At 44.7% G+C, this 230,686-nt stretch carries 172 protein-coding genes and 6 pseudogenes (2 of these 178 cut by a window edge); 129 read left to right on the top strand and 49 right to left on the bottom strand.

The annotated features are described in order from the left end of the window. The 3 genes from AAIH57_RS07025 to garR form a co-directional block, all read right to left on the bottom strand. Window positions 1-1,048, bottom strand: the 5' portion of a protein-coding gene (locus tag AAIH57_RS07025; protein ID WP_430021073.1) for a gluconate:H+ symporter. Its footprint begins 272 nt before the window's first position; 1,048 of the gene's 1,320 nt are visible here — the first part of the coding sequence; its start codon is at window positions 1,046-1,048; the stop codon falls past the left edge of the window. 133 nt (window positions 1,049-1,181) lie between these two features. Beyond that, window positions 1,182-2,618: a four-carbon acid sugar kinase family protein gene (locus AAIH57_RS07020; protein WP_430021072.1), complete on the bottom strand. Its 1,437-nt coding sequence runs from the start codon at window positions 2,616-2,618 to the stop codon at window positions 1,182-1,184. Further along, the gene (gene garR / locus AAIH57_RS07015) at window positions 2,605-3,513 is read right to left on the bottom strand and encodes a 2-hydroxy-3-oxopropionate reductase (RefSeq protein ID WP_430021071.1); all 909 of its coding nucleotides are present in this window, start codon (window positions 3,511-3,513) and stop codon (window positions 2,605-2,607) included. Before garR ends, AAIH57_RS07020 begins: the two co-directional genes overlap by 14 nt. A gap of 288 nt (window positions 3,514-3,801) precedes the next feature. On the opposite strand from garR, the gene AAIH57_RS07010 reads away from it, so the two are divergent. From AAIH57_RS07010 to helD, 9 genes are all read left to right on the top strand, one after another. Next, window positions 3,802-4,455, top strand: coding sequence for a GntR family transcriptional regulator (locus tag AAIH57_RS07010; RefSeq protein WP_430021070.1), 654 nt, complete (start codon window positions 3,802-3,804; stop codon window positions 4,453-4,455). A gap of 839 nt (window positions 4,456-5,294) precedes the next feature. Next, window positions 5,295-7,526, top strand: coding sequence for an S-layer homology domain-containing protein (locus AAIH57_RS07005; protein WP_430021069.1), 2,232 nt, complete (start codon window positions 5,295-5,297; stop codon window positions 7,524-7,526). 14 nt (window positions 7,527-7,540) lie between these two features. Beyond that, complete coding sequence (locus AAIH57_RS07000; protein WP_430021068.1) at window positions 7,541-8,413, top strand: GNAT family N-acetyltransferase; 873 nt, start codon at window positions 7,541-7,543, stop codon at window positions 8,411-8,413. Window positions 8,414-8,737: 324 nt separating this feature from the next. Beyond that, window positions 8,738-9,193, top strand: a complete 456-nt coding sequence (locus AAIH57_RS06995; protein WP_175398802.1) for a DinB family protein — start codon at window positions 8,738-8,740, stop codon at window positions 9,191-9,193. A gap of 187 nt (window positions 9,194-9,380) precedes the next feature. Further along, window positions 9,381-9,536 (top strand): hypothetical protein, encoded by a 156-nt coding sequence (locus tag AAIH57_RS06990; protein ID WP_430021067.1) that lies wholly within the window; start codon window positions 9,381-9,383, stop codon window positions 9,534-9,536. A 321-nt stretch (window positions 9,537-9,857) separates the two neighbouring features. Continuing rightward, on the top strand, window positions 9,858-12,317 hold the full coding sequence (locus AAIH57_RS06985) for a GH39 family glycosyl hydrolase (protein ID WP_430021066.1): 2,460 nt from the start codon (window positions 9,858-9,860) through the stop codon (window positions 12,315-12,317). A 210-nt stretch (window positions 12,318-12,527) separates the two neighbouring features. Further along, entirely contained in the window at window positions 12,528-13,760 is a 1,233-nt protein-coding gene (locus AAIH57_RS06980; RefSeq protein WP_430021065.1) for a PTS sugar transporter subunit IIC, read from the top strand. A gap of 19 nt (window positions 13,761-13,779) precedes the next feature. Continuing rightward, on the top strand, window positions 13,780-16,059 hold the full coding sequence (locus tag AAIH57_RS06975; RefSeq protein ID WP_430021064.1) for a beta-glucosidase: 2,280 nt from the start codon (window positions 13,780-13,782) through the stop codon (window positions 16,057-16,059). Between the two features lie 468 nt (window positions 16,060-16,527). Next, window positions 16,528-18,954 (top strand): RNA polymerase recycling motor HelD, encoded by a 2,427-nt coding sequence (helD, locus tag AAIH57_RS06970; RefSeq protein ID WP_430021344.1) that lies wholly within the window; start codon window positions 16,528-16,530, stop codon window positions 18,952-18,954. A 395-nt stretch (window positions 18,955-19,349) separates the two neighbouring features. Here the strand turns inward: helD and AAIH57_RS06965 are convergent, their stop codons facing one another. After that, window positions 19,350-20,630, bottom strand: a complete 1,281-nt coding sequence (locus tag AAIH57_RS06965; RefSeq protein WP_430021063.1) for a glycoside hydrolase family 125 protein — start codon at window positions 20,628-20,630, stop codon at window positions 19,350-19,352. Window positions 20,631-21,199: 569 nt separating this feature from the next. On the opposite strand from AAIH57_RS06965, the gene AAIH57_RS06960 reads away from it, so the two are divergent. The 4 genes from AAIH57_RS06960 to AAIH57_RS06945 are packed head-to-tail and all read left to right on the top strand — an operon-like array spanning window position 21,200 to window position 25,797. After that, window positions 21,200-22,150: an ABC transporter permease gene (locus AAIH57_RS06960; RefSeq protein WP_430021062.1), complete on the top strand. Its 951-nt coding sequence runs from the start codon at window positions 21,200-21,202 to the stop codon at window positions 22,148-22,150. A 16-nt stretch (window positions 22,151-22,166) separates the two neighbouring features. Next, window positions 22,167-23,078, top strand: a complete 912-nt coding sequence (locus AAIH57_RS06955) for a carbohydrate ABC transporter permease (protein ID WP_430021061.1) — start codon at window positions 22,167-22,169, stop codon at window positions 23,076-23,078. 38 nt (window positions 23,079-23,116) lie between these two features. Next, window positions 23,117-24,727, top strand: a complete 1,611-nt coding sequence (locus tag AAIH57_RS06950) for an extracellular solute-binding protein (protein ID WP_430021060.1) — start codon at window positions 23,117-23,119, stop codon at window positions 24,725-24,727. A gap of 41 nt (window positions 24,728-24,768) precedes the next feature. Next, window positions 24,769-25,797: a glycosidase gene (locus AAIH57_RS06945; protein ID WP_175398794.1), complete on the top strand. Its 1,029-nt coding sequence runs from the start codon at window positions 24,769-24,771 to the stop codon at window positions 25,795-25,797. A gap of 64 nt (window positions 25,798-25,861) precedes the next feature. Here AAIH57_RS06945 and AAIH57_RS06940 read toward each other — a convergent pair whose 3' ends face one another. Next, window positions 25,862-28,186, bottom strand: a complete 2,325-nt coding sequence (locus tag AAIH57_RS06940; RefSeq protein ID WP_430021059.1) for a helix-turn-helix domain-containing protein — start codon at window positions 28,184-28,186, stop codon at window positions 25,862-25,864. Window positions 28,187-28,416: 230 nt separating this feature from the next. Here AAIH57_RS06940 and AAIH57_RS06935 point away from each other — a divergent pair, with 230 nt between their 5' ends. Genes AAIH57_RS06935 through AAIH57_RS06915 form a run of 5 tightly spaced genes read left to right on the top strand, consistent with a single transcriptional unit; the run spans window position 28,417 to window position 33,095 of the window. Further along, the gene (locus tag AAIH57_RS06935; protein ID WP_430021058.1) at window positions 28,417-29,517 is read left to right on the top strand and encodes an amidohydrolase/deacetylase family metallohydrolase; all 1,101 of its coding nucleotides are present in this window, start codon (window positions 28,417-28,419) and stop codon (window positions 29,515-29,517) included. Next, on the top strand, window positions 29,495-30,604 hold the full coding sequence (locus tag AAIH57_RS06930) for a DgaE family pyridoxal phosphate-dependent ammonia lyase (RefSeq protein WP_430021057.1): 1,110 nt from the start codon (window positions 29,495-29,497) through the stop codon (window positions 30,602-30,604). The genes AAIH57_RS06935 and AAIH57_RS06930 overlap by 23 nt, the downstream gene beginning before the upstream one ends. Then, window positions 30,601-31,356, top strand: coding sequence for a 2-dehydro-3-deoxy-phosphogluconate aldolase (gene dagF / locus AAIH57_RS06925; protein WP_430021056.1), 756 nt, complete (start codon window positions 30,601-30,603; stop codon window positions 31,354-31,356). The genes AAIH57_RS06930 and dagF overlap by 4 nt, the downstream gene beginning before the upstream one ends. Beyond that, window positions 31,349-32,362, top strand: a complete 1,014-nt coding sequence (locus AAIH57_RS06920) for a sugar kinase (protein WP_430021055.1) — start codon at window positions 31,349-31,351, stop codon at window positions 32,360-32,362. The genes dagF and AAIH57_RS06920 overlap by 8 nt, the downstream gene beginning before the upstream one ends. Before the next feature lie 10 nt (window positions 32,363-32,372). Then, entirely contained in the window at window positions 32,373-33,095 is a 723-nt protein-coding gene (locus AAIH57_RS06915) for a GntR family transcriptional regulator (RefSeq protein WP_430021054.1), read from the top strand. A gap of 278 nt (window positions 33,096-33,373) precedes the next feature. On the opposite strand, the gene AAIH57_RS06910 is transcribed toward AAIH57_RS06915, so the two are convergent. Further along, complete coding sequence (locus AAIH57_RS06910; RefSeq protein WP_430021053.1) at window positions 33,374-35,134, bottom strand: methyl-accepting chemotaxis protein; 1,761 nt, start codon at window positions 35,132-35,134, stop codon at window positions 33,374-33,376. Window positions 35,135-35,609: 475 nt separating this feature from the next. On the opposite strand from AAIH57_RS06910, the gene AAIH57_RS06905 reads away from it, so the two are divergent. The 5 genes from AAIH57_RS06905 (at window position 35,610) to AAIH57_RS06885 (ending at window position 41,096) form a co-directional block, all read left to right on the top strand. Further along, the gene (locus AAIH57_RS06905; RefSeq protein WP_430021052.1) at window positions 35,610-36,593 is read left to right on the top strand and encodes an alpha/beta fold hydrolase; all 984 of its coding nucleotides are present in this window, start codon (window positions 35,610-35,612) and stop codon (window positions 36,591-36,593) included. 378 nt (window positions 36,594-36,971) lie between these two features. Further along, window positions 36,972-37,772 carry a MerR family transcriptional regulator gene (locus AAIH57_RS06900; protein ID WP_430021051.1) on the top strand — a complete coding sequence of 267 codons (801 nt, stop codon included), beginning with the start codon at window positions 36,972-36,974 and terminating at the stop codon, window positions 37,770-37,772. After that, a complete protein-coding gene (locus AAIH57_RS06895; RefSeq protein ID WP_430021050.1) occupies window positions 37,769-38,410 on the top strand; it encodes a GNAT family N-acetyltransferase in 642 nt (213 codons plus the stop codon). Before AAIH57_RS06900 ends, AAIH57_RS06895 begins: the two co-directional genes overlap by 4 nt. A gap of 33 nt (window positions 38,411-38,443) precedes the next feature. Further along, window positions 38,444-39,472 (top strand): alpha/beta hydrolase family protein, encoded by a 1,029-nt coding sequence (locus AAIH57_RS06890; protein ID WP_430021049.1) that lies wholly within the window; start codon window positions 38,444-38,446, stop codon window positions 39,470-39,472. A gap of 481 nt (window positions 39,473-39,953) precedes the next feature. Then, the gene (locus AAIH57_RS06885; RefSeq protein ID WP_430021048.1) at window positions 39,954-41,096 is read left to right on the top strand and encodes a foldase protein PrsA; all 1,143 of its coding nucleotides are present in this window, start codon (window positions 39,954-39,956) and stop codon (window positions 41,094-41,096) included. A gap of 239 nt (window positions 41,097-41,335) precedes the next feature. Here the strand turns inward: AAIH57_RS06885 and AAIH57_RS06880 are convergent, their stop codons facing one another. The 3 genes from AAIH57_RS06880 to AAIH57_RS06870 all read right to left on the bottom strand — a co-directional run bounded on the left by AAIH57_RS06880 (window position 41,336) and on the right by AAIH57_RS06870 (window position 43,223). After that, entirely contained in the window at window positions 41,336-42,238 is a 903-nt protein-coding gene (locus tag AAIH57_RS06880) for a dihydrodipicolinate synthase family protein (RefSeq protein ID WP_430021047.1), read from the bottom strand. Window positions 42,239-42,567: 329 nt separating this feature from the next. Beyond that, window positions 42,568-42,756: a hypothetical protein gene (locus AAIH57_RS06875; protein WP_430021046.1), complete on the bottom strand. Its 189-nt coding sequence runs from the start codon at window positions 42,754-42,756 to the stop codon at window positions 42,568-42,570. Window positions 42,757-42,950: 194 nt separating this feature from the next. Further along, window positions 42,951-43,223, bottom strand: coding sequence for a hypothetical protein (locus AAIH57_RS06870; RefSeq protein WP_430021045.1), 273 nt, complete (start codon window positions 43,221-43,223; stop codon window positions 42,951-42,953). Between the two features lie 267 nt (window positions 43,224-43,490). Between AAIH57_RS06870 and AAIH57_RS06865 the strand changes: the two genes are divergently transcribed. The 8 genes from AAIH57_RS06865 to AAIH57_RS06830 all read left to right on the top strand — a co-directional run bounded on the left by AAIH57_RS06865 (window position 43,491) and on the right by AAIH57_RS06830 (window position 55,763). After that, window positions 43,491-45,269, top strand: coding sequence for a cache domain-containing sensor histidine kinase (locus AAIH57_RS06865; protein ID WP_430021044.1), 1,779 nt, complete (start codon window positions 43,491-43,493; stop codon window positions 45,267-45,269). Then, on the top strand, window positions 45,269-46,816 hold the full coding sequence (locus tag AAIH57_RS06860) for a response regulator transcription factor (protein WP_430021043.1): 1,548 nt from the start codon (window positions 45,269-45,271) through the stop codon (window positions 46,814-46,816). The genes AAIH57_RS06865 and AAIH57_RS06860 overlap by 1 nt, the downstream gene beginning before the upstream one ends. Before the next feature lie 224 nt (window positions 46,817-47,040). Further along, on the top strand, window positions 47,041-48,624 hold the full coding sequence (locus tag AAIH57_RS06855) for a glycosyl hydrolase (protein WP_246311100.1): 1,584 nt from the start codon (window positions 47,041-47,043) through the stop codon (window positions 48,622-48,624). A 65-nt stretch (window positions 48,625-48,689) separates the two neighbouring features. After that, window positions 48,690-50,852 (top strand): alpha-galactosidase, encoded by a 2,163-nt coding sequence (locus AAIH57_RS06850; RefSeq protein ID WP_430021042.1) that lies wholly within the window; start codon window positions 48,690-48,692, stop codon window positions 50,850-50,852. A gap of 225 nt (window positions 50,853-51,077) precedes the next feature. Next, window positions 51,078-52,037 (top strand): ABC transporter permease, encoded by a 960-nt coding sequence (locus tag AAIH57_RS06845; RefSeq protein ID WP_430021041.1) that lies wholly within the window; start codon window positions 51,078-51,080, stop codon window positions 52,035-52,037. Window positions 52,038-52,052: 15 nt separating this feature from the next. Beyond that, on the top strand, window positions 52,053-52,991 hold the full coding sequence (locus tag AAIH57_RS06840; protein ID WP_430021040.1) for a carbohydrate ABC transporter permease: 939 nt from the start codon (window positions 52,053-52,055) through the stop codon (window positions 52,989-52,991). 93 nt (window positions 52,992-53,084) lie between these two features. Then, entirely contained in the window at window positions 53,085-54,764 is a 1,680-nt protein-coding gene (locus AAIH57_RS06835) for an ABC transporter substrate-binding protein (RefSeq protein ID WP_175398774.1), read from the top strand. A gap of 36 nt (window positions 54,765-54,800) precedes the next feature. After that, window positions 54,801-55,763 carry a glycosyl hydrolase gene (locus AAIH57_RS06830; RefSeq protein ID WP_175398773.1) on the top strand — a complete coding sequence of 321 codons (963 nt, stop codon included), beginning with the start codon at window positions 54,801-54,803 and terminating at the stop codon, window positions 55,761-55,763. Between the two features lie 343 nt (window positions 55,764-56,106). Here the strand turns inward: AAIH57_RS06830 and AAIH57_RS06825 are convergent, their stop codons facing one another. Continuing rightward, window positions 56,107-56,286, bottom strand: a complete 180-nt coding sequence (locus AAIH57_RS06825) for an H-type small acid-soluble spore protein (RefSeq protein ID WP_175398772.1) — start codon at window positions 56,284-56,286, stop codon at window positions 56,107-56,109. An 11-nt stretch (window positions 56,287-56,297) separates the two neighbouring features. Further along, the gene (locus AAIH57_RS06820) at window positions 56,298-56,468 is read right to left on the bottom strand and encodes a hypothetical protein (RefSeq protein WP_430021039.1); all 171 of its coding nucleotides are present in this window, start codon (window positions 56,466-56,468) and stop codon (window positions 56,298-56,300) included. 268 nt (window positions 56,469-56,736) lie between these two features. Between AAIH57_RS06820 and AAIH57_RS06815 the strand changes: the two genes are divergently transcribed. From AAIH57_RS06815 to AAIH57_RS06710, 22 genes and pseudogenes are all read left to right on the top strand, one after another. Next, complete coding sequence (locus tag AAIH57_RS06815; RefSeq protein WP_430021038.1) at window positions 56,737-57,426, top strand: glycosyltransferase; 690 nt, start codon at window positions 56,737-56,739, stop codon at window positions 57,424-57,426. Window positions 57,427-57,549: 123 nt separating this feature from the next. Further along, complete coding sequence (locus AAIH57_RS06810) at window positions 57,550-58,320, top strand: glycosyltransferase (protein WP_430021037.1); 771 nt, start codon at window positions 57,550-57,552, stop codon at window positions 58,318-58,320. A gap of 529 nt (window positions 58,321-58,849) precedes the next feature. Beyond that, the gene (locus AAIH57_RS06805) at window positions 58,850-60,562 is read left to right on the top strand and encodes a histidine kinase (protein WP_430021036.1); all 1,713 of its coding nucleotides are present in this window, start codon (window positions 58,850-58,852) and stop codon (window positions 60,560-60,562) included. After that, a complete protein-coding gene (locus AAIH57_RS06800) occupies window positions 60,559-61,956 on the top strand; it encodes a response regulator transcription factor (RefSeq protein ID WP_430021035.1) in 1,398 nt (465 codons plus the stop codon). The genes AAIH57_RS06805 and AAIH57_RS06800 overlap by 4 nt, the downstream gene beginning before the upstream one ends. A 388-nt stretch (window positions 61,957-62,344) precedes the next feature. Beyond that, window positions 62,345-64,081, top strand: a complete 1,737-nt coding sequence (locus tag AAIH57_RS06795) for an extracellular solute-binding protein (RefSeq protein ID WP_430021034.1) — start codon at window positions 62,345-62,347, stop codon at window positions 64,079-64,081. 61 nt (window positions 64,082-64,142) lie between these two features. Continuing rightward, window positions 64,143-65,057: an ABC transporter permease gene (locus AAIH57_RS06790; protein WP_175398765.1), complete on the top strand. Its 915-nt coding sequence runs from the start codon at window positions 64,143-64,145 to the stop codon at window positions 65,055-65,057. Window positions 65,058-65,070: 13 nt separating this feature from the next. Continuing rightward, on the top strand, window positions 65,071-65,964 hold the full coding sequence (locus tag AAIH57_RS06785; RefSeq protein WP_175398764.1) for a carbohydrate ABC transporter permease: 894 nt from the start codon (window positions 65,071-65,073) through the stop codon (window positions 65,962-65,964). A gap of 63 nt (window positions 65,965-66,027) precedes the next feature. Next, window positions 66,028-67,656: a glycoside hydrolase family 13 protein gene (locus AAIH57_RS06780; RefSeq protein ID WP_430021033.1), complete on the top strand. Its 1,629-nt coding sequence runs from the start codon at window positions 66,028-66,030 to the stop codon at window positions 67,654-67,656. 222 nt (window positions 67,657-67,878) lie between these two features. Beyond that, a complete protein-coding gene (locus tag AAIH57_RS06775; RefSeq protein WP_430021032.1) occupies window positions 67,879-69,546 on the top strand; it encodes a glycoside hydrolase family 13 protein in 1,668 nt (555 codons plus the stop codon). A 316-nt stretch (window positions 69,547-69,862) separates the two neighbouring features. After that, entirely contained in the window at window positions 69,863-70,831 is a 969-nt protein-coding gene (locus AAIH57_RS06770; RefSeq protein ID WP_175398761.1) for a LacI family DNA-binding transcriptional regulator, read from the top strand. A 171-nt stretch (window positions 70,832-71,002) separates the two neighbouring features. Continuing rightward, window positions 71,003-71,959 (top strand): ABC transporter permease, encoded by a 957-nt coding sequence (locus AAIH57_RS06765; protein ID WP_175398760.1) that lies wholly within the window; start codon window positions 71,003-71,005, stop codon window positions 71,957-71,959. 13 nt (window positions 71,960-71,972) lie between these two features. Further along, entirely contained in the window at window positions 71,973-72,869 is an 897-nt protein-coding gene (locus AAIH57_RS06760; protein ID WP_175398759.1) for a carbohydrate ABC transporter permease, read from the top strand. A 123-nt stretch (window positions 72,870-72,992) separates the two neighbouring features. Then, window positions 72,993-74,609 (top strand): ABC transporter substrate-binding protein, encoded by a 1,617-nt coding sequence (locus AAIH57_RS06755; protein ID WP_175398758.1) that lies wholly within the window; start codon window positions 72,993-72,995, stop codon window positions 74,607-74,609. A 28-nt stretch (window positions 74,610-74,637) separates the two neighbouring features. Next, on the top strand, window positions 74,638-77,106 hold the full coding sequence (locus AAIH57_RS06750) for a PfkB family carbohydrate kinase (RefSeq protein ID WP_430021031.1): 2,469 nt from the start codon (window positions 74,638-74,640) through the stop codon (window positions 77,104-77,106). Further along, entirely contained in the window at window positions 77,103-79,376 is a 2,274-nt protein-coding gene (locus tag AAIH57_RS06745; RefSeq protein WP_430021030.1) for a GH32 C-terminal domain-containing protein, read from the top strand. Before AAIH57_RS06750 ends, AAIH57_RS06745 begins: the two co-directional genes overlap by 4 nt. A gap of 164 nt (window positions 79,377-79,540) precedes the next feature. Then, the gene (locus AAIH57_RS06740; protein WP_430021029.1) at window positions 79,541-84,037 is read left to right on the top strand and encodes a GH32 C-terminal domain-containing protein; all 4,497 of its coding nucleotides are present in this window, start codon (window positions 79,541-79,543) and stop codon (window positions 84,035-84,037) included. 285 nt (window positions 84,038-84,322) lie between these two features. Further along, on the top strand, window positions 84,323-86,527 hold the full coding sequence (locus tag AAIH57_RS06735) for a M1 family metallopeptidase (RefSeq protein WP_430021028.1): 2,205 nt from the start codon (window positions 84,323-84,325) through the stop codon (window positions 86,525-86,527). A 134-nt stretch (window positions 86,528-86,661) separates the two neighbouring features. Next, a pseudogene (locus AAIH57_RS06730) lies at window positions 86,662-87,202 on the top strand (response regulator transcription factor); the annotation flags it as partial. A gap of 760 nt (window positions 87,203-87,962) precedes the next feature. Next, the gene (locus tag AAIH57_RS06725) at window positions 87,963-89,645 is read left to right on the top strand and encodes a carbohydrate-binding protein (RefSeq protein WP_430021027.1); all 1,683 of its coding nucleotides are present in this window, start codon (window positions 87,963-87,965) and stop codon (window positions 89,643-89,645) included. 305 nt (window positions 89,646-89,950) lie between these two features. Continuing rightward, window positions 89,951-90,838 (top strand): aldo/keto reductase, encoded by an 888-nt coding sequence (locus AAIH57_RS06720; protein ID WP_430021026.1) that lies wholly within the window; start codon window positions 89,951-89,953, stop codon window positions 90,836-90,838. A gap of 290 nt (window positions 90,839-91,128) precedes the next feature. Further along, complete coding sequence (locus tag AAIH57_RS06715) at window positions 91,129-91,611, top strand: HIT family protein (protein ID WP_430021025.1); 483 nt, start codon at window positions 91,129-91,131, stop codon at window positions 91,609-91,611. Then, window positions 91,612-91,792: pseudogene (locus AAIH57_RS06710) on the top strand (beta-glucanase); the annotation flags it as partial. Between the two features lie 100 nt (window positions 91,793-91,892). On the opposite strand, the gene AAIH57_RS06705 reads toward AAIH57_RS06710, so the two are convergent. After that, on the bottom strand, window positions 91,893-92,297 hold the full coding sequence (locus AAIH57_RS06705) for a VOC family protein (RefSeq protein ID WP_430021024.1): 405 nt from the start codon (window positions 92,295-92,297) through the stop codon (window positions 91,893-91,895). 462 nt (window positions 92,298-92,759) lie between these two features. On the opposite strand from AAIH57_RS06705, the gene AAIH57_RS06700 reads away from it, so the two are divergent. From AAIH57_RS06700 to AAIH57_RS06680, 5 genes are all read left to right on the top strand, one after another. Next, window positions 92,760-93,590 carry an amidohydrolase family protein gene (locus AAIH57_RS06700; protein WP_430021023.1) on the top strand — a complete coding sequence of 277 codons (831 nt, stop codon included), beginning with the start codon at window positions 92,760-92,762 and terminating at the stop codon, window positions 93,588-93,590. 181 nt (window positions 93,591-93,771) lie between these two features. Further along, complete coding sequence (locus AAIH57_RS06695; RefSeq protein ID WP_430021022.1) at window positions 93,772-94,551, top strand: alpha/beta hydrolase; 780 nt, start codon at window positions 93,772-93,774, stop codon at window positions 94,549-94,551. A gap of 279 nt (window positions 94,552-94,830) precedes the next feature. Then, window positions 94,831-96,054 carry an NO-inducible flavohemoprotein gene (hmpA, locus tag AAIH57_RS06690; RefSeq protein WP_430021021.1) on the top strand — a complete coding sequence of 408 codons (1,224 nt, stop codon included), beginning with the start codon at window positions 94,831-94,833 and terminating at the stop codon, window positions 96,052-96,054. A 371-nt stretch (window positions 96,055-96,425) separates the two neighbouring features. Continuing rightward, window positions 96,426-97,853: a PAS domain S-box protein gene (locus AAIH57_RS06685; protein ID WP_430021020.1), complete on the top strand. Its 1,428-nt coding sequence runs from the start codon at window positions 96,426-96,428 to the stop codon at window positions 97,851-97,853. 336 nt (window positions 97,854-98,189) lie between these two features. After that, window positions 98,190-98,717 carry a hypothetical protein gene (locus AAIH57_RS06680; protein WP_175398747.1) on the top strand — a complete coding sequence of 176 codons (528 nt, stop codon included), beginning with the start codon at window positions 98,190-98,192 and terminating at the stop codon, window positions 98,715-98,717. 268 nt (window positions 98,718-98,985) lie between these two features. Here AAIH57_RS06680 and AAIH57_RS06675 read toward each other — a convergent pair whose 3' ends face one another. Further along, window positions 98,986-99,858, bottom strand: coding sequence for an AraC family transcriptional regulator (locus AAIH57_RS06675; RefSeq protein ID WP_430021019.1), 873 nt, complete (start codon window positions 99,856-99,858; stop codon window positions 98,986-98,988). Between the two features lie 309 nt (window positions 99,859-100,167). Between AAIH57_RS06675 and AAIH57_RS06670 the strand changes: the two genes are divergently transcribed. Beyond that, entirely contained in the window at window positions 100,168-106,548 is a 6,381-nt protein-coding gene (locus AAIH57_RS06670; RefSeq protein ID WP_430021018.1) for a GDSL-type esterase/lipase family protein, read from the top strand. Between the two features lie 274 nt (window positions 106,549-106,822). Continuing rightward, window positions 106,823-107,638, top strand: coding sequence for a helix-turn-helix domain-containing protein (locus AAIH57_RS06665; protein ID WP_312884364.1), 816 nt, complete (start codon window positions 106,823-106,825; stop codon window positions 107,636-107,638). A 245-nt stretch (window positions 107,639-107,883) separates the two neighbouring features. Here AAIH57_RS06665 and AAIH57_RS06660 read toward each other — a convergent pair whose 3' ends face one another. Further along, on the bottom strand, window positions 107,884-109,047 hold the full coding sequence (locus tag AAIH57_RS06660; RefSeq protein ID WP_430021017.1) for a glycoside hydrolase family 27 protein: 1,164 nt from the start codon (window positions 109,045-109,047) through the stop codon (window positions 107,884-107,886). A gap of 793 nt (window positions 109,048-109,840) precedes the next feature. On the opposite strand from AAIH57_RS06660, the gene AAIH57_RS06655 reads away from it, so the two are divergent. Next, window positions 109,841-111,052 carry a GNAT family N-acetyltransferase gene (locus tag AAIH57_RS06655; RefSeq protein WP_430021016.1) on the top strand — a complete coding sequence of 404 codons (1,212 nt, stop codon included), beginning with the start codon at window positions 109,841-109,843 and terminating at the stop codon, window positions 111,050-111,052. A gap of 194 nt (window positions 111,053-111,246) precedes the next feature. On the opposite strand, the gene AAIH57_RS06650 is transcribed toward AAIH57_RS06655, so the two are convergent. From AAIH57_RS06650 to AAIH57_RS06640, 3 genes are all read right to left on the bottom strand, one after another. Beyond that, complete coding sequence (locus AAIH57_RS06650; protein ID WP_175398741.1) at window positions 111,247-111,669, bottom strand: hypothetical protein; 423 nt, start codon at window positions 111,667-111,669, stop codon at window positions 111,247-111,249. Between the two features lie 155 nt (window positions 111,670-111,824). After that, window positions 111,825-112,277, bottom strand: coding sequence for a hypothetical protein (locus tag AAIH57_RS06645; RefSeq protein WP_430021015.1), 453 nt, complete (start codon window positions 112,275-112,277; stop codon window positions 111,825-111,827). A gap of 51 nt (window positions 112,278-112,328) precedes the next feature. Next, window positions 112,329-112,775: a hypothetical protein gene (locus AAIH57_RS06640; protein ID WP_175398739.1), complete on the bottom strand. Its 447-nt coding sequence runs from the start codon at window positions 112,773-112,775 to the stop codon at window positions 112,329-112,331. A 401-nt stretch (window positions 112,776-113,176) separates the two neighbouring features. On the opposite strand from AAIH57_RS06640, the gene AAIH57_RS06635 reads away from it, so the two are divergent. The 11 genes from AAIH57_RS06635 (at window position 113,177) to AAIH57_RS06585 (ending at window position 129,616) form a co-directional block, all read left to right on the top strand. After that, window positions 113,177-113,419, top strand: coding sequence for a kanamycin nucleotidyltransferase C-terminal domain-containing protein (locus tag AAIH57_RS06635; protein ID WP_430021014.1), 243 nt, complete (start codon window positions 113,177-113,179; stop codon window positions 113,417-113,419). A gap of 76 nt (window positions 113,420-113,495) precedes the next feature. Continuing rightward, window positions 113,496-114,122, top strand: a complete 627-nt coding sequence (locus AAIH57_RS06630; RefSeq protein WP_430021013.1) for a transglutaminase-like domain-containing protein — start codon at window positions 113,496-113,498, stop codon at window positions 114,120-114,122. Window positions 114,123-114,569: 447 nt separating this feature from the next. Next, the gene (locus AAIH57_RS06625; RefSeq protein ID WP_430021012.1) at window positions 114,570-116,408 is read left to right on the top strand and encodes a sensor histidine kinase; all 1,839 of its coding nucleotides are present in this window, start codon (window positions 114,570-114,572) and stop codon (window positions 116,406-116,408) included. After that, window positions 116,386-117,969, top strand: a complete 1,584-nt coding sequence (locus tag AAIH57_RS06620) for a helix-turn-helix domain-containing protein (protein ID WP_430021011.1) — start codon at window positions 116,386-116,388, stop codon at window positions 117,967-117,969. The genes AAIH57_RS06625 and AAIH57_RS06620 overlap by 23 nt, the downstream gene beginning before the upstream one ends. 149 nt (window positions 117,970-118,118) lie before the next feature. Then, entirely contained in the window at window positions 118,119-119,024 is a 906-nt protein-coding gene (locus AAIH57_RS06615) for an ABC transporter permease (RefSeq protein ID WP_430021010.1), read from the top strand. Between the two features lie 2 nt (window positions 119,025-119,026). Further along, entirely contained in the window at window positions 119,027-119,896 is an 870-nt protein-coding gene (locus AAIH57_RS06610; protein WP_175398734.1) for a carbohydrate ABC transporter permease, read from the top strand. A 64-nt stretch (window positions 119,897-119,960) separates the two neighbouring features. Continuing rightward, window positions 119,961-121,532, top strand: coding sequence for an extracellular solute-binding protein (locus AAIH57_RS06605; RefSeq protein WP_175398733.1), 1,572 nt, complete (start codon window positions 119,961-119,963; stop codon window positions 121,530-121,532). 115 nt (window positions 121,533-121,647) lie between these two features. Next, a complete protein-coding gene (locus tag AAIH57_RS06600) occupies window positions 121,648-124,326 on the top strand; it encodes a glycosylhydrolase-like jelly roll fold domain-containing protein (RefSeq protein ID WP_430021009.1) in 2,679 nt (892 codons plus the stop codon). A gap of 284 nt (window positions 124,327-124,610) precedes the next feature. Continuing rightward, window positions 124,611-126,650 carry a serine hydrolase gene (locus AAIH57_RS06595; protein ID WP_430021008.1) on the top strand — a complete coding sequence of 680 codons (2,040 nt, stop codon included), beginning with the start codon at window positions 124,611-124,613 and terminating at the stop codon, window positions 126,648-126,650. A 35-nt stretch (window positions 126,651-126,685) separates the two neighbouring features. Continuing rightward, complete coding sequence (locus tag AAIH57_RS06590; protein ID WP_430021007.1) at window positions 126,686-128,599, top strand: serine hydrolase domain-containing protein; 1,914 nt, start codon at window positions 126,686-126,688, stop codon at window positions 128,597-128,599. 222 nt (window positions 128,600-128,821) lie between these two features. Beyond that, window positions 128,822-129,616: an undecaprenyl-diphosphate phosphatase gene (locus AAIH57_RS06585; RefSeq protein ID WP_430021006.1), complete on the top strand. Its 795-nt coding sequence runs from the start codon at window positions 128,822-128,824 to the stop codon at window positions 129,614-129,616. Window positions 129,617-130,006: 390 nt separating this feature from the next. Here AAIH57_RS06585 and AAIH57_RS06580 read toward each other — a convergent pair whose 3' ends face one another. From AAIH57_RS06580 to AAIH57_RS06560, 5 genes are read right to left on the bottom strand one after another with little or no spacing between them, the layout of a single operon-like run. Further along, complete coding sequence (locus tag AAIH57_RS06580; RefSeq protein WP_430021005.1) at window positions 130,007-130,303, bottom strand: spore coat protein; 297 nt, start codon at window positions 130,301-130,303, stop codon at window positions 130,007-130,009. Between the two features lie 11 nt (window positions 130,304-130,314). After that, window positions 130,315-130,515: a hypothetical protein gene (locus AAIH57_RS06575; protein ID WP_175398727.1), complete on the bottom strand. Its 201-nt coding sequence runs from the start codon at window positions 130,513-130,515 to the stop codon at window positions 130,315-130,317. 30 nt (window positions 130,516-130,545) lie between these two features. Further along, complete coding sequence (locus AAIH57_RS06570; RefSeq protein WP_430021004.1) at window positions 130,546-131,682, bottom strand: zinc-dependent alcohol dehydrogenase; 1,137 nt, start codon at window positions 131,680-131,682, stop codon at window positions 130,546-130,548. Next, complete coding sequence (locus AAIH57_RS06565) at window positions 131,679-132,065, bottom strand: spore coat protein (protein WP_175398725.1); 387 nt, start codon at window positions 132,063-132,065, stop codon at window positions 131,679-131,681. Before AAIH57_RS06565 ends, AAIH57_RS06570 begins: the two co-directional genes overlap by 4 nt. Before the next feature lie 11 nt (window positions 132,066-132,076). Then, window positions 132,077-132,319 carry a spore gernimation protein GerQ gene (locus AAIH57_RS06560; RefSeq protein ID WP_175398724.1) on the bottom strand — a complete coding sequence of 81 codons (243 nt, stop codon included), beginning with the start codon at window positions 132,317-132,319 and terminating at the stop codon, window positions 132,077-132,079. Between the two features lie 182 nt (window positions 132,320-132,501). Here AAIH57_RS06560 and AAIH57_RS06555 point away from each other — a divergent pair, with 182 nt between their 5' ends. Continuing rightward, window positions 132,502-132,783 carry a hypothetical protein gene (locus tag AAIH57_RS06555; RefSeq protein ID WP_430021003.1) on the top strand — a complete coding sequence of 94 codons (282 nt, stop codon included), beginning with the start codon at window positions 132,502-132,504 and terminating at the stop codon, window positions 132,781-132,783. A gap of 249 nt (window positions 132,784-133,032) precedes the next feature. Continuing rightward, window positions 133,033-134,121, top strand: a complete 1,089-nt coding sequence (locus tag AAIH57_RS06550; RefSeq protein ID WP_430021002.1) for an L-dopachrome tautomerase-related protein — start codon at window positions 133,033-133,035, stop codon at window positions 134,119-134,121. 707 nt (window positions 134,122-134,828) lie between these two features. Here the strand turns inward: AAIH57_RS06550 and map are convergent. Both map and AAIH57_RS06540 read right to left on the bottom strand, forming a co-directional pair. After that, window positions 134,829-135,575 (bottom strand): type I methionyl aminopeptidase, encoded by a 747-nt coding sequence (gene map, locus AAIH57_RS06545; protein WP_430021001.1) that lies wholly within the window; start codon window positions 135,573-135,575, stop codon window positions 134,829-134,831. A gap of 7 nt (window positions 135,576-135,582) precedes the next feature. Next, entirely contained in the window at window positions 135,583-136,167 is a 585-nt protein-coding gene (locus AAIH57_RS06540) for a TetR/AcrR family transcriptional regulator (RefSeq protein WP_430021000.1), read from the bottom strand. A gap of 330 nt (window positions 136,168-136,497) precedes the next feature. Between AAIH57_RS06540 and AAIH57_RS06535 the strand changes: the two genes are divergently transcribed. Next, the gene (locus AAIH57_RS06535) at window positions 136,498-136,860 is read left to right on the top strand and encodes a VOC family protein (RefSeq protein WP_175398719.1); all 363 of its coding nucleotides are present in this window, start codon (window positions 136,498-136,500) and stop codon (window positions 136,858-136,860) included. Window positions 136,861-136,906: 46 nt separating this feature from the next. Here the strand turns inward: AAIH57_RS06535 and AAIH57_RS06530 are convergent, their stop codons facing one another. After that, window positions 136,907-137,341, bottom strand: coding sequence for an Rrf2 family transcriptional regulator (locus tag AAIH57_RS06530; protein ID WP_430020999.1), 435 nt, complete (start codon window positions 137,339-137,341; stop codon window positions 136,907-136,909). A 625-nt stretch (window positions 137,342-137,966) separates the two neighbouring features. Beyond that, a complete protein-coding gene (locus AAIH57_RS06525; protein ID WP_430020998.1) occupies window positions 137,967-138,908 on the bottom strand; it encodes a zinc-binding dehydrogenase in 942 nt (313 codons plus the stop codon). Between the two features lie 124 nt (window positions 138,909-139,032). Between AAIH57_RS06525 and AAIH57_RS06520 the strand changes: the two genes are divergently transcribed. Together AAIH57_RS06520 and AAIH57_RS06515 are read left to right on the top strand one after the other, a co-directional pair. Then, the gene (locus tag AAIH57_RS06520; protein WP_430020997.1) at window positions 139,033-139,911 is read left to right on the top strand and encodes a hypothetical protein; all 879 of its coding nucleotides are present in this window, start codon (window positions 139,033-139,035) and stop codon (window positions 139,909-139,911) included. A gap of 389 nt (window positions 139,912-140,300) precedes the next feature. Next, window positions 140,301-140,924 carry a histidine phosphatase family protein gene (locus tag AAIH57_RS06515; protein WP_430020996.1) on the top strand — a complete coding sequence of 208 codons (624 nt, stop codon included), beginning with the start codon at window positions 140,301-140,303 and terminating at the stop codon, window positions 140,922-140,924. Between the two features lie 122 nt (window positions 140,925-141,046). Here AAIH57_RS06515 and AAIH57_RS06510 read toward each other — a convergent pair whose 3' ends face one another. Next, entirely contained in the window at window positions 141,047-141,535 is a 489-nt protein-coding gene (locus AAIH57_RS06510) for a ferritin family protein (protein WP_430020995.1), read from the bottom strand. A gap of 885 nt (window positions 141,536-142,420) precedes the next feature. Further along, window positions 142,421-142,588, bottom strand: a pseudogene (locus tag AAIH57_RS06505) (SDR family NAD(P)-dependent oxidoreductase); the annotation flags it as partial. Window positions 142,589-142,609: 21 nt separating this feature from the next. Between AAIH57_RS06505 and AAIH57_RS06500 the strand changes: the two are divergent. Beyond that, window positions 142,610-142,828: pseudogene (locus AAIH57_RS06500) on the top strand (winged helix-turn-helix transcriptional regulator); the annotation flags it as partial. Between the two features lie 212 nt (window positions 142,829-143,040). Beyond that, window positions 143,041-143,622, top strand: a complete 582-nt coding sequence (locus tag AAIH57_RS06495) for a TetR/AcrR family transcriptional regulator (RefSeq protein WP_430020994.1) — start codon at window positions 143,041-143,043, stop codon at window positions 143,620-143,622. A 361-nt stretch (window positions 143,623-143,983) separates the two neighbouring features. Here AAIH57_RS06495 and arr read toward each other — a convergent pair whose 3' ends face one another. The 3 genes from arr to AAIH57_RS06480 form a co-directional block, all read right to left on the bottom strand. Beyond that, window positions 143,984-144,400 carry an NAD(+)--rifampin ADP-ribosyltransferase gene (gene arr, locus AAIH57_RS06490; RefSeq protein WP_430020993.1) on the bottom strand — a complete coding sequence of 139 codons (417 nt, stop codon included), beginning with the start codon at window positions 144,398-144,400 and terminating at the stop codon, window positions 143,984-143,986. A gap of 436 nt (window positions 144,401-144,836) precedes the next feature. Beyond that, window positions 144,837-145,745, bottom strand: coding sequence for an alpha/beta fold hydrolase (locus AAIH57_RS06485; RefSeq protein WP_430020992.1), 909 nt, complete (start codon window positions 145,743-145,745; stop codon window positions 144,837-144,839). A gap of 203 nt (window positions 145,746-145,948) precedes the next feature. Next, a complete protein-coding gene (locus AAIH57_RS06480; protein WP_175398710.1) occupies window positions 145,949-146,557 on the bottom strand; it encodes a DUF2239 family protein in 609 nt (202 codons plus the stop codon). 723 nt (window positions 146,558-147,280) lie between these two features. On the opposite strand from AAIH57_RS06480, the gene AAIH57_RS06475 reads away from it, so the two are divergent. The 14 genes and pseudogenes from AAIH57_RS06475 to AAIH57_RS06410 all read left to right on the top strand — a co-directional run bounded on the left by AAIH57_RS06475 (window position 147,281) and on the right by AAIH57_RS06410 (window position 169,618). Beyond that, window positions 147,281-147,649: a VOC family protein gene (locus AAIH57_RS06475; RefSeq protein ID WP_430020991.1), complete on the top strand. Its 369-nt coding sequence runs from the start codon at window positions 147,281-147,283 to the stop codon at window positions 147,647-147,649. A gap of 561 nt (window positions 147,650-148,210) precedes the next feature. Next, on the top strand, window positions 148,211-149,152 hold the full coding sequence (locus AAIH57_RS06470; protein ID WP_430020990.1) for a sensor histidine kinase: 942 nt from the start codon (window positions 148,211-148,213) through the stop codon (window positions 149,150-149,152). Then, window positions 149,139-149,783: a response regulator transcription factor gene (locus AAIH57_RS06465; RefSeq protein ID WP_430020989.1), complete on the top strand. Its 645-nt coding sequence runs from the start codon at window positions 149,139-149,141 to the stop codon at window positions 149,781-149,783. The genes AAIH57_RS06470 and AAIH57_RS06465 overlap by 14 nt, the downstream gene beginning before the upstream one ends. 153 nt (window positions 149,784-149,936) lie before the next feature. Next, complete coding sequence (locus AAIH57_RS06460; protein ID WP_246311095.1) at window positions 149,937-150,824, top strand: CPBP family intramembrane glutamic endopeptidase; 888 nt, start codon at window positions 149,937-149,939, stop codon at window positions 150,822-150,824. Between the two features lie 358 nt (window positions 150,825-151,182). Further along, a pseudogene (locus AAIH57_RS06455) lies at window positions 151,183-151,473 on the top strand (formylglycine-generating enzyme family protein); the annotation flags it as partial. A 293-nt stretch (window positions 151,474-151,766) separates the two neighbouring features. Next, window positions 151,767-152,714 (top strand): ABC transporter permease, encoded by a 948-nt coding sequence (locus tag AAIH57_RS06450; protein WP_430020988.1) that lies wholly within the window; start codon window positions 151,767-151,769, stop codon window positions 152,712-152,714. Between the two features lie 13 nt (window positions 152,715-152,727). Further along, window positions 152,728-153,597, top strand: a complete 870-nt coding sequence (locus tag AAIH57_RS06445; RefSeq protein ID WP_175398705.1) for a carbohydrate ABC transporter permease — start codon at window positions 152,728-152,730, stop codon at window positions 153,595-153,597. 69 nt (window positions 153,598-153,666) lie between these two features. Further along, a complete protein-coding gene (locus tag AAIH57_RS06440) occupies window positions 153,667-155,253 on the top strand; it encodes an extracellular solute-binding protein (RefSeq protein WP_430020987.1) in 1,587 nt (528 codons plus the stop codon). A 94-nt stretch (window positions 155,254-155,347) separates the two neighbouring features. Beyond that, a complete protein-coding gene (locus tag AAIH57_RS06435) occupies window positions 155,348-157,090 on the top strand; it encodes a sensor histidine kinase (RefSeq protein WP_430020986.1) in 1,743 nt (580 codons plus the stop codon). Then, entirely contained in the window at window positions 157,090-158,709 is a 1,620-nt protein-coding gene (locus AAIH57_RS06430; RefSeq protein ID WP_430020985.1) for a response regulator transcription factor, read from the top strand. Before AAIH57_RS06435 ends, AAIH57_RS06430 begins: the two co-directional genes overlap by 1 nt. A gap of 84 nt (window positions 158,710-158,793) precedes the next feature. Beyond that, window positions 158,794-161,025, top strand: coding sequence for an FAD-dependent oxidoreductase (locus tag AAIH57_RS06425; protein WP_430020984.1), 2,232 nt, complete (start codon window positions 158,794-158,796; stop codon window positions 161,023-161,025). A gap of 17 nt (window positions 161,026-161,042) precedes the next feature. Beyond that, window positions 161,043-162,251, top strand: coding sequence for a GDSL-type esterase/lipase family protein (locus AAIH57_RS06420; protein ID WP_430020983.1), 1,209 nt, complete (start codon window positions 161,043-161,045; stop codon window positions 162,249-162,251). Between the two features lie 259 nt (window positions 162,252-162,510). Then, the gene (locus AAIH57_RS06415; protein WP_430020982.1) at window positions 162,511-167,574 is read left to right on the top strand and encodes a hypothetical protein; all 5,064 of its coding nucleotides are present in this window, start codon (window positions 162,511-162,513) and stop codon (window positions 167,572-167,574) included. Between the two features lie 304 nt (window positions 167,575-167,878). After that, window positions 167,879-169,618: an ABC-F family ATP-binding cassette domain-containing protein gene (locus AAIH57_RS06410; RefSeq protein ID WP_430020981.1), complete on the top strand. Its 1,740-nt coding sequence runs from the start codon at window positions 167,879-167,881 to the stop codon at window positions 169,616-169,618. A gap of 324 nt (window positions 169,619-169,942) precedes the next feature. On the opposite strand, the gene AAIH57_RS06405 is transcribed toward AAIH57_RS06410, so the two are convergent. Continuing rightward, window positions 169,943-170,890, bottom strand: coding sequence for an NAD(P)-dependent oxidoreductase (locus AAIH57_RS06405; protein ID WP_175398697.1), 948 nt, complete (start codon window positions 170,888-170,890; stop codon window positions 169,943-169,945). 201 nt (window positions 170,891-171,091) lie between these two features. On the opposite strand from AAIH57_RS06405, the gene AAIH57_RS06400 reads away from it, so the two are divergent. The 5 genes from AAIH57_RS06400 to AAIH57_RS06380 all read left to right on the top strand — a co-directional run bounded on the left by AAIH57_RS06400 (window position 171,092) and on the right by AAIH57_RS06380 (window position 177,176). Continuing rightward, window positions 171,092-171,652 (top strand): helix-turn-helix domain-containing protein, encoded by a 561-nt coding sequence (locus AAIH57_RS06400; protein WP_175398696.1) that lies wholly within the window; start codon window positions 171,092-171,094, stop codon window positions 171,650-171,652. A gap of 215 nt (window positions 171,653-171,867) precedes the next feature. Next, window positions 171,868-173,100: a CynX/NimT family MFS transporter gene (locus AAIH57_RS06395; protein ID WP_430020980.1), complete on the top strand. Its 1,233-nt coding sequence runs from the start codon at window positions 171,868-171,870 to the stop codon at window positions 173,098-173,100. A 5-nt stretch (window positions 173,101-173,105) separates the two neighbouring features. Continuing rightward, window positions 173,106-173,537, top strand: a complete 432-nt coding sequence (locus tag AAIH57_RS06390) for a universal stress protein (protein ID WP_175398694.1) — start codon at window positions 173,106-173,108, stop codon at window positions 173,535-173,537. Between the two features lie 382 nt (window positions 173,538-173,919). Beyond that, window positions 173,920-174,855: a VanZ family protein gene (locus AAIH57_RS06385; RefSeq protein WP_175398693.1), complete on the top strand. Its 936-nt coding sequence runs from the start codon at window positions 173,920-173,922 to the stop codon at window positions 174,853-174,855. Window positions 174,856-175,244: 389 nt separating this feature from the next. Then, a complete protein-coding gene (locus AAIH57_RS06380; RefSeq protein WP_430020979.1) occupies window positions 175,245-177,176 on the top strand; it encodes a fructose-1,6-bisphosphatase in 1,932 nt (643 codons plus the stop codon). Between the two features lie 559 nt (window positions 177,177-177,735). Here AAIH57_RS06380 and AAIH57_RS06375 read toward each other — a convergent pair. Then, window positions 177,736-178,284 (bottom strand): TetR/AcrR family transcriptional regulator, encoded by a 549-nt coding sequence (locus AAIH57_RS06375; RefSeq protein WP_175398691.1) that lies wholly within the window; start codon window positions 178,282-178,284, stop codon window positions 177,736-177,738. 248 nt (window positions 178,285-178,532) lie between these two features. On the opposite strand from AAIH57_RS06375, the gene AAIH57_RS06370 reads away from it, so the two are divergent. The 16 genes from AAIH57_RS06370 (at window position 178,533) to AAIH57_RS06295 (ending at window position 197,330) form a co-directional block, all read left to right on the top strand. Continuing rightward, the gene (locus AAIH57_RS06370; protein WP_175398690.1) at window positions 178,533-179,534 is read left to right on the top strand and encodes an NADP-dependent oxidoreductase; all 1,002 of its coding nucleotides are present in this window, start codon (window positions 178,533-178,535) and stop codon (window positions 179,532-179,534) included. 41 nt (window positions 179,535-179,575) lie between these two features. Next, window positions 179,576-180,364 carry an SDR family oxidoreductase gene (locus AAIH57_RS06365; protein WP_175398689.1) on the top strand — a complete coding sequence of 263 codons (789 nt, stop codon included), beginning with the start codon at window positions 179,576-179,578 and terminating at the stop codon, window positions 180,362-180,364. Between the two features lie 71 nt (window positions 180,365-180,435). Beyond that, on the top strand, window positions 180,436-181,014 hold the full coding sequence (locus AAIH57_RS06360; protein WP_430020978.1) for a TetR/AcrR family transcriptional regulator: 579 nt from the start codon (window positions 180,436-180,438) through the stop codon (window positions 181,012-181,014). Window positions 181,015-181,231: 217 nt separating this feature from the next. Then, entirely contained in the window at window positions 181,232-181,930 is a 699-nt protein-coding gene (locus AAIH57_RS06355; RefSeq protein ID WP_430020977.1) for an SDR family oxidoreductase, read from the top strand. A 43-nt stretch (window positions 181,931-181,973) separates the two neighbouring features. Beyond that, complete coding sequence (locus AAIH57_RS06350; RefSeq protein ID WP_430020976.1) at window positions 181,974-183,053, top strand: alkene reductase; 1,080 nt, start codon at window positions 181,974-181,976, stop codon at window positions 183,051-183,053. A gap of 274 nt (window positions 183,054-183,327) precedes the next feature. After that, window positions 183,328-183,606 carry a hypothetical protein gene (locus tag AAIH57_RS06345; RefSeq protein ID WP_430020975.1) on the top strand — a complete coding sequence of 93 codons (279 nt, stop codon included), beginning with the start codon at window positions 183,328-183,330 and terminating at the stop codon, window positions 183,604-183,606. Between the two features lie 284 nt (window positions 183,607-183,890). Continuing rightward, window positions 183,891-184,607, top strand: a complete 717-nt coding sequence (locus AAIH57_RS06340) for a class I SAM-dependent methyltransferase (protein WP_430020974.1) — start codon at window positions 183,891-183,893, stop codon at window positions 184,605-184,607. A 289-nt stretch (window positions 184,608-184,896) separates the two neighbouring features. Continuing rightward, a complete protein-coding gene (locus AAIH57_RS06335) occupies window positions 184,897-186,270 on the top strand; it encodes an extracellular solute-binding protein (RefSeq protein WP_430020973.1) in 1,374 nt (457 codons plus the stop codon). A 183-nt stretch (window positions 186,271-186,453) separates the two neighbouring features. Then, a complete protein-coding gene (locus tag AAIH57_RS06330) occupies window positions 186,454-187,470 on the top strand; it encodes an NAD-dependent epimerase/dehydratase family protein (protein WP_430020972.1) in 1,017 nt (338 codons plus the stop codon). Next, entirely contained in the window at window positions 187,470-188,561 is a 1,092-nt protein-coding gene (locus AAIH57_RS06325) for a dihydrodipicolinate synthase family protein (RefSeq protein WP_430020971.1), read from the top strand. Before AAIH57_RS06330 ends, AAIH57_RS06325 begins: the two co-directional genes overlap by 1 nt. Next, entirely contained in the window at window positions 188,558-189,430 is an 873-nt protein-coding gene (locus tag AAIH57_RS06320) for a Gfo/Idh/MocA family protein (protein ID WP_175398680.1), read from the top strand. Before AAIH57_RS06325 ends, AAIH57_RS06320 begins: the two co-directional genes overlap by 4 nt. Before the next feature lie 69 nt (window positions 189,431-189,499). Next, window positions 189,500-191,089 (top strand): extracellular solute-binding protein, encoded by a 1,590-nt coding sequence (locus tag AAIH57_RS06315; RefSeq protein WP_430020970.1) that lies wholly within the window; start codon window positions 189,500-189,502, stop codon window positions 191,087-191,089. A gap of 89 nt (window positions 191,090-191,178) precedes the next feature. Next, complete coding sequence (locus tag AAIH57_RS06310; protein WP_430020969.1) at window positions 191,179-192,156, top strand: ABC transporter permease; 978 nt, start codon at window positions 191,179-191,181, stop codon at window positions 192,154-192,156. After that, window positions 192,150-193,013 carry a carbohydrate ABC transporter permease gene (locus tag AAIH57_RS06305; RefSeq protein WP_175398677.1) on the top strand — a complete coding sequence of 288 codons (864 nt, stop codon included), beginning with the start codon at window positions 192,150-192,152 and terminating at the stop codon, window positions 193,011-193,013. Before AAIH57_RS06310 ends, AAIH57_RS06305 begins: the two co-directional genes overlap by 7 nt. A 26-nt stretch (window positions 193,014-193,039) precedes the next feature. Further along, complete coding sequence (locus AAIH57_RS06300) at window positions 193,040-194,047, top strand: zinc-dependent alcohol dehydrogenase (RefSeq protein WP_430020968.1); 1,008 nt, start codon at window positions 193,040-193,042, stop codon at window positions 194,045-194,047. A gap of 25 nt (window positions 194,048-194,072) precedes the next feature. Next, entirely contained in the window at window positions 194,073-197,330 is a 3,258-nt protein-coding gene (locus AAIH57_RS06295; protein WP_430020967.1) for a hypothetical protein, read from the top strand. 355 nt (window positions 197,331-197,685) lie between these two features. Here AAIH57_RS06295 and AAIH57_RS06290 read toward each other — a convergent pair whose 3' ends face one another. The 6 genes from AAIH57_RS06290 to AAIH57_RS06265 are packed head-to-tail and all read right to left on the bottom strand — an operon-like array spanning window position 197,686 to window position 204,835. Next, the gene (locus AAIH57_RS06290; RefSeq protein WP_430020966.1) at window positions 197,686-198,663 is read right to left on the bottom strand and encodes a formylglycine-generating enzyme family protein; all 978 of its coding nucleotides are present in this window, start codon (window positions 198,661-198,663) and stop codon (window positions 197,686-197,688) included. A 25-nt stretch (window positions 198,664-198,688) separates the two neighbouring features. Further along, window positions 198,689-200,161: a sulfatase-like hydrolase/transferase gene (locus AAIH57_RS06285; protein ID WP_430020965.1), complete on the bottom strand. Its 1,473-nt coding sequence runs from the start codon at window positions 200,159-200,161 to the stop codon at window positions 198,689-198,691. Continuing rightward, on the bottom strand, window positions 200,158-201,708 hold the full coding sequence (locus AAIH57_RS06280) for a sulfatase (protein ID WP_430020964.1): 1,551 nt from the start codon (window positions 201,706-201,708) through the stop codon (window positions 200,158-200,160). The genes AAIH57_RS06285 and AAIH57_RS06280 overlap by 4 nt, the downstream gene beginning before the upstream one ends. A 7-nt stretch (window positions 201,709-201,715) precedes the next feature. Then, complete coding sequence (locus tag AAIH57_RS06275; RefSeq protein WP_175398671.1) at window positions 201,716-202,582, bottom strand: carbohydrate ABC transporter permease; 867 nt, start codon at window positions 202,580-202,582, stop codon at window positions 201,716-201,718. 9 nt (window positions 202,583-202,591) lie between these two features. Then, the gene (locus tag AAIH57_RS06270; RefSeq protein WP_430020963.1) at window positions 202,592-203,485 is read right to left on the bottom strand and encodes a carbohydrate ABC transporter permease; all 894 of its coding nucleotides are present in this window, start codon (window positions 203,483-203,485) and stop codon (window positions 202,592-202,594) included. 48 nt (window positions 203,486-203,533) lie between these two features. After that, window positions 203,534-204,835 (bottom strand): ABC transporter substrate-binding protein, encoded by a 1,302-nt coding sequence (locus AAIH57_RS06265; RefSeq protein ID WP_430020962.1) that lies wholly within the window; start codon window positions 204,833-204,835, stop codon window positions 203,534-203,536. A gap of 220 nt (window positions 204,836-205,055) precedes the next feature. On the opposite strand from AAIH57_RS06265, the gene AAIH57_RS06260 reads away from it, so the two are divergent. Both AAIH57_RS06260 and AAIH57_RS06255 read left to right on the top strand, forming a co-directional pair. Beyond that, window positions 205,056-206,015 carry an AraC family transcriptional regulator gene (locus tag AAIH57_RS06260; protein ID WP_430020961.1) on the top strand — a complete coding sequence of 320 codons (960 nt, stop codon included), beginning with the start codon at window positions 205,056-205,058 and terminating at the stop codon, window positions 206,013-206,015. Between the two features lie 702 nt (window positions 206,016-206,717). Next, complete coding sequence (locus AAIH57_RS06255; RefSeq protein ID WP_430020960.1) at window positions 206,718-207,893, top strand: serine hydrolase domain-containing protein; 1,176 nt, start codon at window positions 206,718-206,720, stop codon at window positions 207,891-207,893. Between the two features lie 302 nt (window positions 207,894-208,195). On the opposite strand, the gene AAIH57_RS06250 is transcribed toward AAIH57_RS06255, so the two are convergent. After that, window positions 208,196-208,453 (bottom strand): GlsB/YeaQ/YmgE family stress response membrane protein, encoded by a 258-nt coding sequence (locus tag AAIH57_RS06250; RefSeq protein WP_024630063.1) that lies wholly within the window; start codon window positions 208,451-208,453, stop codon window positions 208,196-208,198. A gap of 154 nt (window positions 208,454-208,607) precedes the next feature. Here AAIH57_RS06250 and AAIH57_RS06245 point away from each other — a divergent pair, with 154 nt between their 5' ends. The 3 genes from AAIH57_RS06245 to AAIH57_RS06235 all read left to right on the top strand — a co-directional run bounded on the left by AAIH57_RS06245 (window position 208,608) and on the right by AAIH57_RS06235 (window position 211,573). After that, window positions 208,608-209,315 (top strand): response regulator transcription factor, encoded by a 708-nt coding sequence (locus tag AAIH57_RS06245; RefSeq protein ID WP_430020959.1) that lies wholly within the window; start codon window positions 208,608-208,610, stop codon window positions 209,313-209,315. A 71-nt stretch (window positions 209,316-209,386) separates the two neighbouring features. Further along, window positions 209,387-210,739: a sensor histidine kinase gene (locus tag AAIH57_RS06240; RefSeq protein ID WP_430020958.1), complete on the top strand. Its 1,353-nt coding sequence runs from the start codon at window positions 209,387-209,389 to the stop codon at window positions 210,737-210,739. Window positions 210,740-210,853: 114 nt separating this feature from the next. Beyond that, window positions 210,854-211,573, top strand: coding sequence for a hypothetical protein (locus AAIH57_RS06235; protein ID WP_430020957.1), 720 nt, complete (start codon window positions 210,854-210,856; stop codon window positions 211,571-211,573). A 705-nt stretch (window positions 211,574-212,278) separates the two neighbouring features. Here AAIH57_RS06235 and AAIH57_RS06230 read toward each other — a convergent pair. The 3 genes from AAIH57_RS06230 to AAIH57_RS06220 all read right to left on the bottom strand — a co-directional run bounded on the left by AAIH57_RS06230 (window position 212,279) and on the right by AAIH57_RS06220 (window position 214,480). Next, window positions 212,279-213,250, bottom strand: coding sequence for an aldo/keto reductase (locus AAIH57_RS06230; protein WP_430020956.1), 972 nt, complete (start codon window positions 213,248-213,250; stop codon window positions 212,279-212,281). Window positions 213,251-213,266: 16 nt separating this feature from the next. Continuing rightward, window positions 213,267-213,689, bottom strand: a complete 423-nt coding sequence (locus AAIH57_RS06225) for a MerR family transcriptional regulator (protein ID WP_145950312.1) — start codon at window positions 213,687-213,689, stop codon at window positions 213,267-213,269. 662 nt (window positions 213,690-214,351) lie between these two features. Then, the gene (locus tag AAIH57_RS06220) at window positions 214,352-214,480 is read right to left on the bottom strand and encodes a helix-turn-helix domain-containing protein (RefSeq protein ID WP_430020955.1); all 129 of its coding nucleotides are present in this window, start codon (window positions 214,478-214,480) and stop codon (window positions 214,352-214,354) included. A gap of 449 nt (window positions 214,481-214,929) precedes the next feature. On the opposite strand from AAIH57_RS06220, the gene AAIH57_RS06215 reads away from it, so the two are divergent. The 4 genes from AAIH57_RS06215 (at window position 214,930) to AAIH57_RS06200 (ending at window position 217,551) form a co-directional block, all read left to right on the top strand. After that, window positions 214,930-215,136, top strand: coding sequence for a DUF5316 family protein (locus AAIH57_RS06215; RefSeq protein WP_430020954.1), 207 nt, complete (start codon window positions 214,930-214,932; stop codon window positions 215,134-215,136). Between the two features lie 371 nt (window positions 215,137-215,507). After that, window positions 215,508-215,651 (top strand): hypothetical protein, encoded by a 144-nt coding sequence (locus AAIH57_RS06210; RefSeq protein ID WP_430020953.1) that lies wholly within the window; start codon window positions 215,508-215,510, stop codon window positions 215,649-215,651. 222 nt (window positions 215,652-215,873) lie between these two features. After that, window positions 215,874-216,320 (top strand): GNAT family N-acetyltransferase, encoded by a 447-nt coding sequence (locus tag AAIH57_RS06205; protein ID WP_430020952.1) that lies wholly within the window; start codon window positions 215,874-215,876, stop codon window positions 216,318-216,320. A 610-nt stretch (window positions 216,321-216,930) separates the two neighbouring features. Next, window positions 216,931-217,551: an NAD(P)-dependent oxidoreductase gene (locus AAIH57_RS06200; protein ID WP_430020951.1), complete on the top strand. Its 621-nt coding sequence runs from the start codon at window positions 216,931-216,933 to the stop codon at window positions 217,549-217,551. A gap of 343 nt (window positions 217,552-217,894) precedes the next feature. Here the strand turns inward: AAIH57_RS06200 and AAIH57_RS06195 are convergent, their stop codons facing one another. Both AAIH57_RS06195 and AAIH57_RS06190 read right to left on the bottom strand, forming a co-directional pair. Further along, complete coding sequence (locus AAIH57_RS06195) at window positions 217,895-218,464, bottom strand: DJ-1/PfpI family protein (RefSeq protein ID WP_430020950.1); 570 nt, start codon at window positions 218,462-218,464, stop codon at window positions 217,895-217,897. Next, window positions 218,454-219,842 carry an MFS transporter gene (locus AAIH57_RS06190; protein ID WP_430020949.1) on the bottom strand — a complete coding sequence of 463 codons (1,389 nt, stop codon included), beginning with the start codon at window positions 219,840-219,842 and terminating at the stop codon, window positions 218,454-218,456. Before AAIH57_RS06190 ends, AAIH57_RS06195 begins: the two co-directional genes overlap by 11 nt. 115 nt (window positions 219,843-219,957) lie before the next feature. On the opposite strand from AAIH57_RS06190, the gene AAIH57_RS06185 reads away from it, so the two are divergent. Further along, window positions 219,958-220,845 (top strand): LysR family transcriptional regulator, encoded by an 888-nt coding sequence (locus tag AAIH57_RS06185; protein ID WP_430020948.1) that lies wholly within the window; start codon window positions 219,958-219,960, stop codon window positions 220,843-220,845. A gap of 387 nt (window positions 220,846-221,232) precedes the next feature. On the opposite strand, the gene AAIH57_RS06180 is transcribed toward AAIH57_RS06185, so the two are convergent. Beyond that, window positions 221,233-222,120 carry an NAD(P)H-binding protein gene (locus AAIH57_RS06180; RefSeq protein WP_175398659.1) on the bottom strand — a complete coding sequence of 296 codons (888 nt, stop codon included), beginning with the start codon at window positions 222,118-222,120 and terminating at the stop codon, window positions 221,233-221,235. 229 nt (window positions 222,121-222,349) lie between these two features. Between AAIH57_RS06180 and AAIH57_RS06175 the strand changes: the two genes are divergently transcribed. The 4 genes from AAIH57_RS06175 (at window position 222,350) to AAIH57_RS06160 (ending at window position 225,563) form a co-directional block, all read left to right on the top strand. Beyond that, window positions 222,350-222,991 (top strand): TetR/AcrR family transcriptional regulator, encoded by a 642-nt coding sequence (locus AAIH57_RS06175; RefSeq protein ID WP_175398658.1) that lies wholly within the window; start codon window positions 222,350-222,352, stop codon window positions 222,989-222,991. A gap of 283 nt (window positions 222,992-223,274) precedes the next feature. After that, entirely contained in the window at window positions 223,275-223,847 is a 573-nt protein-coding gene (locus AAIH57_RS06170) for a TetR/AcrR family transcriptional regulator (protein ID WP_430020947.1), read from the top strand. 105 nt (window positions 223,848-223,952) lie between these two features. Continuing rightward, window positions 223,953-224,585 carry an NAD(P)-dependent oxidoreductase gene (locus tag AAIH57_RS06165; RefSeq protein WP_430020946.1) on the top strand — a complete coding sequence of 211 codons (633 nt, stop codon included), beginning with the start codon at window positions 223,953-223,955 and terminating at the stop codon, window positions 224,583-224,585. 69 nt (window positions 224,586-224,654) lie between these two features. Beyond that, entirely contained in the window at window positions 224,655-225,563 is a 909-nt protein-coding gene (locus tag AAIH57_RS06160) for an oxidoreductase (protein WP_430020945.1), read from the top strand. Between the two features lie 414 nt (window positions 225,564-225,977). On the opposite strand, the gene AAIH57_RS06155 is transcribed toward AAIH57_RS06160, so the two are convergent. Further along, a complete protein-coding gene (locus tag AAIH57_RS06155; RefSeq protein WP_430020944.1) occupies window positions 225,978-227,405 on the bottom strand; it encodes a VanZ family protein in 1,428 nt (475 codons plus the stop codon). 387 nt (window positions 227,406-227,792) lie between these two features. On the opposite strand from AAIH57_RS06155, the gene AAIH57_RS06150 reads away from it, so the two are divergent. Then, a complete protein-coding gene (locus tag AAIH57_RS06150) occupies window positions 227,793-229,295 on the top strand; it encodes an alpha/beta hydrolase family protein (protein WP_430020943.1) in 1,503 nt (500 codons plus the stop codon). A 131-nt stretch (window positions 229,296-229,426) separates the two neighbouring features. Here the strand turns inward: AAIH57_RS06150 and AAIH57_RS06145 are convergent. After that, window positions 229,427-229,504, bottom strand: a pseudogene (locus tag AAIH57_RS06145) (hypothetical protein); the annotation flags it as partial. A 323-nt stretch (window positions 229,505-229,827) separates the two neighbouring features. Further along, window positions 229,828-230,686: the 3' portion of a hybrid sensor histidine kinase/response regulator gene (locus AAIH57_RS06140; RefSeq protein WP_430020942.1), read on the bottom strand. 2,102 nt of this gene lie beyond the right edge of the window; only the last 859 of its 2,961 coding nucleotides appear in the window; its start codon lies off the right edge, out of view — the gene reads right to left on this strand; the stop codon is at window positions 229,828-229,830.

Raw genomic sequence — 230,686 nt, 5'->3', positions numbered from 1 at the left:
TCCTTAGAATTGCTGCAATCAGCCAGGTCAAAAGCAATGGGGAAAGGGTTGATCCCGACATGAGGTCAGAAATGTACTGGTCAATATGACTGTCGATCAAAACCTGCTTAAACGCACCACCACCAGCAATAATTAACAAAATCATTCCAATTCCACTTACAGACTCGCTTAGTGAGGTCATAATTTCAGGCATTTTCTTACCCAGATTTAATCCGAAAGTAAAGATGGCGACAATAACTGAAATTAATAGAGCTACATTCGCATTACCGATAAAATCAGTTACTGGTGAAATGGCTGATTCAGGCGCGAATATTTCGACAACGGTTTGAAGCGCGATCAAAATGACAGGTAAAAGAGCTGTGAACAGGCTGATTCCGAACTTAGGCAGTTCCTCTTCTTTAAATTCCTTTGGATTAAACAGACCTTTAGGGATGTCAATCTGCAAAGCTTCTTTTTTAAACAGTTTTGTATAAACAGGACCTGCAAGGATGAACGCAGGGATGGCAACGATTATTCCCAAGATCATCGTTAAACCGATATTCGCTCCAAAAACGTTAGCAACAGCTGTTGGGCCAGGGTGCGGAGGAACGAATCCGTGCATGGTTATAAGTGCTGCAATGACGGGCATCCCCAGATATAGAACGGGCACTCGAGCAGCTCTTGCAATTGTAAATACCAATGGAATTAAAACGACTACTCCGGTTTCAAAGAATAAAGCGATTCCAACAATAGCGGCAGTAATAACTGCAGCCAGCTGCGTTCGTTTTTGACCAAAGGCACTAATCATGGTTGTAGCAATACGCTGTGCACCACCAGAATCGGTCATTAGCTTCCCGAGTATTCCACCGAAAATAATGATCATCGTTAAATGTCCGAGTGTTCCACCCAAACCGGATTCGATGGATTCGACAGCTTCGATCGGGGACATTCCTTCAAGTACTCCTACTGCCAGGGAAACAATAATCAATGATATGAAAGCGTTTAATTTAAAGAACATCATTAATATGAGTAGCAGGATGACCCCAATCGTAACAGAGATAATTGGCATATATTTTTCCTCTTTTCCTTATTGGCTTAATAAAGGAGACCATACTGTAAGGAGTGCACTAAATTTTTTCAATTATAGTCATTGTAAAGTGTTACTCCTTACAGTCTGGCCAAAACTGATACGTACATTTAAATTACTTCGTACTTAGCATTTCAACAACTTCTCTCAAATCCGTTTTGGTACCCACGTTTCCAGGGAAGATGACATAGGAAAGGCCCGGGAATTTACTCTCACTGCCTGTTGTCCATACGGGAATGCCTGGCCGGATTTGTCCAGCAACGGTTGCTCTTTTGACCTCCAGACCATTCGTCCCAATATCACTTGAGGTTATACCACCCTTGGCAATAATATAGGCGGGTCTAACTTCTAGACGTTTTACAATACTGGTGACTGCATCTGAAATCTTAACGGAGAGCTTTAACTCTTCTTCTTTTCTGTTTTCTCCAAGATCCAATCGTTCTCTTCTTGTATAGACAGCTACATTTTTGCCTTGAAGAATCAGTTCATTGGTTGTGTCAACAACTCTGTTAAGCTCGGCTTCGAATTGATCTGGCTCCAGTACAAGGTGAACATTGAATTCGATAAACTCAACAGCTGCAGACTTCTGAAGTTCTCCGAATTGTTCCGTCGTCTTTTTCACATGTGATCCAATGATGACCAATCCGCCATGGTTCGTGTCGGCACTCATCATTTCCTCACGAGTGAGAAGGCTTTTATCGCTAATGCCTCCCATGACTTTCGTAAGTGCAGCCGCACTTCGGAATAGAAAATGCTTCCCCTTGTTTATGGCTCGAATTAAAGCGATGGCGAAGATCTGTACATCAGTATAGTCAACCGCGTTCACAATAACTTTATTGAAATTTTCTACATGCATGAGCTGCTGTTCAATGGATTCAATATTCATGGCACGCAGACTTTCCAGCGAAATGTAAGTCATATGTTCGGCTTGATATTTTCCATTTGATTTTTCCTCAGCCCATTCACCCAAATGTGATTTCGTGTAGCCAAAAGTGCGATCTTTTGAAAATTCGGTTTCTCCCGCAGGAATCAATTCCGTATCATACTGAACGTAGTGAATGTCATCAATTGTGAAGCGTCCGCCTTCTTTAAAGAAAGGGAGGAGTATCTCGCCGTCAAAGTGTGTATCAGACATTGCTTGAACGGTATCTTTCAATACTTCCGTTTCCAGCGGATAGTGTCCTCTTAATGTGGAGTCACCGCGGCTAATAATGATGAATTCACGATTGTTTTTCTTAGCAGCTTCTACAATATTTGCAGCAATTTCTTGATGTGCTTTTATCGTTTCTGCAGCTGTAAATCCGCGTGAATTGGTCAGAATAAAGAACATCGAATGTTCTTCCTGAAACCCTTTGTTGATACTTTCCAAGGACCAATCCGTATAGACCGATACGCCATGTACCGTTTGTACGCCAGTCGGATCATCATCCAAAACGATAATTTTGCGGTTGAAGCTTTGAAGTTCTTTATTGATCATTTCATTTATGAGGCTGTTGTCCAGAGAAGGGATTCTGCTGAAAACTTCTGCTGCAGACCGATTATTTGTTTTCATGGCCCAGTCCCCTAACTTCGACATTTGCGAGTTTTTCATAATATTGTACGATCCCGCCATGGTCGTCCATCAGTTTACCGTCCACTTTAAGCGCATGGAACATTTCCAACAGATGACTGGAAAGTGGGAGAGGGACACCGATCTCGTGAGCCGTATCCATGACATTGGTAATATCCTTCATATTGATCGCGATCGTACCGCCTGGAGCAAAATTTCTTTCCAGAATCAGCGGAACTTTGGCATCGAGCACTGCACTTCCCGCTAATCCGCCTCGGATCGCCTGATACATTTTCTCGATATCTATGCCCGCCTTAGCTGCCAAGACAAGAGCTTCGGACATGGCGGCAATGTTTAAATTCACGATGATTTGATTCGCTAATTTAGCTGTAACTCCGCAGCCGCTATCACCAACTAAGGTTACAGCCGTTCCCATGTCAAACAGTACTGATTTGGCTTCTTCGAATACGCTTTCTTTACCACCGACCATAATAGCCAATGTACCATCAATGGCTTTAGGTTCTCCGCCGCTTACGGGTGCATCCAAAAAGCCGACGCCTCTTTTGGCGGCTTCTTTTGCCAGAGCAATGGAAACAGCAGGAGTGATGGAGCTCATATCGATAATAATAGTGCCTTCTTTTGCTCCCGATAAAATTCCTTGTTCACCTAAAACAACAGCTTGCACATGTTGAGATGCAGGGAGCATGGTGATAATTATCTCACTGTTTTCCGCCACTTCTCTGGGTGAGGATGCCGCAGTTGCACCTGAGTCTACCAATATTTGAACCGCTTCCTGATTAAGATCATTAACGGTTAATGCATGTCCCGCTTTGGTGAGATTTAGAGCCATTGGTTTTCCCATGATTCCTAATCCAATAAAACCTACTTTTTTAGTCATGTTGTTTTCCTCCTGATACTGTTCTAAGAAAGGCTTTTATGCCTATGAATGGATATCTGTTCAAAAACTAGATTCAAACAACGTTGAAGCAGCTTGGTGTGCTGAAAATGATAATGTTTCCTGCGGCAACCGCTTACATCGTTGTTTGCGTTTTCATTGTATACTAAAAATATAAAATTGTATACATTTAAATATAATTTTGTATACAATTTATGAAAAGACGTATACTTTTATGGTGAGGCTTCGTTTATTGGAATGATTTTATGAACATAATTTGGTACTATATTTATGATGAGAAATGAAACTGAGGTGAAGTTTGTGCATGAAAATAATAGCTCACGACCGGCGTATCATCAGTGTTATGAAATTCTCCGAGACAAGATTTTAAACGGTGAGCTTCCTAGCGGTACTAAGATCGTTGAAGAAAAACTAGCTGCAGAGCTTGGAGTTAGCAGAACGCCCATAAGGGATTCCATACGAAAACTGGAGAATGAAGGATTAATCGTTCAAAAAAAAGTGGTTAAGCCAACCGAAAAGGATTTACGGAATTTATTTAATGTTCGTATATTGTTGGAAGGGTATTCAGCCAAATGCGCAGCGAATTTTCTCAAAGACACCGAGATTGAAGAGCTGTATAAGTATGTGGAGATTGGGAGAACAGGGACAAAAGATGAAATTATGTCGGCCAACGAAAGCTTCCACAATGACATTGTAAAAGCAAGTAATAATCCTCTCATGATCGATATTATAGACCGGATGCAAGCTATTATTTATCTGTTTAGGAAGACAGTCGTTATTTATAATCGTCCTCATCTTATTGATGAGCATGAGGAAATATATGAGGCAATCAGGTCCAGAGATGGTGAGAAAGCAGAAGATCTGATGAAAAAGCATCTAGAAAACGATTTGAACTTTTATCTTCATGTAATGAGCAATCAATGAGACTTGCCAATACGTGGTTAGAAAAGGAAAAGAGCCTGTCTTTGTATAAAGACAGGCTTAATTTAATTCGAACTATCAGGTGAACATTTTATTGTTCACTTAGCCTCAGCCTCCATTTTGTTATGAAAGGACCACTGTTTTTGTCCCGATTCATAAAAAACACTTGAAGTTCGTTTTTGAATAGCGTTTCTATTTGTGGTGTAAATGCCTCGTAACTTCGCTGACACTGGTAACTAATTGATGTTAGAAACTTAATAACCGAGAAGAAAATAGCCTCAAGGGTCTTTTCATTAATCTCCTCATGTGTACTTACTTCTTGAATCACTTCCCTCATGACACTCTCGCTTAATACTTTTTCAAGCAAGTCATATTTGTCAATAAAGTGATAATAAAGGTTGCACGATTAACCGTAGCAGCAGTTGTTATATCTTTAATGGTTATGTCTTTAAAATCATTTTTCATGGATAACTCAATAAATGCATCCATTAATAGCTTTCGCGTACGGAGAACACGGGGCAGAAGAATTGGCAGATAAAATATTGTATCAGCATGCGCTATTTGCGCATTCACGCTTTTTGGGACAATTTGATATGGGTGGTCAGCCAAGTCTTTGATTGCCAGTACTCAATTTCTTAGAGGACCAATTTTAGTCAAATCTAATACGAAGCAATCGTCAGATTTATTTTGAATATGCAGTATTTTAAATGAACTCACTCCTCTTTTAAAAATTATTTTTTTTACATATAAAAATTTAAGAGAAAAATGTCGAAATTTAATAAGCATCGTTTTTCACTCTTTGAGTGAATTGTTTATTTCAGGCACATATAGGGGGCACTAATTTGAAGAAGAAACTGCTTATTAAAGTCATGACAACAACCGCTTTGCTCAGTGCAAGCATCCAGCCTGCCTTCGCTTCAACGGATCTGACCGATATCAATGGTTCGTTTGCCAAAGATGCAATTCTGAAACTGGCTGAAGCAGGAATTGTCAGCGGGAAAGGTGACGGCAAGTTTGATCCAACCGGCAAAATAAACAGACAGGATTTCGCCATCATTCTTGTCAAAGCTTTAGGTCTGGATATGGACAGCGCGCCTGTAAAGCCAACCTTCTCAGATATTCCCGCAGACAACTACTCCTACAAATATGTTGAAGCCGCTATTAAAGCAGGTTTAATCAAGGGACTTGGAAACGGTACCTTCGGCTTGGGCCAAAATCTCTCCCGGGAGGATATGGCAGTGTTGTTTGCCAGATCGTTAAGCTATACTGCAGGTTCCGATATTGCAGTCGGTAAAGCGTCTCAGCTGACATTCACGGACGCAGCCTCCATCGCAGATTATGCTAAAGATTCGGTAGCCGCAGCCGTTGAGCTTGGACTGATTAATGGAAACGGCAACGGCACCTTTAACCCACAAGGCAATGCCAGTCGTGAACAGGTCGCTTTGGTGGCCAGTAAATTTCTGTCAGCCCAGCAAAAAATAAAAGAGGACATCGCGAACCAGCAGTCCGAGGAGCAGGAAACTCCTGCACTTCCGAGCACAACGCCTCAGCCAACGACTCCGGTTACCTCCGGCAGCTCAAACAGCGGAAGCAGCAGCGGCAGCACCGGGAGCCCGACAACCCCAACCGATAGCATACCTCCAACGGTGGTCATCATGTCATCCACACCTGTTCCGGTTGGCGGGAGCGTAAGTGTAACGAGCACGGAAATCGGGTCTGTGTATTTGGTGCCTTTTGAAGGCATTCCAGCGAACGTATCCGGGCTGAATACATTAGTAACAGAGCATCTTGCTGTGAAGGGAACCGTTACAGCAGCCAATACCGAAAGCTTCATTTCAACCGAGGGACTGGCTGCCGGAATATACCGGGCAGTTGCGGTTGATGCAGCGGGCAATGTTTCCGTACCTTCGGCTACGTCGATTGAACTGGTAGAGAACACAATTCAGACAACTTCAATCGTGTTCTCGGATGCGAGCACGATTGTGTTGAATTACGAGGAAGATTTGGACCCAGCCCATAAACCGACTGTCTCTAACGAGGATTGGGATACCATTACCTCAGATCTGGTTGTTAAAGGCCTAGATGGGGAGGTACCTTACCCTATTCAATTAGAAAATGAGGATGTCACGATTTTAGGGAAGCAGGTCATCATTAAACTCACTGAACCGGTGCAAGTCGAAGATAGCCTGTATATCTCGTATCAGCCGCATGCCGAGGAAAATGCTCTTCGCACGTTGTCTGGGAAAAAAGCTCAGTCAATTAGCGAATACAAAGTCCAATATTCAGAGAATAATGAATCCACACTATCATTGTCTCTAGTACCGAATGCTTCTTTTGTAGTTAATCCTTCTTTAGTAGCTAATGAACCGATTACATTATTTGTATCAACAAATCCCGAAAACTATAATAAGCGCAGTATTAAAAGCTTAATTCAGGTAAAGCGGGGCGAAACGGTAGAGAACTTCCAATACAATGCCGAAGATAACGATTTTGATATTATCGATGCAGAGCAGCAAGTACTGGGCAGCGTAAGTATCACTTCCAGCTCAGATGCACTGTCGATTGCTCCAAATGGAGATAATGGATTGACTATTATTCCTTATAACCTTATATCGGAAATGAACACTCAGCTTGTGTTTACACTTCACGAGGAGGGAAATGATCAATTGAAAGAGGTTGTACTTCCCGTTACAATCGATCAGAAGAAACCAACCGTAACGGATGTTACCTATGATAACGGCAAAGTTACGTTGGATTTTGATGAGCCCATTTCCGTTCCGTTAGGCTTTGCCAGTAGTCCTGTATTGGAATATTCACCTACAGGGGATTTTACTGGTGAAAATGGGGTGTTTTTAACTGGGAACATGTTAGATACGGGTAGTTCGGAAACAGATTATCTGTATTCCTTAGTTAATAATCAGCTAGTAATTTTACTGACGGATGAAGCCTTCACTAGATATGGCTTTGCATCCCCTGGAAGATTCCGAGTAACCCTCACCGATTATCAAGACTATGCGAAAAATTACCTTGAACAGAATCAGTGGGAAGTGTTTATTCCCGCGATCCAGGATTGAGCCAGCCAGCCCGAGTGGAATTTGTTATCTTTCAAAGGGCTGTTCCAGACGAATTTCACGCGTATCTTTCCATAGAGCATCGCTCAGTCCTTAAGCAAATGCCGCATTTCTACGCTGCCGTGGGCGTAATAATCGAAGGGAAACCGGCAGGAATTTCATTAATCCACCTTCCTGCTGATCCTAAGCGGTCGGCAAAGCTGCTAGATTTTTATATAGACGAGGCGTTTCGCCGGCAAGGAATTGGCCGAGCATTAATGAATCAGCTTTGCCTATTACTTAAGAAGGCGGGAGTTCAAGAACTGACTGTTGAATATCTGAGGAGTGAAAGGGATCAAACCCTGTTATCGGCTTTTTTTCAAGCTTGCGATTTTGATCTTCCGGTTCCCGGTATTTATGTGTACAGTTCATCCCTACAGGTACCACAAGAGTTCCCTTGGGTAAAACGCTTATCTCTGCCTGAAAGCTTTACAAGTAGTCCTTTTCATTCAATTTCGACTGAGGAGCGGAATCGGATTAAAGAGGGGATTGGAGAATGGTACCCCTCAATTTTGGATCCTTTTGCAGAAGAAGAGTTAATCGACAGAGGCCGAAGTGTTATTCTGCGTCACAACGGCGCGATTGTGGGATGGCTGATCTTTGAACCTTTTGACGACAAGACCATTCTATGTAAAACCATGTTTGTTCGCAATCCTTTTCAACGTATGGCCAGAGGTATTGCATTGCTGGCCGAGGCAAGCCGGAGGATGGCAACGGATCCGGTTTATACAGAATTGATCTTCTTTGTGGAAGCGGAAAATCAACCGATGGTGAAGTTTCTTAAGAAACATGTTTGTTCTCCACATATGAAAGAAGAAATTTTGTGGAGAACACATAAGACATTTGATTAGATTGAACAATATAATTCCTCCTCTTAGAGTTAAGCCTTGGCTTAACTCTTTTTTCATAACAAGAGTTAAGCTTTGACTGCGACCAAGAAGGGGAATGGACATTTTAGATCAACCATTAAACGTATGATAAAATGTGGATAGTGGTGATATGATGAACAAAGAAGAATTTCTGGTTGAGCTTGAAGAAATAATTGAGATAAGATGTATGTTGGAAACGGCATTGAAGACTTAACGTTTAAGCTATAATTTGATTTCGGATGCACATATGAAACTGGAGGAAAACAGTTGTTCAAGCAATCGATGAGAAAAGAGGGGGAAAACGAAATGAAGACGATCAAGGGTATGATGGATCACCTGTACTGGGCGAACGGACGCATCCTGGATGCGCTTGAGGAGAGTGGGACGAAGAACAAGGATCTATTGAAGCTGGTTCGGCATGTCGCGGTCGCGGAACGAGTCTGGCTCTCCCGATTGCAGCTCAAGGGCAGCGGTCAATATACGTTGTGGGAGGAAGCGGAAGACGTGACGGAGATCCGGACGATGTTCGAAGAAAACGCCGAGCAATATCGCGCCTATATTGAAGGGCTTGAGGAACCCGATTTGGACGAAATGATCGACTATGCAAACCAGAGCGGGGAACCGTTTCGAACGTCCGTCAGGGACATCCTGTCGCAAGTCCTCTTACATGGGCAATATCACCGGGGACAGATTAACCGGGCACTTCGGATCGAATCGGCAGAGCCTGTACAAATCGACTACATTACATACACAAGGCTTTAACTGGGACTAATAATCATCATTACTCTGAAAAGGAATCGGCGTTGAACTAACGTAAAACGTTAATTCAACGAATCAAGGGAGCGGTTTGCTGCGGCAGCTGCTCCCTCTCTTTTTTTTACGGGCAGGATAGTTTGCTGATTTCTTTGTTTGAACATAGTTATGATAAAGTAACACAGGAGGGATGGAAATGAGAATAGCAAAACGTATTGGAATAATGTCTTCAATGGGCTCCATGATCCTATGGGTTATATTAATTTTATTCAATCCATACACTCATGAACGTGCTGAGAATGATGTTATCATAAGCACGTTATTTTCACTTTTTATTCCAGCTCTTGTTTAGCATGGTTAGCATCCATTATCCAAAAGCCATCACTTATGTTTATTGCATTTTTCTGGTCACTTCCTATCAGCCTATATATGACGATGACCCCGAGTGTTTTTAAATGGTTTGGAGTTACTTCTATTATGTACCTCATATCCGGTATTTTGATCATTAGGGGAATTAGGTCTCGACTAAAGCGGATTAACTAGGGAAAGAATTGACTATGACTCATTGGGAATTTGTTTTCTTGCAAACGATACGTTTATATTAATCATTACGAGGGAGGGGAAGTCAATTCGTTATTTGTACGAGTTTATACAGCATCAGGACGACCTACCCATGAAGCTCTTTGTGAACAGCGTGAAACATGTTGATTTTCATTGGCATAAGGAAGTCGAAATTGTGTATGTCCTGCATGGCTCAATCATCATGTATCTGGATCAAAGGCAGTACACGCTCCATGAAGATGATGTTGTTGTGGTAAACAGTATGTCTGTCCATAAGATTGAGCGGACCAGTCATGACAATGTGCTTCTGACGCTGCAATTCGGTCCGGAGGTGCTAAACAATAATGCGTTTATCTCCTGCAATTCTGCTCTGAATAACGATGGAGATGAATTACGATTAACCAGCATCAAACAAAACCTTGCGCAAATGGTATGGGAAATCAACAAAAAAACGCAGGGTTATCAAAACTATACGTTAGGAAGACTGCAGACGTTATGCGGATGTCTTTTACGATATTTTGCCGACGGGACGAAGGTGGAAGCAGAGGAGAGCAGCAAGGAGTACGATTATAAAAGGCTGAACAGGGTCCTGGCTTACATTGATAGCCACTACAATGAGAAGATCACGCTGCAGGATATGGCGGCTTCCGAGCATTTGAGCATGCATTATTTCTCCCATTTCTTTACGGACAAAATAGGGATTCCCTTCCAAAAGTACTTGACGCTCATTCGCCTGGAGAAAGCCCAGGTTCAACTGACAGGGAGCGAGAAGAAAATTTCGGAAATCGCGCTGGATTGCGGATTCGCCAATGTGAAGCTGTTCAACAAATACTTCAAAGAAAAGTACGGCTGCACGCCTGGTTCATACCGTGAAGTGTCGCTAGCGCCGGAATACCAGAAACTGAATCAGAACCGAAAACCCAAAACGTACGAAGAATCTTCAAGCGGGGATTATTATGAGATGGACACGTTAAACGCGATGGGATCGCTGTATCGGTATCTGGACGTGAGAACGGAAACGGAGCAGGCGTTGCCCCCATCCTCGAAACCCCAAATGGAAGAGCAGCACGTGATCGAGATACGGAAAGACCACACTACAGCTGCTTATGAAAAGCACTGGAATATCACCATGACCGCAGGCCGAGCTGCAGAAGGTTTGCGCGAGGATTGGCGGAGGCAGTTGTCCGAAATAAGAGCACGAATTCCGTTTCAATACATCCGGTTTCACGGCATATTTAATGATGAGATGATGGTGTACAGTGAGAATGAGGACGGAACGCCAGTCTACAACTGGTCCTACGTGGACAAGCTCTATGATTTTCTTTTGGATCAGGGGGTCCGGCCATTCGTGGAGTTGAGTTTCATGCCGAGTCTACTTGCCAGGTCCAATGATACGGTATTTCGGTGGAAAGGGAATATCAGTCCACCATCCGATCCCGCCCGGTGGGAAGCACTTGTGTGTGAATTCATTCGTCATTGTTTAAACCGATATGGGGCACAAGAAGTGAAGAAGTGGTATTTCGAAGTGTGGAACGAGCCAGACTTGGCAGGAGTATGTTGGGCAGGGAGCAAGGAAGAATACTTCGCTTTTTATGAATCCACCGTTCGTGCCATCAAATCGCTGCTGCCCGAACTGAAGACGGGTGGCCCTGCTATGGGTTACGGATCGCTTTGGAACGATACTTGGACTGAAGAGTTTTTGGCATATTGCCAAAAGCGTGAAGTACCCTTAGACTTCTTTTCATTCCATATCTATTCGGAGTATCCGAAACTCAAAATTGAAGAAGATCGTCTGACCAAGATCATGCCTCCTTCGTTTTATAAGGATAGCATTGAACGTTTACGTCAAAAAATGAATGCGTCATCGTACGGACATGTTGAGCTTCATGTGACAGAGTGGAATTTTTTACTGTATGACCGAAACTTGCTGCACGATACGATGTTTATGGCTCCGTTTGTTATTTACCACACCGTGAATACGCTCGGTGACATAAAGGCGATGGCTTTCTGGTCCTTTACTGACGTTTTCGAAGAAAGCATCGTTCCGGCTTCACCGTTCTATGGAGGTTTTGGCCTGATCAATCGCGACGGACTGAAAAAGCCGGCTTATTATGCGTTTGAGCTAATGCAGAAGCTGGGGGACGAGCTGCTTGTCCAAGGAAATGGTTATGTCGGTACTCGAAAAAGTGATGGAAGCATGCAATTCCTGTTCTATCATTACGTACACGTAGATCAGCTTTTTGCGAGTGGAGACTGGTCGGAATTATCTGATTCAGCCCGATATGATGTGTTTGAGAAAAAAGGAAACAAGGCATTCGATCTCAAACTAGATAGTCTCAAAGGAACGTATAAATGCACCACCTATCGACTGGATCGGGAGCACGGATCGGTATATGACGAGTGGATTCGCATGGGATCACCCAATTTTTTAACAGAAGAAGAGATCTCTTATCTTAACGGCAGAAGCGGTCCGGTTATCCGAACAGAAATTGTGCAGGATCATCATTGGCGCAAAGAAATTCTGCTACCGCCGCATGGTGTAGCCCTGCTTATACTAGACCGGCAGTATTAAATGATTGTGGAATTTTAGACTCAAGGCATCCTTTCCGTAAGGAAGGGATGTTTTTTGTTGTTTATTTCAAGCCCAACCAGACATGATAGAACTATAGGCATGAAGAGGACAAAAAACGAACCAAGATGCGGCAAGTTACGACAAGAAAGCGTTAACATATAACTTTATACTAGGATTGTAGCAGCTAAGAGGAAAGTAGGGGGAGTTTGGATGAAGCGTTTTATGAAATGGATGACAGAATCGTTTGCACCCAGATTGGAGGCGTTTACGAACAATATTTGGGTCTCGTCGATTCAAGAAGCGATTATGGTCGCTATTCCGATGATTTTTATCGGTTCGATCATTACATTAATTTCGATATTGCAGGATTTCATTCCGGGAATGCCGGACCTGACGCCTATAACGACATTCAGTTTTGGTTTGTTGGGTTTGTTTATTGCTTTTCTGACGCCATATGTAGTTATGGAAAAAAGGGATCGTCACAAAATTAAGCTGCTTGCGGGCATGTCAGGGGTCTCCCTGTTCGTTATGCTGCTTAACCCGATTGTGAATGAAGATGGAACCATTCAGTTTATCCTTGAACGATTTGGTCCATCCGGCATGATTACGGCGCTCCTGGTGGGTGTGTTTGTTGCACTTGTCATGAATGTATGCAATAAATTCTCGTTTTTTAAAAAAGGATCCTCTCTTCCCGAGTTCATCATGGACTGGTTCGATTTTCTCGTCCCGATTGCATTGGTGTTAACGGCTGGATGGCTGCTCGTATACCAGCTTCATTTTGATATCTTTGCACTGATCGTGAGTGTATTCGAACCCATCAATGCCATGGGGCAGAGCCTGACCGGGTTTGTCTTGTTTAATTTCATTGGTGTTGTACTGTATTCCTTCGGCGTAAGTCCATGGGTCATGACACCGATCTGGTACGCCATATGGATACCCGCAATCGAAGAGAACGCCGCTCTCGTCGCGGCAGGACAAGATCCGGTCAATATCAATACCTTTGAAACCTTTTTCTCCGGCTGGCTTGGTATTGGGGGAATGGGAGCTACCTTGCCGCTTGTCGTCTGGTTCCTGCTGGCCAGATCGAAAAAGTTGAAGTCTGTCGGTAAGGCGACCATTATTCCATCCTTGTTCAATATTAACGAGCCAGTCGTGTACGGAGCACCGATTGCTTTCAATCCGCTTCTCATGGTACCGATGTGGATCAACGGACTGATCACGCCGATTATTGTGTATTTGGCGTTAGATATGGGCTTTGCAAGAATTCCGAGCCAAATCTTTCAATTGTGGTATACGCCAATCGGTCTGTCTACCTACATTATGTCCGGCTTCAACGGACTCATTTTGCTGGCAGTGATTCTGCTGATTGTATTCGTTGTCTGGTTCCCGTTTTTCAAACTGTATGATGCTCAGGAGCTGAAAAAGGAACAGGAACAAAACTGATTAAAAAGGATGGATTATTATGAATAAAGCGATGAATGAATTGCTGGCGGAGATGACTCTTATTGAAAAAGCTTCGATCTGCGCGGGATTAAATATGTGGATGACAAAAGGAATTGAGCGGTTAAACATACCGCCCGTTCATATGTATGACGGAACAAACGGGATTCGTAAAACGAACAGTGACGAAGAAATGGGCATCACAACAGAGAATGTTCCCGCGACCTGTTATCCAACAGGATCTGCGATTGGCTCCTCTTGGAACACGGAATTATTGCATGAGGTCGGCGTAGCGCTGGGCCGGGAATCAAAGGCTATGGACGTGGAATTGTTGCTCGGGCCAGGAGTTAACATGAAAAGGACACCGCTTGGCGGAAGGAACTTCGAGTACTATTCGGAAGATCCATGTTTGACGGGTGAACTCGGCGCCGCTTTCATTAACGGCATCCAAAGTGAGGGGGTAGGCGCTTCCCTCAAGCACTTTGCAGGTAACAATCAGGAGTTTGAGAAAATGGTGACCAGTTCGGAAATTGATGAGCGGACGCTGCGTGAAATTTACCTGAGCGCTTTTGAACGTATCATCAAAAAATCCGATCCTTGGACGGTTATGTGTTCCTATAATTTGCTGAATGGAACATATACAAGCGAGAACGAACATTTGTTGAATGACATTTTGAGAGAAGAGTGGGGTTACGAAGGCGTTGTCCTGTCAGACTGGACTGCCGTTAATGACCGGATACGCGGGCTGAAAGCTGGACTTGATCTAGAAATGCCGGGACCTGCCAATTACAATACCAAAGCGATCGTGGAAGCCGTTCAAAACGGAACACTTTCTGAAGAACTGCTGAATCGGAGTGTGGCCCGCATTTTGAAGCTGGTTGAACGAGTGACAGGCAGCCAATCCACAGACACGGATTCACACGGTGATCAGAACTATCATGCGCTTGCACGTAAAGCTGCAGCTGAAAGTATTGTGCTTCTGAAAAACGAAAACGCCATTCTACCGCTGCAGCAGGAATCGATTTCTTCGATTGCGGTGATTGGGCGGTTTGCCAAGAAGCCCAGAATTCAAGGGGCGGGCAGTGCCAAGGTAACCCCTACAAGAGTCGATATCCCTTGGGATGAAATAAAGAGTCTGGCCGGAGCCTCGGTTACAATGAGCTATGCCGAAGGATACCCGGAGGATGACTCCATTCAAGAAGACCTGATCAAAGAAAGTGTATCTTTGGCCGTGAATTCCGATGTGGCGGTGCTGTTTGTTGGTCAACCGGAATATGCCGAATCGGAGATGCACGATTTGAAGAGCATCGATCTTCCAGAGCATCAAGTCAAGTTAATTCAGGCGGTTGCAGCCGTTCAGCCTAAGTGCATCGTGGTGACAAGCAGTGGCTCTGCTCTTGTCATGCGTCCATGGGTACAGCATGTGCCTGGTGTTATTCATTCCTGGTTATCGGGCCAAGGGATGGGGAGAGCGATTGCGGAAGTATTGTTCGGACAAGAAAACCCATCAGGCAAATTATCCGAGACCTTCCCTGTGAAGCTGTCGGATAACCCGTCCCATATGAGGATTCGGGGAGAAAACGGCAAGCTCTATTATCGCGAGGGTCTATTCGTAGGCTACCGATATTATGACCGCAAAGAACTGGCACCACAATTTCCCTTCGGTCATGGCTTATCCTACACTTCGTTTTCATATACGGACCTCGAAGTAGGTCAAGGAGACAAAGGTGTTACGGTGTCCTTCCAACTGAAAAACACGGGCAAGCGAAAAGGGAAGGAAGTCGTTCAATTGTACGTACACGATGAGGAATGCAGCTGGAACCGCCCGGAGAAGGAATTAAAAGCCTTTGCCAAAATCGAGCTTGAGCCGGGTGAACAACGAAAAATCGTCTTTGAGCTTGAAGAGAGAGATTTCTCCTATTACAACACCAAGTATAGCCGTTGGGTTGCGGAGAGCGGATTTTTCCAAATTGCACTGGGCAGCTCATCCAGAGACATTCGGATCACGGAACGTTTGTATTGCAACTTCGGAAAGGAAGAAATTACGTTCCACAAGTTCAGCCTGCTCAGTGAATGGTTGAGCGATCCCGCGGCAAAAACGGTACTAGAACAGTGTCTGGATGAAATGAACAAGCATGTTACGGATAAAGTGTATCTAAACGAGGAATTCATTGGATTCTGGGAAGACTTCCCTGTGGTCAAATTGTTCCAGATGTTTGGTCAAAATTGGATGAATGAACGGTCGCCGGACGAGGTCATCCACGATCTTATCGCTCGTGTCGAGAAGGCGCGGAATGTTTAATCTTTTTAAAAACCATCTATAATAGATGGTTTTTTTTATTTATATTTTTTTGAACAAAGGGCTACAACATATTGCCATACAAATGATGGGAATGGAAGAGTGATATACTTTATAAATCTGTCATGATGTGCAGTGTTCTGTCCGGTCAGTCGATAAAGGCAGGGAAATTAGTCGCTGGTTTAGACAGTGGGCATAAAAAAAGATGACCCTCGATGATTCATGGGTCATCTTTGACAGCTCAATTCGAAATAGTTGGTTTAAGCCGACCGCAATCCAGTTTTGCCGAAGATAAATAAAAAAATAAATTGAACGCAAAAAAACGCTGTGATATAATCGATAGCGTCATTGAGAAATGTAATCCGGATTCGTATTCATCATTATTCCTACTCTTAGTATACATCTGGGAATTGGATTTGTCAATGCTCTTTTTTAACCCGAAAAAATGGAAAAAGGAGTGGCTCAAGAATGATGGAAACGAAGAATTGGCAGCAAGAACAGGAACGGCTGGAATTGGTCAGGAACAAACTGCAGGTGAGGATCTCTGAACTAGAGCCGGAAGTTGCAGGGCTGCATGATCAGGCAGCGGACATCCGCAAGCGGTTTTGGGAAGAAGTTACGATGAACACAAGTACCAACGAAGATTTCGAAGAGTCTTTCTTTACGATTAACCAGCAGTCCGCAGTATTGGCCGAAAGGGAGCGTGGCCACAAGCGGTTGATGCAGCAATGGAAAAACATGAAACATCTGCTCCCATCTCCCTATTTCGGACGCATCGACTTCCAGGAGAAAGGAATCAACCTCAGGGAACAGATCTACATCGGCGTATCTTCCTTCGTCGACCAGGACGGCCTGAGTTTTCTGATCTATGACTGGCGCACTCCCATTGCTAGTCTGTACTACGACTCCTCTCCCGGACCGGCTTCTTACGTCACCCCATCCGGATCCATCGAAGGGACGATGGAGCTTAAACGGCAGTTTCAGATTCAAAATGGGAGAATTCACAACATGTTTGACGCAAGTGAAACGATCGGAGACGATTTGCTGCAGCAAGTGCTTGGTAATGGTGCAAACTCGCAAATGAAGAGCATCGTGGCAACGATCCAGAAGGAACAAAACGCCATCATCCGCAATGACAAAAGTCGAATGCTTATCGTGCAGGGGGCTGCCGGAAGTGGTAAAACTTCCGCAGCTCTGCAGAGGGTGGCATACTTGCTGTACAAACACCGCCAGACCATCAAGGCGGATCAAATTGTTCTTTTTTCGCCAAATCCGATGTTTTCCAGTTATATCTCTACCGTCCTTCCGGAACTGGGTGAAGAGAATATGCAGCAGACGACGTTTCAAGAATATCTGGACTATTGGCTGGATTCCTCGTTACGGCCGGAGGATGCTTTTGACCAGATTGAATATGTCCTGACTGCACAAGGAACACCGGGTTATGAGGCTCGTCTTCAGGGGATCGAGTATAAAACGTCCGAGACTTTCCTGCAGGCACTCCAGAACTATAGACTATGGTTGGGACGGGAAGGCATGCGCTTCACTGGAATTCGGGTACAGGAACGCGATTTAATTACGGCAGAGCAGATGAAAGCAAAATTTTACGGGTACGATGATACCCTGCCGCTAATTAACCGCGTTGTTCTCTTGCAGGAATGGCTGCTGAATGAACTAGCCTCGCTGGAACGTTTGGAACGGGAGGCCCCTTGGGTACAGGAAGAGTTGAATTATCTGGATACCGAGCAGTACGTGGAAGCTTATAGGATGCTGCATAAGGAGAAAGAAGTGTTTGACGTTGCGGAACGATATGCGGCGATTCTTAAGAATAATAAGAGCCAGCCACGAGGGGATGAAGGCGACTTTGATTTCACTCAGAGAGAGGAGGGGCTGCTCCGCCGAAAGATTGTCAAAGAATACTTTAAACCGTTAAGGAAAAGTGTGAAAAAGTTCTCTTTTGTTGATATCAAAGGCATATATGGCCAATTGTTTGTTGACGAGGCAGCATATCAGGACAAAACGAATGGAGCTGCCGTTCCGGCGCAATGGTCAGAAATCTGCAGGCAAACCAAGGAAATGTTGGACCGAAACGAGTTATTTCACGAGGATGCGACTCCGTATTTATATGTAAAAGAATTGATTGAAGGTGTTCGGACAAACACGGATATTCGGTATGTTTTCGTAGACGAGGGTCAAGATTATTCGTCGTTTCAATATGAATATTTGAAAAAACTGTTTCCTCGTGCCCGAATGACGGTGCTCGGTGACTTCGGGCAAGCTATCTTCATGCAGTCCACAAGTTTGGCCGGGGACCATTCGCCGCTGGTCCGTCTTTTTGGAGAAGCCGACACAAGTCTGTTCTGCCTTTTGCGGAGCTATCGGTCGACTAGAGAAATCGTTGAATTCACAAGATCGATGCTTCCGGACGGCGGGGATATTGTACCGTTTGATCGGAAAGGTCCCAAACCCGTTCTGACCAGATTGGACAGCAGAGAGAACCGTGATTCGCAAATTCTGGCAGACACCGCTGCACTAAGAGGCAAGGGCCTTGAATCCATCGCCATCATTACGAAGACCGCCGCCGAAAGTCGTGAGGCCTATAAATCATTAAGAATTCAAGGAAACGAAACGCTGCAGCTCATTACCAAAGAGACAATGAACTTTGAAAAAGGAGCGATGGTCATTCCCGTCTATCTCGCCAAAGGCGTCGAATTCGACGCAGTCTTGGTTTACGATGCTTCACCAGAAGCTTACGGTCGGGACAATGAACGCAAGCTGTTATATACCGCATGTACGCGGGCGATGCACCGGCTTCATCTTTATACGACTGGCGATTGGTCGCCGTTCGTGCAGGCATTACCTGTGGATTTGTATGAGATATCGTCTTACTCAGCTAGATGAGCAGAAAATAGAAAACATATTAGCCTTGGTTGTTAAGTCGGCCAAGGCTATTTTTTCATCATACCCATAAAGGCTGTCGAGGGATAAAGAACTTGTCCCGATTACCGAAGGAATAAATACGATTTTATCGAACTCAATGCACGCAACTTTCCAATAAAATAAGAAGCATATGTGATGAGCCGGCAATGTTTAAGCTGTATATGGCGTATATCGATAGGGATTCGGCAGTACTTGTTCGGCACATCGGCGATTTGGTGGGCAGCTTTAATGTGGTAAGCCAGAAACCGGCTGGGTCTTCCCGCTATACAGCACGACGCAGCCGGTTTTTTCTATAGTTAGAATACGATACTTTCTCCGCTGTGTTGCCTTTGAAATAAGGTAAGGCTCAGCAGCGCTTAGACAATTCCTTTGTCCATCGCTTTGCCGATCAGCGTCGCGAAAAGACTGTTGGACCAGGCGAACCACTCGCGTGAAAAATCGGAGGGGTCATCCGGGTGAAAGCCTTCGTGCATATATCCGGTATCCGCATCGGTTCTGACTAGCATATCAATTAATTCTTTGATCTCCTCATCATTATCTGCTGTCAGCGCCTGCATGGATAGAGCCATGTGCCACACATAACCTCCCGGTGTATGTGGACTACCGATACCCTTAGCATGTTTACCCTCGAAGTAAAAGGGGTTGTCGAAGCTGAGGGCAAACCGACGGGTGTTCTGATAAATTTCATCCTCCACACCGACATAACCAATATAAGGAATAGACATCAGTCCCGGTGTACCGGCATCGTCCATCAGAGAATAATTACCGTATCCATCCGTTTCGTAAGCGTAGATTCTGCCATATTTCGGATGATTCACAATTCCGTAAGTGCGGATGCCGAAGTCAATTTCCTTGCGAAGCTTCGCAGCCCGGGCCGCCAGTCTATCGTCCTCATAGATTACGCTTGCGATCTCGCGGATATAGTCCAGAATCACCACAGCGAACATATTGGATGGAATATTATAACCGAACTCACAGCTGTCATCGCTTGGGCGGAAGCCCGACCAACTCATGCCGGTGTAGTTGACAGGCATGCCGCGTCCGTTATTGTGCAAAGTCTCCGTATCCTGAAGCGTCTGCCGGATGAAATGGTAGGGCGATTTCTCCCCGTGATACTGCTCTGTTTCAATCACGTTCACGATGGAGGTTAGCGCTTGGTAGCAGGCGGGATCGAAGATATCCGTCTGTTCCGCTTCCTTCCAGTACATATAAGCCAGCTGTACGACGAAGCAGAGGGAATCCAGTTCGTATTTGCGCTCCCACATCCACGGGTTCAGATTGCAATCATCCGTAGCCCGGTAATGCTTGTCGCTTGCCGTTTCGTTGAAGGCATTCGTGTATGGATCAATGTTGACATAGAACATCTGCCGGGCAATTAGGCCGCGGAGAATCCGCTGAAGCTCGGGATCCTTTTTGGCAAACGGAATGTAGTGGCGCACCTGCTCCGTAGAGTCGCGCAGCCACATGGCCGGGATATCCCCGGTGAATACGAAGGTAGTACCATCTTCAAGCAGCTTAGTTGTTGTCTCCAGCGTATTCGGGAAGCAGTTACGGAACAGCTGCTGCAATTTCGGTTGATGCGAGAGACGTTTATCGGCTTCAGCAAGATACGCGGTAATGGAAGCTGGCAGGTTCATAATCTAATTCCTCCTACATCGTTAAGGTTAAGGTTGTCCTACTTACAGGGCATAGGTGACAATTCGGGTTTTGCCGACGGAGCTGCGGTGAATTTCCTCATCCTTTATTTCCCCGTATATTCGTGGTCCAGAATATCCACTGGCATGTACAGCAGTACCATTCCCGGTCCCGAGGGGTGTGGGAGATCAGGTGAGCAGTTGTACGGTTCATGACAGAAACCTCCTAATATCATCAGTCCATGTTTTAGCCTTGGCATTCGTAGCAAATGTTTGCATACCTGCCCGATGATCACAATATGTAACTTTTGCACGGTGAAATGAGGTTCATAATTAACATATTGCAGCTATGCTCCAGCTGCAGTCACCCACAGCAGGGCATGCCGTAAAGTACCGCAGCAGCGCGGTTTTGCACTCACTTAACATGACAATGCACAACCTACATATTTACTGTGTCAGCTTTGTTTCACTACACTTTGAGTTGTAAGCGCTAGCATGTAAGGAATCAACAAAAATGTGAGGCGGCTGCATGAATCTGTGTAACGAAAACTAACATAGAGAGGAGTGGGAAAATGAAGGGGAGTCATGCGGCAGTAACCGTAAATCCTTCATTGAAGAACAAATCCCTAGGTAAAAGAATCTGGAAAAATTGGGAGCTCTATCTGTTCATGCTTCCTGTGATGTTGTATTTCCTCGTTTTTCATTACGGTCCGATGTACGGCATTCAGATTGCTTTTAAGAATTTCGTACCTTCGAAAGGAATTGCAGGCAGCGAATGGGTTGGTTTTGACCATTTTGAACGATTCTTCAATTCCTATTTTTTCTGGGATTTGCTCTGGAACACTTTCAGTATCAGCTTCTATGAACTTGCCATCGGGTTTCCGCTGCCGATCATTCTGGCGCTGGCCTTCAATGAGGTCCGCAACGGCCCGTTCAAGAAATCGGTCCAGACGGTAACCTATGCGCCGCATTTCATTTCTGTCGTTGTTATGGCAGGGATGATCATTACCTTTTTATCACCCTCCAGCGGAATGATTGTTCGGTTCATTGAGTTCCTGGGCCTTCAACCAGCGGAATTTCTGACGGATCCGGCCTGGTTCAAGACGGTGTATGTCTTCTCGGGCGTCTGGCAGAGCACCGGGTGGGGAACCATTATTTATCTCGCGGCTCTGTCAGGCGTAGATCCTCAGCTGCATGAAGCGGCTATTATGGATGGAGCAAGCCGGTTTAAGCGGATGCTGCATATCAATCTGCCGACGATAGTGCCCACCATTACGATCATGCTGATCTTGAATATGGGTAATATTCTGGGCGTTGGCTTCGAAAAGATTTTGCTGCTGCAGAATTCGCTTAATATGGAGGCTTCCGATGTAATTTCCACCTATGTATACCGCGCTGGCCTGGTGAACGCCCAGTATAGCTTCTCAACGGCTGTCGGATTGTTCAACTCGGTAGTCAACGTTATTCTGCTTGTTACTGTCAACCAGATCGCCAAACGCACCAGTGAGAACAGCCTCTGGTAGAAAGGAGTTGAAGTCTTTGGTTACTGCGATGAAAGAATCCAAGGGGGACAAGCTGTTTCTAATCAGCACCTATATTTATCTGGTCCTTGCACTGCTGGTTGTTCTCTATCCGCTGATCTATATTCTCAGCGCTTCAATCAGTTCGCCGCAGGACGTCAATTCGGGAGCCATGTGGCTGTTCCCGAAGAATGTAACACTGGACGGCTATAAGCTTGTTTTTGAGAATCCGAAGATATGGAATGGCTACTGGAACACAATTATTTACACGCTGGTAGGGACTCTGGTCAATCTCGCCGTTACTTTGCCGGCTTCGTATGCGCTTAGCAGATCTGATTTTGTCGGGCGTCAGCTGTTCATGGGTCTCATTTTGTTCACGATGTTCTTCAGCGGCGGACTCGTGCCGACGTATCTGCTAGTCAAGAACCTTGGACTCATTAACAGCATGTGGGCATTGATTCTGCCGGTGGCCGCTTCGGTCTGGAATATCGTCGTGGCTCGCACCTTTTTTCAGACAACCATTCCGAAGGAACTTCAGGAAGCGGCGCATATTGACGGTTGTACAAATCTGAAGCTGTTCATCCGCATTATTCTGCCGCTGTCGGCACCGATTATAGCGGTTATGGCGTTGTTCTATGGAGTTGGGCACTGGAACAGCTATTTCCCGTCTCTAATCTATTTGAATGATGATGCCAAGTATCCGCTGCAGATGGTTCTGCGCCAGATCCTTGTCCTTCAGGAAATGTCGGCCGAAACCACGGGCGCTTCAATCAACAGCGAGGTGGCGACCGCTATGAATAATAAGGCGGAAACGGCATCACTGATCAAATATGGAGTCATTGTTGTCTCCACACTGCCCATCGTGGCGGTCTATCCGTTCCTGCAGCGTTACTTTGTCCAAGGAGTCATGATTGGCTCTGTTAAAGGCTAAACGTTTAGAATGTAATGATAACAAGGGAGGAATCATTTATGCAGACCACACGCAAACCATGGAAGCTTCTGCTGTCTTCGGCTCTAGTGCTTACACTGCTGGCAGGCTGCAGCAATTCAAACGAAGGTACAGCGAATAACAATACCGGAGAGGTTGCTGTGAATAAAGAAGGTTTTCCGATTGTCAATGAATCCGTTACCCTGACGCTTATGGCGCCCGATGTAGGGATTCAGAACTGGGAGAACATGGCGGTGCTCCAGCAGATGCAGGAGAAGACTGGCATTACGCTGGAATATAAAAATGCACCGAAGGACAGCTTCGAGACCAAGAAGAATCTGGTGCTCGCCAGCGGAGATTACCCGGATATCCTCTATGCTGCCGGTCTGACGACTGCAGAGCAGATGAATTACGGAGAGCAGGGTATCCTCATTCCTCTTGAGGATCTGATTGATGAATACGCTCCGAACTTCAAGGCGCTGCTGGAAGAGAATCCGGATGTCCGCAAATCGATTACTGCACCGGACGGGCATATCTATTCCTTGCCAGTAGTGGAATTCAGCCAGCACTGGTACCGCAATCCGATGTGGTATAACGGGGACTTCCTGAAGGCGCTGAATATCGAGAAGCTCCCCGAAACGACAGAAGAGCTGTATACCTACTTGAAGCGTGTGAAGGAGGAAGATCCGAACGGCAATGGCATAGCGGATGAAATTCCGATTTCCTCGGTGACAACACCCGCTGCGAATCTTCGCGATATCCGTACCTGGCTGCTTGGCGCCTTCGGTATCTATGAAGAGGAAATTTATGTGGACGATGAGGACAAGGTGCATTATACACCGCTTGAAGAAGGCTATAAGGAATATCTGACCTATATGAACCGCCTGTGGTCCGAAGACCTGCTGGATCATGAGAGCTTCTCGCAGACGGCAGAGCAAAAGAAGGCCAAAGCGCAGAATAATCAGGTCGCCCTTTTCTCTGACTGGAATGCCTACATGACCAAAGGCGGAGAGCCTTCGACGGCAGATCCGATGTTTGCGCCTGTCCGCAGTGAAACGGTTGCTGCTCCTGCGATTGCCAAGAACAAAGGAATTACAACCGGCGCCTTTGCCATCACGCAGAACAATCCGGCGCCAGAAGCCTCCATGCGCTGGGTGGATTATCTCTATTCCTATGAAGGCGCTATGTTCTTCAATAAAGGGCCGGAAGGCATTCTCTGGGAATACACCGATAAAGAGAACAGGGTCAAGAAGTACTTACCGGTACCGGACGGCAAGGAAATGGAAGATTACCGGGCAACTCTGACGCCTAACTACGGCATTCCTGCTCCAACCTTATCCATGGATGATATCAATAAAGGACTGAAGACAGACTTTGACCTCTGGGTAGAGCAGGAAACCCAGCAGAAGCTGCTCGATAAAGGGGCACGAATTCCGTTCCCGACTCTGTTCTTCACCGTGGAAGAGCAGACCGAAATCAGCAGCCTGAATTCTGATTTGAGCACATATGTGAAACAGATGGAAGCGAAGTTTATCACTGGTGCCGAGCCGCTTACGGGCTGGGACAATTATGTGGCGACCGTCAAGAAAATGGGCGGAGAGCGTGTGGCTGAAATCAACCAGGCTGCCTATGACCGCTGGAAATCCAACTAATTCAAACTACACCACGAACATGAATCTCAGGAGGGAAAGACATGCAAATCACGAGACATCCGAATAATCCGATTGTCGTCCCGGGCGGCTATGAATGGCGCAAGGTTACGGTCTTCAACCCGGCGGTCATCATCGATAACGGAAAATTTTATATGATTGAGCGCACCGCAGGTTCCCTGACTCCATGCAAAAATTACTTGGGTCTGCTGGAAAGTGATGACGGCGTGAACTTTACCCACGTGAAGGATGAGCCGATTGTGACGCCCGATATGCTGGGATTCCCTTACGGTAGTGTGCAGGACCCGCGGATTGTCAAAATCGATGGCACCTTTTATCTGAACTATGCCCTACGTCCCTGTGCTATGAGTTATTATCCTACCGGGGCAGGCGTCCCCCTGCGCTCGATTCCGGAATATCCGGACGGGTGGGGGGAAGAGGAGGGGCATTGGCTGACCCGGTCATCCATTCTGAAATCGGATAATCTGCTGGATTGGGAGTTTGTGGCGGACACGACACCTCTTGATATCAATGATCGGGACAACATTTTGTTCCCCGAAAAAATAGGAGGCAAATTCGTGCTGCTGCGCCGCCCCGAGGAATATGTGGGAGAAGCCTACGGAACGGATAAGGCGGCTATGTGGATTACCTACTCCGAGGATCTAGTGAACTGGGAAGAGCCCAAACTGCTTGCTGCCGCCGGCAACCTGTCCTGGGAATCGCGAAAAATCGGAGGCTCTACGCCTCCGATACGTACAGATAAGGGCTGGCTGGTGCTCTATCACGGCGTCGATGAAGACATTGTCTACCGTGTGGGGGCCATGCTGCTGGATTTGGAACAGCCTGAGAAAATCATTGCCCGGACACATCATTTCATAATGGAGCCGGAGACGTACTATGAGAAATTTGGGTTCCAGATTCCGAATGTCATCTTCCCGACCGGGAACGTGGTCAAAGACGGACTGCTCTATATCTATTACGGGGTAACGGATACGGCGATAGCGCTCGCCACTGTTCCACTGGATGAACTGGTAGAGCATATTCTTCAGGAAGCGCAGCAGCAAAACAGTTGAAATGACACCGTCCTACAAAAAGGACGTCAAAGCAGTTTCCACTGCTCCGCCAACTTAAAACGGTCTATTTCGCAGCAGCCTCCTTTAAGGCATATTCCTTGCGGTACTGCCCCGGTGTCAGACCGATTTCTTTTTTGAACTTGCGGATGAAATTCGGCGTATCCAAATAACCGACCTGCTCGATAATTTCTTTGAGTGGTGCGGTCGTGTTCTCCAGCAGCCGGATGACCTCATCCACACGCCGCTGCCAGACATATTGTGAGAAATTGCTGCCGGTCTTCTCTTTGAAGCTCCGGCTTAAATAAGAGGTTGAAATGGCAAACTTAAGCGCCACATGTTCCAGGCTGAGTGTGTAGTCAGCAAACTGCTCATCCACGTATGCCAGAATGTCATCCATTAATGAAGACTCGCTCGTCTCCGTATTCCGCTCGACCTGCGCGCAGATGTCACCGGCCAAAGTGAGCAGACGGCTCTCGAGCTCTTCAAGCGTTTCGAAGGAGGTCAGTTCCGGAATGTTGGCGAACACTCCGTCCATGCCAAGCTCGGAGGCGGTGCGCAGAAAAGCGTTCAGCAGATCGAAGCAGATGCATCGCAGCAGATGAACCTGCAGCGGCTCGTCTTGGATCGTATCAATCGTATCGGCAATCATCTGGACGGCTACCGATTCGTTGCCCTGCTTCAGGCTCTGCTCCAGCTTCAGCATGGATTTACGCGGAATCCAAAAGCTCTCGGCAGCGGCTGGGTTCAGCTCTGCAAGCTGCTCGAAGTAGGTTACCTGCCCGCTGCGCCGGTTCATTCGGTGCTCCAGAGCTGCAGCGGCTTCAATGAAGGATTGGTTAAGGAGTGACAGGTCCATGTAGGCCATGCCGACACCGATACTTAGAGAAAGCTGCGATTGCTCGCGGATTACCGCTTGAATGGCTTCAATAACCTGCTCCATCTGGTTCTGGATGGGCATGTTCGCATCACCGGGAAGTGAAATAATCAAGGCAAACTGGTCTTTGACCGAGAATTCCACACCGAAGATCTGAGCACCTAGACCGGGCAGACATACATTGCTGAGTATTTCCTGCAGCAGATGGCGTTCCTGCCAGGATTTGCCCGGCACAGGTTCATCCCAGGAAAGGATCGCCGAGAAATAGAGGCCTTGTCCCTGAGGATACCTGAAGCCGGTGCTGAAGATCATCTGCTCAATCTCGGGATCATCCGGCTTGCCGTGCTTGAGCAGCAGGAGCATGCACTGATTGCGGACGAAGGGCTCCTGAAGATCAATTCTGGCACTGTAATCGTGGAGAGTCTGCCGGATCCATTCCCATTCATTGCGGAGTTTGGGAGTATCATTGCCGCTGCCTTTCATCTTGGCGAATTCCATCAGATCCCTGATCGGATGGTACTGCCGTTTGGCCAGCAGCAGTGCGGCAGCTATGCCGGTAATGGCCGTTATACAGAAGACGATCAGAATCAGAGTCTGGACATGGGCGACACGGCTGAAGAACTGGAAGCTGGGCATCGTGGTCACATAGGTCCAGCCATTTTCTTCAGATTGTACAGAAACGACGGAGTGTTGTTCCCCATCCAGTTCCAGGTTATGAATACCAGGCTCAAGTCCGGATAACTTCTCGAGCTCGTCCTGGGGAAGGTTGACGTTATGGCTGTTCGCGGTCAACACCTCTCCAGTGGGACCGAAAATATAGCTGCTCCCCGAGAAGTCACTCAAGATCGAGTCCATGACCCCGGTAAGATTGGATTCTTTCATTAAATAGATAACGGTCCCGTAAGGATACGGGTCATTCGGTTTAACAGGTACAAGCATGACGAGCATCGGCTCCACACGGGAATTTACCGTCACATTTTCGGCGGGACGTACCATGGGCTGCCGGGTTTCATTCAAGTCCCGCCGCAATTCTTCCGGGGTCCAACGCTCGAACTGATAGAGTGTATCAAAGGTGACATGAAGATCAGCTGATCCGCGGTAAGAATAAATGTTGGAATCATTATGGAAATAGAGGAGCAAGTCCTCTGTAATGCTGCTGCTGGCTTTGTAATTCGCCAGCGCCTGAATCGCCTCCAGGCTGTAGTAGGGATCGCGTACCATATAGGGAGTCAGATGTTTGTCATAGGCGATTCTTCCCGCTATTTCCTGAAGCTCATTCATACGGGTATCTATGGTGTTCTTCACCTGGTTAAGCTGATTGACATTGGATTGTTCAATTTCTACACGAAGACCTTTGACAGCGTTTTCGTAAACGAAAATGGTTACACCGGTCAGAGGGATAAGAAAGATGAGGATGTAGGAAAACGCATATTTTAGAAGAAGCCTTGATTTGAAATGATTCCAGCTGAGTCTGAATCTGTTGAGCAAGGATGGCTTGAGTGCCGGATTTGCCATGAAGCATTCCCTCCAGTGTTAACATATTCGGATTAAAAATCTTAGGAGTATAAATCACTGTTCTCTTCTGGATTACACTTGTGCTAGTATAAACATTATAACATTATAATCTTTGGAATGGAGCAGCTCATCAGGTTTATTTTTTAAACATAAGGATGTACAGGTTCCATGTCTTTAAACATTTTTTGAATTTCGCCTGTATACCGGGGTTGAAAAAGGAGATGGGATGAGTGGGCACAGAGAATGTGCTGCGCAATTTGCAGCTTGTTGACGGGCGGATTGTAGATATCGCCATTCAGGATGGGATGATCACTGCCATTACACCGCCAGGCCAGGCTGAAGGAGAGAACGGCCTAGACTGTTCCGGGTTATATGTGTCCAGCGGATGGATTGATCTGCATGTGCATGCCGTGCCGGAGCTTGATCCCTATGGCGACGAGATCGACGAAATTGGTGTGAAGCAGGGGGTAACAACGCTGGTGGATGCTGGTAGCTGCGGTGCAGACCGGATCGGAGATTTGTATATCTCGAGGCTGAAGGCTGACACACAGGTATTTGCTCTGTTGAATATTTCAAGGATCGGGCTCGAACGGACAGATGAATTGTCGCAACTGGAATGGATTGACCGGGCCAAGGCGTTAGAGGCGGCAGCGGCTTATCCTGATTTCATCGTTGGTCTGAAAGCCCGCATAAGCCAAAGTGTCGTCAAAGACAGCGGCATAGAGCCGCTCAAGCTGGCACGCACATTGTCGGAAGAAACAAAGCTTCCGCTCATGGTGCACATCGGTTCCGCTCCGCCCCTTGTCTCCGAAGTGCTGGAGCTGTTACAGCCTGGCGATGTGATCACCCATTACCTTAACGGCAAGCCCAACAATCTGTTCCATGCGGACGGCACACCGCTGCAAGGACTGCTGGATGCAGCTGCGCGGGGAGTTCATCTGGATGTGGGGCATGGAACAGCGAGCTTCTCCTTCCGGATTGCAGAACAGGCCAAGGCGGCAGGCATTGCGCTGAATACAATCAGCACGGATATTTACCGGGGCAACCGTCTGAACGGGCCGGTGTACAGTATGTCGAATGTGCTGACGAAATTTTTGGTTCTCGGCTACAGTCTGGAAGAGGTGATCCGCGCAGTGACAAGCAGCGCAGCGGAGTGGCTCGGCAAGCCGGAGCTCGGCCAGATTAGGGTGGGACAGGAGGCGAACCTAACTTTGTTTGCCCTGGAAACAGGCGAGAAGCAGCTTGAGGACTCGGAAGGAGATGTCCGGGTTGCGCAACACTATATTGAGGCTAAAGGAGTCTTTGTTAATGGATCACTCATTACAGGCTAGATATGGATTGAAGCGTGTTATTAATGCCAGTGGAAGAATGAGCATCCTTGGTGTTTCCGCACCTACGGATTCGGTCATGGAGGCGATGAAGCAGGGCGGACAGCAGTACGTGGAAATTGCAGATCTTGTAGACAAATCCGGAGAATATATTGCACGCCTGCTTGGTTCCGAAGGGGCAGTTGTTGTGAACTCGGCATCGAGCGGCATAGCGCTGTCGGTGGCAGCCATTGTGACCGCCGGAGATCCGAGGCTCAGCCTTCGCCTGCACCAGGAGCCGATATTAAAAAATGAAATTATTATGCTAAAAGGCCATAATGTACAGTATGGAGCGCCTGTCGAAACCATGGTATTCCTTGGCGGTGGCCGGATAGTGGAAGTCGGATACGCCAATGAAGGTCGCAAAGAGCATATCGAACAGGCCATCGGTGAACGCACTGCAGCCATTCTCTATGTGAAATCCCATCACGCCGTCCAGAAGAATATGATTTCTGTGGAAGAGGCCTGGGAGGTTGCGCAGCGTCAAGGGATCCCACTGATTGTTGATGCGGCTGCGGAAGAGGATCTGCGCAAATATATCCACTATTCGGATTTGGCGATTTACAGCGGATCGAAAGCTATTGAAGGTCCTACCTCCGGTATCGTCGCTGGCAAAAAGAAATACGTTGAGTGGTTGAAGGTACAACTGTACGGGATCGGCCGAAGTATGAAGGTCGGCAAAGAGACCACCTTCGGGCTGCTTCAGGCCCTGGATGAATATCAGGACAAAGCCGATCACAGTGAGCGGGAGAAGCTGGCGCTGGAGGCTCTTCAGCCGCTGGCCGGGCTTCCTGGTGTTTCGGTCCGTATCGTTCAGGATGAAGCAGGCAGAGCGATTTTCCGCGGGCGTATCCAGATTGATTCCTCTGTAGCAGGGATGGATGCAGGAAGTGTCAATGACCAGCTGCGTGAAGGTGTAATTGCGGTATATACCCGTGACTATGGCGTCAAGCAGGGTTATTTCGATATTGATCCGAGGTCTCTACAAGGTGATGATCTTCAGGTCATCGTCAGCAGAATACATGAAATCGTGGGGGGCGAACAAGCATGAGTCATATTCATCAGCGTCTGTATAAGAACCGGGCCGCACTTAATGTACTGGCCGGCAGTATCGGGAACGCTAAGGATGTGTTCGAGGCTGCGGAAGGATATGTACTGGTAGGTGTGCTCTCCAAAAATTATGATACGGTGGGAGAAGCGGTAGCCGCCATGACTGAATATGGTCAGGCTATCCGAGATGCCGTATCCATTGGACTCGGGGCCGGAGACAACCGCCAGGCGGCAGTTGTGGCGGAGATTGCCGCAAGTTATCCGGGAAGCCATATCAATCAGGTATTCCCGGCAGTGGGGGCGACCCGCGCCAATCTGGGGGCTAAGGACAGCTGGATTAACAGCCTGGTCTCTCCGTGCGGGAAGCCGGGCTATGTAAATATATCAACGGGCCCCATCAGTTCGGGAACCACTCCGCAGGCTATTGTTCCGGTTCATGCCGCCATTGCACTGGTTCGTGATATGGGCGGCAATGCGCTCAAATATTATCCGATGCAGGGACTGAAGCTGGAGGAAGAGTACCGTGCGGTCGCCAAGGCCTGCGGGGAAGCCGGGTTTGCTCTGGAGCCTACGGGCGGAATTGACCTGGTTAACTTCGGACCCATTCTGGAGATTGCACTTCAGGCAGGCGTGCCGCAGGTTATCCCGCATGTGTATTCCTCCATTATTGACCCGCAGACCGGGAGTACGAACGTACAGGATGTCCATCGATTACTTGAAACAATGAAATTGCTGGTGGACCGGTATGCCTAGGATTGCTGCTTTTGGTGAAGTTATGATGCGGCTGCAGGTTCCGGGCTATGAAACACTGGTGCAGAGCAACAGGCTGGAGTATTCTTTTTCCGGCAGCGGGGTGAATGTAACTGCTGCACTGGCCAGATACGGCCATCATGGTGCGCTTATTACCACCTTGCCGGAAACTCCGCTGGGCGAAGCGGCTTTTGCTTATCTTCGCAAGCTTGGCGTGGATACTTCACTAATTAGCCAAGGCGGCAAGCAGCTGGGGATGTACTTTCTGGAGAATGGCTTTGGAGCTCGCCCCGGCAGAGTCACCTACACAGACCGGCTGGGCAGCAGCTTCAATACCGCGGAGGCGAGCAATTATGATATGGTAGCGCTTGCTTCCAAGGTCGACGTTCTTCATTTGTGCGGCATTACGCTGGCAATGAATGAAGGTGTGCGCAAGCAGATGAAACAGCTTGCTATGGAAGTGAAAAGTGCCGGTGGCAGGGTTGTTTTTGACTGCAATTATCGTCCTGCGTTATGGGGGGAGGACGGCTATACCAAGGCCCGCCCGCATTATGAGGAACTATTGGAGCTGGCTGACCTGGTGCTGATGAATGAGAAGGATGCACAGTATATTCTTGGCATTGGAACCGGAGAATATGATAGAATAACGCAGTTGAAGCAAGCAATTCCAGAAGTTGCGGAACGCTTCCGCATCGGTATGACAGCAGGAACCCACCGTGAAATTAACGCTGACAATACGCATTCCCTGACAGGATATATATATCATCAAGGTACGTTCGTGTTCTCCAGCAAGCTGACCTTCCCTGTGTATGACCGGATTGGTGCCGGGGATGTGTTTGCGAGCGCTGTTATCCATGGGGAATTGCAGCAATACCCGCATCAGCAGACGGTTAATATGGCATCGGCGGCAGCGATGCTGGCCCATACCACTCAAGGCGATACAGCGCTTTTTACCGAGAGCGAGGTGCTCCGGGCGTTGTCAGACCATACCTTAGATGTTGAAAGGTAGTGAACAGCGAGTGTCACTGAAACGCAAGCAAGGTCCTTTATATCAACAAATTCAAAAAATTCTCAAAGACCGGATTCTGCATGGGGTATATCCTCTTGGAAGCATCATCCCCTCCGAGCCGCAGCTGGAGAAAGAATTCGGCGTCAGTAAAATGACGGTCCGCGGCGCGGTCCAGGAGCTGTCCCACGAAGGCTATGTGCAGAAGAAAAGCGGTGTCGGAACAATTGTGATGCGCAATACCTCCTATCAGAAGCTCTCCAAGGGCAAACGGTTTACGGAGCTGCTCGTAGAAGAGGGCCATAAGCTGGAAAAGAGACTGCTAAATTCCCGGTTAATCACCAATGATACCGGAACAGAGGACTATGTCCGCTACGGGCCGTATTGCCAGCGGATTGAACGGCTCTACATTCTAAACGGACAGCCTTATATTCATCTGATCCACTTCTTGGCTGCAGCTGCACTGCCCGGCGGAGGCACGGCAGAAATGGATGCAGACATCCAGTCGCTGTATGACTCACTGGAGGAGAACGACATTGTGCTGGAAAACTTCAAGGACCGTTTCTTTGTAGAGCCGGCACCTCATGAGGTGTGCCAGCTGCTGGATCTCCTCCCGGGGACACATGTGCTCAAGCGCTTGCGTAATTCCTTCGACGGAGAAGGCAGACTGATTGAACACAGTATCGGCTGTTATAACACGGAGCTCCAACATTATCTGGTCAGTTACGACACCTGAAGTCAATGTTAGGTACGAATGGATATATATTAAGAAATCCAAGATGGATACCGTTATTTTCAGACTCTCGCTGCTTGCAGCGGGATTTTTTGATGCGCCTGAGCAATCATTTCAATTAAAGTTCCTTCATCAGCTGGTCAATACATTCTGCTGCTTTTTCATTACCCTTTCATAGCGTGAAATTAGCTGGCATTGTAGCGCTCATAAGCAGTCTAAAAAAAACCTTCTCACTGAGAGCTATACTCTCAGATAAGAAGGCATGTTGTGAAACCTCATCATTAGTATTTGAATTTCTCTGTCAGATTCTCTAATTTCTGCGACATATCCGACAAAGTTGTGGCAAGGCTCGTAATTTGCTCCATTGAAGCCAGTTGTTCCTCCGAAGATGCAGCAATATTTTGTGAGTTGTCTGCAGCTTGAAGCGCAAGATTCGTAACTTGCTCTTGGCCCGCTGTTATTTCCTGAACACTTGCAGTTATCTGCTGTGTAACACTGGCGAGTTCTTCCGTTTGCTGCGCGATAAAGTTTGTGGATCCCACAATTTTGTTAAACTGTAGTTCCGTCTCATTAGCAATCTGTATACCTGAGTCGACATCCTGTTTAACTCGTTCCAACGTTTTAAGAGATTGTTCTATATCCGAACGCATATCTTGAATCAACGTGGAAATCTGCCCTGACGACTGATTCGATTGTTCAGCAAGTTTTCTCACTTCAGCAGCAACTACGGAGAAACCGCGGCCTTCTTCTCCTGCACGGGCAGCCTCAATCGAAGCATTTAAAGCAAGAAGATTAGTCTGCTGGGCGATATCCGTAATGGCATGTAACATCGTACCGATCTGCTGGCTGCGTTCATCCAGCATCCTCATGACTACATCCGTTTCATTAACCGAATGGTTAATCAGGTTCATTTGTTTGGCCGTGTGTTCTACGGCAGTACCACCGATGTTCGCTAATTCCATCGCATCAACAGAAGAATCGGCAATGGTGGATGAGCTTTCCGCTATTCGCTGGATACCAATCGATATCTCTTCGAGTGAGTTGGTTGTCCTTTGAAGCATCATTTGCTGCTCTTGTGCACCGGATGCGGATTCTTGAATCGACATGGTGATATTCTCAGTTGCTTGACTGGTGTGCTCTGCTCCAAGGGTCAATTCTTTGGAGGATGAAGCGACCTGCTTGGTGGAGAGATCTACTTGGCTAATGAGATATCTCATATTTTTAATCATTTCATTAAAATCCTTAGCCAGCTCACCGATCTCATCTTTGGATTTCATTTTAACTTCTTCAACGGTCAGATCACCTTCCGCAACTGATTTCAGTCGCTTTGCAATCTTTAGGATAGGGTTCGTTAATCGCCCCGAAACAATGCTGACGATAATTGATCCGAGAACAACCGCAACTGCCATAACAATTAGAACAAGATAAAGGACTTTTGTGGCACCGCTGTTGAACTCACTTAAATACGCACCTGAACCGATGATCCATCCCCAATGTGGATCCATTTCGACATATGAAACTTTCGTTTCTACTTCACCTGTATCGGGTAGAGCCCACTTGTAGGTGACAAATCCTCCTCCAGCTGTTCCAACGCTAACGAGCTCTTTTCCCAAATATACGCCATCTTCCGTTACAACATCTGTCAGATCCTGACCTTCATTTGAGGGATTCATCACGGAATGGGCATCCTTATCAACTGCCCATGGATATCCGGTCTCCCCTACAGTATATTCACTTTTTACAGGGCGCTTATTATCGGCATTCTTTTCACCGAGCAGTTCGACCCGGAGCTTTTCCTGTGCTTGCTCCAATGTTAAATCTCCATTCTCCACTTGTTCATTGAGGAGATTAATCATGCCAATGACCATCCGCACACTATTTTCGAGTGCTGCCTTGCCCGATTCATTCATTTCATTTTTCGATACCGTATACGAAGTGAACCCGATCACGATCGTGGGCACGATTAGTATAGCCAAGCATAGAGTGACTAACTTTGTTCTTAAAGATCTCATTTTTAGTATAGATGCCATCTTTGTTTTCACTGCATTTCCCCCTCAATACCTTGATTTACAGATCCCCTAATTTTAATAGTTAAAATTTTAATAAAAGTCTGTACATAATATATCGTACATTTATCCCTTAAAATGAAGCCTCGTTTCGATGTCTGTTGCGGACTTTTTGGTTGTGGATGTTATTAATACAATCCGTGATCCTAAGTCTTCACTTTATAGTAAAATCCTTGCTGCGGCTGTCTTTTTATTTTAAAAATATTTTGACAAAGATCAAATCAAGGACAAAAAAGCTCATGGCGCAACAAAAAATGAGAACTTTAAACTAAACTTAAACTTGCTCCATACTTTGTCTTAAGCCTGGAGGGTTATGATCGTTCCCAAGGGGATAATCAAATACACAATAGAAGATTAAAACAGCAAACGTTTGAAAGACTTAACATGGCAAAATTACTCTATATAGAGGCGTTTTTTACCGTAAAAAGAATGGGAGGGAGCAAACTACTACGTGATTGTCAAAAAGAAAAATAAGATTCTAACCATCTTCAAGAGACTGTTTCTCGTCATGTTGTCCACTGTACTCATCTGGATCGGCTTTCATCATGTCATGAAGCTGTTAGAGCAGCACAAATACCCGGCTATAGGTCAGTATGTACAAATTGAGAATCAACGGATGCATATCTACACAAAAGGTAACGGACCCAACACTATTGTCTTATTAAGCGGCCTGGGAACAGTCTCACCTGTGCTGGACTTTGAACCATTAATCAATGAAATGTCCAACCATAATAGAGTTGTCGTCCTAGAGCCGTTCGGATATGGCTGGAGTGATAAGACGGATAAGAAAAGAACGGTGGAGCACATCGTTGGGGAACTAAGAAGTGCATTGCAGCAATTAAATATCAAAGGGCCATATGTATTAATGCCGCATTCTATTTCAGGGATTTACAGCATGTACTATGCTCATGAGTATCCTGAAGAGGTTAAGGCGGTTGTTGGAATAGACGCGACGCTGCCAGCGGCCCTTGCTTATTTCAATGAATCCCCTCCGGCCATCCCGGGTTATATGAGATATGCGGCGCCCATCGGGTTAGCTAGACTTGCTGTATATTTGGATGGTAGTGCTTATCTTCCTCTTGCAAGTGAAGGTGCTTACTCGGACGAGAATTTAGCAATGACCAAAGCAATGACGGCATGGAACGGTTACAACAAAAATGTTATTCAAGAGGCAAGTGAACTGGGTGACAATGTAAGAAAAACTGCTCAGATGTCGTTTCCACCAGATATACCCGTATTGTTTTTTACAAGAGACGATGGCAGGGTAAGTGAGGATGGGAGATCTCAATTCACTTTTTTACAAACCCAACTTACCGATCATCCTGCGAGTACAATCCTCCCTTTACAAGGTCATCATTATCTTCATTGGACCAAATCCAAGGAGATGAGCGAAGCTGTCCTGAAATTCTTGAAAGATATTAAAGATAAGCAATGACCTTAGTTGCATTTGCTATGAAGGTTAGCCAGGGGTGTCCGTCGTTATTAGACGCTTCCAGACAAAAAACATAACTTGAACCCAATGAGAGTCGCTAATTTAGCGGCTTTTTGGTTTATCGATAAGAACATGTCCTGATCAAGGATAAGATCATGGCCCGGTTACCGATTCCATGCTGACTAACTAAAGAGGCTTAGGTAGCTAATAGTAAGAAATATCAACAGTAGAAATGTTAAGAGTAGAGGAGACATTACTCCCGTAATCGAAATTGCCTCACTTGGATTTCTAATTCTATGTTTTACTTTCATGACTTGACCTTAGGTCTGACCTAAGGTATATGCTTAACTTGTTTTCAAGGAACTGGGGGAGGAAAAACCGATGAAAAAGGAAATCACCATTAGCGAGTTAGCAAAACTGATGGGCGTGTCCGTCCATCAAATTCGTTATTTTGAGGAAAAAGGCGTATTGTTCCCGTCCTATATCGATGAAAATCAATATCGGATGTATAGCATCAACGAGATGTATCAGCTGGCACATATTTTGCTCCTCCGTAAGGTGGGATTGTCCGTACAAGTCATCCGGGATTGGAACGATGAAGGGACGCCGGACGACATGCAGCGGTTGCTTGTACAGTCTGTTTCCAAGATGAAAGTCGAGATAGATCGCCTGCAAAAGTTGAGCAATTTTATCTGTAAGGTATTGGATGAGAATGAACGCTATGGACAGGAGGCTGATTCCTTCCGAGTTACTCAACGAGATCCGCTTGTTCTGTCTTCATGGTTCGAGACAGATATCGAGACGGAACTGGATGCTCGAATGTTGGTCCAGCAGGGGGATACGCTGCCAGCGTTGTTTGAAGCGGACATTCATTACGTGTATAAGGGAGGACGCCGCGTAATGCTGTGCACGGAAGTGCATGACACGGAAGGAGACATGGTTTTGCCAGCTGGCGAGTATTTATCTTACCATTTCTCGCTACATGGCGAAGAAGGCTTGGAACAACACTTCAATCAATTTCAGACCTTCGCCGATAGCAGCTCACTTATTTTAACCGGACCACAAATCCTTGTGGAAAAGTCATACCTGTCTCTGTTCACCCAAGAAAGCATACATTACGAATTGCTTGCACGTATTGATCGTAACGGCATTGGTGCTGGGAAACGGGAGGAGATTCAATGACCACGATTTCTGCCATTCTAATGGAGCGAATGAAAGAGGAACACAAAGCCTCAGTCAGCGAACTGCTTCAACAAGGATTTTGCAGCAAATTTCAACTTGGGACAGGGCTAAATAACTCGCAGTTGCAGTGGCTGTTAGAAAGGCTTCTTGTGTTGGTTGAGCAACGGGGAGGAAGTGAGCGTATCGTTGCCCTGCAGGGAGGATCCGTCGTCGGCAGCCTGTCACTTCAGTTTCAGGTTCGTTCAGGTGATCCGCGTCCAAGTAAAACAGCAGTGGACCTGCTCCTCTTGTGGAAAGGGATTCAAGAAGTCGGATGGGCAAAAGCGTTAGGTTTCTCTGTGCGATTGGCCTTTTTGAGCCATCGCCCGGTGCGTGGCGAATTGTATATTGCTGACATAACTGTCCATGAACGCTTTCGGGGAGCGGGTGTAGGCAGGACGATGCTGGAATGGGTCCTCCGCGAAGCAGCATCAAGGGCGGAAATCCGATATGCAAGCTTGCATGTGTCGGGCAGCAACGTTGGAGCCAAACGCCTGTATGAACGGATGGGATTCCGTACAAAGGACGTCCAGCGCAGCCGTTTCATGGCGTGGTTATTTGGCGAGCAAGAGTGGAATTACATGATTCATGAAGGGTAGACATCCTTGCGTAGAAAGGAATGCAGAGGAGAGATGAAAAAGAAATGGGGAATTTCGCTCCTGATCATCCTGCTGCTGTTGGGAGGAACCGGCGCGTATATTTTACAGCAGAACAGCTTTGATATGGTCCAACAAGCTGTGGAGATGGATACGCCTCAAGGCAAACTGACGGGCGTACTAACGTTACCCGAGAAATATAACGGCAAGGTTGGTCTAGTGTTGTTCATTCATGGAGACGGCCCAATCGATGCGACACACGATGATGGTTATAAACCGCTCTGGGAGCGGCTTGCTGCGCTTGGCTATGCCTCACTCTCGCTAGACAAGAGGGGCATCGGTGGATCGGAAGGCAACTGGTTAGACCAGAGTATGGATGATCGGGTGGAGGAAGCGGAGCATGCGTTAGCCTGGGCGAGGCAGCAACCATCAATTGACGTGGATCGCATAGGCGTATGGGGGGCAAGCCAGGCAGGGTGGGTTATTCCTAAACTAGCCGGCAAAGAAGAGCTAGCTTTTAGCATTCTCGTTTCTCCTGCAATCAACTGGCTTACGCAGGGAGAATACAATACGCGCAGACAAATGGCGAAGGAAGGACGATCTTTGAGTGAGATTGAGCAGCAGGTGATCGACGATAACCGAATTAAGGATCTGTTAAAGGCTGGGAGCTCTTATGATGAATATGTGAGCGTTGCGGGCCAAAAAAATGCCATGTCCAGGGAACGTTGGACGTTTGTAAGTCAGAATTATACTGCTGATGCTACAAACGATATTGTGAATTTTAGCTCTCCAGTTCTGCTTCTGCTCGGTGATCAAGATATTAACGTAGATGTGAAAGAAACAGAGAAGGTTTACAGGGAACGTGTATCACCATCCGAATTACTGCGAGTCAAAGTGCTGCACGACACGGAGCACTCCATGCTCTCCACCTCGACTGCCGATTCGTCGACACGTGCGTTATTGATCAGCTTGTTTGCGCCGAGGAACATTACGGCGAAGGGGTACATGGATGAGATTACAGATTTTTTGAAACATGCTCAACCCATTCAAGATCCGCAGCATTAAAGTGAAAAGTTATAGGTTATATCAGGAGGGAAAGACATGGAACTGAAGCTGCCTAGCGGGAGGAAGTCGGCCTGGATCTTTCAAAATCCATTACGATCTTTGGTATGATCATGGTCAACTGTAAGCTGTACTCTGCAGTGAAAAACAAGTCAATTGAACGTGTCATAATAATCGCTGGAGTGGTGAATTTAGGAATGAGAGACAAAAACATAGTCCCAGTGAGAGTCGCTGATTTAGCGACTTTTTTAGTTTTAAGGAAGAACCCAGCTCTTTACCTGAATTAAAGACAAGAACCTCGATCATTGCCGAAAAGGATCCGGGTCACTTTCGCTTTTGGCTCAAACACTTTCGCATAATGAAATGAATCATAGAGTTGAAACGAATTCATATGAATATGAGATTTTTTATATTATTTTAAGGTTTTATTTTCTAAATACTTTATATTTAATATGGAAAAGACCGAAGGGGGATTATACATTTAATGGATAATAACAAGCCGTCGCAAGACAATGAAGAAGAAATGAAGGATTCGTTGACAGAAGAGCAGGAAACACAGCAAGAAACACAGCAAGAAACACAGCAAGAAACACAGCAAGAAACACAGCAAGAAACACAGCAAGAAACAACTTTGGTACCGGAAATGCTAAAAGAGGAGAATCAACGGACGCCTAAAGGGAAAAGTAGTGTGGTCTGGATGATAATCTCGGGAATTCTTGCTGCTGCACTTATCATTGTAATCGTATATCCACCATTTGGTGGGGGCAGGGAGGCTGTGGCTTCGGTCAATGGGACTGACATTTCAAAGGACGAGCTATACAATGAATTGGTATCTCTCGGAGGTGAGAGTACATTAAACAGCATGATTACGATGAAATTGATAGACCAAGAGGCCGCAAAGGCTAAAGTGTCTGTTACGGATGAAGATGTGAATGCCGAGATTGAATCACTAAAGACCCAATATGGCGGTGAAGAAGGCCTTAACACGGCGCTTTCTCAATCAGGTATGACAATGGATTCGCTCAAGAAAAATACGGAGGTACAAGTGAAAATCCGTAAAATACTTGAGCCGAAAACGACAGTAAAAGATGAGGATATCAGTGCTTACTATGAGGAAAACAAAGCGACGTTCGCAACTCCGGAGCAGGTAAAAGCATCCCATATCCTTGTGGCAACGAAAGAAGAAGCTGATGAGATCAAGAAACAATTGGATGAAGGAGCAGACTTTGCAACCCTGGCATCAGAAAAATCCACCGATACAGCTTCTGCAGCAAGCGGCGGGGATCTTGGATTTTTCGGGAAAGGTGAAATGGTAGAACCATTTGAGAAAGCCGCTTTCTCCATGCAGATCGATGAAATCAGTGAACCGGTTAAATCGGATTTTGGTTATCACATTATCAAGAAAACCGATTATAAAAAAGCTACAGATCCAACACTGGAAGATAAAAAGGAAGATATTCGTAAAATACTGGTGGAACAACAAGTCGGTGAACTGAGCACCAATTGGATGACGGAATTGCGTTCAAATGCTACCATTACCAACACACTTGAACCAGCAGAGGAAAATGCAGATGCTGCAGATTCCGCAGATTCCGCTCAGGATACAGAATCCAGTCCAAACGAATAATATTAATAATGGTAGAATGAAAACAAGTGAGCAGCTGGCAAATTTGAATTGTATGGTTTAAACTTGTCAGCTGTTTCTTTTCTTTGCTAACCTGGACAAGAATCTCATTGAAGTCGCTATTTTAGCGGCTTTTTTATTTTGTCGAAACAAGAACTTGTTCCGATTACGGATTAGATGGATGTCTATAATAAACAGTAAGCAGCATTCTTTCATCCTCTGGATCAGAACTGATTGGAAGATTAACAAGAGCTTTCAATAGATGTTATTTCTATAAGTATGGACTTCAACTGATCCCTGACCAAGCCATTCAGTGGTTGTAAGGGAAGAGGGAGACTGGGACCTGAAATGAAGCCATTGATTTCTGCTGCTGCAGAAACAACACGTAAGCTTCCATATTGACGGAATAGCGCCCAGATCGGTTCAAGTCGTGCTGATAGTTGATTTGCTTCGTCTTTACTACCGTCGAGTACCAACTGGGCCATTTTCAAACACGTTTTAGGAAATAAGCCGCCCAGAACGGAATACCAGGCTTCGCAGCCCGCATTCAAGCCAGTGACTGCAAACGGATCCCCGCTTACCCCGATCGTAACAGTAGAAGGAATGAGTTTACGAAGACGGTTAACTCGTACTATTGCTGCCTCAGGATCAGAAGGAACCCCAGGAATCTTGATTGAACGTACAGAGGGAAGTTTAGCAATTTGTTCGTGCAGTTCATCGCTAAAATGAAAGTGCGTAGTGGCCGGATTATCATAGATACAAAGTGGAATAGAGAGCAAACTTGATACTTGTTCATACAACGAATAAACCTCTTCATTTGTTAATGTTTGATAAGAAACAGGTGCAAGCAGCACAGCTCCGGCTCCGGTTCTTTGAGCGTCTTCTGCTAAATGAAGTACATCCATCGTGCGAAGCGCACTTATGCTTGTCATCACAGGAATACCATCGGCGGAATCGACTGCAAGTTGCAAAACGCGAAGCCGTTCTGCTCGGCTCAAATAGGCATAATTACCCGTCGATCCCAGCGCTCCGATGGAGTTTACTCCGGCTGTAACCAATCGTTGAATCAGATTTACAAATTCTTTTTCGTTAACTCCACTTTCATTCATTGGAGTTAGCGGAAAAGCAGATAGTCCATGGAACATTAAATTCTCTCCTTTAATCATATTGTGAAGAAGTATTATCGATTATAGGAAATTTATTGGACTAACTTACAGTGCCAATTATTAATCAATTTATAGTGCCAATTTTATTATAATTGCGGTATGCAATAAAAATGTACTCATTGCTATTTCATTTTGGTTAATGGTGAGAGGACTTAGATGAAGGGGAGTATACAATGAAATTTGTATTTCATAATACATGTTATCAGTTAATCTGACTGCTTTTCCTGATTAAAGCTTGAAGGCTTTCCTTCAGCGTTGCTGCTGGGCTTCGTGCCAACTTGAGATAACTTTCAGTGCAGAAAGTATAGTTATTCTTGTTTATTTTTTTCCTCAAGAAGAGTATCCACCTTCTGAATCAAGGTCATCAGTTTTTTATCATAATGCCTATACGTATAAAATCCAATTAAAGCCTTAAATACAAAAAATAGTACTGCTGCGATTACAATAAGGAGATAATTGTGTGCTATTTGCTTTAACCAAGCATTAATCTCATCCATCGGTTTATACCCCTAAACATTGAGAAATTTTAAGACTTTATTGATCAACTTGCTGTATCCATATGCTGAAGCTAAAGGCAAAAAGTAGGATACAAAAGTCCAATACATGTTCCAGCCATTAAAGTAAATTACTCTGCCCATTTCATTCGCCAACCATTCCAGAAACGTTAAAACAAATGATGTAATTAGTATAGCTAACCAGGCCCTAGCCTTTTTTTTAAAATAACCAACATCATGAGGCACCCTGCTATAGGATACAAGCCAAGATCCATAGGGAGAGCGGCAAATGATTGATTATGTGTATTGGGGAGTATATTCCAGTAATAATTAAATCCAATACTGTTTATACAAGCGGAGGATGCAATGCCCAGTGGAAAATACGTCAACAGAATCCTAAGGTTATTTTTAAGGATATAACCACCTACTAAAATCGGAATAATGAATCCTAAAATAATATTTCCTAGCATGGGATCACTCCTTAAAGCACCTCAATCTAGTTACTTATTATTGACATCATTGCTCTTTTTCAAACAAGCAAACTTACATACTGGCAGATTAGAATGATATCTAATCCAATCGGACTATGTTGGATCTCATCTAAAATGTCTCATTGACTATCTAAAAAGAGAAGAGTACATTTGGTCTTATGCTAAGAGGAGATATCAGGATAGAAATATTTATATAATTCATTCATGATTAAGATCAGAACAATATTTAGGAAAGAGGACCGTGCTATGCGCTTTATCCGAATACTAAATGACATCAGACTTAAAAGTAAGCTATCATTGATTTTTATAACTGTGGCTGTGCTCCCGCTTTTAGTAAGTGGTATCTATCTAACAAGTAAACTGAGGGAAGTAATGATCACGAACGCCTTTGAACAAGCAACCAATAACGTAGAGCGTGTCCAGAAAAGGACCGAGGAAGTTATCAATGTAGCTATTGATATTTCCTATCAACTCTCCAATGATAACCGATTGAAGTCCATAGCAAGCCGGAGTTATGACAGTTATAACGAAGTCATTCAAACCTATCGTCAATATACTGACATTCGGGATTATATGCGGCTTTATAAAGAAATAAAATCAATTCGGTTATATACATCCAATCCAACGATGCTCAATAACTGGGAATTTATGCAGCCAGACGCTCAAACGAAACAGTCTGAGTGGTATAGAGCTGCCTTGAGTCAAAAGGGCCTTGCAGGGTGGGACTATATTCAGGATGAGCGTGATCATAAACAGTATCTAAGTCTGGTTCGAAAAATCAATCTGGATGAGTTGAAAAATGAAAGTGTTTTGGTGATTAATGTGAATTCTGATTTGCTAAACTCCATTCTATCCCAAGAGACCTTTTCAACGATGATCGTGGATAACAACAACAATATCGTGGCAGCCAACCGGGCTAACCTTTACGGTAAAAACCTTGCCTCTGTGCATGCTGGGAGTAATATGCTGTCTCAAACACAGGGCAGCTATGAAGCTGTCATGGATGGAAAAAATTCGAAGGTGGTCATAGCAAACATAACTCCACAGAATAGCTGGAATGGACTACGTATCATTTCCGTTTTTACGGTATCTGACATTCTACATGATGCAAACGCTATCATTCGATTGGCTACTCTGGTTATAGGCGGATGTCTAATCATCGCAGTTGTGCTTGTATATATTTCGGCATCCTTTATCGCGAGGAGATTGCTTCGACTTAGTAAACACATGTCCCGAGTAGGTACGCTATCCTGGGATACTTATCTTGACCTCGACGGAAAAGATGAGATCGGACAACTCTCCAGACAATTCAATGAACTGGTTCATCGGATCAGTGAACTGATGTACGAAGTGGAGGAAAGCAATCAGCAGAAACAGTTATTACTACAAAAACAAAATGACATCAAATTCAAGATGCTGGCTAGCCAGGTGAATCCCCACTTCCTGTTTAATACGCTTGAGTCGATTAGAATGGAAGCACATCTTCGTGGGGAAGAGGGGTTAGCCCAGGCCGTTTGGCAGCTTAGCACGCTGATCCGAAATAGTTTAGAGGTCGGAAGTCGCCAGATCCCACTTTCAGATGAGTTAACTATGGTTCGTTGTTACTTGGAACTTCAAAAATTCCGATATGAAGACAGACTTCAATACATTATGGAAATCGACCCAGCAAGTGAACACATTGAAATTCCTCCACTTATCATTCAACCTTTGGTTGAGAACTCGATAATCCACGGATTAGATCGCAAAGAGGGGCCAACACTGATCACTATTCGAACGAAGCTTAACGTTCAAGGTACGTTATTCGTGGAGATCCAAGATGATGGTGCTGGAATTTCTCCAACGAAGATGAACGAATTAACAAAACAGTTAATGACCTCCGATGAATCTGGTAATCGTATTGGTCTTCGTAATGTAAATGACCGATTGGAACTCACTTACGGTACAGCATCTAGGCTCACAATTAATAGCATCGAGGGGAGAGGCACCAGCATCGCATTTTGCATACCGAAGGAGAGTGGAACCTAATGTTCTCAGTGATAATCGTTGATGATGAACCAAAACTGCGGTTGGGGTTGCAGACTTTAATACCATGGAGGGATTTGGGGTTCGAAGTGATTGGAACGGCAGCTGGTGGACACGAAGCACTTCGGATATTTGAAGAAACCATACCCGATGTATTGTTGGTGGATATACGTATGCCGGGTATGGACGGACTTGAACTCCTTCAGGAGATCCGTCAGGGGGGCTGGTCCAGTCATGTCATTATACTCAGTGGTTACGCCGATTTTGAGTATGCGCGCCAAGCTCTTCAATTAGGTGTCGAAGCATACCTGCTCAAACCTGTTAACAAAGAAGAACTTTCAGCATCGCTTCAAAAGATTCATGAACAGCTCTCCAACGTGCAGAAAAAAAGTTTGTTACAAAAGACAAATACGCCAGAATGGATACTTTATTCTTTACTAACCGGTAATTCTGCTTCAGAGGATTCCATTTTAGGTGAATGGTCAGACTCATTTGAGGCGAGCTGGAAAACATATCAAATCCTTTTAATTGGTTTTTCAGGGTCACATCAAGAAGAAAGCGAACAGATTCATAACTTCAAGGATGTACTCAGTAGAACGTATGCTTCGGAACGTCATGGGATCGTTTTATATTTTGCTCCATACATTGTCCTGCTGCTTGGTGATCCTCCTGTCGGTGAATTGGGATGGTCTGAACTTCACAAGAATCTCCAGCTATTATCAGGAGAACTTCGATTTGAAATGGACGTAGCGATAGGCCAGCCTGTTCGGTCTTTAGATGAAATCATTCATTCTTTCAGAACTGCACGATCCCTTCTGGAGCGTAGTTTCTTTTATGATAGAGGGAGGCTGCTGACGGAGGAAACACCGGAAACCTATCAAAAAGAAATTGTTCAAACTTCAGTATTATCTCTATCAAATAAGGAGGAAGAGGCTTTCAGGCTGCATTATCTGGTCGATGTTGGGCATGCAAGTGCGATCTCATCTTTTTTAAACGAAATAGCATTACAACAAGCAGCTAATCAGGCCGATGAAAAGGAGATCCGTGACCGTTTCTTCTACCTTGCTAATGAAACGGTTCGGAAAATTCATTCCCGTGTCTGGTCTCTAAGCGGTTATCCGGGAGAGCCAGCCCAATTCCTTGCTGAAGTATATCATTCCCGATATATTCGGGATCTCGTAGACCGTATTTCTGTTGTTATGGAGAGGCTCGCTCGATGCGCAGATTATAATAGTAAGGACAATGAAATGAAGCGATTGCTGGATTATATAGATCGGCACTATGGGGATAACCTAAGATTGGAAATGCTTGCCGTATTGTTTAACTACAGTAGTTCCTATCTGGGCCAACTCTTCAAAAGTTACACGGGGGAATATTTCAACGCCTATCTGGATCGGATACGGATTCAAAAAGCGAAAGAATTACTGGCTCAGGATATGAAGGTTTACGAAGTGGCTGAAAGAGTAGGATATTCAAACGTCAATTATTTCTACACCAAATTCAAGAAGCTAGAAGGGGAGTCACCTTCTTTTTATCAAAAAAAAGAATAACCTTGAACAAAGCTCCTCTACTAACGGAAGTAAATGAACAGTAGGGGAGTTTTCTAATTTCTAAATGAAAAGAAATCTGATTTTCTGAAAATACAAAGAATTTTAGAATGAAAGGATTTAAAATTTGTGATATGTCCGAGAGCCTCCTAAGCCAATATAGTTGATACGAAAGGAGGGACCATAACAATTGAAAGCGATAACAGGAATGCGAGGGGAGGCATAAAATGAAGGCAAAATCAGATTCAAATATAAGGTGTGCAGCGTCGAATAAAACCTACTTAATGTTAGGATCGGCCATTTTCTTGTTGAGCATCATCATGTCGAGTTTCACTCATTCCAGGGTGGAAGCAGCCATTACGGTACCGGGATTTGTTGTTGAACCTGAACCTTTTCCAGATCAAGCACAAGCATTAATAGTAACATTTAAAGATGCCCAGCTAGAAGGGTACGGGATTGAGAAACGGGACGAGACAACTGCCAAAGCTGAGGACAATGCATATGATGGGAAAGGTTACATTTCTTATTTTTTCGAAGAGGATCATACAACTAAAGGAAGCGCTACATTCAAGGTTGAAGCACCGGAAGATGGTCTTTATGAGTTGAGTTTGGGATATTACATTCCTGAAGGGAATGGAGATAAAACAACCTCCATACAAGTGAATGGTTCGGGAGCTGGTGAATTGACGCTGAATGCTCCCAACCCAGGGAAGGTCCGCGCTGAAAAAAAGGTGACAAAAGTGCTTCTGAACCGGGGCAGCAACTCCATCCAACTCTTACGAGGATGGGGATACTATGGCATTGAGTATATAAAACTGGATCATGTCGATCCCAACATATCCAAACAGGATATAAAGATGGACACAATAAGTAACTCTAAAGCAACTCCGCAAGCGAAGGCACTCTTGAATTTTATGACCAGCCAGTATGGAAAGAATATAATTTCAGGACAGCAAACACTAGAAGATGCGAAGTGGATCTACAAGCAGACAGGAAAACTCCCTGCGCTGGTCTCCAGTGATTTGATGGATTATTCTCCATCCCGTGTAGAAAACGGAAGCACCTCAAACGAGGTGGAGAAGATGATTGAATGGTACGAACGTGGAGGAATAGTGTCATTAAGCTGGCATTGGAATGCCCCGAAGGGAATAGGCGGCAACGAACCGGGACGCGAATGGTGGCGAGGTTTTAATACCGAGTTCACGTCCTTCGATGTAGAATATGCCCTGAATCATCCGGAATCGGAAGATTACAAGCTTTTAATTCGAGACATTGATGCCATCGCTGTTCAGTTGAAGCGGTTGCAGGATCATAACATTCCCGTACTTTGGAGACCGCTGCACGAGGCAGAGGGCGGCTGGTTTTGGTGGGGAGCCAAAGGGCCCGAACCTGCCAAAAAATTATATAGACTAATGTACCAACGTTTGACCGATCACCATCAGTTAAACAATCTCATTTGGGTATGGAACTCTGTGAAGGAGGAGTGGTACCCGGGCGATGATATGGTCGACATTGTAAGTGTCGACGTTTACAATCCAGCGGGCGATCACAGCCCGAACATTTCCAAGTATGATGATCTTTTGTTTTTGAGCAAGCACAAAAAGCTTGTAGCGCTCGCAGAAAACGGACCTATTCCGGATCCTGATCTGCTGAAGACTTACGGCGCACATTGGAGCTTTTTCAATACCTGGACTGGAGATTATCTGCGCGACGGAAAAACGAATACAAAGGAATATTTGAAAAAGGTATACAATCATGACAACGTAATCACGCTAGATGAACTTCCCGAAGGATTGTATGGCAGTCCCTAAATCGAAGTGGAATAGATTTTATTATTGAGCAGAAACAATCTAGTTTAACAGGAGTGAATCATGTAATGGCTATTTATATTAACGAGTCACAGCATATTTTTCATATGCAATCCCGTGTAACCAGTTATGTTATTCAAATCATAGACGGCTATCCGTTACTGGTATATTGGGGGCAACGATTGTCCGAGAAAGGAAACCTTGAAAAACTTGTACCAGGTCTGGAAAAAACGGAGCTAGGCTCCATGCCTCATGAATATCCGCAATATGGAACAGGTGACTTCAGGTCGCCTGCCTATCAAGTTCAACTTGAAGACGGGAGCCGCATTACAGAGCTTCGTTATAAAGGGTACGCAACAAAGGCAGGTAAACCAGCACTTGAAGGCTTGCCATATGTGTATACGGAAACGGACCATGAAGCAGATACCTTGGAGCTGGAATTGGAGGATGCATATGCAGGACTGACCGTTCTTCTAAAATATTGCATCTTCAGGGATGGAGCTATTACCAGGTCAGTTCAATTTAAGAACAACGGTCAACGCACGATCAAACTTTTACGTGCGCTTAGTGCCAATGTTGATTTGTATGGTAAGAGCCATTATGAGTTGCTATACCTTGCGGGTCATTGGGCACGAGAGGCGCATCTTCAACGCAGGCCCCTGGGCCCAGGAGGTACTAGTCTTGGGAGCAGACGTGGAATGAGTAGTCATCAGCACAACCCTTTTGCGGCTGTCGTTAGCCCTGAAGCCGATGAGGATCATGGGGAGGTCTTTGCGGTAAATCTGGTGTATAGCGGTAATTTTCACGCCGAAGCTGAAGTGGATGCTTTTGGTGTCGTTCGTTTGAGCATTGGAGTGAATCCGTTTGATTTTGGTTGGATGCTTCCTCCCGGCGAATCCTTCCAAACCCCTGAGGCTGTATTGGTATATTCAAATGAAGGGATCGGAGGCATGTCCCGAATCTATCATCGACTATACCGGAACCGTTTATGCCGCGGCGTGCATAGGGACAAGGAGCGACCGATTCTCGTGAACAATTGGGAGGCAACTTATTTTAATTTCACTGCAGAGAAGATTGAAGCGATTGCCGAGGCAGGCTCTCAACTGGGGATTGAACTGTTGGTGCTTGATGACGGCTGGTTCGGCAAACGTGACAGCGATAATTGTTCGCTCGGAGACTGGGTTGAAGATCGGAGAAAGCTTCCTAATGGCCTGCGTGATTTGGCGGAACGGATTCAACGTCACGGATTGCAATTTGGTTTATGGTTTGAACCTGAAATGATCTCACCCGACAGTGATCTGTACCGGAAGCACCCCGACTGGTGTCTGCACGTTGAAGGCCGCCGCCGGACGGAAGCCCGCTGGCAATTGGTATTGGATCTTTCACGGCCGGAAGTTCGTGATTATTTGTATGATGCACTGGCTGAAATCTTCACCAATATATCTGTTTCTTACGTAAAATGGGACATGAACCGCGCGTTGACCGAAATTGGTTCCGCAACGGCTTTACCGGAGAATCAACAGGAGATTGCACATCGGTACGTGCTTGGGCTCTATGAACTTTTAAATAAACTGACGACTGCATTTCCGGAAATTCTATTTGAAAGTTGTTCCAGCGGTGGAGGTCGATTTGATCCCGGAATGCTCTACTATATGCCGCAGACTTGGACAAGTGACAACACGGATGCCGTGGAACGCTTAAAAATACAATACGGGACCAGTTTGGCTTATCCCGTCAGTACCATCGGAGCTCATGTCTCCGCCGTGCCGAACCATCAAATCCACCGCGATACCTCGCTTAAATTCAGAGGTGACGTTGCGATGTCGGGGAACTTTGGCTATGAACTTGATCTGACCAAATTCACGGATGCCGAAAAAATCCAGGTGAAGGAACAGGTTGCCATGTACAAAGAACATCGTTCTCTCATACAACAGGGTGATCTATTTAGACTTCGGAGTCCTTTTCAAGGGAATGAAACATCCTGGATGTTCGTTTCGGACAATCGATGCGAAGCTATCGTATTTTACTTTCGAGTTTTAGCTAAGCCAAACCCTGCTTCTGATATGCTTCAGCTCAAAGGATTGGATCATTCGTATACTTATGAGGTGAGTGGAGAGAGTGGACACATGGGATCTTTTGGCGGGGATCGTTTAATGCAAGCAGGCTTGATTATCCCTCAACTTACAGGAGACTATAACAGTGTATGGTTCAGATTAAGCGTTATTCAATAAATATGGCGATGCCAGAAGCATTCTCTAAACGTTAACTTTCAATGATTCAATGATAAAAATTCTCTGCATTGGTTTACTGCAGGGGATTTTTATTATACCAACTTATGAAAATAAATTATATTTTTCTGAAAATAGTAAGGATTTTTGAATGAAATCATAATAGATCTCCGATATGTCGCCAAAATAACAATCGTTTTATGATGAAAGAGGAAAGGGGGGAATGAAATGAAAGCGATAACAGAAGAGAGAAGGTTCCGCACGCGCAAACACAAAAATTCGCAAAAGTGGAAAGTCTTTAAGAATCAAAAATATTTGTACATGATGTCATTTCCGTTTGTGATTTGGGTGTTTGTATTTCAGTACTTGCCTCTGTGGGGATGGACGATGGCATTTCAAAACTACAGACCAGGCAAAGGGTTTTTCGATCAAAAATGGGTTGGATTCGACCATTTCCAAGCACTGTTTCAGGATGAGCATTTCTATTTGGTGCTAAGAAATACGCTGGCAATGAGTCTTATGGGGCTTGTGGCTGGGTTCGTGTTTCCTGTATTGTTCGCAGTGGTTCTAAACGAGGTACGGGTTCAGTTTTTGAAGCGTTTCGTACAGACTGTTTCTTACCTGCCTCACTTCGTGTCATGGGTCGTGGCCGCCGGAATTGTCATCAAAATGATGTCAACGGACGGAGGCGCGATAAACGACTTGCTCTTGGGGCTGAATTTGATTGACCAACCGATACAATTTATGGCCAAGGGGCAACTGTTCTGGGGAATAGTGACCGGAGCCGATGTTTGGAAGGAGACAGGTTGGAACGCCATTATCTATTTGGCTGCCATTTCGGGGATTGGTCCTGAACTGTATGAGGCAGCAAGGGTCGATGGTGCCAGTCGTTTGAGACAAATATGGCATATCACACTCCCTGGCATCAGGCCAACCATTATCGTACTGTTTATTATGTCGATTGGCCATCTCGTTGGAATCGGATTTGAAAAGCAATTCTTGCTAGGCAATCACTTGGTTAGCGACTATTCCGAAGTGTTGGATCTGTATGCGTTGAACTACGGTTTATCCATGGGGAGATATTCTTTCGGTACTGCTATTAGTATCTTCAATTCGGTCATCAGCGTGATTTTGCTGTTCGTCGTGAATGGACTTTTTAAAAAATTCGCTAACGAAAGCATTATGTAAGGAGGAGGAACAGACATGGAAGCATCCGAGCCGACAACTTCTTCCGTCACACCCAAACGACCGAAGATAGGCGCAAAATCTCCCCAAGACTTGATATTTGACACCTTTGTTTATGTATTCATTGGAATTGTTACAATCGCGACGCTATATCCCTTTTTGAATGTACTCGCCATTTCCTTCAACGATTCCGTAGATACTGTTCGAGGCGGTATTTCAATTTTCCCTAGACAATTCACTTTGGAAAATTATAAGCTCATCTTTAGTTATGAAGGATTGATCACGGGTTTCAAAATATCGGTGCTTCGAACTCTAATAGGAACACTGGCAGGTCTTGTAAGCGGATCGATGGTTGCTTATACACTTGCTCGTAGAGAATTTCAGGGAAGGCGGTTTGTCTCCGTATTTCTGGCAATCACAATGTATGTGTCGGGCGGTTTGATTCCGGGTTTTATCTTGATCAAGAATCTGGATCTGATCAATACATTCGCCGTTTATATTTTGCCAGGACTCGTAAGCGCCTTCAATATATTCATCATCCGTTCGTTCATCGATGGAATTCCTTATGCTCTGCAAGAATCGGCCAAGCTTGATGGGGCGAACGATTTCACCATTTACTGGCGTGTCATACTCCCGCTTACCAAGCCTGCTCTTGCTACGGTAGCCTTGTTCCTTGCTGTCGGGCAATGGAATTCTTGGTTTGATACGTACCTTTATAATGGTTCCAATGACTCCCTAACGACCTTGCAGTATGAGCTTATGAAAGTGCTTCAGAGTACCACCACAAACTCGAACAATATACGTGGGGAAAACATGTCGCAACTGATGTCACAAGTATCTCCTGATGCTGTTAAAATGGCGATTACCATCATCGCAACAGTGCCTATTCTCATTGTTTATCCTTTCTTGCAGAAGTACTTTGTAAAAGGCATGACACTGGGTGCTGTCAAAAGCTGATGAGACACTAAACGTAAATGACTTTGTATCCAGGAGATATGTTGTAGACCTGGTTATCTGAAATTATCTGAATCATGGGGAGTGTTAGTTTTTATGAAAAAGCGAACCCGAAAAACGGCAGTAACACTACTTTCAGCTGGTCTTTTACTCAGTCAGCTCGCAGCCTGCAGTGGAAGTGGTGGTGGGGAATCAGCAAGTCAAGATGGCTCAAAACCTATCACACTTACTTATTTTTCAGAGGATGGAAGTCCTAACTGGAACAATATGAATGACCGTATAGGAAAAGTCATCACAGAGAAAACAGGCGTCGTTTTGGATGCTGAATTCGCAGTGGGTGACCCTGTGCAGAAAGTATCCATCATGGCTGCCACCGGTGAAGTTCCCGATCTCATAGCTGCAAAGGCTGATCTTGGCAAGCTAGTGGATGTAGGTGCAGTTCTTGACCTGACGGACCTGATTGAAGAACATGCTCCCAATATTAAAAAGATGCTTGGCGATAAGATTGTTCGTGCCAAATATAGTTTGGAGGATCAAGCCATTTATGCCATTCCGACTTGGTCTGCTATCGATGAACGTAAATTCAAAGCCGACGGCGGTTTTCAGCTTCAGCATCGCGTTGTAAAAGAAGCTGGTTATCCCGAAATTCGTACGGTAAAGGATTATGAGAAGGTTATTACGGACTATTTGGCTAAACACCCAACAGATGAAAACGGTAACAAAAATGTCGGGCTTACCATTAATGCGGATGACTGGCACATGTATCAGGTGACGAACATGGGATTTTTTACGACAGGCGCTCCGGATGATGGAGAATATTTTGTGGACCAAGAAACATTCGACGTAACCTATCATTTCCGCCGTCCAGAGGAGAAGGAATATTTCCGCTGGTTGAACCATATGAACGATATAGGTTTATTGGATAAGGAAAGCTTCGTCCAGAAGACGGATCAATTCAAATCCAAGGTTTCATCTGGACGAGTGCTTGGCCTGATCGACCCTGCATGGGACTATGGCGACGCACAACAGGCATTGAAGGCTGCAGGTGAATTTGACCAAACCTACGGACATTATCCAGTAACGTTATCTGAGGAGTATAAGGATACAAATTTCTGGTCCGCTGGTTTTGACGGAGGATATGGTATTGCAATTTCCAGTGAATGCAAGGACCCTGTAGCTGCGATCAAATTTTTGGATTACCTCGCTTCGGAAGAAGGACAGGTTCTGATGAACTGGGGGATTGAGGGACAAGATTACGTTGTAGAGAATGGAAAAAGAACCGTACCGAAGGAAGTTCAAGAAAAGATGGATAGCCAAGGCAGTGCTTACATGAAAGAATCGGGTCTCGGCCTGTATTGGAACCTATCGGTTCATTATGGTGACGGAATTGAGGACTCTACAGGCAATTATTTTACGAAAACGAACAGTGATCTTTTAACGGCAACCTACAGTGAGCCCGAAAAAGAAGCGTTGGCTGCTTACAAAGTCGAGCACTGGAGAGATCTTTTTCCAAAAGAAGAAGAGTTTCCTGAAAGAAAAGCGGGCGCGGTCTACAATATTGCTTTGCCAAGCGATAGCCAGGCTACAATTCTAATGGCTAAGATGAAGGATATTACATGGAAACGAATTCCTGAAGCTGTTATGGCCAAACCGGAAAATTTTGATAAAATCTGGGATGAGTACATGGCCGAGTTGGAGAAGGCAGGAGTAGAAGAGATGGAAGAGGCTTTTGGCCAATATGTGAAAGACCGCGTTAAACTGTGGAGTGGTCAATAACCATTCAAATGTGAATAGACAGAAAGGCAGGATAAAATGAAACCGATACCATGCAATCCTAATGCATCTGAAGAAGTACGATCTGTGCTCAACTATTTCCACGAGATTCAAGGGAATGGCATCATTACGGGACAGCACACACAGACCCTAGCGCAAGATGAATTGAACTACATTCATCAAGTAACGGGGAAGAGTCCAGCACTATGCGGCTTCGAGCTTCTTGGTTATTCTCCAAACATCAATTATGAAGATAGTGGTGAAGATTGTTTACTGGAAGTATCAGAGAATCAGGATACGCTGCAAAAAGCTTGGGAATGGACGCAGGAAAAAAGAGGCTTGCTTACGTTCACATGGCATTGGTTTTCTCCGCTTGGCGGACGAGATAAGAGTTTTTACACGGAACATACGGACTATAATGTAAGGAAGGCCATTGTAGAAGGGACCCAAGAACACAAAGCCTTGTTGTCTGATATGGATCACATGGCCGACATTCTCCGGGAATTCAGGGATAAGCGCATACCAATCTTGTGGAGACCCTTTCATGAATCGGAAGGAACCTGGTTCTGGTGGGGCAGCCAAGGTCCGGCTATTGCCAAAGAGCTGTACCGGATCATGTATAATCGGTACACGAATTATCATGCGTTGAATAATTTGATTTGGGTATGGAATTCACCGTTGGCTGAAGGCTATGTTGGGGATGACGTGGTTGACATTATTTCCAGGGATATGTATCCCCCGGCTCACCAACATACTGATTTGCGAGAGGAGTATGAGGAACTAGTTCGGGTCACACAAACACCCAAATTTGCTGCTATCGGGGAGATTGGTCCTATTCCGAGTGTCAAAAGCTTGTCCACCTCGCGTATTCCATGGCTCTGGTTTATGACTTGGTCCCAGGACTTTGGTAAAACAGAGAAGTTTACAACCAATGAGGAGCTGCGTAGCGCATATCATTCTGACTATGCCATTACACTTGATAAACTGCCAAAGCTCTATTGATACCTGAAGAATTTAAGAGAACTTTTCATGAAAAGTCGCTAAATTATTAGCGGCTTTTTTGTATTGAGGAATTAAGTTCCTGTCCGAAGCCGATGAGAAGAAGAGCTATCGCTTAAATCATTCGGTTTGGCAGTATCACATCAATTGGATCGGATATTTTACCACCGGGATATTGGATGATGCTCTGCGAAAAAAACAAAGCGGCGGCAGCATTTTTATTCCTGAAGAAGGCCGGCCAGTTATGAATCTTTGTTAACCGGAGCTTAAACGCCCCGGTTTTATTGTAAACCAAGAAGTTTTAAGGATGTATTACAAGGTGATAGCCTTCCTAACCCGTCATCTTCTAAGGATGCTCAGTCAGACTGGACAAAGGAACGGTCATTTCCTGCTCCGAGTTTCCGATCGGATAGATTCGAGCCGTCTCATCCTCATTAACATGCTGGATAAAGATAGGGGCATCCTGGTAGGTTACATTTTTCATAATGGCCGATTCCGAAATTTCAATCGCTCTTTGTTTGTTCATGAGAGTTCTCCTTATTCTGAATGCTCGTTCGATTGATTCAGATGACGGTGGGTGGCTTTTTTTATTTCTTGGTCGAGTTTCGATTGTCCTTGAATTTCTGCCGCAGCCTCCATCTGATTATTCAGCTGATGTTCAATCTGCCCGATTCCATGCGTTTCCTGTTGTTGTTTGCTCTTAGCCAAAACGATCCCTCCATGTAGTGATTTCTTTAATATACTTCCGCATCACTACATTGCACCAAACAGTTAGAGCTTATGCAAAAGTTTTTCTTGTACTCTGATTTGATTGCCTTGGCGTTACATTTGATATGAGAAAAATGAACTGTTTTACAGAAAGAGTGAGCCGCTTGGAAAGTAGGTGTTCAAGTGTCCGTTACGTCTTGTTTAGTTTTTCATAACTTATAGAGTTGGAAGATTTGAATAAAGACAGATTTTAAGAGGAGGCGGAAACATGAGTAGAAAAGTTGTGATTGAAATTAACTTCAACAACTACGGTTTCGACCCGCAGCGTCTGACGAAGGTATGGTTGGAGCGGAGAATGGACATTTTTCGCAGGTTTACCCTGAACTGTCTCAAGGCACAGACGAATCAGGATTTCCTGACCGTAGTGAAGCTCTCCAAGGAATCAGGAGAGTTGATGCAGGAAATTTTGGCAGAGCAGGAACCATTGCCGGCCAATATCCGTTTTGGTACGCATATCGAGAGCGTTCGCGCCATACTCGCCTTTGCAGAAGGGCATGAAGACATCTATATTGCCAGACTGGATTCAGATGACATGTACCACAGAACGTTTGTCCAGCAGCTTTATAGCGTGGAGCCAAAGCCAGACACGATGGCACTAATCAATCAGAACGGGTATCTGTGGGACAGCGTTAATAATGAGATGGCACCAACGTTCCACCGTTCACCCCAGTTCTATGTGTATCTGTATAAAACGGAGCAATACGCCTCAGGATACCGCGTCAAGTTACCTGGCAGAGGTACTCATGGGAATGTCATCGATCTACCACATGAGCTGCTTTCTCCTCGCAATTATATCAATGTCGTTCATTCCAGCAATACCTCGGTAAAAAAGGTCCCACTTAAAGACCGGCTGAGCGAAAGCGAGATTGAAGAGGTATTACGGGAATTCATGATCTGACAAGAACGCCTTGTCCGTATATGGTTTCATACTTCCAAGCAATATATCCATTGCAGGTCTACCGAAAAATCATATACTATTTTACATCCTACTTGATCCCTGAAACAAAGGAGGGCCAAGCGCATGTCTAAGGAAAAAAAACTCATTGTAGAAATGCTTTTTAATAACTGGGGAGCGACAGCGGATCGACTAACCCCGACCTGGATAGAATACAGAATGGATTTATTCATGAAATATGCATTCAAGAGCCTGCTCATTCAATCTTCTCAGGATTTTACCTGCTACGTGCTGTATGATCCGAAGTCAGAGAAGCTTATACAAGAGATACTAAACAAGTATCCTCCGCTGCCTTCAAACATCGGTTTTGTAACACCCAAAGAATACCAGTCTCATATAATCCAAGATATTGTAGAGTTCAAGTATTTGTACCGAGTGTATCTGTCCAGTGACGATATGTATCACCAAGATTTTATCAGAAGGCTGCACGCCTATAAACCTCAAAAAGACACGGTTGCCTTGGTACCGCAATACGGTTACATCTACGACTCGGTACAAAAGCGACTGGGGAAATTTTTTTTCTGGCTTCCAAGCTACGGTGTCACAATTATCAATGTGGATGAGTATTTGAAAGGACAAGCGGCCCGTTATACCTGGCGCGATGCATACAAGGTTCCCAGGGAATTCATTCATATCAAAGAACCAATCTGGATTAATCATATTCATGGACAGAACACAGGAACAACTTTTGACAACGTACTAACCTGGAAAATAGCAAATGTCCATGATGCTTGTACGTTGGAGCCTTGGAATAACAGTAAACAACCTAAAGCTGCTTTCGGTCCTGAGATCACAGAGCCAAATGAGATCGAACAGATCCTGAATCGCTTTTTCTAATGACGCTACTTTACCCACTGCCATAATGACTGTGCATTAGATAATGCTGCACCCAATGTGCTCCAAAAATCAATGAACGTTATAAATTCTAATCGTGTCCAAGTCGCCTGAATGGCGACTTTTTTGAGGTGGAAATGGTATTTGATTAGTTGAATGGTAAAGTGAATAAGGGAGATCCGGACCTACTAAAACGCACAGGCTGTTTTTTGTATCATTGCATTAATTATTTTTCATTACATTAATTACGGGCTGGATGATGAGGTACCGGTATATTTCCCTTTAGTCCAATGCATGAAAGCGTTTGACTTATTTGAATATCAATCTATAATTATGAAAGTAAATTGGACTTGAACGTGTCGCAGCAGAGTGTCCTAGTTTGTGTCCGCCTGAATGGATTGAAATGCCGACGAGCTTCAAAATGGCCGAGGCCTATGGGGAAAACGATAATCGGTATAGCTGTATGATATTCACAGCAAGCTTCCATAACCAGGGGGCTTGCTGTTTCATTTTAGAAGGAGAATAGGTCAGAATGACACTTAAAAAAAGAATCTTTTTACTGTTCTTTCTCAGTGCGTTTATCCCCTTTATCAGTATATTTGCGATATCTTACTATACCATCGACTCCATTTTCGCAAATAAGATCGATGATGGCATCCGCAGCAATTTACAGCAGGTGACATCTTCATTGGAGAATTCGATCACCAATCTGAATCACGTTACGCAGCAATTGTCTTACAGGGGTACTATAGGCAAAAGGCTGGATGAATTCTTGAAACCGTCTTCTGATATTTTCGAATTGATCGAGGCCAGGGACGAATTAAAAAGCGAGTTAAGTGTTGTCACATTTACCAATCCGAATATCGGTTTGACCTTATATTATTTCCAGAAAGAGGGCAATACGCAGTTCGGCAACTTTCCGATCAAGGATCGTTTTTCTCCTGAATCTTTGCCTGTGCTCTTCCAAACGTATGGCATCAAATACTATGGTCCTCATATCAGCATGAATCGGTTCGATGACCAACTCGTTCTGTCTGCTATGCGAAAAGTACAACTGCCTGAAAGGGATGACGTGTACATTTACGTAGAATCCGGCTTTCGCCTTACACAGGATGTCTTGGCTTACAATCAATACAATGGCGCTTTATCTCATCTGATTCTGGATGGTGAAGGTAACATTGTGTACAGTGAAATACCCGAAGCCATGAAGGTCGGGGAGAATTTCACAAGCTTAACGGCCGCCCCTGCCAAGGACGGAATATCCCGTGGGTATCACTGGTTTAAGGAGGATTCCTCACAGAAATGGAGTGTTGTATCGGTCATTTCGCAGGCGCAATATCAACAGGAGAAAAACCAGTGGTTGCTTCAAATATTGCTGGTTGCTTTATTTTTCCTCGGCTTTACCGTATTTCTTGCTTGGCTCCTGTGGAAGATGGTCTACAAACCACTCGGCCTGTTCCACTCAGAAATCAATGGGATGTCCAAAAATCCGCAAACGACAGGGAGCCGAGCTCGCACTCAGATTCCCGAATTTGATTTTTTGTTGGGTGAATTTTCAAATATGCAGCATCAAATCGGCGACCTCTTCAAGGAAGTGCAGCAGAAAGAGAAGATTCGTGCAGACCTGGAAGTGGAAAAACTGCTCTATCAGATTAATCCGCACTTTCTGATGAATACGCTGGATACGGTGCACTGGCTGGCCGTCATGAACGGACAAGGGGAGATCGACAAGCTGGTGCAGTCATTAAACAAGCTGCTCTATTACAATTTGGGCAAATTAGGTCAAGTATCCACGATGGAAGAGGAAATTGATGCGTTAAGGCAGTATCTGATTTTGCAGCAGATTCGATATGACTTTGAATTTGACGTCCGCATTACTGCAGATGAGCAAGTACTTCAAATTCCTGTGCCCCGCTTTATTCTGCAACCGCTGGTTGAAAATTCGCTTTATCATGGATTGAGTGATGAAGGTTTTATTCAAATTGAAGTTACCTGTACTTCAACGTTGAACATTATGATACAAGATAATGGTGCTGGCATGACGGAGGAAACCATTCATAAACTGCTGAACAATCGGGTAGCTGAACAACAAAAAGTAGGGATGGGCATCGGACTAAATTACGTTCACCGCATGTTGAAGGCACAGTACGGCGATCAAGCACAACTGATAATCGAGAGTGAGTTGGGAACGGGGACAAACATATTGCTCATATTGCCTATTAAAGGAGAAGATATCTCGGCATGATTAAGGTATTGATTGTGGATGACGATAAGCTGGTACGCAAAGGCATTAGCTCTGCAATGCCATGGAACGAGTTCAACATGGAGGTTGTAGGGGAAGCAAGCAACGGAGCGAAAGCACTGGACTTCCTAAAATCCCAACCGGTCGATCTAATGTTGACAGATCTTGCGATGCCAGTAATGTCAGGGATTGAACTGATGCGGGCTGCGAGGCAGCTCTATCCTAAACTTCATATCGTTGTGTTGACGCTGCATCAGGACTTCGATTATATCCAGGAAGCGCTCAGGCTGGGTGCCATCGATTATATTGCCAAAGTCCAGTTGGAGAAAGAGCAATTCGAACATGTTCTGCATCGGATACATACGCGAATTGACGGGTTGACGAACATTAACCCAAGGATGCCTTCTCAGAATGAAATTAATGTCCATTATCAAAATGTGTATGCACTTGTTTCACAGGACCACAAATCAGATCAAAAGTGGCCATTGGAGCTGACTTCCCAAGGAGATGAGATAAGATGGGAGGTTGAGCGGAATAGCTGGATGTGGGCAGCACCCCAGTACGGAGAGGAACAATTGTTTAATCAATTAAAGGAATCCCTGGATCAAGTCCCCCAAAGTACGTTGTTGGTTTTGTCTGATGTACAACAGCGAACGTGGTCGCAAATCAAAGACTGGATTATGAATTATACAGAGACGTCTTTATTCTATGCGTACAACCCCCATGAGCAAGTCATTGCCGTTTCAATGAATGAGGAGTACACATTTTCAAAAGAACCGCAGGATGAGGACATTGACCGGATAAAGAAAAGTTGGTTCCAAACACCATGGGCCCACCATGACAGTTACTACAACCAACTCATTGAGCAGTTCAAATCATTACAATTACGTAAAGGTCAATTGATGGGATTGCTGTACTCGATCGTGATGGAGTGGAACCACCTTTTTGCCCGAACTACGCTTGGAAAAATCTCAATGATCCATTCTTTCGAGTCCTGGTACGAGGTTGAAGAATGGATTAAGCAGACTGCTGCAGGCATTCGAAAGTCCGATGAAAAGACTGCCTATTCACAGGAAATCATCGATGCAGTGAAAAAAGCAGTAATGATCATGCAGCATGATATGGAGCAGGCGTACACAGCTTCTGGCCTCTCTCAACAACTCAACATCAGCCGAAGCTATTTTAGCCAATGTTTCAAAGATCTGATGGGGAAAACCTTTAATGAGTACTCCCGGTTCATCCGGGTCGAGAAATCCAAAGAGTATTTGCTCAATACGAACAACACGATTTTTTGGATCGCGGAGCGAGTGGGTTATACGGATGAGAAATATTTCAGCCGGATTTTTCGGGAGCTAACAGGTCATCTGCCAAGCGAGTATCGACAGCTAGGCAGATGAATTAAATAGCAGACATTTTTCAATGTTCGAACAGCCATAAATTGAAGGCAGTAACCGCATTTCATAATGATCGTTGATCGTTGCAGACCCTCATGTTAATGATATGCGAGACATTTTATTGCTTTTTGATAAATTAAGGCCGACAGTTTCCTGTTTTAGGAGCTGCCGGCTTTAATTTTCGATCAAGTATAAGGAGAGATAGACGAATGTAAGTCAGCAGGTAGGATAAATGCTCACCAGTTAACCATGCATCAGGGGACCGCTTGAAAACAGTAACCATTTCTCTATCCAAACGGACGTACAATCCCTATCTCGATTGGTGCTCACTTCAATTTATAATGAAAGCGTAAACAAAAATTTGATATCAGAATAAGGGGAATCGAATTAGATGAGAACAAAATGGTCCATGAAAAGCAAAGTGTTGACGAAACGACTGGCCGTACTGTCGATGTCTGCCTTAATGGTTGCAGCCCTCGCGGCATGTGGAGGCTCTTCCAATCCTCCTACTGCTGAGGAAGCAGGCAAGTATGAGGTAACGCCGGGAGATCCGTTCAGTGCCTATAAAGACCAAATCACGGTAACCATGGGTCGCGTAACCACAGCTAACCCGAAACTGCCAGCTGGAGATACCTACGAGAACAACGCGTATACTCGACTGGTCAAAGACACGTTTAACGCTCAGATTACAGATCAATTTGAAGCCAATGGGGAAGATTATAGCCGTCAAGTTTCGCTCGCCATCGCATCCGGGGAATTGCCAGACATGATGCGCGTCGATTCCAAAGATGAACTGAAAGAATTGGTGGATAATGACCTGATTGAGGATCTGACGGCCATTTACGATCAATATGCCACGGATAACATCAAGCAGATTTACGATTCCTATGATGGCCGTGCATTAGACAATGCGACGATCGATGGACGTTTGATGGGCCTTCCGGCGACTTCCCTGGATTCCGCACCAACGATGGTTTGGGTCCGTCAAGATTGGCTGGATCTGCTGGGGATTCAACTGGATGCAGATGGAGACGGCGCCATCTCGCTGGATGAAGTGGAGAAAACAGCGCTGGAATTCCTAAAAAGAGATCCAGGCCAATCCGGGAACCCGGTAGGTATTCCATTTGTAAACACGATGAATACAACAGATTATAATGGGTCTGCTTATACCATGCTGGGTGTTGCCTCAACCGAAGGGGCGTTCCCGCAATATTGGATGAATGGGGAAGACGGCAAAATCGTGTATGGTTCCACGACAGAAGAAACGAAGCAAATGCTGGGGATCATGGCGGATTGGTTCAAGAACGGCATCATTGACCCGCAATTTGGTACCCGTACGTTTGATGATATTACCGCACTCTACGCCAATGGCCAAAGTGGTATTGCTTTTGGACCATGGCATATCCCTGACTGGGGACTGATTAGTGCGAAGCAGATGGATAAAAATGCGAAATTCTCGGCTTATACGCTGGAGGATGCAAACGGTAAGGTCAACGTGGCTCACGCCAATCCATCCAATCAGTTTATTGTGGTGAGAAAAGGATATGAGCACCCTGAACTGGCCGTTAAAATTGTAAACCTGTTCTACGATAAACTGGCCAATGATAAAGATGTTGCAACGACCATGCCGGAAGCTGCCAACTATCAGGAAACCGGAGTAGACGGTTCCACGAGACCTTTCAATATCGAAGTCAACTCGGCTACATCGCTGCTGGATGATTACTCCGACGTCGTTCGCGGCATTAAAGGAGAGATTGGCCTGGATGAGGTTCGTACAACCGAATCGAAGAACAATATTGGAAGCATTAAAACCTATTTGAGCGACATGGATACAGATGACGTGACTGCTTGGTCCAAATATCATTCGCGGATCAACGGAGTTGGACTGATCGACAAATTGACAAAAGAAAACAAATTCGTATGGATGACACCTGCTTTCTCTGGAACTACACCAAGCATGAAGCAGACGTGGGCCAATCTGACGAAGCTCGAGCAGGAATCGTTCATCAAAATCATAACGGGTTCAGAACCGCTCGATTACTTCAATACATTCGTCAGCAACTGGAAGAAACAAGGCGGCGATCAAGTCATTCAGGAAATTGAAGACGAAATCGCATCGAAACAATAGACATCCATGAACAGGAGGAGGGCTGCGGTAAGCAGCCTTTCTTCAGGAAAGGGGCTCATCCATGAAACAGGAGAAATTGAAAGCAAGAGGCCGGCTAGGCCCAGGTGCCATGTACCATATGATGATGCTGCCGGGCATTTTGTTTTTGCTTGTATTCAGCTATGTTCCAATGGTCGGCATCATTACTGCGTTTCAGGACTATATACCGGCCAAGGGCATGTTCGGCTCCGAATTTGTAGGGCTGAAACATTTTATTTATATGTTCAAGCTGCCGGATATCGCGCAGGTCGTCAGCAATACATTGATAATTGCGATTGGCAAGATTCTGCTCGGAACGATGATGGCGATCATTTTTTCCGTTTTGTTAAATGAAATTCGTATCAAATACGTAAAAAAATCCGTGCAGACGATTGTTTATCTACCGCACTTTCTATCCTGGGTTGTACTGGCATCCGTCGTTGTCAACATGTTCAGTTTGGACGGAATCGTGAATCAGATGTTGGCGTTCTTTGGTCTGGAAAATATTAATTTCCTAGGCAGCAACACCTGGTTCCAACCATTGATTATAGGAACAGACGTGTGGAAGGAGTTTGGTTACAGTTCCATTGTCTACTTGGCGGCGATTACTTCGATTGATCCCGGTCTATATGAAGCGGCAGGAATGGATGGAGCCAGCTGGTGGAGAAAAGTATGGCATATTACGCTGCCGGGTATGCTGCCTATTATTCTGCTCATGGGCGTAATGAGCCTGACTAATATTTTGAGTGCCGGTTTCGATCAAATCTATAATCTGTATAATCCGGTGGTCTACGAATCGGGAGATATTCTGGATACTTATGTCTACCGGATCGGTCTCGTTGGGCGACAGTACAGCTTCGGTACGGCTGTTGGCTTGTTCAAGTCCGTGATCGGCATTGTTTTACTCTTGTCTGCCAATCAGCTTGCCAAAAAATATACGGACCGAAAAATATTCTAAGGAGGCCAAATCTGTGTCCTATTCTGCAAACTTCAAAGATCGAATTGGCCGGTTTGTCATCTATGCCATCGTCATCATGCTGGCATTGGTCTGCCTTCTTCCGTTATGGAATATCGTCGCCATTTCATTCAGCAGCAGCGAGGCGGTATCAGCGAATGCAGTAGGCCTCGTTCCGGTCAATTTTACAACAGCAGCGTACACGAAAATTATCGATGATGCACAGTTCTGGCGTTCCTTTGGCATATCTGTTCTACGTGTCGCACTTACTCTTGTGCTTAACATGATTCTGATTATTTTGATGGCATATCCGTTATCCAAATCGAAAAGGGAATTTAAAGGCAGAAACATTTATATGAATATCATGATTTTTGCCATGTTGTTCAGTGGAGGCATGATTCCGAGTTACCTGCTGATCAAAAACCTGGACATGCTGAATACGATATGGGCACTTGTTCTCCCAGGCGCTGTTCCGATATTCAGCGTCATCCTCGTGATGAACTTCTTCTCAGCTGTACCTAAAGCGCTTGAAGAAGCAGCGTTCATTGATGGAGCGAATCCTATTCAGGTATTGTTCAAAGTGTATGTCCCTGTGTCCATTCCTGCGCTGGCGACAGTCGCCTTATTCAGTATCGTGGGTACATGGAATGACTTCTTTAGTGGTTTGATCTACATGACCAAAGTCAGCAATTATCCGCTTATGACCTATATTCAGTCCCTTAACGTAAATATTGCCGATCTGCTTCAAGCCGGCACGAATTCCAGCGAGCTCAGCAACCTGACTGAAATTTCGAACAAAAACCTGAATGCAGCCAAAATCGTAGTCGCGGTCATCCCGCTATTGCTGATTTATCCGCTGCTGCAAAAATACTTTGTGACAGGCATCGTCGTAGGGTCGGTCAAAGAATAACGAGATACGGTGAGATGATGAAGATAAAACCACGTACTGTGTGATAGAGAGGTTGAATGGAGCATGGAAAATAAAAAATGGTGGAAAGAAACTGTGGTCTATCAAATATATCCAAGGAGCTTTCAAGATAGTAACGGAGATGGAATTGGCGACTTGAAGGGCATTGTGTCAAGGCTCGATTATTTGCAGGAACTCGGCATCGGTGCGATCTGGTTATCCCCCGTATGCAAGTCTCCTCAAGATGATTTTGGATATGATATTTCAGATTATCAGGACATCGATCCGATGTTCGGAACTCTGGAAGATATGGAAACGTTAATTCATGAAGCCGGAAAACGAGACATTCGCATCATTATGGATTTGGTGTTGAACCATACCTCGGATGAACACCCCTGGTTTCAAGAAGCCAAAAAAGGCAAAGACAATCCGTACCATGACTACTACGTCTGGAGAGATGGCGTGGAAGGAACACCTCCGAACGACTTGGGTTCCACCTTCGGTGGGTCAGCCTGGGAATGGGCGCCTGAGATCGGGCAATATTATTTGCATCTATTTTCCGTAAAACAGCCGGATCTCAACTGGGAAAATCCAAAAGTCCGGCAGGAAATATACAACATGATCAATTGGTGGATTGACAAGGGTGTTGGTGGTTTTCGACTTGACGTGATCGACTTAATCGGCAAAGAACCAGATTTGAAGATTACGGGAAACGGACCGAATTTGCACAAATATATCAAGGAACTGAGCAAGGAGACGTTTCAAAAAGCGGAAGACATGCTAACGGTTGGAGAAACATGGGGTGCTACTCCGGAAATCGCCAAACTGTACAGCAACCCGGACGGCAGTGAATTCTCAATGGTATTTCAATTTGAACATATCGGCTTGGATGAACAAGAAGGGAAAGGAAAGTGGGATCTTAAGCCTTTGGATGTGATGGCATTAAAAAAAGTGCTGTCCAAATGGCAGACAGAGCTTAAGGGCGACGCCTGGAACAGTTTGTTCTGGAATAACCACGACTTGCCTCGAATTGTTTCACGTTGGGGGAATGATGGAGAATACCGAATTGAATCGGCTAAAATGTTGGCCATCCTTCTTCATGGCATGCAAGGCACGCCATACATTTATCAGGGTGAAGAACTGGGCATGACGAATGTTCAATATCCTATTGAAGATTATCGGGATATTGAATTGCTCAACTTTTATAAGGAAAGAATGGAGACAGGTTATCCTGAACACAGCGTTATGGAGTCAATCTATGCCAAGGGACGCGATAACGCGAGAACACCTATGCAGTGGGATGCTTCCGATAACGCAGGTTTTACACAAGGGGAACCTTGGATTAAGGTGAATCCGAATTATACGGATATCCATGCCGAGCAAAGTTTGAATAACCCTGAATCCATATTCCATTATTACCGGAAGTTAATTCAATTAAGAAAAGATCATGAAGTCATTGTATACGGCGATTATGAGTTGATCTTTCCAGAGAATCAAGACGTGTTTGCTTACACCCGAACGTTGAATGGTACAAAAATTGTTGTTGTATGCAATTTTCAGGGTTATACGACCGAATTCCCGCTCCAGGAACAATTGGCTGAGACGAATCAGATGCTGATATCGAATTATCCAGGTGAATTGCCTCTGAACGAACTGCGTCCATATGAAGCGAGAATGTACCTTATGCATGCGTAGAAGAGGCAGAACCAATCTGGAGAAGCGAAGCATTCGCCTAATAGCTTTCTGAAGGAAAGCTGCATCGGAAGCATACGCTTAACACCGGATTTTCCCCTTAGAAAAGGGGAGTCAAAAAATCTGGGGATAACAGCGATCGGAAGATGGTACTGCGCTCGTAGTGCCCTTGTGTGATCGATTAGTGCAGTTTATATCGTGGTTGAGAAAGAAGGATTGCATCAAATGAAAAGAGTATGGTGGAAAGAAGCCGTAGCTTATCAAATCTATCCAAGAAGCTTTATGGATTCCAACGGGGATGGGATTGGCGACATTAAGGGGATCATTTCAAAACTGGATTATATCCAGGATCTCGGTATTGATCTGATATGGATCTGTCCGATGTATAGGTCACCCAACGATGATAATGGTTATGACATCAGCGATTACTGTTCCATTATGGATGAATTCGGCACAATGGCGGAATTCGATCAATTACTGAATGAAGTGCATCACCGCGGCATGAAACTCATCATGGACTTGGTGATCAATCATACAAGTGACGAACACCCGTGGTTTATTGAATCCAGAGCTTCGCTGGGTAACCCTAAACGAGATTGGTACATCTGGAGAGATGGAAAGAACGGCGAAGAACCTAATAACTGGGAAAGCATCTTTGGCGGTTCTGCTTGGGAATATGATGAAGTCTCCGGACAGTACTATCTTCATCTGTTCTCCAAAAAACAACCGGACTTGAATTGGGCAAATGAAGAAGTTCGGAAATCCATTTATGAAATGATGAATTGGTGGCTGGATAAAGGGATTGATGGTTTCCGTGTCGATGCGATCAGCCATATTCACAAAGAAGAGGGCCTTTTGGATATGCCAATTAAAGAAGGCTTCAAATACATCTCTTCTTTTGAAAAGCATATGAATGTCAAAGGAATTCAGCGATATCTGCAAGAAATGAAAGAGGAAACATTATCCAAATATGATGTTGTAACAGTTGGGGAAGCAAATGGAGTAAAGGTAGAGGACCAGGAAGATCTGTATGATTGGATATGTGAAGTCAGAGGGAAATTTAATATGGTCTTCCAGTTCGAACACCTTGACCTATGGAAAAACAGCACAGACAGGCAACTGGATGTTCCCAAATTGAAAAACGTCTTGACCAAGTGGCAAAAATCGCTGGAGGGCATCGGTTGGAATGCATTGTTTATTGAAAATCATGATCAGCCTCGCAAAGTTTCATCCTGGGGAAATGATGCGGAGTATTGGTATGAAAGCGCCACAGCGCTTGGAGCCATGTACTTTTTCATGCAAGGCACCCCATTCATTTATCAGGGGCAAGAAATAGGTATGACGAATGTGGCTTACCCTTCCATAGAGGATTATAACGACGTAGCTGATCGGAATTTATATCAGATCAAACGTGAAGAGGGGATGTCGCATGAGGAGATCATGAGCATCATTTGGGCTTCGAGTCGCGATAACTCCAGAACGCCGATGCAATGGTCTTCGTCAAAACAAGCAGGGTTTACCACCGGTACTCCATGGCTGAAGGTGAATGATAATTACGTCAATATTAATGTTGAGAAACAGCTCCAGGAACCACGTTCCGTCCTTCACTTTTATAAACAAATGATTCAGCTGCGAAAAGAACACGATACGTTGACATATGGTATTTATGAGCTTCTTATGCCGGATCATCCCAGTGTATTTGCATATACACGTACACTGGCAGACCAACAGGTGCTGGTAGTAATCAATCTTACTGGACAAGTCGTGGAGCTTGAGGAAGAAGAGTCTCGCTTCAATTTTTCAGAAATCTGGCTCACCAATTACGATAATGACAAGCTGCCAATGATTTTGCGACCATTCGAAACAATCGTTGGTTTAAGTAATCAAGTATAATTCGGAGATCCCTCTGATATCGAATGGAACAAACAGGAAAGTTTATCTCTAATCCCTGATGGAAGGTGAAGTGCACCCTAAGAATAGACATTGGAATAAACCCTTGGTTTATCCGATGAAATTTTGGGGTGCATTTTTTTTACGCCAACGGTTATTGGTGTACCTCATACAGGTCAGACGTAGACAAGATGGATGGTTGAATATTCATGTTTTCACTGTGTCCTCATAATTTTGGTATCGCTCTCAAAATAAATATTGAAACGTTTCCAACTTGATGTTATTATGATTTTCATAACAGAGCTAAGTGGGGGGTTAGATGTCAAGTATTAAAGATGTAGCCAGTCTAGCTGGCGTAGCTGTTGGAACCGTCTCCCGCGTCATTAACAACTCGGGAGCCGTAAAGCCTGATACACGCAAAAAAGTAGAGAAAGCCATAAAAGAGTTAAATTATTTTCCTAATGAAATCGCTCGTAATTTTAAGATGCAAAAATCAAAGACAGTAGCATTGCTCCTCCCCAGTATATGGAACCCTTTCTTTTCTGAACTGGCTTACTACATTGAAGATGAACTGGATCTCGAAGGCTTCAAGCTTATGCTGTGCAATAGCGGAGGCAAGCCGGAAAAGGAACTCTATTATCTGGATATGCTTCGGCAAAACAAAGTGGCTGGCATAGTCGGTATTACTTACAACGATATTGAAAGCAGTGTGAGGAATAACATCCCGATTGTAAGTATTGACAGACACTTTAACAAGAAAATCACCTGTGTGACCTCGGACAATTATGAAGGAGGACGTCTGGCTTTAAGGGAACTGGTCAAGGCAGGTGCCCGAAAACCGGCCTTTTTGGGAAGCGTCACTTCCGTCTTTAGTGAAACCATGAATCGCAGAAAAGGGTTCGTTGACGAGGCCGAAAAAATGGAAGTCGACTATGTGATCTATGAAAAGCCAGACCCCATTATGGACGACGATGCCTACTTTGACGAGTTCTTCAAAACGCATCCCGATGTGGATGGAATTTTCGCTATTACCGATTTACTGGCTGCCAACTACATTGACAGGGCAGGAAGGATGGGTTTTCGCGTTCCGGAAGATGTTAAGGTCATTGGGTATGACGGGATTCAGGATCATCCCTATTTCCATCCCATATTGTCCACCATTAGGCAACCTGTTGAGGAGATGGCACGAACGACAATCAGACTTCTTTATCAAAAATTCGAAGGGGTAACTTTGGAGAAGGAAGTATATCGATTGCCTGTGTATTTCAGACAGGGTGAGACTACTTAACTTATACAAATGATCGTTAGCGGTGATCTCCTCTAGCGATCAAAGTAAGACCCCGATTCAGTTATCTAATTAGTAGATGGATATGCAGCAGGGATGTTTTTTTAAACTTTAAGTTGGAAACGTTTCAATTAAAATTGGAAACGTTTCAATATATCAACAAAGAGAGGACATATGAGGGTGAATCCAAAAGACTCCGCGAGCTATCAACCCGGAAGCCAAGTGAAACGTAAAACGTGGGCTCGGGTCAAACGTGACTATGAACTGTATCTGTTTCTGCTGCCAATCATCATTATTTATGCCGTATTCAAGTACTACCCGATGTACGGGGTACAAATTGCCTTTAAGGACTTTTCACCAAGTCAGGGAATATGGGGGAGCGATTGGGTAGGTTTTCAGCATTTCATTGATTTTTTTGATTCCTATAACTTCTGGTCCATCATAACAAATACGCTATCGCTTAGCTTCCTGTCACTCCTATTCGGTTTCCCGGTTCCGATTATCATTGCGATCATGCTGAATCAGATGTTAGGCAAGCGGTATAAGAAATTTATCCAGACCGTCATTTATGCTCCGCATTTTATTTCTACGGTAGTGCTCGTAGGTATGCTCCATGTTTTTTTATCGCCCAACAGCGGTTTGGTGAATCACTTGATCACCTGGCTTGGCGGTGACCCAGTTCTCTTCATGGCGGACGAAGGATGGTTCCGACCCTTGTACATATTGTCAGGGATTTGGCAAGAGACGGGTTTCGCCACCATTATTTACCTAGCTGCATTAGCGGGAGTCAATCCGGAACTTCACGAAGCAGCAATTATGGATGGAGCGAGTAAATGGAAACGAGTATGGTACGTGGATATTCCAAGTATTTTACCGACAATCGTCATTTTGCTGATTCTCGCTCTAGGGAACATCATGAGCATTGGTTTTGAGAAGGCGTTTCTGATGCAAAACGATTTGAACTACGCCACTTCCAATATTCTTCCGACCTATGTTTATGAGATGGGGATTCAGAAAGCACAATACAGTTTTTCCACGGCAGTTGGACTGTTCAATTCCGTGATCAATATCATCCTGATTGTCACCGTCAACCGAATTGCCAAAAGATTGACAGAAACCAGCCTTTGGTAAAGGAGAGTTTAATTTGAATCAATTATTGAAAAGAAAAAGCAGAGGGGACATTTGGTTTGACGTGATCAACCTTGTTTTATTGAGCTTGATTATGCTTCTCGTGTTATTCCCGTTGTATTTTGTGTTGATTGCTTCATTCAGTGATCCAAATCAGATCTACTCCGGGAATGTTTGGTTGTTTCCAAAAGGGTTCACGTTAGATGGTTATATTCGAATTTTCAGCGATTCTTCGATTTGGATCGGTTATGCAAATTCCATTCTTTATGCGGGTGTAGGAACGCTGATTGGTGTAGCCGTTACCGTATTTGCAGCCTATCCTTTGGCTCGTAAAAATTTGATGGGCAAATCGGTAATCATGTGGTTTTTGATGATCACCATGTTTTTTAGTGGGGGGCTAATTCCCACATATCTGTTGATTAAGGACCTTCAGATGTTGGATACCATCTGGGCTCTAGTTATTCCAGGAGCCGGCAGTGTTTTCAATGTCATTATCGTGAGGACGTTTTTTCAGTCATCCATTCCGGATGAATTGTGGGAAGCGGCTTCAATTGACGGCTGCTCAAACACCCGATTTTTCTGGAGCATCGTAATGCCTTTGTCAAAATCAATCATTGCTGTCATGGTTTTGTACCATGTGGTTGGTTTCTGGAACGGTTTCTTCGATGCTTTGATTTATATGAATGATGAAAGCAAGTATCCACTTCAGCTGGTACTTCGCAATATCCTTGTCCAGAACCAGGTTAACTCCGGCATGATGGTGGATGTAGAATCATACGCGGCGAAGATGCGTGTTACTGAACTTATCAAATACGGTGTCATCATTGTATCCAGTTTGCCGCTGCTAATCTTGTACCCATTTCTTCAAAAGTACTTTGTTAAAGGCGTAATGATCGGTTCGATCAAGGGATGATATTGACACAGTACTTGAAGGGGGGGATGTACGGGAGATTTATACGTCTCTGCAAACCGGATCCAACAAAGATGAAAAAAGTTGACCAGAGATTGGAATAAATTCTTGGGAGGTTTATGCATCATGAAATCTGTATTTAAAAGTGCGGGAATTTTAATACTGACTGGCGCATTTGCACTAAGTGCATGTTCAGGAGACGGGGGATCGAAGAAACAAACTTCCAACCAACCTGCCGATTTCAACAAAACCGGTCTTCCGATCGTTGAAGAAGCGATTTCCTTAAAAATGGTATCCCCGAAAGCTGCATTAGCACCGGAGTATGCGCAAATGGAAATATTTAAGCGTCTTGAAGAGCAGACCAACGTTAAGATCGAGTGGGAGAATATCCCGGACACTGATTTTGCAGAAAAGAAAAACCTTTTGCTCGCAAGCGGAAATTTACCAGATGCATTTTACGGGGCTGGTTTTACAGATTACGAACTCATTAATTACGGTGAAGACGGAACCATCATTCCTTTGGAGGATTTAATTGAGCAATATGCACCTAATCTGAAAGCGCTTTTAGATAGCAGACCTGATATCAAGTCCTCCATCACAGCACCTGATGGGCACATTTACGGCCTGCCTTCTTGGGAGGAGAACAACCTTGGAACCAACCCCTTCTTCCATGTGATTAATAAAAAGTGGCTCGACACACTGGGTTTGAAAATGCCTGAGACGTTGGACGAATATACGGAAGCTCTGGTTGCATTTAAAACTCAGGATCCAAACGGAAACGGAAAAGCCGACGAGATCCCATTGAGCTTTATGCATATGCAGTGGTGTATGGATATTGCAGGGATTTTCGGAGCGTTTGGACTGCCGGATAATCTGGAGCACCGGGTTGTTCGCGATGGAAAAGTTATTTTTACTGCGACGCAGCCCGAATATAAGGAAGCCCTTAAATATTTTAATGAGAAATGGTATAAGCAGGGATTGATTGATCCTGAATCCTTTACCCAGGACGCAGCGCAGTATCTGGCCAAAGGCAAAACAACAGACGAAACGCTCGGCTCCTATATCTGGTGGGAGGTGGAGGAAGTTGTTGGACCTGATCGAGGAAAGGATTATGCATTGTTGTCTCCGTTAAAAGGATCTAACGGTGCCCAAACCATTGGACGAAGCAATGGGGGGGGCCCCGGTCGTGGTGCGTTTGTGATCACGAAGGAAAACCAGAACCCAGAAATTACGATGCGCTGGATCGATCAGCAGTATGAACCGTACATGGCAGCTCAAATTCATTGGGGCCCGCTGGATGTTGTGTTCGAGAAGGATGAGAATGGGAAATTGGTAAACTTGCCCCTACCTGAAGGGACATCAGCAGGTGAATTTCGTCAAAAAGTGGCTCCGGGCACAGGCGGACCAGGTGTCATTACGATCGACGACTTCGGAAAAGTTGTAGACATGGAGCCTAGGGCACAACAGCGCGCAAAAGATTTGGAAAAATATTACGAGCCTTACATGGAGAAGGAAAGCTACCCGAGTATCTTCTTTGAACCGGAGGAGCTGGACAAAATTAATAGAATTGAGTCCGAGCTGATTAAATATGTAAATACCCAACGAGGTAAATTCATTGTCGAGGGCGGCGTGGATGAGCAGTGGGACAATTATGTGAAGACATTGGAGAAAATGGGATTGAACGAGTTGATGGAAATCTACCAAAACGGGCTGGATCGATATAACGCAACCTTAAAAAAATAATTTAACAAACGATGGGTGGAGAGAAGTTGTGCTTGATGTTATAGCTATAGGAGAAGTGTTGATAGACTTTACGCCAGTTGGTTCTGCTGGGGAAAGCACCGAACAGTATGAGTGTAATCCAGGAGGGGCACCGGCTAACGTAACAGTGGCGCTATCCCAATTGGGAGCCAAAGCTGCATTAATCAGCAAAATTGGAGAGGATCGTTTCGGTTCGTTACTGCACCAAGCCTTGCTTAGCAGTGGGGTTGATGTATCAGGGCTCTCATTTACCGATGAAGCGAATACAACGCTAGCCTTTGTTCACTTGGATGATGACGGCGACCGGTCATTCAGTTTTTTTCGGAAGCCAGGAGCGGATACCTTTTTATCCTCACAAGATGTTCCTTTCGATTTGATCGAGAACGCCAGAGTCCTGCATTTTGGATCATTGTCGATGACCCATGAGCCCGCACGGACGGCAACGAGAGCAGCTGTCGTTAAGGCCAAAGAGGCTGGTGCACTGCTTTCATTCGATCCGAATATCCGTCTTTCGCTATGGGAGACTGAAGAGGCAGCGAAGCAGAATATCCTTTGGGGCTTGCCGTATACCGACATTTTGAAAATATCGGAAGAAGAACTTGGCTTTATCACGGGTACAACAGACATCGAAAAAGGATCTTTGGAACTGCAGCAACAATTTGGGATTCCCTTGATTGTCGTAACGTTAGCAGATAGAGGCTCCTATTACCGGATGACCGCTCATGATGGATATGCTCCAGGTTTTCCAGTAAAAGCCATCGACACGACAGGCGCTGGCGACGCGTTTCTGGGCTGTTTTTTAACCAAGTTGCTGGAAATCGGGAATTCATTAAATCAGCTGACAAAACAGCAAATCATCGACATGTTAACGTTTGCCAATGCTGGCGGTGCAGTAGTAACAACACGGAAGGGAGCTCTCCAATCTATGCCAACGACAGATGAAATAAACAAAATGATAGACTCTAATAAAGAGTTCAAAATGGACAGTTTCAGACCGGGATTTCATTTCTCTCCTTCCTCCCATTGGTTGAATGATCCGAACGGATTAGTTTATTACGAGGGCGAATATCATCTGTTTTATCAGAACCATCCCTTTAGTGCCCAATGGGGCCCGATGCACTGGGGCCATGCCGTAAGTGAGAATCTGATTCACTGGCAGCATGCACCAATCGCTTTGTTTCCTGATGAGCATGGAGCAATATTTTCCGGCTGCTGTGTAGTTGACTGGAACGATAGCAGCGGGCTGTTTGAAGGTCACCATGGATTGATTGCAATCTTTACTCATGCGGATACATATCCGGAGACTGATCAGCCTCGACAACGGCAAAGCTTGGCTTACAGCCGCGATAAAGGAAAAACCTGGCACAAATATGCGGGGAATCCGGTCCTTGCCGAACCTGATCTGGTTGACTTCAGGGATCCTAAGGTATTCTGGCATGCAGAAAGTAAGCGATGGATTATGGTTATAGTCGCGGGGGACCATGTTCGTTTCTATCGATCGGAAAATTTGATTGATTGGGCGCTCGCCAGTGTATTCGGTCAAGAGGAAGGTTCCCACGACGGAGTTTGGGAATGCCCAGATCTCTTTGAATTGCCTATCGATGATACGGGGCGTACCAAGTGGGTGCTTATCATAAGCATAGGGGATAATCCTTCTTGTCCGGAAGGCTCACGTACACAATACTTTATCGGTGAGTTCGATGGAGTGAAGTTCATTAACGATAACTCAGCTGATCACATCATGTGGTTAGATTATGGTCGGGACAACTATGCCGGGGTCACTTGGTCCGATATACCTGAGGAAGACGGACGGCGCGTGATCATTGGATGGATGAGTAACTGGAAATATGCCAACGAGACGCCAACAGGTATTTGGAGAGGGTCAATGACTCTGCCTCGGACCTTGGCATTAAGCTGTCAGGATGAAGGGGTCGTTTTAACCCAAATGCCTGTTCGGGAAATAGAGCAGTTACGGAAAGACCTCATGAGTTGGTCTGATGTCAGAGTGACGGCCGAGACACCGTTTAGTCAAAAAATTAGCGATGATCTGCTTGAGATTGAAGCCGACATTGATATGGGTTCCAGTGACGAGGTACAGATCATCATGAAATCCTCCGGGGAGAGTGAAACGGTTATTGGATATGATTCGATGCGCGAGTGGTTGTTCATTGACCGTACGCAGTCGGGACTGACTGACTTCGATTCATCGTTTCCATGCAACCACGGTGCCAGCATGTCCCAAGAGAACGGGAAGATTAAGCTGCATATCTGGCTGGATCGCAATGCGGTTGAAGTGTATGGGAATGATGGCCTGGTTGTCCTGACCGATCAGATTTTCCCGGACGCGCCAATGGATAGCATTTCTATTATTACGAAATCGGGACAAGCGAAACTGAACCTGCTGCATATCCATGCTCTTCAGTCGATTCATGCTTCTAAAGATGTCATAAAGCAGACATTAAGGAGGGGGGAAATATGACTTTGGGAAATCAGGGGTTGATAATGTCTTGGACCTTTGACGAAGGAACAGGATCCAACACTATGGAGAGCATATCGAAAGTTCGGGATCGTATTCATTATGTTTTTAATCAAGCAGAATTTACCGAACCGTGCGACCCGCAGTGGAGAAAAGGAGTGTTGGGAAATGGACTCCTATTCGATGGTTACTCGACTTATATTGCCCATGCGATTCACGAGAAAGATCCGAACATCACGTACCAGTACCGATCAGAGCTAAGTATTGGAGTATGGCTTGCACCGCGTTCTTATGAATGGGGGTATGAAGGAAAGTTATCTGCCATTGTGAACCACCACAACATGGATCGCAAGCAGGGATATCTGCTCGGGATGTATCGTCATGGCTCTTGGTCCTTTCAAGTCGGTCTGGAGAGTGGGGATTGGAAGGAAGTTTGGGCACCTGACGGACATGAACTTCCCAAGAACGAATGGTCATACGTGAATGCAGTATTTGATGGGAACGAAGGCATCATGAAGCTTTATTTAAACGGCAGTGAAGTCGCTTCGACTGATCTACCTCGTGGTTCCCGGCTGGTCGAGGCGGTAGACACGGAATTGCTCATCGGTAAAAACAATCACAGCAGCCTGCTGGCAGATGTATTCAGCCTTCACATGTTCAGCGGTATGCTTGATGAACTCAACATCTATAATCGGGCTCTGAGCGAGCAGGAGGTGATTGATGCTTATCGATATGTGATAGACACCGACTACGGAGGAGCCCATCCGCAATTAAATGATGAGGATATTCAGCTGGATCGGACGCCGCTGCTACCGGATCGCCATAGACCGCAGTATCATGTCAGCCCACCAGCGCATTGGATGAACGAGCCCCATGCACCGATTTATTTTAACGGGCAATATCATTTGTTCTATCAGCATAACCCCCTTGGCCCGTTTTTTCATCAAATCCATTGGGGGCATTGGGTAAGCAAGGATCTCGTACATTGGCGGGATCTTCCTGTGGCCTTGGCTCCCGAAAAAGATCAGCTCGCTCCGGACGGCATTTGGTCGGGAAGTGCAACTTATGATGCTGAAGGTTTGCCTGTCTTATTTTTCACGGCGGGAAATGACAGTGCTTCGCCGAATCAGAGCGTAGCCCTTGCCCGAAGCACCTATCCCATGGATAACGATCCGGATCTGGTTCATTGGGTCAAACATCCGGAGCCGTTGATCGTGCAGAAGAAAGGAATGGGTGCATTCGGAGATTTCCGGGATCCGTTCGTATGGAAGGATGATGATGGCTGGTATGCCTTGGTCGGGTCGGGGATTGAAGACGAGGGAGGAGCCGCGCTGGCCTTTGTGTCCCAGGATATGCTGAATTGGACGTACAAAGGGCCCTTTTTTAAAGCAGATATTCAAAAGTTCCCTTATCTAGGACCCATCTGGGAGCTTCCTGTGCTTCTTCCTTTAGGTCGTGACCCAAAGGGGGAGAACAAATTTCTCCTGTTAGTCAGCCCTGTGGGACAGGGAGCGGACGTCGAGGTATTCTACTGGATCGGGCAGCTTGACATGCAAGAACTATCATTTATTCCTGATCAAGAGGAGCCTCAGTTGATTGATGTTGGTGATTTTCATTTTACTGGCCCTAGCGGAATGGTAGATCCCAAGACTGGCAGAAAGATCGTATTTACGATAGCACAAGGTGACCGAACGTCGGAGTTGGAATATAAATCGGGCTGGGCTCATAATGGCGGCTTACCGTTAAGTGTGTATTTACGGGAAGACGGACGGCTGGGGATTGAACCCATTCAGGAACTTGAATCATTACGAGGTGCTAAGCGGTTGTCGTTATATGACAAAACATTGGCTGAAGCGAACGAACTGCTGCAGGAGGTCCAAGGCGACATGCTTGAGATTCAAGTGGTAATGGAGCCGGTTAGCGCAAAACAATTTGGAATGAAGATACGTCGTACGCCAGACGGAGAAGAAGAGACCCTTCTGTTTTATGATATGAACGAATCAATGTTCTTGGTAGATCGAACAAACACCACGCTTCATCCGGGAGAAAAGTGCAGAGGTGTGCAAGGCGGTAAGCTTGAACTGCTGGAAGATTATCTAAGGCTTCACATTTATATGGACCGCTCTATGGTCGAAGCTTATGCCAACGGATTAAAAAGCCTGACAACCCGGGTGTATCCAAGCCGTCTGGATGCATTGGGACTTGAGATTTGGGGAGATGGGGAACTGTTGGTTAAATCGTTGGATATATGGGAGATGAAATCCATTTGGTAAACAGAGCGCTTAGGCGCTCCTTACCCTTTGGGCAATCTGATCTAAGACCCATTTATGGAAGCGTTCTATTCTTACTCTCCTTTATGCTTCATGATTATTCTTCCTTGTAGAAGGGGAGCTGTCAAAATTCCGGTGAATATAAAATCGTGAAGGAGAGCTCTTGAATGAAATATGAAAGTACAAGAAGAACCTGGATGATAAGAATGATCATATGGACAATGCTTCTCCAGCTTGCTGTACCTGAAATATCAATGGCAGCCGAAACACATGCAGAGGTGGGGCAGCTTCCGACGACAGAAACGGAACTGTCCGTTATGGATTCCGTCTATCAAATTCAAAATCCTGGGTTTGAATCAAAGGATTTGACGGGGTGGACGGTAGTCAAGGGCAATGCTTTCGGCGAGAACAGCGTATCGGACGAAAAGGTTTGGTGGGCGGAAGAAATACCATACAACCAGGAAGGCGATTATCATTTAAACGGTTGGAGGTATGATGAATCAGCAACTGGTGTGCTTCGCTCCAGCACTTTTGAGCTTGGCGGCAGCGGCTGGATCAGCTTCAAACTTGGCGGTGCGAAGAACCCTGACAAGGCATATATCAATATCGTGGAAGCCGGGACGGGGCAAGTTATTGGCAGGTATGGCAACAGCGCTTTTGCTGACGTTGGTTTCCCGGATCCCACACAAGGCCTGCGGTTAGCTAATATGGAGCAGTATAAGGCAGATCTTTCCGAATATTTGGGCAAGAAGCTGTATGTGGAGATCGTCGATCATGCAACCACGGACTGGGGAGTGATATTTGCGGACGCATTCTTCATGTATCATGAATCCGAGCCTGATGAAGGAATTATCGCCAAGGATATCAAGCCTGATTTCAAACGCTATCAGATTGAAAATCCCAGCTTTGAATCCGGGGACTTAACCGGATGGACGGTTGTCGAAGGTGAGGCATTTGGTCCGAACAGTGTATCGGACGACACAACCTTTTGGGATGAACAAATCCCGTACAACCAGGAAGGCAATTATCATTTGAACGGCTGGCAATATAATGAGGCTGCGACCGGTGTGCTTCGTTCGAGCACCTTCGAGTTGGGCGGAACAGGCTGGATTACCTTCAGACTGGGTGGAGGCAAGAATCCGAATCAAGGGTATGTGAGCGTCATTGAAGCGGATACGGGAGACTTGATTGCCAGGTACGGTAACAGTGAATTTAATGAATCCGGGTTCCCGGATCCTGCGCAGGGTCTGAGACTGGCGAATATGGAATTATATAAAGCCGACCTGTCCAAGTATATTGGAAAGAAATTGTATCTTGAAATCGAAGATCATGCATCATCCGATTGGGGACTGATATTTGCGGATGCCTTCAATACCTTCAGTGAAACCGTACCGGATGAAGGTGTCATGGCAGAGAACATTATCCCGGCCGAAATCACAAACCGCGGTTTTGAAACCGGAAATTTGGATGGCTGGACAGCTGAAGGTACTGCTTTTCAAGTAACCCAGGAAGCTCAAGCCGGTAAAGAAGGGAACTTTTTTGCCAAGTCTTCTGCGGAAGAACAGGGCTCCATAACTTCTAATACTTTTATCATGCAGGGAACCGGAAGCATTACCTTTACGGTTTTGAATATCGACGATCCGGAGGACGCTTACGTCGCAATTTATGATGCGGGCACAAATGCGTTACTTAAAAAGACCGGGGATGTTAGTGCGAACGAAAAAGTTTCCTGGAACATGCAGGAACACTACAATAAGAAGCTCTATGTCAAGGTTGTTGATCAATCCAACCAAGCCAGTATTGCGGTTGATGCTTTTCAAGCTCATGGTAAGGGGACCATCTTCTATATGAGTCTTGATGAAGGCACAGGAAAGAAGGCGCTTGAAGAAGTAAGCAATCGGGAGCATGATGTGAACTATGTATTTAACAACGCCAGATACATGGCCTCGAAGGATCCGAGATGGACTCCGCGCGGAGTCAAAGGCGGCGCCTTGCTGTTTGATGGATATTCAAATGATATTGAGATCAATACAAAGGATATCATACCTGTAAGCGATGCGTTTACGCTTGAAGCTTGGGTCGCCCCGCGAAGCTACGAATGGGGGGACGGGAACAAGCTGTCTGCGATTGTAAACCAGTCAGATCAGGATAAAGCCGAAGGCTTCGCGCTTGGCATGTACCGACACGGCACATGGTCGATGCAGGTCGGGATCGGCGGCCAGTGGATTCAGGTATGGGTAAAGGATCACCCGCTCGAAAAATACAAGTGGAATTATGTGGCCGCTACCTTCGATAAGAAAGAAGGAATGATTAAGTTATATCTAAACGGTGAGGAAGTGGCTTCCCAGGCAACACCAGTCAACGTCCCGATCACACCATCTGGAGCAAGTCTGATTATCGGAAAAAATAATAAACCGGTAGAATTGGCTGGCTTGTTCTCCTACAATATGTTCAGCGGACTCATTGATGAAGTGAAGCTGCAGAACAAAGCCCTTACCGCTCAGGAGCTGCTAGCTGAATACGACGAGGTGACGTCGCTTCACGGGGGCGCAGTTCCGGTAATTCCGAATGGTGACATTGATGAAGACCCAAGTGTGTTTGATGGAGATCAGCACCGCCCCCAGTACCATGCGATGCCTCCTCAAAACTGGATGAATGAAGCGCATGCACCGATTTATTATAACGGTAAATACCATTTATTTTATCAGCATAACCCGCAGGGTCCGTTCTGGCATCAAATCCACTGGGGACATTGGGTTAGTGACGATATGGTTCACTGGGAAAATGTGAGACCAGCTCTTGCTCCTGAAGCGGGCACCCTTGATCCTGACGGCGCATGGTCGGGCAGTGCAGCGTATGATCGCGATGGAAATCCCGTTCTCTTTTATACGGCCGGCAATGACTCCTTGTCTCCGAACCAAAGAACAGGGCTTGCGACCCCAGCGAATGTATCGGATCCTAATTTAGAACAATGGGTGAAACATCCCGCGCCAGTAACAGAGCAGAACGGGAATGGCATCCATAACGAGTTTCGTGATCCATTTGTATGGTACGACGAAGAGGTCGATAAGTGGTATCAGTTAGTGACGTCCGGCCTTGAAGATTTCAGTAGTGGCACAGCTTTGGTGTATGTGTCCGACGATATGTACAACTGGGAGTATAAAGGACCTTTATTCATTAGTGACAGAAACCAGTATCCAGAGCTCGGTACGGTATGGGAACTTCCCGTATTACTGCCGTTAGGCAAGGACAGTACGGGTAAGCAAAAGCATATTTTTATGATTAACCCTCATGAAAAGCCGGAGCATGTTCCTCCTGCGACCGATGTGCAAAGAGACGTTGAGGTCTTTTACTGGATTGGCACCTGGGATCGGGATAATTTCAAATTTATACCTGACCAGGAGGCTCCATCTAAATTGGACGTGGGTGATGGCTATTTAACTGCAGAGAGTGGAATGGTCACACCTGACGGAAGAACGGTTGTTTATTCCATGGTTCAAAATGTAAGAACACCTCAAGCTGAATACCAAGCTGGATGGGCCCATAATTTAGCATTGCCGATTACACTTAGCCTGGATGAACAAGATAAATTGCGGATCGAACCCATACAGGAATTGCAGAGTCTTCGGGGAAATAAAGTGGTTGATTTTGCAGACAAAAACCTGGAAACCGCCAATCAATTGATCCAAAATGTCAAAGGCGACATGCTGGAGATTGTAATGGAAATTGATCCCGGCGAAGCCCGGAAATTCGGCCTCAAGGTGCGGCGCTCCGATAACGGCCAGGAGGAAACACTCATTTATTACGACAAGACAAACGGGACTTTTAATGTGGATCGCACGAAGAGCAGCATTGACCCGGATGTACGTGTGGACGGCATTCAAGGCGGATATGTGGATCTTGACGGAGAAAACTTGAAGCTGCATATTTTTCTTGATCGTTCAGTTGTCGAAGCCTTTGCCAATTACAAGAAAAAGCTGACAACCCGCGTCTACATTGGCAGGTACGACTCCTTGGGATTGCAGGTCTGGGGCGACAACGATATCACTGTCAAGTCGATGGAAGTATGGAATATGAATGCCTTAACAGGGGAAGCGGCTGCTCCGGTCGATGTGCCTGATCACTGGGATAACTCGGTGTATACCGATATTACAGAGTTGCCTAACCATGATTTTGCTGCAGGTGACTTAACTGGCTGGATAACCGAAGGAGACGCCTTCTCGGATGTTCATGTGACAGATACCCCGTTTTTCTGGGACACCATATATTTTAATCCGTCGCAAAAAATTCCGGGTGGCTATCACTTATGGGGCTTCAACGAGGAAGCCGGAGGTGACAGCTTAACAGGAACGCTAAAATCACAGAATTTTGTCCTTGGCGGGAACGGTAAAATCAATTTTTTGGTTAGCGGCGGGCGTGATATAGATAAACTGTATGTTGCACTGGTCCGGGTATCGGACGGTAAAGAGTTATTCAAAGAGACTGCCACCAATTATGAAGAGTATCAACGGAAGATGTGGGATGCGTCGGAGTACATCGGTGAGGAGCTTTACATTAAGGTGGTTGATCAATCCACAGGCGGTTTTGGTCATATTAACGTCGATGACTTCAATGTACCAGTTAAGGTGAACAATTTGACGGGTTTAACCGTTACTTCGCGATAAACCAAGAATCGAAGCCGTTAGTTGAAATTCAAAAACGGTTACAAATTGATGATAACGGGATAGTTCAAATGATAACCCTCAGGAACGCAATAAGGCGTCCTGAGGGTTTTTGCGTAAATTTAAGGTTCCTGTAAGGTTAGGTTTAACACAGTGTAAGCTGCGGTCTTTAATATAGAATTTACGACCTTTTCAGCAGGCAAACAGCTGAGCAGAGCTGAAAAGAAATACTCCATAAGGTGAATCCAGATCTAGTCCATTCAACACATATTAGAGGGAGAGAATTTGATGTATCGATCAACCATCCAATCAGTATCCAAGAAAGCGCTGGCTTATTCGCTGGCTTTTACACTTGCAGCCTTCCCCGTGGTCAACGCCACTCAAGCCTTAGCTGCGCCAGCGGCTTCATCCGCTCGGTCTTCCTTGGCTGCAGAGGCTCTTGCTCCGGTCCAGTACCGGGTCGACGCCCGGCTTGACGAAAACAACATGCGCATCAAGGGAAGCGAAACCGTCACTTATAGGAACACTTCCAATGATACCCTGCAGGAGATCGTATTCCATACGTTTGCAGACGCCAACCGGTCCAAAGCGACCCAAACTTCAATGTTTGAGCGAAACAACGAGGAGATCCAGAAAGAAAATCCACAGAAGAAGCCGGAAGACTTTCTGGGCGGCATTGACATTCGGAGCGCGGCGGCAGACGGGCAATCCTTGGTCTTTTCGAACAGCAATCAGGCTTTGACCGTTGAACTGAAGCAGGAGTTAAAGCCTGGCGAAGCAGTGACGGTCGAAATCGGCTTTGAGGTGAAAATCCCTTACGGCATGCAGCGTCTCTCGTACTACAAAGACATCATAAACGGTGCACATTGGTTCCCGGTTATGTCGGTCTATGACGAGAACAAACATGAATGGGACAGAACGAAATACAGTAAAACCTTCGAATCCGATTATTACGTTTCGTCAGACTTCGAGGTGCATTTTAACGTGCCGGAAGCCTATCAGATGCTGATGCCAGGAAACATAACGACGCAGGCCGACCCAAAGGAGCCCGGCCGCAAAATCGTAACCGTTAGGGCCGATAACACCCGGGAGTTCGTCTTCTTTGCCAGCCCGAATTATAAGGTGGAGAGCGTTACGCGGGATGGACTCACGGTTGAATGTTATTACTCAGACAACATGCCGGGCAAGAAAAAACTCGTCGACGGATACATCGACACCGCTTTTGAGGCTATTTCATTTTTCAGCGAAAAATATGGGGAATACCCTTACTCTGAATTCCGGATTGCAGAGTCATACGTTGAGGGGGTGGCGGTTGAGTTCGCCCGGGTCATTCAAATGGGGCAAATCCAACCGAACAGCGATCCGGCACATGATTACGTATTCGTGCATGAAATCGCCCACCAATGGTTCCATGCCTTGATCGGCAACAGCTCGGAGACAGAATCGTTTTTGGATGAAGGATTTGCCGATTTTTCGAAGGTCTATTTCGCGGAAAAACAAGGTGATGATCTGAACGGGTTCAAATCGATCCAAATCGATGATGTGTCATGGATTGACAAGCCGATCGCCTCAACCAATACGGAAGTGGGTGACATGGAAAGTCCGACTTTTTATAATAAAGGACGCCAGGCCATCTACCAGTTGTACCGCATGGTGGGCGAGGATAAATTCGATTCGTTCATGCAGGAATATTTCAAGCGGTACGAGTATAAAAATGCGACGATCCAAGGGCTTTTGCAGACGATCCAGGACACCCTTGGTGATGAAGCGCGAAAGGAAATGGACACAATTCTGCATGATTCCGATTTTGTGCTGAAACTCGAATATCAATTGTCTGAGGAGGAAGCAGCCGCGTATTGGCATGAGCAGTTCAAAAACACATATCACTCGTCTCTGACCCAAGTTCCCAATCTTCCCTCGGAAACGATGAGCCGCATTGTGGATAAGGCGCTGCAAGGCGAACCGCTGACCCTTGTGCTGAGCGATCAGGCCGTCGGCAAAGCGAAAGAGCAGCAACAAACGATCTTGTCGAAGCTTGAAGGAACACTTGGGATTATGGGGATTCCATACGAGGTGATTTCCGACAGGCAAACACTCAAAAACAAGCTGAAAAAGGAGCTCGGAACCAGCAACATCATTGCCATTGGTAATTACAAGACCAACGGACTCATTCAGGCGCTTAAACCTGGCATCATACAAAAATCGGAGGCCATTGGCTTCGACTGGAAAAACAAGTTGAACCAAAAAACATCTTCGGGCGCCTACGTCATTAAGCATCCATATAATCAGAATCGCTTGCTGCTGCATATTTTTTGGAACGATGAAGCCTTAAGCAGCAATGCGGTCGAATTGTTTGCGGAGCAAATGCTGCGTGGGATAAGTTTTAGCAGTGACTTTTATCAATATTACGTCTTGGACAAAGCAGGCAGCATCGCGACAGACAAAAAGATTACGAATCCGATGTCGAAATTGTTTGCCGAAGACCAAAATTAAGGTTGTCTCTGGCCAATACGCTCGTTTCAATATATGGTTATTTATTGACAGGGCGGGGAAGATGATTACTAGAGAGCGGAAGGCTTTAAGCTGCCGCTCTTTTGCCCTGCCTATAGAAAGGAGGTTCGAACCGAATTGCTGCTAAGTCAAAAATACTGATCGTGGACGATGAGGAGGATATCGTCAAGCTTCTGAAAACTTAAGGAAGGCTTCGAACATGTGTATACCGCCACTTCCGCCGAGGAAGGCTGGATTCAGTTTCAGGACAAGCAGCCCGACCTCGTCATTTTGGACATTATGCTTTCGGACGGTGAGGGCTATGACGTAAGCAAACAAATCCGCAGTGTTTCGAACGTGCCGATTTTCTTTTTGTCGGCCAAAACCGAGGAAATCGATAAAATACTCGGATTTGCCATAGGCGGTGACGATTATATTACCAAGCCGTTTAGTCCGAAGGAGGTGGCTTACCGAATCAAAGCCCGTTTCAGAAGAGTGGAGGTTACCCCGGTCGAGAAAAAGAACGAGCATATACTGAAAGCTGGCCCATTTGAGTTTGACGAACAAAAACTCGAACTGAAGAAGAACAGCGAAATCATCGAGCTCAAACCGAAAGAACTTGGTCTCATTAGCTATTTGCTAAAACATCCGAACCGAATTATAAGCAAGGAAAGCCTTATCGCGCTCTGCATCGCTTATTTGTTCAGCAAAAGATTAACCCGGCAGCTTTCAATGCTCATTGACGGGATCAAGCAGCTGTCTCATAAAAACTTCCAGGTGCACTGTGAAACGAAGGGCATTTACAAGGTGCGCACGATATTGTGAAGGCCCATAGCGGTGAGATCCATGTTGTGAGCGAATTTCATAACGGAACAAGAATTTTGAAATTTTTCTTTAAAGCGGAACGATAGAATCAGACATAATTACTACTTGCTTCGAGCACATAAAAACAAGAAGGACAGCCGGTCATTTTGATTGGCTGTTTTTATTAAACTAACGGGCAGATTAATTTAAATTAAATTCACGGCGGTTACTAAACCCAACCTACTAATGTGCTAAGGCAGAGGGGCGAAAGGTGAGGCGTGAATTTCTTAGCTTGTCTGAAGATGATTGGCCGCAGGTCAAGAGATTATGTTGGGAAGGACGCTGCCCAAGCTTATGGTAATATTCTCCTCGGGAACTGGTTGCAATGGAAGTGGGGGAACTGTTCATATTAACATTGTATCTCTATTAAAAGAGATAACAGTCAGCAAATAAACTATAATCTATCAGGTTTTAGCCCTAAGAATAATATAGTAAGATTTACAAATAAAACTAAATAATTTGCATTTAATGCAATTTGAGAGGAAGTGGTAAGTAAACTTCTATTGGCTGCTGAAAAAGTTGACATTGTTGAACACGCTTTCATTTGTACAATAAGTTGAGGAGGGTGAAGATATTGAAATTGAAATTAAAAAAATCAGTTCATATTTTATTGGCCTGTTTAACGGCTCTGCCTCTGATGTTAACCCCAACACACGTGTCAGCAGCTAGTGATGCTTACATTAATTTGTCCTCCGAAAAACAGCTCATCAAGGGTTTTGGGGGAATCAACCATCCAGCCTGGATCGGCGATTTGACGGCTGCTCAGCGTGAAACTGCCTTTGGCAACGGGCAGAATCAGCTTGGTTTTTCCATTCTGAGAATCTATGTCGACGAAAATAGAAATAACTGGTACAGAGAGGTTGCTACCGCGAAAAGAGCGATTGAGCAAGGCGCCCTCGTATTTGCTTCACCGTGGAATCCTCCGAGTGACATGGTCGAAACCTTTAACCACAATGGGGATCCAAACGCCAAAAGACTGAAATACGACAAATATGCCGCGTATGCGCAGCATCTGAACGAATTCGTAACTTATATGAAAAACAATGGCGTAGACCTGTATGCCATCTCGGTACAAAATGAGCCGGATTATGCCCATGACTGGACCTGGTGGACACCACAGGAGATCCTTCGTTTCATGAAAGAGAATGCTGGCTCCATTCAAAATACCAAGGTCATGGCACCTGAATCGTTCCAGTATTTGAAAAACATATCTGACCCCATCCTGAATGATCCTCAGGCACTCGCCAACATGGACATTCTGGGAGCACATACGTATGGAACCCAGTTCAAAGACTTTGCATACCCGCTCTTTAAGCAAAAAGGAGCCGGCAAAGAACTGTGGATGACTGAAGTTTACTACCCGAACAGTGATAACAACTCGGCGGACCGCTGGCCAGAGGCATTGGACGTATCCTACCATATGCACAACGCCATGGTTGAAGGGGATTTCCAGGCTTATGTATGGTGGTACATTCGGAGACAGTACGGTCCGATGAATGAGGATGGCACCATTAGCAAACGCGGATATAATATGGCTCATTTCTCCAAATTTGTACGGCCAGGTTATCGCAGAGTAGATGCAACCAAAAATCCAGATACCAATACTTTCGTTTCAGCCTACAAAGGTGATAACAAAGTGGTCATTGTGGCGATTAATCGCGGCACCTCGGCTACAAGCCAAAAATTCGTTTTGCAGGGCGGTAACGCCTCCACCGTATCCTCATGGGTTACGGATAGCAGTCGAAACCTGGCAAGCGGAACACCGATTACAGTGTCAGGAGGAGCCTTTACGGCACAGCTTCCTGCCCAAAGCGTAACCACGTTTGTAGCCAATATCTCTGGCAGCGGTGGCGGTAATCCAGGAACTGGGACCACATACGAGGCAGAGACCGGTACCACACTTACCGATGCTGTCATTGAAACAATCTATCCAGGATATACAGGCTCCGGATATGTTAACTTCAACGCTCTGACAAATTCGACCATTCAATGGAATGCCATCAATAACGCGATAACAGGAACCAAAAACGTAAAGTTTCGTTATGCACTGGAAACCGGAACGCGTAACCTCGACATATTCGTCAACGGAACCAAAGTCATCAGCAACGAGCCTTTTCCGGAAACTGGAAGCTGGTCGACTTGGAGTGAAAAAACAATTCAGGTCCCCATGAACACGGGAAGCAATACCATTAAAGTGGTAACAACCGGCACAGAAGGGCCGAATGTGGATAACATTACGGTTACAGCAGTGCAGTAAGGCCATCTTTCTGTTTATATAAGATAATCCAAGCCCCCGTCAGGATATGCTAGCCGGTATCCTGACGGGGGTTACTCATTTTTTTCATAGAAAATGAAGAGCGATACTCAACAATTGGACGAATGGTGCTAATTTCAAAAATGTTTTAATAGACGGGAGCCCTCTTCTCGGATAACAAAACAGAAATGATTCTAGATTGATAAATATTAGGATATCCATTATCATGAAAGCGTTATCGGTTAGGTATTATATCGATTGTACGATCTGGTCACTTGACCAACATATTAGATCTCGAGGTGAGAAGAATGAAGTACAGAAGATTGGGCAAGACCGAACTGGATGTATCCGTTGTAGGCGTGGGCACGTGGCAGTTTGGCGGTGACTGGGGCAAGGATTATACCCAAAAAGAAGTGGATGACATTCTCTACCGAGCGAAAGAACTCGGCATTAATTTGATTGATACGGCCGAATGCTACGGACCCCACCATATGTCAGAGAATTTTATCGGCGATTTTATGTCCCGGGACCGGCGTGAGGATTGGGTGATTGCAACCAAGTTCGGTCACCAGTGGCATGATCACTGGACCAATGCATGGAGCGTTGATCAGATTCGCGTTCAATTGGAAGAATCCTTGAAAGCTCTAAGAACGGATTATATTGATTTGTATCAGTTCCATTCCGGATCGGATGAAGCGTTTGATAACGACGAGCTGTGGACCATGCTGGACAAGCAGGTGCAGGCCGGTAAAATCCGAAATCTCGGTATATCAATCGGAAGCAATGATAATCTGCATCAAACAAGCAAGGCTACCGAGTTGAATGCGAAGGCTATTCAGGTTGTGTATAATCGTCTGGACCAGAAGCCGGAAGAGAAAGTATTTCCGTCATGCCTGGAGCAGGATCTTGGTGTGCTGGCAAGAGTCCCGCTGGCGAGCGGCTACCTGAGTGGAAAATACAAGCCGGGCGTAGTGTTCAATGACAATGTCAGAAAGGGACGCGAGCGCGAAGAGATAGATGAGAAGCTGAAGCTGGTGAGTGAAATCCAAAAGAACGAAGTACCTGAAGGTGTCGACATGGCCTCGTGGGCCCTTGCATGGTGTCTGAAGCATCCAGCTGTTAGCTGCGTTATTCCAGGCTGCAAAACTCCGGAGCAGGTTGAAGCGAACGCCCGGGCGGCAGATCTGGAGCTGTAAGGGAGCTTAATAGATATAAGTATTTTTACAAGATAGAGACGTAACAGAGCTGTTTTAAATGGAATTAAAGAGGCGTGCCGAGTCTGGAACGTTGCTCCATTCAAAGTCGCTATAATAGCGGCTTTTTTGGTTTTTTTAAACAGGTGCTGAAGATGAAAAAAATACTTTTCTGACCTGGGGGCTTCGACCAGACATATAACTAATACTCATTAAGTCAACGGGCAGTATAGCGCAACGAACAGAAGTTGCCTGCGTCTAATAGCTGGTTGGAAAAATATGAGAGGAGTTGAATGAGAAAGATGACAGTATTATTTTCACATAAGCCGGAAGGATACGAATGTCCATTTTGCGGTGTTTGGGGCATCGAGGGACCAGATCGGGGAACAAAACAAAGGGATATCATCTATCAGAATGAAAAGGTAACGGCATTTATAGCGAGCAAATGGTGGCCAAACAATAAAGGACATGTTCTAGTTGTTCCTAATCAACATTTCGAGAACATCTTTGAACTCCCTCTGGATTACGCAGTTGAAATTCACCGCGCGGCTCAGCTTACAGCATTTGCAATGAAAAGTACATATGAATGTGATGGGATTTCAACGCGGCAACATAATGAGCCTGCTGGCAATCAAGACGTGTGGCACTATCATCTCCATGTGTACCCTAGATATGTGAACGATCAACTTTATCTGTCACAGGGTACTCAGTCCGATCCAGATGAACGCTCTTTTTATGCTGATAAGCTGCGTTCTTGGATAAAGGAGAATATGTAAGGTCCAATGTTTAACTGTACATGGCGAGCGAACAATGTGAATTTTACGAATGATGGTAAACTTTAAACTAAGCTTGACCAGTTCGTCGTTGAGGAAGGACACGACCAAGGTATAGTTCAATTACTACACGAATGGTATAGGCGGGCATGTGAAGATCATTAACTTGGGTTTTGTTGCATCCAAGGGAAAATGAAGAAACCATAGCTAGTCGCTATGGTCTCCTTCATCAGTCAGTAAAAATACCTAATTACAAAATTCGCCTCACTCACTTAAGCTGACCGTCAATGCCTACCACTGAACCGTTTGATTGCTTCCGCGGTAACGGGCGAAAAAAGGTTAACAAGATTGCCGTCGGGATCGCGAAACAGCATTGCACGGTTCCCCCATGGCATTGTGGTAGGTTCCTTTACCCACTCATCGACAAACGGCTTCAAGCGCTTATATTCGCTATCGACATCGTGGACGTGGAACTCAATGATGACAGTGTGATTGTTGGCCGCGACTGCTGAACCAGCGCCGAACAGTTGTACCGTCTGGGAGTGGCCGATCGCCAGGGTACACGATGGCATTACGAGTTCAGCAAAAACTGGGGCAGGGCGTTCTGCCGAAACACCCGTGATTTTCTCATAGAACTCGACAAGGCGATCCACGTCATCAGTAATGATGCGTACAGAAGCAAAATTCACGAGATATCATCCTTCCTTTAATAAGTGATACAATTCAGTATCCTATTTATTTTGGTCTCTCAATACTTCACGCTTAATCACTATACAAAAACGATACTGACAACAGTATGTCAGTAGTGTTTTATGAAGAGAGTATGGGATAAAAGAGTGATCGGACTGAACTAAATGAAAACAATAACAATAACAATAACGAATAAAACCTGAAGGCTGTCGATTATTATGGTCGTTAATGAATTTAGGTGAACTTTGGCATCATTATGAGGCAGACAAACGAATTTAAGAATTTAGCTATAGATACATTACGTGCCTATTCTTGTTTCGGAGCTCTGTGCTAATTCCCTTAGCGTGAGTACATAACATCAAGATAAGCTATAAAAATGCACTTAGTAACAATTACTTTGCTTTCTTCTATGATATAAAATTAACTATAGTTTAGTCAGATTGGGAAGGGGGCAATTTCTGATGCGAATCGATGCTCATCAACATTATTGGAAGATTGAACGTGGGGACTATTCTTGGATCACTCCAGACCTGCCCATCTTATATCGGGATTATTTACCAAAGGATCTAGAGCCGATGTTAAACAGGCATCATATCGACGGGAGTATCGTCGTCCAGGCAGCACCTGCGATTGAAGAGACTAATTTCATCCTGTCTCTCGCTGATCAGACACCATCTATTCTTGGGGTTGTAGGATGGTTGGACCTACTCCAAAAGGAACATAGGCAGCACTTCGAGAAATTTCGACTTCATCCAAAATTCAAAGGATTTAGAGTTATGATCCAGGATTTGCCCGACCCCACCCTTATTTTGAGTGAAAAGTTTGTTGACGCGCTTCGTAGCTATGCTGATGAGGGGGTACCAGTAGACCTGTTATTAAGGCATGAACAAATGGATTTAGTTCTAAAACTTATACAGCAAGTGCCGGAGCTTCGTGGCGTTATTGACCACATCGCCAAACCGCCCATTCTTAGTAGAGAGATGGAGCCTTGGTCTCTTTACTTGGCCGAAATCTCCACTTATCCGAATATCTATTGCAAATTATCCGGTATGGTAACCGAAAACGGTCGAGAAGGATGGAGCCTGGAAGACTTTGTTCCCTATATTCGCAAGACATTGGAATTATTCGGGCCCAATCGAGTGCTGTTTGGTAGTGATTGGCCGGTATGTCTATTAGCTGCGGAATATGATCAGGTCATGGAAATTCTCCTTCATGCGATTCCAGAAAATTGGGGGGAAAAGGAACATACTCGTTTGTTCGGCCTCAATGCGAGAGAATTTTATAAATTATGAAAATATTCAAGTCGGAGAGATTATCACTGGTTGTGTACTTACTTCGGTAATCGTTTCTGAAAACTTGAATTATGAAATGAGAATTAGTCAGATTTGTTGTATATGGTTAGGAAAGCGCTTCCGTTACAATATATTAAAAACGTTGTTTAGTTCAATTCATCAAAAGTGAGGAGAATGTACAATGGCAATGATTCGATGCAATTATTTCTCGGAAACGTTAGGACTCAGCACGTCAATGACCGTTATTATCCCTCAGGCGACTACGGGGCAAGTCGGAATGAAGGGAGTCGTCAACCGGGAGCGGCATCCCGTCCTCTGGCTGCTGCATGGCGGCTCCGATGACGATACGATCTGGATGCGACGGACATCAATTGAACGTTATGTTTCCGAGTTGGGAATTGCTGTCGTGATGCCTCAAGTCCAATTAAGCTTCTATACGGATATGGCGTACGGAGGAAAGTATGGCACCTTCCTGATGGAAGAACTTCCTCAGATTGCCCGGTCCTTGTTCCCACTCTCGGACGCTCGCGAAGATAATTTTGTTGCTGGGCTATCGATGGGAGGTTACGGCGCATACAGATGGGCGCTGAGCAAGCCTGACATGTTTGCTGCTGCTGCTGGACTGTCGACCGGTAATTTCCCGTTTTGGAGCCCGGGTCCGGGAGGTGAGTTTCCTCCATTTCTACGGCTCGCATTCGGAGACGGACCGCATACAGGCACCGATAACGATCTTTATCATCTTGTGCAGTCTTGTGATCGCGCAGCTGGTCCGAAACCCGCGTTTTACCAAGCTTGCGGTACAAATGATTTTCTGTACGATCTTAATGTCGAACTGAAGGAAGCGTTCGAGCAATCTTCACTGGATTACACTTACGCTGAAGAACCGGGCGTACACGATTGGGCATTTTGGGATAAAACCATTCAAGATGTGTTGAGATGGCTTCCTTTGGAACGTGTGTGACATTACTGTCCACTAAACCTCACGCCTTTACAATTTTAGAGGGATTATCATCTAGTCCTTTATAAAAATATAACCCTGGTCGAGGGTACAATATCGCTCTTAAGCACATCTAAATGTTCCTTTTGGTCACCGACTGGAAGGTTCAGCTAGCCTTCCAGATCTATACTGGATATCCCTTATATATTACGCTGAATTCATTTTGGGAATTTTAGGGTATACCACTTACCCTTTAAAGCAATACTCTATAGGGAAGATCATTTACTGAAGGGATTAACTTACATGTTAAATGCTAAAACAAAAGAAATTGTTAAAAATACAGCGCCGGTCCTTAAGGAAAATAGTCACCAAATCGGAAAACGGTTCTACGAATTACTTTTTCTCAGTGCTCCTGAGTTAATGAATATTTTTAATCAAACCAATCAGAAGAAAGGAATCCAACAGGAAGCCCTTGGTTATGTTGTTTATGCTGCAGGCGAGCATATTAACAATCTTGAGGTACTTACCCCAGTTATTCGAAGAATTAACGAGAAACATCGGGCCATTGGTATTCGAGCCGATCAATATCCAATCGTTGGCGAGACATTACTACAAGCGGTAAGAGATGTGCTTGAAGATGCTGCAACTCCAGAAATTTTGGATGCATGGGGGCAAGCATACGGTTATATTGCCAACCTTTTTATACAGATGGAGAAGGAGTTGTATGAGGAGACTGAAAAACAGGCAGGTGGGTGGTCTGATTATCGGCGATTTATCGTGGATAAAAAAGAAGAGGAAACCAAAGAGATTACCTCATTCTACTTGAAGCCGGAGGATGGAAAGGCCATAACTACTTCATATAAAGCTGGACAATATTTGACTCTAAAAGCAGATATTCCTGGAGAACCCTACACACATATCCGCCATTACAGTCTGTCCGAAGCGCCAGGTAAGGACTATTACAGAATATCGGTCAAACGCGAGGATGCAGCAAGCAATGATCCAGAGGGAATTGTTTCTCACTATTTGCATGACCACATTCAAAAAGGGGACAAGCTACTTTTCTCTGCTCCCGCAGGTGATTTCGTTTTAAGTACAGACGAATTCCCAGTCGTTTTAATTAGTGGAGGAATTGGAATTACTCCATTACTCAGCATGTTAAATGACATCGTGGAAAGACAGCCCCAGCGTGAGGTCCGTTTTATTCACGCCACCAAAAATGGCCAAACCCATGCGTTTAAAACACATTTGACAGAGATTGTGCAATCTAATAAAAATGTAAATTGCTTCGTATGTTATACATCACCCACGCAGGAGGACAAGGTCTCTCACCAATTCGATAAAGAGGGATATATTGATTTAAATGTTTTGTCTTCAATAAAACCGGTAGAACCAGCGCAGTATTATTTGTATGGATCTCCCCCTTTTATGGAGGATATTATAAAAAAACTTAGTAAACTAAATGTGCCTAAGGAGAATATTCATTACGAATCTTTTAGCCCAATAGCAATGCTAGATGAGGAGTAAGGTTTTATTATTTAAGCACGCATAACATCAAAAAGCCTAGATTAAATGAAACGCACCATTGAGTACTCCCGCTATAGCCAATTTTAATTGGAGCATTAGCCATTATCCATAACCAACCGATGATGCTTGCTTCAGCATGTTAGAAATAAAACTTTCCTTTAGAAGAATGTCTAGACGTAACGGCTTCTTAGGAAGGTTTTTTAGCGTCTGTATAAGGCTGACAAACGAATTCAAGGGTCTTGTTCAACTTACACACCTCTAAGATTTAAGCTACGACATTCACCGTCTCCAGTACATTATCTGGAAGGAATATGTTATATGATCGTCGAATCTACCCTTAAAATGATTCTCATCTGGAGTGAAAATAACTTATGAACAAAAGACTAGGAGACAAGCTTTTAAATTTCGCCGATCAGGAATATAGGGAAATTCTCTCGGAGCAACAAGGAATGACTTTTAAATTTAAACTAAAGCAAGGTCGATTTATACATACGTTCTGTGCTGGACAGCTGCTATATAAAATTGGCTTGTCTCCTGAAATGATTATAGGAAAGGAGCTTAGGGATTTTCTTCCCTATGATGTGGCTGAATATAAAGAGACCTTTTATAATGAGGCATGGCAAGGAAAAGAGGGGATATCATACGAAGGTGAAAAAGGAGAGATATTCTACCTTGCGTCATTACGACCCATCAAACAATCAGGTACTGTAATTGAGGTAATTGCATCTTGCGTAGACATTACAGAACGAAAAAAAGCTGAGGAAGAACTGAGAGCTACGAAAGAGCTCTTGGAATCTTTATTTGGGCATCCCGTTGATGGTATTTGTGTTACAAACATAGAAGGGATTGTAATACGAGTCAACCATTCTTTCGAAAAAATATTTGGTTGGACTGAAGAGGAGCTTGTTGGAAAAAGCGTCTCTTCTCTACCCTTAAACATGAAATCTGACATTGTAGAAATAAGCAACCAGTTACAAAAGGGAATGAATGTGATAAGTTTTGAAACAGTTACACAACGAAGGGACGGTGAAATGATCTATATCCATTTAACAATGTCCCCTATAAAGGATGCTCAAGGAAATGTAATTGCTTTGACCGGTATAACGAGAGATATTTCTGAACGTAAAAGGTCAGAAGACTTTCTTCGAAAAGCAGATAAATTAAATGTAGTCGGCCAATTAGCTGCTGGTTTTGCGCACGAAGTCCGTAATCCTTTAACCACTTTACGTGGTTTCTTACAATTAATGCAATCAAAAGAAAACTGGAATGCAGAATATGCCGACATTATGGTTGCTGAAATAGATCGTATCAATAGTATAATTAGTGAGTTTTTAACCATTGCAAAGCCACATTCGCTGAGCTTAAAAAAATACGATATAGGGATTATCTTGCAGAATGTCATCACGCTATTAGAAGCTCAGGCCACTTTGAACAATATCCAATTTCATGTGCAAATGGAGAGCAGCCTTCCCTTAGTTAAGTGTTCAGAAATTGAAATCAAGCAAGTATTCGTTAATATTATAAAAAATGCAATTGAAGCTATGCCAAGTGGCGGTGAAGTTAGTATCGTCACTGTTGTTCAAACGAACTATATCTACATTCGTTTTATAGATCAGGGAGTTGGTATTCCTGAAACTTTGATTCAACGGTTAGGTGAGCCTTTTTTCACCACGAAAGAGAAAGGAACAGGTTTAGGCTTGATGATGTGTTACAAAATAATAAGCGATCATAACGGAAAACTAACAGTTAACAGTATCGTTGGTGAAGGAACGACATTTGAAATCAAGCTCCCTCTTTGATAGTTGGAATGAAGATGAAAAACGAGTGACTCTTCTTTGGAATTTTACTTCCGATTAAACCAATCATTGTTTAACTTTCAATTAGTGGAACAAAACTAAACCATCCACGCATAGTATGGAGAATTTGGAACGCAATGGAGAATAAGAACAAATGAAACCTACTTTTTTGTTTTGATTTGTCACATCAATGGATTTAAGTTAGACGGAAAGAGTACTGCAAACGCCGTAAAAGTTCCCTTCTGGAAATTTGTTGACATGAAGCGTCATCCTTTTGTAGTATTAAAAGCTGAGTAAGTAACTCGGCTTTTATAGACGGAAAGGATGGTCTAACTTCACATGTTTCTGCGTTCGTTATTTATTTGCAGCTATTTGGCGATTATCTATTATGTATCCAGTCAATTCCCATCGATAAGGATGGTATTTTATCCGACCCTTGGCGCATTCAGTTTCTTGTTTATACACCGAGTGGGGAATATTAGAGATATAGGACGGATTAGTATTGGGGCGATAATTGCCGCGACACTTGGAAGCTTTTTTTATACAATCGATACAGGGGCGTTTTCATTTTTTGTCACTGCAATTCTTACAATCTCGCTGATAAAGTTCTTCCAATGGAACGCTGCTCCAATCTTAGCTGTCTCATTGATTCCCTACTTCGCCCATCCCGTTTCAATATGGGCTTTACCAGTTGCTGTTTTAGCCTCGCTAGTCGGTCTAGTACTGACTCTTTGGTTTATTGATAGGATAGAACAGTTGACCTGGATTACAAGACTAGATCCAGCCTTACGTAAAATGGCGTCGGTGATCGTCAGAACTGTAAAACGCCAGCCAGTTACTGGGGTAACACAGGAAACAAGAAATTAATTTGTTCGCCTTTTTGACACTATGCTCCACTTTTTCCAGACACGTGTTGGTGCAGCAAATGAGACAAGTTTTTGCCCTTGTTTATGAGGAAAACAATCAAAAATAAGCCACAGTTCGTTCGCATTCTTGATTAATATTGAGGGATAAGAACATAGTTCCATCGAAAGTCGCTATTTATAGCGTCTTTTTTATTTCTTCGGTACTGCGTAGCGGAAAATTAAACATTAGAAGAGCCTGGTGACGGATTACTGGCAAACAGCAAGCGTGGCTATTCATAATAAATAGCTTCATAAGGAAACTCTAGCTTATTCATGCGATATTCTTTGGGCGACATGGACATATATTGCCGAAAAACTTTGCCGAAATAGCTGGGACTTTCAAAGCCGCATTGTTGACCAATTTGGGATATCGGAAGTTCCGTTGTGCGGAGTAGTCGGATTGCAACCTCAATGCGTCTGTCTTTGAGATAGGCTAGCGGTGATGTTTTCTCGGATTTCTGAAATAACCTGCACAAGTAGTGTTTATTGATATCGCAATGGCTCGCCAGCAGATCCAGCGTCAATGGAGATGCATAATTCTCTCGGATGAACTTTTTACATTTCTCGATCGTTGTTATTGAAAGGGCACCGATATCCCTCTCCGCATCTCTACTGGTCTGCACCAGGATAAGCAACCACCGATAGACTTGCATGGACAAACGATACTTGTCCGTCACGTTCTCCTGATGAATCAAATGGATAATTTGCCATAACTCTTGAATCAAGGGAGAGTCCGCGTTTCGCAGAATGACATGCCCCTCATTATCATGGATCATATCCCAAATTCTGCTCGCTTCATCCCCACGAATGTTGATCCATATAAATTCCCAAGGTTCGTTGTTCTCGTGTTTATAGTAATAGCAATGTTCTCCCGAGATTTTAACAAGTAGGGCATGTCCCTTTGGTAAAGGAATTGTTTGATTGTCAATATCCAGATAACCCTGACCATTAAGCGTGTATTGAAAAACGACGTGCCCCGGGTCCGGTCTATCGTCACTTGGACAACGATATTCCTCGCTTGAAACGATCTGCCATCCAATAGAGTCCAGTGTCATGATTGATGTATCGTCATTACGAAAAGCGTAAGAGACCGTATGAACCATCGTTAATCTCCTTCCTAAAAAAGTCAATTATATTATATAATACGTCACATTTTTTAGATTGTCTGTCTTTTTTTAGACCTGTAAGATGAATGTAAGCGGTAACATTAAAAAGGGGGTGACTGTAGTTTGTGTTCTATGGATCGTGAAAACAAGTTTTAAAGCAACAAAGGAATAGTGCTGTAAATGACAGCGAACGACAAACAACATGCAGGACAGATTGAGCTTATGATTCCATGGGGCTGCCTGAATGCCAAAAGATTTCTTTCCCCACATTCTAAAAATGTTTTTAGATAAGGAGGAGCTAATTCAATGTACCGAAGAACTGTTTCCATCCAGAAATCGATGTTTGTAACTTTTTTAGCATTCCTAATGGTTATTTCACTGGCTGTACCTCCAGCTCCGGCGCGTGCAGAGTCATCAAGTCTCCTTCCGGGTCGCCAGGCAGAATATCTAAACCGGGGTTTGGTTGCGGTTCTCGTAGACAACGGCGTTTTTTTAAGCTGGAGGTATTTAAACAACGACCCGGATAATATCGCTTTCAACATATATAAAAATGGAACCAAAGTGAACACATCGCCCATAAGTGACGTGACGAACTATGTGGACACCACTGGTTTCGACAGTTCGCAATATCAGATTTCGACCGTCATTGCAGGCAAGGAGCAAATGCAGCCGGAGGTTGTATCGGTCTGGCATAACGATTATCTGCCTATTCCGCTCGATAAACCGGCCGACGGCCGGACCAAGGACGGTGGAACCTACTCCTATTATGCAGGTGACGCTTCCGTAGCTGACTTGGACGGGGATGGCGAGTATGAAATTGTCTTCCTGTGGAGTCCAAGCAATTCCAAGGACAATTCGCAGGCCGGTTATACGGGGAATGTCTATATCGATGCCATCAAACTGGATGGCACAAAGCTGTGGAGGATTGACCTGGGAGTCAACATCCGCGCCGGAGCGCATTATACGCAGTTAATGGTGTATGACCTCGATGGCAATGGAAAGGCTGAGGTTGTTGTCAAGACGGCGGACGGCACAAAGGACGGCCAAGGCACGGTCATTGGTGACGGCACGAAGGATTATCGCAACGACGGCGGATACATACTCTCAGGTCCAGAATATCTCACGCTGTTTAACGGTGAGACTGGCGCGGCTGTATCCACTGTGAATTATGACCCGCCAAGAGGCAACGTCAGTGATTGGGGTGACGGCTATGGCAACCGTGTAGACCGTTTCCTTGGCGGCATCGCTTATCTGGACGGTACGAAGCCAAGTGTCGTGATGAGCCGGGGTTATTATACCCGCACAGTGCTTGTTGCTTATGATTATGTTGGCGGGGAACTCGTCAAGCGCTGGACGTTCGACACGAATGAAGCAGGATCACAATATCAATCACAGGGCAACCACAATCTAAGTGTGCTGGATGTCGACAAGGACGGCAAGGACGAAATTATGTTTGGCGCCTTGGCCATTAACGATGACGGCAGCTTGATGTACAGCACCGGACTCGGCCACGGTGACGCCATGCACGCCGGCCAGCTCGATCCGAACCGGGAGGGCTATCAGGTCGTAAGTGTGCACGAGCATTCCGATGCGGCATACGGGCTGGAGATGCGCGATGCGGCAACAGGTGAAATCCTCTGGGGTGAGAAAACAGGTTTTGACACCGGTCGCGGGATGTCGGCGGACATTGATCCGAACTATCCGGGTTACGAATCATGGGCCACGACCGTTACCAATGGGCAAAGTGTACCTGTAACCAATACCTATTCAGCAGCCGGAGAGGCTATCTACACTGTGGACGAAGGGCCCAAAACCGCCAATTTCGCCATCTGGTGGGATGGAGATCTTCAGCGGGAGCTGTTGGACCATGAGTGGGATAATAGCACAGCCAAAGGAATTCCGCTCATCTATAAGTGGGACTACCAAAACAAGAAGCTGAATGAAATCTTCCGGGCAACCGGTACGTTAACGAACAACCATACCAAAGGCAATCCGGCACTCCAGGCGGACATTCTGGGCGACTGGCGTGAGGAGCTTCTGCTGCGGAGCGAAGATAGTTCGGAGTATCGTCTCTACACGACGACCATTCCTTCAGACTACCGCATCCCTACGCTGATGCAAGACCCTGTGTATCGACTTGGCGTAGCCTGGCAAAATGTATCCTACAACCAGCCGCCTCATACCGGCTTTTATCTTGGAGCGGAAGCTACAGCATTCCCTAAAGCCAATCTGACGCTGACTCGCGAAGCTGAAATGCTGGAGCCGGTCTACCGCTTTAATTTCGGTACAGAGACTACATCAGGAAGTACGAATATACAGGATACGCTCTACGCACAAGATCCTGGATACGGCTTCAAGGATACAAATGGTGTTACGGTAGGGGCAAACCAGGTTTCGGTCGCGACAGGCACGACATTTGCCGTTGACCTGCCAAATGCCAACTATAAAGTGACGCTGCGATTGGGCAATGATGCAAATGACTCGAACGTTGGAGTCAAATCCGAATTCGTCCAGAAGCTCGCCGTAACCAATGTGACAGCGGGAGCACCACTGGAGTATTCCTATGATATTGCTGTGGTAGATGGACAGCTCGATCTTCTCTTCACGGGTACAGCGATAGACATCCAAGACGTCATCATCGAGAAATATCCAGAGAAAACGGCTGGTGCGGCAACAACGATCTATATGGCTGGTGATTCAACCATGCAATCGTACAGTGAAGCGCAGGCTCCTCAAGAAGGATGGGGCCAGCAGTTCGGACGTTATCTCTCCAATGGGGCAGTCGTCGTGAACGATGCGATCGGCGGTCGAAGCAGCAAATCGTTTATGGTAGACGGTCGTCTCGATACAATCCTGCAACGAATTAAGCCGGGGGACTTCTTCTTCATTTCCTTTGGTCATAACGACGCGAGTGCAGGAATACCGGACCGGTATGCATCCCCTGAGGATTATAAGATTTACTTGGCTCGTTATGTAAACGGTGCCAAACAGCGCGGCGCTACACCGATATTGCTCACTCCGGTTGGACGCAGAGATTTCAACACGGTGACTCAAGAATTCAACGTCAGCTTCCCGGCATACGTGCAGGCTGCAAAAGAAGTGGCGGAGGAGCAGGACGTGCCGCTGATTGATCTCAGCAAGTTGAGTATTGCTTACTACGACAAAATTGGAAATACAGCTACGGAAAAAGTGTTCCTCTATGCTAATCCGGGTGATTATCCGAAATACCCGAATGGGATCAACGATAATACGCATTTCAGCAGCTATGGTGCACAGAAAATTGCCGGACTCGTTGCTGGTGCGGTCAAAGACATGGAGCTGAGCATTTCGCCGCTGGTCATCGACCCGGATAATTCCGAACCCGAGCCAGAGCCGGAAGCCCAGCTATATGAGGAGGATTTTGAAGGCGACGCTGCCGGTTACCACTATGCGATGGTCAATGCCACGGGTATTGGAGGAACCATGACGGGGACCGTAGTTGAACAGTCTGGAAATAAGGTGCTGTCCGTCGCGGGCTCAGGTTCAGGCAATCGGGCCAAAATATTCCGTCTGTTCGATGCTGTAAACGGCGATCAGGTGAACGTGAACTTTGACTGGCAATCCGGTAATGTGAGTGCCTATCCATCAGAAGGTCATCTCACAATACAGGATTCTAACGAAAATGCCCTGTTCACGCTGTATACCAAAACCGGAAGCACCAAAATTCATTATTTTGTCGGTGCATATAATCCGGACTATGGCACAGGGGATACAGCCATACCAGAAGGGGGAACGGCTACAGATATTACCAAGAACCAGTGGGTCAATGTGGATGCAACCGTTAATTTTGCCGAGAAAACATTGGATCTGACATTAACGAACCTGGCCGATCCGACAGTTACCCAAACGATTGCAGATATCTCGCTGAGTTCCAGCGCATATGCGGACAACGTCAGATCCATGCGATTCCTGGGAACGAGAAAAGGCGGTGGAGGTACGCTGAACTGGACTACCCAGATCGACAACGTGCGAATAGAAGGTACTCAGCTCTCTTCGGAGGGCGGCGATCAGACTGCCTTAATCGCTCTGTACGATGAGATCAAAACACTGAATCTGTCGGATTATACAGATGCATCGAAGGCCGTGGTGAACCGGGCTTTGGCAGCTGCGGAAGCTATATTCAATACGGAAGCCACGCAGGCTCAAGTTGACCATGTGTTTAACATGTTAACTGTCGCGAAGGATTCATTGACAAGTGAACCGAGTGAAAAGAAAAGTGAATACAAATTTGACTTTGGTTCCGGCAGCGCAGCCGACGAATACATCAAAGTTGATGACAAAAGAGCGTACATCGAAGGCAACGGGTACGGCTTTGCCGATACTGCGCTGACCAGAGATGAGAACCGTGAAACTGGAGATTCACTCAAAGAGGATTTCACACGAGTAAACGGAACCTCCTTCCTTGTGGAGATGGAGCCGGCTAATTACCGGGTAACGATGACCATGGGAGATGCTGCAGAATCGACCAGTGCAAATGTCGTTGTAGAGCAGATGACAAAGCTGCCGCTCACAACCATTGCCAAGGGCGAATTCAAAGAAATAACATATGACATTGCCCTGATCGATGGGGTGTTTAACTTCAATTTCACTGGAAATGCACCGAAAATCAATGCACTGAAGCTGGAGCGCCTGCCAGATCACAGCGCAAGCGATAAACCAGTTATTTATTTGGCCAGCGATTCCACTGTGGCCAATTACGCAGAGAACTACCGTCCGCAAGCGGGCTGGGGCGAAACGCTGGATGGATATTTTGATAAGAATGAAGTCAGTATTGATAACCGGGCAGTTGGCGGGCTGAGCAGCAAGACCTTCCTGGTCGGTGGATATCTCAACGATATTTTACTCGACATTCATGAAGGCGATTATCTGTTCATGCAGTGGTCTCATAACGATTCCACGCCGTCCCGTCCGGAGCGTTATCTAACGCCCGAGCAGTTTAAGGTTTATTTGAAAGAATACATTGACGGTGCTCTGCAGAGAGGTGCAATTCCAGTTCTGGTCACGCCAGTGAACCGCCGTGATTTTACCGGAGAGGTGCTGAACAAGAGCTTCCCGGAATACGTACAGGCGATGAAAGAAACGGCGCAGGAAACGAAAACGCTCATCATCGATCTGAACCAAGCCAGTTGGGAGTATTTCCAGGAGCTTGGCACAGAAGGAACCAAATCAATATTCATGTGGGTAGGCACAACGGAAGACAATACTCATTTGCAGATGAATGGTGCAATCAAGGTGTCTGAACTCGTGGCACGCCTTGTGAAGGAATTGAATATACCGCTATCTGATTTGGTTACGTTGGAAGGGGAATCTCCGGAGCAGGGAGCCCCGCATACTACGGCAACTGTGGAAGGAGAATCGCAGAACGACTGGTACACTTCTCCAGTACAAGTAACCTTCACAGCAAACGATGAAGATTCCGAAATTGAAGGGACCTATTATCAAATCAATGGTGGCGAAACGGTGAGTGGCGCGCAGTTGACCCTAACTGAAGAAGGTACACATACCATCACCTACTGGAGTGTCGATGTCGACGGTAACAAAGAGAGCGAACAGTCTTTGTCCATATCCATTGATCTCGTACCTCCAACCATTGAAATTCATGGTCAAACTGAATACAGCATTGATCAGTACGTGGAAATTGGCTATACAGCCTCAGATTCGGTATCCGGTATGGAAGAACCAGAGGGTGTGCTTCACGACACTCCTGCGTATACACTGGAGCCCGGCCTGAACAAGGTTACGGCAACCGTTTCCGACTTGGCTGGGTGGGAACAGACGGTAGAATATCGTTTTGGGGTTATTGCTACATTCGACAGCCTGATCAATCTGACTCACGCCTTCGCGGATGAGTCGATCGATCCTAATGCCAGCATTCTTGCTGATCAGCTCACAAACACGTTACAGCAGGCCAAACAGGCAGCAAACGATCGTGAAGGAGCAAAAGCGCGTCAATTGCTTGCATCCTACGGTAATGACGTTCAAGCAGCTAGAGGAACCGTATTTACGGATGAGCAGACAAGTGTGCTGCTTAAGTGGGAGGAATGGCTTAACATAACAACTCCGCTAGCGAATGGGGCCCCTGGGACTCCAGTGCTATCTGACAATAACGGTTATGACACAGGGCTCAAAGACGGCGACTACACGGTCACGATGAATCTGTGGTGGGGCAATAACGGCAATCAGTTCAAACTGTATGAGAATGGTGAATTGATTAAGGATATTTCTCTGGTCGATCAATCCCCATCCGCACAGTCTGTTAAAGTGGATATTACTGGACAGAAAAATGGTACCTATACCTATACTGGAGAATTGATCAATGCACTGGGTTCAACCATGAGTGTTCCACTGACAGTCATCGTCACAGATGCTTCCCCAGGGCAAGCTGTTCTGTCGAATGACAACTGGGACGGTGACGGCAACTTTAATGTCACCATGAATCTATGGTGGGGAACAAATGCAACCGAATACGAACTTTACGAAAATGGTGTTTTGATCGATGCGCAATCGCTGCAAGCTCATACGCCTAGTGCACAGTCTGCAGTTACTGCAATCACCGGAAGGGTACCTGGTACGTATGAGTATGAAGCTGTACTTCGTAATTCATCAGGGGAAACCAGATCATCCAAATTAAATGTGACGGTAAGATAGTATGCTGAAGTGTTTGAGGTAGTCCAATAACACTAAGTGATTAGAACTGAAGTAAGGACGATAACAAAAGTGCTAATCCTCATCATTTTGAGGGTTCGCACTTTTGTTTATTTTGAAGTTAATACATCTTTTTTTATTTGAAAAGAATCTCTGAGTTATTAGCCCTCTGTCTCTATCATAAGCAACTTGAAGCGTTGTTCCCAGCACCTGAAATAAATCAATAACTCCTCATAATGATATATAATGACAGGTAACAAGAATGGAGGTGCCGGATGTGGACTCGTTATGGAGAGACGGGAGCAGGGCGAGCCAGGTTTATTTTATCAGCGGCGGGCATAAACCGGTAAATCTTCACCAGTGGGGACCTGGGGTGCGTGACGTCTATGCACTGCATTACATCATTCATGGGCAGGGCACACTGGAAACAGACGGCCAGTATTTTCGGCTGGGCGCCGGAGAGAGCTTTATCATTTTTCCGCAAAAAGAAATCTATTACTACCCCGACCCTGCCGACCCGTGGGAATACGTATGGATGGAGTTCAGCGGGCGAGATGCAGAACGGTTCATAGAGTTGACTCAGCTTTCGGTCCAGCACCCTGCACTGCCAGCAGCGCCGGAATGCTTGGAACCCTTGTTTCATTTGGCCTGGAATGCGGGGACATCGCCATGTGAAGTGTTAAGGGCGGATGCACGTTTGCGTCTTTTATTGTCGTATTATATGGAGTTTTTTCCAAGCGAGAAGCAGGAGGAAGCCAGAGATTATGTGTGGCTGGCGATAACGTATATTGAGCAGAACTACTGGAAATCGTCCTTGACGGTTGCGGAGATTGTACAGGCCGTAAATCTGGAGCGAAGCTACCTGTTCCGCAGGTTCAAAGAAGCTACAGGCGAATCGGTTTCTGCGTATATCGCGGCATGCCGCATCCGGCGCGCCTGTGAGCTGCTGAAGTCATCCAGATTATCCATTCAATCCGTTGCCTATTCAGTGGGATACAATGATCCGCTTTATTTTTCCAGAGTGTTCAGAAAAGCAACATCACATACGCCATCAGCATACGTAATGCTGTATCAGAAACAAGCAGAACGTTAGGAGGACAAGCTTGGGTTGCTAATGGATAAGACACACTACGTTTAACGAAAAAGAGCACAGTTCCCCGATTCGCGGAAATAACGGATAAGCTTCTCGATCGGTTTCCGTCCACAGTTCAGCTTCACACCGAGACAATCAATGCAGAGGAACTGCCGGGCTGTGCGCGAGACCAGTTTAATATAGATGCCGACATCGTCCGAGGAGAGCGGAACGGAACAGGAGGTGCACAGGCGGCATTTTGTCATTTATTTCACCAATTTGGCCCGAACGACGAGACAATCGTGGGCCCCAACAACTGGTGCATAACGCTCACGGAATACACCCAGCTCCTTGTGCTCCCAGCAATCGTAGAGTGACAGGGCATAACCGGCGGCGTAAGGCAGTCCCATATCCCAGAATTGAAGGGACAGCTCGCGCTGACTGTCGCTCAGGTTGAAAAAGCCGATAGCGAGATCTCCGTCTGTCAGCACCTTCACCAGCATGAATACATCGTCTGTGTGGAACCACTGCGGCTCGGGTTTGATGAGGTAAGCTCCGCGTGCCTCCGCGTCCTGGTTGATGGCAAGCAGGTCCGGGTTCAACAAAATTTCCTTGGTGGCCTGATTGGCTTTACGTACATCACATCCAATCATGAGCGGTGAACCCATCATGGACCAGAGGGAGAAATGTGTTTTGTATTCAATGTTGTTACAGCCTCCAATCGTTCCGATAAAGTCGTTGTTGCTTCCACCGTACATGCCAACAATCAGCATGTCCATGTCATTATGGCAGAAGGAGCCAGTGTAGCTTTGTTTGCCGAGCTGAGAAAGAGCCAGTTCTTTGACCGATTCCCAGTTATCTCGTATGTCACCGGTGGAGCGATACATATGAGCCCCTGATCCACGAATCCAGTCATATACGTTATCCTCTCCCCAGTTGCAGGCAGAGAACAGGATATCTCGTCCACAGTTTTTGAGCGCAAGGCTCATCCGCTTGTATAACAGTTCACCCGAGATATGACGCGGCTTGAAACAATAGTCATATTTTAAAAAATCCACACCCCATTCGGCAAACATCGCTGCATCCTGAAATTCATGCTCGAAGCTGCCTGGATAACCTGCACACGTATGTGTACCGACACAGGAGTACATGCCGAACTTCAGGCCTTTATCGTGGATATAATCTGCAAGTGTTTTCATTCCGCTCGGGAATTTCTCTGGATCAGCGACCAAGTTACCATCAGCATCCCTTTCCTTCAGGCTCCAACAATCGTCAATGACGATGTATTCGTAACCAGCTGCTAGGTAACCCTCCGACACAAATACGTCAGCGACATCCCGGATTAATTGCTCATTGATATCCCATGTGAAGGTATTCCATGAATTCCAGCCCAGCGCAGGAGCTAACCCCATTAAAGAATGGTTTCTCATAATCTCGCTTCCTTCCTAATTCTGTTTTCACGTTATGAAGAGAGTGAACATTATTCTTATCTCAAAATAACTACAATGAATTTAAACGATAAATGCGCATTCAGCCATAGCTTGACGTTGCTTGAACATGGACGGATGTTGTTTAGGTGCATTGAACGAAAAGATACATGCTTGCACTAGATGATGGTATATCAATGAAATACATACAATGGCGCTTATTCTTTATTAGGAAGGCGGTTCTAAAAAATGTAGACTCAAACGAGGTTAAAACGATACTAATGCCGCGGGGCAAGAACATGTTTCATTCATGCTGAATCCGTTCCGTTTTTCATGGTTATATTGGGCGGGAAAATGTTCTGGCCATGGAAAAGTCGAAGATCATGTCGACAGTCGTTTATGGGGATTCTTGTCAAGGTAGTCCCAGGCCAATTGCAGGATGGCATGTCGGCACTCCAAGTTGCCATGTATTCGACCAATTCAATGTTATTACGCATTTTGAGTTCAGATTTTCCCTAACCTATTTAACCATTACAATAGAAAGAAGAACTCGGATAAAGAATAAGAAGAAGTTTGGAATAAATTGTGTTTAAACTAACGGGGGCGTTTTTTCAGCAATCTAGTATGTACGAAGCAAGTTTGCTGTGGGGCGCGTTGCAAACCAACGTAATACCGTCAAAAAAGATCATCTGATTGGGGGGGGATCTGTTGTGGTCTCTTAAGAATATAATTCAACTCTGGAATTATTCTGATGTGATTCGCAAATGATAAAACAAAAAAAGGGAGCATCTCGGACATGCGTAAGAGAAATTTGAAAATGCAGAAAGTAGAATTATCACATCTAGAACAATATAGTGAGCTTTTGCGTTATGTGTTTCAGGTTACAAATAATGATCTTCACAAACTGGGTTGGGGAGCAAAGGAAATTCTCCATGAGAAATCACCTGTCTTACAACAAGCAGATGTACTTGGTTGGTTTGATGGAGAAAAACTGATTTCTCAGGTTTCTACATATCCATTTGAGGTCCGGATTTTTAATCAAACTTATGCTATGGGTGGTGTTACAGGCGTAGGTACTTTTCCTGAATATTCTGGGCAAGGCCTAATGAACAAACTGTTGTTACAGGCTCTCACCAATATGCGTGAAAAAAAACAATCCATTTCTTACCTTTATCCGTATTCTATACCCTATTATCGCCGTAAAGGATGGGAAATCATTTCCGATAAAATTGTGTTTGAGGTTCAAGACTACCAATTACCCAAAAACAAACCAGTGCCTGGTGATGTGGCCCGTGTAGAACCGGAAAGCGAAGATGTGAAAACGGCCTATGAACGCTTCTCGCTGCAAACACATGGAGCCATGTTAAGGAAAGAACTTGCGTGGAGTGAGTATTGGCGATGGGACTCAGAAGATCTAACAGCTGCTATCTATTACGGTGAAGACAATAAACCCGAGGGATACTTACTGTATTGGATAGAGGAAGAAGTATTTCATGTCAAAGACATGATTTTCATTCATGAAGAGGCACGAAGTGGACTTTGGAACTTCATTAGTGCGCATTTTTCAATGATATCCAAAGTGGTTGGCAATATTCATACAGATGAACCACTTGCCTTTTTACTGGAAGATGCTGATATTAAAGAAACCATTTCACCTTACTTTATGGCACGGATCGTAGACATTGAGCAATTTGTTTCTAAATATCCATTCAAACCTGCTCCAATAGAACGAGAGTGGACATTCACCTTGTTAGACCCACTGCTATCTTGGAATCAAGGTACATTTACTCTACAAATTGAACCAAATGGATGCGGTCGAGTGATCCGAGGTCAAAATCGTCGTAGCGAAGATAGCATAAGTATCCAGACAATGACAACGATGTTGTTAGGCTATAAGCGTCCTGAATATTTGCATAAAATTGGTCGAATCAAGTGCAATCCAGAAATGCTAGATGTATTAGAAGATGCTATTGAACAGCAGACACCTTATTTTTCAGATTTCTTTTAATTAATGTATAAGGAACAACAACATGGTTGCCCGCCGGGAGTCATCGCGGCGGGCTAATATCCAATAGAGGTAGATTCATGATCTACAGTAAATATGATATGAAAGCAGTTCAGGGTATGTGCAAACCCAATTAATATTAAAAAAGCCCTACCGGTAACAACCCGATAGGGCTTCAAGCATGGCATCAGTGCAAATTAGTCGGAAACAACAAGTCCATCGAAGTTTTCGGGCCCTACACGAACTGTCCCCAATAGGTTGGAACTAATAAATGCACTGTACGTCAATTGAGGTAACAGTGGTGGGTTAAAGTCATCGGCAGAGAACGTGATAACTTGTGGAGCAAGTACGCTCAAACTGAATGTGGATGTCGCTGAATAAATTACCGGATCAGTCGCCAAAGTACCCCTAACTATTCGAATGGTGATACCAACAAGAGCCAGCGGTAATTGCACGGAAACGGTTCCTTTCATCTGCACTCTAAGGTTAGCTCCTGCTCCTGCAGTCTGCAGACCAATCTGGCCAAATAATTGAGGAGTATTGATGACGAGAATCGGCACTGCTATAGAGTTAGCCAAACTGGCATTCTGTGATGTTCTTGCATCAAGAAATGTGGTCATGAAATCTACCTCCTATTCTGTGGGATAGAATAGTATATTCTATGGCTGCTAATACGCTTGGACGTAATTCCAAGTTTACTTGATTTGTAAAGTTTATATGGGGCGATCTATACCTATCTTTATTCTAACATTCCAGAACAAGATGCAATTAGATATTATTCCTCCGAATAAACGGTCGCATTGAAACTCTCAGGGCCTAACCGGATATTACTAACGGGAAATAGAGGATTAAAAGTGAAGGTGGCATATACCGAATAGACAAGTTGCCCATTCACTGGTGGAGGTACGTTGAAATCCGAACCAGTAAATTTGAATACGCAAGGACTGAAGAACTCATTGGCAATAACAATTGTGCCTGCACGATAAACCAATTGTTGTGAACTCCCCAAGTCTCGGTAAACTTCAATGACAAGCTCACCGTTTGTAGAGAGTTGACTGGCTGTCAATTCAACAACACCAGAGAAAAACGTCCGAATAAATGCGCCCGGATTGTTGAACTGTAGGCCTACTTGAGCAAATAAGAGTGGGACACCGTTTGTAAAACTAGGAGTTAAAATGTTATGACCATTGGAGCCTTGAGATGTACGTGCATCTAACGTTTGGACCATAAGGATCTCCTCCTTCCTCATTAATTGTTGAGGCATAACGAAAAAAGGGGGTTAGTCGTCACTGTATGCAACGGCGTTAAAACACTCAGGCCCAATGCGTGTGGCTTGTTCCGTTGGGGAAGCTGGAACAAATGTTATATAGCAAGAATAGATTAGTTGCCCGGAGGGAGGAGAAGGCACATTATAATCGGAGCCTTCGAAGCTCGCCAAAATACTTCCTTCAGATGGAAATATCGGCACAGAGACTACATAGATTGGTGTTCCTGTATTGGTCGAGGTTCTGAAAATCTCAATTCGTATAGATGAAGGTTGGGAAGACAGATTTCCCACCGAGAGTCGATAGGTTCCGTTGAACTGAGTTCGAATAAGCGGGCCAGGGCTGGCAATGTTTAGTCCAAGGATGCCCACCAAAGTTGGCGTGTTTGCAGTAAGTGGAACGTTAAGCGGAGTAACACCGTTAGAACCAAGAGAAGTACGAGCATCAAGTGTACGAACCATAGGGATTCCTCCAATCTAAATCATAAAATGTGAACATCAAGGAGCAGTGGTTGATTATAATCATCACTTGAATCATAATGATCTGTTTTACAAGCACAGTAAAACCAAAAGTAGAAGGGATAAACGGCAGTCTGAATTGTGAATTCTGCTGGTGCTATAGGGAGTCTGGTCTGAAATCTTACCTTTAACTGAACACGAACACGAGGCTTGTCCCAACTTAAGGTCATCTATAAACCTATTCCGACAAACTAGCATCCTATGAAGATCGTGCATCTAAAAAGGTAGTCATATTCTTGTTTATTACCTCCTTTTAAATTGGAATAGAATAATATATGGAGTATTTTGTGTCGTTGTATGGACGTTTCTACTCAAACAGAAAAAAAGGCATATTCATATGGTAAATGGCTAAATTGATTGGACTCTTGAATAAACAATATTACACCAGCAGATCCGTAACTCTGGAAGAATCCATAGAAAAAACAATCAAGCCGGAAGGATCTGTTGAGTTAGCAACAAAAGTAATACGTGGTGAGCTGACTGACAAGGAAGAGCTTTATTTACTTAGTGAAAACTTGTGGTTGGGTTTAAATAATTTGCTCGAGGATATAGGAATAGAATATCGAGACGATATTCTAGAATTGTGAGAGCCTATAATATAAAATTACTTAAAGAAGCGTTAAACCATTTTTTGAGATGATTGTTTTTGTATGAATTCAAGTATTGAAAGGTGTTGATGAAATGAATCTAATCTGTGAATCTCAAGTCGTTACCGATTATTTGACCGTGACAGCAGAGGTCGATTATGATCACCCGTTAATTGTTGGACTAGCTTCGGATTTAGCAGCAGCATCACAAGATCAAGTAGATTTTATTGAAAAGTCATATATCTATGTCAGAGACCAAATTGCACATTCTTGGGATATCCAGAGTTCTAGAATCACTTGTTCCGCATCCGAGACATTGGTTTACAAAGAAGGTATTTGTTATGCCAAAGCAAATCTTTTGTGCGCCATATTACGAGGAGCAGGAATACCTTCTGGCTTCTGTTATCAACGGCTTACGATTGGGGACACTCCAGATACGGGCTTTTGTATCCATGCTTTAAATGCTGTTTATATTCAAAAAATAAATTCATGGATCCGCTTGGACGCACGAGGGAACAAGCCTGGAATCCAAGCAGAGTTCTCACTGGATGGAGAAAAACTTGCTTTTATGATCCGAAAGGAGTACGACGAATCTGAGTATATGACTATATTTAAGTCGCCAAATCTGAAGACCATCGAAACTTTGAAGAATAACACAGACTGCATAAACATGTATCTGCACGGACTACCCGATCGACTGTGATCATTAATTTATTGGGAAACGATAGCTCAATATTACCAGGAATGCAGCCAAGCAAACTTGAGCGGCTGCATGTGTTCAACTAACGGGCAGGGAGCCTGATCGGCTCCCGTGAAGATAGTATCTAAACCACGACATGAGCCGATCACCAGTGATATCGGTGGCTCTTTGTGAAATGTCAGCGGGAAAATACGATTTTTTATGGACATGTTCGCTACTGATCAGCAAACTACGCTTTGGACGATTGGTCAAGTTTGCCTAAACAACAAGGGTGATTTTATAGTGGAGGTCACTCCGGTTACTGCTGAGAAACTTATCAAATCTCCAATAAACTCTTTACAAGGAACAGAAATTGGATGTAAAGTTAACGAAATTACTGAAAATACTAATGGAGAGTTAAATATGGAGTATAACAACCGGATCAGAAAGTTACATATATGGATTAAGAATATGAGATTTCAAAACAAGTTAATGATAAGTTATCTTCTGGCGTGCATTATTCCAGTTTTAATTGTAAGCGTATTCATATTTCAGCAGTCAGCCAAAGGACTGGAAGAATCCTCACAGGAATTTGCCTCCCTCTATACGTCCCAGATCAAATCTTCATTGAATGAATTCATCAAGGAATATGACAAGATTACAAAGTCCGTACTGGTTGACAACGAATTGATCTATAAGCTCGGAGAAGGGTCAAGTGTACCCATGAACGAGGAGGTAAATCAGCGGGTTGCTGTACAGCAACTTCTCATGAGAGTTTCATTGCTCAAATCTGAAATTGGTACCGTAATGCTGATCAGCCGCGATAACAGTGTGTATCAATATACGACTACGACTAGCAGAGTGGATGAGAAAAGACTATTATCCCGGGATTGGTACAAACAGCTCCGTCATTCCGATCAGACCTTTTTTATTAGCGGCCTGCACGATCGTTCCTATTATGAGGACAAAGGCGCAGGGGCTGTTGTGACTGTGGGCAGGGTTCTGTTTAACTCCAAGGGGGCGTACGCCGGCATGCTTCTTATTGATCTCGATCCATTTACGCTGCTTCAGCTTGAGCTTGAGTTTTTGCAGGCTCGCGACAAGTATGGTATTAGCGTAATTATAAGCAATGATCGAAGAGAGATCGTTTATCATTCCGAAGCAGCCAGTGGCCGGATGACATGGGAGCAGCTGCTCCATTCAGGATCCGATCTCTCTGGAGACAGCGGAACTAAAGATCGGATTATTTTATCGGAACAGACTTCTCAAGGGGAATTATTCATCAAAACCGAGATTCCCAGGTCCAAATTGCTGCATAAAATCAATCAGATGAAAGGGCTGACCATGATCGTGATCGTGGCAAGTTGTCTGATTATTTTCCTGATCTCACTGTGGCTAAGCTATACGATTACAAGACCCATCAAGGCACTACGAAGAAGCATGAAGCAAGCAGAAGTAGGTCAATATCTGCCCATAGAGAAAGAACCGACCAACGATGAGATTGGAAACCTGGTGTATAGCTACAACAAAATGATTATCACGATCAAAACGTTAATTGAAGAGGTGTACATGGGAGAGATCAAGCAGCGTCAAGCCAAATTCCTTGCTCTTCAAAATCAGATTAACCCCCATATGCTATACAACACATTGGAATCCATTCGAATGAAGGCATTGGTGAAAGATGACGAGGAAACGGCAGGGATGATTAAAATTCTGGCTCGCATGTTTCGGTTAACGCTTGGGAAAGAGGGAAGGCACCATTCGATTAAGCATGAACTGGAGTACACAGCCAACTATCTGCAGCTTCAAAACATCCGATTCGATAATATGTTCGAATTGTCTGTTAACATGCCGGATGAAATGCTGGAGTGCAGCATCATTCCTTTGGTATTTCAGCCTATCGTGGAGAATAGCATCAACCATGGTTTTGCAGGCTACAGCCAGGCATTATGTATCGAAATTGAGGGGAGCTGGACGGAACACGGAGAGATTCTGATCCGAATTTCAGACAACGGAACCGGAATGACGGCAGAGAAATTGGCGGAGCTGGATGCGCTGCTGGAACAGGCGGCTTCAAATAGATACAGCCTGGATAACCCAGATGATTTGGGAGAGAACGGTCTGGGTCTGACCAACATTGCAGAACGGATTAAGCTCCATTATGGAGATTCATATTACGTTAAGGTGTTGTCTGGTATCAAAAATGGAACGACCATCGAAATTCGGATTCCAGGGATAGGCATACCTCAGCATATAAGTTCCAATGCGAAGAAGGAAGGTGAGAGAAATGAAACTGATCTTGGTCGATGATGAAAAAGGGATATTGGAAGGACTCAAAAAGATGGTAGATCGCTATATTCCGGAATGTGAAGTGGTTGGAACAGCCTACAATGGGCTTGAAGGCTTCGAGCTGATTCAAAGATGGCAGCCGGACATCGTTATTACCGATATTCGAATGCCGCAGGCCGGTGGACTGGACATGATCCAAATGCTCAAAACGGTCGATATTCAGAGCAAATTCATTTTGCTAAGCGGATATGCCGACTTTGAATATGCCCAGAAAGGCATAAAGCTGGGTGTGAACTTTTACATTAACAAGCCGGTTGAGGAACAGGAGTTGCGAGACTGTGTCTGTCAGGTCATGGAGATGATTCGCCTAGAGCGAAGCAAAGTCCAGGAAATGGATGCCTTAAAGCAGGCAACGTATCTCCGCATTCAGGAAGATGGCTTGCGAGATATTCTGGATATGGGCAGCGACCATACCGAAATTGCAGAGGAGCTGCTAAGGATCGGATGCATGCCTGGGGAGGGAGCACATTTTGCGTGTATCCTGATTGATATCAATAGTAACGCAGAAGGTCTGAAGGATCTTGGTTTTGATTCCGTTTTTAGGCAGATTGATCTGGTCTTCAGACATTACGGTAGTGTATATCGTTTTCGCTATACAGGCGCACAAATTGCGGTAATCGTGATCCACGGTGCAGCTTTGGAGAACAGAGATATGGTTCACACGGCACAGCGCCTTCATGAGGTCCTGTTCAGACAACTGAACGTTTCCAGTGTGATTGGCATCGGAAGCGTGCAGAAACAGCCAGGTGGTATTAGCCAATCCTTTGAAGAAGCGCGAAATGCGCTTAGCTATCAGGTGATCAAGGGCGGAGAAGCCGTCATTTCGTTTACCCAGATCATGGATATGAGCGGGAAAAACGAGCTGGTTACAGAGGAGATGATCGCTGGCTTGGAGGCCGCGATCGACAACATGGATGAGAGAGAAAGCGTGGAAATGATCCACCGAATCTTTAGGAGAATAGAAGCTGAACCAGGTTTCAGTCCGGCAGATCTCCAACTGCAATGCTTGAACTTGCTTCTGTTAAGCATTCGAAAGGTATCTTTTCAGCAGCTTCAGCAGAATAAATTGTTGAGTCGTCAGCTGTTAACTTTGGAGGGTATTTCACGGTTTAAGACACTAGCGTCTCTGGAGCAATGGATGGTAGAAGTCATTGGCGGAATCATTGCATTTATGCTGGAACATCGTACTTCCAAAAAGAAGGACATGATCTCAGAGATCAAGGAATATGTTACAGCCCATTATGATGAACCCATCAGTCTAGCTGAATTAGCTGCTCGTTTTTACATGAATCCATATTACCTGAGCCAATTTTTCAAACAAAAGACAGGCGAAACGTATTTGAATTTCTTGACCCACATACGGATCAGCAAAGCCAAGGAGTTGCTTGAACAGACGGATTTGAAGGTATATGAAATCTGCCATAAGGTGGGTTATTCGGATGCGCAGCATTTTGCACGCATGTTCGAAAAATGGACCGGATTCAAACCAAGGGAATATCGGAAAAGTCTTGCAAAACAATAAAAATTAAGGATGCCACTTCATTTCGAAGTGGCATCCTTTTCCTTAAAAATCACTTGTTTTAACTTAAAAATGCCTAATTGAGAGAGGATTATTCTGGCTGTATAGTTATCTTGTAAGCGGATTCATTAGAAGGTACTGGGGGGGATAAGTTGAAGGTTTTTGCGTTTCATCGAATGAAAGTGTTTTGGCCACTATACGTGATGGCTATTCCAGGTATCGTTTTTCTCATTGTGTTTAAATTTGTCCCGCTGGGCGGTGCGATCATCGCCTTCAAGGATTACTCGGTATTTCAAGGGTTCGGTGACAGTCCGTGGGTAGGACTCAAACATTTTAAGGCCTTAATTGACCACCCCGATTTTGCCAGGGTTTTTGGAAATACCCTAATGCTCGGATTTCTCAAACTTGTATTGGTTTTTCCGGTGCCTGTATTGCTGGCACTGATGATTAACGAGATTCGCAAATCGGCGTTAAAAAAAGGAATCCAAACGGCGCTGTATATCCCGCATTTCTTATCCTGGGTTATTGTGGGCGGAATCCTGTTCGATTTCTTTTCTTTAAGCGGATTGTTCAATATCGTTATTGGGTGGTTTGGTTTGGAACCTGTGCTGGCCATGCAGGAGAGTGCATATTTCAGACCCATCTATGCAATCTCGTCCATCTGGAGAGACGCCGGGTGGGGAACTGTGGTGTACATGGCAGCAATTAGCGCAATCGATCCTCAACTCTACGAATCTGCAATGATCGATGGTGCATCAAAACTAAGGCAAATTCGCCATATCACGTTCCCGCTGCTCTTACCAACCGTTCTTGTGCTTTTCCTGTTGGAAATCGGAAACTTCCTGGATCTCGGATTTGATCAGGTATTTAATCTGCTCACTCCGATGACATACAGTGTGGGAGATATCTTGGACACCTACGTGTTCCGGACGGGTATTCAGCAAGCACAGTACAGCTTCGCGACGGCAGTGGGATTATTTCAGTCGGTGATTGGTTTTATCCTGGTATTTGTATTTAATAAACTGTCCAAAAAAGTGTCGGATGGGGGGCTTTGGTAGGAATGGTAGAATCCAAAAGAGAACGAGCATTTGTTACCGGAGTGACCATTTTTCTCATCCTGTTTTCCATTGCAGCCATAGTACCGCTTCTGTCCGTAATCTCCACGTCATTTAGTTCCAAAAGCGTCGTGGATATGAACCTGGTAACACTGTGGCCAAAAGAGTTTACGCTTGATTCATGGAAGTATATCATTGATCGACCGGATCTGTGGAAGTCCTTCTTCCTGACGGTAGGCACTACGGTTATTGGGACGGTACTGGCTCTTCTGATGACAGCCTTGTTCGCGTATCCGCTGTCCAAGTCAGAGTTTCGCTGGGGCTCCTTGATTATGGTATGCGTTGTGATTGCAATGATCTTCAAAGCGCCGATCGTTCCATATTTCCTGACGGTCCGCAGCATTGGACTTTATGATAATCCGCTGGTCCTGATCCTGCCGCATATTCTAAATCCCTTTAATTTAATCATCATGAGAACCTTCTTCAAACAATTTCCCAAGGAGCTGGAGGAGGCAGCCTTTCTTGAAGGCTGTGGATATTTCCGAATGCTGTTCCATTTCGTTCTTCCATTATCCAAGGCCGTTATGGCAACTCTTGCTTTATTCTACGGTGTGGTGTTGTGGAACCAGTTTCAGCATCCGCTATTTTTCCTGCAGGATACCAACTGGTTTCCGCTGCAGATCAAGATCAGGCAGTTTATCACCGATGATAGCGTCATGATGGCAGGTGCTGCTTCAACGGTGGACCTGAATTATAATGAGCGGACACTGAGAGCGGCAACTGTCATTTTTGCGATCATTCCGATCATCATTGTGTATCCCTTCCTGCAAAAGTATTTTGTCAAAGGAGCCATGCTTGGCTCAGTGAAGGGCTGATCTCGTTTTACCAATGAAACAGGAAGAATGTACAAGAATAACCGTGATTGAAGGGGGATTAGCTATGATTCTTAAAAAGATGGGTTTAATGATGGCCGCAGGTGTTCTTGCGATAAGCACGATTACCGGCTGCAATTCAAGCTCTACAGGTGATACTTCCGCTTCTGGCCAGACTTCCACCAATGAGGATGGAACGGTCGATATCGAAGTATGGGGAACGAACATTGGTTATAAACCGATTACCAAGGGCAGCAAGTTATATGATTTTTATAAGGAAAAGCTTGGCGTGGGTGTGATTCATCCGTATGTGGAATGGAACGGGGGCACCAATTATCTGAACCAGCTGAATCTGAAAATCGCCGCCAATGAAATGCCGGACTTATTCATACCTCAGCAGGGGATTGAAGACAGCTTGGCTAAAAATGGTGCCATTGCCGATCTGACCGACCTGCTGCCCAAATATGCGCCCAATGTATGGGAGGCCATTCCGCAGGATATGTGGGATGTGGTCAAAGCGAACGATCCTACGGGTCAGGGCAGAATCTATTATATTCCCGGTGTTGTGGAGTACGGGAGATACGCTGGCATGATCCGTCAGGATTGGCTCGATAAGCTGGGTCTGACGATGCCGAAGACGCAGGACGAATACGTTAATGTACTCGAAGCATTCCGGGACAAGGACCCGAATGGTAACGGCCAGAAAGATGAGCTGCCTACGGGCGGCAGGGAGCAGGCTAGATGGATGGACCACCTGTTCGCCATGTACGGGGTAGCCATGTTCGAAGGTTATCCGGAGTGGGATATCTACAATGGTGAGCTGACTTATTCTGCAGTGACTCCGAATATGAGAGCAGCGCTGGAATTCGCGGCCAAACTGTACAAGGAAGGATTAATTGACAAGGAATCACTTTTGAACACAAAGGATAAGTGGGATGGCAAAATTCAGTCTGACAAGGCTGGGAATTATTTTCACTGGGTTGAGCATGGCAATTTGATTTTGGAGAATCTGGAAAAGAACACCGGCGTGAAGGCTAACTTTACCGTGCTCCCTGTACCGGAAGTCGAGGGATATGAAGGTTTCTACACGATGAAGAGATTTGCACCTCCACAATGGGTCATCAAGAACAATAAGGACGAGAACAAGCTGATGGCCACCCTGAAGCTGCTGAACAATATGTATGACAAAAAGAACTGGAAGGATCTGTTTCTGGGCGTGGAAGGTATGCACTATGAGATGAAGGACGGCAAGGCTGTTAAACTTCCCGATGACAAGAGCAGTCAGGAAAATCAGCTTTTAAATCCGTATTCAACGTTGGCGACACTTGATTTTACGATAGATCTGTTTAACAGTACGTCATCGGAAGACAGTAAATGGGCGATCGACCAGGTGACCCGAAATATGCAGGAGGCCCAGAAATACGCGAAAGTCATTGCCGGTGACGGTATGCCAGCCAGCGTATACGACAGCTTCCCGGACATTAATAATCGTACATTATATGTGGAATACGCCACTAAAATCATTCTGGGACAGTACCCGATCAGCAAGTTTGATGAGTTTGTAGATAAATGGAATGCATCGGGCGGGGAAGAAGTGACAAAGCGCGCAAGAGAATGGTATGCCAAGGTACAAAAATAATAACCATCAAAACGTATATCCGCCCTCTATTCAGTTGAAGACGGGCGGATATTTCATATTGTTAGGGTGTGTTGGACATCGTCTGGTTGAAATTAGACCGAAATAGGAGGTAATCATGAGAAATCGTTTAATGGACGTGCTTGAGGGAAGGGAACATAATTATATCCTCCCATTTCTATGGCAGCATGGGGAGGAAGAACGCGTGATACGGGAAGAGATGGCTCGCGTACATGAAGCAGGCATCGGGGCCGTATGCGTTGAAGCCCGGCCTCATCCTGATTTTCTGGGACCGAAGTGGTGGACAGACATGGACATTATTATGGATGAAGCCCGTAAGCGCGGGATGAAGGTATGGTTGCTTGATGATGATCATTTTCCAACGGGACATGCGGCAGGCAAGGTGAAGGAAGCCCCGGAAGAGCTCCATCGCTTGTTTCTGGGTGAACGATATATTGATACGATTGGGCCTGCTCAAGGAGCATCTTTTTTGATAGATACTTTGCTGATGGCGGGGCTTCGACCTACCGTGTCCCTAAACCAAAACGCGAGTAGTCATAACAAACTCGTTGCCGTTGTGGCTGTCCGCCGAAATCCAACCGATGGAACATTGCTTTCTGAATATATAGACATAACAGAATTTGTGAATAATGGTACCCTTTATTGGGATGTCCCTGATGGGTATTGGCGTATGTTTATTATTTCGGAAAATAGAGAGAGCGGCAGCAAGGCACAGGAAGAATATCTGAACCCCTTAGTACGCGAATCAGTACAAATTCTGCTGGACACGGTTTATGAGGCTGTTTATGAACGTTACAAAGAAGATTTCGGTAAAACGTTTGCTGGATTCTTTTCGGACGAACCTGGATTCTACAATGATAAAACCACGTTTGACTTTAATTCTAAACCCGGTAAACAAGAAGTATCGCTGCCTTGGAGCAATGAAGTATCCGTTTTACTTGAGCAGGCGTTGGGTGAGGATTATCGAAAGCATTTATATCTACTTTGGCAGGATGTGGGGGGGAAATCCAATATCGTACGGTACACTTATATGAATATCGTCAGCAAACTGTACGCGGACAACTTCTGTAATCAAATTGGAACCTGGTGCAGAGCCCGTGGAATAGAATATATCGGACATGTACTCGAAGATAATAACGTCCATGCAAGACTAGGTCCCGGCGCGGGCCACTTTTTCCGCTCCCTCTGGGGACAAGACATGTCGGGTATTGATGTAGTACTTTGGCAAATCGTCCCTGGCTTCGATGAATTGAGTTTCCGCACAACATTTGGGGAGACAGATAGTGAATTCTTCCACTATGGCTTGGCTAAGCTTGGTGTGTCTCTAGGGCATATTGATCCGAAAAAGCAAGGACGGACGATGTGCGAATTGTATGGAGCATATGGTTGGACAGAAGGGCTGAAGCTGATGAAGTGGCTGACCGACCATATGCTGGTCCGCGGCGTTAACTACTTCGTACCACATGCCTTCACTCCAAAATCGTTCCCGGATCCGGATTGTCCACCCCATATGTATGCAGGTGGGAAAAACCCGCAGTATCGTTATTATAGGTATTTAAATCAATATATGAATAGGATGAGTCACCTGATTTCCGGGGGAAGACATGTGGCATCTGCTGCTGTTTTGTATCACGCAGAAGCCGAATGGGCGGGGGAATCCATGTATTTTCAAAAGCCTGTAAAGGCATTGATGCAGCGTCAAATTGATTGCGACATTCTTCCTATCGATGTTCTTTTAGAAGATGCCAATGCCAATGTGATTGAAGGTAGACTGCATGTTCATCAAGAGGATTACAGATGTCTGATCGTACCCTATTCGGAGGCACTTCCTGCAGCGATGCTCCAGCGTTTAGTCCAATTTGTCGAACAAGGACTTGCCGTTCGGTTCGTTGATGGGCTGCCAGCACGATCGAGCGAAGGCCTGGAGGTTTCCAATGAGCTTCAACGACTCGCCAGTCACATGAACGTTAAAGTCTTGTCTTTGGACAAATTGGCACAAGATCTTGTCGCAGACGGACATTTCGATATTCAAGTGGATAACTTTCAACCTTATCTACGGAACTACCACTATATCCATGACGAACTGGATGTTTTTATGTTCTTTAATGAAAGTCCATTTGATACCGTACGTACGAAGGTTGTCTTGCCTGTAGAAGGTGATGTATATGCCTATGATGCATTCCTTAATCGCTTGAACAGCTTGAGTTCGAGAGAGACCGATTTCAAGGCGTTGTCACTTGTTTTGAAACCATATGAATCCATTATCTTGATTCAGGGAAAAGGCCTTGAATGTTATGCCCAAAATCCGCTTTATATAGAGAAAGAGAAAATGAAGGTTATGGATTTCGAGGCAGAATGGACGGTTTCCACTGCAGTTGCCGAACACTATCCTCACTTTGTTGAATGGGGAAAATTAAATACTCTAACTAATATGAGTTTGCCTGATTATCTACCGCATTTCTCTGGCACATTCCGTTATGAAACTGAATTTGAATGGAACGAATCGGTGACTCAAGTGCATTTAGATCTCGGCGAGGTATTTGAAACGGCAGAAGTGTGGCTGAATGGTGAGCATGTAGGAGTTCGCATCTGTCCACCTTATCGGTTAGAAGTCTCAGGTTTGTTAAACAAAGGAATTAATAACATCGCTATTGAAGTCACTAATACATTGGTCAAAGATCAGCGGGATTTCTTATCAGCTTTTGCCCAACAGGAGCCAAGCGGACTTATTGGACCTGTTACATTTCTAACATCATTTCAAACAACTGAATTTTGAAAGGGGGGGCTTGAGTCAAGAGGAGTATGTTTTAATTAATAGTTACTAATTTAGCGTATCAGGTGGTTAACCAGTAGTTACTGGTTGACCTTTTTTGATTAATAGAACCAGCAACATCTCAAGATTGAACTAGACCAAAGACGAGTTAATACTGGACTAAAGCGGGGGAAGTTTCTCAGCCCTTAATCACAGATGTAATCCTGCTTTAGAATGATGGAAAATAAAGGGTCTACTATTATGATAAACAAGTAAAACATTTGGATACTAAGAAATGAGGTTATTCAATGAAAAAGAAAAGTGCTTTAAAGGGATTTACCCTAATGACAGTTGGTGTGTTATTTTCTTCTTTACTTGCTGGGACAACAGCATCTGGAAACTCAGTATTAAGGAGTGAGAGTAAGGCCGGATTAGAACAGACAGCCGCCCATACAGGGCCGATGTCTTCGGTCGAAGTTGAGCAATTTGCAGATGATTTCTTTCAGCGGCCGGAAATCAAAAAAAAGCTAGTTGGTGCAGCTTTTACAATCGTTGCAGATAACAAAGTATTGTTAAACAAAGGGTATGGCTATTCCGACTTGGAAACCAAAACTTTCGTGGACCCTGAGCAGACGATTTTCCGGATGGCCTCCATTTCCAAAGTAATGACTGCCACTGCTGTAATGCAGCTTGTAGAGCAGGGGAAGATCAATCTGGACGAGGACATTGAAAAATATCTTGGTGGGATGAGGATTACGAATCACACGGGAACACCTGTCACCATGAGGCATTTGTTGACGCATACATCAGGGTTTGATTTCACCGACTATATTTCATCTAACAATGTAAAAGGCGAACAATCATTAGAGGAGTTTATTGAAGATAACCTGCCGACTGTTATACGAACACCAGGTGAGAGTTACCGGTATGATAATTTTGCTTTTAATCTTCAGGGATACATTATTCAACGAATGGTTGGCTATCCATTTGAAGAATACATACAGAAGCATATTTTTAAACCTCTGGATATGAAAAATAGTGATTTCCTCATGACTGAGCAAGTCAAAAAACAGCTGGCCACGGGCTACGGAACAAATGGCCAACCCAAGGAGCAGTATCCAAATGACCCGGTTATTATGCCAGACGGAGGAATGTTTGGCACGAGTGGCGACATCGCTCAATTCATGTTAGCCCATTTGAATGAAGGAAGCTACGGTACCTCTCAAATTCTCTCCAAAACGACAACAGAAGAAATGCATCGCACGCAAGTCCAAGTTCAAGAGCAGGTGCCCACTATGGCTCTGGGTTTCGAAAAATTTTACCGGCACGCATATCATGGCCAAATGGTTATTGGAAAAGGGGGAGATTTACCCGGCTATCATTCATGGATGTGGTTGATTCCAGACCACAAGATTGGTGGATTCGTCATCACCAATAGTGATGCGAGCCAAGACATCGGGGAAGAATTGTTTACAGCATTTATGGATCACTATTACCCCCAAGAAAAACAGAAAGCAAAGGAATGGCCGCTCCATTCAAATGAGCTCGATCAGTATACAGGAACCTATCGCTATCTTCGCCAGCCTTATTTGTTCTTTGACATCGTGATACAGAAAGGGGAACTTTCGATTTCAGGTCCAAATGGAACACATACGTTAATACCAGTCGGAGATCAGTTGTTCGTTGATGAAGAAGGAAACCAAGCCGTCTTCAAGAAAGACACGGACGGTAAAATCACCTATCTGGATTACATTTTGCCAGACTCTTGGTTTGGAAAAATACCTGATCTCCCTCAATATTCTGACGTAGCTAACGACGACTATGCTGAGGCTATTTATCGCTCAACCAAATTATTTATGCCACAGCACAGTGAAAAACGTTCTACCCACTATTATCCTGATGAGGCTATTACGAGAGGTGAATTTGCATCCCAATTGATTCAGTTTGCTAATTTAAGACCTTCTGATAAGCCGGTAGTGTTTAAAGATGCCGAAGGACACAAGTACGCTTCTTCCATTCAAACCCTCGCAGACCTTGGAATATTGGTAGGCACTTCAACTGAAATGTTTGATGCGGATCGTACAATCAGTCGCCAAGAAGCAGCAACAATTCTCTGGAGACTCTCATCGAGCGTGGACTTACCTATAATCTCGGCAGAAATCGCTGATCAACCAGCGCCTTGGGCGGTTGACGCGGTGAAATTTTTAGTCGGAGCAGGAATCTATGGACCTGATGTAACCAGAAACGAAGAGGGAGTTGTCAACTATCGGTCGCAAGAACCTTTGCTGCGTAAGGAAAGTGCAGTAATTTGGGATCGCTTCAGCAGAATCCTGACTTCAGGATTATGAAATAGAGTCACGAAGTAGAAAGGAGAACACCCAAGGTGAATGTTAAACTACTTAGGTCGTTTATATTGTTCTGTATTAGTGTATGTCTTCTTTCTCAGTTCTCAGTTCCGGCCTATGCCACAGATCTAATAGAATCAGGAGAAACCCCTTCTGGAATTCCCTATAGCGGGCTGGGGCAGGAGATTGATAACTACGTCAATTCCCACATTGGAAAGTCAACTCCCGGCGCTGCGGTTGTGATCACAAAGGGCGACAAGATTGTTTTCTCCAAAGGCTATGGCTATGCCAATATGGAGCGTAAGTCTGCTGTCGATCCTGCTTCTACCGTATTTGCCTATGGATCCATTAATAAAGCGTTTGTCTGGACTTCTGTGATGCAGATGGTGGAAGAAGGCAAGATGAGGCTAGATCAAGACATTCGAACATATTTCCCAAAAGAGGTCGCGGAGAAACTACGCTACGACAAGCCGGTGACTATACTGGACATTATGAGTCACACCGCAGGCTATGAGCAGCATCCGCTAAGTACATTTACGCGGTCAGAAGAGAGTCTGACCTCCCTGGAAGAAACGATACTGTCTAACCAGCCGGAACAAATTTATGAACCCGGCACAGTAATAGCCTATTCCAACTTTGCCACGGCACTGGCTGCCCTAGCGGTAGAGAAGGTGAGCGGGCAATCATTCTCCGACTACGAGATGAACCATATCCTTAAGCCTCTTGGAATGAATCATAGTTCTGGTCATCCTACCTTAGCGGATCACCGGGATCTGCTGAAGGAAAAAGCAACAGGTTATGCGAGAAAGCGGGAAGGAGGGTTTGAAGCAAGAGCACATTATTATGTTCCTCTGTATCCTGCGGGAGCCATGGAAGGGACGGCGGAGGATCTAGCTCGGTTCGCTATGGCACTATATGCACCAGATAGTTCGCTGTTCAACCGGTCGGACACCGCAAGGAAGATGCTCTCCCGGAGTTATACCCCGCACGAAGAGATCCTGTCGAATGCGCACGGCTTCTGGGAATATCGGGCAGAGCCTCACGTCGTTGGCCACAGTGGGAATGTTAAGGGATTCTCCGGCAACATCGCAATCGCTCCCGAGGAGCAGCTTGGTATCGTCGTCTTGACGAATATGGAGATAGAGCAGGAGCTAACCTCTGGGATCATTAATCTGCTGATACAGGACCGTACGAAAAAAGCTGAAAACCCTGTTCCCCCTGCCGAATTGTCTCCATCAGGGGAACTGGCCGGATATTATGTACAGTCGGGTGGCACTTACTCTTCATACCATGAGGTTATTAACTACCTGGGTTTGATTAGAGTACAACCGAAAGGTGAGCATGACCTTATACTAAGCGTAATGGGCATGACGGGAGAACTCAAACAGATACGTCCGAATGTTTACCAATTTGCCAGATCCGACAGTCCAAGATTTGAAAGATTGGCACCGATTCTGTATGCGGAAATTTCTGATGAAGGTGTAAAACGATTGAGCAAGGGGATCGCCACGGATATATTACCGATCAAGGGAAACCGTTCGCTTCCTGCCTTGATCATCTATTTGGTATGGGCTATCTTGGCTATCGCATTCTTTCTGGTTGCTCCATTCGTTCTGCTGATTCGATGGCTTCAGCGTAGTAAAAAGGGCGCTTCGTCCGCAACCAGTCACATCATGTCATCTGTAATCTTGTGCGGTACACTTTTGGTAGCCAATGTCATATATCAGGTGGTGAATGCTTTGATCAATGAAAACGTGACCGTGGACCAAATGAACTTTGGGATCTCTATAAATTGGGCACTGACCTTGCTTGGCACAGTATTATTGGGAGTTTCCATTGTTAAACGTCCATCATTGATATGGAAGAAAGTGTGGAATATTGTTACAGGGGTGCTGTTTATTGGCTTCGCTTTGATGATGGCGCAATGGAACTTTTATCATTTTATTCCGTAAGGACTGCACGGTAACTTCGATACCACGGTTTAGTCATAGTATATCCAGGGAGTAGTTTGCCCGTTGGCAGCTACTTCTTTTTTTCATTAAGCTAACGGGTAGGTGACAATAATGTCACGTTAAACTCAATATTGTTATGCGAAACGATGGGAATATATTGTTATTAACCCTTATACTTGAACTTATTGAACCAGTTTATTTTCGTAAAGGGGATATCTTCTAATGACTGATGTACTAAAAGCAATAATACTTGGCATCATAGAAGGTTTAACAGAATTTTTACCAGTATCGTCTACTGGACATCTTATTTTAGCAGGCAATTTGCTTAATTTTGAGGGAGACGCGGCAATAACCTTTAAAATTGTTATACAATTGGGTGCAGTGATGGCAGTTCTAATTCTTTATTGGAAAAGTTATATGGAAATTGGGGCAAATTTCATTAAAATGGAATTTTCAAAAAGGAAAGGATTAAACGTAATACATATGATTTTGGCTATGTTACCAGCATTAATCGTATATCTTCTTTTAAAAGACACTATAAAAAGCCAATTATTCGGCCCAACGCCTGTCTTAATTGGTCTAGTTGCTGGTGGGTTGTTAATGATCATCGCAGCACGGAGTAAGAGAAAAAATAGCGTTGATACGATTAGTTACAAACAAGCATTTGGGATTGGCTTATTCCAATGTTTGGCTTTGTGGCCGGGTTTTTCGAGATCGGGTTCGACGATTTCTGGTGGCCTTCTGCTCGGAACTAGCCAAAAAGCTGCCGCAGATTTTACGTTTATTATTTCTGTACCTGTTATGTTTGGTGCTACCTTGTTGGATTTATACGATAGCCGCAATTTGCTTAGTCTAGACGATTTGTATCTCATGCTCATCGGCTTTTTGGTATCCTTCCTTGTGGCTATGATCGCGGTAGTGACGTTTATTAGACTAATCAAGCGACTCCGATTGGAGTGGTTTGCTCTATACCGTTTTGCATTAGCAGCTCTTTTCTATTTTATCGTCATCCTTTAATTGTTAACAATAGTTGATAAACTCTCATATCAACCAACGGGCAGGATAGTTCAGTAAATGGTAATGGTATTATATTGAAAACAACTTACCTCTGACCTCTAAAAGTCTGCACAGGAACGCTTTTTTGTAGACTTTTAAAGGTCAGATGACAATGATGTACTTGACGGAAAACTTTTGCTTCCTCGTAGCCAATACCCCTCCGCATTTTTTTGGAGGGGCTTTTTGTAAAATTTCTGTGTGATTTCCTGTTTGATGCCATAAGGGATGCGCCAGTCTTTGACATGAACCTGTTTGACTATACGGGACATTTTGCTCTCTGAAGTCTCCGGCTAAATCAGAAACGGTCTTAACCATTGTGTTTTAATCATTTTGCGGGAACGGAAAATGGTGTCAGGACGGAATGTTCATAGCGGTCTGAATGTTTATCAGGTCGAGCTGGATCTGCTCTGGAATATGATAGGGATGGTATAAGCCATGCTGCATCATGTAATTAGATATCTTTTCGTAAGAGTCTATGGCCTCATCGAGCTGTTTCATCAAAATTTGCTTGATTTCAGGGGTGGCACATTCGGTCACGGCCATGGCGTAGTTTCTGACGCCGCTTTTGGCGTTCATCAAAAGGTCCATTGCGATGACGTCATCCGTCAGCGTATGAAGCCCTGTTATGTGTTCTAATATTGGATTCATTTTTTTATCTCCTATACAGTCACTTTAGACAGCACTCCACCGAGCTCCTGAAGCTGCTGTTGTGATAATGTCGCATCTTGTTGCAAAATTTGCATGAGCTCCGGGTCGGTTACCAGAGCTTGCATGGTTTTAGATTTAGTCAAGCAAACCGTCTTGAACGCAGCTATTTCATGCACCTCGAGCATCTCATGCAAAGCGTAATTGGCATTCATTCAGATTGTCCTCCATGTATATATCCATATTTAAGGTTTTAAGATGACTTTAATGCAATTGTCCGTTTTGGTATCGAACACTTCATAGCCTTGCTTGGCCTCGCTGAGCGGAATGACGTGCGTAACAATGTCACCAGGGTCCACCTTGCCGGACGTAACCAATTCATACATATACGGCATGTAGTGAATGACCGGGGCTTGTCCTGAACGAATATTCACGTTTCGCTGCATGATGTCGCCGAGCGGGAAACCGTTATAACGTCCGCCGTATACCCCAGTGATTTGGATAGTGCCGCCTTTGCGGACCGCCTGAGATGCAATGATAAATGCGCTCATGGTTCCGCCTTGCAGTTTCATACCGCTGGCCAGAAATTCGAGATCGCTCATCTTACCGTCCATTCCTACCGCATCAATCACGACATCAGCGCCGCCTTTGGTCATTTCCTTGAGAGTGTTCCCAATATTCTTATCCTGTTCGAAGTTTACGATTTCCACATTGTTAGTTCGCTTCGCATGCTGTAAGCGGTAATCGACATAGTCAACGGCTATGACCCGTTTTGCTCCTTTGAGCCAGCAGAATTTCTGAGCCAGAAGTCCGACTGGACCACATCCGAGCACAATGACCGTATCTCCATTCTTAACACCAGCGTTATCTACACTCCAGAATGCCGTCGTCATGGCATCAGCGATCAAGCTCAGATTTTCATCCGGTTGTTCGCAGTTTTCGGGAATCTTAAAGTGGGTAAAATTAGCAAATGGAACCCGTAGATACTCGGCTTGCCCGCCAGGATATCCGCCGGTCGTTCCGGAGTAACCGAAATATGCGCCCATATCCCCGTGTTCGTTTGAATTGTCACATTGGCTTTCCAGCTGATTTTTGCAAAAAAAGCATTCTCCGCATGCGATGTTGAACGGGATGATCACACGGTCGCCTTTTTTTACCTTTGTCACGCCTGGGCCCACTTCTTCTACAATTCCCATCGGCTCATGTCCAATGACATAGTTCTCCTGAAGGTTAGGGATCATCCCGTGAATAAGATGGAGGTCGGAACCGCAAATGGCGGAACTGGTAACCTTTACGATCATATCGTCCGGTTTCTCAATCTTCGGATCCGGCACCTCTTTGACCACGACATTTTTAATCCCTTGATACGTTACCGCCTTCATGCGTTATGTCCTCCAATATGTTCATCTGGGGTCCGATCAAACATGCCTTTACGCGACGTATCATCCGGGAACAGATTCATCTGCCCGATCATCACCGTATTTTTCGCCGAAAGCTGGTCGAGTTGGTACTGTTCATTCAGCTCGTAAGGATGGAACCATTTTTTGCGAATCATGAGCTCCGAGATTTCTTGGTGCATTGCAATTCCCTGCTTAAGGTGATTGTGTAGCAGGGCTCTTACATCCGGTGAAGCTGTTTCCGTCAGGGCGATGGACAAATTACGCACACCTTCCTTGGCACGAATAAGGAAGTCCATGGCAAAAGTCATATCTGCCATTTCCGGCATATTTAATGAATTAATCGGGTCTAAATAATCGGTATTCATTTGAGCTCCCCTTAATGTGTTATAGGTGTCGGACTATTCGGAACAGGCGCTTGGAAAGGAGCTTTCGCGTAAATTGCTTGCAGCTCGGCGATCTGTTGTATGGATTGAATGACGTCTTTCTGCATTAAGGCTTTTAGTTCTTGATCAAAGACCAGGCCTTGCATAAGTTTTGACTTAGCGAGACACAGCGTTTTAAAGTTTAACGCTTCATGCAGTTCCATCGATTCGTGCGGCGCTAGCGTTGGATTATTCATTGAGAAACGATCACCTCCTTTTCATCAACGTTAGATTTTCCAATGAATCGGATCTTATACTAAAATGGATTGCGGGAGATGGAAGATCCGGATATTCCCATGCAGTTGCAGGAATATAAACAAAATCCTAATCCGATACTTATTTTTGTCTATATGATCTTGGAAAGGGAGGAGGATTTACTGTGCCCAATAAAAACAAAATTGATTTAAGCACCGAAAATGCAAGAAAACCGGCAGAAGGTACACTTCATTCGAGTGGTAATACGCTGGAGCAGCATTCATCTAACTCGGTTTCTGAGGTTCAGACCGCTTTAAATCAGGCAATAAGCTCGATAAGTGAATCTAATGCGGCAACAAATTCAAAAGCGTTGGAGACTGCCCGGCAGCAATTGACCCGAGCAGAGGAATTTTTAGATCAAGCGCAAACTTCAGCAAACGCATTACGTCTGCCTGACCAACAATAAAACGTTCTTGGTGCTGATCCCATGGGTAAATGCCCTGCGTTGACGCTCGGGGGAACTATTTGCCTAGGACACGGAGAACCACCAAAAGGCTTCGGCTTGCGCCGAAGTTTTTTTGTTTTTTTAAGATGTCTCGGACATTTTCAAAAATACGTATAAAAAGAATGATTAAGGGCCAGGCATTAGAGAATGTCATAAACATACTATAGGTAATATCTATTCAATTATGTTGAGGAGGATTTCATAAAACCTATGTTACCTATGGAAGAGTATTTCGGTAAGTTTGAACTCGTTCATACATTTTATGGGGCTATGCCTACAGGCGTTAGTGTATCCGAAACGGGGCGTATCTTTATTTGCTTTCCGAAATGGGGAGATGACGTTACATATACGGTAGCGGAAATTGTTGAGGGTCAGTTGCAGCCTTATCCTAATGTAGAAACGAATTTGCTCAACCCATTGAATATCGCTATGTCCTTCATCAGTGTCCAAAGTGTAGTTGCAGATGGAAGGGGGACCCTGTGGGTACTGGATACGGCTGCACCCAATTTTTCTGAGCCTATTAAGGGAGGGGCAAAATTAGTCGCGGTAGATTTAAAAACAAATACAATAAGAAAAGTATATACCTTTGCAGAAGATGTAGTCTTGCCGACAACGTATCTGAATGATGTCCGATTTGATTTTCGTGTAGGTAAAGCAGGTTACGCATATATAACGGATTCTTCTTCCAATGGTCCAGGCGCTATTATCGTCGTAAATTTAGAAAACGGAAATGCGTATAGACGGTTGCATGGAGCAAGCTCAACCTCACCCGATCCGTATTTTGTACCGAAAGTGGAAGGTAAAATTTTGATGAATCGAAACACGGATGGTTCGACATCTCCCTTTCGATTGGCCTCTGATGGTATAGCCATTTCCCCGGACGGAAAAATGTTATTCTTTTGTCCATTAACCAGTCGCCAACTATACTCGATCTCAACAGAAGCCTTAAGAGACAGAACGATACCGGATTTCAAGTTAAGTGACCTTGTGCATTATTGGGGAGAGAAGGGCGCATCGGATGGGATGACCACGGATGCAAAAGGAAACGTTTACGCTGGAGACTATGAAAACGATAGTATTCGAAAGATATTGCCGAGTGGAATCATGGAAACCATCGCCCATGATCCCAGACTTTTATGGCCGGATACTTTTTCTATTGGTCCGGATCAATACTTATATGTAATTGTGAACCAATTACATAGGCAGGCAAGATTTCATTACGGAAAAGATATGCGACAAAAACCTTACAGCTTACTTCGTATAAAAATTGATGAATTACCTGCTCCAACCCTTGGATAAATATGTATTCTCGTTCAACACTTCCCTCTCGTCAAATCTCAACAGTGACGAAAATTATGGCTACCGCTATTTTTCCGTTCATGTATCTACTAGTAGAGATAGGGTTGATTTGATTATGCAGGAGTTTTTCATTTGGAGTAATTATAGCGGACGATTTTTTATCTAGTTCGGAATCTGTTGTAAGTAACAAATTAAGGGATTGAAACATCTGAAAAGCTTCAATGACCGATGAAAGCTCTTGTTCCTATTTCTCAGGGGGGAGTGTGGATGAATAAGATAACTGGGCGGGAGAAATGTATCTTGGAAGAGAAACAATCATAGCGGAATGGTGATGCCTCTGATCTACAGTACCTCCCAATTGAACGATTTCTTGAGGTGCTAGAGCATGCTCATCTGTAAATAATAACACAGTCTGCATGGTTTAATACCTCCACAAACGATGTGGAGTATATCTTGATGAGCTTCTAGGATACAATTTACCATCTTTTATCCATAGAGGTTACCTATTTATAACTAGGAATTTCTTGAAAATCTTAAGGTATCAGCTCAACAGTTGAGCTATGAGATCCGCTGAGAGTATTAACTCAACTAAGACAAGAGAGCCGCTTATTCAATTTAAGTAAAATAACGCCATGGGGTTAAATAAAGATGCTATGCCAAATACAAAAAAAGAAGTCGACCATTTTGTTGGTCGACCTCTATTTGTTCTATTGCATGGTCAAAATTTGTGGACCTTCAGACGTGATAGCGATCGTATGCTCGTATTGGGCGGCAAGCTTGTTGTCCTTCGTCCGTGCAGTCCAGCCGTCCGGATCGATTGTCATGAAGTAAGTGCCTTCGGTAATCATGGGCTCAATTGTAAACACCATACCCTCCTTGATACGAAGGCCTTTTCCAGGCTTGCCGACATGCATATAAGTCGGCTCCTCGTGCAGGTCGCGGCCGATGCCATGGGCGAGAAGGTCGCGTACGACTCCAAAGCCTTGCGATTCCGCATGCCTCTGAATCGCGCTTGTCACGTCGCCGAGCCGATTGCCGGGCTGCGCCTGCGCGATGCCGAGGTCAAGACATTCCTTTGTGACGCGAATCAACTTCTTTGCCATCGGCGAAATATCCCCAACCGCATAACTCCAAGCCGAATCACCGAGCCAGCCATCGAGTTCAGCGACCGTGTCGATCGTCACGATATCGCCTACCTCAAGTGGCTTATTGCTTGGGAAGCCATGCGCGATCACATCGTTGGTGGAAGCACAGGTCGCATATGGATAGCCCTTATAGCCTTTCTGGTATGGCTTTGCGCCGTGCTTCATCATAATGTCCTCGAAAATGCGATCAATCTCGTTAGTGGTAATGCCCGGTTTGATAAGCGGGGCGATTGTACGATGGCATTCTGCCACCACTTGACATGCCTTCCGGATAGCCTCAATTTCATACTTGCTTTTTAGAATGACCATGTTCGTATCAGGACTCCTTCGTAATAGCTTGCATGGCGAGACGGGCAATTCGATCGACGTCAAGGTCGGAATGGCCTGCATAATAGTACAGTCCACAGCAGCCGACCAGCACAGCAAGCATATGGTTGACGCTCTCATCTTCGCACTTGGTGATCGATTGCAGAGGAACATACAACCGTTCCATAAATCTTCTCTTGGCGTAGTAGCGATCTTTCTCAGGCAAGCCTGCATAATGTTCCGCCGCCATTTTGTAGACAAGATATGCACGAGCGTCCGATTGCCAGAGCAGGAGCAGCGCTTTACAATAGGACAACACCTGCCTGTCATCCGGGTGACTATCGCTGGTGTTCGCCCATTCTGCGATAACTTGCTCGCATCTCTCAAATCCGCTACACAACACATCTTCTATTAATAAATGCCGGTTGGGATAATAATGGTACACTGTGCCGTAACCAAGCTCTGCCTCGCGGGCAACGTCACGAATATCAAAGCTTCCGCCCGTTCGAAAATAGGAGCGCGCGGCAACGTCCAGGATCTGTTCTCTGCGCTGTATGCGTATAAGCTCATTTTGTTCTTTGGTACGGGGAGACATGGCGTGTAACCTCCTTATGTAGACCTGCAAATTTGTCAATATAAAAATAGTAACGCATGGGGCAGAGAAATGCAAAAAAATTGTTGTTGTTTGATAAAATGAGGTACTAAACAATTTATCAATCTGGATCTTGCGTTAGTCCTATTTTCCAAGCTAACGTGTCATGGTCAGGAAGTGAGTCACCATGCATCTGTCAAGTAGACGAAACAAGTACACAACATTATGAGAATACTTACCAAAAAAAGTTTGACAAGATCAAATTGTTTATGTATAACTAAGTCAGTTATAACCATTATGGTTATGACTAAAAAACAAAAATCGGAGGCAAACATGAAAATCATAAATCATTTTATCCCCGTTTTTACCGAGCAGCTGGAATCAACCGTTGCTTATTATGAATCTCTTGCTAACCGATCTATGGATCGCACGTGGGATATTCCCGAAGCTGGCTTGTCTTTAGCCACAGTATACCCTTACGTTATTGTATCTGGAAGTGTCGAGGCCATGGAGCCTGCTAGGTCACTCCGTGCCGTGGTGTATGTTGATTCCATGACCGAATTGAAGGAAGAATTAAAAAAACAAAATACCGTTATAGTAAGGGATCAATATGGTCCTATTGGTCCAAGCGTTTTTGTGCAGCATCCAGATGGCTGTTTTATTGAATATGTTGAGCCTGTAAAGACTGTTATTTAATGATGAATTAAAAATAAAATAAAGCTACTCCACGCGTGGAGTAGCTTTATTTTACATTTGCCTGGTTCCGAATTTGCTCCACAATCTGAGCTAGGGTAACAGAAGCGAGTTCATGCTCCATGACCTTCTGAGCGTTAGAGAGTTGTGGTAAAAGAACCGATTCAATGTTCATTCCTACAGAGCAATTGGGGTCAGTGTCCTTATGAAAATTGAAAAGCTGATTACCTTCCACAGAATCGACTGCTTGGAAGATATCCAGTAGGGTTATTCTTTCGGGAGATACCCGAAGAGAAGCCCCCGCGACTCCAGGTTTTGTTTCAATATACCCTGCTTTTTTGAGCTGGGCCATAATCCTTCTAATTACAACAGGGTTACTATTGATGCTTCGTGCAATTCGGTCGCCTGTGCTATATATGGGGTCCAACGTAATCATAGAGAGAATATGGACAGCCATCGAAAAGCGACTGCTTATTTGTTTCATCTATTCACCCTCTTTGCTACAAAGTATAGTTCCAATTAAAGAACAGGTCAATCGGCTTCTTTTTGTATGATACATATGGAGGTTGCAGACGAAGACATTGATTATGACCACTCCAATAGAGATGGAACACACATATTCCCACATAGGTGTGATCAGTGAGTATTTCGGATTTGTCGGTTTGTTTACTTTCACTTGTCTGATTTTATTGTTGATCCCCGTATTGGCATAGCTAGTCCCGTAGGGAGAGCCGAAGCCTTTACAATTCGATGTATTATTTGCCATTCTTGCAGTAGCAAATGCAAGTTCTTTATTGATAGCAGTCATGCAGCGCTCTATTTTCAGTTTATCGGGAGTCTCCTATCGTTTGTAATCCATGCGTGGTATATGAGCAAAGTTAAGAAAGACACCTTCATCAAAAAAGGCAGGCTTATTCCAAATCTTGATCGAAGAAATCATGAAACCGGCGAATGGAATCGAACAGTTCGAGATGAAAGAGCATGCAACCTGATCTCCTTCTGGTGTAGGAACTTTAAGCCGGGTTCACTTGAAAAGCAGAAATACTCCCTACTCGAAACGAGTGAGGGAGTACTGCATTACTGGCATTGTTTGTTGCAAGCTTATACGATCAAGCTATGTGAAGCACGGCCTTGCCTGAGAATTTACGTTCCATCATATTCTGGGCAACGGTGTTAATTTCCGTCCAAGGAGCCTCCACTTCGATCCGGGGGATTAACCGCTTATCTGTAACCAGTCGGGCTAGCAAACTCAGATCGTCCGCGACTGATTGGCGGGTGAGTTCCTCACCTAGAAAAAAGCTGTACAAGGTTCTTCCTCCGCTGGTCACCAGATTCATCATATCGATCGTTGAGGTATTTGAAGAGGAAAATCCTACCGCAACGCAAACCCCTTGGTGTGCTAGCTGCGGTAGTAACGCTGCTAGTGTATTGCCGCCTACTGAATCGATGATCAGATCGTACGGTCCGAATTTGCGGGCTGATGAAATGGCGGAATATCCAATGATCACTTCGTCGGATCCAGTCTCCCGAACAAGATCGGCCTTCTCTTCCGTGCTTGCCGTACCTACGACATATGCGCCGGATTGGGCCGCAAGCTGATGGGCGAATAGCCCAACCCCGCCGGTAGAGCCTGTAATGAAAATACGTTTGCCAAGCAGCATGCCGCCTTTGCGGAGTGCATAGAGCGCCGTGAGCCCTGCTACGGGGAGGGTCGCCGCGTCCGAAAAAGTTAACTTTTCTGGGATTTCGGCCAGCATCGATAAGGGGGCAGCAACTTGTTCGCTCCAGGCTCCCATCGGGAGCAATCCAACAACCCTGGCCCCTTTTTGTGGACCTTCGCCGTTCTTGGCCGGCTCAATGACAATTCCGGCGAAATCCCAACCGGGGCGGCTGAATGCTTCCTGATCCTTAGCGTCTTTCACTTCACCTCGATTGAGAGAGACGGTCTTCACTTGAACGAGCGCTTCCCAAGGCTTGGCCTGGGGGGCGTCAACTTCCTTGAACGCGAAATGTGACGGGGCAAGCGGATCAACTACAATTGTACGAATCATATGGTTTCTCCTCCATGTATGGTTGTGTGTGATTAAATGACTTTCTCTTTCAATGAGGAGTATACTTTAGATAAATGTTTGACCCAAGTGCAGAAGTACACTTCATAAAAGGAGGGAATAGAAGATGGATATAGATACGGAGAAATCCAGACATAAGCTCGTAATGGGAGAAATTGAAGCGCTGCGGATGAAACGTCAGCAGAAGCTTGCAGACCAACCTCACCCGTCCTTGAAACGGTTTACTCAACAAGAGCTGAATGATGAGGCTTTTCCTTCGTATAAAAATCTGCTGGTTGGACGTACCCGGCGCATACCAAATCGTCAGACGATTATCCATATTGCTGATTACCTTGAGTGTTCATCCGACGAGCGTAACGATTTACTATTGGCAGCCGGCTATCTTCCGATCCAGACCGAAATGGAGGGGCGGCCGTTGGAGCGTGCATTGGAGTGGGCTCAGCAAACGATGAGTAGCATTCCTTTTCCCTCCATGATCGTAACACATACACAGGACATCAAGGGGGTTAACGAGCCGTTTCGTCATTTGTTCGATATCCCTCTCGACCGTTCATATGACGCTTTGATGAATAGAGTCGATTTTCATTTTAATTCCGATTTGCCAATCCGGCCCCGCTCCACTTTCGACAAATCGTCGTTTAAGCAGTGGGAGCAGCACGCCAAAAACGGGATACACACCTTCAAGAGGGAGCACATGCTCTCGCGTTATGATGCATGGTATCAAAAATTGCTTGATAGAGTTCAGAAATATAACGTGGATGAATATCTAATTGAACCGGATGCAGAGACAATGGTTGATCATACACAAACCATACTAGCCAGAATGGAAAGCACCAGCGAGCTTGTTCCCATTCGCTACAGACAGGTTTCGATTTCCGAAGGCAGCCGCCTGTATCCGCAAATTGAGGTTTTCCTGCCAGTAGATTCTGCCGCGCGTACAGTTTTCGAGAACCTAGGATGTCCAACTGATTGTACGTTTCTCTAGCCCAACACGAACAAGAGGATGAAATCAAAAAAAGGTATTGGTAGCTGATAATTCGAGATTTATTAAGTTAACTCGGAAATGCTAGCTCCATCATTACAAGAAGGCAGCCAGCTAAATGACTGGCTGCCTTTTGTCAGCTTACGAGCAGGTTAATTCAATCGATATGTGGCGGACAAGAACATATTTCCCATTGAAGTTGCTTTTATAGCGGCTTGTTTTATTTTATCGGTACAATTTCTTGTCTCTAGCCAAACCTCAAGATGTTATTTATAAAGGACCAATAGTTTCTGCAGACCTGAGTTTACCCCCGGATCTATCTGATATACCTTCTAAACGTTGAATAAAAAAAATAACATAGGGGAGAGTAGGAAGAAAAAGGTGGAAGAGATATGTACCGTTTATCCGTTTTCGTAATCTGTCTTTTTCTGTTGCTGGGAGCATCTTATAATGCCGAAGCATCTGAGATTTCTGGATCTCCTCTCATAAATGATCTACAAAAAGGAGGTTACGTACTTTATATCCGACATGGAGATGCAACAGTAGGGGAAGATCAACAAGAACTTAGCCTGTCCGATTGCTCGACACAAAGAAATTTAAGTGTAACTGGAAAGGAACAGGCAGAAAAGTATGGCAATGCTATTCGAAAACTGAATATACCCATCCATTTGCCCGTAGAAGCAAGCCCCCTGTGTAGAACTCTCCAAACTGCTCAGATTATTTTTGGAACACAAAATGTAAAATTAAATGGACTCTGGTTAAATATATATAGGCTCAGTCAGAATCCGAGCAATGAAGATATAGACAGTACACTTCAAGCATTTAAGAATGAAGTTGAAAAAATACCTCCAACTTCCAACAGGGTAATTGTAGCTCACTCTTTCCCTCCAGGGAGGGGATTAGGAGAAATCTCAAGTATGGAAACAGTAATTATAAAACCACTGGGAGATCATGAAGGATATCAAGTGATTGGAAAATTGAAACGAGAAGATGTCTTACAGCTAGCCGGAATGTAAATATTATTAAGAAATTTCTACGTACTGTTGGTCCCATATTAGGAAGGATTTAACCATGGAGGGCAGCTTTAGATGACAAAAGCTGCTCCTCTTTGATTTCTTCATTGAATTTATGTTCATCTTTATGATTTGTTGATAAGTTCATCTTGCAAGTTATAGGTTATCAAATTGTTGTATTTATCAGCATGTTTCTGTTCATCAAGAATGATTCCCCAAAGGGTATCTTTGTAAATTCCATAAGGAAGTCCAAACCAGATCCTTCTGTAATTTTCAACAGCTGCTAATTCACCTTCAAAAGCTCTTTGCAATCCATTTAGATAAGAGTTTATTGGATTATAAGGTTCATTATTCCCTCCTGAAACTTCTTGGCCTGTGAGATCTTTATACATTTGTCTAAACATCATGTTGTGTCCACGTTCATCATTTCTGATTCCTGTAATAATTGTAGCTTGTGTAGAATTTGGAGCGAGTTTTATTAGAGCGTCGTAAAATAGCTCATCATTTCTTTCGCCCTGAACAGCTCCTTTAATTAATTCAATGGCCTCAACTGTCGAAGTAGACCATATAGGTGCAAAAGTGTATCTAAGGTAATTAGGATGAACTCCATACATGTAAATCCCTCCAAGATCATAATGGTCAATATATGATCAAAAGCCTATATAGGTTAACTACAATTTTAGGTTTGAAAAATTAAATGTTAAAAATATGGATGTAAACACTCGTAATTTAGAATTACCAATAATAGAAACTAAGACAAAGATACTTTTAAATTGCAATTAATTGTTAACCAATTTACTGGAGGTCATTTGAGATGATTTCTACAATTTCTATACATGACGAGAGTAGGTATATAGAAGATATCTGAAACAACATAATGGGACTGCCATGATAAACAGAGACTCACCTTTTTCGATAATGGTCACAATTTTAGATGACATTGATCGGATCTATAGCGCTCATTATTGCGGCAAGAGTATAACAACATGTAATCCACCATTCGACCACCTCTACATAATCCGTCCCCATAAAGCGCAGCATGACCTCTTTTGTTAATTCATGATTTCTCTCCTCGGAGGGATCCACCTCGTCATTGAACTCTTCGATAATAAACTGAAGAAAAAGACTGCGGAAGGAAGGTTGGCAGGGAGCTGTTCCTTCGATCCATTCGCGAAGGCTTCATTCAAAAGGAAATACCAGTTAAGTTGATTGAACGCTCTACAGTATGACATATCCATTTTTACGACCACGAACATTTTCAACAATATTAAGCTATCTTAGTCCGGTTTTGTCCTGAACTAAGATAGCTTAAGGCTGTTTTTTTAAGCCTGTCTGCTTGACAGGGGTAAGACCAAGACGCGGGTTTTCATTTTCCCAAATATCTTTACCGATTTACTAAGAAACTGCGAGGGTAAAATGACGCGGAAAAGAAAATGTAATAAGAAATATGGATGTCAGATTTTTTTGGATATTAAACCCAGATTATTCCCTTTGTTTTATCAAGGTACAACACCATTTTCATCAAAAAAGCCGCCGGCATTATTAATCAAAATATCAAGGTGTCCATATTCTTGTTCAATCCATTCTACTGCGGAGAGAATGGAGCTGGGGTTCGTGACATCAAGGACCACTGTTCTGGCTTTAATTTTCTCCGTTTCCAATAAGGTTACGGCCTCATGTCCTTTTTAAAATCGGTCAGATTTAATGAGTTGAAACGATTAATACCGGGGATTTCACAACGAATGCTGACTTTACAGTTCAGGGAACTCTAGGCGGATGGAATTGTGAAGAGAGTGGTAGACGACACAGTGCCACCCAAAGTAGAATACTTCCTAACAGAACAAGGAAATAAATTGTCGAGTATCATCGATTCTATAAGAGGATGGGGAAAAGAGTTTCTATCCTGAGTCTGCGGCCGGGAAGTCTCTCTGGATAGCCGTATACGTACTCTCTACTTATTGATATAACGATCCACCGGCCAATGATATGGATAATTTGGTGGCTGACGATACAACAGGGCTATCTCTTACACATTTTGTATATTGAATATTAGTGAAAAAGTTACTTTCTTGACTGTATAGTCTTGAAAAAATATAATGAGGATCAAAGGAGGATGAAATTGGGAAGAAGCAAAGAGTTTGATACGACAGAAGTATTGCATAAAGCTATGGAAGTATTCGGTCATTACGGCTATGAAGGAACCACACTTCCCCAGCTGCTGAAAGGACTAGGTATTGCCCGGCAAAGCTTATACGACACTTATGGTACGAAGAAAGACTTGTTTATCCTTGCGCTGAAGCATTACGTTAATGAGAAGAGTGACACAGTCATGAAGTACTTAGCGACCTCCGAATCTGCAAAGCAGGGGATAACTTATGTATTCCATGAAGCGGCAAAGGTATTAATGGATAAGAACCGGCAAAAGGAATGCTTTATTATTTTTTCTGCTATTGACCAGATGGCTCATGACATGGAGATCAGAGCTTTTTTATTAAAAGATTTGAATACACTGGAAGAGGCCTTTTATGAAACTCTGGTTCGGGGCCAGGAGAATGGAGAAATCCCGATAGACCGAGACCTTCGAGCCTTGGCACGTTACTTGAATTTTGCAAGACACTCTTTAACTCAATTGGCCAAAATGACGAGTGACCCTAAGGTTATGGATGATTACGTCAAGGTAAGTTTATCTACCCTAGATTAATAATGAAGCGATCATTGCTTCATTATTATTTTTCAAAATTGTAGACTGAATAGTCCGGTATTATTGCTTTTCCTGCTTATTTTGAACCAAATGACTCTCTACAAAAGGCAGGTGGGGCAGAACTTGAGATGAATATTTCCGTGGTGTTCCTAGAACGTGCTTCCATATAATCCCATAGCTTGTAGTAAGAATTACCTTGAAATGAAAAACCAAACCATATAAGTTGAATTAAAGGCTTTGATAAAGCTTGGCAAGGGGAGGTGAGAGATTGCCTCTAGATTTTTGCTCTAAAAAGAAAAAGGACGCTTAAAAGCGTCCTCTAAGTGAATAAGGACTTTCTTGAATCTGTTAAATTTGAAGGTTAATCATATATTACATTTTTTCCTTCTTCACTTAACTTTTTTAAAGATGTAATCATATGATTAATCTCTTCATCGGAGTGTCTTTCCCACGAAGCTAATTCAGCTATTATTTTAAGTGGTGATTTAGATCTGTATGAGCGTGTTGGATTTCCAGGAAACCTTTTATCAGTTAAGTTAGGATCATTTTCAAAATCCCCTAATGGTTCTACAATGTAGATTCTTTCTTTTGAATTAGATTTTGCTAATTCAGCACCCCATTTGGCAGCATTTAATGTAGCAGTAAAGTATAAATGGTTAGATTTTTTTTCTTGGTAATTTGATAAGTATTGTGGTTCTAATAAATCACCAATCTTCAGTTCTGCTTTTGTACCATGAAAAAAGGGACCTTTATCTAAGATAACTTTTTTGTCATCCATACGATACCACCTCTTCTTTTTTAGATTTGTAATTAGCAGTATAGTGTAGGAAGTACAAAAAAAACAGTCTATAAAAAAATATAAAATATCGGTATAATTTAAGTAGAGAGAATGATATTGAGCGGAAATTACCTAGCATTACGTTTTAATTAGTATGCTGGTATTCTTTGGAGAAGAGCAGTTTTCACTGTTCTTCCTTTTTTTTGTGTGTTTACCGATGGAACTCATGTGGCGAGATAAAAGCGGGTTAATATTAGTGTTCACTTCAATAATGTTTTTTTGTATCCGTGACCGGTTTTTTCTAACCTAAGGTAAGAACTCAGTTTAATGCTAATAAGGTACACCTGGGTCGTATGCGAGAAGGGTGCAAATTGATCAACGCTTCGCCCCTGGGCTAACTCAATCCTATTGGGCGCCGCGGGAATCCGGGTGGTTACTATTCAGGAAGCACGTGTCGATTGCGACGAGCAGTTTGTTCTATGCTATCAGCGATTACTTTGTACAGTTGGTGCGGCAAGTCGTGTCCCATGCCCTTAACCAACATTAGTTCAGCACCCGGGATGGCAGAAGCCGTGTCCTCGCCACACGCCGGGTCGAACAGGGGATCGTCTATCCCATGAATGACAAGTGCTGGCACTTTTATGGTCCCCAGCCGCGGACGGCGGTCACCAGAGACAGCTATCGCAGCGATTTGTCGTCCGACACTGCCTGGATCGTAGGCTCGCTGGACTTCCTCCAGAATGAGCGCTCGATAAGCATTTTCTTCAAATGGATAGCCGGTGCCGGCAATGCGTTTGGCAAAAGAGATGCTGTGAGCCAAAAATCCTGCTTGATCCTCGAATGGGTTCGGCGCCGGTTTAGTCATCAACGCCATGACATCCGGGGGAGTTTGCGGAAGTGTAGGATTACCGGAACTAGACATAATAGAGGTGAGTGATAAAACCCGTTCAGGGTACTCACAGGCAGCAATCTGGGCGATCATTCCGCCCATCGATCTGCCAACGAAATGTGCCCGATCAATTGAAAGGGCGTCGAGGAGTCCGACAGCGTCGTTGGACATGTCATCAAGGGTGTAAGGAATGTCCGGTCGCTGTCCCGACATGATAGCAGTCGACAGTGCTTCAAAATCCAGCGATTTATAATGACTAAAGTGTAACGAGCAACCTGCATCTCGATTGTCAAAGCGAATCACGCGAAAGCCTCGCGCTGCTAATATCCGACAAAACGGAATCGTCCATCGGATCATCTGAGTTCCAAGTCCGGAGATAAGGATAATTGCTTCGTCGTTTTCGTTACCGAAACTATCATAGGCTAAATCAACGCCGTTGACTTTCAGGATGTTCATAATTTATTTCTCTCCATTCAGTTATCGGTAGTTCTTTAATAAGCAGAAGGCGTGAATCTTCGACGGCTGCAGTCCGATGCCCGATACAGTGTTGTGATGACTCGATTTAATGAATAGATTTAAACTCTGTCATAGTCTGGTTCCATTCGTAGTTTCTTTTATTTCCAAATTTAGTTCTATATGTCTACACATACTCTCTTTTATTAGTCCCTTTCAGGGAATGCATTAGAGGCTAATTTTTTGATATAGTTTCTGATATCAGGTGTCCAATCATTGATGAAGTGGTAAAAACGATCCAAATCACCAGCATACAGTGCCCGCAGAGCTTCTTCATATTGTTGGAAGTTCCCAGCCATAGCTGTCATAAAATTATATGTTGCCTCTTGTGACTCTCGTATCCTACTCTGTTTTCCTCCAGAACGGCGAGCCTCACCAACGAGTTTTCGTAATGTTACCGATGCTCCTCCAGGTTGACTCTTTAGCCATTCCCAATCCCTTGGCAATAACGTAACCTCACCAGATACAACCCCCAGTTTAGGTCGACCAACCCGCCGTGTAGGCTGGTGATTCATTTCCTTATCAGACAAGTCACCAAATTGCTCTCCTAGTCGTAAGAGCGCGTCATCTGTCTTCCCACGAAAATCAACATCTATTTGTTTCCCCGTGGTATCGTCAAATATAAGCAGCTGTGTGAGGTCTCTGTCATCCATAGCATCCTTTACTGTAGAAACAACGTGATGTAACGTACCGCTAGCGACGACTCCCATACCCAAAAATGCCGTGTAGTAAACGCTCGTTTGATCATCTCTCATTCTGTACATCCTCCTTTTGAATACCTCAGTAATTTTACCCGGGTAGAAATGGAGAGTCAATATTACCCGGGTAAAATATAATTTTGTGTTTGTTATAGAGGGATAAATGCAAAGACGTGGCCTAAGAGAAACCGCACTGTTGAGGGCTAGTGTTTGCATGAAGTTGTACATGTGTGTTTTGTCGCAATTTCAGCTTACGAGCAAAGGTTAATTCATTACATCCTCGAATAAACAAGAATAATAAATGAAAATGCGTTAATCGACATGTGGCGAGACAAGAACATATTCCCATTAAAGTTGCTATTATAGCGACTTTTTTTATTTTATCGGTACAAATTCTTGTCTCGAGCAAGGACAAGAACTTGTACCGATTGTCGAAATGGGGCAGGAACATAGTCCGATTACTCGAGTAAGAGAAGGAAATCGAGAAAATGAAAGAACGCTACTGACATACTGTTGGCAGGAGGGGGCTTATATAATCAAGACATCCAAAGTGAGAGTGAGGTTATTAACATGACTCTATAATGAAACGAATGGCTCGAAGATGCTTATTTCGAGGCGATGGCGAATGACCTACGACAGAGTTATGAGTAGAGAGCCTGGCATTTGAGACAAAATTTCTAGACACAAATAGTACGTTGTAGTCATGCCGTCTGGTCACAAAGTGCTTCCATTGCCATGTGCAGTGAACAACCCCATATAACAAAGGAGGACATTAACATTATGTCAGCAATTGGACCCGACTTCATTTCACTTCAAGTAAGTAATCTTGAAAGCTCTGCAGAATTCTATCAAAACTATCTTGGACTGATTCGCTCCCAGGCAGGTCCACCTCATGCTGTAGTCTTTGAAACAAAGCCTATTGCATTTGCTCTTCGTGACCGGTTGCCTGAAACAAAACTCGGTACAGGTACTCAGCCTGGACTTGGTGTCGCTCTCTGGCTTCATGCCCCTAATACGCAAGAAATTCACGACAAGCTAAGTGCAGCAGGCGTAAAGATTACATCTTCACCAATAGATGGACCATTCGGTCGAACTTTTACATTTGCCGACCCAGACGGTTACCTAGTCACCCTACACAGTAAAGCCTAATACGAAAGTGTATCTAGCTTAACAATTGTGATAACTTCTTCTGTGACAGTGAGCCAAATGTTATACAACATTAAGACCTTATTCCTAAAAGTTGTTTTCTCCCCATACGGTAGACAGGTGAATAATATCCCCTGTTACAGTGAGGGGAGTTTTTTTCATATTGACGAAATGTCAAGCTATCAGCAGCACTTTTTCCTGGTTATACTACTTTGTTTAATCAACAGGTTCACGAACATATGCGTCTTTAATGAAACAAACTAACCAAAAGTGATACACTAGATTCATAGGTACTGATGTTTTTACTGAAAAACAGTGTAGGATGATGACATGAGGAAGATATTATCTTTTATGGATTGGGGTATTTTTGCTCTTCGTTTATACCATTACATTTTGCTTTTATCACGGCTATTTACAGAAAGTGACCTGTCGAATCAAACATGGTTAAATGTCATTTGGCTAATGGTAGCGCTTATCGTTCCTTTGGTATTCTGGTTTCCTCAACGGCGGATGAACAAGGTCTGGTTTTGTATCGCGGAGCTATTGCTGGGAGGTTCTTATTATGTGAACTCTGTCATCCATCCGGAACTGACTTCCAAAGCAGACTATCTGCTGCCGAGTCTAACAATGGGGTACTTATTGACCAAGCAGACACTCTGGATCATTCCCGCAATTCTATTCATTCCTTTTATCTTCCAGTCTTATTTAAAGTTACCTTGGGAACAAGCCTTTAGTAGCGGGACAGATAATGTGTTATTCTGCTTCATTGGCATATGGGCAAGCTTCGTAGCCAAAGCGTATTACCAGAAAAATGAACTTGTGGTCGAAGTAGAGCAGCAAAATAAGCTGTTAACCCTCTACGCAGCTGAAATTGAGAAAATGACTCTGCTTGAAGAGCGCAATCGTATGTCCAAGGAACTTCATGATACCCTGGGGCATTCCTTTATTTCAATCATTATGAGTCTTGATGCTTCCATCGCTCTTATGGATCGTAAGCCTGCCGAGGTTAAGGAACGGTTAATTCGCTTAAGAGCATTGGCTGAACAAAATCTGGACGAAATGAGAAGTATTGTTCATGAGATTGGAGAAGAAGAGGAGTCGAGTCTTGTACGGCAAGTTGAGGCTCATGTCGCCAATTTTCGGGAACATACAGGAATTCTCCTGACGTTAAATGTACTAGGAACAGAGCAGCGCACGCATTTTGAAGTACGGCAGGCGATCCTGCGGGTCATCCAGGAGTCTATTACGAACGCACTAAAACACGGAAAAGCGTCTCAACTGTATCTGGAGCTTCAATTTTCCGAATTCGTTCTGCACTTGGTTGTTCGAAATAATGGGAAACCGATTGACAAATTGGAATATGGCTTCGGGTTGACTACGATGAAACATCGAGTGGAGCGGCTGGGGGGCAGCCTGTTTGTATCATCAGAGGTGGGAGCTGAAACGATTACTGAAGTCAGATGTGAAATTCCCCTCAAAGGAGTGGGGCTACATGGGGAAAATTAGAGTATTACTTGCGGATGATCAGGAATTAATTTTGGAGAGCCTACATATCGTGCTGTCCATGGAAGATGATATCGAAATCGTTGGATTAGCTAAAAATGGGGAAGAAGCAGTCCAAGGCTGCTATCAGTTTCAGCCCGATATGGTATTGATGGATATCAATATGCCAGTCATGAATGGCGTTGAAGCAACAGCTCTGATCAAAGAGCGAATGCCTATCATCAAAGTCATGATGCTGACCTCCTATCAGGAAGTGGAATATGTCATGGCGGCATTAAGCCATGGAGCAGAAGGTTATCTTCTCAAGGCCATCCATCCCAGGGACCTAGCTGCAGGCATACGGGTGGTTCATGCGGGCGGGACGTTAATTTCTCAGGAGATGGCGAGTAAAATGATCAAAAGAATGAATACGGGATCTGCTATTAAAAATAATGAATACGGGCTTAGTAGCCGTGAAATTGAAATACTGCAAAAGCTGGCTTCAGGCATGCGTAATCAAGATATTGCAGAGGCTTTGTTTCTTAGTGAAGGAACAATTAAGAATTACATTTCAACGATTTACTCAAAGCTTAATGTTAAGGGAAGACAAGAAGCAGCCCGTAAAGCCAGAGAGTCGGGAATCATGAATGACTAAGACAACATACTAAAAGCCGGTAATTTTTATAGTTGCCGGCTTCTTAGCCGTTTAGTCACATGACTTTATCATGACCAAAGCGCACTGTCACTTTATGACTTTTTCAGCCTATACTCAAAACTATCATCAAGCGTAGAGGGGCTGAGTCAAGACATGAAGAACAGATCTGCACGTAAAGAACATTCGCAGATGGATGAGAAATTAAGCAAATGGAGTTTATTTTGGCGCTTTCCAATCATCTGGATGATAGCGGGGGCTATCGGCATAATTCTTGTGGATGCGTTCATCCGGCCGCTAGTAGAGCAATCACACGGCTTGGTTTCTCTTCTGTGGACATTAACGTTGGGCTTTCTGGCCATCATGGTGTATATGCTCACCATGAAATATATAGCCCGTCGGTCCATTCCTGAGTTATCAAGAAAGGGCGCAGGGGTTGAAGCTGTTATGGGAGCACTAACCGGGCTTATCTTTATTGCCTTATCCACTATTATTATTATCTCATTGGGAGGTTACACCTTTCAATGGGCGAATGGTGTGGATACGGGTACTGTTCTAATCGTTTCTATTAAAGCAGCTTTAGGCGCAGCCATTGTCGAGGAACTTATCTTTCGTGGACTAATGTTTCAAGCTATCAATAAATGGATGGGAAACTGGGCCGGGCTCGCTGTCACTTCTCTATTCTTTGGAATAGCCCATCTTGGGAATACAGGAGCAACATTATGGAGCGCGTTCGCCTTAACATTAGAAGCGGGTATGCTTCTCGGAGCCGCGTATTTGTGGAGACGAAACCTGTGGTTTGTCATGGGGCTGCATTTTTCCTGGAATGCACTTGAAGGTTTGCTTGGCATTCCTGTTTCTGGACACAGTTCAGTCGGTCTGTTTATTGTAAAAGTGAACGGCCCTTCACTACTAACTGGAGGGGATTTTGGACTTGAGGGGTCTATGGTTCCGGTTATTATCAGCCTTCTGATTACCATTCCCATGCTGTATGGTGCTATTCGCAATCGCAACCACTATGGTATGAAGCTCCCCGAGAACTGAAAGAAATTATTTTTAAAACAAATGATGTAAAGGGGAGTGGTTTTCCCAGCGTATGTTTTTCGATATCTCTTCAGCTGTAGCGTTCCGATAAACGATTTGGTGACGGATGCGTAATCGAAGTATGCTAGGAAAATAATGAAGTTAAAAATGATTTTTAGAGACCGTTGATCAATGATCGACGGTTTTATGATGTTTGAAAAGTTGAAGGAAAACGGACCAAAAGAGAGCTTTTTACAACAGTTTTAAAAATCTCATAAGGTAAGGGCGAACCCCGCTAAATTAATTAAAATAAAACTATAGCATGTTCGGAGGGAGAAGTTCTTATGGAGGACGTTAAAGCGCAGACCCCTTGGTGGCAGTAGGAACAGCTCCAGTGGATGAATATGAGCCGAACGGATACGGGATTTATAATATGGCGGGCAATGTATGGGAATGGTGTGTGGATGTGTTTAATCCATATTATCATCAGCAAACGCCTAATATTAACCCTCTAGGAAATAGAGGAGGTCATATGCGATCCATGAGAGGTGGTTCCTATTTGTGCCATGATTCTTATTGTAACCGATACCGAGTAGCCGTCCGCAATAAGAATACACCAGACAGTTCTTCTGGTAATGTCGGTTTTCGCTGCGCAGCAAATCAAATTTAATGGGATGGCTTGTACCGATTGCCGCAATGGATAAGAACATCTTTCGGTTACCCGATTAGATGGATATCTAAATAAAACCGTGGATCTTAGCTTTTCTTTTTTTACGGTTGAATTGATTTTTGCAATACTGGGTTCTTGATGTCCTAATCATTCTGAAATAGATAATAAATCAACCTTTACCTTCGTAGTAAAGCCCACTTGCTAAATATCTTATAAGAAATTCTTGAAATTTCAGAAATTTATCCGATAGGGGGGTGCTAATATACAAATACAAACAAAGACGAGGTGATGATATGCAAGTGAAATTGGCAGCGGACGCCATTCCCCTCTCCAAAAAGCGGAAGTCATGGATAAGGACGATCCAAAAATATAAAGTGATGTATGCTCTCTTATTACCAGCCTTAATTTACTTTGCCGTATTCAAATACATTCCTATGGCGGGAATATTGATTGCTTTTAAAAACTTCAACCTGGCTTTGGGCGTATGGGATAGCCCATGGGTGGGATTCAAAAATTTTACGGATTTTATGAACGGCGTTTATTTCTGGGACATCATGAAAAATACGATTGTTATATCGCTGTATAAGCTATTGTTCGGTTTCTCCGCTCCCATCTTACTTGCTTTACTCCTCAATGAAGTTCATACCCAATGGTTTAAGAAAATCGTACAAACCATTACTTATTTACCTCACTTTCTGTCTTGGGTCATTGTATACGGATTGATGGTAGCCTTATTAGCCCCAGGCGATGGCCTTTTTAATATGATTTTGAAGGAAAGTGGTTTTCAGCCCATCTCATTTCTTACGGAGCCTGCTTGGGGGAGATTGCTGGTCATCGCTTCTGAAATATGGAAGGACATTGGATGGGGAGCGATACTGTACCTCGCCGCATTAGCAGGTATTGATCCAAGCTTATATGAGGCGGCTCGAATGGATGGCGCTTCCAAATGGAGACAGCTCTGGCATATCACGTTACCCGGCATTCGAGGAGTCATTATTCTGATGCTGATCCTTAAATTAAGCCATATTCTGGATGCTGGCTTTGACCAAATATTCATGTTTGCCAACACCTTTAACCAGGAGAAGATCGACATTATCGACACATGGGTATACCGTGAAGGGTTGGAGCGTCTGAAGATTGGCTTGGCTACTGCTGTAGGATTGTTTAAAGCTGTCATCGGATTTGGTTTAGTTTTGGCAGCAAATAAGCTCGCCAAAAAATTCGATGGGCAAATTTGGTGAGGTGGTTTTTAGAATGATCCATTTGACAATCGGGGAAAAAGTCTGGCAATCCGTCGTTTATGTTATTCTTATTTTTTTATCTCTACTTTGCTTATTACCCTTTTTATATGTGATTGCCGTCTCCGTGACGCCGGAATCGGAAGTGTTAAGAAGAGGAATTGTGATTATACCAGAATCTTTTACCTTTCTGGCCTATAAAGAAGTATTCGTTTCTCATGGGATCTGGCAGGCGTATAAAATTACGTTGTTTCGAACGATCATAGGTACGGCGTTAAATGTGTTTTTTACGGTCATCGCAGCGTACCCGTTATCCAAGAAATATTTGCCGGGACGCAGTCCGTTTTTACTATTCATTGTGTTTACCATGATGTTCAGTGGGGGGTTAATTCCGACTTATCTACTAATTCGCTCTCTGGGGTTGCTAAACAGTCCGTGGGTATTGATTATTCCAAATCTTATTAGTGCATTTAATCTGGTGATCATTAAAGGCTTTTTCGAGCAATTGCCTGGTGAAATCGAGGAATCAGCGAGGGTTGATGGTGCAAGTGAACTACAATCGTTATGGCGGATCATTTTACCACTGTCTTTGCCCGTCATTTCCACCATTTCTTTATTTTACGCAGTGGGGCATTGGAACAGTTATTTTGATGCTATTGTTTATATCAATGATTCCAACTTGATGCCGCTTCAAGTCGTCTTACGCAACATCCTGCTTAACGTCGCAACACAAAGTGCTGAATCGCTTGCCAATTCCGGAACGGTAAGTACATTCGCTGTGCAGATGGCTACAGTTGTCGTGACTACGATCCCGATTTTGATCGTTTACCCATTTTTGCAAAAGCATTTTACCAAAGGTGTACTCCTGGGATCCGTTAAAGGGTAAGAGGTGTTCCAAACTAACTGAGTTATTACGGGGAAACCGTGATAATATACAAGCAAAGGAGAGGTCAATATGCAGCGTAAAAAGATTTCATTTGCTATTCTGTCGGTAATCTTGGGACTGGGAACGTTATTGTCGGGATGTGGGGGAAATGAAGAAGTTACATCGACAACTTCGGGTAATTCGCAAGGACAGTCTGGTCAGTTTGAAAGCAAAATGAAAATTTCGATGTTTAACCAAGGTACGTTCAATGCGGCTGCTCCGATCCCTCCACGTGATGAAGATATTCAACGCCAAATGTTGGAAAAGGAGATGAACATCGACTTGGATATGGTGATTCCTCAAGCTGGGCAGGCAACAACCAAATTGAATACGCTCATTGCAGGCGGTGATATTCCAGATTTGATCTTCTTGAAGAGTCGTGCTGATCTCGCGCAATATTATGACCAAGGTGTTCTTGCAGATTTGACACCGTATCTGGATCAATTCCCTGAATTACAGAAACGGTTTGGCAGCGACTCCTGGGAGGCAATGTCCTATCAAGGAAAAACGATTGGAGTTCCAGGTTATGATAATGTAAACGGTATCAGTAGAAGCTTTTTCATTCGGAATGATTGGCTGAAAAAGCTGAATCTGAAAGTACCAACGACACCGGATGAGCTGTTCGAAGTTATGAAAGCCTTTACAGAGAAAGATCCGGACGGTAATGGCAAAAACGATACGTACGGATTCATCGGCGGTATGAATAAAGAAGGCAATCTGCAAACCTACGGCTTCGATAGCTTGATGTGGATGTTCGGCGTCAATCCTCCTTCGGCCATTGAAGTGAAAGATAATGAACCGGTATTCCTATTTATCGATCCCAAAATGAAAGAGGCGCTTGCTTACATTAATAAAATGATGACAGCCAAAGTGGTAGACCCAGACTGGGTGACGATGAATTCGCCTGATTTGTTGGATCAAAAGATGTTTAAGGGGAAAGTTGGCTTCATGATCAGAGATGCTCGCAGGCTGGAGCCGGATTATCAGCAAAAAATGAAAGAAATTAGTGGCGAAGTGCCGGAATGGATCGTTATTCCTCCGATGAAAGGTCCTTATGGTGATCAAATTGTAGAGAGAAAATCGTTCCAAGGCAATTCATGGGCCATATCCGCGAAAGCGGATAAGGACAAAATCATTCGGATCTTGTCCATGCTGAATTATCTCTTTACGGACGAAGAAGCCTATCCGAACTTTGCATACGGAATTAAAGGGATTCATTGGGATGTGGTGGACGGCAAGATCAAAAATAAAACCTCCGAATTATCGAAGGACATGAAAGAGAAGTACCTGTGGGTCGATCATTATAGAATGCCGCGCCGTGGTGATGATGCGGAGTACTTCAGCTTCCAGAATCCGAAGACAGCGGAAGCTTTCAAGAACAACCAGCAATACGTGGGGCCAACGCTGCCCGGAAATTTATTGACTCCAGACCCCAGCGATACCCTGGATGCTGACCGCCAACGCTTCATTAATGAAAGCTTGGTTAAATTTATGACGGGCAAAGAGCCGCTCTCCAACTGGGACAATTTCCTCCAGACGCTGGATACCAAGTTTGACATGCAGAAATATAAGGAAACAGCAATCCAGCAATTTAAAGAAGCCGGCCTTATCAAGTAAAATAAATAAACGAAGAGAGAGGCTATTCGTAGCTCCTCTCTTTATTAGCATATGCTATTCTTAGTTTAAAACGGAACTAAAAGGAAGATGATCGATGCAAAGAAGAATCAGCTTGCCTTTAAAATTATTTTTGATCGTGTTTGCATTTGTACTAGGCTGCATCATCTTGATCAGCCAATTGTCTTATCGCTACGTCCAAAAGGAAATAAGAACCAATGATATTTTTTACACGAACCAAATCCTTGACAAGGTAGACCAGTATTTCACCGTTAATTTTTCCTCCTTCCAGACGATTCTCTTCTCGGTCGAAACTTCAGTGAAAGCCAATATTGACAATACGGAAGTGATTAAAAAGCAATTAAGAGAGCTGTATGAACTCAACAGTAATTACGTCAGTAATATTTATTTGATCAAAAGCGATTTATCCATTCTGGGCGGAAGTACCGCTACGCGAATATTCGATGAACCTTTACCTGAAAGAGAACCTTTATTTGATGCGGCTGACAAGAGCAGAAGGACGACCTTTGTGAGTGAACCTTACAAATCGAAGTACTCCGGCTGGACCGTTACGATGGTTCGATATCTGAACGGCGCTCCGTTTCCTTTGGCCATTGCGGTTGACTTGGATCTAAATGCCATTGAAGAAACGTTGTTCAAGATTAATAAACAGGAACAAATGAATCTGGCTCTGATCACCGCGTCAGGTAAAATCATTGCCGGATTTTCTGAAAATAAAGGACCACTGAATATTCAAGATCATACGTTTTCAATCGGGGAAACGTCAGCGGAACAAATTTTGAATACGACAGAAACAAGTCTTCAACTGCATACCAAGGATGGCATGCCGGTCTCTCTTCTGAAAAAACCAACGGAGAAATTTAACTGGACTCTAATCTCAATCAACGATGAATCACGTTTGAAAGCAGCTTTGTCCAGATTGGAAACCTATTATATTGAGCTTCTAGCTGCTGGTTTTCTCTTAAGTTTGTTCATTTCTTTTTTTATTGCCAAATATATAAGGAATCCGCTCTATGCGCTCAAAACTAAAATGAAAAGGGTGGAACAAGGCAACCTCACAACGACAATAACGATTAACCGAAACGATGAGTTTGGAGATCTTTCACGAGCATTCGATCGGATGCTGCAGCAAATAGTGGAACTGATTCGGCGAGCGGAACTTCATAATGAACTTGAACGGAAGTTGGAAATCCAGGTGCTGCAGTCTCAGATTAACCCTCATTTTCTGTATAACACACTTGGTTCGATCAGCAACGTTATACGTCTCGGACAAATAGAGAAAGTAGATGTGGTGATCGGATCGCTCATTTCATTATTGGAATACGGGATAGACGACGCTTCAGAGAAGGTTTCCTTACGTCAGGAATTACGCAATGTAGCGGATTATATCGAGATCCAGAACATTCGGTATAACCGTAACTTTCACTTGATTGAACATATCGAAGCAGGGTTAATGGATTTCCCTGTTTTTCGAATGCTGCTGCAGCCTCTTGTGGAGAATAGCATCTTCCATGGTTATAACGGAGGGGGAATTGAGGGACCTATTACGATTCATGCGTACAGGGAAGACGGTATCGTCATCATAGAAGTTGTTGATCAAGGTGAGGGAATTCCAGCTGATCGAATAAAGCATGTTTTAAGAACAGAACCGAGTGAAGAGGAAGTGAAAAGGAAAAGAATCGGGCTGAATAATATTCATGGTCGAATAAGACTTCACTACGGAGATCAATTCGGACTGCAGATCATTAGCATACCTAAAGAAATAACCCGTATACGCGCCTTATTCCCGACAGATTCGCAAAAAGGAGATGCATCGTGATGAGAGACTATACCTGCTTCATTGTTGACGATGAAGACCTGATCATTCAAAGATTGGAATTGTTTTTTAATGAGCTCTCTCATAGGGATCAACGATTTGTTCTAGTGGGAAAAGCGAATAATGGGCTGGATGGGATCGAGGAGATTTTAAAACTTAAGCCGGATATTGTCATATCTGATATCGTTATGCCGCGAATGGATGGAATCTCCATGATTGAGCAGCTCAAGACGGAGCTCCCCCATACCCAATACGTCCTTTTGACCGCTTATTCATCCTTTGAATACGCCCAGCGTGCTATTCAAGCCAACGTATTGGAGTACATTGTAAAGGTTCCGCTGAGAGAAGCGGATTTGGACCGAGCTTTGAATAAGGCAGCCGGAATTTTAAATGAGTTGAAGAAAAAAGAAGCGGAGTTTCAATCGTTAAACGTATCCGTGCTTGAAAATAAATATAGAGTCCGCAAGCAATTTTTTAACGAGCTGATCCGAGGCGAAATCCCCTCTCATCGTGCATCAGATTTTGCCAACCGCATGCAATTTCATTTCTTTCAAGCGAGCTATTGCTGCTTCATTGTTGAAATGAATACATATGGGAGTTTCCGAAACGAATACTCCGCCGCTGATCAAAACATTTTGAAATACGCGATGACGAATATCATCGAAGAAACGGTGATGAATGGGGGCAGCGGCGTAGCTGCGGATTTGTCCGATCATCGTTTTATTGGCTTTCTATCCTGGGAAAACAACCGCAGTGATATGGAGACGGAATATGCTTGTCAATCCTTGGGAGGACAGATCGTCTCTTATTTGCATCAATATTTGAATCAAAGGGTATCCGTCGCTTTTGGAGGTCCACACCGAGGCTGGGAATCGATCAAACAAGCGTACACGGAAGCTAATCATGTGAGTGACGATTTTTATTACCATACAGAGAAAGTCGTAAAAACACCCATGCATCGGTTCCAATACCATAATGACAAAAAAGCCGACTTTCAACAGAAACTGACTGAGTTTCTGATGTATATGAAAAGGAAGATTTCCAAAGAAGATCTGGAGAAGGCACTCGCCGATCTGAACCAATTTGTTACGGACCATAAAATCCACAAGTCCATCATGGTGCCGATGATTAGAGACTTGTACAGAGACATTACCGTGAAGTTTAAATCAGGGAACAAGCTGTACACGGAAGCAGCCGAATTCCCCATGGAATTTATGGCTTTTCAGGAGCAGCTCGCCTATATTGGCGACTTCACATTCGAATACGTACACGCGGGTCAGCTCTTACATCGTGCAGAAATTATGAGTGCCATGCATTTTATAGAGAACAACCTGAAACAGCGTTTAACGCTGGAGGCTATTGCCGAGGAAGTAAATTTAGCACCATCGTATTTTAGCAGCTTATTCAAAAAAACAATGAACGAAGGCGTGATCAGCTACATCAACCGGAAAAAAATCCAATTAGCCCTCGAGCTGTTAAATGCCCGGGATTATTCTTTGTTGGAATTGTGCGAGGAAGTAGGCATCGTCAATGAAGGCTACTTTTGCAAACTGTTTAAAGAACATACGGGGGATACGCCTAAGCAATACCGGATAAAAATGACACGGTATGAATCCAAATAAGGATGCAAAAAATGTATGATTTTTTCGCGAAATCCTGTAAAAAAAAGGGGCCCAAAACCATTACCATGATAGGAGCATCTAATCATGGAGGTTAACAAAATGGAGCTTATACAAGCAGATGTAACCGTCGTAGGCGGAGGTATTGCCGGGATATGCGCTGCCATTGCTGCCGCACGCCAAGGGCTGCAGGTTTCACTTATTAATGATCGGCCGGTCCTTGGGGGAAATGCGAGCAGCGAGGTCAGGGTTCATATCAACGGGTCGGCATATCTCGGAAACAGTCCATCCTACTATGCTCGCGAGGGTGGGTTGGTAGAAGAACTCAAGCTGAAGATCTTTCATTATAATCCGTTATACAACAAGAAACTTATGCTATCGCTTTCGGATACCGTCTTGCTCGACATGGTTTATGATGAACCTAACATTTCTCTATTCCTGAATACATGTGTGCATGAAACGGGCATGCAGAACGGCAGAATTCAATGGGTAGAGGGTCTTCAATTAGCTTCGGAAAGAAAATTTCGCTTTGAAAGCCCGACCTACATTGATTGCTCCGGCGATGGAATTGTTGGATACCAAGCAGGTGCTCACTTCCGATGGGGGAGAGAGGCGAAGCATGAATACAAGGAGGAGCTCGCTCCAGAAGTGGCGGATCATTACACCATGGGCGATACGATTCTGTTTCAAGCCCGTGACGTAAACTATCCCGTTCCTTACAAAAGGCCTGGCTTTGCGTATGACATTACGAAGTTGGCCTTTTTCGATAGTATCCGAAATGGCTTAAACCATCGGTCTTTTCCAAGGAAAATCAATGGGCTTGGCGGATTGTGGTGGCTGGAATACGGTGGACATATGGATATTATCAAGAATAATGAAGACATCGCATTGGAACTGCGGAAATTGGTGTACGGGATATGGGATTATATCAAGAATAGCGGCGAGTTTGATGATGTAGACAATCTTATTCTGGATTATGTATGCCCGATTCCGGGAAAGCGCGAGTCGAGACGGTTTATAGGGGAACACATGCTGTCTCAGAACGATCTTACAGCAAAGCCTCATTTTGAAGATGCTGTATCCGTCGGTGGCTGGTACATGGATCTGCATGCAAATAAAGGCATCTACGATGAAGGGCCGGCCACTGCGTGGAATTTTGTGCCGGGATTGTATAATATCCCTTTCCGCAGCTTATTTTCACGTAATATTCCTAATCTCATGTTCGCTGGCCGCAATATAAGCGCCACCCATGTGGCTTTCGGATCTACAAGGGTCATGGCAACCTGTGGTTGTATGGGGCAGGCGGTAGGGACGGCTGCTGCGTTGTGCGTAAAATATAAGGCAGACCCTACGGCCATCGTCAAAGCCCATATGGGTGAGCTTCAGGCACACCTGCTTCGAGATGGGCAAACGATTGTAGGGCTTCAAGAGCCGTTAGATCCATATTTCGCTGACGGATTAACGATTCATGCATCGTCTCAGCGGAGCTATGAACATCTTTACCCAACCGATGAGATCTCCTTGGAGAAAGCGTTATGTTTGGTCCTGCCGATTCAGACATTCGTGGCTGAAAGCGTGCAGATCAAAATTAAAAATAGTTCCGAGCATTCGGAAACGTTGCATGTGAAGCTGTTTGGCGGGGATCGAAAGGAAAACTATATTCCCACCAGCGAGCTGAAAGACTATCGCCTGGTTATTTCAGCGGGGCACGATGACTGGATTACGCTGGACCTGGGCTGCAATAAGCCGGCTGATGATAAAATCTACATCGTATTGGATGGTGCGGCGAGCCTTGCCGTATACGGGAATGAAGAGACAATAACAGGGGCGGTCAGCTTTTATTATAGGCCAGAAGTGCCGTCAAGGCTAAAAAAGCTTAATAAGAGCATTTGCTTCAAAGAGCTGTTGCCCTCTCAAAATATGTATAATCCCGAGAATGTTGTTAACGGCTTCTCCAGACCTTATGGTCTGCCGAACGTCTGGATTTCTGAACGTACGGAAGGACAGGAATGGTTGGAATTTGATTTTGCAAGCCCCAGGAATCTGGATGAACTTCATCTTGTTTTTAATTCACAGCTGAACTTGGAGCATTTCGATGATCCGATCGAGCCACTGATCCAAGACTATGATGTGACCTTAACCTTGGAAGACGGAACCGAGAGTAAAATTCATATCCGTGGGAATTATCTTTCGTTGAACAAACATCAGGTGCATGCAAAAGGTGTAACCCAAATCCGGCTTGTTTTTTGTGCAACGTACGGTTCGCCTTATTATGAAGTGTTTGCTGTAAAATTTTTTGTTCCTAAAAACGCTAAGTGAGGTCAGGTGAATTCGCGATGAAGGAATTTTTCCCTCGAAGAGGGCTACCTAATGTCATTACAAAGTTGGAAAATGGAGAAATCGTAACCATCGTCTATTTCGGCGGCAGTAATACACGTTCTGAAGGATACAGGGTCATGACGGCAGATTGGCTGCGAGGGCAATACCCCCATGCGGATATCCGCGCTGTGAATGCAGGCATTGATGGGACAGGATCGGACCTGGGCTGCGCCCGATTGGAGATAGATGTACTGCGTCATCAGCCTGATCTCGTGTTCGTTGAATTTGTTGGAAACGATGGGGGAGTTCCCGAATCGAAGGCACGGATCGAAGGCATTGTCCGGCAGATCCGCAAGCACAGCCGGTTTACCGATATCCTGTTTGTGTACACGGTTAAGGAGCGGGATTTAACCTTATTTCAATCCGGCCAATACCAGAAGGGAGCTCGTATGCAGGAGGAAGTCGCCAACTATTACGGCATTCCTTCGATTCATCTGGGCGTAGCCGTCAGTCAATTGGTTTCGGATGGAAAGCTTATATTTACCTCAAAGTCAGATGTATCCATTCCTGGTGCCGTTATTTTTACACATGATTCGATCCATCCAACGATCCCCGAAGGACATCAGATTTACACAGATACAATCACCCGCTCGTTTGAGAAAATGAGCGAACTTCGAGATCGTGTGGGAAAGGTCGAACATCACTTGCCGCAGGACCCTTTGGTCCCGGCTAATCCGTGGGAGTATGCGACCATGCTGCCGCTGGACCGCCTTGCTCTTTTTTCGGCAGGGTGGTCTTACACGACACCCGATGATTTTGCTTTAGTGCGCGAGTACGATTGGTTGTTCAACGGCCTATGGCGAGCTGTCGATCCTGGAGAGGCGATCACGGTGCAATTCGAGGGAACCCACATCGGGTTATTCGATATCGGGGGACCGGATTCTGGCCGATTGAAGGTGTCGGTGGATGGAGGAGAACCCTTTCTTGTCGATCGATTCACACCCTATAACGATCATAATCGAAATCAGTATGTTTTCTTGCCGGAAATGCCGAATGGGAAACATACGGTTCGCTTCGAAATCGATCACGAGAAGACAGACAAAGCAGCCGTGTTTGAAGCAAGCGGCAATGAAAGAAGTATGGAGCATGTTCGGCAGCATCCAGCTTGGTATGATCAAACGGTCATTCAGCTTGGGAAGCTGCTATTGGTGCAGCCACCATTATAATTGATTGTTACACTTGGAAGACCTACATTCTATCTGACTGCAATTTAGCAATCAAATTAGGATGCAGGTTTCTTTTTTTGCTTAAAATCGTATAAGAAATGCTTAAAATGATAGAAATTTCACAGTGATGTGCCATGCTATGATACAAACGACAGAGCAAGACTTGCCAGAAGGATAAAACTGTTATTTTTAGGATCATGCGAGCAAAGGGCACTATTATTTTGGAAGCGTTATGATTAAAAGAGAGGCTGTGAGTTGTATGGTCAAAAGGAAGCTGTTTTTCTTCATCGTTTTCATGTTGACGATAGGAGTTCCTTTCAGCCTGATCGGAATAAGGACCGCTTATGCGGAGACCTTACCTTATCAGACGATTATCATCGATGACGGGAGTATCACGATCAATGATGTTGTGACACCTGATGTGGGTAACGAGAGCAATGGATATTCGGCTCCAAATTGGACCACAAGCACAGGGGTAAAAGGGTATGATCATTCCAGCTCCAAATATACGAGTACTGTGGGCAAAACGATAACATGGAATCCACGTTTGGAAGCAGGAACGGCGAAAATTTCGTTCTATAAGCTGGATTGGGCGGATAAGGCAGATAGTAATGTGAAAATTGAAATTGTTCATAATGGAACAACGGATGTAGTCTTTATGGATCTGAGACCTTCAGTTGACGCTCCAGCGGGATGGGTTGATTTGGGAGAGTACTATTTTTCCGGAGTTGGTGAAGAATTCGTTCGATTGACTCGGTCTACCAGTACGACGAACACGATCCTTACGCGCGCTGATGCGGTCAAGTTCGAAGGGAATATAAGGCAGAAAGAGCCACATAAGACGATCATCATTGATGATGGGAGCCTCACGATTGATCATGTCGTCACGGTTGATTCCGGCAACGCTAATAACGGATTTTCCGCTCCTTATTGGAGCACAAGTGCGGGAGTGAAGGGTTACAATAATTCCAGCTCCAAATATACAGACGCCGTAAATAGAAGCATCACATGGAATCCACGCCTGGAAGCAGGGACGGCGAGAATATCGTTCTATAAGCTGGATTGGGCGGATAAAGCAGATAGTAATGTGAAGATTGAGATTGTTCATAACGGGATTACGGATGTGAAGTTTATGGACCTTAGACCTTCGTCAGGTCCATCGGTCGGATGGGTTGATTTGGGGGAGTATGAGTTCAGTGGTGATGATAGCGAATTTGTCAGGCTGACTCGAACGCAACCTACAACGGGCACGATTATTACTCGGGCTGATGCAGTCAAGTTCGAAGGAAATATCCGGCAGCAGGCACCGCCGTTGCCCCCGCTGCGGAGCCGCACATTAACCAATCTCAGTTACACGGAAAAAGGCAGCATCGAAAATGATAACTATAAGGCAACCTTCTATGAGGCAGCATGGGATGGAGGCAAATCCATCGTTCGTGACATGTTCTACAAGAACACGGAGACGGGAAACTGGACGCCGATAAATACTGTGGCGGAAAGACTCGAGGAGCAATGGGTTTTATTGGATGGGAATGCGGGGAGCCGAACCAATTACTACGATACGATGAACAAACGCTGGATTACATTTGACGGGATCACTTTTCCCGACAACCACACGGCGGTATTAACAGATTCCTCGCATGAGAGTGATTACGATTTTGAAGTGAACTGGTCCATGGCAGGGGATAAACCAGATGTTTCCTATGCTTTTACACCTCGCCGCGACGGCAACTATGTGATTGGATATCAGTCCTTCACAACAGAGATAGTCTCCGGCATCAATGAAGTGTTAAATGGATTCAGGTCGCATGCCAAAATGGTAGGTACCGTAGAATCAACAAGTTTGAGGGAACTGAGCGCTCCGATGAGTCTGGTTGAGAAGAATGATGGTTCAGGGAATCCGTTGACGTATGGGGTATTTGTACCTTCGACAGAGCTTCCGGTTGAGTTTGAACCGACGGGAGGCGTTACAAAACAACGGCTCGGCATGAGCCTTGTCAACAACGAAGGCAGCGTGCAGCCCATCCTGTATGCGCCTCAATTAGGGACTTATTCGCAAATGACCGCAGAAAGCACTTATCAATTTCATATGGGGCTAATTGCTCAAAAAAGCAATCTGTATGAGTCCTACGCGGATATACTTCGCAATGAGTACGATTATTCAGCATACCGCGAAAATGTGTCAGATCAGTCGCTTACTGACGCAATGTTCAATATGATCGATCTGCTTAAGATTGAGCCGCAAGGGGACGACTCTGTTGATTATGTGCCTTCACCCAGCGGGTGGTGGAGCCGTGCCAAGGGCTTTATTGATATCGAAAACGAGGATAGCGTTCGAACAAGCTCGAATGCGGTTCTTTTGGGAGCTTACTATTTAACGGGGGATGACCAGCTATACGATACGAGAGCACTGCCGTCCGTCCAGTATGGCGTATCGCGAAATGGTATCGGTTGGTCGCCGACGCAGAAGAAAGTATATGGCGTACCTTCGTTATGGAAAATGGCTACCCTGCCATTCGATGTTTCAAGCGTAGCCGCTGTCAACCAGATGATGGGCACCTCGGCAGGAATTGGAGCGCTGGCACAGGAAGAGTACCTCGTGCGAGATCCTGACCAGAAAGATCGGGGCCCTGTCATTCAGCCTCTGATGATGTATCGGATGACGGGAGAAGCGCAGTATTTGCAGGCTGCCAAGGATGCAGCCGATAGTTATATCTTGCAACATATCGATACGCCCTCATCCGTCGATGTGAGTAAAAATGAGTTCATTTATTATTATAGCAAGCTCTGGATGGAGATTTTGGAACTATATGAGGAAACTCAGGATCCCAAATACTTGAATGCTGCCTATAAGGAAGCCAAACGGTATGCAACCATGTTTGTTGCTCGTCCAGTTCCTGAAGGTAACGTTACGATTCCTCAGCCGGAGACATATAATTACGCGGAGTCGTTCCATTGGCCGGAAAGTGGTAAATTTCAATATCCTAGACTCAAGCTTCCAGAAGATATCGCCGGAGGGGTTCAAGCGGAGCGTTGGCTTGTTTCACCGAACGGATTGACGTTTGAAGCAGGCAGTACAACCGGCTATTATCGGATGAATGCTCAGGAAGCTCCTTTCATGCTGAGATTGTCGCTCTATACAGGGGATAAACTGCTGCAGGATATTGCTCATAATGCGGTGATTGGACGATATTCCAGTTATCCAGGTTATTACTATAAAGGCTTCGCCGTTAGCCAACTTGAACCGGATTTTCCTCTGGAAGGCCCTAGCGGTGCAACATCCATCTATTATCACCATATACCGGGGCAGCTCGGGCAAACGATGGATTATTTGATCAGCGAACAATCATTGAAATCGAACGGGAGCATTGCATTTCCTTCCGTATTTGAAACGAATTTTTTATGGTTCAAATATCATCTCTATGGGAATAAACCAGGTCAATTTTATGGTAATTCCGACGTTTGGCTTTGGATGCCCAAGGGGATTATTAAGACCAATCATCCTCAATTGAATTGGATAACGGGTGAGAGCGGCGATAAATTCTACATCGGATTAAGTAACGCATCTTCAGATGAAGTTCAGACTCCAATTGAATTGAATGAACAAATTATTGGGTTCAACCCGGCACAGGATTACACCGTAACGATCATCCGCGACAATGGTACACCAGAACAAGCAGTTATGAGTGGTGGAATTATTCAAGCCACGGTTTCAGGCAAGGGCATCACCGCGATCATTGTAGAGGGACTCGATATTGATGTGCCGCTGCATCAGGTCAGAACGGCAGAACCATCGGATGCAAGCTATTTCTTTGATACCCACAGTCCAATTGATGCGGTTAAAGGCATGCTGATCGTTAAGCCTGACGAAACGGTCTATGATGCTTATGTGCAGGCCAAAACGACAAAACCAGCGACAATCCACTATTCATTGGATGGTGGGGCTACGTATACAACCATCCCAGATACGATATACCCGATGGAATGGTCGATACGAGTGGATGATTTATCCCAAACTTTCACGTATTACGTGGAATCGGAGGGGAAACAGACCCGCAAGCGGACACTTTATCTGCCTGATCAGGTAACGGAAACTCCAGTCCAGCCGGACTGGCAGGATGGTTCATCCATCATTATGGATAATACGGAAGCGGAGACAGAGGGCGTCTGGATAAGGGATACCACGGCGAACGACTATTACTACGATAACTATGTGTATGCCAAATCTACGACTGGCACAGCGACAAGCAAAATGAGATGGCGGCCTGATCTCCCGGAAAGCGTAACTTATAGTGTGTATTACAAGCTTCCGCAAATCACCGCTGCGAGTGAAAATTGGGCAACGAATACCTCATTTACCGTTCATTATAGCGGAGGCTCCGATACGGTTACTGTTGATGCGACAACGGCGAATGGTACTTGGGTGCACCTAGGGGATTATCCTTTTGCTGCAGGCGATAGCGGGTACGTGGAACTAACCAATAAGGCCAACAAGTCCAGAGTCGTTGCCGATGCAATCATGTGGGTGGACCCAAACAGGATACCGCAATTGGAGTCTGCTGTGATCCTGTCCGATCGGAACGAACTGCAGATGACTCAAACCGCGCAACTGAGCGTAACCGGTTATTTGGATAACGGTTTGATCGGTGATCTAACCCAGGCCAATGTGCAGTATTACGTAGATCGTACGGATCTGGCTGAAGTGGACAGCAGCGGATTGTTGACTCTTCTGCATCTCGATGGGGCAACGGATCACATTGAGGTGTGGGCAACTGTAACGATGGACGGAGTGACCTTAACAACGCCGCCTTTGAACATCACGATTAAGGACCTAACAGTTATCGTGGACAGTACAAATACAACCGGGTTATACACCACAGAAGGGTCTTGGAGCCAAAGCAATTTAGCCGGATACAAGATTGGGGTTAAGTCCCGTTACTCTACAGTTCAAGGCTCATCAGCAACGTGGAAAGGCGAGTTTCCAGAGGGGAAATATACCGTCTCCATCTACAAGCTCGTCCATACGACGGCAAACGATAACAATGTCAAAGTGGAAGTGAAGCATAAGACGGGTACCGAGGTCACCTATATCGATGCAACGGTCAGCCCATCGGGTTGGGTTGATCTAGGGACGTTCGACTTTACGGGGGACGGCAGTGAGTATGTTCGGTTAACCAGAGTTACGCCTACAACGGTAGACCCGCCCACGCTTCCTGCCGATATGATCTATACGAGGGCTGACGCAATTATGTTCGAACGGCATTCCGATGATTCGGAGCTGCTTGCAAATGAGGAGCCAGATCTACCGACACTTTCCGAATGACCTGGCATTTATCAATATCGCGGTGAATATATGAATGGAAGTGGAACAGCGGTAAGTGATGTTATACAAAAAAATTGTTAAATTAACCCTAAGAGCCGAGTGGATGAGAACGATCCATTCGGCTTTTTTTGTAGAGTGTCGAGGGACTAAACATGCTCCTATTACCGATTAAGCATAAATTCGAAGTTAGGGTAAGGGCTACAAATGGATTGTACTTGGTGGTAAACAGTGTTACTCTAAAAGTCTATGTTCGACAATACATTTAATAATAGTCACCATTTTAGTTATAAAGAAAGGTAACACTATGATAAAAGTTGAAAACTTATCCTTCTCATTTCCACAAAAGGAACTGTATAAAAACATTTCATTTACGTTTGAAGAGGCACAACATTGCGCTTTTATCGGAACAAGTGGCAGTGGGAAAAGTACACTGATCGATATCCTGATGGATCCGGAAAGATATTTGTTCGAGGGCAAGTTAGAGATAGACCCGGATTGCAGAATCGGGCATGTGAGTCAGTTCTCGCAAGTTGATAAAACCAAAGAAATGACCGTTTTTGAATATATCGGAGAAGAATTTATCAAGATACAAGATGAAATCACAGCGATGTATGCTGAAATGGAAACCACGTCGGATATGGATGCGCTGCTGGAAAAGGTTCAATTGGCTTTAGACGCATTCGATTCGATGGACGGAGATAATTTTGAAAACACCATTAATAAGCAGCTAAATCTGGCAAACCTCATGAAGCTAAGAGATCTTAACGTATCCTCCTTAAGCGGCGGGGAATTCAAACTCATTCAAGTGATGAAGGAAATGCTAAGTCGTCCGGACTTGATGATTATGGACGAACCTGATGTATTTTTAGACTTTGAAAACCTAAATGCGCTAAAAAATCTTATTAATTCCCACAAGGGAATGCTGCTGGTTGTTACGCACAACCGATATCTATTAAATCATTGTTTCAACAAGATTATACACCTCGAAAACACGGAGATCCAAGAGTTTGACGGGCGATATATTGATTATAACTTCTCATTACTTCAGACTAAAATTGAGTTGCAAGAAATTACAGTCGCTGAAGCTGAAGAAATTGAGAGAAACGAGAACATCGTTCATAATCTTAGAGCTATCGCAACTTATAACGCAGAAGCAGCTAGAGGTAGAGCGTTAAAGGCTAGAGTAAAGTTTACAGAAAGATTGGAAGCACGTAGAATTAAGGAGCCATTTGTTGATATTAAGCAACCAAATATTAGTTTTGGTATGGATAATGAAATTGAAGACACCACTGTTGTACGTGTCAACAATTATAGCGTTGCCTTTGATGAGTTGCTTTTAGACAATGTTAACTTTGAGATGAAATCTGCAGATAAAGTAGCCATTATCGGTTCAAACGGTACCGGGAAAACGACTTTACTCCGAGAAGTCTTTAAAAATAGTCATGATTCAATTGAAATAAATGCTGATGTTAAAGTGGCCTATTTATCTCAGCTTCAAGGCGAAATGCTAACGGATTCCAATACAATACTAGATGAATTCATCGATGCCGGATTTAAAACGTATGATGAGATTAGATCGTATATTTCAAACTATGGCTTTGAAGGAGAAATCCTTAACCAAAAGATAGGTTCTTTATCTGGTGGAGAAAAAAACATGCTTCAATTGGCTAAAGTTTCTGCCAGTAAAGCAAACGTATTACTTCTGGATGAACCGACAAGCCATTTAGACACCTATACACAAATAGCACTTGAGAAAGCCATTGAAGACTATAAAGGTGCAATTCTTATGATTTCTCATGATTTCTATTCTGTTGTAAATGGTATGGATTATGTTTTAATCATTGACGATAAGACGATTAGAAAAATGAGTATGCAAGAATTTAGAGAGATGATTTATGCGAGTCATTTTAATAAAGACTATTTGGCAACGGAACAAAAGAAAAAATCAGTTGAAATGAAAATAGAATTGGCTTTGAAAGATACTAATTTTGAACTTGCAAAAGTTTTGGTTGATGAGCTAGAAGCGCTAATAAAGTTGCTTTAAATGAAAGGGCTAAAGTGAATTAGTCTGAGATCAACGATGAAACATGATGTTGGTGGAAAAAGTAGCCTTAAAAAAGACACTGATGAATAGAATATCAGTGTCTTTTTACTGCATTGATTTCTTGATACAGTTATCAATCGTTGTATCGGGACAAGAACATTGTGTCATTTTCGATTAGATTATTATCGAATGGAGCCTCTGTTGTTTCGGCAAAGTGGATCATTTCTCCATGACCGGCATTATTCACCAGATGATTAGGGGCGGACACAGCTCGATAGAACAGACTCTATATACTTCAAAACAGACGATTCTGTTATCTGGCAACTATAATAACTGATTGAGCTTGCTTTCAGGCTCTTCACCATTTTCTACACGTTTTATATTCTTTATAAAGAAATCATATCTTTTTTTATGGAATTTTCGACCATCAGGCATTCCTGCTGTATGGGGAGTAAGTATCACATTACCCAGATTCCGGAGCTCACTGTCCATAGGAAGCGGTTCAGTTTCAAACACATCCAGGCATGCGCCAGCAATATCCCCGTTTTTTAATGCATCAATCAAGTCTCTTTCGTTGACAATCCCGCCGCGGGCTGTATTGATAAAAAGAGTGGTATTCTTCATTTTCTTGAATGCTGCTTTGTTGATGAGCTGTTTGGTTTGCTGATTCAAGGGTATATGTACACTGACGATGTCCGATGTGCTTACAAGCGTATCGAAATCCGTCATTTTCACAAAATCGTCCGATTGTACAATGGCATTTCTCGCATAAGCCAGCACATTCATATCAAAAACCTTGCAAAACGCAGCTACTTTTTTTCCGATCGCGCCCAAACCGATTATCCCAATCGTTTTGCCCTTTAATTCACTCCCTGTATAGTCCAATTGATTTTCATCCATCTTGTTTTTCATAAAATTATCAAGAAACGGTATGTTTTTATAATAAGACAATATCATTGCCATTACGTGTTCGGCCACTGCCTGCGCATTCACTCCTGCAGCATTGGCCACCCAAATGCCGTGCTGTGTACAGGCAGGGACATCTACATTATCAAATCCTGCACCCGTCTGTACCAATTTTAAATTTTTTGCGATAGAAAGCAGGCTGTGATCCACTTTAATATGTTCAGGGATGATTACCTCGCAATCTTCAATATGATGCAGCATTTCTTTTCCGGGCGGGACAACTACAACGTTCCAGTCTTGCGGAAAACACCTTGCAATATTTGATTTTGAGGTCTCGCTAAAATAGCCAACGATGAGAATCTTCATTGCTAAACCACCTTTCATAATCTATACCATGCTTCTACGGACCGAGAGTATCAGCAAAGCGTGTTTCTTTTTCTTGTTGGAATAATTTCCTCAACACATATAGTAGCAGAAGCTAGTGACGGAACAAATACGAATCGTATGGAAAAGAATCTAGATAAACAATATACTAGCTATATAGTTTTATGTTGAGGTGAATATCAAATGGATGAAATTGATGAGTCAAAACAAATTGTATTACAAATCGGCGGTGCCTTGAAAAAGTACAGAAAAGAAAAAAACATGACCTTAGACGACTTATCGGAATTAACGGGTGTAAGCAAACTTACTCTGGGAAATATCGAACGTGGCGATACAAATCCAACTTTGGCAATGATATGGAAAATTTCAAAAGGCATATCTTTGCCGCTATTGTCTTTGTTTCAATCAGAGAAACCTGTTAGTTTGTATCGCGCAGGCGAAGGATTGCGGTTTTCTAATGATGAAAAAAATTGGGTCATTGAACCCGTCTTTAAAAGCAACGATATTGAAATGTGTCGGGCATACTTACAGCCAAATAGCTCGTATTACCCTGAAGGTCATCATGTGAATACAACCGAAATTGCGACAGTAATGACTGGTTCCATTGAGATACAAGTCAATGGAGAGATGCACACATTGAATCAATATGATACGATCAGTTTTCGTGCAGATTATCCTCACGCTTATACCAATCATACGAATGGTGAAACGGTGCTCCATATATCCTTAAAATATGGTTTCTAGTATCGAAAATACACTTATTAAATACAACTCCGAATTCCATGACGGGAATTCAGAGTTGTATTTTTTTAATTAATTTTAGTACGTTATAAAATAATTATTGTTTTTAAAAGTATATTATAATATACTTTCGTTATTCGCGCGGATGTTATAGCAAAGTTTTTTAGCCAACAAGAAGCAGACATAAGACGTAAGAATTCAGGAAGGAGAAATGAAGAATGCCGAATAAACAAAATAAAAAATTCGTGCCATCCTCTGTAGCGCTGATCATTCTCGGCATTATTGTTATTGCAGCTAATTTACGTACTCCCTTAACCTCAGTTGGTCCTTTAGTGGGTTTTATAAGGGATGACGTTCATATTTCAAATACATTAGCAGGCCTGATCACAACGGTACCTTTGCTTGCCTTTGCTGTATTATCACCTCTTGTACCAAAATTAGGACGGAGGTATGGGGTTGAGCGTATCATTTTGATTGCCCTAATCTTTCTGACTGGTGGTATTGTAATACGTTCATTATCTGGCGCAGTTACTCTGTTTATTGGAACAGCAGTTCTTGGATTCGCTATTGCCGTATGTAATGTATTATTGCCAAGTATAATCAAAAGGGATTTCCCAAATAAAATTGGCTCCATGACAGGAGTTTACTCCATTTCAATGAATTTATGTGGAGCAATCGCATCGGGAATCAGTGTACCGCTAGCCATGAACGCAGGGCTAAAATGGCAGGGAGCATTGGGTATATGGGGGATTCTAAGCTTTGTATCAATCCTCTGTTGGTTACCCCAATTAAGAAATCAAACGAAACAAACTGCCACGACGAGTCAACAAATGGCCAGCAACGATGTGAATGTTTGGCGATCCCCGCTTGCTTGGCAAGTAACCTTGTTCATGGGTATACAGTCTATGGTTTTCTATGTATTGATCGCATGGTTGCCTGAAATTTTAAAGCAGCAAGGAATTGACTCTAACCAATCTGGATGGTACCTCTCGCTCATGCAGTTAGCGATGCTTCCATTTACCTTTATTGTCCCTGTTATTGCCGGGCGTATGTCTAGTCAACGTTTGTTAGTGGTCATCACAACCATTTTACTTTTGATGGGGACGCTCGGACTTCTTTACGGAAGTTCTAATGTCATTCTGTTGTGGATCGTCATACTCGGAATTGGTGGAGGCTTCGCCTTTAGTTTGGCCATGATGTTTTTCGGGTTACGCACTGAAAATGCGCATCAAGCAGCGGAACTATCTGGCATGGCCCAATCGATCGGATATCTTCTTGCCGCAATCGGTCCAGCCCTTATAGGATATCTGCATGATGCAACAAATAGTTGGCACCTGCCACTTTTCATTCTTCTTGGGGCTTCCGTGTTACTATTTATAGTTGGTATGGGAGCAGCAAGTAATCGTGTTGTGGGTAGCCGAAATAGTTACGAGCTGCCACGGAAAGGATGATAACGATGTTTGACAAAATTATGGTGGCTATTGACAAAGCTGAAATAACGAACAAACTCCTTGATGCAACCGTTGAAATAGCCCAAAATAAACAAACTCAAGTGACCTTGGTTAATGTCAGCCAGGATTATGTGTCCAGCGGGATGACATTTGTACCAGAGAATTTTTTGGAAGACGTACTGAACGAAATGGAGAAAGCGAGTTTGGAACAGCTGCACCAAGCCAAATCTAAATTAAAGTCAGCGGGGATTAACCCGAAAACGGTTCATCTTAAGGGAGACCCTGGGCATGAAATATTGAATTATGCAAGGGATACCGAGCAGCAACTTATTATTATCGGAAGTCGTGGGCTAAGGGGCATTAAAGAAATGATGCTTGGAAGTGTAAGTCACAAGGTTTCACAATTATCAAGTTGCCCAGTCCTCATTGTACATTAGCTCCTTCGGGAACTGTTGAGATGATGCATTGTTATACTGGCGGGGGAGCGTTTATAGTATGAATCATACAGCGGCATTCCAGGATATTTGTGTCCTACAATGCCGCTGTTTCTATATCCCTTTAGTTGCTCAAATGCTGACGCTAGATTACCGATTAGGCATATCTCTAATTGATTTTAGTCCGCCACAATTATGCTATGGCAGGTATCTGATACAACAGGAGAGTGCATTTGTATAATGTCTAAACGGCACTTGCAAGTTCAAAATGTTTTCATCACCTGATGCCGTAAGCAGTACTGATGAGCGGTTTAATTATGATATGTGCTAAGATTGATGGGGCAATGAGCCCAGTTAATAAATGCATCCGGCAAAGGAGTCAATCATGACCAAACCACGTAAGATTATTTTAACCATAACCATATTCTACACATTGTTTATTCTTTATTTTATGTTCTTCGCCTTCGGTAGAGGAGATGCTGCAGAGACAACAGCTGGCTACACCTTTCTTTTTTTGCCCGAAAGCTTCTTCAGGCTGCCGGCTCTATCTGATCTCCTGCATCCCAGCCTCATGACTTTGGTGGATCTCGGTAACATTGCCGCCTTTATCCCTTTCGGTATATTGATTCCATGGTTGTACCGGATCACCTTTGCCCGGTTCATGACCTTGTTCTTTATAGCCATTCTTGTGCTGGAAACCATCCAGGCCCTTACTTTACTTGGCAGCTTCGATATAAACGATGCCATTCAGAATACGATAGGAGCAGCCGTCGGTTTTGGGGCGTACAAACTTGGTTTCCGTTCCAGGAACCTCTGGCGCAATCTGGCGACAACGGCTATTTCCGGTATGGTTCTTTTACTAGTCGTATGGGGATTATTCGGGGTGATCGATAAAGCAGCAACAAAAGTAGAAGGCCCGTTTGTGGCGATCAACGAATGGGTGGACAGTTCGGGGAGTTCATCACCTGGAGACAAGCCGGGCAGCATCAAAATAGGCGATCAGAATGTAAAGCCTCTCTATAACATGTACGGTGCTGGAGGCGATTCTATAACGTATACGTATACGTCTGAGGGGGAGACGATTTTCTCTTTTTATTACGGCATCCCTGAACCAACAGATTATTCCGGAAGTATCCGAGTTACCCTCGATGGAAGCGAGATAATGAGCGGCTCTGGAGAAGATCAGCGGAGTGATCCTGAACTATTCCCATTGATATTCAAGATTCCTCTCGAGCCGGGGAGCAAACTGAAGATTACCATTGAAGGGAACGAAAAAGTATGGGATGTCGGGTATCGGAGGATGCAATATTTTTGGAGCTGAGTGCTTGATCTTCCATACTGATCTGCCTGGAATGCTGAGGGACAAGAACCTATTCCCATTGAAGTCGCTAATTTAGCGGCTTTTTTATGTTGTCGGTCCAAGTTCTTGTACCGAGCAAAGGACAAAACTTGGACCGATTGCCGAATTGGACAAGAACGTAGTCGGATTAACGATTAGATGTATATCTAAATATTAAGCGCATGCACTTAAAACTTTATTAAGTATCATAATACATGAAAAGCGGGATATTAGATGATTCGGTGGGCTTAAATGAGCAACTCCAAAATACATCCGTTCAATGAAATTTGTTCAAATATGAGGAACTGGAGTACGATAGGGGAAGGCAATGCTTAATAATCACCATACTTCCTTGAAAGGGGACATCTGTTTTGGATGAGCAGTTTCTAGATTTATTGGCACAGAAATATGATACGGAAGAAAAAATCATAACAGAGATCATCAACCTTGAAGCGATCTCCAATCTCCCGAAGGGAACCGAGCATTTTGTCAGTGATTTGCATGGGGAGTTCCAGGCTTTTCAGCATGTACTAAGAAACGGTTCGGGTACCGTTAAAGAGAAAATCAAAGAATTATTCCGGGAGGTTTGGACGGATCAAGAAATCAATGATTTTGCGGCGCTCGTTTATTATCCGGAAGAAAAAATAAAGCTGGTTATAGGGGAACTGAGCAATAAGCAGGCTTTGAACCAGTGGTATAGATTAACGATTGAACACATGCTTAAGCTTATTTCTTATGCCTCTTCCAAGTATACGCGCTCGAAATTGCGTAAAGCTCTGCCAGAGCAGTATGTATATATTGTAGAAGAGCTTCTATACAAGACGGATTCGACCAACAATAAGGATCCTTATTACGAGGAAATATATCGGCAAATTATATCCTTGGGGCAGGCGGACAAGCTCATTATCGGCCTTGCTTATACGACCCAGCGCCTGGTGGTTGACCATCTTCATGTGGTTGGAGATATCTATGATCGGGGGCCGGACCCCGATAAAATTATGGATACGCTAATCAACTACCATTCTGTAGACATTCAGTGGGGGAACCATGATGTCCTCTGGATCGGTGCCTATGCGGGTTCTCTGGTCTGCCTAGCGAATATTATCCGGATCTGCGCCAGATACGACAATCTGGACATCATTGAAGATGTATACGGAATCAATCTGCGACCACTGCTAAACTTGGCGGAGAAATACTATGAAGACAATCCGTCCTTCAGACCTAAGCTGCAGGCTGGCCACAACGTATCGGAGCAGGAAATTCTGCAGATCACCAAAATTCACCAAGCCATTGCCATGATCCAATTTAAACTTGAAATCCCGATTATCAAGCGACGCCCATACTTTAATATGCCTGAGAGGCTATTGCTGGAGCAGATTGATTACGACAAAAATGAAATCAAAATCTGCGGTAAAACGTACCTGCTGGAAAACACCTGTTTCGCTACCGTAAATCCGCAGCAGCCTGCACAATTGCTGGAGGAAGAACAGGAAGTGATGGAAAAGCTGCTGTTCTCCGTTCAGCATTCCGAAAAGCTGGCCAGACATATGAATTTTCTCATGAAAAAGGGCAGCCTTTATTTAAAATATAACGGGAATTTGTTAATCCACGGCTGTATTCCTTTGGATGAAGAAGGAAACATGGAAGAAATGCAGATTGAAGACAAGACGTATTCGGGCCGTCAGCTGCTTGATGTTCTTGAAAATTATTTGCGTTACGCCTTTGCGCATCCGGAAGAGACAGAAGATCTGGCGACGGATATGGTATGGTACATCTGGACAGGGGAATGTTCCTCGCTCTTTGGAAAGAGAGAAATGACCACTTTTGAACGGTATTTTATCCAAGATAAAGAAGCACATAAGGAGAGAAAGAATCCCTACTACCATTTACGTGAAAATGAGGAGATCTGCCGGAAAATCCTGCTGGAGTTTGGTTTGAATCCGGATCATGGGCATATCATTAACGGCCACACGCCAGTGAAAGAAATTCGTGGGGAGAGCCCCGTCAAAGCAAACGGGAAAATGGTCGTCATTGACGGAGGTTTTTCCAAAGCTTATCAATCCACAACGGGCATCGCCGGATATACCTTGTTGTATAACTCCTTTGGTATGCAGCTCGTCGCCCATCAGAAATTTAATTCAAAAGAAGATGTATTATGTAACGGAACGGACGTGTTATCTATAAAAAGATTGGTGGACAAAGAACTGGCGAGGAAGCTGGTGAGAGAAACCAATGTCGGGGAGAAACTGCTGCAGAAAATCACAAATTTGAAGGATCTACTCGAATATCGCTACATGAAATGAAACTATTGCTAAAAGTACACACCCGGATCAACTGTTTAAGTACAATTTGATTTAGACGCTCATACTGGACAGGGAAGTAATAATACTCTCCCTGTGTGAGCCTTTCTTAACGAGCCCGGCTGATCCAAACTATACCGTTGTATTCGGTCATACTTCCACGTTTCGGTTCAAGGTGCCACCTTGGGAAATTTGGATAGGTAACGGGAAAGTGGGTATCGATACTGGAGCGGGCCACGGTCATTATCTCAGCTTAGTGGATTTTACGTATCGAAATCGTTGGTATGTGTCTGTGCAAGAACCGTTTCAAGTTCAGTCAGAGTCTGTCATCGAGCTAGAAAAGAGCGGGAGAGCAACACAGCTGTTTCATCATCAAGAATCAAATATGATCTCTGATACAAGATAGAGATTCGTTATGCATAAAGACATTGAATGGCTGCGTGGCCTTCAATGTCTTTATTTTTTGTAGCAAGTATAGGGATTGAACTTGGAAATGGCACAGCGGGGAATATTCCTTTCACTTCAGATATTCAATTGCTCCTTGTTTTAATAGGATATCATTTCAAACCCCCTGTTTGATTAAACTCCAGATGCGTTCAAACCGCTCTTGGTAGTCTGGTGAATTCCAGGATTCTTTAAAAGAGGGGAGACTAAAAACTGCAAACGCAGATAGGATTGCCTCTGCCCGTTCAAAGTGAGGATCGTGATAATCCATAAACCCGTCAATAATTTGATATGAATCCCAGAGCACATCACGTAATACCAATGGATTATTATCCACATATTGTGTATTCAAAGCGAACATTTGGGGATTCTCATTATAAGCGCGTTTTTTGGCATTCACGAATGCCCAAAGCCAATCATGGAGCACTTCCTGCGGTGAGGCCAAATTAGCCATGTTTATACTGATTTGTTCTGAAATCATCCGATTGAACCAGTTTTTAGATACAGCTGCCCAGAGTTCTTGTTTATTTTTAAAATGCTTATAGAGTGCTGCATGGGTGATATTCAATTCATCCGCTATTTGTGAGAGTGTCACTTCGGATTTCTCCGTGCGCTCAATTAATGCCTCGGCGGTTTCAATAATTAGCTGTTGCGTGATTTTAGCCATTTGTTAGGGCAGGTGAATATGGGGCGTTTTAAAGCGATCAGTTACTAAAATACCCCAGTGTCACACCGTGCTGCCAACCCTTCTTTCGTAAATTAGTTTTTACGGACCGATAATTATACCTTTATTTTAGCATATAAAATATATAGTAACAAATGTTGACTTTTGTAACCAATGATATTATGCTTGCTGTGCAAGTTACAAAATATAATAAATGTTACTTGGTAAATTGCGTATAGGAGGATATTTTTATGAAGGCAGCACAGATTACCAAATATTCAAAACAGTTTAAAGTAGAAGTGCATGATATCCCAGTCCCGGAAATAACGGATCACGAAGTTTTGGTTAAGGTGAAAGCTGCGGCGGTTAACCATTTGGAACTGCTTATCGCTACTGGAAGCGTGAAGTTAATTCAGGACTATGAGTTCCCACTGACACTTGGTAATGAGCTCACAGGGATTGTCGAGAAGATTGGCAAGAACGTCACTGGTTTCCAAGTTGGTGATATCATTTATTCACGCCTGCCGCTGCAAAAAATCGGAGCGTTTGCCGAATACGTAGCGATTCATTCGGATGCCATCGCTCACTTACCGGTTAATCTGGATTTTGTAACCGGTGCGGCTGCGCCTTTAACAGGGTTGACAGCCTATCAAAGTTTACATGAAGAGCTAGCCGCTAAAGCTGGCGAAAGCTTGTTCATTCCCGGCGGCTCTGGTTCATTTGGCCAAATGGCTATTCCTATCGCGAAAAGCATGGGGCTTAAGGTCATCGTAAGTGGAAGTCCAAAAGCCCGCGAACGCACAATGGCCGCTGGAGCGGATCAATACATTGATTACACGACCGAGAACTATTGGGAACGACTTCGTGATCTTGATTATGTGATTGATACCTTGGGACCCAGTGAATTTGATCGTGAACTCTCTATTATTAAACCAGGCGGTCATCTTCTTTCTCTACGAACCGGGCCAAACAAACGATTCGCTAAAACTATGGGCTTGGCAGGTTGGAAACAAAAGCTATTCAGTATTGCTGGGGCTAAGTATGATCACAAAGCAAAGAAAAAGAAGATCGAATATCATTTCGTCTTTGTACGCAGCGATGGAGAACAATTACGGAATATCACAAAAATTATTGAAGAGAACAGAATTGTACCCGCGGTGGATCCTACAGTGTTCCATATTGAAGATATTAATGAAGCCCTAAATCTGGTTGCTACAGGTCATCCCCAAGGGAAAGTTATTATTCGATTCTAAAGAACACGCAATCAAGGCCATATTGAAAGTGGGTGATGATCATGAAATTAAAAGGTAGAACAATTTTGGTGACCGGCGGTACGTCTGGAATTGGTTTTGCTTTTGCGAAACGTTTGCTCGATATGGAGAATACTGTAATCATAACGGGGCGTTCGCAACAACGAATCGACCAGATCGTAGAAAACAATCCCGGGCTTATCGGCATAGTGGCTGATGTTAGTGATCCGGATAGTGTAGGGCATCTTGCTAAAGAACTAATAATTCACTATCCCAAACTGGATATTATCTTAAATAATGCAGGTGTAATACACGAATTCGATTTGTTTGATGAAACTGTCACCTACGAGCAACTTACTATTGAAATCGCCACAAATTTGAACGGAACAATATATATTACCAAGGCATTATTGCCATTGTTAGCCAAACAACAGGAGGCAATGATTGTTAACGTTAGCTCTCTACTTGCTAATATTACAGTTGCCAACGCACCAACGTATTCTGCTACAAAGGCCGGTATTCACATGTTCAGTGATGCATTGCGTGAGCAAATCCGGGCCAAAGGTAAAAACATCCATGTAATGGAACTTTGTCCACCCGTAATTTCTGAAACCAATCTCACTGACACTTTTGACGAAGGCTTCTTGAATAAGATCATTTCTTTGCCTTTGGAGAAGCTTGTACATGTCGGTATTAGAGGGATGCAGAAAAACAAACTGCGAGTGAATGCAGGATTTACGAAAGTTATGCGCTTTTCCATGAAGTTTGCTCCAGATTTTATCACACATACTTGGGGGCAAATGCTACTTAAATCAAAGGGAGCAGAACATTAAAGATTGATATGTATAAAATTCTTTACCGATCGTTCTCAATATGTTATATTGAGAAACAGGGAGGGAATCGAATGGCAAGAAGCAAAGAATTCGAAGATAATGAGGTATTAGAAAAGGCGATGAAGCTCTTCTGGGAACAAGGTTACGAAAAAACATCGATATCTGACCTAGTTGAGCATATGGGAATTCATCGAAGAAGTTTATATGACACCTTTGGCGATAAACACACGCTATTTTTGAAAGCCCTGGACCGATTTCACGATAAGTTATGTGATGGGCTTGTAGGAGAAGTTAAACGCTCTAAGACTGCTACGGAGGCATTACAGCTTATTTTCAGTTCCGTAATCTGTAGTGTAAATGACTCACCTTCCGGTTGTTTGATGGTAAATTCAGCAGTGGAATTGGCAATGCGGGATACCGAGGTGGATAAAAAGATCACAGATTTGTTTTCTTTATCAGAACAGTTGTTCAAAGATATTATACAGTGGGGACAGCAGAGTGGAGAGTTTAGCGCTGAATATAGTGCCGAAGACCAAGCAGAACATTTGCATGCGATTTATGTAGGGATAAGAGTTATGAGAAGAACCTCTATACGCAAAGAAAAATTGCAACATATGGCCGATGTATCGATTAAACTTTTATCTAAATAATTATTGAAGTACTGGTTGAGAAGATTATTGTATCATTCCCTGTGCATTTTCTAGTATGATCGTTCTTGAATCGTTCAATCTTTCCTTCATTCAAATAACCTTTTATAAAGGGTGCTTTATTCTACGCTTATTAGAATGATCATTCTTGAATGATTTAGCCTTTCGATCCCTGATTTATAAAATGATTAATTACATTCAAAAAAAAGGAGCTAATACAATGAACATTTCTGAACAAGTCGCATTTGTTACTGGAGCAAACCGGGGGCTTGGCCGCCAGCTTACGCTTGAACTTCTATCTAGAGGGGCTAAGGTTTACGCAGGAGCAAGAAATCCGGAGACCATCGATATTCCAGGGGTTACACCTGTTAAGCTTGATGTAACCAACCCTCAAGAGGTAGCAGCAGCTGCCAACCTTGCTAAGGATGTTACGATTTTAATCAACAATGCAGGATCATCTACAGGTGCTTCTTTGCTGGAAGGGGATATGGAAAAAATCCAGTTGGAATTGGATACGCATTTTTTCGGTACGTTATCCATGGTTCGCGCTTTTGCACCGGTCATTGAAAACAACGGTGGAGGATCGGTGCTGAATATTCTTTCCGTATTATCTTGGTTTAGTGGCGGAGCTGCAGGTGCATATACAGCTGCGAAGGCTGCAGCATGGGCGTTGACGAATGATCTCCGTTTGAATTTGTACCCTCGTCATATTAGAGTAGCAGGATTACATGTGGGTTATATGGAGACAGACATGACAGCCGGCCTGGACGCTCCCAAATCGAATCCTTCAGATGTTGCGAAAATGGCTATTGATGGCATAGCAGCGGGCAGCTTTGAAATTCTTGCCGACGATAACAGCCGGATGATCCAAGCTGGGCTTGCAGGCGGCGTTTCTACACTTTACCCGCATCTTTCCTAATCACAATTACGGTTTGAACTAAATTTAAAGAGGAGTGTACAAAATGAAAAAATTATGGAGTGAAATTAAAGTCGGAAACATGGAATTACCGCATCGTTTAGCCATGGCTCCCATGACACGCAGCAGAGCAGAAGAAGATGGTACACCAGGAGAATTAAGCGCCCTGTATTATGCACAAAGAGCATCAATGGGACTTCTGATTACGGAAGGTGCACAGCCTTCTGACGATGGTCAAGGATACTTATGGTCGCCGGGGATCTATACGGAACAGCACATTGAAGGGTGGAAAAAGGTTACAGATGCAGTTCATGCAGCAGGCGGATTTATGTACATCCAGTTAATGCATGCTGGCCGTATGTCGCATCCCGACAATACACCTCATCATCGTCAGCCCGTTGCGCCGTCAGCGATTGCTCCCGGTGTTCAGATGTTTACCGCTACAGGAATGCAGGACATCCCTGTTCCGCGCGAGTTAAACAAAGAGGATATTCAGACGACCATTGCCGATTTCCGCAAAGCAGCAGCAGCGGCTATTGAAGCCGGTGCAGACGGCGTTGAAATTCACGGAGCCAATGGATATCTCATTAATCAATTTATCGGTGAAAATTCGAATACACGGACAGATGAATATGGGGGATCGATCGAAAACCGGGCCCGCTTCGCGATTGAAGTGACGAAAGCCGTCGTAGAAGAAATTGGCGCAGCTAGAACAGGCTTCCGTATTTCACCGGGAACCCCTCTCGGAGGAATTCAGGATGGGGAACAAGGTCCTGAACTTTATCTCTACCTGGTCAAAGAATTAGCGAAGCTGGATTTGGCTTACCTTCATGTAATGCATCTTGGAGATGAAAAGCTGCTCCAGGACGTCCGCTCCATTTGGACCAATCCATTGTTAGTCAACCGGGCGGGACGTGCACTGGAAGATCTGAGTATTGATCTTGATAACGGTATAGCTGATATTGTACCGGTCGGTGCATGGTCATTAGCCAACCCGGATTTAGTAGAACGCCTTAAAATAGGGGCTCCATTAAATGATGCAGATCCCCAAACCTTCTTCGCGGCGGGAAGCAAAGGTTACACGGACTATCCTACCTTGAAAGAATTAGAAGCACAAAAGAGCTAAGGAGTAGTTAGATCAAAAAATCAGTATTATACAGAAATCTATGGTGTTCAAATATACAATTGTACGCCATAGATTTCTCTGCAAATGATCTGGTTCTGAAAAATCAATCCACCAAAGAAGACGTATATCTTACACATTAAGAAGGTGAGTAAGGAATGAAAACAATGGTAATCGTCGGTGCTGGGCCAGGTCTGGTGTGTAATCTAAACTTATTATCCCCTTTAAGTAGACACTTGAAAAAAACCTTCATGTTATCGTAGGGTTCAAGTGACACTTGGAGGGGATATTTTCATGGCCAAAAAGGGGTATTTTCAGTGTAAGTGAAGCGTTTTTTGTAGATAGGGAACATCATACAATTTTTTTCACCTTTAGAGGGAATGTAATTGGTGGAGAAATAAATATCTCATTTCCAGAAGAAATTGAGGAAGTCTCTTGGATGGAACCTCAAAGAGCAGAAGAATATATCCATATACCAAGTGAGTTAAAGGGATTAATAATTGGTAAATCATCAGCACCATATGTACTCAGGGGAACTATTAATCACAATTCATAATACTGTTGGGAACCGATAGCTTAATAAAACAAAGAAAGCAGCAGATCAACGTGATCGGCTGCTTTGGTTCAACTAACGGGCAGGATAGTTTAAACAATGATATCAGGAATATCAGTTTATACTTTTGTAATATCCAGATTCAGCGTTTAACGTGTCCGGGATCATGCAAACGAAGTGAGAGGTGATTTTTAAATATAATTAACAATTCCTTTGACCCTTGTTTATTGAACCATTTATTATAAAGACCATAGTAAAATGCTATAGAAAGTGGAGAGACATTATTTATGATTCCATTAGTATATGACCAGATTAACCATTGGGGAAAAGACGATGAATTTTTCCTTTCATTGCTAAAGAGATTAAAAGTAGAATTTATAGCAGACCTAGGCTGTGGAACAGGAAGATGGACTACTCATCTTGTTCAGTACGGTTACAAAATTACAGCTATAGACCCCAATGAAGAAGCGATTGAAGTGGCGAGAATTAAAGATAATTCAGGCAATGTGAAATGGATTGTAGGTGATAGTTCGGATTTACAAACCAATACCTATGATGCGGTAGTTATGACAGCCAATGTTGCACAGGTATTTCTTACAGATGATAGTTGGAAGCAAGTCATTTCTGACGTATTCCGTTCCCTAAAAATGGGCGGTCACTTTATTTTTGATACAAGAAACCCTTTGGTAAAAGTATGGAAAGAATGGGAGAAGGATGAGACTCCTGACTTAGCTAAAGATAGGATAAGTGGAGATCCTTTAGAAATCTATACAGAATATGAAGGGTTTGAGGGAGATATTTATACCTTCTATGAAATTGTAAAAAATACAAAAACAGACAAAGTCCTAGTTCATGAAAAAATGCAGCTAAGATTCCGAAATCAAGAAGAATTTGATGAGTCGCTAAAACAAATAGGTTTTTCGAAAATTGAAACATATGGCGATTGGGAGTTTAAATACGCAAATTCTGAAAATGGATCGTTTATTTTTCATTGTGTAAAATAGAGTCATTGAAAGCTTGATCATTTCGCAAAACCGCCATAGGATAAGCATCTGTGGTGGTTTTTTTGAATCCGATAAATCCTTCATGGAATGAGTGGTTTAGAACCCCGTGTAAATTGTATCTAAAGTTTCCAAAAAGACGTGAAAAATTTCAAAATTTTATTTTAAGTGAATTAATGTACTCACTACTGCGAAACTGGTTCATATCTGGTATAATAAAAATAATAATTAGGAATTACAATGAATTATAGCTAGACCATAAATAGATGAAGAGGATAGGTGGAAATGGCCCATGGCGAAAATCGATCGTCATACTTTTCAGACCAGAACAAGACATATGTCTGCCGATCTGAAGCAAAAAATTAACTCCGGAGCATACAGTCCGGGGGAATATCTGCCTTCCGAGTTGGCACTAACAGAGCAGTACAAACTAAGTAAAAACTCCGTGAGATACGTTCTGGATGAGCTTGTTCAGGAGGGATTGATTATTAAAATTCCACGGGTGGGCACACAGGTGGCAAAGCCTGCTGCCAAGGAAACCATCCGTTTTGGCGTTTACCCCTCGTTGTATAAGGAAGCGGGGATGGAGGAATTGATTGAACGATTCCACGAGAAATATCCACATATTCATGTGGAAACGATTGAGCTTCCTTACATGAATTCGGACAGTATCGCCAACCTCATCAAACTAGGGATTGTGGATGCGTTAACGATCAATCTGCAGGATATGTACCAATTCCAGGAAAGAAAATACCTTGATTTGCTTGTCGATCAGGATCGACACGATCATATATATCCTTTTCTTACACCTTATTTTGAGAAGGAATCGGGTATTTTGGCAGCCCAGCCTTTCGTGTACTCACCCGTTATTTTGTGTTACAACAAGGAGCACCTGAGAGAGAAAAGACTTGGAGAACCTAACAGCAGTTGGAGCTGGGATGAGCTGGCAGCGCTGCTCAGGGAGCTCAAGGCGCCTCATCGCTACAGCATTGCTTTTCAATTATTTTCCATGAACCGATGGCCTATTTTCTGGATGCAAAATGAGGACGATCCATCTTCGCTCGATTACAGTCCAGCCCAGAACGGAACCCCTTTGCCTACAGAAGGATTACGCTGGCTCAGGGATCTTGTGACGGAGGAAGGAATATTTCCGCTTGCCTTAGCCCAAGGTGAATTTGAAGCGGAGAAATTGTTTAAGGAGCAGAAGGTATCGGTCATGCTCACCACGTATTACATGCTGAATGAGCTGAAGAATGCGAATTTTTCCTTTGATATCGCTCAGCTGCCTCATTTTAAGAATGATAGGACACTCCTTCTGTCTACAGCCATTGCTCTCAGTGCAGAATCGAGCCATAAGGATACGGCAGCCTGCTTTGTGAATTATCTCACTTCAGACGAGGCTCAGACCTATATCAGACAGAACACATTCAGTTTACCTGCAAGCAGATATATTACGGAAACGTTTTCCGTAGAGCTTAAAAATAAACCGTCCAGGTTGGAGCTTCATCGAGATTACAGTTCGAAATACACCACGTATCGCGATCTATCGATTTCCATGCAAACCCAAATTCGTTTCGGAGAAAGCCTGAAGCAGTACATGTCTTATTTAACGGATGAAGAGGGACTTGCTGAAGTGCTGCTTCCATCCAACAGTCTCAATTCATAAAAAAACATATAGCAGCTCCAAAAAAAAAGCACTTCCCAAGGGTAGTGCTTTTTTTGAGGTTTTATATGAACTACAAAAGAACCAGTTGACAGATAAAGTGGCATATGCTAATTTCTTATTGAAAATAAGTACCACATATGATCCAATCATAAGGATTTAACAAGGAGAGGTGACCTTATTCGGATGAAGACCGTGGCTGAATTGGAAGCAAAGCTTTCGGAGGCATCAGACCGGCTAATCAACGACTTACATAAAGTGGACGGGGATCTTCTTATTTTAGGCGCAGGTGGAAAGATGGGTCCAAGTCTTGCTAGATTGGCCGCGGAAGCCATCAAGGCTGGAGGAATGAACAAGAAGGTGACAGCTGTATCCCGATTTCAGGATCAGGAGGTGAAGAACGATCTGGAAAAGGCTGGAGTAAAGACGATTTCCTGTGATCTTTTAGACGATCAAGAGTTAATGCAGCTGCCTGAAGCGGACAACGTCATATACATGGCAGGCAACAAATTTGGTACAACGGGTAGAGAATATTTTACGTGGGCAATGAATACTTACTTGCCCGGAAGAGTGGCAGAAAAGTATAAAGATTCGCGGATCGTCGTTTTTTCTTCAGGGAATGTTTATCCCTTCTCCCCAGTGGGTCTCGGCGGAGTAGATGAATCGGTAACCCCTGAACCTCTCGGTGAATATGCACAATCCACACTGGGGAGAGAGCGGATATTTGAATACTTTTCTCACAAGTATGGCACACCGATGCTGATGTACCGCTTGAACTATGCCATTGATTTACGCTATGGGGTGCTGCTCGAAATTGCCAAAAAGGTGCACGAAGGCAAGGAAGTGTCCCTTGCGATGGGGCATGCCAACGTAATATGGCAGGGAGATGCCAATGAAATTGCGATAAGAAGCCTGCTCAAGTGCCAGAGCCCTCCCGAAATTTTGAATGTAACCGGCCCTGAAACCATGTCGGTTCGCTGGGCAGCGCAGCAGTTTGCCGAACGGTTCGGTCTTGCACCATCATTTGAAGGAAGCGAATCCGAAACGGCTCTGCTCAGTAATGCAGCCAAAGCGTATCGCGAGTTCGGTTATCCGAGAGTAAGCTTGCTGGAAATGATTGATTTCATTGCCGAATGGGTTGAATCAGGCGGACATACATGGAATAAACCAACCCATTTTTCGGAAAGGAAGGGGAGGTTTTAATGCACAAAACACAAGCGTCACTTACCCCGGAGCAGGCAGCTGCTCTCCATGAAGGCCTGGTCATCCCGGCTCATCCGCTGGCCTTGAATGAACGCAGAGAGCTGGATGAAGTCTATCAAAGACTGCTGACAAAATACTATATCGCTTCAGGAGCTGGCGGAATTGCGGTTGGCGTGCACTCAACCCAGTTCGAGATTCGGGATCCTCAGGTTAACCTCTATGAACGGGTGCTCCGCTTGGCCGCGGAGGAAACGGAGCAAGCTCGTCTGAAACGTCCGTTCATCAAAGTGGCAGGCATTTGCGGGGACATAGAACAGGCGGTGGAAGAAGCCAAAATCAGCAAAGGCCTTGGATATGATGCTGCCCTGCTGAGCATGGGTGGACTTGACGGATGGAGCGAGAAAGACCTGCTTCGGCGTACGGAAAGGATAGCCGATATGATGCCGGTGATCGGATTTTATCTTCAGCCTTCTGTCGGCGGCCGTATGTTGAGCTTCGCTTTTTGGCAGGCTTTTGCCGAAATCGATAATGTCGTCGCCATCAAAATAGCTCCTTTTAACCGATATCAAACCATCGATGTCGTGCGCGCGGTTTGCTCTTCAAGCCGTCGGGATAAAATTGCGCTGTACACGGGAAATGACGACAACATCCTCATAGATTTACTCACAACCTATCGCTTTGAAATGGAAGAAGGCACCATTGAGAAACAGATCGTGGGCGGGTTGCTGGGTCACTTCGCTGTATGGACACATAAAGCGGTCCAGCTGCTGGAAGAAGTGAAACGACTCCGCAAGCAGGAAGGATCGCCGTTGTCACCGGAATGGCTCACGCGCAACGTGGAGATCACGGATGCCAATGCCGCTCTTTTTGATCCGGCCCATCAGTTTGCTGGCTGCATACCGGGGATACACGAGGTTCTTCGAAGGCAGGGTCTTATGAGAGGGATCTGGTGCTTGAATCCACAGGAGACTTTATCCAAAGGGCAAAAAGAGGAAATCGATCGTGTATACCTCCAGTATCCTCACCTTCATGATGACGATTTTGTGAAGCAGCATCTGGATGAGTGGCTTAGGCTTGCTTCTCAGCCATGAATATCGGAATTATCGGACTTGACAGTTCGCATGCCCTGGCATTTACCCGTATTCTTCACGAAAGTCAGGAGACTCTTTTTTCAGATGTGACCGTGACGGCTGCATATGCGGGAGGATCTCCGGATTTTCCACTCAGCGTGAGCCGTGTTAACACTTTTGCCGCCCGGATGGCGCAAGAATACGGAGTGAGATTGATGCCCACCGCTCAGCAAGTTGTGGAAAGCACCGATGCCATCTTTATCTTAAGTGCCGACGGAAGGGTGCATCTGGATCAGTTCAAGGCAATCTGTCCTTACCGTAAGCCCGTATTTATCGATAAGCCTTTTGCTTTATCAACAGGAGACGCAAGTCAAATCATCAGACTCGCAGAAGAGTATCAAACCCCGTTAATGAGTGCTTCAAGCTTACGTTATGCAGAAGCCCTGCCTGAATGCACAAGAGGGGACATCTTGGGTGCGGACGTATATGGCCCAATGCACGTCGAATCGACACAGGGACATTATTTTTGGTACGGCATCCATGCGGCAGAACTGCTGTTTCGAATCATGGGCCCCGGATGCAGGGAAGTAACAGCCTTATCCACGGATCACAACGATCTCATTACCGGAACCTGGAAAGAGGGGAGAATGGGAACGATCCGCGGAATCCAACGTGGCTCAGAGTCTTTTGGACTAAGCCTGCACACCAGAAATGCCACCCGGCAAGTCCCGCTTGAACCGAGTTATAAAGAACTTCTAAAGTCTGTCATGAACTTGTTCAAAAACGGTGTATGCACTGTTCATCCCTCCGAAACGCTCGAAGTCATCCGGTTTTTGGAATGTGCAGAGCAAAGCCGTCTACAAAAATGCACCGTCCTCATGGAAATGTGATAAAGCCTTATACGGGGTGACCCCTTGCTCTTGTTAATCAGATCCACCTATCTGAAGGAGGAATGTTTGATGAAGCTGAAAAAGAGGATTTCCATGCTGCTTGCGATCACGCTGTTAACCTCAATCCTTGCCGCATGCACCAGCGGTACGGACAAAGGCGGTTCTGCCGCCTTGCCGCCCCAGGAACCTGGACAGTACGGTGATACCGGCGGCTTGACTCTGCCCCTTGTAGATGAACCGACTATCATCACTTACATGCTGCCAAGCAACGCAAAAGATCTCGGTCCGAGCAAACTGGTCGTCCAGGAGCTTGAAAAACGGACCGGCATTAAAGTTAACTTTCAAACCTATTCTCCGCAAACCTATCAGGATAAATTAAAAGTTATTGTCGCCTCCGGTAAGCTGCCGGACATTTTTACAGGGCTAAAACCGGCCGAACTCAAAAAAATCGGTAGACAAAATGGTGTAGCTGCCATCAATGAATACGCCGATCAGCTCCCTAACTTCAAAAAGTTATATATGGAAGAAAACGACTGGGTCATCAAATCCTTCGGCGATGAAGCCGGCAATGTTTACACCTGGCCTATTTACAATCTGAATCGCAAAGTGAATCACGGATTCATGTACAGGAAGGATATTTTTGATGAGCTTGGTATTAAGGAATGGACGAACACGGACGAGTTTTACGAAGCTATGAAAAAAGTAAAAGAAGCGTATCCCGATTCCTACCCCTACGCATCAAAAAGCTTAGCCAATATCTTCAGAGATTGGGCTTTCGGGTGGGGGCTTGGCAACACAGATCAGTACCCGGCCTATTACGATGAAAAAGACAGCACCTGGAAGTACGCTGCAGTACAGCCAGAGCATAAGGATATGCTCGATTTCATGAAGAAACTGTACAACGAAAAACTGCTTGATCCGGAATTTTTGACGGATACGCAGGATTCCTGGACGACCAAGATGACGACGGACAAATCATTTGTCACTTTTGACTGGATTGGACGCCTGGATCTCTTTTACAACCAGATCAAAGAGCAAAATCCAGACTATGACCTCAGGTACGCCAATCCCGTCGGACCGACCGGCAATATCAGAACCCTGCCAGAAGTTTCGGATTTCAGCATTGCTGTAGCCAAAAACAAAAATACGGAAACTTCGCTCAAACTGCTCGACTATCTGACCAGCCCGTCCGGAAGTGAACTGATGACCCTCGGGGTGGAAGGGGTTAACTTCGAATGGGGCGAAGATGGATATCCAGTATATCCTGAACTCAAGGATCTTCCACTTGTGGATATTACCGTGCTTGAGGATCGTTATGCCATGTGGCTGGAAGGAGCTTACCTAAGACCGGACCATCGAAGCATCTACTATCGTTTCTCGGAAAAAGAGCAGGAGGCACAGGATAAAATCGTGAACGAGGATCGTTTCGAACCGCTTGACCCCATCCTTAATTTTACGGACGAAGAAACGTCCAAAATTGCCGAGCTGCAGACCTCGCTGCAAAAATCAGCTGAAGAATTTAACGCGAAATATATTCTTGACGCCGGATACGGAGATGCCGAGTGGGAAGGTTTCAAAGCCCAAATCAGCAAAGGCGGCGTGGAGGAACTGATGACGATCTATAATGAAGCTCAAAAAAGATACGATGAGTCCAAATAAAAGGCCTTAAGCCTGTGAATTCAACAGGAGAGGACGATGCATGGAACGGTTCTCTCCTTATGGGAAAAGGTATTGGAGGCGAAAATCTTATGGCAGACATCGGCACGGAACATCCGACATCTTACCATAAAGCAGTGCCCAAGAAGAGCTTCAGAAGCCGTCTGAGAAAAACGTGGAATCATATCAAGCGCGACAGGCAGCTGCTTCTGCTGTTTCTTCCTTGCATCCTATTTTACGTCATCTTTCGTTACGGGCCACTATATGGGCTGATTATTGCCTTCAAAGACTACAGCGTATTTACGGGAGTGCTTGGCAGCGAATGGGTGGGATTGGAGCATTTTATCAAGTTTTTTACGAACCAAGATTTCTGGATGCTGTTCCGGAACACGCTGCTCCTTGGGTTGTATTCGCTCATTTTCGGTTTTCCTTTTCCGATCATGCTGGCCCTTCTGCTGAACGAGGTCAGAAACAAATGGTTTAAAAAATCGGTTCAAACCTTCAGTTATTTGCCGGCATTCCTGTCCGTCGTCATTATCAGCAGCATGATCATCGATTTTCTCTCTCCGAACCAGGGTATTTTGAATCAAATGCTGGCTGCGTTCGGTTTCGAGAAAAAATACTTTCTCGTTGATCCGGGGTGGTTCCGTCCAATTTATGTCATTTCGGAAATATGGGCGAACGCGGGATACGAATCGATCATTTATCTGGCGGCGATTGCGGGGATCAGTCCGACGCTCTATGAAGCGGCCAAGGTGGACGGGGCCAGTCGTTTCCATATGATCCGCCATGTTACGCTTCCCGGACTATTTCCCACGATGCTCATCATGTTTATATTGAAAACCGGTTCCTTGATTCGTGTCGGCTATGAGAAAGTGCTGCTGCTTTATAATCCGATGACGTATGACGTAGCGGACGTATTTTCAACTTATGTTTACCGAAAGGGATTGCTTGAATCGAATTACAGTTACGCAGCTGCTGTAGGGCTTTTCGAAGCGCTGGTGGCAATGGTGATGCTATTATCCGCTAATGCGATCAGCAAACGGCTGGGAGGAAACGGCTTATGGTAGGAGAGCGCAGAATATCTATTTTTGGAGTCATTAATACGCTGATACTCAGTCTTGTTGCTGTAGCGACACTCTATCCCATCGTGTACATTACAGCCGTTTCTTTAAGCGATACTGCAGCGGTCGTTCAGGGTAAGGTATTCCTTTTTCCTAAGGGTCTTAACTTGGAGGCTTATGTCGAGGTGCTTAAAAATGACACGATTCCAAGAGCCTACCTGAATTCTATTTTTTATACGGCATTCGGCACGTTTGTGAATTTACTCTTTACTGCTGTCGCTGCTTATCCCTTGTCCCAAAAAGGATTTTTCGGACGTAAGTTCTTTATGATGACCATTGTTCTAACCATGTTCCTGAATCCAGGCATTATTCCCACTTATGTGGTCGTGCAGCAGCTGGGGTTAACGGATTCGGTTTGGGCCCTTGTGCTTCCCAATGCCATCTGGACAATGGAGCTGATCATTTTAAAAAGCTTTTACGAAAACATGTCTTCCCAGATACGCGAAGCGGCCCTGATTGACGGCGCTTCCGAATACCGGATTCTGTTCAACATTGTTATTCCTTTATCCAAACCTGCGCTTGCTTCCATCGGTCTATTTTATTTCATGGGCCATTGGAACAGCTTTTTCCTGCCGCTGATTTACTTGAACGATCCCGATAAATACCCTTTGCAGGTTGTGCTGCGGGATATGTTAATCTACAGTGCAGAAAACGATGCGGGACTCGTGGATCGTTCGGCTCTGGCCCCTCAGTCCATCAAAAATGCAACCATCGTGCTTTCCATGATCCCCGTTCTGCTCATCTATCCGTTTGCCCAGAAGTACTTCGCTAAAGGGGTGATGCTCGGATCGGAAAAAGGCTAAATAGACATGAGGAGGAACCATATCTAATGAAAATCGTTGCCGCGAAGGAAGGAAAAGTCACGATACTGCAAGCGGAGATACCCGAACTGAACAAACGACATGTCCAAGTGAGAACCGAATATTCAGGCATTAGTCCCGGTACGGAGATGAGTGCTATTAAGAGATCTGGTTTATCTCCCGTATATCTTGGCTATAGTGCGGTCGGGATTGTGGAAAAAACGGGAAGTGAAGTCAGGGATATTCTTCCGGGAGATCGAGTGGCATGTTACGGTGTGCCTTACGTAAGACATGCAGAAGTGATTACGGTACCGACCAATCTGGTAACCAAAGTGCCTCATCACGTCAAACCTGAGGAGGCCGCCTTTACAGGGCTTGGGGCTATTGCCATACATGCGCTGCGTACAGCCGATGTGAAGTTCGGCGACAAGGTGCTTGTCGTTGGACTGGGTATTCTCGGTAATCTTGTCGCCCAAATTGCCTCAGCCGCTGCATGCCACACTGCTGCATACGACCTGAGCGAAGCACGGGTGCAGCTTCTTCGGGAGCAAATGGGAATTGAAGCAGGCTTTTCAAGTGAAGAGGAAGTAGAACGTTTTGTGTTGAACGAGACGGGGGGAGTCGGATTTGACTCCATCCTCTTATGCGCTGGCGGACCCGGAGAAAAGCTGATTAACAAGTCGCTTGAGTGGCTTCGTGACCGGGGAAAAGTCGTGATCGTCGGTGATTTGTCCATGGAGTTTTCAAGAGATTTGATGTTTCGCAAAGAAGCGCAGGTCCTGATCTCAAGAGCGGGCGGGCCGGGAAGGTACGATATGCAGTATGAGAAAGACAATCAGGATTATCCCATTGGTTTTGTGCGGTGGACGGAAGGAAGAAATATGGACGAGTACGTAAGGTTGCTTGCCGAGAAGCGAATCACAGTAAGTCCCGCCATCACGCATATGTTTGCTTTGGAAGAGGCGTTTGAAGCCTACGGAAATTACCAATCCGACTTGGCTCAAGGGGCACTAGCTACGTTGATCAAGTATTTTTAATGACATGAAGAAGGGGAGATAAGTGATGAAAAAGCCTTTTTTCAACCTGATCACCATGTTCATGAGTTGTTTACTTGTTTTTGTAACGTTTCCCGTACAGCCTGCTCCTGCTGCAGCAGAGGCATCCAAACTTGCTCAAAAAAACTTCAGCGAACCCGAAGAACTGCTTGTTCCCAACAACTACACCGTAGCTGTCTTTAACGGAACCGTAGGTTACGAGGATGGAAAACCCGTGATGTATGCCACGAGCAAAGGTAAGCCAGGTTATCTGAATGTGATAGACCTGGATGAGTACAAACTGCTTCGGACCGTTTCCCTTGCGCCATCCGAAAGCTCATGGGCTCATACGGTTGCGCCGAACGGTACGCTTTATGTGGCGGCCGAAGGATCGGGCGCACGATTATGGGAGTATTCTCCAGTCACCCATGAGGCCGTGCAAGTGGCCTCATTTGATGGAGAGTCTGTCTCCAACAGCATCACGACGGATGAACAGGGGAGAGTATACGTCGGGACTTATCCTGGCGGCAAAGTTTGGCAGTATGACCCTGCTACCAAGCAAGTGAGGGATTACGGCCGCGTTATTGGCGTGCTGGATCAGGAATATGTCCGCTCCATCGCTTACCAGGGAGGATATATTTATGCCGGTACGGCCCACGAACAGATCGTGCGTGTGGATCTGGCTACAGGTGAGAAAACGAATATCGCCGCTTCGCTTAACGTCAAAAACGATACGGTATACGATCTGAGTACGATTGATAACCGTTATTTGTTCGCCCGTTATACGGACGGAAGCGGTATACCGGGTGAAGGTTACATCTACGATACGACAACAGGATCATGGCTAGATGTGGAGCTCCAGCAAGTAACCGGCCTTCATGCGACCGACTCGGTGGATGGAAAGCTGTATTACATGTCAGAGAAAAAACTGAAAACCTTTGACCTTGCGACGCATCAAGAAGAGGAAACAGGCATGACCTATGAGAGTGGGTTCAGGGGGGCCGACTGGGTAGAGTTTCAGAACAATTCAGAACTGCCTGGTAAAACGCTCGTTACGGTCCGTTATGACGGCGGGGTAGCCATGCTGAATATCGATACCAAAAAAGTAATTGTAAAACCGCCGATTATCCCGGGACTTCCGGGCGTTGTCAATCGGCTTCAAAGTGTATCAGATAAACAGCTGATAACAACAGGTTCTCAAGCCAGGTCTTCGTTGGTTGACTTGGAGACCATGACGGCAAAGCCTTTCAGCATAGGTCAGGCGGACAGTGTGTACCCGGTTGGAAACAAAGTCTATATGGGTGTCTATCCGGAAGGTGGCTTGTACGTTTATGATCTGAATCAAGAACCTGGGAGTGCGAATCCGCAGCGTCTCGCGGTGCTCGGGAACGATCAGGAACGGCTAGTGCATATGTCTGAAGGGGACGGTAAACTGTTTATTTCGACCATCTCTGGATACGGAACATTGGGAGGATCGCTAACAGTCCATGATACAGTGACAGGGGAAACCAAAGTCCATCGCAATGTGGTTCAGAATCAGAGTGTGCTCAGTACCGCTTATGTGGACGGAAAGATTTTTGGATCAACGACCATCAGGGGCGGACTGGGCTCCACGCCAAGCGAGCAGGAGGCCAAAATTTTCGTATGGGATGTCGAGAACGAGCAAAAAATTACGGAGTTTACCCTGGATATTCCCGAGCTTATCGATCCTATTTTCATTGGGGACCTGTCTCTCGGACCAGATGGATTGATCTGGGGAGCATCCTATGAATATATTTTTGCGATCGATCCGGACACATACAAACTTGTAAAATATAAAAAAATCTATCCAAAACTTTATTACACCCAGTGGCATCATCATCCGATGCGTTGGTCGGAAGACGGACTTCTGTATGTCCTGTTTAACAACAAGCTAACGGTAATTGATCCGGAAACGCTGGATTTCAAAACATTAACGGATGCATCGAGATTTGATCTTGGAATGGATGGTAATCTGTATTTCACTGATCTCGCAACGAATACGGTTCTGTATAGAATTAATATCGATGGAGAAATTGTATCCGATCCGCCGGGGGTGCCTTTGCCGGTAAACAATGCCGGGGTGGAGCTGGTGCCGGATGGGAACGGAAAGCTGCCGGGCTGGACTTCGATGTTTGCGACCAGCGGAGATGCTCATTTTGAGAGAAGCGGCGACAAGCGTTATGCGGGTGACTACAGCCTGAAAACAACGGATCTGATTCGTACTGCGTCCGTCGCGGTGCAAAGCGATCCTATCGCAGTATCACCTGGAGGAGAGTATACCGCTAGCACCCAAATTTATATTGAATCAGGCCAGCCTGGGTTCATGTTCAGATTTTATAATGCGGAAGGGCAGAGTTTATCGACTTTGGAAACGCATCTGGATGAATCGCGACTCCACCAATGGCAAAAAGTAACCCTACGCGGTACGGCACCGGAAGGAACGGCTTATGCCAGACTGATTGCTGTAACCAGCCGCTATAATATTTCAACAGCTTACTATGACGATTTTTCTGTAACTTTTAAGGATAATACGGCTCCCTTGACTGAACTTACCTTTAATCCAAAGGCAAATGAGCAGGGCTGGCACAATGGAGATGTTTCCATAACGTTGAACTCGGAAGGAGCAGCCTCTCTCTTCTACGAGACTACGGGTGCTGAGAGAATTGATCAGCGTGAGACCGTTGGCAGCAGCACAGGATTTACAGTAAGCGCAGAAGGTGTAACATCAGTAACGTATTGGGCAGCGTCGGCTTATGGCGTGTCCGGGGTGCCTTCGACTATTGAAGTCAAGATAGACAAAACGGCCCCCGTAATCGAATTTTCAGGAAAACCCGTTTATGAAGTGGATGATGTGATTCGGATCGAATGCTCCGCTCAGGATGCATTATCAGGTATAGCCAAAAGTGATTGCGATGCTGTGCTTGCAGATAGCCCCGCCTATTTGACGGGTCTGGGGGTGCATTTGGTCAATGCATCCGTGGATGATATAGCAGGGAACGCGGAAAACTCCTCTTTTTCTTATGAAGTGATTCTAACCTATGAGGGCATAGCAGGACTTATAGACAAGTTCCTGGCTAATGATCAAGCGCTGGCTGAGAGGCTGAAGGAACAATTGATTAAAGTACAAAGAGCAGAGGAATCGGGTAGCGAGGGAGGGAAAAAAGGCGCATTAAACGGATTTATCCATCAAGTGCAAGCCAAAAGTGGTAAGGAATTAGCACAAGAACATGCTGAGCTGTTGGTACAACTTGGGTCCCAAATTTAATCTCCCGATTCCGGAACAGGACAGCATGCTGCATGAAACACTTGAAACCTTTGTCCACGAAAAAAGATTATAGAGCGTCCGGTCCACGTATTGCAGGAAGGCTCTAATACAGGGTGGTACCGCGGTCTCTCGTCCCTTTGGACGAGGGGCTATTTTTTTATTAAGTAGATGAAATGTGGATTCAATTTCGGCCGTACTCACCAGGAAACAAGAACTCTCGAAAGTCTGCTATTCGCCCCGATCGAGGTAAAATTCTTGGTGTGAGTAGAATCATAATTGCGATGTGATGTAGTAAAAGCCCATTACCATGGCAGCGGGCTTTTACTCGTCCATCCCAAATTTGTTCTACACCAATTTAGTGAGCAACCACTCGAAAACCGCAGTTCCCCGACGAACTGTCTGGTGTATTTCCAGTTCGAGCGGCAACGCGATACCGATTGCAATACGAGTGGTGACACAGATAAGATCCACCGCGCATCGAAACTTTGTCCGAATGTCCTGCAAATAACGGATTACGTGTATCGGTAATTTCGTGATACCTGTGCGTGAAACGGTCAAGGCACCATTCCCATACGTTCCCGGCCATATTGTATAGCCCATACCCGTTAGGTTGATAGGCATCAACGGGCGCCGTTCCCGCGTAACCGTCCTTCACCTTATTTTCATGTGGGAACTGTCCTTGCCAAATGTTGCACTGGTGTTCACCACCGGGCAGTAGTTCATTGCCCCATACGTACGTTTTCTCTACCAAACCGCCTCTAGCCGCATATTCCCATTGTGCCTCGGTTGGCAGGGAAGTGCCGGACCACGCGCAATAGGCCAAGGCATCGTTCCAACTAACGTGCACGACGGGGTGGTTAGTCCGTCCTTCGATGTTAGAATCTCTTCCTTCGGGACTGTGCCAGCACGCGCCTTCCACGACAAGCCACCAAGGCACACCATAAGGCACGCGTTGTACTTCATTTCGAACCTTATCTGACGCAAGCCATTCAAAAACGTACGACCAGCCGAACTGTTCCGCCTCGGTCACGTAACCAGTCTCCTGAATAAATTCTGCAAAATCTTGATTAGTTACCGCATGGGGAGAAATCAAAAAATCATCCACTTCCACAGTTCTAGCCGGGCCTTCGCCGTCCGAGGAGAAGCCCTCCAGGTCATTCGTTCCCATGATGAAGATGCCACCTTTTATGCGAACCATGCGGTCCTGAAGTTCAGCTCGCACAGTTTCTGTACTGGTGCCCAGCTCCGCGTGAGGAAAGGGGAGTGGACCTGTCACAATTCCGACGGAATTGCGCGTAGCAGAACAGCAGCATTCGTCGTTAGTTATTTTCATCCGTGCTCATGCTCCTTTCGCTCTATTATTCACGTTGTGCGCGTTGATGAGGAACGACATCACAAGTCCCCTGGTAAAAATCCAGCATGCGCTCCTTTAATTTTAGCAATTCTTGCGCGAGGGAAGGATCGTTAATCCGGTTATAGGTCTCACCCGGGTCGAGAACAAGATCGTATAACTCGTCTAGCTCGTCATACCTTCGCACGTACTTGTACCTCTTGGTACGAATCATCGTTGCTTTGGTATGCTCTGGACCTTCGCTGCGCTGCGTTTCACCTCTTGGCCAATACAGGCTATTTCGGTCTTCGTTGAATGGCGTCGATTCATTACAGTGCAATTCGTCACGTAGTCGGCCGCCCTCACTAAACACGGCATCCCGATGTTCCGTCAGTTGCCCGCCAATGACACCGCGAAGTGAACGACCGAAATGGGTGTATCCTTCGTCAATGTCCGCATAATCGTATACCGTGGCGCACAAATCTATCAGCTCGATCATAGCATCCGAAATACCGGGCCTCAATGGTTCACCTACGGGTGGTTTTACGATAAAAGGGACGCGGGTCAGGCAATCCTCGAACGTGTTTTGCGTTTTTTCCACCAGCCCGTAATCTCCCGTGAAATCGCCGTGATCCGAGAAAAAGAAAATAGCTGTATCTTCGTAAATCCCCGCGTCTTTCAGAGCCTGAACAAGCAGGCCGAACTGTTTGTCCACTCTGGCACACATGCCGTAATACGTTGCTCGCAGTTCGTCCCAACGTTGTTCGGTCCATCCATGCAGCTGCATCTTATCTCTCAGTCCAGTTAACATGGATGGTTTACCTCCCCAACTCGGCTCTGCGACTCGGGGTGGAAGCAAGGAACGGTTAATCAAACTGTACCATGGTTCTTCTACGGCATAAGGTGGATGAGGGTATAGGATTGGCAAATAAATGCATATAGGCTGATCGGACGGTGCGTCTCGGATTAGATCAATCGCGCCATAGATATGAGCCCAATCCGAATCGGGGTAATGAACCTCTCCGTCGCCTTTCTCGATGTTACCAACGTAAAACGAGTAGAATGTATCTTCATGGGCTTCGCCACGCTTCCAATCCGGCCCAAACATGCGAGCAGTGGAATCAGGAGGGACATGCTTGACGTCACAATAATCGTCATAGCCCGATTCAGGATCAATCAGGTCGTTTTTTCCGCCCCACCAGACGAAATAGCCAGCCTCTTTTAGTTTCTGCAGCAACATGGGTTCATCCGGTTTAAGCAAGTGATACATGGTCCGGTGTCCTCTTACATGAGGATACCATCCTGTCATAAAGGAGCAGCGACTCGGCGTGCACACCGGATTCTGACAGAAAGCACGGCTAAACGATACGGCATCTTCGGCCACGAACTGGTCCAGATTCGGAGTTCGAGCTGCCGGGTTCCCAAGGTGGCCGAGGACGTCGCCCCGCCATTGATCCGGGTTAAACAGGATGATGTGTGGACGTTTCACTTTCGCAGTCATGATTGATGCTCCTTTACTCCTTCGTTACTCCGTTTACTCGAATGAGTTACTTCCTCGTCACGAGTGCTGCACGGTTTGAGTCCCAATCGCTCATATTGTTCGATCGGCGCATCGTTCTCTTGCATATGCCAGATGAGCAAAGCGACCATTTTGGCCTCCAGCTCTTCATCCTGGATTGGATGTTCCTGGCGAGGGTCTGTTTCCAGGTCAAATAGCAGCGAGCCGAATTGGTGCAGCGTCCCCCGGCCCGCGCTTCTGATCTTCAAGACCTGCGTACCTTTGGTAAAGGAGAGTGGTCCAGCAAGTTCCATATCCTGCAACTCTGAAGGGGTGAATCGGCTACGCATATGTGTTGGCATCAGGGTGTAATCATACAATGGCTGGTTGTCCTCACGTACAGCGGCACGCATATATACGTAGCGCCCATCCGTAACGCATACGTGGCCGCCATGCAATCCGAACAGGGCTGCTTTGCGCACGGGTAGATCACTGGTGATTGTGGCACGAAGGGACTGACCCTGCATATCTGATGTAGGCTGGACCCCGAAATAATCGAGCAGCGTTACGGGTAGGTCGATGGTTTGAACAAGGCTGTTTCTCCGTTCCCCCTGAACCTTGCTGCGCGGGTCCCAGATAAACAGCGGCGTGTGAGCAACCTCATTGTAAAAAGGCTGTACGCATTTAGCCCAGTGACCGTGCTCGCCAAGCAAGAAGCCATGGTCCGTATTGACGATGAGTAACGTATCTTTCCATAGATCCAGCTCGTCCATAACATCCAGCACTTTGCCGAGGTGGTCATCACACATAGTGAGCAGGGCTGCATAACGATGCCGCATGCGCTCTACCTCGTCATCCGTTTCATTGACGGGGCCATAAGCTGGCCAATCATTCCCGCGATCACCGATCAGCTTCGGATACAGGCTGCGGAACGACTCTGGACTGTAGAACGGCTCATGCGGATCAAACGTCTCCAGCTGTAGGAACCAGCGGTTCTGCTGAGCATTACGACGGATGAAGTCGATGCCCAGCTCAAAGGTCTGTGCCTGCGGAAATTGTTCCTCGGCTACGATATGTTTTCGGTTGATTCGGTCGTGATGAAGGATCTTCTGATACGTCAATGGGATGCCTGAGTTAGGCTTTCCTTCGGTAGCCTCCGGGCTTACCTCGCCTTTCCAAGGGTCTCCTTCCTGACCACGTACGAATTCAAAACTTTCATAACGGGGGTGATATGTACCTCCGCCATCTTCCCAGTAATGTTGGTGATCTGTCACGAGATGAGTATATACACCTGCTTGCCCAAGCAGCTCGATCGCAGAATCGTCGAACGGTTCCAGGGGACCCCAGCTTCGGTGGAGGAAATTATGACGACCTGTGTGCAGTTCCCGGCGTGCCGGCATACACGGCATGCTGCCAATGTAACTGTTCAAGAAGACGGTGCTGCGCTGAGCAAGCCTATCGAAATGGGGCGTTTGCACCCAATCGGGTGCGCCATAGGGGGAGAGCATATGCCGATTTAACGTATCAAACATAACCATAATTGCTTTCATGCAGAAATCATCCTTTCACACCCGAAGATACCACACTGCGGATGAACTGTTTTTGAAATAGGAAAAAGGCAATGACGATGGGCAAGGACACCATCAGCGTAGCGGCCATCAACAAGTTGTATTGAACCTGATATTCGCCCCGGAAAACTTGAAGGCCGAGCTGGATCGTCCGCATGGACGGGCTGCTGGTGTAGATGAGTGGGTGAAAGAAGTCATTCCACACTCCCACGAATTTGAAAATACCAAGTGTGCCGAGCAGCGGCCCGCTCAGAGGAATGTAAATGTAGAAAAACAATCTTAGAATACCGGCTCCATCGATATAAGCCGCTTCGTCTAGCGCCCGGGGCACTTGTTGGAAAAATTGTCGTGCCATAAAGATGCCGAACGCACCAGACAGCTCAGGAATGATCAGAGCGTAATAGCTATCCAGCCAGCCAGTTCCTCCACTTCCAAGCCAGTCGTTGCCGCCAAAGAATGGAACGGACTTCAGCAGCAAGAATTGGGGGATGATTGTAACTTGTGCCGGAATCATGAGGCCGAGCAATAATAATAGGAACATGAACTGGCTTCCCCGAAAGCGGAGTCTGGCAAAAGCAAACCCGGCAAGGGTATTCAATAAAAGACTTCCGCCCACAGCGATGGCGGTGACGATAGTGCTGTTGCGGAAAAAGAGACCCCATTCCGCCATGCCCAATGCTCGGGCATAATTGTCGAATTGCAACCCGGAAGGCAAGATCGCCGTACTACCCAATCCAAACTCATCATCCCCCTTCAAGGAAGTAAAGATGAGCACCAAGAGCGGCAGTATGGACAGCGCGGTGACGAAAGCGAGCGCGGCATAGGCTAAAGATCGTTCTAGTTTTGTCGGTTTCATGTCATTCTCCTAATCTGAGGCAGAATTACGTCCGCCCAGCCAGTACTGCAACAGCGTGACGGCCAGCGTGACCAGGAGTAAAAAGACGGCCATTGCCGAAGCGTATCCCATGCGGTATTCCTGAAAGCTGGCATTGACGATCTGGCTGACGATCGTTGTACTCGAATTGGCAGGGCCGCCCCCGGTCAGAATGTATACCAGATCGAAAACCTGAAACGATCGAATGGTTGCAATGATAAAGAGAAACAACAGCATGGGCTTCAGGAGAGGAATTGTAATGTAAAAAAACTGACGCAAGCTGGAAGCGCCGTCGAGCGCGGCTGCTTCATACAAACTTATGGATATACCCTGAATACCGCCGAGCAGAACAATCATACAAAATCCAATTCCTGTCCATATGCCAATCACAATGATGGAAGCAAGGGACGTATCGGGACTGTTCAGCCAGTTTCGCCCGGTAATGCCGATGAACGACAGCCAGCGGTTCACTGGCCCGCTGGACGGATCTAGCAGCCAGAGCCAAGTCATGGCAACGGCAACGGACGACAACGTGCCAGGTAAGTAGATCAAAGCACGGAAAAGGGGAAGCAGCTTCAGTCGCATGGACATGAGGACAGCCAGAACAAGGCCGATGGCCATCGAGGGCAACACGGTGCCGAGCCAGTACCATGCGGTGTTTCCCACCGCTTTGGCGAACAGCGGATCTTGGAGTAGGCGTACATAATTGTCGAGCCCTTTCCATACAGGGGGCTGCAGCATGGAGTAGTCCGTGAAGCTCAGGTAGACGATCCAAGCGATCGGAATCAGCCCGAACCATACGAACAGCAGCATGCTCGGAAAAACAAATAGATAGGGGGATACGCGATTCAAGCCTTTATTCATCGTTACACGTCCTTTGGGCAATAGAGATGCCCCCATTCCAGCCATAATGCTGGATTAGGGTGCGCATAGTTACTGGATGGACTTAATTTCGTCCCGTGCAAGCTCGGCGTTGGTCGTTAAAGCATCTTCCACCGATTTGGAGCCATTATAGGCCTCTTCGAGGGCTGTTCTGAGATATTTAATGTTCACCGACCAGTATTTCGAGGCGATATACCCCTGTGCATCGTTCATCGCTTCGTAGATGACCTGGTTTTGCGGGAAGTTTGTCAGATACTCATCTTGAATGGATTGCAAAGGCGGCAGTGCTCCCGTCTTGGAAGTATAAGCAATTTGATTGTCGGGGCTGAACCAGAACTTGATGAATGTCCAAGCTTCTTCCGGATACTTAGATGCCTTGGCTGCCGTCAGAAACGTGCCCAGCATAAGCGATGTGCGTTCTCCATTTGGTCCAGCTGGCGGAAGTGCCCAATCCACTTGCTCCTTCCCAACGGATTGAATCAGGGATGCGATGTTGGAAGGAGAGACGAATGCCATCGCGGCCTGCCCTTGAGCGAAAGGTGTTCCTCCGGTCTGCTGCTGGTTGCTGGCTGTGAATACACCTTCTTTGTACAGTTCGGTGAGTTTCTTCACCAGAGCGATGGACGTTTCCGAATCAAAGGTAGGATTGCCTTCCTGATCGTAGAAGTTCTCCCCATATAAAAGGAGAAGAGATAAATAGGATTGCTCGCCGTTACTTGTTTGGATATCTAGTCCGGAACGTATGGTCTGTCCGTTCTGAACCACTTTCAGCTGATCAGCGTACTGGAATAGCTCATCCAGGGTTTGTGGCGGAGATTCCGGATCCAACCCGGCTTCGGTCAAATAATCTTTACGCCATGCAAGAGGGCGCAAATCCGGTATCAACAACCCATATTGTCCGTTTTCCCATTGTCCTGCCTTAAGGATATCGGGGTAGAAGTCAGTTGTTCCTTCCCACTGGTCTTTCTCAATGTACGGTTGCAGGTCCAGATATTTGCCTTGATCCACCGTAGATATCAGCTGTCCGAAGCCGAGACCGTGTACGTCTGGCTGCGTACCGCCCGAATAGGCTACGGCGAGTTTCTGGAAGTATTGGTCCCAAGGGACCGAGGTCAGATTCACTTTGATATTGGGGTTCTGTTGTTCAAAGGTCTGGATGGACTCTTTTACGGCATTTACGGTCACTTGGTCGGTTCCCGGAAACCAGAAGTTTAGTGCTATCTTTCCGGTTTTCTCTCCTTTATCGGTGCTGGAAGCGTTAGGTTGGCCACTACTCGTCAGACCGCATCCGGAAAGTAGCAGACCTAGGACGATTGTAGTCATGATGGCGCGAATGAGTGAGTTTGCTTTCATTAATGTTTCCCCCTAGATTGTTCATCATCGTCGTTTGAGTCTGGGTGCTTCTCCATGCGTACGGTCAAAACACATCACAAGTATTCCGACTGAAATACTTGATTTTTAAATGTTTAATGCCTATGATTATAGCACTCCAAAAAACAAGAGTATTTACTCGGAAAACGCGAATTGTTGTCTATTATGCAGATTTGCTCAATTTAGATAGGGAGAGAGGATCATGCAAAAAAACACCCATGTAATGGATGTATTTTCGAAGGAACGGAATGACCGCTGGCATTCCCAAACTCGTCAGAGTCTCGAATTCGATACACGAAACTTGCTGGAGCAACTCTCCATCCAGATCAGATGGCTCAAAGAATGGAATGTGCGGGAAGGCCATACCGGACAGTTTGTTTTTCCTTATACCGCCATTTGGCTGGTTACCGGAGGAGAGGCGACCATCTTATATGATCAAACGCTGTACACGATCGGGAAAGGGGACATCGTATGCATTCCGCCCCAAACATGCCAGTCTTGGCATAGCATAGATGATTCGGAACCTTTTCATTATTATGCCTTTGCTTTAGAGGCCAAGATCGGATTTCTTGATTTTATCCGCCTGTACCGTTTTCCTCGGGTGGTGTCTGCAATTGACCCGTCAGCCTTCCGCAACCTGCTGCAATTGTGGCACTCCATCGCTGATCAATGCATGTCCTATATTACAGTGAAGGAAGGGCGCACGAACGGTTTGCAACAAGCGAAACTGGACACGAATGTAACCATCCAGTATTTGAAAATGCAAACGCTTGGTTTGTCGTGGTTACTCCAATTGTTCGAGACGTTGCGTCCTACCTTGCCAGATCAGCCCGTGTTATATGATTACCGGATTTACCAAGTATGCAATTACGTTGAGGAGCATCTGGACGATCCGTTGACACTGGATGATCTGGCCGAACGAGCCAATCTTGGGAAGGAGCAATTTAGGTCCCTTTTCCAACAGACTATTGGGACTTCTCCGATGAAATATGTACAACTTATGCGCATACAGCGGGCCAAGGAGCTTCTATCCTTGACCGTATATCCGATCAAGGAAATCTCGGCTCAGGTTGGTTTCGAGAGTCAACATCATTTCTCCCGTGCCTTTCGTAAACACGCTGGTATATCGCCGCTTGAATATCGTAAGCATCATACAGAGTAGGATAGGGCAATAACCAATCATAGGGGAACGTATATGCTCATTAAGACAGAGATGGCCAACGAGAATTAGATTTTCAATGTACATTTCAAAAGAAAAATTGAAAATTCAGTCAAAGACAAATGGCATGAAGCGATGAAAGGGAGTGTATACATTTTCTACTATTCACCTCCGGACATAACTTAGGAGCATCAAATTAGGTCACATAGAGTTCTTCATTGTCTGGAGAATCCATGAACAAAAAAAGATAGCGATATATAAAACCGATATGAGACAGAATACACTTGGAGTCCCGATAGATTATCGGGACTTTTCTAAATTTTCCTACATGAAATAAACTTGAGAATGCAAAGGAAGACAGTTGATGTGAATTGCTAGTTCTTTGAATTGAAAGAGTGACATAAATTATCATCTACACCACGCTCGGCCACGTCAGAGAAGAATAGGAGACAAATTACCAAATGGTTTCCACATGAAAAACTGTCGAGGGACAAGAACATGGTCCCATTGAACTCGCTATTTTAGCGGCTTTTTCATTTTAATGAACGAAGTTCTTGTCCCTTTGCCAAAAAGACAAAAACATTGTAGAAGTGGCATTATTAGCGTTTAAACGGATTCTTTGATAAAGGAAAATGCCAAGCCGGGAGAGAATGGATAGTTAAAAACAGTAGGGCTGACAAAAAAAGGTAAAGTGAGGGAAACTAAATGGAAAAGAAAACAACAGAAGATTTTAGTCCGTCAGAGAATATGAAGGAAAAAAGATTCGCTGACGGGCAGGATCGCCCGGAGCTGCAGAAGGTCATCGAAGAGATAGTCGATTCCGGTTTCCTTGGGGTGCAGCTGCGCGTGCACGATGAGCAGGGCGAGTGGGTCGGCAGCGCCGGGGTAAGCAGGCTGGGCGAGGCGGCGAAGCCGCCAACAAACGGACACTTCCGGATAGGCAGCAACACCAAGATCTTCACGGCAACCGTGGTGCTCCAACTGGTTGCCGAGGGCAGGATCAGGTTGGACGACACGGTGGTAGACTACCTGCCCGAGTTCGGGCTGGACCAACGGATCACGGTGCGAATGCTGCTGCAACACACCAGCGGGGTGTTCAACTTCACCGGCGAGTACTATGAAGACGGGACGGTCGTGCCGGGTATCCCCTGGCAGGGCCAGGAGTGGGTAGACAACCGGTTCAAGACCTACCGGCCGGAGGAGCTGGTTCGGCTGGCATTGTCGAAGCCAGTGCGATTCGAGCCGGGAACGGACTGGAGCTATTCCAACACCAACTACGTTCTGGCCAGGCTGCTGATCGAGAAGGTCACCGGCAGCTCGCTCGCCGAGGAGATGAAGCGGCTCATTCTGGGGCCGCTTGGGCTGTCGGGTACCGTGGTACCAGACACCCAGCCGGAGATCCCCGGACCGCATGCCCATGCCTACTACCGGTACGAGGACGCCGGCGAGCAGAAAACGGTCGATGTCACCCGCCAGAACCCCTCCTGGATCTCCACCGGAGGTGACATGATCTCGACCACACAGGATCTCCACACATTTATCTCCGCGCTGATGGGCGGCAAGCTCCTCCCGGCTCCGCTCCTGGCTGAGATGTGTAAACCGTATCCCAAAATCGGCTATGGTTTGGGTGTGTTCGTGCAGGACGTCGGCCAGAACGGTGACGGTACCATCATCACCCACAACGGCGGTATTTCGGGCTACGCGGCACTAATGTACAGCACACCCGACGGCAGCAAGACCCTGACCGCCTCCGTGAACTATGTGGACGACGTCACCATGTCCCTGGCTGTGGCGTTCCAGAAGGCAACGCAGAGACTCGTCGAGGAGGTGTTCGGCGCTGGGCTGTCCGGGTCGGCTGAGCCGGACAGTAAACTGGGCTGAGCACCGTGGCCCCATACGCCTTGACGCTGGACTCCTTCCGGATATGCATGGGGTCATGAATTGATCATATGTTGATCTATCAACCTGAGTTTTATATAGTGAATCTATCAAAGCGATGGAGACCATGTTCAGGCACGGAAAGAATGGATGAAATCAGTACAAAAATAAAAAAAGGACCGTAAGTGTTCATCTTCCATCGATGAATGCTTTCGGCCCTTTTATGTTTATCTTTACCTTTATGTCCTGGCAGCATCTTTTAAAAATATCTAATGAACGACAGTATCGGTTTCCGTCTCTCTTTGTTAACGTCTTCGGAAGGCTCCGCCGCGTGCCAGAGCGAAGAAGATGAGCAGGGCAATAATCGAGCCAACGATGGCTGGAATAATATGAAATCCGCCAATCACGGGCCCCCTTGGTCCCAGCAATTCCGTTCCTAGCCAGGAACCGATAAAACCTGCAATAATGTTCCCAAGCACACCGCCCGGTACGTCCCGCCCAATCAAGTTGCCGCTTAACCAGCCAATAAGTCCCCCAACAATGAGTACCCAGAGCAGATCCATGGATTGTTCTCCTTTCTTCGGGTTTGTTACAAGTTATGTCGGGCTCAGTGGAATATACCTCATCATCCAGTTGGTGGAGGAATCTAAAGATGCTGTGCTAAGATGAGGGTAAATGATGATTCAAGCTGGGAAACAAGGCTAGAAGGGGTGCACATTGAAGAAAATTCTTGTCATTGACGATGAAGTCGCAATCAGAGATTTAATTGAGCTCGTACTGAGAAGAGAAAACTACTTCGTTCAAACGGCTGAAAACGGTAAAATAGCCCTGCAGCTGCTGGATGCTTTTGGGCCGGACCTGGTGGTGCTTGACTTGATGCTGCCTGACTGCTCCGGATATGACCTGTGCAAGGAAATCACCGGGAAACGTGCCGTTCCTGTGATCATGCTCTCTGCCAAAAATGAGGTAATCGACAAGGTGCTCGGACTAGAGCTAGGGGCGGAAGATTACATGACCAAACCCTTTGACAATCGTGAACTGCTCGCTCGGATCAAGGTGATTCTGAGAAGAAACGAGAGCAAGGAGGAATCAAGTGAAGGAACAGAAGTGAAATCTGCACGCATTATTCATGAAGAACTGACATTTGACCTGGAAAGCCGAAGGGTGCTGAAAAACGGTGTACCGGTGTCTTTAACGGCCAAAGAGTTCAAAATTCTGGAAACGTTACTCAAAAGACCAGACAAAATCTTTACCCGGGATGAGCTGCTGCAGATCGGATGGGGATATGACTTTATGGGAGACAGTCGCAGTGTGGATATGACCATCATGCGATTACGGAAGAAGCTGGAGGATAACGCGGACGAACCGAAGTATGTCAGGACGATCTATGGATTTGGCTATCAACTTGGAGGTGGCGAGGCCTGAAGTATGCAACCCGGTTACTGCTGAATTATTTATTTTTCTCCGTGCTGTCCTTTGGCATCATCATTTTTGCGGTGAATAAAGCCATCGATTACTACAGCTTCATTACCATTGAAAAACAGATGATGGAGAAGGCGGATCTGTCCGAGTTGTCCTTCCGCGAGGTGTTGGCACAGCATAGATCATCGTCAGGAGAGCCGCAGACCAAAGAAATTGTCAGACTTGCTCTGGAGAAACTGAAAGCTTCAGGCAAGGAAGTACGTATCTATGATAGCTCCAAGCAGCTGCTGGGCTTGGCTGTGGATGGCATCATCATTAATGATGGCAAACCTCTTATTTTTGAAAAGAATATTGAGAAAGCCCTGAGCGGCAGTTATACCTACACCGTAACGGAAGATCATCTGCTTTATTTTGCCACTCCCATCCAGGATCAATACTACCAAAACGCTTATGTGTATGAGTTCGTGGAGGACATATCCTACTTTTATGCGATTATGGATCAAATCCGTTATATCCTGTTTGCGGGTGCAGGCGGATTTATTGTACTGATTACGTTATCCAGTCTGTGGATTGCCCGCAACACAACCAAGCCGATTAAGCTGTTGCTTGGCGCTGCGCAAAGTTTCTCTAGACAGGAGTTTCGGAGAGTTCATCTAAACCGGAAGGATGAGCTGGGCATGCTGGCAGATGGGCTGGATTCCATGGGGCGGCAGCTTCATGATTACATTCAGTACCAGAAACAATTTGTCTCCAACGTATCTCACGAGTTAAAAACACCCTTGGCAGCCATTCGTGGTTTCTCACAATACTTGGTTGAAGGGGAGAACGAGAACAAGGAGCTGCAAAAAATCTATGCTCATCTGCTGCAGGAATCGGATCGGCTGACGCGCTTGATTAATGAATTGTTGCTGCTATCCCGATTCGACAAGGCTGGTTCTAACGAACTGGAAGCCCGGAAGACGGAAATGAACGAACTGATTCAGCAAGTCGCAGCGAGTATGGGTGCCAAGGCCAAAGATAAAGGAATCGAGATTAGGTTCAGAGAGGCGGAAGCGGAACCGGAGGATAAGCTTCTGACGAGAGTCCACGCCAACGTGAATCCAATGCTGATGTCCCATGCGGTCGCCAACCTTGTGGACAATGCCATCAAATATTCAGGCAGTTCATCGCTAATCGAATTGAAGTTGGATCATACGCCAAGCGAGGTAGTTATACGGATACGTGATCAAGGTATCGGTATCGCGGGCGAAGAGCTGGAGAGAGTGCAGGAACGTTTTTACCGGGGGAAAAATGCAAGTACAGCGAACGGTTCAGGTCTTGGACTTTCTATTTGCAAAGAGATTGTAGAGCGGTTTAATGGATATATCGACATGGAAAGTCAAATCGGGGAAGGAACGACCGTTACGATCGTGTTACCCCGTGTGTAAACACGCGCGTAAATCGCTAACGTTACAAGATTGATACAATTCTGTTATGAGACTAACAAATGCTTTTTTTATAATCACTTCATAAGAAGAAATCACACATTTTATGGAGGGATCATGATGAAATCGATAAACAAAGCTACAGCTGTAATTCTGCTGAGTATTTTACTAACGATGGCACTGACGGGCTGTCAGTCCAATGGTGCCAAGTCGCCAGAAGCGGCGCAGAACTCGGCTGAAAAAAACACGCCCGACGAACAGGCCAAAGGTGAAGGAGCATCAGATTCTACTGCGCCTGCTTCAGAAAACTCGGAAGGACAGCGTCCTGAAGCTATTAAGGAAGGTTCGATGGAGAAGGAAGGCAATGTGGTCCTGAAGGAGCTTGCTTTTGTCTATAATGAGCACACCATTGCGATTTCGGATACAGCGAATGAAGATCAGATGGAACAGATGTTGGGCAAACCGGATAACCTGAAATCTCATACGTACACTGCCGACGATGGAACAAACATGGATACGTTAATTGGTTTTACAGAAAAGGTTTATACGTATCCTGGTCTGGAGATTAAAACAATCAGTATACCGGAGGGGAAACAAGACTCCATCTTTCACATCGAAATTACAGATCCTAAGTATGCGACAGTGCGAAACATTAAAGCGGGAGATAGCCTGGATACACTCAAAAACGCCTACCCTGAGGGGAAACTGCTTGGTGATGGAGCAGCTAATGAGGAGGATGACTTCCGTTACGAGCCATCCAATTATGTGGATGTGATGTCGTTTCATATCAAGGATGCAAAGGTGGAGAGCATTCAGATCTACAGCCTTCTGGACTAATATTTAGGAATCGATGTTGGTAAGCCATTCATACGATTCACCTTTAATACCTGTCCGGAAGAGGGGCAGGTATTTTCCCGTTTATTGACATCTATGCTGTCTGGGTGCTTAAAACGAAGGGTTGTCGAGGGACAAGTCCAATTTAAGTCGCTATTATAGCGGCTTTTTATGTTATCGATACAAGTTCTTGCCCCAGCCAAGGACAAGAACTTGTATCGATTGTGGAATGGACAAGAACATAGTCTGATTACCGATTAGATGAGCAACTAAATGAAAAGTGATGTAATTAAAACCTCATTAAGTATCATTATGCAGGACAGTTTTCGTAATTCGATCAGATAAAGATCTGGGTAGAAGTGTTGTGTCTCTTTTGATTGACTGAAACGCTGAATGCAGTTTATGGTCAAAGAAACCAGCTTCAATGATCGAAAGAACTTCAATTGACTGTGATCTCATTTGAATTAGATAAAACAAACTCGTCACAGCACTTTAGCAAAGAAATGAAGAGGATGGTGGATGTGTCTTTTGGCTTAAGGGGTGACAAACATATACTGAGATCGTACCTAGTGCTGATCCTGTCATTGTTGAGGGACAAGAACAAGTTCCTATTATCGCTTAGGCGTTCATGGCTGCAGACTTCCTGAGACAATTTCCAATTGCAAATGGTCCACGGAGCACGTGGACCATTGCTTCATCTGATTATGTCTAGCCGTCGAGCAGCGTCATCTGTTCTTTCATATAACGCGTGCCGTGAACGACATTCTTGGGGCTGACCTGATCGATTCGTTCGAGGTCCTCCTTCATGAGAAGGATATCAGCCGCGGCTGCATTTTCCTCCAGGTACTTGATACGCTTCGTACCCGGGATAGGCAGTGCCCCGTTGGCAATTGTCCAGGCAATGGCCAATTGGGATGGTGTACAGCTCTTCTCCAACGCGATCTCCTTAATCTTGTCGACAACCTCAATGTTCTTCCGGAAGTTGTCTCCTTGGAACCGCGGCATCCATCTGCGAAGATCGTCGGCGGCCAGATCTTCGAAAGTTCGAAGCTCTCCGGAGATAAAGCCCCTGCTCAATGGACTGTAGGCCACATGGGTAATCCCAAGTTCTCTTACGGTAGGGAGTATCTCCTCTTCGATGTCACGGCTCCAGAGCGAATACTCACTCTCTAGCACGGAGATCGGATACACGGCATGAGCGCGGCGAATGGTGGAAGCGGAAGCCTCGGACAGGCCGAGTGCCCGAACTTTGCCTGCCTTGACCAAGTCTGCCATCGCTCCGACCGTCTCCTCTATCGGGATTTGCGGATCGACGCGGTGTTGGTAGTATAGATCGATGTAATCCGTATTCAAACGGCGAAGGCTATCCTCCACTGCTTTTTTAACGTAATCAGGGTGGCCACTGATGCTCTCGTAATTAGGGGTGTACGAGAACTTGGTGGCGATAATGGCTTGCTCGCGGCGCCCTTGAAGAGCACGGCCCAGCAGATTTTCGTTATGGCCGTTCCCGTACACGTCTGCGGTATCGAACAACGTGACGCCTATGTCCAAAGCACGATGGATCGTTTGGATCGACTGTTCGTCGTCAGTCTCCCCGTAAATGCCTGGAGACATTCCCATAATTCCCAGTCCGATCGAAGAGACGAGGATATTGCTATTGCCCAAAATTCTTTGCTGCATTTGTTAATCCCTCATTCTATGTTTGTTGTCGCTCTGACTCCTCCATCTTGATTAACAACTGGCTCTCGGAAGGGATTCTCCCTTTCTCGATGTCTTCGTATATCGACAGTTTGTTATTGACGGCGTCAAGCGCTTCGGCCAATTCGTTCTGGCGGCGAAATAAATCTTCCTTGTACTGATTCAAGATCGCTTTGCGCTGTGGAATCGTGGAATCACCATCGAGCGCAAGATCCACCATCTCCTTCAGCAACGACAGCTTCATCCCTGTCGCCCGGAAACATGTCATCAGCCTGATCCAATCTAGGTGATCTTGTTCGAACAGTCGATTCCCGTTCTTATCTCTCTTAATGTAAGGGAGCAATCCCTCCTTCTCGTAAAAACGAATCGTATGAGCCGGGCAACCAAGCCGCTCTGAAGCTTCTTTGATCGTGAATGCCATTGCCGGATCGCTCCTTATCGGTTATTTTCAGACGGAATCGGCTGGTTCTTCCTCATCCTAAATCTTAAAGTACACTTTAAGGCAAGCGTTATTTTGGGAGACAGCAATCAACGCCTGAGCTACTGGTAATCATTATAATGTCCATCATTGACCCTATTAGGGGGAGTTGTGAAAACTGGAGCTGTAATAGAGGCACCTTGGCGTTAAAATACGCACTATGTTCGTTCCAATATCGTTTATTTTCGATCCTTCTTGCTTACTCAATGGACAGTTCGTGCATCTGAGTGTTTTATCAAAAACAGTCGGCAGTAAACAGAGAAAAAGGCAGCTGTATTAAAACGCTGCCTCAACTATACTGCCAGTTAGCTCAATGAAGCATCTTTAGTCTAATACTTTTTTCAGCCTAGAACTTTATTTTCTTTTGAATGCAGCCGCTATAATATCCTTAATGGTGATATCTATAAATCATTCTTCATGGATAAGTTAATAAATGCATCCATAATCAGCTTACGGGTACGTGTACTACGGGGATCAATAGGTTTTTTCATAGATGTTCCTCCTGTTTTTAAAAACTTCGGGCAATATGTCGGATATACAATGTTTTTTCTCATTTTGTCAGTTGTTGAAGTAACACCCACTTGGTATGGTTCTTAACTCTGTGATCAATATACCCCTTCTTTTAATTTCCTTCGATAGTTCGTAGGACTGAGACCATAGTAGCTGGTGAAACGAGGGGAGAAATAGTCCGGCGTATTGAATCCAACCCCCAACGCAATCTCAGTAATGGTCAAGCGATGGAATCAATTGGAGAGTGGATTGCCCAAAGGAGTACAAGCAGGACATTTTTGGACTAGACAAAAGCTAATTTTTCCTATTTCATTCCTTGTAATTAATTCGATGTCATGGATCCGATTTGCGTAGGGAGTTTGATCCAGTTGTGATCCATATTGTAATTTGTCTTGATCTCATAATCGCTCGTACGTATTACTAAAAGCGTTCCCATAATACTTAAAGTCAATAGAACGATTAAGAACATTTTACTCAGGTCTAACACCTCATATTAAGAATGTCCTGATGTTACAGTTATATGTAGGGACAATTAAATAGAAAGGTAATATACGATAGCATCATTAAGCTAACGGGAAGTTTAACTTAAATAGAACTTCACTTCTTCGCTTGCAACCTTTACTATGATAAACGTTTTATTAAAAACAAGGGTGATTGGGAAGGAAGATGAAATATGAATTTTTTTATTTATCTAGGGATCATTCTCATTGTTGTTTCTGGACTTAGCATTGGAGCATGGACGACAGGTTACCAACAAAGAGGTAATTTTTATTCAGAGTCTAAGGAAGACCGCGAAATAAAGAAGAAAGTTGCTACATGGTCTGCTTTAGCAGGTGTCTGCTCGTTTGCAGTTGCTGGATTGATGTATTTATTAAGCTAACGGGCAAGTTAGCTTAATGGAAAATTCCTGGATATGATTGTCCTCAACTAAGAAAGCTACAACTTTATTGAACACAAGGGAAAGAATTCTTTTACAATCATTGTAAGTACGTTATAATACAATCACCAGGTGGAATATAAAGAAAAAAGTTAAATAATGCAATTCACTTTTCGTAGTATTACCCGCGGCTTGTCATCGTCTTGAGTTGCTTTTTACATAATAGATACTGGAGGTATGGTTATGGTCAAGAAGAAAATTTCCACAGCCCTCAGCGCAGCTCTAATCGTTTCTATGCTGGCTAACTGGCGTGATAGTCGCTATCCAAGGTAAAACAACGTTAGAGGTAGCGAAGTCAGCAGGGGATAAGAAGGTTGAAGTTATTAAATGAAGAAGCTAGTTGCGACTCTAGTAGTCCCCATTTAGGGGTATTTGAAGCACCTGATGCGAAAGTCAACGGAATCAAAAGAAAAGACAACACAGGGGTAAAAGCCAATGATAGAAATGAACAAAAATAGTAAATACATTAACCTCAGCTCGGTTAACCCAGCTGAGGTTCTTCATTATGGAATGGAACAGAGTACGAAGGCAATCAGTACAAGTTCTTGTTCTTAAATTTTGATAATGTCGAAGGACAAGAACATGTTCCAATTATCGATTAGTCATGTTTTGTTTTACTAATTCATTAAGCTAATGGGAACTTTACTAATAAAAAACTTTCTATCTAAGGCGGTATATTAATGAACAAACTTGAAATTAAAGTATCCAACTATAATCCCAAGTATGCTGAACATACAGTGAAAATGTGGAGAGATAGTAAGGAACGGGCAATTGGTCAGGCTGAAATCCATAGCTTCGAAAACCATCTATATTTTTTAAATCATATACTATCTAAACAGTATCAAATAGATTTAGCGTTAATTGATGAAAAAGTAGTCGGAATGATTGCCTATAGTGAATCGGAGATAAGCCAACTTTATATTCATAATGATTATCAAGGCAATGGAATAGGGCGAACCTTGCTTAATAAAGCAAAAGCACAAGCAAATGGAAACTTAACTTTATATACATTTGAAGTTAATAAAAATGCCCAAAGATTTTATGAGAAAAATGGATTTGAAATTACTGGTAGAGGACAAGAAAATGAAGAGAACTTACCTGATATTCGATATGAATGGAATTTGTAGAAATCGAATATCAAATTACATTCAAATAAATGAGCATTTTGCAGGTTAGCAGGATGCTCATTTAATAGATGAGATTAAATTGATTAACGGAAAATTATACTTTACGATATTCGCAGGCAATCTTCATATTGAGATTTATCCGGTTGGTGAAGGATTATTTGCAGGCAAATATTGTGACCAGACCCGTCCTTACAGTATTGCTGAGAACGAAATGGAAAGATGACGTTTTTCGGGTATGACTTTGAACCTGGGGACGAAGTCATGATGACCGTACAGGTACATTGGAACACTATCGTAAAAAGTCATATTATTGCTTTAAAGATGTGATCCAAAGTAATGGAGGAAGTTTGTTCGAAAAATAATTAGTGCATTTGTGGATTGCAAGTTAAATCAGACTTATGTTTCAACAGTTATCTTGCAGATGTTGATGATTCATTAGTTGATGTTCACAAGAGCCGTGAATAAGCGGCTCTTTGTTTTTAGAATTAGCTGTCTGATATTGATTTTGTTATCATACTATTGATACTTATAGTTCAGTGATCTTATTGCCGCCTGAGTGGCGGAAAAGATTGTGTTGATATTGCAGAACTTGGAGGTGGATTGGTTATTTATGCAAATTTTAGTATTAGGTGCATCTGGACGTGTTGGGAGTCATATCGTTGCCAACGCGCTTAAGGATCAACATCATGTAACTGTGCTGGTTCGTAATCCGGAAAAATGCCAGACTCATGATAAAAATTTAACAATCATTCAAGGTAATGTGTTGAATCGAGAGGATATTATGCGTGCTTTCCATGGAGCCGATATCGTTATTAGTGCACTGAATACGGATGGTACCAATACGCTATCCGAAAGTATGCCGTTAATCATTGATGCAATGCGTGATGAAGGAATAAAACGAATCATTACTATAGGAACAGCTGGTATCCTACAAAGCAGACTGTCTCCGAGTGTTCTACGATATCAATCCAGTGAATCCAGACGTAAATCCACCCGTGCAGCAGAAGAGCATCATCGAGTATATATGATGCTTCAAGTTTCAACACTGGAATGGACGATTGTGTGTCCTCCATATTTACCGGATGGAGTACATCTAGGCGTATACCGTGTGGAGCGTGATGTTCTACCTGAAGGTGGCACTGAAATATCCGTGAGGGATACAGCAGAATTCACGTACAATCTAATTAAAGATGACTCTTATGTCAAGTCTCGTGTAGGCATTTCTTACTAAAGGATAAAGAGGTTCGTACAGTTGATCACCTTGCAGAATTTCTAACTGAGAAAGAGATTGATACTTTGGTAGCAATTTTCCTAACTGTCCGTGCACTAGTATATGAAGCTAGTGAAAGAGATTTTAAGGTGGTAATAATGACCGCTGATGCTATCTGGTGTGTATAAAAAGGGATTAGTGTGTCGTGATATGAACAACTGCCGAGGGACAAGAACATATACCGGTTACCGATTAGATGGAACGACATGTTACATTGCAACTTATGCTCGATTCCTCACTTCTCGACTTTTTCTCCGGTGCAGACAGCTGCTCTTTTTTAGACGTTTCCTGGCTCGTCTCAAAGTTAATCGGCGGTATGCCGTGCTTGCCACACCGTTCCTCTACGCTCGTACTCGAATAACTTCTCTATGGCATTCGCAATCTGTGGTCCGACTTCACGCTCAACCAAATACAAGGCCACATCAAGTCCAGAAGTAACACCTCCGCCAGTTACCAAACGAGGGCCATCTTCCACGATTCTTGCATTAACCGGAATTGCACCGAGAGCTCCTAGTGCACCCATGCCTATTTGATTGGTGACTGCATATTTATCTTTCAATAAACCATCCATAGCCAGCAGCAATGAACCTCCACACACGGTAGCCACCGTAACGTCTTTATTATTCATAGCTTGTTTCATCATCGTTGCTAATCCCGAATCCTTAGCCTGCCTTAATATGTTGGGAATAGCATCTGCGGTGTTCACCGCTGGCTTCCCCGAAGCGCCAGGAACAACAATAATCCCGGAACGATCAGGGTCTAACACATCTTGCGGCTCAACAAGATAATACGGTAGCCGATTCTCACGATCAGCTGCCGCTTTCTGTTGAGGGAACGGAGGATAATTTACATCTGTCAGATAACTAGGACTCATGCAACTGCACTGACTCCTTGTGCCGCCAATTTATGAATACCAAGGACAATGCAATTAACGTGAGGATTATCCCAAGTATTCGAAATCCTTCGAAGCTGAAGTTATCTCCCATTACGCTGCTAATCAGTAATGAAGAGAGAATGGTTCCCATGTATCTTGAGGTGTTAAATATTCCAGATGCTACACCTATAATTTCTTTTGGTGAACTTTTGAATAAGGCTGCCTGCATAGCGACACTGTTCAACCCGTTGCTAATACCGAATGCAGCTAAGGCCAGACACACACTGATAACCGGTGTAGTCTGATCCAGTGTCACGATCCACACGGACCCAAATGTCATCAGGATTCCGGACATAAGCAATGCTGGTCGAGGTCCTGATTTATCGATCCATCGTCCTGCCATTGGAGAAGCAACGAGCGAGCACAAGCCTAAGCTTAGCATGAGCATCCCGGTATGGAACTCGCTGACATGACGTACGATTTGCAAGTAGGACGGAAGCCCGAAAAAGAGAGAGTAATAAAGCAAATTAACGACCATGAATTCGACATTGACCCAAGTCATTGCAGGATATGTAGCGAATGTGCGTAAAGGAATAAAGGATGACTTCGCTTTTAACTCATGTCGCACGAAAGCTCCCAGTCCAACGAAGCCAATCAGCGCGACAATAACGTTACTTAATGAGATTTGACCAGATGATTTTGCGGACAATAATCCAACGAGCAGAGCAACCAGACCCACGGTGAATAGCAGAACTCCTGACGCATCAATCAAATCATACCATTTGCGAAAGGACATGTTGCGAACATTGGAGGTCGTAGACGGACTATCCTTTGGAATATGCCTCCAAGCTAATAGAAAGCTTGTCATCACGAACGGAATATTAACCAAAAAGATAGAAGGCCAGCCCCACCAGTGAATGATGACCCCGCCAATAAAGGGGCCAATCGCAGCCGCTCCGGATAGGAATATAGACAAAACTGACAGTGCAGTCGCTTGTTTCTCTATAATATGAATTCGCACAATGGCCATTCCAACTGCAACCATCATGCTTGTTCCGATGGATTGCACAATGCGGAACACGATGAGCCATCCAAAGTTTGGGGATAGTGGAGCTAATAATGATGCAACGAAGGATACAACAAGCCCGCTAAGAAATATCCTCCTCCTACCGAATAAATCACTGGCTTTTCCCATGATCGGTTGAGCGATAGCACTCGCAATGTAGAACGAAAAAATAATCCAGGATACCACTGTAAAGTCGAGATGGAACACATTTTGCAGCCTTGGAATAGCAACTGAAACCATTGAAGAATTCAATGGGTTCAATAAAATCCCTAGTCCAACGGAAATCATCAACCACCTACTGCGAATACTCATTTCAATCCCCCACTTTGTATATTAGTGTCATCATCGTACTTGAAATCATTTATTTATTCCAATGCATTTTATGTTATGATTTCATTGACTCAAGGGAATGAGTGGAGGGTGTAAAATGGAACTTCTTCAACTGAGATATTTTCTCGAGGTAGCTCGTTTGGAACATATGACCGAAGCAGCACGAAGTCTGCATGTCACTCAATCGTCACTAAGCAAAACGATTGGGCGCTTGGAGGAGGATTTGGGAGTTCCGTTATTCGATCGAATAGGGAGGAAACTCCGATTGAATGAGTTTGGAAGCAAATTCTATCGCCGTGCAGAAAGGTCGTTGTTTGAATTGGAACAGGGAAAGCAGGAGATTAGCGATTTGTCTAGCCCAGAACATGGAACACTCGAATTGGCGGTGACCACCGCAAGCACATTGCCACAGATCCTTCGAGAGTTTCGGAACAAGCGACCCGATATCCAGTTTCATGTGCAAATGCTCACCACGCAGGAAATGGTTACGCTTCTTCATAGAGGAGAGGTTGATTTTTGCTTGTCCTCACCTCCTATTCAAGGGGAAGACATTGAATGTCAAATCATGTTCATCGACCCGATTCTTGTAGCTGTTCCCAAAGGGCATCGGCTTGCTGACCGAAACAGCATATCTTTAACTGAGCTAAGGGATGAATGTTTTGTTGGTGTAAAAAGAGGCTACGGTACTCGCGATCTGGTGGATTCTATATGCAAATCGGTTGGATTTGTACCTACGTATGTGTATGAAGGAGATGAACCCGCAAGGCTAATTTCTCTAGTGGAAGCGGGAATTGGCATAGCTTTTATACCAAGTACGGCAAAGATTTCTTGGGAACATATCAAATATCTCAAAGTAGAAAATCATGAATTGGTACGGGAGATCGCTTTGTTATGGCACAGGAGTCGGTACATTTCGCGGGCTGCTCTCGAATTCCGTGAAATAGTTGAAGGATATTTCGGGAAGATATCCAAACAGACAATTTAAGTATCCGACAACTAATACCGTCTCTAATCCGTTTATTCCGCTAACGGGAAAAGTTATTCCTAAAAACCAGGGAAGTTGTTGACCATCATGATCGGCTGCTTTTGTTAAACTAACGGGCAGGTTAGTTTGAAGCCATTCGATAAGAACCTTATCACAGTTAAGGATATTTTTTTGTGCGAATTATCAATAAAGAACAAAGCTCGCTATCACTTCAGCGAGCTTTTGTTCTTTATATGTCAAAACCAAGTCAGAGGAAAACCCTGTGCGAGGTCTGAGATTAGAGCAGGATGAACAGGCTGCCATCCCAAGATTTTCCGGGTCAAGTTATCGAAAGAAATAGCGTACTTAGGCGCTCTCATCCGCAGGATAAACAGTATTCTGGAATGTTTAAACAGATTTATTATATACGTCTGCAAAAACTTTCGCAAAGTCTCCGACCTTGACTTTACCGAGGTGGTAGTCGGTGGCACGGAGGCTGGTGTAGAACTCGTCAGCATTCTCGCAGGCGCGGTTCATTTGGGCAAAGCCGTTGGCAGTGTTTTCGTGGAAGCCGATTTTTTTCATATTCTCAGTGAGATCTTCAACGGGGATTGGTTGGTATTTGGCTTCAATACCATTCTCAGCAAGGGCGTTGAGCCAGTCGTTGCCTGTGGCCCAGTCACTAACTACGAACTTCGAGCTTTTACCCGCTGGGGTGTGAGAAATCATGGCGTAAGCGACGTCCGCGATATCAATGGGGCTGACCCAGCCTTGAGGGATGTCAACTGAAATTGGACTGAAGATGGTTTGCTGGGTTTTGAGGCTTTGTATGTCGGCAAAAAGATTGCTGTAAAAGCCGACAGGGCGGATGTGGACAACGTTCACGCCTTCAAGCGAGTTTAACGCGTCTTCTGCAAAATGATAGCTGTAGAGAATGCCGGCGTTTGGGTTGTCGGCGCCGACTGAGCTGAGGTTGACGACGTTTTTTACGCCTGATTTTAGCACAGCGGCCTTATAATTTTCAGCAAGATCAATGGCGGTCTGCCACATGTCGGTGCCAGAGGTATAATTGATTCCCGAAATCATGAGGTAAACGACGTCGCTACCTGCAAAGGCCTGCGCGAGGAATTCGACGTCGAGGTTTGAGCCGACCGCCGGTTTGGCACCGAGCGCTTCGATGTCGGCGATACGATCTTTGGAGCTTGTGATGACGGTGACATCGTGGCCGTCTGCGATTAGGGATGGGAGGTAGTTACGGTTGATATTGCCGAGTGAGCCGAGAACTGTGATTTTCACTGTGTATTTCTCCTTTTTATGTGTGATTTCGCGGAAGGGATATCGCTTCTGAGACCGTTATCCCTTCCTCGATTGGATATTCATTACAAGAGAGATTATACAACTATAAATTAACTAAGTAAACTAATTTAACGAAATTAGTTAATTTAATATTTTAATTAAATATTGTTTATTGATACAGCAATTTTGATATAATATGATTTGATGAGCATTAGAGGAGGCTTCAATCGTGAGAAAACCCGTTAGCGCAGATCAATATCTCAATAAAATCAAACCTGTAATTAGAAGAACCAGATTCAGCCAAATGAAAATTGACGATATCGCAAAACATATGGACATTAGTAAAGTGACGCTTTACAAGCACTTTTCATCCAAAGATGAAATCATCGAACAGGTTGTAGAGTATGGAATTCAGTATTTGCAGCAGGCTGACACTGTTGTATATGATGATTCCATTTCATATATTGATCGATTTCAAAAAACGTTTCTGGAATCGTTAATAGGTGTTATTTATTTATCCGATTTGTTCCTGCAAGACCTCAAGGAGTTTTATCCACGACTTTTTGAAAACATTTCCGTTGCTCAACAAAATAGAATTAAAAATTTACAATCTTTTTTTCAATCCGGTATGGATAAGAAGATTTTTAACAGAATGCACGCTGCGCTGTCCTTAGTTCAAGATGATGCTACGCTTCGGCGCATTATGGAACCGACCTTTAGTATTCAATGGTATGATCTCACCTTGAAACAAGCCGTTATGGAATTTTATAAAATGAAACAGTATCAAGTGATTAGTCCTGAGTATCTGGATACTGTTGACGATTCCGTTATCGAAAAAGAAATCACTCGCATTTTACAAACCATTTCATAGACGCGTTCGTTTCCCCCGACTTGTTCTTATTGATGCTGTCGTCTCGTTATCGAGTAATCGTTGTCAAATTTGTAGCTTATAACGCTAAGAAAGCCATCCGTGTAGATGACCATTAAACTTGTCGGTTGCAGACAGCGCGGTGAAACGTATCCAAGTAGAGCGAATTTTTAGGCTGAGATTCTTTCTCGGGGCGTCAAATTTGGGGGCGGGTAAAGAAAAAGCCCCAACCAATCAAGCAATACTTAACGTTGACAATAAATAAACGATCGTTTATTATTGCTTCATGAGATATAGAGATGATAACAAAGTCGAAGCAATATTTGACGCGACCATACAGCTAATTAATGAGATCGGTTTCTCTGATACGTCGATATCAAAAATCGCCAAAAGAGCGAGTGTATCGGCAGCGACGATTTATATTTACCATGAGAACAAAGAGGATCTGCTCTACAAGACTTACTTGAAGATTAAAGGCAAGATGAGCGAGGAAATGTTTCAGGGAGCGGATCATACCCGAACAGTTTACGAACGATTTGAGGCCATCATCCGCAACTATGTTGATTTTATTCAATCCTTCAAAGAATACTTTTTGTTTCTGGAGCAAATAATGAATTCGCCTTTGCCCCAGAAATGGTGCCTAGAGGATACGGCAAGTCAGTTTCAACCGATCTTCGAGATGTTTGAAGACGGCATCCGACAGGAGATCTTGAAGAAGGAGGATATTAACATGCTAATTGCTTACTCCATCTTGCCGATAGCCGAATTGTTGAAAACACATTTGAAGAACGGGACCATGTTGAATAATAAACAATTAGACTCTGCCATCAAGATGAGTTGGGACGCTATTAAGGCATAGTAAATTATTTTAAGCGATGCTACGCATCGCTGTTCTTTCCACCAATAAATAAATGAATATTCACTTATTACTGGTGAGATACAGATAAAAGAGAGGCAATAAACTATGAAGTTTACTATCTTTGGAGCTAGTGGGGGTACGGGCTTACAGCTAATTGACCAAGCGATTAACAAGGGACATACCGTAAAAGCCTTTGTACGTGCCGCAGATCGAATCCCGTTTACCCGGGAGGGATTAACAGTTGTAGAAGGCAATGTATTTAGTGAAGATGATGTAGGATCGGCTGTTGAGGGGCAAGATGCGGTGTTTGTAGCTTTAGGAGCCACAGCAGGAAGTCCTTCAGATCTATGCTTACGTGGGACTCGTTCAATAGTGAATGCGATGAGAAGGCATAAAGTAAAGAGACTGGTCGTTCTTACGGGCTTTGGCACCAGCAGAGAAAGCAGGAATCAGCTTGGAATTGGGATGAGAATGATTGTAAAACTAGTTTCTTTAATAACGTTCCGCGAGTTTTACGATAAGGAAAGGCAGGATGGTATTGTACGGAAAAGTGGATTGGACTGGACTATCGTTCAGCCTTCAAGGCTCACCAATGAGCCGGGCAAAGGACGTTATAAGCACGGTGGTTTTACTCCTTCCATGCTAGCTAAAATTTCTCGTAACGACGTGGCTAGATTCATGATCGATTCAGTCGAACATGCTCGGTATATCAAACAATTCTCGTTTATTCACGACTGACTGATACAGCTTTGCATGTAGTAAGGACCCGATTACATATAAAAAAATAATCTTTCGGAGGAATAAATCATGAGACCAAACTGGACGCCTGACGATCTCCCAAACTTAAGTGGAAAAACCGCTATCGTGACGGGAGGCAATGGCGGGGTAGGCTATTATACGGCATTAGAGCTAGCGAAGCACGGTGCCAAAGTGATCATTGGAAGCCGTGATCCTAGGCGCGGCGAAGAAGCAATCATAAAGATGAAACAAACGGCGCCAAATATAGATGTGACAGTGGAGCCATTGAACTTGGCTGATCTGAAGTCAGTTCGAAGCTTTGCCGACACGATCCACGGGAAAGTGAAAGGAATAGACGTCCTTATAAACAATGCTGGGGTAATGGCAGTTCCTACTCGTGAACTGACGGCCGATGGTTTTGAAATGCACTTTGGAACCAATCATCTTGGACACTTCGCGTTGACAGGTCTGTTATTGCCGTTAATTGAAAAGAACCACGGTCGAATCGTTACCGTTAGCGCACAGTCAGCTCAAATGGGTGATATCGATTTTTCTGATTTAAAAATGGATAAGAAATACAGACCAATGGCAGGATACAATCGCTCGAAACTTTCAAACATACTGTTTGCCCGAGAATTAAATCGACGTGCGAAGAAGAAAGGTATTACTTCTATAGCAGTACATCCTGGTACAAGTCCTACAGGAATCGGGAGAAACGCACCGAAGGGAACCAAAGCATTTGGACTGCTATTAATGAAAATATTTGGTACTCCTCCGGAGCAATCATCTTGGCCATCACTTATTGCAGCCACGGATTCAACAATCACCGGAGATATTTACGTAGGGCTAGGAATGAATCCTCTAAAGGCTAAGAAACCAAAGATTGTAGATTTCCCCAAAAAGGCATTGGATGTGCAGCTTGCGGAAAAACTTTGGTTACTATCCGAGAAGTTAACCGGAGTACATTACGACTTGTAAAAACTATCAAAGAGGGCTCCTTTTTTCGCCTATAGACCCGTTAAGATGAACCTATCACAGATGCCAGGTCATACGCAAACGGGAGTCGTTAATTTCAAAATAGCATGGAGCAGTTGGCAGGTTGGCAGCTGGCTTAGTACTTAAAACACAAAATAATGTTTTTGTTATATAACAAATAGAAACCATCGGTGCTTTGCCACAAAGAATTTCTAGCTATAAAGGGTGTTCAATCATCCATAGTTATAAAACGTTAACGCGGTGTCGTCTTAAATAAATTAGATGTAAAATAGGCTGTCGAGAGTTTCTCGACAGCCTGAGCCGTTAAGATAGCGGCTCTCGTTGGGAATATGTTCAAGTAACTTCAAAGCTCGTATTTGAATAGATGGAGCATTTAGTTCGAAGGTAATACAACTTTTAATTCTTCATGGCCGGAATCAAGGTGCTCCATTCCGCCCCGTTAACGGTTCCCTCAAATTGGTACACCGGCTGGTAGTAACCTTTTGAATCATAGGTATAGGTCAGTTCATAACCTTTCACTATCAGTTCGTCGCCTGCTTTCAAATCATTATAGATGGAGAAATTGCCTTTGAGAATTTCTTCATATGCCTTAGCCGGACTTTCAACATCTACTGAACGGATATACGCGTTTTTATTCATGGAATAGAACAATTCCTGTGGAATTAGACTTTCTGCTGCAGGAACTATGATGATCATTCCGTTATCAAAGTCTTGCTGCCCTGTTATCATATCTGCATTGGTCATATGCAAATCCCACCGAACGGTGTCTTCATTTTGAGTACTGAATTCTGCGTTCTTAGGCAGTAATCCATGTTGACTTAGCCACTTGACATAAGCTTCGCCTTTTTCTGTAAGAATTTCGGGTTCCATTGAGCTTGATGACCTCTGATCACGTGCCAACCACCAGTTACCGCTGTTTACGTTGTAATTAAACGTGTACTCTTTTCCGGTACTGTCATACAGACTCCATATCCGGTTGAAACCATCTATGGAAATACGACCACGCTGTTGTAGTTGAAAATGATCTTTCATTAAAGAAGCCATCTGCTTGCCATATTCCATGTTGTGAATTTCATGGCTCCGATATAGTGGTGCTGATTCGCCGTAGTCAGGCAGCTTCGTGTCCAGCATGACGCTGACCTGATTCATCTTCTGGGAAGTCGCCGGACGTACGGAAAGATTGCCGAGTTCTTTACTTGAGTAAATGATAAATGCTCCCGTAAATAATAGCGTAAAGGCCAATGGAATGCAGACCGCACTAAAGATTGCTTTGAAAGAGATTTTTTTCTGCTTCAAGATATCGAGGATCGCTCTCATTAACCCGTATCCGGCTAAACTGCCCAGTGTATTGTGCAACAGATCATCCAGTTCGAAGATTCCCCTGCCGGTAACCATCTGGAAGGCTTCAATACCTAGCGTGACAAGAAGCGATATAATAAATACCAACTTGAAACGACGCGTCTTCATCCCGAGAAGCGGGAGCAAAAAGCCTAGTGGTGCAAACATCAACATATTGAAAATGATAAGCTGAAATTCGCTGAGTGACCATTGATTCCATGCACTTACATAGCCGCTAAACAACTCCAGGTTAACCCAGCCATCAAAATGAGCACCTCTGCTGAAAGTAGTTAACATCATGACAATGATCAGCCAGCCGAGAATCGAAAATGACGCTATAAATTGCCAGATGGTTATGATGCGTTTGCCTCCCATTTTCCTGTAAACCTTGTACGCTAAATACACCACTCCAAGGACAATCAGACCCACTGCCAATGCAACACCCGCAATCGGCAGTAGTCTATGTATCACTTGACTGAAATCCATCTGTAACTCCTCCCATGTTATCCGCTAAACTTAGCAGTTTTTATGGTTTAAGTATACCGAAAGCCAAATGCAGCTCCTATCTATTAAGCTTTCACCAGTCTTTCAATAATGTAAGACTGCGGCTGCGACTGATCCGCTGAACATCCGAGTGATTATTTTGTAAACCAAAAAGCAGCTGATCAAAATGATCGGCTGCTTTTGCTCAACTAACGGGCGCAGTTTACTGGGGTAGAAGAAAAAGGTCTGCAAGAGCAGTCTCAGGTATGGTTACCACTTCATGGTTACGTGCTAAGTAAGCGTCTTACAAAATTGTAAGGTAAATTAAAGGCAAATCGATAGCTTAGGCTAGCGTGGCAGGATAATATTGGAGAAAAAAGGAGAATCGAGATGAGGCTGTTTGAACTGTTGCTTTTTTTGTCAAACATCGGCTTGATTGCTTTAACAGTCCTCTTAAAAAAAGGACGGCGTAGAATTCCAGTATTCGCTGCAAGCGGGATCGCCACACTTTTACTGGGCATTCATTGGACGGTGGAAGGATACAGAGTTCAGCTATTTTTTCCATATTGCATAACGATCATATTTTTAGTCATTTCAGGTTGTAGCTATTTCAAAAAAAGCGGCCCCAAAAAAATCCCACGATTCATGTTGGGCTCAGCTTATACAGCAATAGCGATATTGCTGGTCGTAACAGCAGGTCTCATGTATGCTTTTCCTGTATTTAAACTACCTGAACCGACAGGCGAATTTAAGGTAGGAACGCAAACTTTTCATCTCATGGATACAAATAGGGAAGAGATTTTCGACGAAGCCAGAGATGGGAAGAGAGAATTGATGGTTCAGGTATGGTATCCGGCTCAAGATGGAACCGGCAAGTACGCACCTTTTATTCCCGATACCCGGATTTTACAATACATGGCCGCGGACTATGGCCTTCCCGGGTTTACTTTTCAACACCTGAAGTACGTATCCAGTCATGCCTATTCGGGGGCCGAAGTCTCTTCGGTACAAACTTCATATCCGCTGATCCTTGCGAATCCCGGCAACGGCTCTTCCAGGTTCCTCCACACGTCGCAGGCCGAAAATCTCGCGAGTCACGGATATATCGTGGCCGTGATCGACCACACCTACAATACATTCGCAACCGAGTTTCCGGACGGGCGAATCACGACCAGCACAACCGACGACTTATTTTCGCCCGGCCATGATTACCAGACGAGTAGAGGAAATCGCGACAAGTTGGGAAAAGTTTTAACCGACGATGTGACGTTTACGTTGGACCAGTTCGAACTCATCCAATCGGGGCAGATTCCAAGTCATCTAAAAGGGCGGATGGATCTCGGTCATGTCGGAGTGTTCGGTCATTCCATCGGCGGAGCAACGGCCTATGACGCATCATACGATCCGCGAATCGCGGTTGGAATAGACCTTGATGGAGGACTTTATCGTCTGCATGACAGAGAGGATCTGCGAAAGCCTTTTTTGTTCCTCAATTCGGAAAGCTATTTCGAAAAATTAAAAAGGGTGATGGATAACCGGGTCTACACGGATTCAGAGCTTAAGCGTATGGGCTCAACAAGAGAGTGGGAGGATCAAGTAACGGAAGATAAAAAGTTGGAGCTTGAACGGATGCGCCAAACGGTCGACGAAGGGGGACAATTCCTCTATATCGAAAATACGGAGCATTTGAATTTTGCCGACATACAGTTCATTTCTCCGATCTTCGACAAGCTGGGCATTACAGGAAAGATTGCGCCCGAAAAAGCGAACTCCGTAATCAATGCCTATATGCTGGATTTTTTCGATATGTATCTGAAAAATCAAGTCGGAATCTTAATGAAAGGACCGGATACCCGTTTTCCGGAGGTGAAGTTCGTAACCTCGCTATTATAAATTACCGAACGTTAGTTCAATTAAGATAAAAGGCAGCGGTCATACTAAAGTGTACCCTATGTAAAGGACATTTCTAAAAAGACCTACATGGCTTGAAGAAGGTGATCTCTGTATTCTACAGGGGCCATCTTTTATAAGTTCCATTGGTATCTGTAGTGATTATAATAAGTCATATAGGCTTTAATTTCTCGTTTAACCTCATCTAATGTTGTGCAGTTGCTCAGTGAAACTTAATTCTTATTTGTTCGGAGCTAAAAATGAAAGTTCTAGCTTTGTTACGCTAACGGGAAACGATAGCATGAAATATTGAATTATGCAAGGGATACCGAGCAGCAACTTATTATTTCGCGAGTGTGATATCAGGTATTCCGGCGATCACTTCTCTTGTACTAATCATTTTGTTTACTTTATGATTAATGTCATCAGCAAAATATTGGAGGGATCTCGAAGAAGCATTTTCTGCCTTCCTGATTAATACACCTGCCTAATAAAAAGGAGAATTGCCTGTATATAGGCAGTTCTCCTTTTTACATTATTTCAGTTTAGCTATAGATTCTGCCGGAATTCTAAACGAAACGGTTGTGCCTTGATTTTTCTTGCTTTGAATGTTCAAGCCGCTGCCGAAGGTTTGCATAAGTCGATGATTTGTATTGTACAGTCCGATGCCGCCCTTTCTCTGCCCGGGAGCATTCCATAGTTGGGCGACTTGGTCTGGTTCCATTCCAATCCCGTTATCCGCCAATTCAACGACAATGAAATCTTCCTGCCTTTCAATCTTTATCCGGATTGTACCACCTTTGACTCTGGTTACAATACCGTGCCGGACGGCATTTTCCAATATCGGTTGAATCGTTAAAGGGGGGATAAGTACGTTAATATTCCAGTCCACTTCCCATTCGATGTTCAATCGAGCTCCGTAACGTTCCTTTTCTACGTATAAATAGGCCTGTATAAGTTCAAGCTCCTGCTGGAGCGGTATCAGACGATTTTTATTTCGGTAATGAAAGCTGATTTGTAGATAGGTGCTAAATGAATCCACAAGCTTGCGCATACGATCAATGTCGATGTCGCTAAGTGCGACAATCGAATTCAACGTGTTGAACAAAAAATGAGGATGAATTTGTGCCTGCATATACGCGGCTTCCATGCTTAGACGATCATCAACAGAGTGTTTTAAAGTAATCAGCGAATGGATGCGGTATCTTAATTCCACCGGGTCGACTGGTTTTGTGACATAATCGTTAGCCCCAGACTCAAAGCCGGCATACACATCATTCGATTCACTTCGGGCCGTCAGTAGAAGTACGGGCAACTCAGAAGCATTGTAGCGCTCTCTTACAGCGCGTGTGAGTGCATAGCCAGACATTTCAGGCATCATTACGTCAGCGATG

This window comes from Paenibacillus sp. MABNR03 (assembly GCF_050455445.1).
In the GTDB taxonomy this organism is placed as follows: Bacteria; Bacillota; Bacilli; order Paenibacillales; family Paenibacillaceae; genus Paenibacillus; species Paenibacillus xylanilyticus.
The sequence above is the reverse complement of the archived record's forward strand: the minus strand, read 5'-3'. Positions and strand labels throughout refer to the sequence as shown.

Excerpts from the sequence above, each read along its gene's own strand:
- AAIH57_RS06425 (WP_430020984.1), top strand. The coding sequence starts at position 158,794 with ATGGAGGTTAACAAAATGGAGCTTATACAAGCAGATGTAACCGTCGTA.
- AAIH57_RS06485 (WP_430020992.1), bottom strand. The coding sequence starts at position 145,745 with ATGAACATCCTGAAAGTCAACGGCGTTGATTTAGCCTATGATAGTTTC.
- AAIH57_RS06215 (WP_430020954.1), top strand. The coding sequence starts at position 214,930 with ATGAATTTTTTTATTTATCTAGGGATCATTCTCATTGTTGTTTCTGGA.
- AAIH57_RS06790 (WP_175398765.1), top strand. The coding sequence starts at position 64,143 with ATGAAACAGGAGAAATTGAAAGCAAGAGGCCGGCTAGGCCCAGGTGCC.
- AAIH57_RS06150 (WP_430020943.1), top strand. The coding sequence starts at position 227,793 with ATGAGGCTGTTTGAACTGTTGCTTTTTTTGTCAAACATCGGCTTGATT.
- AAIH57_RS06360 (WP_430020978.1), top strand. The coding sequence starts at position 180,436 with ATGGCAAGAAGCAAAGAATTCGAAGATAATGAGGTATTAGAAAAGGCG.
- AAIH57_RS06195 (WP_430020950.1), bottom strand. The coding sequence starts at position 218,464 with ATGAGTCCTAGTTATCTGACAGATGTAAATTATCCTCCGTTCCCTCAA.
- AAIH57_RS06155 (WP_430020944.1), bottom strand. The coding sequence starts at position 227,405 with ATGGATTTCAGTCAAGTGATACATAGACTACTGCCGATTGCGGGTGTT.
- AAIH57_RS06670 (WP_430021018.1), top strand. The coding sequence starts at position 100,168 with ATGTACCGAAGAACTGTTTCCATCCAGAAATCGATGTTTGTAACTTTT.
- AAIH57_RS06870 (WP_430021045.1), bottom strand. The coding sequence starts at position 43,223 with ATGCTAGGAAATATTATTTTAGGATTCATTATTCCGATTTTAGTAGGT.
- AAIH57_RS06945 (WP_175398794.1), top strand. The coding sequence starts at position 24,769 with ATGCAAATCACGAGACATCCGAATAATCCGATTGTCGTCCCGGGCGGC.
- AAIH57_RS06510 (WP_430020995.1), bottom strand. The coding sequence starts at position 141,535 with ATGTATGGAGTTCATCCTAATTACCTTAGATACACTTTTGCACCTATA.
- AAIH57_RS06605 (WP_175398733.1), top strand. The coding sequence starts at position 119,961 with ATGATTCTTAAAAAGATGGGTTTAATGATGGCCGCAGGTGTTCTTGCG.
- AAIH57_RS06290 (WP_430020966.1), bottom strand. The coding sequence starts at position 198,663 with ATGAAAATAACTAACGACGAATGCTGCTGTTCTGCTACGCGCAATTCC.
- AAIH57_RS06515 (WP_430020996.1), top strand. The coding sequence starts at position 140,301 with ATGTACCGTTTATCCGTTTTCGTAATCTGTCTTTTTCTGTTGCTGGGA.
- arr (WP_430020993.1), bottom strand. The coding sequence starts at position 144,400 with ATGGATGACAAAAAAGTTATCTTAGATAAAGGTCCCTTTTTTCATGGT.
- helD (WP_430021344.1), top strand. The coding sequence starts at position 16,528 with ATGGAAACGAAGAATTGGCAGCAAGAACAGGAACGGCTGGAATTGGTC.
- AAIH57_RS06410 (WP_430020981.1), top strand. The coding sequence starts at position 167,879 with ATGATAAAAGTTGAAAACTTATCCTTCTCATTTCCACAAAAGGAACTG.
- AAIH57_RS06810 (WP_430021037.1), top strand. The coding sequence starts at position 57,550 with ATGTCTAAGGAAAAAAAACTCATTGTAGAAATGCTTTTTAATAACTGG.
- AAIH57_RS06675 (WP_430021019.1), bottom strand. The coding sequence starts at position 99,858 with ATGGTTCATACGGTCTCTTACGCTTTTCGTAATGACGATACATCAATC.
- AAIH57_RS06235 (WP_430020957.1), top strand. The coding sequence starts at position 210,854 with ATGATGAAATCGATAAACAAAGCTACAGCTGTAATTCTGCTGAGTATT.
- AAIH57_RS06305 (WP_175398677.1), top strand. The coding sequence starts at position 192,150 with ATGGTAGGAGAGCGCAGAATATCTATTTTTGGAGTCATTAATACGCTG.
- AAIH57_RS06430 (WP_430020985.1), top strand. The coding sequence starts at position 157,090 with ATGAGAGACTATACCTGCTTCATTGTTGACGATGAAGACCTGATCATT.
- AAIH57_RS06965 (WP_430021063.1), bottom strand. The coding sequence starts at position 20,630 with ATGAACCTGCCAGCTTCCATTACCGCGTATCTTGCTGAAGCCGATAAA.
- AAIH57_RS06465 (WP_430020989.1), top strand. The coding sequence starts at position 149,139 with ATGGGGAAAATTAGAGTATTACTTGCGGATGATCAGGAATTAATTTTG.
- AAIH57_RS06840 (WP_430021040.1), top strand. The coding sequence starts at position 52,053 with ATGGAAGCATCCGAGCCGACAACTTCTTCCGTCACACCCAAACGACCG.
- AAIH57_RS06640 (WP_175398739.1), bottom strand. The coding sequence starts at position 112,775 with ATGGTTCGTACACTTGATGCTCGTACTTCTCTTGGTTCTAACGGTGTT.
- AAIH57_RS06735 (WP_430021028.1), top strand. The coding sequence starts at position 84,323 with ATGTATCGATCAACCATCCAATCAGTATCCAAGAAAGCGCTGGCTTAT.
- AAIH57_RS06160 (WP_430020945.1), top strand. The coding sequence starts at position 224,655 with ATGAGACCAAACTGGACGCCTGACGATCTCCCAAACTTAAGTGGAAAA.
- AAIH57_RS07010 (WP_430021070.1), top strand. The coding sequence starts at position 3,802 with ATGATGAGAAATGAAACTGAGGTGAAGTTTGTGCATGAAAATAATAGC.
- AAIH57_RS07020 (WP_430021072.1), bottom strand. The coding sequence starts at position 2,618 with ATGAAAACAAATAATCGGTCTGCAGCAGAAGTTTTCAGCAGAATCCCT.
- dagF (WP_430021056.1), top strand. The coding sequence starts at position 30,601 with ATGAGTCATATTCATCAGCGTCTGTATAAGAACCGGGCCGCACTTAAT.
- AAIH57_RS06660 (WP_430021017.1), bottom strand. The coding sequence starts at position 109,047 with ATGAGAAACCATTCTTTAATGGGGTTAGCTCCTGCGCTGGGCTGGAAT.
- AAIH57_RS06185 (WP_430020948.1), top strand. The coding sequence starts at position 219,958 with ATGGAACTTCTTCAACTGAGATATTTTCTCGAGGTAGCTCGTTTGGAA.
- AAIH57_RS06205 (WP_430020952.1), top strand. The coding sequence starts at position 215,874 with ATGAACAAACTTGAAATTAAAGTATCCAACTATAATCCCAAGTATGCT.
- AAIH57_RS06450 (WP_430020988.1), top strand. The coding sequence starts at position 151,767 with ATGCAAGTGAAATTGGCAGCGGACGCCATTCCCCTCTCCAAAAAGCGG.
- AAIH57_RS06335 (WP_430020973.1), top strand. The coding sequence starts at position 184,897 with ATGGCGAAAATCGATCGTCATACTTTTCAGACCAGAACAAGACATATG.
- AAIH57_RS06355 (WP_430020977.1), top strand. The coding sequence starts at position 181,232 with ATGAACATTTCTGAACAAGTCGCATTTGTTACTGGAGCAAACCGGGGG.
- AAIH57_RS06400 (WP_175398696.1), top strand. The coding sequence starts at position 171,092 with ATGGATGAAATTGATGAGTCAAAACAAATTGTATTACAAATCGGCGGT.
- AAIH57_RS06165 (WP_430020946.1), top strand. The coding sequence starts at position 223,953 with ATGAAGTTTACTATCTTTGGAGCTAGTGGGGGTACGGGCTTACAGCTA.
- AAIH57_RS06230 (WP_430020956.1), bottom strand. The coding sequence starts at position 213,250 with ATGCAGCAAAGAATTTTGGGCAATAGCAATATCCTCGTCTCTTCGATC.
- map (WP_430021001.1), bottom strand. The coding sequence starts at position 135,575 with ATGGTCATTCTAAAAAGCAAGTATGAAATTGAGGCTATCCGGAAGGCA.
- AAIH57_RS06960 (WP_430021062.1), top strand. The coding sequence starts at position 21,200 with ATGAAGGGGAGTCATGCGGCAGTAACCGTAAATCCTTCATTGAAGAAC.
- AAIH57_RS06420 (WP_430020983.1), top strand. The coding sequence starts at position 161,043 with ATGAAGGAATTTTTCCCTCGAAGAGGGCTACCTAATGTCATTACAAAG.
- AAIH57_RS06260 (WP_430020961.1), top strand. The coding sequence starts at position 205,056 with ATGCAAAAAAACACCCATGTAATGGATGTATTTTCGAAGGAACGGAAT.
- AAIH57_RS06890 (WP_430021049.1), top strand. The coding sequence starts at position 38,444 with ATGAAAAAGAAATGGGGAATTTCGCTCCTGATCATCCTGCTGCTGTTG.
- AAIH57_RS06625 (WP_430021012.1), top strand. The coding sequence starts at position 114,570 with ATGAGATTTCAAAACAAGTTAATGATAAGTTATCTTCTGGCGTGCATT.
- AAIH57_RS06225 (WP_145950312.1), bottom strand. The coding sequence starts at position 213,689 with ATGGCATTCACGATCAAAGAAGCTTCAGAGCGGCTTGGTTGCCCGGCT.
- AAIH57_RS06645 (WP_430021015.1), bottom strand. The coding sequence starts at position 112,277 with ATGGTCCAAACGTTAGATGCACGTACATCTCAAGGCTCCAATGGTCAT.
- AAIH57_RS06855 (WP_246311100.1), top strand. The coding sequence starts at position 47,041 with ATGAAGGCAAAATCAGATTCAAATATAAGGTGTGCAGCGTCGAATAAA.
- AAIH57_RS06835 (WP_175398774.1), top strand. The coding sequence starts at position 53,085 with ATGAAAAAGCGAACCCGAAAAACGGCAGTAACACTACTTTCAGCTGGT.
- AAIH57_RS06330 (WP_430020972.1), top strand. The coding sequence starts at position 186,454 with ATGAAGACCGTGGCTGAATTGGAAGCAAAGCTTTCGGAGGCATCAGAC.
- AAIH57_RS06170 (WP_430020947.1), top strand. The coding sequence starts at position 223,275 with ATGAGATATAGAGATGATAACAAAGTCGAAGCAATATTTGACGCGACC.
- AAIH57_RS06680 (WP_175398747.1), top strand. The coding sequence starts at position 98,190 with ATGTTTCTGCGTTCGTTATTTATTTGCAGCTATTTGGCGATTATCTAT.
- AAIH57_RS06340 (WP_430020974.1), top strand. The coding sequence starts at position 183,891 with ATGATTCCATTAGTATATGACCAGATTAACCATTGGGGAAAAGACGAT.
- AAIH57_RS06370 (WP_175398690.1), top strand. The coding sequence starts at position 178,533 with ATGAAGGCAGCACAGATTACCAAATATTCAAAACAGTTTAAAGTAGAA.
- AAIH57_RS06865 (WP_430021044.1), top strand. The coding sequence starts at position 43,491 with ATGCGCTTTATCCGAATACTAAATGACATCAGACTTAAAAGTAAGCTA.
- AAIH57_RS06900 (WP_430021051.1), top strand. The coding sequence starts at position 36,972 with ATGAAAAAGGAAATCACCATTAGCGAGTTAGCAAAACTGATGGGCGTG.
- AAIH57_RS06475 (WP_430020991.1), top strand. The coding sequence starts at position 147,281 with ATGTCAGCAATTGGACCCGACTTCATTTCACTTCAAGTAAGTAATCTT.
- AAIH57_RS06315 (WP_430020970.1), top strand. The coding sequence starts at position 189,500 with ATGAAGCTGAAAAAGAGGATTTCCATGCTGCTTGCGATCACGCTGTTA.
- AAIH57_RS06620 (WP_430021011.1), top strand. The coding sequence starts at position 116,386 with ATGAAACTGATCTTGGTCGATGATGAAAAAGGGATATTGGAAGGACTC.
- AAIH57_RS06920 (WP_430021055.1), top strand. The coding sequence starts at position 31,349 with ATGCCTAGGATTGCTGCTTTTGGTGAAGTTATGATGCGGCTGCAGGTT.
- AAIH57_RS06765 (WP_175398760.1), top strand. The coding sequence starts at position 71,003 with ATGAGGGTGAATCCAAAAGACTCCGCGAGCTATCAACCCGGAAGCCAA.
- AAIH57_RS06655 (WP_430021016.1), top strand. The coding sequence starts at position 109,841 with ATGCGTAAGAGAAATTTGAAAATGCAGAAAGTAGAATTATCACATCTA.
- AAIH57_RS06685 (WP_430021020.1), top strand. The coding sequence starts at position 96,426 with ATGAACAAAAGACTAGGAGACAAGCTTTTAAATTTCGCCGATCAGGAA.
- AAIH57_RS06940 (WP_430021059.1), bottom strand. The coding sequence starts at position 28,186 with ATGGCAAATCCGGCACTCAAGCCATCCTTGCTCAACAGATTCAGACTC.
- AAIH57_RS06990 (WP_430021067.1), top strand. The coding sequence starts at position 9,381 with ATGAGAATAGCAAAACGTATTGGAATAATGTCTTCAATGGGCTCCATG.
- AAIH57_RS06880 (WP_430021047.1), bottom strand. The coding sequence starts at position 42,238 with ATGTTCCATGGACTATCTGCTTTTCCGCTAACTCCAATGAATGAAAGT.
- AAIH57_RS06280 (WP_430020964.1), bottom strand. The coding sequence starts at position 201,708 with ATGAAAGCAATTATGGTTATGTTTGATACGTTAAATCGGCATATGCTC.
- AAIH57_RS06770 (WP_175398761.1), top strand. The coding sequence starts at position 69,863 with ATGTCAAGTATTAAAGATGTAGCCAGTCTAGCTGGCGTAGCTGTTGGA.
- AAIH57_RS06190 (WP_430020949.1), bottom strand. The coding sequence starts at position 219,842 with ATGAGTATTCGCAGTAGGTGGTTGATGATTTCCGTTGGACTAGGGATT.
- AAIH57_RS06565 (WP_175398725.1), bottom strand. The coding sequence starts at position 132,065 with ATGAATACCGATTATTTAGACCCGATTAATTCATTAAATATGCCGGAA.
- AAIH57_RS06540 (WP_430021000.1), bottom strand. The coding sequence starts at position 136,167 with ATGTCTCCCCGTACCAAAGAACAAAATGAGCTTATACGCATACAGCGC.
- AAIH57_RS06390 (WP_175398694.1), top strand. The coding sequence starts at position 173,106 with ATGTTTGACAAAATTATGGTGGCTATTGACAAAGCTGAAATAACGAAC.
- AAIH57_RS06745 (WP_430021030.1), top strand. The coding sequence starts at position 77,103 with ATGACTTTGGGAAATCAGGGGTTGATAATGTCTTGGACCTTTGACGAA.
- AAIH57_RS06255 (WP_430020960.1), top strand. The coding sequence starts at position 206,718 with ATGGAAAAGAAAACAACAGAAGATTTTAGTCCGTCAGAGAATATGAAG.
- AAIH57_RS06985 (WP_430021066.1), top strand. The coding sequence starts at position 9,858 with ATGAAGCTCTTTGTGAACAGCGTGAAACATGTTGATTTTCATTGGCAT.
- AAIH57_RS06715 (WP_430021025.1), top strand. The coding sequence starts at position 91,129 with ATGAGAAAGATGACAGTATTATTTTCACATAAGCCGGAAGGATACGAA.
- AAIH57_RS06200 (WP_430020951.1), top strand. The coding sequence starts at position 216,931 with ATGCAAATTTTAGTATTAGGTGCATCTGGACGTGTTGGGAGTCATATC.
- garR (WP_430021071.1), bottom strand. The coding sequence starts at position 3,513 with ATGACTAAAAAAGTAGGTTTTATTGGATTAGGAATCATGGGAAAACCA.
- AAIH57_RS06775 (WP_430021032.1), top strand. The coding sequence starts at position 67,879 with ATGAAAAGAGTATGGTGGAAAGAAGCCGTAGCTTATCAAATCTATCCA.
- AAIH57_RS06300 (WP_430020968.1), top strand. The coding sequence starts at position 193,040 with ATGAAAATCGTTGCCGCGAAGGAAGGAAAAGTCACGATACTGCAAGCG.
- AAIH57_RS06600 (WP_430021009.1), top strand. The coding sequence starts at position 121,648 with ATGAGAAATCGTTTAATGGACGTGCTTGAGGGAAGGGAACATAATTAT.
- AAIH57_RS06930 (WP_430021057.1), top strand. The coding sequence starts at position 29,495 with ATGGATCACTCATTACAGGCTAGATATGGATTGAAGCGTGTTATTAAT.
- AAIH57_RS06975 (WP_430021064.1), top strand. The coding sequence starts at position 13,780 with ATGAATAAAGCGATGAATGAATTGCTGGCGGAGATGACTCTTATTGAA.
- AAIH57_RS06480 (WP_175398710.1), bottom strand. The coding sequence starts at position 146,557 with ATGAGAGATGATCAAACGAGCGTTTACTACACGGCATTTTTGGGTATG.
- AAIH57_RS06720 (WP_430021026.1), top strand. The coding sequence starts at position 89,951 with ATGAAGTACAGAAGATTGGGCAAGACCGAACTGGATGTATCCGTTGTA.
- AAIH57_RS06535 (WP_175398719.1), top strand. The coding sequence starts at position 136,498 with ATGAAAATCATAAATCATTTTATCCCCGTTTTTACCGAGCAGCTGGAA.
- AAIH57_RS06250 (WP_024630063.1), bottom strand. The coding sequence starts at position 208,453 with ATGGATCTGCTCTGGGTACTCATTGTTGGGGGACTTATTGGCTGGTTA.
- AAIH57_RS06440 (WP_430020987.1), top strand. The coding sequence starts at position 153,667 with ATGCAGCGTAAAAAGATTTCATTTGCTATTCTGTCGGTAATCTTGGGA.
- AAIH57_RS06700 (WP_430021023.1), top strand. The coding sequence starts at position 92,760 with ATGCGAATCGATGCTCATCAACATTATTGGAAGATTGAACGTGGGGAC.
- AAIH57_RS06405 (WP_175398697.1), bottom strand. The coding sequence starts at position 170,890 with ATGAAGATTCTCATCGTTGGCTATTTTAGCGAGACCTCAAAATCAAAT.
- AAIH57_RS06570 (WP_430021004.1), bottom strand. The coding sequence starts at position 131,682 with ATGAAGGCGGTAACGTATCAAGGGATTAAAAATGTCGTGGTCAAAGAG.
- AAIH57_RS06995 (WP_175398802.1), top strand. The coding sequence starts at position 8,738 with ATGAAGACGATCAAGGGTATGATGGATCACCTGTACTGGGCGAACGGA.
- AAIH57_RS06695 (WP_430021022.1), top strand. The coding sequence starts at position 93,772 with ATGGCAATGATTCGATGCAATTATTTCTCGGAAACGTTAGGACTCAGC.
- AAIH57_RS06850 (WP_430021042.1), top strand. The coding sequence starts at position 48,690 with ATGGCTATTTATATTAACGAGTCACAGCATATTTTTCATATGCAATCC.
- AAIH57_RS06580 (WP_430021005.1), bottom strand. The coding sequence starts at position 130,303 with ATGAATCCAATATTAGAACACATAACAGGGCTTCATACGCTGACGGAT.
- AAIH57_RS06755 (WP_175398758.1), top strand. The coding sequence starts at position 72,993 with ATGAAATCTGTATTTAAAAGTGCGGGAATTTTAATACTGACTGGCGCA.
- AAIH57_RS06530 (WP_430020999.1), bottom strand. The coding sequence starts at position 137,341 with ATGAAACAAATAAGCAGTCGCTTTTCGATGGCTGTCCATATTCTCTCT.
- AAIH57_RS06875 (WP_430021046.1), bottom strand. The coding sequence starts at position 42,756 with ATGGATGAGATTAATGCTTGGTTAAAGCAAATAGCACACAATTATCTC.
- AAIH57_RS06780 (WP_430021033.1), top strand. The coding sequence starts at position 66,028 with ATGGAAAATAAAAAATGGTGGAAAGAAACTGTGGTCTATCAAATATAT.
- AAIH57_RS06560 (WP_175398724.1), bottom strand. The coding sequence starts at position 132,319 with ATGAATAATCCAACGCTAGCGCCGCACGAATCGATGGAACTGCATGAA.
- AAIH57_RS06805 (WP_430021036.1), top strand. The coding sequence starts at position 58,850 with ATGACACTTAAAAAAAGAATCTTTTTACTGTTCTTTCTCAGTGCGTTT.
- AAIH57_RS06635 (WP_430021014.1), top strand. The coding sequence starts at position 113,177 with ATGGCTAAATTGATTGGACTCTTGAATAAACAATATTACACCAGCAGA.
- AAIH57_RS06585 (WP_430021006.1), top strand. The coding sequence starts at position 128,822 with ATGACTGATGTACTAAAAGCAATAATACTTGGCATCATAGAAGGTTTA.
- AAIH57_RS06895 (WP_430021050.1), top strand. The coding sequence starts at position 37,769 with ATGACCACGATTTCTGCCATTCTAATGGAGCGAATGAAAGAGGAACAC.
- AAIH57_RS06550 (WP_430021002.1), top strand. The coding sequence starts at position 133,033 with ATGTTACCTATGGAAGAGTATTTCGGTAAGTTTGAACTCGTTCATACA.
- AAIH57_RS06795 (WP_430021034.1), top strand. The coding sequence starts at position 62,345 with ATGAGAACAAAATGGTCCATGAAAAGCAAAGTGTTGACGAAACGACTG.
- AAIH57_RS06800 (WP_430021035.1), top strand. The coding sequence starts at position 60,559 with ATGATTAAGGTATTGATTGTGGATGACGATAAGCTGGTACGCAAAGGC.
- AAIH57_RS06520 (WP_430020997.1), top strand. The coding sequence starts at position 139,033 with ATGGATATAGATACGGAGAAATCCAGACATAAGCTCGTAATGGGAGAA.
- AAIH57_RS06275 (WP_175398671.1), bottom strand. The coding sequence starts at position 202,582 with ATGAAACCGACAAAACTAGAACGATCTTTAGCCTATGCCGCGCTCGCT.
- AAIH57_RS06310 (WP_430020969.1), top strand. The coding sequence starts at position 191,179 with ATGGCAGACATCGGCACGGAACATCCGACATCTTACCATAAAGCAGTG.
- AAIH57_RS06885 (WP_430021048.1), top strand. The coding sequence starts at position 39,954 with ATGGATAATAACAAGCCGTCGCAAGACAATGAAGAAGAAATGAAGGAT.
- AAIH57_RS06320 (WP_175398680.1), top strand. The coding sequence starts at position 188,558 with ATGAATATCGGAATTATCGGACTTGACAGTTCGCATGCCCTGGCATTT.
- AAIH57_RS06815 (WP_430021038.1), top strand. The coding sequence starts at position 56,737 with ATGAGTAGAAAAGTTGTGATTGAAATTAACTTCAACAACTACGGTTTC.
- AAIH57_RS06460 (WP_246311095.1), top strand. The coding sequence starts at position 149,937 with ATGAAGAACAGATCTGCACGTAAAGAACATTCGCAGATGGATGAGAAA.
- AAIH57_RS06980 (WP_430021065.1), top strand. The coding sequence starts at position 12,528 with ATGAAGCGTTTTATGAAATGGATGACAGAATCGTTTGCACCCAGATTG.
- AAIH57_RS06415 (WP_430020982.1), top strand. The coding sequence starts at position 162,511 with ATGGTCAAAAGGAAGCTGTTTTTCTTCATCGTTTTCATGTTGACGATA.
- AAIH57_RS06350 (WP_430020976.1), top strand. The coding sequence starts at position 181,974 with ATGAAAAAATTATGGAGTGAAATTAAAGTCGGAAACATGGAATTACCG.
- AAIH57_RS06650 (WP_175398741.1), bottom strand. The coding sequence starts at position 111,669 with ATGACCACATTTCTTGATGCAAGAACATCACAGAATGCCAGTTTGGCT.
- AAIH57_RS06595 (WP_430021008.1), top strand. The coding sequence starts at position 124,611 with ATGAAAAAGAAAAGTGCTTTAAAGGGATTTACCCTAATGACAGTTGGT.
- hmpA (WP_430021021.1), top strand. The coding sequence starts at position 94,831 with ATGTTAAATGCTAAAACAAAAGAAATTGTTAAAAATACAGCGCCGGTC.
- AAIH57_RS06265 (WP_430020962.1), bottom strand. The coding sequence starts at position 204,835 with ATGAAAGCAAACTCACTCATTCGCGCCATCATGACTACAATCGTCCTA.
- AAIH57_RS06385 (WP_175398693.1), top strand. The coding sequence starts at position 173,920 with ATGACCAAACCACGTAAGATTATTTTAACCATAACCATATTCTACACA.
- AAIH57_RS06525 (WP_430020998.1), bottom strand. The coding sequence starts at position 138,908 with ATGATTCGTACAATTGTAGTTGATCCGCTTGCCCCGTCACATTTCGCG.
- AAIH57_RS06325 (WP_430020971.1), top strand. The coding sequence starts at position 187,470 with ATGCACAAAACACAAGCGTCACTTACCCCGGAGCAGGCAGCTGCTCTC.
- AAIH57_RS06845 (WP_430021041.1), top strand. The coding sequence starts at position 51,078 with ATGAAAGCGATAACAGAAGAGAGAAGGTTCCGCACGCGCAAACACAAA.
- AAIH57_RS06950 (WP_430021060.1), top strand. The coding sequence starts at position 23,117 with ATGCAGACCACACGCAAACCATGGAAGCTTCTGCTGTCTTCGGCTCTA.
- AAIH57_RS06295 (WP_430020967.1), top strand. The coding sequence starts at position 194,073 with ATGAAAAAGCCTTTTTTCAACCTGATCACCATGTTCATGAGTTGTTTA.
- AAIH57_RS06830 (WP_175398773.1), top strand. The coding sequence starts at position 54,801 with ATGAAACCGATACCATGCAATCCTAATGCATCTGAAGAAGTACGATCT.
- AAIH57_RS06395 (WP_430020980.1), top strand. The coding sequence starts at position 171,868 with ATGCCGAATAAACAAAATAAAAAATTCGTGCCATCCTCTGTAGCGCTG.
- AAIH57_RS06365 (WP_175398689.1), top strand. The coding sequence starts at position 179,576 with ATGAAATTAAAAGGTAGAACAATTTTGGTGACCGGCGGTACGTCTGGA.
- AAIH57_RS06740 (WP_430021029.1), top strand. The coding sequence starts at position 79,541 with ATGAAATATGAAAGTACAAGAAGAACCTGGATGATAAGAATGATCATA.
- AAIH57_RS06445 (WP_175398705.1), top strand. The coding sequence starts at position 152,728 with ATGATCCATTTGACAATCGGGGAAAAAGTCTGGCAATCCGTCGTTTAT.
- AAIH57_RS06375 (WP_175398691.1), bottom strand. The coding sequence starts at position 178,284 with ATGGCTAAAATCACGCAACAGCTAATTATTGAAACCGCCGAGGCATTA.
- AAIH57_RS06610 (WP_175398734.1), top strand. The coding sequence starts at position 119,027 with ATGGTAGAATCCAAAAGAGAACGAGCATTTGTTACCGGAGTGACCATT.
- AAIH57_RS06435 (WP_430020986.1), top strand. The coding sequence starts at position 155,348 with ATGCAAAGAAGAATCAGCTTGCCTTTAAAATTATTTTTGATCGTGTTT.
- AAIH57_RS06575 (WP_175398727.1), bottom strand. The coding sequence starts at position 130,515 with ATGAATGCCAATTACGCTTTGCATGAGATGCTCGAGGTGCATGAAATA.
- AAIH57_RS06285 (WP_430020965.1), bottom strand. The coding sequence starts at position 200,161 with ATGACTGCGAAAGTGAAACGTCCACACATCATCCTGTTTAACCCGGAT.
- AAIH57_RS06825 (WP_175398772.1), bottom strand. The coding sequence starts at position 56,286 with ATGAACAAACAAAGAGCGATTGAAATTTCGGAATCGGCCATTATGAAA.
- AAIH57_RS06860 (WP_430021043.1), top strand. The coding sequence starts at position 45,269 with ATGTTCTCAGTGATAATCGTTGATGATGAACCAAAACTGCGGTTGGGG.